The following is a 185,790-nucleotide window of genomic DNA, read 5'->3' as shown; positions in this document are numbered from 1 at the left end:
ATCTTGCGATGGGGTTTGCTCGAAACGAATTTGATGAAACGCCATCGCAAGATTGACCCCGCACCTCAATCCTCTCCCCAAAGGGGAGAGGAGGCGATCGCAAAAAGCCGTGTTTGATTTGGAGCCGAACCTTGTCGATTCCCGACATCCGCATCGAAACCGAGCGCCTGATCCTGCGGCCGCCGACGGCGGCCGACTTCGACGCTTACGCTGCGAACATGGCTGATTTCGAGGCCGCCCGTTTTATCGGCGGCCAGCAGTCGCGCGAAGTAGCGTGGCGTGGATTCCTCACTCTGGCCGGGGCATGGGCCATTCAGGGCTTCGCGATGTTCTCGGTGATCGAGAAGGCGAGCGGCCGCTGGATCGGTCGTCTCGGACCGTGGTATCCCGAAGGCTGGCCCGGCACCGAAGTGGGCTGGGGCCTGGCGCGCGAAGCGTGGGGCAAAGGCTATGCCTACGAAGGCTCGGTCGCTGCTATCGACTGGGCGTTCGAGCACCTGGGCTGGCGTGAAATCATTCATTCGATCCATGCGGATAACCAGGCGTCGCTAGCACTCGCGCAACGTTTGGGCTCTCAATTGCGCGGCACGAAGAAAATGCCGCCGCCCTATCAAGACACTACCGCCGAAATCTGGGGGCAGACGCGCGAGCAGTGGAACACGCGCTCGCGTTAAGGCAACTCCAGGTACGCCACTTCAACTCCATCGTTGATCACATCATGTCTAGCACGCAACCCATCGCCGCCCGCCACAAGGGCTTCAACCGCGCCGAGATCGTCGATCAGAACTTCACGGAATTCGTGCAGCACTGGCAGGGCGACGTGCGATCCAAGCCGCATGACGATGCGCCGGTGCTACCCGGCAGTGCGCTCGATGCGCGCGGCTTTCGCGAGCTGCTGGAATCGCAACTGATCTCGCGCCACCTCGACCTGATGGCGCGCGTGCTGCGCGTGCAGAACAAAGTCTTCTACACCATCGGCAGCTCGGGTCACGAAGGCAATGCCATGGTGGCGCGTGCCACGCGGCATACCGATCCCGCCTTTCTGCATTACCGCTCCGGCGGTTTCATGGCCGAGCGCTTCCGCAAGCTGCCGGGCATGGATCCAGTGATGGACTCGGCGCTGTCGTTTGCAGCGAGCAAGGACGATCCTGCGTCCGGCGGCCGTCATAAAGTGTGGGGAAGCAAACCGCTTTGGGTCTTGCCGCAAACGTCGACCATCGCGTCGCACTTGCCCAAGGCGTTGGGTACGGCGGTGGCTATCGAGCAAGGTCGTCGTATCGGCCATCAATTGCCGATCCCGGACGATTCCATCGCCATCTGTTCATTCGGCGACGCTTCCAGCAATCACGCCACGGCACAGACGGCGTTCAATGCCGCATCGTGGACGGCGTATCAAAAGCTGCCGGCGCCAGTGCTGTTTGTGTGCGAGGACAATGGCATCGGCATCTCGGTGAAGACACCGAGTGGTTGGGTCGCCAACAACTTCCAACGGCGCCCGGATCTCGACTACTTCTTTGCCGATGGTTTGGATCTGGCTGAAGGCTATGCCCAAGTACAACGCGCGGTGGAACATTGCCGTCACACGCGTCGCCCGACCTTCCTGCATCTGAAGACCACCCGCATCATGGGTCACGCCGGTACCGATTTCGAAATCGAGTGGCGCAGCATCGAAGAACTCGTGGCGGTCGAAGCATCCGATCCGCTGCTGCGTTCCGCTGCCATCGCATTGGAGTCGGGTCTCTATACCAAGGAAGCATTGCTGGCGCTCAACGAAGCGACGCGCAAACGCTGCTTCGCCGCGGCAGAGGAGGCCGATCGTCGTCCCAAACTCGAACGTCTCGACGATGTGATGACACCGCTTGCGCCTTACACGCCGGATAAAGTGAAGGCCGAAGCTCAACGCGCCGATTACAATGACAAGCGCGTCGCCGTATTCGGCGGCGAGGACAAGCTGCCGGAGAAACAGCCACCGCGCCACCTCGCGATTCAGATCAACCAGGCGCTGCACGACGTGATGGCGAAGTACCCCGAAACACTGTTGTTCGGCGAAGACGTCGCCCAGAAGGGCGGTGTGTACACCGTCACGAAGGGTCTGCTCAAAGCGTTCAAGGGCAGCCGCGTGTTCAACACGCTGCTCGACGAAACGGTGATCCTGGGCCTGGCCCAGGGTTACGCCAACATGGGCATGCTGCCGATCCCGGAGATCCAGTACCTGGCGTATTTCCATAACGCGTGCGACCAGATTCGCGGCGAAGCGGCATCGCTGCAGTTCTTCTCCAATAACCAGTACCGCAACCCGCTGGTGATGCGCGTGGCGGCATTGGGATATCAGCGCGGTTTCGGCGGTCACTTCCATAACGACAACTCGATTACCGCCTTGCGCGACATTCCCGGTCTGGTGGTCGGTTGCCCCAGCCGTGGCGACGATGCAGCCACCATGCTGCGCACCATGATGGCGCTGGCGAAGGTGGACGGCCGCGTGTGCGCATACCTGGAGCCGATCGCGCTCTATATGGCCAAGGATCTCTACGAAGCGGGCGATGGGCAGTGGCAGTTCGCTTATCCCGCACCGGGCGAGGCGATGACGTTGGGCGAAGGTCGTGTTTATCACGCCGACGCCAATGACCTGGTCATCTTCACCTTCGGCAACGGCGTGCCGATGGCCTTGCGTTCGGCGCGCACCATCGAGAAGGACTTGGGATGGAAAGTCCGCGTGGTCGATCTGCGCTGGCTGGCGCCGCTCAACGACGCGTTCATTGCAGCTCAGGCCAAGACGGCCAAACACATTCTCGTGCTGGATGAAGGGCGCAAGAGTGCAGGCGTGGGTGAGGGCATCATCACCGCGGTGGTTGAGGCCGGCTTTGGCAGCACACCATTGGAGCGCGTCGTAGGTGCAGATACCTATACGCCGCTTGCCGGCGCTGCATTCCTAGTATTGCCGGGTGATGCGGAAGTGGTGACTGCGGCGAAGAAGTTGGCTGGTCGGAAATAACGACCTCTGCACCTATGAACTTCGTGCTTAACCCTTCTCCCTTCGGGAGAAGGTGCCGACAGGCGGATGAGGGTACGAGCGGAGCGCGATAAACAAATTTGGGGCGAGAATTCAACATAGCGCGCTGCCCGAACCCTCACCCCCAACCCCTCTCCCGATGGGAGAGGGGCTTTAATTCGCGCTAACGCTCCGACTCGCGCGCCGGACGCGATCGGTGATGTCCGCTCACCATGTCCGCGCGCCGCTCGAATGTATGCACCTGATTGCGCCCATTGAGTTTCACGTAGTACATCGCCTGATCCGCGCGCTCGACCAGAGTTTCCAGCGTATCGCCCATGCTGCGCATGGCCAGACCAATGCTGACGCTCAGCATCATGTTGCTCTGGTCGACCGGAATTTCCAGCCGGTTCACGCGCCGGCATAACCGGGTGGCGACTTGTACCGCCTGTTCCTGATTCACGCCATAAAGCATGGCGACAAATTCCTCGCCTCCGTAGCGTCCCAGCAGATCGTTAGGGCGCACTTCGGTGCTCAGCACTTCAGCAACAGCAACCAGCGCACGATCGCCGGCTGCATGACCGTGCCGGTCGTTGAGCACCTTGAAGTGATCCAAATCGAGAAACAACAGCGCAACCGGCTGTGTCGTATTCGCCACATCAGCCAGCATTTGGTTGGCGGCTTCGGTCCAGGCACGGCGGTTGAGCAGGTTGGTGAGCGCATCGCGGTCGGCCAGCACGCGCGCCGTGTCGCGATCGCGACGCATGGTTAGCGCACGATCGGCCAAGCCCAGCGATAGCACAATGGCTTCAAAAGCCCCCATCGCGATGCTTGCGTCGTTGAGCCAATCCAGGCTGGGCAGCGCACCGGTCGCTTGCGCGCTGGTCATGGCGGTCAAGATCAGCAGAGGTATCCAACCGATCACGAAGAACCAGGCTTGCCGCGAACCGCGCAGCCCGGCTACCAGGGCCGTGAACAACAGCAACAACGCCCCGAGAATCAGCACCGGATCGATGAGCGTCTGCGCCATGTTCACCAGCTCGGGAACCTGACTGCAGCGCAACAGCACGATCAGTGGCATCGTGATGCCCAGCGCTACCACGGGTACGCGTAGCGCTGGCGCATAACGCGAAACATCGCAGAAACGGTTGATGAAAAGCGCGGCGAACGATACCGACAACGCCACCGCCGAGGCGCTCACCAGCGTTTTCGACCCGATGAGCCAGCTCACGCCCAGCGGATGAAACAAAAAGCCGGTCCCGATGCCTTGCACAAGGACATAACAGAGCATATAGCCCGTGTACCAGGCGAAGGTCATGTCGCGCAGCATGATCGCGAAGCACAGTGCCATCAGCGCCATCGCCACCATCACGGCAAAGCAGGCGGTGGCGAAGGCAAGCCAGTTGGAATCTTCTTGCAGATAGTCGTTCAAGCTTTGCAGCTCGAAACGCTCGGGGGCGGCGCGGCCGTCGCTGTGCTCGACCTTGAGCAAGATCGGCTCCGCCTCGCTGCTGTCGGTCAGACGAAATGCCAGCCGGCCATGTCCATGCAGCGGTGCGGTGAAGTCATCGAGCGCCAATGTGCGGATTGGCCCGTTGTCGCCGTAGAGCGTGATCGAACCCAGGGGAGCAGGGTAGATCGACAGCACACGCTCCTCACCGGCGCGCGGCGGTATCGGCTGCAGCACCACCCAGCTGCCCATGGCATCGCTTGGAAACCGTTGCAGTATGGATGGATTGAAGGTTTGGAGCAGGCCGTGTTTGAAGGCGTTGAGTATTTGCGCAGGGGTATCACCGCGGGCGACTTCGCGCCATGCACCGCGAAGTGGGGCGCCCGTGCCGGCGTGCACTAGCGAGAGCGACAATAGCCACACCAAGGGCAAGGCAGCTAGCAGCCACCTGCGCACGCGCCATCCCTTTGGTAAAACGCCCTTAGTCACTTCAGCCCCTCGTTCCTGAAGCGGCCGCGCACCCGCACACGCAGAAGCACGACCCAACCCGGTCGTTCCCGCATCCGTCTGCATGATCGTCGGTTCCCGATCACCGACGGCGCCTCCATTGTGATCCTCCCGTGAAGGAATGGAACGCTCGGCCTCGATTTCACAGAGGCTAAAGCAGGGGCCGTGCCAGCTCGTCAGGTCGGCGCAAGGCGCGGTTTCACGTGGATTTACCGGCCGTTAGCGCACTTTCTTGCCGAGTTGCGGCCTGGTGTGACCGACTGGGTCAGATTCATGACAAGAGCGGGTGCACGAGCGGCTAAAAGCTGCGAGTCAACGCCCTGCGGGGTTGCCGGCGCCGCAATACTTCTCCAGCAACTGCTGCTGCACGTCGTGCGGCGTTTGAGAATCGGTAGGATGCAGCCGCGTATAGCTGCCATCCGCATGCAGTTGCCAGGCCGTGGTGTTGTCGGCCAGATACATATCCAGCTCCTTGCGGATGCGCTGGCGAAGCTTGCGATCCTCGATCGGAAAACCGGTTTCGACACGGCGATCCAGATTGCGCTCCATGAGATCGGCGCTGGCCAGATACATGCGCTCGTCGCCGTCGTTGGCAAACCAGTAGACGCGGCTGTGCTCGAGGAAGCGGCCGACAATAGAGCGCACGCGGATGTTCTGCGATACACCGGGAATGCCCGGACGCAGGCAGCACGTGCCACGCACCACCAGGTCGATCTTCACGCCGGCAGTGCTGGCTTTGTAGAACGCGCGGATCATTTTGGCGTCGGTCAATGCGTTGATCTTGATGATCATCTGCGCCGGCTTGCCCGCTTCGGCATGGGCAGTTTCGTGCGCGATCATGTCGAGCAGCGATTTTTTCAGCGTAAAGGGCGCGTGCAGCAGCTTCTTCATCCGCAACAGCTTGCCCATGCCGGTGAGCTGACTAAAAAGCTTGTGTACGTCCTCGCACAACGCGGGGTCAGAGGTCAGCAGGCTGTAATCGGTGTACAGCCGCGCATTGCCGCTGTGATAGTTGCCGGTGCCCATGTGTGCATAGCGCTGCAGCTTCTGGCCTTCGCGGCGCTGGATCAGAATCAGTTTGGCATGCGTCTTGACGTCGACCACGCCGTAGATCACTACGGCGCCAGCCTGCTGCAGGCGCGTAGCCAGGCTTAGATTGGATTCTTCGTCGAAGCGCGCGCGCAGCTCGACGACGGTGATCACTTCCTTACCGTTACGCGCAGCCTCGACCAGCGCATCGACGATTTCGGAATTGGCGCCTGTGCGATAAAGCGTCTGTTCGATGGTGAGCACCGCCGGGTCCTGCGCGGCCTGCCGCACCAGATCCACCACCGGTGAGAACGACTCGTACGGATGCATCAGCAGCACATCCTGCTTGCCGATCACCTGGAACAGATCCTCGGCTTTCTTCAGCGACTTGGGAATGGCCGGTACGAAGGGCGAATATTGCAGCTGCGGATTTTCACTACGACTGACAATGCCGAACAGACGCGTGAGATTGACCGGTCCGTTGACTTCGTACAGTTCGGCTTCGGTCAGGCCGAATTGCTTGAGCAGGTAATCGGTGAGCGTCTTCGGGCAGTTGTCGGCCACTTCCAGGCGCACTGCATCGCCAAAGCGGCGGGAGGACAATTCGCCGCGCAGCGCGCGCGCAAGGTCGTCCATTTCTTCCGGGTCGATGGTGAGGTCGGCGTTGCGGGTCAAGCGGAACTGATAGCAGCCGCGTATTTCCATGCCCGGGAACAACTCGTCGGCATGCGCATGGATGATCGAGGACAGCAGTACGTAATTCTCGCCGCCTTCGCAGACTTCCTCCGGCAAGCGGATGATACGCGGCAGCACGCGCGGCGCCGGAAGAATCGCCAGGCCCGAGTCGCGCCCGAACGCATCCACGCCTTCCAGCTCCACGATGAAGTTGAGGCTCTTGTTGACCAGCAGCGGGAAGGGGTGTGTGGGATCGAGGCCGATCGGCGTCATCATCGGCGCGACTTCCTGGCGGAAGTAGCGCTGCACCCAGCGTTTCTGCGCGACGGTCCAGGTTTCGCGGCGGACGATGCGAATGCCCTGTTGGTCCAGCTCGGGCAGTAAGCGTTCGTTGAGGATCGCGTATTGCCGCGCGATCTGGCGGTGCGCGATCTCACTGATCTCGGTCAGCGCCTGCTTGGGTGGAATGCCGTCAGGCCCGACGATCTCGTGCTTGAAGGCAATCTGGCTCTTCAGTCCGGCGACACGGATTTCGAAAAACTCGTCCATGTTGCTGGAGAAGATCAGCAGAAACTTCAGCCGCTCCATTAACGGCGTGCGTTCGTCCAGCGCCTGTTCCAGCACCCGGTTGTTGAACTGCAGCTGCGACAGTTCGCGATGGATGTAATGCGCCTTGTCGTTCAGGTCGACGACGTGTGCGACTACCGTTTCCGGTGTGGTGGCACTGGCCACTGGCATGGCGTCTTGATCGTTACGTTTGCTCATCGGTGCACCATCCGGGCGACTGGCAGTGGGTGGCGACGTCGCACCCGTCGGGGTGCGTCACTGCGTTGACATCCTGCGGCAGGGCGTTGACACAGGTGTGACACGGCATCATGACCTATCTACCGCATCGGAAACTAGATATTGGCTGGGTGCAGCGCCGAGCGTACGCCGAAATGCGGCAGTGAATGCGCTGGTGCTGCTGTAGCCAAGCTCAATCGCGACATGTGTCACCGATTGCCCGCGCCCCAATCGGGCTAGTGCGGCGAGCAGACAAGCCTGCTGGCGCCAGGCACTGAAACTCATGCCTGTTTGCTGTCGGAATAGACGAGTAAAACTGCGTCGGCTCATATCGGCTTTGTGCGCCATCGCATCGATATCGATTTCCAGCGAAGGTGACTGGATCAGTGCACGACACAGCCTGGCGAGGCGTGGATCCTGGGGCAACGGTGTGTTCAAGGGCAGGGTGGGCATCCCTGCGACTTCATTCACCAGCAGGCGCATCAAGTCATCGTCGCGGCTGCCCAAGGTGTATTCAGCGGGGAGATCCACGGCTTCCGACAAGAGCGCATGCAGCAACGGTGAAACACTGATGACGGTGCAATGTTCCGGCAGACCGGCTTTTGCTGCCGCGTCACTCTGGATGAATGCGCTACGTGTGCTCGTGGGGCCACCCATATACACAACGTGGGCGACGCCGGCGGGAATCCACAGTGCCCGCCTCGGCGGCACCACCCAGCTGCCCTGAGTGGTGGTCACGGTCAGCACGCCGGCGATGGCGTAAAGGCATTGCCCGCGCTTGTGCGTGTGGCTGGGCAGCACCATGCCCGCGGAATAGTCGTTGCCAGTGGCGACGACGTCGCGTGGGGTGTCTTCGTAGGCGATGACCCGAGTATTTCTCACGATTGGCCCGAATTCGACATAAGTTGACCCAATAGTGTATGCAGGCCGTTACGAGCTACTTTATGGTGGTAGTCGCGGCGACGCAATCTCGCGCGCATTCCCCATCCCAAGAAAAGACCATGCAGAACTCCGCCGAATCGGTTTCTTTGCCTTCGACCGCGCAAGCCTCGCCCGCGCACCGCACGGATTACGCCATTCTTGGTGCGATCAGCTTTTCGCACCTGCTCAACGACATGATCCAGTCGCTGATCCTGGCGATCTATCCGATCCTCAAAAGCGGTTTTCATCTCAGTTTCGAGCAGGTCGGCCTGATCACCCTGACGTATCAGGTGACCGCGTCGCTGCTCCAGCCGCTGGTGGGCATGGTCACCGACCGCAAGCCGATGCCTTATTCCTTGCCGGTGGGCATGGGTTTCACGCTTTGCGGTTTGCTGTTGCTCGCTACGGCACCGAATTTTGCCGTGCTGCTCGTTGCTGCCGCATTGGTCGGTACCGGCTCGTCGGTGTTCCATCCCGAGTCATCGCGTGTGGCGCGGCTGGCGTCGGGTGGACAGCATGGATTGGCGCAATCCTTGTTCCAGGTAGGTGGCAACACGGGCGCCTCGCTTGGGCCGCTGCTTGCTGCGTGGATCATCGTGCCGCACGGGCGCGGTAGTGTCGCCTGGTTCTCGCTTGCCGCGTTGCTGGCGATGGTCGTGCTGTTGCAGGTGGGACGCTGGTATCGGCTGCATCATGTCGCGCGCAATGCGGTAGTGCGCCATGTGGCCGGCGAGGCGTTGAGTCGCAACAAGGTCATCATGTCGCTACTGATTCTTGGCTTGCTGATCTTCTCCAAGTATTTCTATTTGGCAAGCATCAGCAGCTATTTCACCTTCTATCTGATCCACACCTTCGGTGTGTCGGTGCAGAACGCGCAGATGCACTTGTTCGTGTTCCTGTTCGCGGTGGCGGCGGGTTCGCTGATCGGCGGTCCGATCGGTGACAGGGTGGGGCGCAAGTGGGTGATCTGGGTATCGATCCTGGGTGTGGCGCCGTTCACGCTGGCATTGCCGCATGCCGATCTGTGGTGGACCGGTGTGTTGACGGTAGTGATCGGGCTGATTCTGTCTTCGGCCTTCTCGGCGATCCTGGTTTATGCGCAGGAATTGATTCCGGGGCGTGTGGGCATGATTTCCGGTTTGTTCTTTGGTTTTGCATTCGGTATGGGCGGTATTGGCGCGGCGGTATTGGGGCGCGTGGCCGATGCGCATGGCATCGATTACGTGTACTCGCTGTGTGCGTATTTGCCCTTGATTGGCGTATTGGCCGTATTTTTGCCGAATCTGGAGCGGATGAAGCTCGCCGCAAAATAGCCCGCCGGCTCTACGTTATTCCGGTTTGTACTGGAACGACGAGCAAAAAACGGCCCGCATCAGCGGGCCGTTTTGCGTTCGCTTAGTGCTTGGTTGGTGCGGGCCCTTGCACCACTTGCGTCAGGTTCCCCGGCTTCAGGTACTTCTTGAACGCCGCCTGCACCTGCGCCGGCGTCAGTGCCAGATAGTGCTTGGCGGCAACCATCGGCTGATCAAGCGGTTCATCGTGCCATGCCCAGGTCAGCAACGAACGCGCGATGTTGTTGATGCTGGCCACTCCTACCGGAATGGAGCGGATCTCGTATTGACGCGCATTGGTCAGCTCATCTTCTTTGATCGGCGTGTTCTGCATATCGATAAGGTTCTGCCGTACCAGTCCATCGACGGGCCCGACCTTGTCCGGATCGCTGCCGTACTGCACGAAGAAGATCGAGCGTGAACGATCGAAGCGTATGCCCGAACCCGCGCCGTAGGCATAGCCATGCTTCACGCGGATATCCGTCATCAAGCGCGAGGCGAAACCATTGCCGCCCAGCACGTTATTGCCCAACTGTAGGGCATAGCGATCCGGGTTGTGCATGTTGAGGTCAAGCATCTGGCCCATCAGTACCTGGTCTTGGGAGGCATAGGAATTCTCGACCACCGTGTAACCGGCGGGATTCACCGCCACGGGCTTCGAAATGACGTCGGGCTTCGGGCCCTCGGCTTTCCATGCCCCGAAATAGCGCTCCACTGTGGCCTTGGCCACGTCGGGCGCTATATCTCCGACCACTACGATGGTGGTGAGGTCGGGGCGATAGGTTTTTGCGTAGTAATCCTTGAGGTTTTGCAAAGTCAGCGCATGGATGGTGTCGGGTGTGGCAAGGCGCAGATCCGGGTCGCCTGCGGGCAATAGACCCGCCATCAAAGCCTTCCTCATCTTGTATTGCGGCGACTGCATTTCGCCCGCCAGGCTGCGTGCCAGCGTGTCCTGTTGCACAGTGAAACCTTGCTGAGGCAGAGCGGGGTGCAGTTCGTTGTCCGCCAGCAATTGCATGGCGCGATCGAACTGGTTGCTGAGCGCGGCTACGCCGAAATCGGTGCCACCGTTTTCATTGGCGGAAATATCGTCGAGTGCCTTGTGGAAAGCATCGCGGTCTAGCGTGGTCGAGCCGTAATCGAACAACGTGTCCAGCAGGCGCGCCGCACCTTCCTGTCCAGCCGGCTCATGCAGCTTCGGATTGTTGTCGATGTGGCCGAGCACCGTGACGGTCTTGCTGATGTTTTCCGGCTGCACAATCAGATGTATGCCGTTGTTCAGCGTCATTTGCACCGGCGCCAACGTCCAGCGCGGCATCTCCAGTTTGCTCAGCTTCTCGGCTGCCCATGACGGCAGCGGCGCATTGAGCTTGTCATTGCCGGCAAACGATTCCGAACCGCCGAACCCTGCGCTATCCGGCGGACGCTGGCCGTTGTTGTCGGAAGTGAGCACGACCGTCACGCGCGCGTCCGGCTTGAGGTACTCGCGTGCCACGCGATCCACATCGTCCACGGTCACGTTGCGAATTTGCTCCTCCGCTTCTTCCGGCGAACTCAGACCCATCCACGCAATGGCCTGCGACCAGGCGCTGGCGAGCGTTACCGCGCTGTTTTTGTTGAATTCGGCCTGGGCGATCTCGGAGCGCTTCGACGCCTCGACCAGATCGGCCGGCGCACCGTTCTTCAGCAAGTCGGCGATCACGCCTTCGAGGTCGGCCTGCGCCTTGGTTGCATCGCCGCCCTTGGGGAAACCCACTTCGATCATGCCGATACCGCCGCGGCTGAAGGGCTGCAATTGCGCGTCGGCACTCAGTACCTTGCCCTGCACGGCGAGGCCGGACAGCGAGCTGCGTGCGTTATTGAGCACATCCAGCAATACCTGCGCGGCAGCATTGTCCTTGTCCATCATGCCCGGCATGCGATACAAAAATTGTACGGAACCGGTGCCTTGGGGCGTCGTAGCCGCGATCGTCTGGGATTTCACGGCTTGCAGTTGAACCGGCACGGATGCCGGCAGTGTGCGCTTCGGAATAGCGCCGAACAGCTGCCGCACCTTGGTCAGTGTCTGTTGGGGATCGACATCGCCCACGATCACCAGCAATGCGTTGTTCGGGGCATACCAGTCCTTGTAAAACGACTGCAGATGCTCGGATGTGGTCTTGTCGAACGACGGACGCGTACCCAGCGGATCCTCGGCATAACCGGTGCCTGCATAAAGAACGCGCTCCGCTTTCTGGAAAGCGAGGAAGGAGGGATCGGAGATATCGCGCGAAACCTCCTGCTCGATCGCACCGCGTTCGCGGTCCCAGTCTTTTTGGGTAAGCAGCGCGCCTTCCATGCGCGTCGATTCGATATGCAGCAGGATATCGAGATAATTCGACGGCGCCACAAAGTAGTACTGCGTGGCATCGTTGGTGGTGAAAGCGTTGTTGTCGGCGCCCATCTTGCCGGTCATTTCATTGAGCTGGGAACCGGTCATGCCCTGGCTGTCGCGGAACATCATGTGTTCCAGCGCGTGCGCCGTGCCCGGAAATCCATCCGGTGTCTGATAACCGCCGGCCAGATAGGTGATCTGGGTGGTGACCATGGGCGAAAGCGTTTCGCGCACGATCACCACGCGCAAGCCGTTGTCCAGCGTGGCGCGCAACACCTTGCCGTCGGTGGCGGCGACTACGGCGCTGGGCGCATCGGCGCGGGCGGGAACGCCGGCAGCCAACAGACCCATGCCCAACATTACGCTCCATGCCAATGTTCTGAGAGGGCGGCTTGAGATCATGCTTGAATTCCTAGAGGGGACGACGATAGACCGCCCGATGGTGCCATAGTGCCCGCGGGCCGCGTATCTGCCGAAAGCTGGTGATAACGATGTGCGGAGGGTATCTTCGCCTCAGGGGCGATTTCTTAAGGAAAAGGAGGGAGAGCTATGCTGGTTGTGACGACCGAGAACGTTCCAGGCCACCAGGTGGTCCAGGTCAAGGGTCAAGTGTTTGGCGTCGTGGTGCGCAGCCGTGGCATCGGCGGCAACATGATGGCCGGGCTTCGCTCTTTGGTGGGCGGGGAGATCCACGAATACACGCAAATGCTGGAAGAGGCGCGCCGCCATGCGCTGGACCGGCTGGTCTCCAACGCCAAGGCGATGGGTGCCAATGCCGTGGTGATGATGCGCTTCGACTCGGCCGAGATCGGCCAGACCATGAGCGAGATCGTGGCCTACGGCACCGCCGTGGTGCTCGATCCGCCGACCTGAGCGGCATTGCGCATGTTGCCGATCGTTTTATATGCGCTGGGCGGCTTGTTCCTGCTCGGTGCCTGCATCGCCGCGTTGACCGGCGTGTTTGTCGTGCTGTTGCCGCAACTGTTGTTCGGGGGCCTGCTGCTGGTCGTAGGGCTGGCGATCGAACGCTGGCGCTACAAGCCGCTGTTGCGCACAGGGCCTGATCCGGGCTGGAAGGATACCGGCGAGCGTTTCGTCGATCCCGGCAGTGGCGAACTCACCGCCGTGTACTTCGACCCGCAGCGCGGGGAGCGGCATTACATCGTGGTCGATAAATAGCGCCGCGTCTGCTCCTCTCCCCAAGGGGGAGAAGGGGCAGGATGTCTGCAGATGATAGGCTTGCCGTTTTTCCAACGGTGCGGGTGGGTATGACGAAAGAGGCAGGCCGCGGACATGCGCTCCTGGTAGGGGCGGGCATCCTGTGCAGTCGTCTGTTCGGGCTGGTGCGGCAGCGCGTGTTTTCGCATTATTTCGGCCTTTCCGACGCCGCCGACATCTTCAGCGCTGCGTTGCGCGTACCGAACTTTCTGCAGAACCTGTTCGGAGAAGGCGTCCTCTCGGCATCCTTCATTCCCGTCTACGCCCGCCTGCTGGCGCAGAACAAGCAAGAGGAAGCCGATCGTCTCGCTGGTGCGATCGCCGCGGTTCTCGCCTTACTCATCTCGGTGATCGTCGCCTTGGGCGTGCTGGCCACGCCTTATCTCATCTGGCTGATCGCGCCAGGCTACACCGGCGAAAAACGCGAGCTGACCATTCTGATCGTTCGGATTCTTTTTCCGGGCACCGGCATCCTGGTGTGGTCGGCGTGGTGCTTAGGCATTCTCAACAGCCATCACAAATTCTTTCTCTCATACGCTGCGCCGGTGGTCTGGAATCTTTCGATGATTCTGACCATGCTGGTCTTTCGTCATCTCGATGCCAATCGCTTGATCGTGTATCTGGCATGGGGCACGGTGCTCGGCTGCCTGCTGCAGTTTCTCGTGCAGCTGGGGCCGGTGTTGAAGCTGGTACCCGGCATGCGTTTGCGACTCGATTTGCGCAGCATGCACGTGCAGCAAGTCGGCGGCAGTTTTCTCGGCGTGGCCATCGGGCGTGGGGTGGTGCAGATCAGCGCCTTCGTGGATCAGGCCATTTCCACCTTGCTGGGCAGCGGCGCTATTGCCGGCATGACGACGGCATCATCCATCAACCTGCTGCCGGTGAGCTTGTTCGGCATGGCGATCTCGGCCTCCGAATTGCCGACACTTTCCCGCATGGCCGGTGACGACGTCGATGCCGATGTGGCGGCGAAGCTGTCAGCGCGTTTGAATAACGGCCTGGAACGCATTGCGTTTTTCATCGTGCCTTCCGCGATGGCGTTCTTCGCGCTGGGTAACATCGTCGTCGCCGCGCTTTATCAATCCGGTGCGTTCACCCGCAAGGATTCGTACTACGTGTGGGCCATCCTTGCGGGTTCGGGCGTCGGCTTGCTGGCATCAACCTTTGGACGTCTCTACGCGTCCACGTATTACGCCATGCGCGATACGCGCACGCCCCTGCGTTATGCACTGGTGAGGCTCGCGTTTACCGCCGTGCTGGGCTTGGCGAGCGCTTTGTTGCTGCCCAGAATGTTGGGTATTCCGCTGCAATGGGGGGCTGTAGGCCTTACTGCGTCGGCTGGTGTGGCGGGTTGGATCGAGTTTCATCTGCTGCGCCGAAAAATGAATATGAAACTCGGCCCCACTGGCGTCTCGTTGTCGATGATGCTCAAGCTGTGGGCAGCGGCGAGTCTGGCGGCGCTAATTGCATGTGTTGTCGAGCGCATCATGCCCAACCAAGGGCCCATCGTCACCGCGCTGGTCGTGCTTTCTATCTATGGTCTCGACTACTTCGCTATCACTTACCTCATGCGCATCAAGATGTGCGTGGAGTTGATAGGAAAGCTGACGCGACGCATAGGCATCGGTTGATCGATGGAATGCTCGTACTCCTCCCCCTGCAAGCAAGGGGAGGAGTCGGCTCAATTCAGCGGCGGAGATTGCTACGCGCCAGCTCGATCAATTCGTCGCCGCGACCATTCATTACAGTGCGCAGCGCCCACAGACTGAAGCCCTTCATCTGCTCCAACTGAATCTTCGGCGGCATCGATAGCTCCTGCCGATTGGTTACCACATCGATAAGAGCCGGCCCGTTGTGCGCAAAGGCATCGCGCAAAGCCTTTTCCAATTCGCCCGGATCTTCTACGCGCACGCCGTAGATGCCGGCAGCACGCGCCAGTGCAGAGAAGTCCGGGTTGTCCAGCGTCACGCCGGTCGGCAAAAAGCCGGATGCCTTCATTTCCAGTTCCACAAAGCCGAGCGTGCCGTTATTGAAAACCACGATCTTCACCGGCAGCTGATGCTGTACCAGTGTCAGTAGATCGCCCATCAACATCGAAAAACCGCCGTCGCCGGAAAGACTGACGATCTGCCGCTTTGGAAAAGCCGTCTGCGCACCGATCGCCTGCGGCATCGCATTGGCCATCGAGCCGTGTACGAACGAACCGAGCAGACGCCGCCGACCATTCATTTGCAGATAGCGAGCGGCCCAGATCGTGGGTGTACCTACATCGCAGGTGAACACCGCATCGTCGCTGGCGACATCGCTAACCACTTTGGCGACGTATTGCGGATGAATCGGTTTGCTTCCGGCCTTGCCGACGGCGAGATCGTTGAGTCCTTCGCGCGCCTTTTTATAGTTGGCAAGGCTGTTTTTGAGATGTGCATCGTCGGTCGCCGTTTTCAGTCGCGGCAACAGCGCTTCGATGCTGGCGCCGACGTCGCCGACCAAGCCAAGATCCAGGCGGCAGCGTCGTCCAAGATTTTCCGCGCGCAAGTCGATCTGGCAAATCTTCGCGTCGTCGGGGAAAAATTGCCGATACGGAAAATCGGTGCCGAGCAGCAACAAGGTGTCGCAGTTCATCATGGCTTCGTAGCCGGAGCTGAAGCCGATCAGGCCGGTCATGCCCACGTCGTAGGGGTTATCCCATTCAACGTGTTCTTTGCCACCGAGCGCGTGCACCACCGGCGCCTTCAGCGTGTCGGCGAGACGAATCACCGCATCGTGAGCACCCGCGCAACCGCGGCCACAGAACAGGGTGACCTTGCGGCCACTGCCGAGTAATGCAGCCAGTCGATCCAGCTGCGCTTCCGGCGGCGTCACACGCGGCGATAGCGGCAACAATCCTTCGCTTGCGATAACTGGGCCGCTGGCTTCGGACAGCGCAACATCACCGGGAATGACAAGTACCGCGACACCGCGTTGGCCAATCGCTGTACGGATGGCCGTGGCCGCAGCGCGGTGAATCTGCGCAGGGCTGCTGATGAGCTCGCAGTAATGACTGCATTCCTGAAACAGATTTTGCGGATGCGTTTCCTGAAAATACCCGCTACCGATTTCAGCGGAAGGAATATGCGCGGCAATCGCCAGCACCGGCGTGCGCGAACGCTGCGCGTCGTACAGGCCGTTGATCAAGTGCAAGTTGCCTGGGCCGCATGATCCGGCGCATACCGCCAGTTCCCCTGTGAGTTGGGATTCCGCACAGGCTGCAAAGGCGGCGGATTCCTCGTGGCGGTAGTGCACCCACTGCATGTCCTTGTGCTGGCGCAGCGATTCGGTGATGCCGTTGAGGCTATCGCCGACCAAGCCGTGGATACGTTTCACGTTGGCCTGGGCCAGTGTTTCAATTAGCACATCGGCGACATTACGGATGCTCATTGCGCGGCTCCTGTCGTGACCAAGGCATGGCTACTATCCTGACAAAACCGAGCTTTGATTTCCGTAAAGTCAGTGGGCAGTGGTCCGAAGCTGCAAGATGCGAATCCATAGCGCATACTCGTCTCAATAAAGGTTCGTGCTTATCGCCCACTACGGAGACATGCCATGCGCCGCTTGCTTGCCCTGTCCGTCCTTGTTCTTGCCGTTATGCTGGGAGGTTGCCACGACATGACGCACAGTGCGCCCGTACCCGTCGCTGGTTTCGTCACCGACATGAAGAGTTTCGACGCCTTCATCGCCACTCACCCCACGCCAGACCAGTTCCATTCCACTTATCCGGATGTACTGCTGGTGTTGCCGGGCATGCCGTCCACGCGCGAGTTTCGCAATAACAACAGCCGCTACTTCGCTCAGCTGGACAAGGATGGACGCATCACCGGCGGCAAGTTTATGTAATTCGAAGTACGTGTACTTCGTCGGAATGACAAACAAATAACTCACAGCGTTGCGAATTGGGCGCATGATAAGCTCGCCCTTACGCGAAAGAACTGCGATCTAACTCGCCTCCTGCCATGCCTGAATTCGAAGTCAGTCACTTGCTGGATACCAGTACGGTAGCGGTGCGTAACGTCCGCTGCAGGGGCATCTGTCATCATAGCGATGCGGAAGAATGTGTGTCGGATACACATCTCGTCTTTCCCTATCGCGGGGTTTACTTGCGTCACGTCGGCAGTGATCAGGCGGTGGCCGATGCCAACCATGTGCTGTTTTTTAACGCGGACGAGGGCTATCGGGTCAGCCATCCGATAGAAGGCGGCGATGCAAGCCTGTCGCTGTGCTTGTCGGAATCCACGTTACGCGAACTGGCGCCGAATTCTCTTTTAAAGGATTGCGGCAAGCTGGGGTTTCGCCGCCAGTATCAGCGCATCGACCCTCGTGCACAGGCTTTGGTGGCGTTGCTTCGTCATGGTCTGGACAACGGGACCATCGAGCCGCTGGAGGCAGAGGGCCTTTTCCTGACCTTGGTATGCCGCAGCCTGGGGCCACGTACGTCGCACGCGCCTGAAGCGACTTATGCGCGCCGCCGGCTGGCGGATCGCGTCAAAGTGCTATTGGCCAGCGATCTTTCCCGGCGCTGGGCGTTGGCCGAAATTGCCGCGGAGATCGGCGGCTCTCCGGTCTACCTGACGCAAGTGTTCCAGCAGGTCGAAGGTATTCCTCTGTATCGCTATCACTTGCGGCTGCGTCTTGCACGTGCCTTGGACCTGATTGCCCGCTATGACGATTTGTCCGCTTTGGCCGCGGAGCTGGGCTTTTCCAGCCATAGCCATTTTGCCGCCGCGTTCCGCCAGGCCTATGGCCGGTCGCCGACGGCCTTCAAGCAATCCACGCAACGCTCCTAGCGGTCACTAAAGATTTCGACAGCGGCCGCGGCCGCGGGGTGGTCTCCTTTACGTGCCCAATCGACGGGTTACTGAAGGAGATATGGTCATGAGCGAGAAAACCTGTGCGGCCTGCGATTACCCACTCGATGCAACCGCTATTAAGGTGAAAATCGGAACACGTGTGGTGGAGGTCTGCTGCGAGGAATGCGCGCAGAAGTTGCGTGAAGCGAGTCAAGAGAAGACGCCGTCATGAACGGCAAGGACTTCTTCGCTGGCCAACGCAAGGTCGAGACACCGTCCGGAAGCATCAGCTACTTTGAGCATGGCAACGGTCCGGTCGCGCTGTTTGTACATGGTGTGCTGCTCAACGGTTATCTGTGGAGACACCAGCTAGCGCAGCTTGGCGATGTCCGGCGCTGTATTGCGGTAGATTTGCTCGCGCACGGCAATACGGAAGTCGCTCCCAACCAGGATGTTTCCGTAACGGCCAACGCCCATATGCTGGCCCAGTTTCTGGACGCCCTGAAGATCGACAAGGTCGACCTGGTGGGTAACGACAGCGGCGGCGGGATCTGTCAGATATTCGCGGCGTTGTATCCGGAACGCATTCGCAGCCTCGTGCTCACCAATTGCGATACGCACGACAACTGGCCGCCGGAACCCTTCAAGCCATTCGTTGCCATGGTGGCTGACGGCGGTTTGCCGGGGACGCTAAATACCATGCTTGCCGACAAAGCCGTTTACCGATCGCCGCAAGCACTGGGTCCGGCCTACGAACGGCCGGAGGCTGTGGCGGACGATACGATCGAAACGTACCTGCGGCCGTTCGTACGCTCGGAGCAGCGTACGCGTGATATCGAACGTTTCGTCAATGCGTTCGATTGTCGTCACACCGTCCAAATCGAAGGAAAGCTAAGGCATTTGCAAGCACCTACGCTCATTGCCTGGGCGACGGACGATATCTACTTCGATGTGAAGTGGTCCAAGTGGCTGGAAAAGACGATACCTGGAACGAAGAGACGTGTGGAATTCGAATCCGCTCGCATCTTCTTTCCAGAAGAGCGTGCGAGCGAGTTCAACAAGGAGCTCAAGGCACACTGGGCTGACAGTGCTGACGCGACGGTTTAAACATACGGGTTTGACGCCTCCCCCTGTGCGAAGGGGGAGGCGGGATGAGGGTGCACGCGCAGGAAAAGGGCGATAAATGCTTAGTACTGTCCGATCACCATCGGCTCCGGCTCAAGCCGCACACCGAAACGATGGTGCACGCCTTCGATCACGCGCTGTGCAAAGGCCCAGAGTTCCGATCCGCTGGCCTTGCCGTGGTTGACCAGCACCAATGCATGGCGATTTGAAATGCCGGCATCGCCTTCGCGCATCCCTTTGAATCCGGCCGCTTCGATCAACCAGGCAGCGGAGAGTTTCCAGCGAGTATCGTTGCCCGGCCATGCAACAAGCTCAGCGTGTTCGCGCTTAAGTGCTTCGCCTTGCGTAGCATCGACGATGGGATTCTTGAAGAAACTACCGGCGTTGCCGATCACGGCGGGATCGGGCAATTTGCGCGTGCGCAGATGCACCACCGCTTCGGCGACGTGGAACGGTGCGGGTTTGTCCACACCCATGCGTGTGAGTTCTTCGCGGATGCCGGCGTAGTCGAGCCGCAAGGCATGACTGCGGGGCAGGGCGAAGCGCACAGCGGTGACGATGAAACGGTTGGGCTCGTGTTTGAACAGCGAGTCGCGGTAGGCGAAGGCGCAGGCACTGCGATCCAGGGTGATGATGCGACGCTCGGTCAGATCCCAGGCTTCGACGCTTTCGATAAATTCCGCTACTTCGGTGCCGTAGGCGCCGATGTTTTGGATGGGTGCCGCTCCCACGGTACCTGGGATCAGGATCAGGTTTTCCAGCCCTGCGAAACCCTGGCCAAGCGTCCAGCGCACGAAGTCGTCCCAACGTTCGCCGGCGGCGACGGCAATGCGTGCAACGTCGCCATCCTGCTCGACATGCACGCCGCGCGTTTCCATCGCCAGTACAGTGCCATCGATATCACCAGTCAGCAGCACGTTGCTGCCTTCACCGAGCACCAGCAGGCGGCTGGAACGAATGGCGGGGAAATCGAGCAGTTCAGGCAATTTTGCGGCGTCACGCAATTCGATCAGCAACTTCGCGCGTGCGGCGACGCGTAAGGTGTTGCGCGTGACGAGCGGCGCGTTTTCGATCAGGGTGTAACCGCCCATGTCGGTGCGTTCAGCCGGCATCGCGTTGTTCCTGTAGGCGGCGGATTTCGTTGACGCATTCGGCGACCAGCGCTGGGCCGCGATAGATCAAGCCGGAATACAGCTGGACCAGCGTAGCGCCGGCTTCCATCTTTTCCACGGCGTCGCTGCCGTCGAGAATGCCGCCCACGCCGACGATGCCGATCTGCTCGCCCAGGCGCTGTCGCATGCCGCGCACTACTTGGTTGGAACGTACAAACAGCGGTTTGCCGGAGAGACCGCCTGCTTCGTTGCCATGCGGCTCGCTGGCGACAGCGGCACGGTCGATAGTGGTATTGGTGCAGATGACGCCATCCACTTTCGCGGCCAGCAGCACCGCGGCGATGCTGTCGAGTTCGGTGTCGGTGAGGTCGGGCGCGATCTTCAGCAGCATGGGTTTGCGCGCGCCTTGCTGTGAACCGAGTCGCTCCTGTGCTTCACGCAGGGTCTCGATAAAACGGCGCAGGGTGGCTTCTTCCTGCAGGTCGCGCAGGCCCTTGGTATTGGGCGAGGAGATGTTGACCGTGATGTAGCTGGCGTGAGCGTAGACGCGCTCCAGACAGAACAGATAATCGTCGACGGCCTTGTCGTTGGACGTATCTTTGTTTTTGCCGATATTGATACCGAGTACGCCACGGTAGCCGGACTTCTGTACGTTGCGCACGAGGGCATCGACGCCCTCATTGTTGAAGCCCATGCGATTGATGATGGCTTCGTGCTGCGGCAGACGGAACAGGCGAGGGCGGTCGTTGCCGATCTGCGGGCGCGGCGTGACGGTGCCGACTTCGATAAAGCCGAAGCCCAGCGCGCCAAGTGCATCGAGGTGCGCAGCGTTCTTGTCCAGACCCGCGGCAAGACCGACAGGATTGGGAACATGCAGACCGAAGGCTTTCGTGGGCGCGTCTTGTGGCGGGGTGGCGACGAAACGCCCTAGATCGCTGCGATGAGCGACGTCCAATCCATAGAGCGTAAGCCCATGCGCGGTTTCAGCGTCGAGCTTGAACAGTAGGGGACGAATCCAGTCGTACATGCTTTAGAGAACCTCGCCAACATAGACACATGTGTCGTAGTCGAAGCTTATCCGACCATCCACTTCGCAGGTGTCGAACAGTTTGCGCAGTGCCTCGATCATAGGCGCATGGTTGGAATGATCCGCTTTCGGCGCGTAGGAGGAGGACATCAAGCGCCCGCGCAATGCTTCGAAATCAAGCAGCTGACGGTGGTCGAATTGAGCGGTGCCTCGCCAACCTTCGCCGAACCATTCGCGCATACGCGGCTCGTCGCCATACCGCTCGGCCACGCTGGTGTAGTCGGTGCCATGGGTTTGCAACAACGCTTCATAGCCTCGCAGGAACGGCGTGCTAGTCAGGCGGCGCGAGTTCCAGTAGATGGCAGCCAGCCCGCCTTTGCGAAGAATGCGATGAAACTCCCGGCGTGTGGCGGCTGGATCGAACCAATGGAACGCTTGCGCTACCGACACTAGATCGACGCTGTCATCGGCAAGCGTGGTGGCGTCGGCGCGACCGTCCACCGCGTGGAAACGCGAGTTGTCACCCAGCCAGGTTTCTGCGGCCTGGCGCATGGCGGCATTCGGCTCGACCGCGATGACCGTGTGCCCGGCATCGAGAAACATCTTGCTGGAGATGCCGGTGCCCGCACCGACGTCGGCCACGCGCCAGCTTGCGTCGACACCATAGGTGTCGCGTAACCAGTCGAGCATCGCTGACGGATAGTCAGGACGGTAGCGAACGTAGTCGGCGACGCGGTCGCTGAAGCGTTCGGTGCTGCGCAGATTTTCCATCGTGTTACCCATTCAATTGCTGGCCGCCGTCGACGCAGAGCGTTTGACCGGTGATCCATCCGGCCCATGGCGAAGCGAGGAATAGCGCAGCGTGGGCCACGTCATCCGGTGTGCCGTAGCGGCCAAAGGGAATTTTTGCCAGCACGGTGGCGTAGCGCGCTGGGTCTTCTTTCTTGCACCGATCCCACAATCCATCGGCAAACTCGACCGAACCGGGTGCGATGGCATTGACGCGAATACGCTGTTCGGCAAGGGCTAATGCCTGCGATGTGGTGTAGTGACACAACGCCGCTTTCATCGCGCCATAGGGCGGCGTGCTGGGACGTGGGTGCATGGCCGCGATCGAGCTGGTGTGCAAAATACTGGCATGCGCCGATGTCGACAGATACGGCAGCGCCGCTCGCGAGGCGCGTACGGCCGCCATCAGATCGACGTTGAAATCGGTGATCCATGCTTCGTCGCTTTCGCCAAAACCGTAGCCGGTAGCATTGTTGACCAGCACGTCGATGCCGCCCAATGCAGTGGCTGATGCTTCGATAAATGCATTGATTGCCGCCGGGTCGGCAAGATCGCAGCGTTGCGAATGCACGGTGACACCCAGCGTGGCGAGTTCATAAGCCACGGCACCCAGTGCGGCTTGTCCGCGAGCGCAGATCGCAACGGAGGCGCCTGCTGCACCGAACGCTAGCGCGATGCTACGGCCGATGCCTCTGCTGGCGCCTGCGACCACCACGCGGTAGCCGCGGAAGTCGAAGGGTGGCCGTTGTTCCGGTGGTGTAGCGGGCATCTCGCTCATGCATTAGTTCCAATGCAGGGAATGGAAACCGAGACTGACGCCGAACAGCAACAAGCCGAGGACGATCGCTACCGTGAGCAGGACCAGTGCCAGATGGATGTAACCGAGTACCTTGCCGGCTGTCGCCATGCTTTGGCCGTCCATGCTGCCGGGCGGTGCGCGACGGATTTCGCTCGATGCTAGATGCCCGCAGACGATGGCAACGACTGCACCGATCAGCGGCAGCATGAACCAGGTGGCAATACCGAAGATCAGGCTGACGACAGCGAGGGTCGATGTCGACCGGTAGGCGGGAGGTGGGTAGCTCATGGCATCGTCCTTCCTGCGGCGGGTTGATCGATAGTTTATGCGACAACTGCGATAGTGCTTTAGCTACTCATCCAACTTACTTAGGACCACTCTCTGACTCCTTCCCTTGCTCGCAGGGGAAGGAGTCATTCGCCGTAACTATCGCCTGGCTAGAGCTAGAGAGTTCGGAACAGCTCTTACAGATCGAACTTGATACCCTGTGCCAGCGGCAGCGAGTTCGAATAGTTGATGGTGTTGGTCTGACGGCGCATATAAACCTTCCATGCATCCGAACCGGACTCGCGACCGCCGCCGGTTTCCTTCTCGCCGCCGAATGCGCCACCGATCTCGGCACCGGAGGTTCCGATGTTGACGTTGGCGATACCGCAATCCGAACCGGCCGCCGACAAGTATTGCTCGGCGGATTTCAGGTTCTGCGTGAAGATCGACGACGACAGACCTTGCGGCACGCTGTTCTGCAGTTCGATGGCTTCGTCCAGCGTCTTGAACGACATCACATAGAGAATCGGCGCAAAGGTTTCCGTCTGCACGACCTCATCGCTGTTCTTCAGACCGGTGACGATGGTGGGCAGCACGAAATTGCCCTTGCGGTCGGTTAGCGCGGCACCGCCGGTGCGTACCGTACCGCCGCTGGCCTTGGCTTTTTCCACCGCAGCGAGGTAAGCGGTCACGGCATCCTTGCTGTTGAGCGGACCCATCAGCGTGGTGGCCAGTGTCGGGTCGCCGATCTTGCCTTCTACCTGTTTGTACGCGGCGATCAGCGTGTCGGTGACATCGCCGAGGATCGACTCATGCACGAACAGGCGACGCGTCGTGGTGCAGCGCTGACCAGCCGTGCCGACCGCGCCGAATACGATGGCAGGGATCGCCAGTTTCAGATCCGCGCTTTCGTCCACGATGATCGCGTTGTTGCCACCCAGTTCCAGCAGCGAACGGCCCATGCGATGCGCTACGCGCTCGCCGACCTGACGACCGACTTTGGTGGAACCGGTGAAGCTGATCAGCGGAATGCGCTTGTCGTCGACAAAAGCCTGCGAGAGATCCGTGCCGGCGTCGTTGAACAGGAAGAACAGGTTCGGGAAGCCGCCGGCCTTCAACGCTTCGTTACAGATCTTGATCGTCGCGATGGCCGACAGCGGGGTCTTCGGCGACGGCTTCCAGATGCAGATGTCGCCGCAGATCGCAGCGAGCATCGCATTCCACGCCCACACGGCGACGGGAAAGTTGAAGGCGCTGATGATGCCGACCAGGCCTAGCGACTGGTACTGCTCATACATGCGGTGGCCCGGACGCTCCGAGTGCATGGTGTAGCCGTAGAGCATGCGGCTCTGACCGACCGCGAAATCGGCGATGTCGATCATCTCCTGTACTTCGCCGTCGCCTTCGGGCTTGATCTTGCCCATCTCCAATGCGACCAGCGAACCCAGCGCATCTTTGTGCTTGCGCAGCGCTTCGCCGCACAGGCGCACGGCTTCGCCGCGCTGCGGGGCAGGCGTCGTGCGCCATACCTTGAAGGCTTCCTGCGCGCGCTTGACGATGGTTTCGTAATCGCTGGCGCTGGATGCATGCACGGTGCCGATCACCTCGCCCGTGGCCGGGTTCACCGGTTGCAGCGTGCCGGCGTTGGTGGTTTTCGACCACTCGCCGTTGCCGAGATAGGTGCCCGATTGCTCGCCGATAAGACCGAGCGCCTTGAGAATTTCGTGGGACATGCGTGCTCCAGAGCCGTGGCGCCTAGCGGCGCCCTGAAAAGGGGAACGCCTATTCTATCAGGCGGGCCACCCTGGCCTGGGTTTGGTGGATCGCGCTGCCCCCCGATCCATGCCAAAATCGCGGCCCATCAGGCACTTCAGATCGCGCCCCCGTAGCTCAGTTGGATAGAGCGTCCCCCTCCTAAGGGGAAGGTCGTACGTTCGAATCGTATCGGGGGCACCATTTCTGCGTCGCACAAAACCGCAGGGAGTTAGGTGCCGCTGGCGTCAGTCCAATGAAAGGCAGGAAGTGTTTCGGTAGATAGATCAGGCCGAAACCATGCGCCAGCTGAATCCAACGCACCTTAGTGACGAGGCCTGTCAACGCGCATTGAGGCCGCTCGTTCATGGCGATTGCGCGACGTGAGGGGCACGCGATGGAAGCAGGATGCTGGAGGAGACACCATCGGTAGCGTTCACAACAACTGATGACCCCACTCGACGCATGCATGCCGCTTTCTCCGACAACGGCGAGGCGGCAGATTCCAACACATAACGTCCGCTAACAGACCAAGGAACCGCCATGAATGCAAAGTCGACATTAACCGTTATCGGCCTCGTGATCGGTGCCGCGCTCGCCTCCGGCTCGGCGATGGCGCAAACCGATGTTCCCGGCCATCCCCGCGTCAACGAAGTGAACAACCGCCTGGAAAACCAGCAGGACCGCATCAATAACGGCCTGAAGAACGGCACCATGACCCAGGGACAGGCCGCACGTGACGAAACGCGCGACGCCAATATCGCTCGCCGTGAAAGCGTGGACGAAGCCAAGCATGGTGGTCATCTGACCAAGCAGGAACAGCGCAACCTCAACCGCTCCGAAAACCGCAACAGCCGCAAGATCTACAAACAGAAGCACTGATCCCGAGCAAGTTCGATCATGTAAGCCTCAGGCCTCCCATGCGTGCATGGGAGGCCTTTTGCATTTGGGTCTCGCAGCGAAGGATCCGACAGTGATCGGACGCAAAAAATGAAAAGGGCCCGCGAGGCCGAGGCCGCTGCACGCCCTTGATTTTCATGATGCGAAAATAGGCGCCGTAAGTGCATCTCAAGTGATTGATATCGATTGATATATAGTGGCTTTGGTATGTACTCCAAAACACCCCGATCCTGCGCAGTGACCCACGGGATCATGGGACAGCACAAAGGAAAATAGCGATGACTTCTGATGTTGTTCGAGGCGACTATCGTGGCATCAGCTATGCCCATCGGTACAACATAGGGAATGACGATCATGTCGGGGAGATATTTTTCCCGGATCGCACCGAAGGTCTGCACATCGATGGAGCCGGCGCATCAACCTGGGAGGCGCGCGCGAAAGAGTTGATCGATGCCTATTATCGTGAGCTCGACATGGAGCCCGATGACGACTCTGAGGCTTGATTCCCTATCTGCATGTAAGCGGGCAATCACGAGGCATAAATTTCGCGTTTGCCGAAACCGCTGACTCCTTTAACCGAACGCGAACAAGTCGCCCTATAGGCTGAACTTCCCGCGACGAACAACTGAGGAGTGCATATGGATCCGACGACCCTTGATGCGCCATTTGCGAGTGCGGAACAACGCCATGACATGCGGCGTGTGTCTCAGGAACCTCTTGACGGGTATGTCCTGGATCCCTGGTCGGGGTTGTATCAGGAAGCCGAAGCGACTTATCGGGATCGCCTTGACGCTGAAGAAGCCGAACCGGCTTAGATTCTAAGAAGACCCCGCCAAGCGCGGGGTTTTTGTTGCGCAACATTTCGCCAGAGCGAAACGTCGTCTGCCAAAGTCACTCGCGCGCGATGTGGTACGGATGGCGCGCGGATTGAGTTCTTGCGAACCGCTCAGATCGTGGTGACCACGCGGCTACTGCATGCTGCGCTATCTCGCCATGCCCACGTTCTCTGAGCTTTCGAGATATACCCCGCTTTTCACGCCACATTGACCGTGCATGAGGATATTCCTCACGCCGGAGCCGCCGGACCCGAACGCTGCCATGGAGGCACCGATATCCGCTGCCTATCCGCCCGGCGCGAACAGGGGAGTCGTGCCTTCACCCTACATGTCTGCGTCGGCCGGCGGCTCCGCAATTGCGCTAGGTCTGGCCTAAGCCTCGATATGGCACAAAAAAACCCGCCATATGGCGGGTTTCAGTGGTTTCATGGGACGTCGTTGGACGGTATGAAACGGGTAAGTGGTGCCGGAAATAGGAATCGAACCTACGACCTACGCATTACGAATGCGCCGCTCTACCAACTGAGCTATTCCGGCGAAGCCGCATAGTTTAAGGGGCTACCCAACGGGCCGCAAGGTGCTGGCGGTGGGTCGGATTTGAGCGAGGGCACGCATCGGCATTATCTGATGCGGCGGCGGCTGGTCGCGGCGTTTGCGATCTGACAACCGGGTCGTAACGTGGGTCGTGGGGTATCTGGCGCTGCCCAGTTCAGAGGCCAGCGTTTCCGGGATAACAAGGAATGTCGTCCATGCAGTGTCTTTCGCATCAGCGGGGCGTCACGCTGATTGAAGTGTTGATTGCCGTATTGATCTTCAGCATCGGTCTGGTCGGTGTGGCCGGTTTGCTGATGATGTCGGCGCGTTCCAACCATGCGGCGTATTTGCGCACACAGGTCACATTTCTCGCGCAGAGCATGGCCGATCGCATGCAGGCCAACTCTATCGGCGTGTGGCGCGGCGACTATGACGGCACCTACCCGAACGGGAAGACGCAGGATTGCGCCGCTGGCTGCACACCGCAGCAACTGGCGTTGCACGATCAAGGTGCCTGGAGCAGCCAGTTGGTCACCTTCCTGCCGGCGGGCGTCGCGGCGTCTATTGCATGCAATAAAGCGGGCGTGGCGGTTGCCCCGACGGCTGACCAGCTGGCTTTGCGTCCCCCGTATGGCGGCACATGCAAGATGACGGTCGCGTGGACGGAACTTGGAAACGGGGCTACGGATTTCACCGGGAACGATCAACCACCGCAGACCTTTGCGTGGGAGTTTCAGCCATGAATGGTCACTTCGGCGGGATTCGTCAGCGCGGCCTTTCATTGATTGAGTTAATGATCGCCATGGTATTGGGCCTACTGGTAAGTGCGGGTGTCATCAGCGTGTTCACCTCCGTATCGAAAAGCGACCAGGCACAGACCCAGCTGGCACGCCTACAGGAGGAAGGGCGCTTTGCCATCACGCAGATCAAGAACGACCTGGCTATGAGCGGCGGTCAGTACTGCACCAATACCGGCGGCAATGCACAGCCCAGCACGGCCACCCCTTATCTAGATGGCTTGCGCGCACCCACTGTGTACGCGAGCGATGCCAGTGCTCTTATTAAGGCATTGAGCGATGTGACGACGCCATGGGGTAGCCCATATCCGCCGGCACCGACCGAACCTTATTCATTGCCATCGTTCTTCGCGATGCGCGGCTACGACTGCACGACAAACGATTGCACACCTATGGATCCCAGTAATAAGCGAAACCCTCGTGGATTCAGCATTCCCGCCATGGGGACGACAGTGGGAAACCGCGTACTAGGGGCATCCGTGATTACGGTGCGCTATCTGAACCCATCGGGCGGCTGGACGATTGCGCCGGACGGCAGCGCGGCAGGCAGTACGCTCGTCAACAATATAGACGGCACGTTGACTGTCAGGCTGGATTCCAAATCGAGCAAACCCGCAGTCGCAGACTTTCAGCCCGGTGATCCGTTGGCGATGCTGGCCGATTGTTCCAATGCTCAGATCTTTGAGGTATCGGGGCAGGGCTCTCCGCAATTGACCTCTACCGGCAACAACTTTGTTCAGCCTGCCGTTTTGCAGAACTTAGTCGCACCGAAATTATTCGATGTGAGCCGTGATTTTCAGACGGTTACTTATTACCTCCAAGTGGTCGATAACGGGGACGGGATGGGACATACCACCGGTGCGCTCAAACGCAGAGTCAACGGAGGCAACACGGCTGTACGTGGCGGATCGGCGGAGGAAATTGCCCGTGGCGTGGAGCGACTCGATTTCAAATACGGTGTGCAACTCGCCAGTGGCAGGGTGCGTTATTACACGGCGTCGCAGGTCGATAACAGTACACGCGCGGATTGCCCGCCGGTGCCGATGCCGATACAGGGTAGCGACGACCACGGTTGTCTTTGGCGCTCGGTCAGCTTGATCGAAATCGATCTGTTGCTGGATGGACAGCAGCCGCTGTATTCGTTGACACCGGATGAGCTGGCATACACCTATACCGCAGATAGTCCACCGAATCGCAGTCCCGTGCCCGAATCACCGACGGCGGGAGATCGTAAAGTGACGCCGGTGCAGCAAGGGTTTCCGCTGCCTATGCTCCGGCGCGAATTCACGGCGGTCGTTGCTGTGCGCAACTTCAATCCTTAGTACGCCACACCTTTCCATTCATCAGTCGCAGGGATGTCGACATGCAAAAAAATCGCCGGATGCCGTCTTCGTGGGGAAAGACGTCACGCCAACACGGCTTTGCGTTGGTAATCGCGCTGATCTTCCTGTTGCTGGTCACCATGATCGCACTGAGTGCCTGCGAACATTCCTTGTTGCAGGAACGCATGGCCGGCAGCTTGCGCAATGCGCAGCAGGCACGGATGAGTGCGGAGACGGCGTTGCGCGGGGCCGAATATAAGTTGTGGTCCATTGCCAGCCATCCGGGTACTTATCTCCATTGCCTTGATGGCGGTATTTCCAAGGATGATGGTTGCGTGATCTATCGTCCGCTCGGTGCGTTGTACAGGGCGAACGGTGCCGTCACGACATTCCAGACTGCCCAAGGCTGGATACCAGGTGTGGGCGTGACTTATACCGGCCCGACGCATAGCGGTTACATCCATAGTGCGGTGCAATCAACGGCAGCGTTGGCCAGGAATCCGGTCTACATCATCGAGGATCTAGGCAGCGAACGACCGCCAGGTACCAGCGGGCCGCATGAGTCGGGAAATACCGGCCCCAACAACAGTGGGCCGAATCAGCTTGATATTCATGTCTATCGCATCACTGCGCGCGCTACAGGTGGAAATCCTAATGTAGTAGCCATCGTACAAAGCACGTTCGATGCGCCTGCCAGCCGCTGAAATGGGGTTCTTGTTTATGTCGACGTCATCCATCGGCGTAATACGCTTATCTGGAGGTGCGCTCGCCTGGCTATCGATAGCATTGGTGTATTTCGGTGCATCGCTTAGCCTCAACGTCGAAGCCGCAGAGACACGGCTTCCCGGCACGGTAGAGCTCAGCCCAATGCCACTCGATCACGCGCAAAGCGCGCCGACGCTAACCGTTCTTGGTTTGAACGCCAATGTGCTGACTACAGGTTCGCTAACCTTTGAAGGAGGTTACGATCCGAGAAATTGGTCGGGCATATTGCGTGCGGTGCCGCTGAATGCCGATGGAACCCTTTCGGATGTCGTATGGGATGCGAGCATCATTCTCACAGACGCTTCTGCAACGCCTCCAGGGCGCCGAACGATTCTTACGGCGGGCACAGACAGCACCGGCGCCGTGACCGGCATGGCGTTCGAGTCGAACTCCCGTTTTGATGCCAGCGAAACAGAGGGCCTAATGACGCCGGTGCCCCAAGATACCGTCAACGACACAATGGCTGCGCGCGTGGATTATCTGCGAGGTGTTCGCAGTGAGGAGGCCGCAGGCGTCATGCGCACACGCCAAAGTCTGCTTGGCGCCATTGTCGATGCGCAGACGGTTTATGTGGCTTATCCCACTGGAAACTACACCGATGCGTGGCCGACGACGATCCGCGGCGTTTCCGTGCCAGCGCCAGAGATGGCGCCGGATGCACAGGGCTATGACACGTTCGTCGCGGCAAACGCCAATCGTCCGCCAACGGTTTATGTGGGCGCGAACGACGGCATGCTGCACGCATTCAATGCCCCAGTTCCCAACTGTACAATGTTTGATTCGAACGGTAATTGCTCTCATTACGTGGCAGACGCCGATGCAGGGAAAGAATTGTGGGCCTACGTCCCGCGCGCCACCTATGGGTATTTAGGCAACCTCACCAGTCTTCATGACTTTCGGTGGGCTCCGACGGTCGATGCCACGCCGGTCACGCGCGATGTGTATTTTAGCGAACGTGGCGATCGCACATGGCACACCATCCTGGTCGGCGGTTTGCGACTGGGCGGTCGCGGTGTGTATGCGCTGGACATTACACATCCGACTGCACCGAGCGAGGTTTTTCCGGAACGAACCGTGTTGTGGGAGTTCGATGCGGACGCCGCGTCTGGAACGTCCGCCTCAGGCGGCGCTTACGATCCAGCCGATCTTGGATTCACTTATGGGCAGCCCGCGATAGCTCGTCTGGCAAACGGCCGGTGGGCCGTGTTGATCCCAAGCGGCTATTTCGCGGATTGCAGTCAGCCTGATAAGCCAACCAACTGCAAGGTGGCTAACGGAACTCCCCCAGCGGATTACAGCGCGCTGTTTGTTCTTGATGCGCAGACCGGGGAAGTGATGGCCGAGCTCAAGACGCCCACCACTATCGACGGCGCGACCAGCTATGGCTTGTCCTCACCGGTACTTGGCGCCTACAACAACGATCAGATCGATGACGTGGCTTTCGCTGGGGATCTCGCGGGCAACCTGTGGCGCTTCGATTTATCTGCGCCGAACCCGCTGCACTGGACAGTCACTCTGGCCTATCGTCCGGCGGTGCAAGGGGCTCAGCCCATTACAACGATGCCGCGTCTGTTTCCAGATCCGATCACCCACCGCTTTATCGTCGTCTTCGGCACGGGCAAGTATCTGGGCGGCGGCGACAACACGACCGTTGGTGTGCCAACGCAATCGGTATACGGTATTCGCGATAAGGTCGACCACAACGGAAAACCGATCACCGTAACGCGTAGCAACTTGCAAGCGCAGACATTGAGTCAGACGGTGGTTACCGATCCATCCGATCCCAATGCGGGCGCCACGCTGCGCAACCTTAGCTCGCATCCTGTGCCATCGAAGGCAGATGGGTGGTATTTCGACCTCAATGTGACGGCCGGAGAGCGTGTCGTGGTTACGCCCTCTGCACTGTTCAATACAAACACGGTCCTTGTCAGCACGTTGATCCCAGACGGCAACGCTGTTCACGCGAAAGCGGGAGGTGCGGTGATGGCGGTCGATGCGCTCACCGGCGGTCCCGGCAGTGCGGTGGCGTCATTCGGAGGTATTGCGTATGCCGGTGCGGTCATCAATCAGGCACCCGGCGCCCATATGCTGCCCGTGGCAACGATCATGGGCGGCGGCAAATTGCTTCTGCCTGGCGTCAGCTTGAAAGGCAAGAAGGGCAATCTTGATCTGCCGCTTTCGTTCGGAAGCCCGCTATGGCGGCGTCGTTCGTGGTCGGTGTTAACCCAGGGACCTTGAAAGGAGATAGGCGATGGACCGCTCGCGTGGTTTTACTTTGCTTGAACTGATTATTGTCACGGGCATCGTTGCTGTTTTGGCAGCGCTTGCAACCGCTTCTTATGGTCGCTATGCCCTTCGTGCGCATCGTGCTGACGCGCATCGGATGCTGATGACGATTGCGCACGCCGAGGAGCGTTGGTACGCGACGTACAATCGGTATACGGACGATCTGAGCAAATTCGGCTATGACAATCCCGGAATATCGCCGCATGCCTACTACGAAGTAGCGCTCGCGGTGAGCGGCACGACAGCACAGGCCTATGTGGTGACGGCGATGCCCATCAACAGTCAAGCGGCCGATGTATGCGGTAGTTTGTCCATCGACAATAAAGGCAATAAGACACCGGAACGGAACGATGAGGTTGCAAACGCCAACGGGCGCTGTTGGTGAGCCATTTGCGGGCTTACATCAGGGCTAGTCGCTCGGCCAAACCCGAGTAGCGCCGCGTGCGCTGCGCAAGTGCTTGTTCGATGCTCGCCTGGGTGCCGAACAGACTCAGCCATCGACGCGCACGCGTAATGCCGGTATAGAGCAGTTCTCGCGTAAGAATCAAAGATGGATCTTCGGGCAGCACCAGTGCCGTGTGCTCGAATTCGGAGCCCTGCGATTTGTGCACGGTCATGGCGAAGACGGTTTCCACATCGGGGAGTCGCGAGGGCAATACGCAACGAACCGGTGCGTCGCTGTCTTCTGTTCTCGCGAAGAGGGACTCACGCGTCATCGGAAAGACGGTATAAAGGCGCAGCTCGCCATCCGGTCCGCGCATGCGCAAGGCGATGCCGACGTCGCCGTTCATCAAGCCGAGGCTGTAGTCGTTACGCGTCATCATCACCGGTCGGCCTTCGTACCAACCGCGGTCGGTTTCGATCCATCCAGCGGCAAGCAGTTTTGCGGCGATATCCCGATTGAGCTTTTCGGTGCCGGAAGGGCCGTGCCGAACGGCGCACAGCACTTGAAAATGATTGAAGGCTTCCAACACGTTCTGCGCCCAGCTTCGATACGCTGCGTCGCTGGCATCCATAGCGGGGCGCAGTTGCCGCAACTGTTCGAGATAGAACCGGAAACCTTGCGGTGCGTCGCCTGACGAAGCCGTTTCGAAACGATCGGCATCGCCGTTCAACATGATGGAAGCAAAAGACGGATCTGATACGCCAGCGGGGATCCACGCTATATCGGTGGATCGTGTATTGAGCAATGCATTGACGTCGGCTGCATGCCCCGTATTCACAGCAGCGGCGAGACGGCCAATACCGCTGGTGGCGCCAAAACGATGGCTGCTGCGCAACATCGCGATGTGCTGATCGAGAGGCATTGCATCGGCTTGGATGAATGCACTGACATCATCGCCGCTCGCTGTCTGCAGCCAAGAGGCCGTAGTCGGGTTGTAGTGACCCTGTTCGGCACGTCGACCGAGATCGCCCAGTACGGCACCGGCTTCGACGGATGACAGCTGGTCTTTGTCGCCAAGCAAGATCAGGCGCGCATGCGGCGGCAGGGTTTCTAGGACGGCGGCCATCATTTCCAGGTCGATCATCGAGGCTTCGTCGATCACCAAGACGTCGAGATGCAGAGGATGCTGGCGGTCGTGCGCAAAGCGCCGGCTGTCCGGCCTTGCTCCAAGCAAGCGGTGCAGCGTTTCAACCTCAAGTGGAATAGTCGCACGCACGTTTTCCGTTACATCCAGCCGTTCGATCTGTTTTGCGATGGATGCACTAAGCCGTGCGGCGGCCTTGCCCGTCGGTGCGGCTAGACGCATGCGCAATGGCTGCGCAGTCTGCATGCGTAGATGCAATGTTTGCAGCAAGCCAAGCAAGCGCACCACCGTGGTGGTTTTACCAGTACCTGGCCCGCCGGTGATAACACTGAAAGCGCTGCGTGCCGCGAGCGCGCAGGCGATACGCGGCCAGTCAAGCGTGGCGTTTGTCGACGGCGGAAACAGACGCCTGAGTTCATCGCTCAGATCTTCAGCGTGAGAAGGAGCTTTATCGAGCCGCTCGATAATTCCCTGCGCCACTCCGCATTCGTATTGCCAATACCGACGCAGGTAAAGACGATGCCGATCCAGTACGAGCGGCGCTTGGGTGGGAAGCCCGTCAGCTCCCGCCAATAAACGTGAGGCAGGCGGTGGCGATGTGTCTAGAAGATCGAGCCATGCGTTCGGCCACCCCTGTTCTTCCGCCAATGCATCCAGTGCTTGCAAGTCCAGGCAGGGGTGGCCGTCCCCCAGTTGTCTGCTTGTCAACGCGGCCATCAGCAGCAGATGCGGCTCGGCCTGGGGATCGCATTCGCCGATAAAACGTGCAAAGGCCAGATCGAGCGGGCGCAGCAGGCGCTGTGCAATCGCATCGGCAAGCATTGCAAGCATGGCGTCATGCGACATGAGCATGCGCTCCCTGTGCGAACAGGCGATCCATCGCGTCGATCAAAGTGAAAGGCAAGCGTTCCTTATGTACGCCATGCCCCGCGTGATCGATACCGCGCAGATAGAGATAGAGCACACCGCCCATATGGCGCTCGTAGTTGTAGCCAGAAAGGCGAGCGCGAAGCTGGCGATGCAGGGCAAGCGTATAAATCGCGTACTGCAGGTCGTAACGAGCCTGTAGCGTGGCATCGCGCATGGCGGCGGGCGTATAAGCGCTAGTCGTGTCGCCTAGCCAATTGGATTTGTAATCGATAACGTAATAGCGGCCGTCCTTCTCCACGATCAGATCGATAAAGCCCTTGAGCATGCCATTGATGCGGTTATGCGGAAGCGGCGCGCGAGGTTCGCCATCCAGGGTGTGGCGGCTTATCAGTTCGTCCAGGCGCTGGGTATCGACCTGGTTTGCTTCGAACCAGAATTCCAGCTCTGCCTGATAGCTGCGGCGGTCGCGCAAACTCGCGAGCGCCAAGGTACCGCCGCCGGGAAGCGCGAGCGGCGTTTGCAATAGCTCAGGCAGCCAGTGCGTCAGCGGTATAATCCACGCTTGCCAGCCGCGTCGCTGGCAGCGGCGTGCGATCTGCTGTTCAAGCGCAGCGGTGTCCACGGCTACGGACGCCAAGCCGGTTTCCGCTGCCCATTCAAGCAAGTCGTGCAGAAAAGTGCCGGGTTCGGCACCGCGCGGAAAGGCGTGAATGCCCTGATCGTTGTCGGCGACCGCTCGCTCCGTGGATTCGCGCGCCGCTTCGGCAAGCACATCCTGCGTTGCCGTGTCAGGGGCAACCTGACGTATCGTTTCGCCGGTGCCATGGGTAAGTGAACTGTAACTGGCGATCCACCAGGATTCGGGTTGGGCAAGTTGATAGATACGTGCAGGGCGTAGCGCTTCAGGGCGGTGTATTCCGCGATAGAGGCGTGTACTCGCAGCGTCGGTAATGGTATTGACCTGCATATCGCGCGAATGACCGCAAACTTCCTGTACACGTGACACCAGATCGTCGGGCTCGATGGATTCACCACCGGAAAGCACATATCCGAACGCCGAGCGGTGAAGAAGTGGTGCCTTGGTACGACCATCCATGACGGCAGCAACGCCCAACCAGCAGGCGTGTTCGGCGCGCGTCAATGCCACATACAAAAGGCGAAGGTCCTCCTGCAGGCGTTCTCGCTCGATGCGCGCTTGAGCCTCTTCGTTCGGCTGAAGATCGATCCACGCTTGCCCCTGGTCGTCGTGCCAGGGCTGCGGGCTGCTCTTGGGCGACTCCTGGAAACGGCACACGAAGGGCAGCATGACGACCGGGTATTGCAGACCTTTCGCTTTATGGATCGTGATCACCTTTACCAGATCGGCTTCGCTTTCCAGTCGCACGATATGCTCTTCGGCTGCTTCCGTGTCGCGCTCATTCGCATGATCGATCTGCATGGTGAAAAAGCGAATCAAGGCATGTTCGCCATCAAGGCTGGTCGCGGCGTGTTGCAACAGTTCGGCTAGGTGTTGCACGTTGGTCAAGGCGCGTTCGCCGTGCGGTTTGGCCAGCAAGTGCGCGGGCAGGTCGAAGGTGTGAAGCAGGTTGTGCAGCATGGCCAACACACCGTGGCGCTGCCAGATGGTCTGCAGCGTGCGGAATTGCTCGCCGCACTGCTCCCAGTAGATTTCGTCGTGATTGAGCCGATCCAGTTCGGACAGGCTGCGATCCATGGTGATGCTGGCCAGTGCCGCGCGCATGGCGCGGTCGGAGGCAGGCATGGCGCAAGCGTGCAGCCATAGCAGTACATCGGGTGCTTCGGCGGTGGCGTACACCGAATCGCGTTCCGAGACGTACACGCTGGCTACGCCGCGTTGCCGCAGTGCCATGCGTACGGCGCCGGCTTCGCGACCATTGCGGACGAGTACCGCGATATCGCGGGGGCGCAGCGCTGATGACTCGCCGCGGTCGTCGACAAAAGCACAGCGCCCGGATTGCGCTGCGTCGAGCATGTCGACAATGCGAGCCGCCGCATGTGAGGCCGCTGCTTCGATGTAGGCACCGGTGGCGATGGCCTTGTCGCCGGATAACACGTCGAACTGCATGGACGGCATCGGCTGACCGTCATAGTGCAATGATTTCTTCAAACCCTTTGCTTGCACAGGTATGAATGGCAAACCATGTGCCCCGTGACCGAACGCGAAGGCGCCGAACGAATGACGGTCGGCGTATTGGAATACGCGATTCATCGACGCGACCAGCTCGGGTGTGGAGCGGTAGTTTGCGGTCAACGTCCAGGTCGGTGCTTGTGCCTGGTCGCGCGCACTCAGATAGGTGTGGATGTCGGCGCCGCGAAAGCCATAGATCGCTTGTTTGGGATCCCCGATCAGCAGCAGCCCCGTTTCAACGCGATGAGCGTAGATGCGCTGGAAGATACGCCACTGCAGCGGATCGGTATCTTGAAACTCATCGATCAGCGCCACGGGATACTGAGTGGCGATCGTTTCTGCGAGTTGTGCGCCTCGCGGGCTGTTCAGTGCCGCATCGAGTTGACGCAGCATATCGTCAAAGCCGGGTATAGCCTGGCGCTCGCGAATCTGTTCGATGCGCGCGGCGATCCACGGCATGGCGTGTGCGAGCAGCAAGGGCGCAAGCGGAGGCTCGCTGTTCCAGGCGTCAAGCAGGTTCTGGATAGCGACAAAGGCCGGATGAGTGGGGCGCGTACCTGCCTTGCTGGTCGAGGCATCCAGTTTTGCCTGCGTATAGCGTGCGAGTAGCGCCATATCCGCTTCTACGCCCTGGCACCATTCGCGGAGAACAGCCAATTCGCGATCGATATTATCGGGCTTGTAGATGTTGTTCTTCAGCGCGCGGGTTTGCACTGCGGTGCATAACATTTGCTCGATGGCTGCCGTGTCGGCTGCCCATAGCGCGCGAGCGATTTGCTCCGCCTCGCGCCGGGGAGCCTCACGATGATGTAATGCTTTCGCCAGGTTATCCACAGCGGGCAAGGGCAGCCCGTCGACGCGAAGATGATGAGCAGCCTGGCGCAACAAAGGCCTTGCGATGCGCTGCAGTGTTTGCGGATCGCGCCATTGCGTGGCAACGCACGCAGCATTCTCGTGATCGAGGCCGGCATAGAAACGACGCCAATAATCGCGCACGGCTTCACCGAGGCGCGCATTCTCGTCTGCGACCGCTTCGGTCGATTCGCTGCCCTCAAACGCGTGCTGGGCCAGCATGCGCTGGCACCAGCCGTGGATGGTGTAGACAGCAGCCTCGTCCATCCATTGTGCGGCTAAATCCAGTCGGCGCGCCGCCGCTGCACGCTTGTCGGGATCTGGGTATTCGGCGATCAGATCCCGCAGAAAATCATCGGGCTCCTGCTGGGAGCGGAATGCTGCAGCTGCCGTAGCGAGACGTTCACGGATACGCTCACGCAGTTCGGCGGTAGCGGCACGCGTGAATGTCACGACCAGAATCTGTGCCGGCAGTTGCGCTGGTTGACCGCCGTGACCCAGCACCAGCCGCAAATACAACGCGGCGAGTGTCCAGGTCTTGCCGGTACCCGCGCTTGCTTCGATCAGGCGAATGCCTTGCAGCGGCAGCCGTAGTGGATCGAGCGGTGCCATGTCGCTCATTCGTCACCTTCCAGCGCGGCGGCATCGAGCAAGGGACGATAGAGCGGCAGCCAACGCTCGAAGCCATCGGCGTAGAGCTGTGCGAAGTTTTGCCACGTGCGTGCCAGGCTGGGCTCGTAGCGCACTTCGCCGGCAGGAGCCATCGGTGCATCGCTACCGTCGTAACACGACTGTGCGGCATCGTAGGGAACTTTTTCAGCGCGTTCGGCCAGCAGCCATGCGTAGGCGGTACGGCGTGCGATGGGCAAGGGCGTTTGCATGCCGTGCTGCCAAGCGTTCAATAGTTGATCGAGATGTGCGATGGCTTCCTTGTGTGCACAGGCTTTCAATACGACGGTGGCATCGGCAGCAAATAAGCGCGTGGATACGGCGATGTTGTTTGCATTCGCCAGCAGCTGCAGTACCCATGGATAGATCAACCGGTCGTAGCGGAGTGTTTTACCTTGGCGTAAATGTCCAGCCATCGGCAATAGCCGTACCGCTCCTTCATCATGATCGGTGCGGAGATCGTCTAGCCAGCCCTCGACAGTCAGATCCTTGTATTCGTAACGTAACTCCTTGGCGTCTATTCGTTGTGACCAGTGTGCGATGGACGCATGCCAGCGATCGAGGATGCGCCGCACATCGCTGCCCATGTCATCCATCACCAACGCGCCGAATCCACCTGCCGGCAGCACACCTTGTTGTCGCAAGCGTTGTGCAGTTTCGGCAAGGGCGGGCATGGCGTCGGCCTCGCTGGCCATCAAGGCAGATTGCAACAGAGCGTCGGTTGCCGCGTGGTTTTCCAGCCGATCCAATGCGAAGGGTTCGTCATCGTCGGGGCCGGTATCGGCTTCGGCGAAGCGTACTTTCAGCCGTTCGGCATAGAAACTGGCTGCTGGTCTGACAAGGAAGCGCTGTAACTGACTGATGTCCACGACCGGCTCTGCTTGCCAGGAATCCAGCGGGATGGGTGCTGTTAGTGGCAAGGCGCGGCGAGCGTGTGCCCATTCCGAAGCGTAGGTAAACAGGGGCGATGCTGTGTCATCCGTGAAGTAGCGCGGACTGAACGCTTGTAACGGATGAACGGTGGTGATGGATGCAAGCAGTTGCTTGCGCGATGGCGCATCGTCGTCGGCGTGGCCGGGCATTCGCCAACCTGCTGCCAAGTAATCGCGCAGCTGACCGACGAGTACGGAGGGCGGCAGCTCGCTGTTATCCCGCACGCTATGGCCAACCCAACTGATGTGCAGCACATCGCGCGCCGAAAGCAGGGCTTCGAGGAACATGTAGCGATCGTCCTCGCGCCGCGATCGATCGCCGGGCCGGTGCTCGCCGGTTCGGGCCATCAGGTCGAAGTCGGACGGCGACATGCGGCGCGGGTAGTCGCCATCGTTCATGCCCAGCAGGCAGACCATGCGGAAGGGAATCGCGCGCATCGGCAGCAAGGTGCCGAAGTTCACGGCACCGCCCATGAAGCGCTGCGACAGATGGTTCTGGTCGATGGACTGCAACCAGTCCTCGCTGACGATGGATAGTGGGATGGCCTGCGCGAAGCCGGCTTCCTGGCAGGCGTCGAGCCAGGTATCCAGGGCGTCTTCCAGCCGATCGATGCGCAGCAAGTCGGCATCGTCGCCGCGTGCGTCGAAACAATCGCGCAGCAGGCGGCGCAGGCGCTCGCTCCATTGCGCGGGTGTGGCGGGCGATGCGAACAGTCGCCAGTAATGTTCCAGCGTTTCCAGCAGCTGGCTGAGCGGGCCAAGCAAGGCGGCGTCCAAGCCGCCTATTTCCGCATACGGCGCAATGTCGTCCAGGGAGGGTCCATCACCGGTCGCATATCCGAGCAACATGCGGCGCAGACCAAAGCGCCAGCTGTTCTGCTCATCGGGCGGCAGCCCCAATGTTTGTTTCTGTGCGCCATCCAGGCCCCAGCGGATGCCCGACTGTGTGATCCAACGGCGAATCGTCGGCAGATCGTCTTCGGCCATACCAAAACGGCGACGCAATGACGGAACGTCGAGCAGGTCGAGTACGTCGCTGGCGGTGAAGCGCGATTCGGTGAGGGTGAGCAGATGCTCAAGTGCCACCAACAGGGGCGAGGTACCGCGACCCGGTTGATCGGCCACGCTGTAGGGCAGGTATCGCGAATCGTCCGAAGCTAGGCGACCGAACACAGCCTGTACATGCGGGGCATACGTACGGATGTGCGGCACCATGACCATCACGTCACGCGGCGCTAGCGGCTGGCCTTCGCGTGCGGCTCGCTCAAATAGATCGAGCAGCTGGTCGTGCAGAATTTCCACTTCGCGTTGCGGACTGTGGGCGATGTGGAAGCGCAGCGATGGGTCAGTGGCGGGTAGTGGCTTGCGCAGTGATGGGTTGGCGGGAAGCGGCTCCAGATCCAGCACCGCCTGCTGCACTTGATGCAGCAATGAACCGTTGCCTATGTCCTGGAACAGATCGAGGCTGCGCTTGATGGATGCGAAATGATGGCGATAGCGCTCGGGCTGATCGAAAGCGTCGAGCTGGCGGATAAAGTCGCGCCCCTGTTTGCCCCAGGCTGCCAGCAGCGGGTTGGCATGGAGGTGCAGATCTTCGTAACGTGGTTCCGGTGAGGAGCCGGGTTTGACGGGGTGACGGCGCTGCTCGGCTTTCAGCAGCTCGCGATCCTCGATGATGTCGGCCCAATAATGCCGACACGGATTGGTCACCAGCAGTAACACTTGGCAATAGCGTGCCAACGCCGTCAGTGCTTCGAGCACCTGCTGCGGCAGCGATGTGACGCCGAACATCACGATGCGCCGCGGCAGCGCATTCGAAGAGACGTCCGACGATTGCATCCGTTGCATAAAGTGCCGATGCACGGCGGCACGGTGGTTGTCGCGCTGCGTCGGCGGAACATCGTCGAGCAAAAGCCGCCACAGCCGCGGCTGCCAACGCTGTGCTGGGGGCAATTCCGTTACACGGTTGCGCAGGCTGTCGCGTAGAACATCATTGCGGTGTTCCCAGTCATCCAGCCAATCGGCGCGAAAAACCTGGTACTGGTCGAATAGGTCGGCCACCTGCATGGCGAGCCGATACTGTCGGCGCCAGTCGCTGGGATCGCCAAGTAAACTGCGCAGCGGCGCAAAAGTTGATTCGTCGAGGTGTTGCGGCAACAAGCGCAACAAGCGCCACACCAGGCGCGTCTTGTCGAAGGGCGACGTCGCCGGCACAGCTGCTTCGCCTAGCACAGCGCGATAGGCTTGCCACAGGAACCGTCCCGGCAACTGCATATCTACCGCAGCGCTGATACCGAGGCCGCCGGCATCGACCGGCCGAGCCAGCGCCAGCTTCAGCCATTGCGCGATGCCATTGCTCTGCACCAGCATCACTTCGTTTTCCAACGGTTGCAGCGGCGTGCGCTGCAACCAGGCCACCAGCAGGTCGCGCAGGTCTTCCTGACGATTGCCGTGGATCACCATCAGGCCGGGTTCGATCGGAATGTTATTTGGCGCGATGTCCGGTGTGCTCACGGGTGGCAGCGCTGGCAAGGATTCATGGGAGCATCCACGACTCGATGGTGGAGTTCGGGCAAGTTTGCCCGATTCGCATCGCAGGATGTGCGACGCGCGGTGAGGAGAGCGGATACAAAAAAGCCCCGGGCAATGCTCCAGGGCTTTTGAGTCGAATGGGATTGGTGGAGCGGAGGAGGATCGAACTCCCGACCTTCGCATTGCGAACGCGACGCTCTCCCAGCTGAGCTACCGCCCCACGCGAGCTGCAAATGGTAGCAGTGGCCCCCCGTTGCGCCAAGCCCTTAGCCGGGTAGCAGGCTGGCCAGACGGTCGTGCAGCACGCTGCGCCGCCAGCCTTCCAGCGATTCCGGCCACTGGGCGGTTACCACGTATTCTTCCAGCGCCTTGCGTGGGCAAAGCAGACCCGGGGGCAGATCGAGTTCCTCGGCCAGCGTGTCGACGCTCTGTTTCATCGCAGCGAGGGCCTGTTTGGCGTTGCCTTGGGGGTAGGAAGGAATAGGGGCGGTTGCCGCGATTTCCTCGTCGCTGGCGGCGGTCGCCAGCAGTTCAAACAGTTCTTCGCGTTGCGCGGAGCGCAGGGCGCGCTGGCCGCTGCTGCGTTGCTCGAGCTCAGTGAGGCCTTTAGGGGGATGTTGCGCGAAGCTAAGCGTAAGCGCGTCTTCCAGCAGCCAGGGGCGAGGCCGGTCCACTCGACGTGCGGTGGTATCGCGCCATAACAGGATGCGGCGCAGCAGCGCCTGTTGTTCGCGTGGCCATTCGGCCGCACCGCGCAGCGCCAGTTGCGGCTGCGGGTCGCCTTCGCGCGGACAGCTCTTGCGTTTGAGCCGTTCGCAGTCTTCTGCGTGCCAGGCGGTGCGGTCACGCTCTGCAAGGCGTTCGGTGAGTTGTTGGTGAATGGTGTCGAGGTACACCACATCCAGTGTCGCGTAAGCACTCTGCGAGGAGGTGAGTGGGCGCTGCATCCAGTCGGAGCGTGTTTCGCCTTTGTCGAGTTCCATGCCCGCCAGCTCGGCGACCAGGGCGCGATAGCTGATGCCCAGGCCCATGCCGACGAAGGCTGCGGCAATCTGCGTGTCGAACAGAATGCGCGGGCCTTCCGGCAGCCACGGCGAAAGTGTCTCCAGATCTTCGCTCGCGCTATGCATCAGCGTCACGACATCGCCACGGTTCAAAGGCTGCAACGCATCGGCGATATCGAAGGCGAGCGGGTCGACCAGCGCATAGCGACCGTTCCAACCCAGCTGTAGCAGCGCTAACTGGGGATAGAAGGTATTGCGACGCATGAATTCGGTGTCGAGACCGAGGGCTGCGCTGGATGAAAGTCCGGCCAGCCACTGCTCAAGGTCGCTGCGTTGGTCGATCCAGTCCGCCTTGGGCGGCTGTGCGGGGAGGGACATGCATGTTCCTTGGAGCGACAGCGAAAGCGATTCGTGATTGCCCCGTCATCGGCAGTGCCATATGGTAAGCAGCGAACCATAGCAGGCCAGCCACGGAACGCCCACCATGCCGAGCAAGGAAACCGTACGTCGTCAACGCGCATTGGGTGGGGCGCTCGGTGTGGTCGTGCTGGCGTTCGGGCTCACATATCACTTCTTTCCGCAGGTTTTTCACGTGAGCCCGGAGGAAGTGGCGAGGCAGAGTTCGCCGAGTTCGGGCAGCTTTGCGCCTTCTGCGCCCGCGCGCGCCGGCAGTGTGCTGCCTACCGCTCAAGACGAACTCAACGCCGGTCCGCCGCTGACGTTGGCGCCGACGGCGGTCATCGCGGCGCGCCTGAGTCGCAAGAGCGCACCGTTGCCCGAGCAGCTGAGCGCCGACACACCTGAGGTGCGGGCACTACTCGAGCGCGCCAGCAAAGCATTCCTGGCGGGTCAGGTGGCCGGCGACAAAAACAGTGCCGCTGCGTTGTATGCGCAGGCGCTCAAGCTCAAGCCGGACAGCCGCGCCGCCGCGCAGGGTCTGGATCAGGTACGCACGCACTTGATCGCCGAGATCACCCAGGACATCGCTATCGGCGATTCCGAATCGGCCGGGACGCTGCTCGACAATCTCAAGACCATGCCCAATACGGCGAGCGATGTCGCGCCGCTTGAAGCGAACATGAAGACCCTGGTAGCCGTGCGCCCGATGTTGGCCAAGGCCGCCGATCTGCTGCAACAGGGGCATGCCGATCAGCCTGCGAACGACAACGCGTTGGCGTTGTACCGACTAGTGCAGAAGCTGGATGCGGAAAACGCCGTCGCGGCGCAAGGCGTGCTGCAGGTGCAGCGAGTGGTGCTCGATCGCGCTCTGGCCGCCGTCGCGCAAAACGATTTTGCCGGTGCAGAAACAGCTATCGGCGAAGCACAATCGATCCAGCCCGATTCCCCCCAGTTGCAGAGCGTACGCAATCAGGTCGATGGTATTCGTCAACAACGTGCCACAGGCGTGCTGGCACAGGCGCGTTCGGCGCTGGATGCCGGCAACATACCCCTGGCTAAACAGCTGGCTGGGCAGGCGCAGGCGATCAGTCCCCAGCTGGCCGGCATCGCGGAATTCGAGGAGCGGCTAACCAACGCGAGCTTGTATGCGAACTACAAGCCAGGACAGGTGTTCACTGATCGCTTCGTTGATATGACTGGGCAATCGCCCACCATGCTGGTGATTCCTACCGGCAACTTCATGATGGGTGCGCCGGATGGCGAGCCCGGGCGCAGTGACGCGCAGCTGCCGCAGCACCAGGTGTCCCTCGACAAGGGGTTCGCGCTGTCGCAGGCTGATATCACCGTCGGCCAATTTCGCGAATTTGTACGCGCCAGCGGTTACAAGCCCGACTCGGTGACCATCGGCGGTGCCAGTGTCTACGACGAGCGCACGGGTGTGATGCGCGACGACAGCAGCGTCACCTGGGAAGACGATTACGCAGGGCGTTCCGCGGCGGACAATTTGCCCGTGGTGAACATCTCCTGGAACGATGCCCATGCCTATGTGCAATGGCTGAGCCAACGCACTGGCAAGAAGTACCGTTTGCCCAGCGAGTCGGAGTTTGAGTACGCCCTGCGCGGCGGCACCACCACGCGTTATTGGTGGGGCAAGAGCACGCCAAGCAGCAAGGTGGAAAACCTCACGGGCTCGCTCGATCGTTCACCCAGCGGGCGGCGCTGGAGTCACGCCTTCCAGGGTTATGGCGACGGCTACTGGGGACCTGCGCCGGTAATGACTTTCGCGCCCAACCCCTTCGGTCTTTACGACATCGACGGCAACGTTTCGGAATGGATGTCCGATTGCTGGCACGACAATTACATTCGCGCACCCGTGGACGGCAGCGCATGGGTCAATCCCGGATGCTCGACGCGCGTGGTGCGAGGTGGCTCGTGGGGTAGTTCGCCGGAGCAGGTGAACTCGGCGTACCGGCAGGGCGCCGATGCCAGCGTGCGTAGCGGCCGCGTTGGCTTCCGCATTTTGCGTGAGCTGTGATCGTCACAAACGCCAAAACGACGAAAGCCGCCTTGCGGCGGCTTTCAACCTGTAATCTGGTGCCCAGGAGAGGACTCGAACCTCCACGGTTTTACCCGCTAGTACCTGAAACTAGTGCGTCTACCAATTCCGCCACCTGGGCAGGTGCCGCAGTCGCCTTTACGGCTGTGCGAGCCGCGTAGAGTAGGCATCGGCGTACGAGTTGTCAACCATTTCTTCACGGCTGCTGGCGCTATTAGGCGATCTGCCGCGAAACATTTATTGAATCATTCATCGAGGCCTTAGAGCCTGTCTAAGGTCTCCGAGTAGCCCGCGTTGAGCCCGTATACTCGCCAGGTGGTAGTGTGCGGCGCAGCGCCTGACTGGCTGTCAGGTCAAGCCGCGCGCTGCCGCTTGGCGAGTATACGGGCTCAACCCTTCGGGCCGGGTCTGTTTGCCCACACGCCTGCGTCCTCGCTCAGTCGTGTATCGACATACACTCCTTCACTCCTCCTTGTCGTGCGCGCAAACAGATCCCGGCGCGGGCCACTCGGAGACCTTAGACAGGCTCTAGGCCGTGACCCAGAAGAAAATCCCCGGCAAGGACAAGGCTCCGCGCAAGGCGGCCAAACCGCCCAAGGCTCACTCGGGTGCGGAGAGGGCCGGACGCCGCGCCGCCGCGCCCGGTAAAACGGCCGCTGCCAAGCGACCGCACGATCCGTTTGCCAAACGCGAGGCGGAACGCTACGAGCAGCCGATACCCAGCCGCGAAGCCATCCTCGCCCTGCTCGAAGAACGCGGCGAATTGCTTACCGAAGCGCGCATCGCCGACGCACTGCATTTGCATGACGAGTACGGCATTACCGCCCTCGGCAAACGGCTCGGCGCGATGGTGCGCGATGGCCAGCTATTGCTGGGTCGTCGCGGCGGCTATGCACCGGCACGGAAGCTGGACCTGCTTCCTGGTGTCGTGTTGGCCAACGCGGAAGGCTACGGCTTCCTGCGTCCCGACGAAGGCGGCGACGATCTTTATCTATCGCCTTACCAGATGCGTAGCGTGATGCACGGTGACCGTGTACTCGCCAGCGTGGTCGGTGTGGACCGGCGCGGCCGCCGTCAGGGCGCGATCGTCGAAGTGTTGCAGCGGCGTTCGCCGCGATTGGTCGGCCGCGTGGTCACCGACAACGGCGTCACCCTGGTGGTGCCCGACGATCGTCGCCTGCATCAGGACGTGATGATCGTGCCCGGCAAGGAACAGGGTGCGCGTTCCGGGCAGATCGTGGTGGTTGAAATCACCGATCCGCCGACGGCCTATCGCGGTCCGCTGGGTGCGATTCGTTCGGTGCTCGGTGACCGTCTGCAGCCCTCGTTGCTGGTGGAAATGGCCATCGCCAGCCATGACCTGCCGCACGAATGGCCGCCGGAAGTGCTGCGCGAAGCGGCGCAGATCGAACCGGAAGTAACGGCTGCCGAGCGAGAAGGGTGTATCGATCTGCGCAAGCTGCCGCTGGTGACGATCGATGGCGCCGATGCGCGCGATTTTGACGATGCCGTGTATGCCGAGCCGAAACGCGGTGGCGGTTGGCGTCTAGTCGTGGCGATTGCCGATGTGTCGCACTACGTACGCGTCGGCAGCGCGCTGGACAAAGAAGCCTACGAGCGCAGCACATCCACCTACTTCCCCGGCTTCGTCGTACCCATGCTGCCGGAGACGCTCTCCAACGGTATCTGCTCGCTCAATCCCAAAGTGGAGCGCCTATGCATGGTCTGCGACATGCAGATCGACGCGACAGGCGAGGTGGTCAAGTCGAAGTTCTACGAAGCGGTGATGCGCTCGCACGCGCGCCTCACCTACGACAAGGTGTGGCAGGTCATCGGTCTGAACGACGCCGATGCGCGACACGAAGTGGCCGATGTACTGCCGCAGTTGCAAAACCTGCACACGCTGTACAAGGCGATGGCCGAGCAACGTCGCCGCCGCGGTGCGATCGATTTCGAAACGCCCGAGGTGAAGTTCCGCCTCGACCAAACCGGTGAAGTGGAGACGGTCGGTGCCACCGAACGCAACGACGCACACAAACTGATCGAGGAATGCATGATCGCCGCCAACGTGCAGGCGGCCATGTTCCTGGAAAAGCGCAAGATCCCCGCGCTGTATCGCGCGCACGAACCGCCGCCGGCGGAGAAATACGAAGATCTGCAGCAGTTCCTGCGCGAATTCAAGCTGCGCATGCCGCCGCTGGAAGAAGTGACCCCCGGCGACTACGCTGATGTACTGCGCATGGTGCGGGACCGCCCCGAGCGCGAACTGATTCAATCGGTGCTATTGCGTTCGCAAAGCATGGCGGCCTACCAGCCCGACAATCGAGGCCATTTCGGCCTGTCACTGACGGCTTACGCGCACTTCACGTCGCCGATCCGCCGCTATCCCGATCTACTGGTTCATCGTGCGATCCGTTACGCCTTGAAAGGCGGCAAACCCGCGGATTACGACTACACCGACGCGGCGATGGCTGCGATGGCGGTGCATTGTTCGCAACGCGAACGCCGTGCCGAAGAAGCCGAGCGAGATGTGGATGAGCGTTTCCGGTGTGCGTGGATGGCCAAGCATGTTGGCGAAGAGTTTGAAGGCACCGTCACCGGCGTTACCTCGTTCGGCCTGTTCGTCGAGCTGGACGAATCGAAGGTGTCAGGTCTCGTGCACATCAGCCAGCTGTCCAACGACTACTACCATTTCGATCCGGTGCGACATCTGCTGAAAGGCGAACGCACCGGTTCGCAGTTCCGCCTGGGCGATCACGTGCGCGTGCAAGTGCTGCGTGCCAGCCTGGAGGATCGGAAAATTGATTTCCGCCTCGTGCAACAAGCGAAGGGCGCTGCCGCGCCGGTACCTTCGACACAGCAGCGTGCTTACGATTACTCCTCGGCGGGCGAGCGCTATTCGTTGCCATCCGGCCGCAAACCGCTGCCGTCGCTACCGACATTGCCAACGCGTGATAATGTCGCGGCGAAACACGGCACCGGCAAGCCAACAAAGAAGATGTCGGCGGGTAAAAGCGGTGCCGCTGCGGACAAGCACAAGGGTCAGCTAGCCAGCGGCAAGGCTAGCAGCAAGGGCAAGTCGCGAGCGGCCCAGGGCCGCTCGCCGAAACCGAAAGGCAAACGATGAGCGAGAGTTGGATCGTCGGGATCAACCCGGTCGAAGGCGCGTTGAGCAACGATGCCGAGCGCGTGCGTGAAGTGCTGGTGGAAAACGGCCAGCGCAACCCGCGCGTACATGAACTGGCCGAACGTGCCAAAGCGCTGAAGATTCCCGTCCATCACCGTCCGCGCGAACAGCTCGACCGCGTAGCCGGCGAGGCGCGGCATCAGGGGGTGGTTGCGCTCTACGAGGCACCGCCTCTGGCTGGTGAAAACGACCTGCATGATTTGCTCGAAAAAGCCGGCAACGATGCCTTGCTATTGGTGCTCGACGGTGTGACCGATCCGCACAATCTCGGCGCCTGTCTGCGCAGTGCAGCAGCAGCCAATGTAACGGCGGTGATCGTGCCGAAGGATCGCGCAGTGGGACTTACCCCCGTCGTGCGCCGCGCCTCGGCCGGCGGTGCGGATCGGGTGCCACTGATCGCCGCGACCAATCTTGCGCGCGTCATGCGGACCTTGAAAGATGCAGGCGTGTGGATCACCGGCCTGGCCGGCGATACGGAACAATCGATTTACGATATCGATCTGAAAGGGCCAGTCGCCCTAGTGTTGGGCAGCGAAGGTGAGGGCATTCGCCGGCTGACACGCGAGACCTGCGACTTCGTAGCGAAGATACCGATGCCCGGTGCGATGGAAAGTCTCAACGTGTCGGTGGCGGCCGGTGTCGTTTTATTTGAAACGTTACGTCAAAGGAGTGTGCGATGACGTTCTATTGGCACGACTGGGCGGGATACATCGGCGTGGTGCTGGTGCTGCTAGCCTTCCTGCTGCTGCAAGCCCACAAGTTGCACGGCAACGGTCTGGTCTACCAGCTGATGAATGTGCTGGGCGCTATCGGCGTGTTGCTTTCGCTGCTGTTCGGTACGTTCAATGCGGCCGCGTTCTTCATGCAGGTGGCCTGGTTGCTGATAGGTGTCTACGGTATCGCGCGGGGCATGCGCACTCGGCGCGAAGCTCGCGGAAGCGGCCGCTGAACTGCATGCGGTCCCCGGACCAAGTCCGGGGACACTTCAACCTGCATCGAAGGTGCAGCGTTTATTCGGGGCGATTGCCGAGCTTCACTGGCTCTGGGTTCGACGTGAGGTCGCGCTTGTCGCGCTGACCCGAGAGGGGTTCGCCCTTGACCTGGAACCACACGTTTTCGGCGATGTTGGTGGCGTGGTCGCCGATACGCTCGATGTTCTTGGCCATGAATAGCAGATGCGTGCATGGCGTGATCACGCGCGGATCTTCCATCATGTACGTGAGCAGTTCGCGGAAGTAACCGGTATACGCTTCGTCCAGCTGCACGTCGTCCTGCCAGACCTTGTAGGCGCGTTCGGCGTCGCGGTCGCGGTAGGCGCGCAGCACTTCGCGCACTTCTTCGGCCGCCAGTTCGGCCAGATGAGCCAGGCCACCCGTGGGTGTCAGCGGCGCGGCCATCGACAGCGGGATGGAGCGCTTGGCGACATTGGCGGCGTAATCGCCGATGCGCTCGATGTCGGCAGCGATGCGCAGCGCCGCGAACACATTGCGCAGATCGCCGGCGATCGGCGCGCGTAGGGCTAACAGTCGCACGACGTCGTGGCTGATTTCCTGCTCCAGCTGGTCGATCGCGTCGTCGTTATGCACTACGTGCTGTGCCGCGCGTTCGTCGCGGCGATCCACGACGTCGATGGCTGCTTCCAGCTGGCTCACTGCCAGCTCGCCCATACGAACCAGTTCGCCGGTGAGGCGAATCAGTTCGTCGTCGTAGCTCTTGATGATGTGTTCCTTGCTGCTGCCGCTCATGGGTCTTGCCTCGTAGTATTCAGGTTAGGGCAGGGCGTTGATGCGAATTCTCGCGAGGGTGACCCCTCACCCTGCCCTCTCCCCAGAGGGGAGAGGATAATCAGTGGGGCGTTCCGCCCGGTTATCCGAAGCGCCCGGTGATGTAATCCTCGGTCTGCTTCTTGCCCGGCTTGGTGAAGATTTTCTCGGTGTTGTCGAACTCGATCAGCTCACCCAGGTACATGAAAGCCGTGCGGTCGGAACAGCGCGCAGCTTGTTGCATGTTGTGCGTGACAATCACGATGGTGTATTCGTGCTTGAGTTCTTCCACCAGTTGCTCGATGCGGCCGGTAGCGATCGGATCGAGCGCCGATGTGGGTTCGTCGAGCAGGAGCACCTCGGGGCGCAGCGCGATACCACGCGCAATGCACAGGCGCTGCTGCTGACCGCCGGAAAGACCCAGCGCGCTTTGCTTGAGCTTGTCCTTCACTTCTTCCCACAGCGCCGCGCTGCGCAGCGCCTGTTCGACACGAATTTCCAGGTCGGCACGCGACATCTTCTCGTGATGACGGATGCCATAGGCCACGTTTTCGAAGATGGTCATCGGAAACGGCACAGGTTTCTGGAACACCATGCCGACCTTGGTACGCAGGCGGTTCATGGAGTAGTTCGGGTCGAGGATGTTCTCGCCGTCGAGCTCGATCGAACCCTTGGCTTCAAGCTTGGGATAGATCGCGTAAATGCGGTTGAAGATGCGCAACAGCGTGGACTTGCCGCAACCGGATGGCCCGATGATCGCAGTGACCTGCTTCTCCGGGATATCCATGTTGATGCCTTTCAGCGCCTGGTATCCGTTGTAGTAGAAGTGCACATCGCGCACCTTGATTTTGGCGGACGACGTGGCGCCGGCCAGCGGAGCCGCGGTTGCGGCGGCAAGGTCATTCATAACTCACCTTTTTGCGCGAAAACATGATGCGGGTCAGCAGGCTCAGTGCCAGCACGAACAGAGTGATCAACAGCGCGCCGGCCCATGCGATGGCGTGCAGCGCCGGATTCGGATCATTGGTGTATTGGTAGATCGTGCCAGGCATGCTGGCCATCTTGTCCAGCGGATGCATGGTCATGAAGTTGTTGCCGAAGGCGGTGAACAACAGCGGAGCCGTCTCGCCGGCCAAGCGCGCGAGCGCCAGCAGGATGCCGGTGAGAATGCCGGAGAAGGCGGCGCGCATCAGCACTTGCACAGTCAGCTTCCACTGCGGAATGCCTAGCGACAAAGCCGCCTCGCGCAAGGTGCCGGGTACCAATTGCAGCATCTCGTCGGTGGTGCGCACGATCACCGGCAAGCCGATCAGCGCCAGCGCCACGCTGCCGGCGAAGCCGGAGAACGAGATGGTGCCGTGAGTCATGTCCGAGATCGGCAGCACGATGATCACGTACACGAACAGACCCAGCACGATCGACGGCGCCGACAACAAAATGTCGTTGAGAAAACGGATCGACGCGCCAAGCCGGGTGGAATTGGCGTATTCGGCCAGATAAGTACCTGCCAGCACACCGATCGGCGCGCAGATCAGCAGCGCCATCAGATCCATGATCAGGCTGCCGACGATGGCGTTGGAGAGGCCGCCCTGATCGGCATAGGCGGTGATCTTGGTGAACAAGGTCAGGTTCAGCGCGCTCAAACCGTTCTGCGCGGTGATCCACAAAATCCAGACCAGGAAGATCAGGCCCAACAAGGTGGCGAATCCGCTCAGCACCATGGCGATGCCGTTGGTGATGCGGCGGCGTGCGTAGATGGCGGACATCAGCGTCCCTCCCTGCGGGCCAGCTGGCGCAGCATCAGGCGCGCGATCAGCAGCACGATGAAGGTGACTACGAACAGCAGGAAGCCCAGTGCAATCAGCGCGGAACGATGCAGTCCCACCGCCTCGTTGAATTCGTTGGCGATACTCGAAGAGATCGACGTACCCGGCATCAGCAGCGACGAGGTGATGTTGTACGAGTTGCCCAGCACAAACGTAACCGCCATGGTTTCACCGAGCGCGCGGCCCAGTCCCAGGAAGATACCCCCGATCACGGCCGAGCGGGTATACGGCAGCACGATGTCCCACACCACTTCCCACGTGGTGGAACCCAGCGCGTATGACGATTCCTTGAGACGCGCCGGCACCGTCTTGAAAACCTCGCGCATCACCGAAGAAATGAAAGGCAGGATCATGACCGCGAGCACGATGCCCGCGGTGAGCAGGCCCAAGCCCAGCGGCGGCCCCTGGAACAAGGCGCCGATCACCGGAACGTTACCGAGCGTATCGTTGAGCCACGGCTCGATGCTGGCCATGAAAGGCACGAAGACGAACAAGCCCCACATGCCGTAAATGATCGAAGGAATACCGGCCAGCAATTCGATGGCCGTGCTGACCGGACCGCGCGCCCAGTTGGGTGCGATCTCGGTGAGGAAAAGGGCGACACCGAAGGCGACGGGGACGGCAAGGACCAAGGCGATCAGCGACGTCACCAGCGTACCGACGATCGGCGCAAGCGCACCGTACTGATCCTCTACGGGGTTCCAGTCCGAACTGAACAGGAAGTGGAAGCCGTCCTTGAACAGCACCTCGCGACCACCCCACAGCGTGGACAGCGCGGCACCGAGCAGGGTGCCGAGCACCAGCAGTGCGCAGAAGCGCAGCAGGAAACGGAACAAGAGGTCGTGACGTGCATCAGCGCGCGAACGATGTTCGGTATCACGGGCGAGCGGTTCGGCGCTTATAGCTTGCATGCAGAGGCGTTTCCGCGATGGTTTTCATCAGCACGACGCGCGCAACAGAGCGTTGCGCGCGTCGCAGGTCTACTTGGCTGCAGCTGTCTTTGCGACAGCGCGCAGCTTACATCTTGTAGTCGCTGGACCAGTACGTCTTGATCTGCTGCACCAGCGTATCGGGCAGCGGCACGTAGTCGAGCGAACGGGCCGAATCCTGACCGTGTTCATAAGCCCACTTGAAGAAATCGAAGGCGACCTTGGTGTTGGCCGCGTTCTTCGGCGTCTTATACATGATGACCCATGACGTGGCGGTGATCGGCCATGCCGAAGCGCCCGGAGCGTTGGTCATCAGCAGGTTGAAGTCCTTCGCGCTCTTCCAGTCAGCGGTGTCGGCGGCAGCCTGGAAGCTGGCGGTGTTCGGTTCGATCACATTGCCCGCGGCGTTCTTCATCTTCGCGTAGCCGAGCTTGTTCTGCAGCGCGAATGCATACTCCACGTAGCCGATCGAATTCGGAATCTGCCGGATGTAAGCCGACACGCCTTCGTTACCCTTGCCGCCGATACCGGCCGGCCATTTGACGGCGGTGCCTTCACCGACTTTCGACATCCACTCAGGGCTCACCTTGGACAGGTAATCGGTGAAGTTGTAGCTGGTGCCCGAACCATCCGAACGATGCACCACGGTAATGCGCGAGCTCGGCAGATGGATGCTGGGGTTGAGCTTGACGATGGCCGGATCGTTCCACGTGGTGATCTTGCCGAGGTAGATGTCGGCCAGGGTCGGGCCGTCCAGCACGAGCGCGCCGGGAGCGACGCCAGCAACATTGAAGGCCGGCACGATACCGCCGATCACGTCCGGGAACTGGCCGAGACCGAACTTCGCCAGATCTTCCGGCTTGAGCGGCATATCGGAAGCGCCGAAATCAACGGTGCCTGCCTTGATCTGCGCGATGCCGCCGCCCGAACCGATCGACTGGTAGTTGATGTGGTTGCCGGTCTTCTCGGCATACGCGGCCGACCACTTGGAAATAACCGGATAGACGAAGCTGGAGCCCGCACCGGTGATATCGGTAGCGTGCGCCGTCATGCCGAACATGGACACGGCGACTGCGATGGCGAGCGTGCCGAGGCGAGACGGAAGTTTGAATGAGGTCAACACAGTGGCTCCTTTGAGACGGAAGTGGCGAGTAATGCCTGCGTCCCTTCTATTGCAGGGGCTGGGTGTTGCAATGAGATGAGATGAATATGTCAGTCTGATGACAGACGTAACGATTTCTCAGGGGAGCATGGCGCCGACGCGCTCCAGTTCCAGCACTTCAAGCGCACGCAAGCGGTTGACGATGCGGCAAAAAAGCAGGGCCGTGCGCTCCGCGTCGTAGATCGCCGAATGCGCTTCGCTCGCATCGAAGGCGTATCCCGCTGCCATGACCGCTTTACTCAGCACGGTCTGTCCGTAGGCGAGGCCGCTCAAGGTGGCGGTGTCGAAGCAGCTGAAGGGATGGAACGGATTGCGCTTGTGGCCCACGCGGCGCACGGCGGCATTGAGAAAGCCGAGATCGAAGGCGGCGTTGTGTCCAACCAGGATCGCGCGCTGGCATTCGTTTTGCCGCACACCTAGTCGTACCGCATGGAAAATATGATCGAGCGCGAGGCGTTCGTTTATGGCGCCGCGGAGCGGGTTGTCGGGATCGATCCCGGTAATCTCCAGCGCGCGCGGGTCGATGTTCGCGCCGGGGAAGGCTTCGACATGAGTCGAAACGGCGGGGTGCGGATAAAGATTGCCCTCCTGATCCATCCCGATGACCACGGCGGCGATTTCTAGCAAAGCGTCCCGTTCGGCATCGAACCCGCCGGTCTCTACGTCCACGACTACCGGCAGGAATCCGCGGAAGCGATCGGCCATGCGGGCCGTCATGCTGTTGTTGAGTTGCTCCATCTCGCAAGCATATCAGCCGACTCCCGTTTTCCGCCTGGCTACCTTACCAACCGTATGTTTATGTCTTCGTTCTGTCACATAACATCCATCTAACGGTAAAGGTCCCGCCCGATCATGCCCACAACCCGCAGGCCGCTCCAGGGGAAATCTAGAGATGCCAGGCGGATTCATCAATAAAAGCGGAGACAACAACATGCGTTCCAAGATGCTCACGGTAGCGATCGCTGCCGGATTGGGCCTGACCAGCGTTACAGCTGTGTCAGCTCAGACGTCGAACAAGAAAGTGACCGTTAGCGCAGCCGAGCTGTCCCAGATGAAGGCCGAGATCGCCGCTCTGGAGCAGAAGGTACAGGATCTGGAATCGCAATCTGCCGCACAGACGCAAGCGCAGGCTGAGACCGCGCAGAGCGTGCAGGCCACCCAGCAGCAGGTGCAGGCTACGCAAGCACAGGTGCAGAAGGCTGAGCAGACCGTGGCGACCAAGCTCGGCGACACCCTCGGCGGCTCCGGCGGCGTGAAGTGGACCTTCGGCGGCTTCCTGGCGGCTGAAACGGCATACCGCTCGCGCGACACGGCCGATGATGTGGCTACCAAGTTCACCGCCATCCCGTTCACGGGCGGCACGAGCACCGCGCCGATCAACACCAGCAGCGGCGCGACGACTACCTATCCGGTCACCAACGCCAGGAACGACCAGTTCCTGTATAGCGCGCGCCAGAGTCGTCTGTCGATCAAGGCAGAGGGCGACATCAACGACTCTACTCACGTGACGGGCTACTACGAGACGGACTTCCTCGGCGGCGCTCAGACGGCGAACATGAACGAGAGCAACTCGTTCAATATGCGCATACGCCAGTTGTGGACCAACATTGACTGGAACGACTACGGTCTGCACTTGCTGGGTGGTCAGGCTTGGTCGCTGCTGACCCTCGACAGCGTGGGTATCACCCCGACGAAGGAAGTGCTGCCGCCCACTATCGACGCACAGTACAACGTGGGCTTCACCTGGGCTCGCCAGACTCAGCTGCGCATCGTGAAAGACTGGGACAAGATGTGGTGGTTGGGCGTGTCGGTGGAAAATCCGCAGACGGCGGGCATCGGCTCCTCGGCAGGTACGGGTACCAAGGGCTATGCGACGACGACGGCCACGGTTCAGGCCGGCTCGCTCTATGACACCCTCAACACGGTGTCGATCAACCAGGTTCCGGACGTCATCGTGAAGTTCGCGGCTGATCCGGGTTGGGGTCACTACGAGTTGTTTGGCATTTCGCGCCAATTCACCACGCGCGTGACGCCGACCACCGCCAACGGCGGCCCTGCTGCCACCACCAACCAGACTGCACATGGCGGCGGCTTTGGTTTCGGCATGGTGTTGCCGCTGCTTCCGAAGGTCCTGGACTTCCAGCTTTCGGGCATGGACGGCAAGGGCATTGGCCGTTACGGCACGGCTGGCCTCAACGACATTACCTACACCACGAGCGGCGCTCCGCATCCGTTGAAGGAAAACATGGTGCTCGGCACGCTGACCTGGCATGCCACGGACGCCCTCGACGTGTACGCCATGGGTGGCCGCGAGCAGGAGGACAGCTACTTGACCTCCGGCGTGAACGGTTTGCCGCTCGGTTATGGCGCCGCGGCGCTCGGCTACAACAACAGCAACTGCTTGGTTTACGGCGCGGCTACTGATTGCACGGGCCAGACCCGCAGCGTCAAGGAACAGACGATCGGCTTCTGGTGGAAGTTCTACCAGGGCAAGTTCGGCCGCTTGCAGTTCGGTTCGCAGTTCTCGCATGCCTCGCGCCAGCTGTTCACCGACGCTCACAGCAACACGCCGACCGCGTCCGACAACATGTTCTTCACCAGCTTCCGTTACTACCCGTTCTAATCGGTGGGAAGCGGATAACTGGAAAAGTTATCGTAAGGGAGTTCGACCTAGGGATGGAAAAACGGCGGGCCTATGCCCGCCGTTTGCTTTTTTGAATCCCGATCCGTTATTCGGCGCGTGTCTTGTCGCGATAGCGACAAAGATCGCGGATAACGCAGTTCGGGCAATCCGGCTTGCGCGCTTTGCACACGTAACGACCGTGCAGGATCAGCCAATGGTGCGCATCCTGCTTGAATTCAGGCGGCACGACTTTTTCCAGTTTGTCCTCGACGGCACGCACGTCTTTGCCTGGTGCCAAGCCGGTGCGGTTGGCAACTCGAAAGATGTGCGTATCGACGGCGATGGTGGCATGGCCGAATGCCGTATTCAGCACCACATTGGCCGTCTTGCGACCTACACCAGGCAACGCTTCAAGCGCTTCGCGGCTATCGGGTACTTCGCTATCGTATTGCTCGACGAGAATGCGACTTAGGGCGATGACGTTCTTTGCCTTGGCGTTGAAAAGGCCGATCGTGCTGATGAAACGCTTCAGCTTTTCCTCGCCTAATTCCAAGATCGCCTGCGGCGTATTGGCAACGGGGTAAAGCTTGCGGGTGGCCTTGTTGACGCCAACATCGGTGGCTTGTGCGGAAAGCACCACGGCAACCAGCAATTCGAATGGCGTGGTGTAGACGAGTTCGGTCGTGGGGCGAGGATTGAGTTCGCGCAGCCGCGTGAACAATTCGACGACATCCGCTCGCTTCACGTTTTCGGCTCCTGCTTTTTCGCTTTCGCGCGTGCCAGCGCATCCTGCACACTTTGGCTTGCGCTGGAGGTATGGACTTGCGCCTTGCGCGATGTCAGTTCCGCTTCGCGCTGCATGTGTTGCTCGTTCAAACGAACCTCTCGACGCTCGAAGTGTATGCGCGCGGCATCGGCATGGGCGGGATCATCCGCCTGTTCGACAGGCATCGGCTCCAGCACGATGCAGTCGACGGGGCAGGCCGGCACGCAACGTTCGCAGCCGGTGCAATCGTCGGCGATCACCGTATGCATCAGCTTGTTGGCGCCGACGATCGCATCGACCGGGCATACTTGAATGCATTTCGTACAACCGATGCAATCGGCTTCGATAATGCGTGCAAGCGTGCGCGGCTTTTCCACGCCATTGGCCGGATTAAGCGGTATCGGTGCGCGGCCGAGCAAAGCAGCTAGCTTTGCGACGCCTGCACTGCCCCCGGGTGGACACTGATTGATCTCCGCTTCGCCAGCGGCGATCGCCTCCGCGTAGGGACGGCACCCGTGATAGCCGCATTGCTCGCATTGTGTCTGCGGCAGCAGGGCGTCGATGCGGTCGGCGAGCACGCTCATGTCGGAGGCGGCGATACCGATCAGCGCACCGTCGCGCCTGGCTTCGCACCCTGATCCGCGTCGAGCAGAAACAGATCGCCGCCGCCGTCGCCAGCGGAAAGAATCATGCCTTCGGACAAGCCGAAACGCATCTTGCGCGGTGCGAGGTTGGCAATGAAGATCACATTGCGACCGATCAGCTTTTCCGGTTCGCCGTAAGCAGCGCGGATACCGGAGAAAATCTGTCGCTTCCCGAGAACGCCCGCATCCAGCTCGAAGCGCAGCAGCTTGTCCGAACCGTCGACGAATTCGCAGGCCAGCACTTTGCCCACACGCAAGTCGAGCTTGGCAAAATCATCGATGCCGATGACGGCTGCATCTTGCGATGGGGGTGTTGCAGTATTTTCGTTCATGGCCTTGCTGTCGTTCCTGGCAGGTTTCTTGATGGCAACGGTGGGCTCTGGTGTGGTGCCCAGCGATTCCTTCGAGGCTTCGACCATCGCTTCGATACGTTTGGAGTCGATGCGCGAGAGCAGAGGCTCGAAGGCGTGGATGGTGTGATTGTGGAGCGTGGCGCAGGCTGCGTCGAAATCGGCAATGGGTGCGTCCAGGAACTGCTCGGCCGCCGCGACCGTGGCAGGCAATACCGGTTTCAACAAACCACCGAGCAGACGGAAGGCCGCTAGCGAGAACGAACAAACCTGATGCAGTTCCGCACGCTGCGCTTCGTCCTTCGCCATCACCCACGGCGCCTTGGCGGCGATGTGTCCGTTGACCAAATCCGCGATCAGCACAAAACGGCGCATGGCCTCGGCGAATTCGCCGCTTTCATACAGCGCCGGCACGCCTTCGTAGTGCGAAAGCAGTACGCGCCATAGTTCGTTCTGTTCTTCCGAAAACTGCGCGGCAAGGCGGCCATCGAAAAACTTGTGCACGAAACCGGCCGTGCGGCTAGCGATATTCACCCACTTGCCGATCAGGTGCGAATTGACGCGTTCTTCAAACGCCTTCAGGTCGAGGTCCACGTCGACCGGCGCGTCGTTGAGCATCGTCGCGAAGTAGTAGCGCAGAAATTCCGGATGCAACCCGGCGTCGAGATACGTGCGTGCCTGGATGAAGGTGCCGCGCGACTTGGACATCTTCGCGCCGTTGACGGTGAGATAACCGTTGACGTGCAGCGCGGTGGGCGTGCGGAACTTCGCGCCGTGCAACATCGCCGGCCAGAACAGGCCGTGGAAATTGATGATGTCCTTGCCGATGAAATGGTGCATTTCCGCGCTGCTGTCCGGGGTGAGGAAATCGTCGAACTTCAGCCCGGTTCTGTCGCACAGTGCCTTGAAGCTGGCGAGATAACCGACCGGCGCATCCAACCATACATAGAAGAATTTGCCGGGCGCATCCGGTATCGGGAAACCGAAATAAGGAGCATCCCGGGAGATATCCCAATCCTTCAGGCCGCCATCCAGCCATTCCTTCAACTTCGCCACAACGCCTGGGTTGGCCACTTGCGCGCCGCCCGTCAACTTTCCAGCAAACCAGTCGTGCAGCAGCGTTTCGAACTTGCCGAGCTCGAAGAAGTAATGCTCCGAATCGCGCAATATGGGCGTAGCACCCGACATCACCGAATAAGGGTTGATCAAATCGGTTGGCGCGTAAGTGGCGCCGCAGTTTTCGCAATTGTCGCCGTACTGATCCGGCGTACCGCAGTTGGGGCAGGTGCCCTTGATGTAGCGATCGGGCAGGAACATCTGCTTTTCAGGATCGAACAACTGCTGGATGCTGCGTCGTGCGATATAGCCGCCGTCGCGCAACCGTGTGTATATCAGCGACGCCAGTTCGCGATTCTCTTCCGAATGCGTCGTGTAGTAATTGTCGTAGCTGAAGTTGAACGCTGCAAAATCGGCTTCGTGACTGGCGCGCATCGCATCGATGAAGGCTTCCGGCGAAACGCCGGCCTTCTCGGCCGCCAGCATAATCGGTGTGCCATGCGCATCGTCCGCTGCGACGAAATACACCTCGCTGCCCATCATCCGCTGTGCGCGGACCCAGATATCGGACTGGATGTAGCCCAGCATATGCCCCAGATGAAGCGGACCGTTTGCATAGGGCAGGGCGTGGGTGACGAGTAGGCGTCGGGACATGGTTTCGGCGCTAGCTGGAGAGCTGCGCATTATGGCACGTCGTATGTGTTGCTCCAGATCAAGGCTTTTGGAACGAGCCTTCTCCCATGTGCGTTGACGCCCGTGTGCGCAAACCCACCTCGACCCTCCCCTGCAAGCAGGGGAGGGAATGTGCGATGGCTGGGCGAATTACGGGCTGGTCACGTTGAGTGTGATCGGGCCGGCAAGCACGGTGTAGCCGTTGTTGTAGCAGTACCAGACGCTGTAGGTGCCGGGCGCGAGGCCGGACGTATCGAAGGTTGCCGTCCCGCCTGCGCCGGCTACATATTGCCAGCTGGTCGAAGAGCCTTTTCCGGGACTATTGCCGGCGGCATAGATACTGATCCAGTTTTCGCTATTGAGTTTGCTGGCGGGCGTCGCGTAGTCGAAGTGCACGTAAGTGCCCTGGCTCACGCTTGGCATGCTGCTGGACAGCGTGGGCGCGGTGAGTGTCGGTACCGCGACGAAGGCATCGTTGATCGGCCGCGCGTATTGGTCGTTGTTGGTGAGTGGAGAGATGCCCAACGCCGACTCGATGGTGCGCCCCGAGCTGTAGTGGTTGTAGCTCGTGTTGCTGATGGCGCCGGCCTGCACCGTTCCCGGCGAGCCGACCAGGATCGTAGCGACATGGTTACCGGTGCTGGAAGCCGATTCGTCCCAGGTGAGGATCAGCAGTGAACGTTGCTGGGTCCACGCCGGCGAGTTGAAGATCGGTTGCAGGGTCTGCTGCAGCCAACCGTTCTGTACTTGCAGGCTATTGGCTGTGCCGTTTCCGGAGGCTTCACCGTCGTAGTAGTCGTCCGCGGCGATCCATGCGAAATTCGGGGTGGTGGCGGCCGACGTCAAGTCGGTAGTCAGTTGCGTGGTATCGAACAAGTGCGCAGCGCAGCGTGTGGGATTGGATATCACGTCAGTGAAATTGACGAACGGCGCATCGTCCGGTTCGTAATAGCTATCATTGTTGTTGCTGATATTGCAGGGTGTGCCCATACCTTGTTCGTAGGCTTTCCACGTCTTGCCACTGGCCTCGAGCTCATCGGCGATATTGCTTGCGGCGACTTTGATATTGGGAAAGTAGATGGCGCCCTGCACGAACGTGTTGCCACCGGCGATGGCTAGATAGTTTTCATCGCTGGGATGGTAGACGCCGCTGTAGTTGTCCAGCAGCGTGCCCTGGCTGGTCAGGCTGTTGATGAAGGGGGCATCGGTGGTGTCGCCGATGACTTCGCTGTAATTGGTGTTCTCCATCATCACCACGAAGACGTGATCGAAGACAGGCACGCTAGACGCGGGCGCCTGCAACGTCGATGCGGTGACGGGTGTGGAGAGCGTCAACGATAGATTGTCGGCATAGCCGATGTTGTAAGAGGCGGAAGTATCGGTGAATTGCAGCAGTACCGAAATCGTGCGCGTTCCCGCAGGCACATTGCCCGTGGCGGATTTTGCGACGAATCCGCTTTGACTGCCGCGGGCCGAGGCGTTGACGCCGGCAAGTTGTGCGGGCGTGCCCAGCGGTTTGCCGTTTACGTCGAGAAAGGTCGCCGTCACCACCGCTTGCCCGTTGTAGACGGTGTAGCCGCCTAGCCAACCGGAAAGATTGTAGGTGACACCGCCGCCGTCGATCGCCGTGGCGGCGCTCGATACATTCACGTTTTGGCGCAGCGCTGAATCGCCATACGGGCCATCGGCAATGAAGGCGTTGCCAGCGGAGCCCGAATTCGGTGTGCTGAAGCTGCCAATCGAATAGCACACGATCGACGGACTACCTTGCGTCACCGTCCAGCCCGGAACGGTGTTCACTGCCGACCAATCGGTCGTGCAGGTGCCCGATTCACCGTCGCCGTCGACCAGCAAGTTGCCGCTATTGGCTGCAAACGCCGATGTCGCAAACAATCCGCTCAAGCAAGCTGCCGTCAACATTCCAAGCAGCATCGACCCACGCTCACCGCGCATACGCAAACTCCCTCTGCCTTCGGCAGTATGTGATTGGAGTGCGGACGATGGATGGCGGTGATTGCTATCGCGCGACGGCTGGATGACAGCGTGATCGCTGTGAGCTGTAGTGCGACATCACGCAAATCGCAAATGGCTAGCGGCGCGTGATGAGTTCGTGAAGCGCGTTATATGAGTAGACGCGATGTTGTAACGATATCGAGAGGACATCCGCGGGAAGTGGCCCGCGGATGTCTTCATCGGATTATTGCACGCGTTCCCAGATCTGGCTGCGGCCCAGCAGGGAGAAACCGACATAGCCGTGTACGTCCAGCTTCTGTCCGCCATCGGCCATGGTCAGCTTGACCTTGTAGATGGTGCCGCTCTTCGGGTCGAGGATCTTGCCGCCATCCCAGATGTCGCCATCCTTGCTCACACCCCACATGATGGTCATGCCTTCGATCGGCTGATCCTTGCGGTCGCCCTCGCATTTTTTGCACACGGGATGCGGGCCGTCGTCGGAAAGCAGAACCTGCATCACCTTGCCTTGCAGCACGCCGTTGTTTTCGGTGATCTGGATGATGGACTTGGGTTTGCCGGTCACGTCATCGATCTGCCGCCAGGTTCCGACCGGCGTGTCGTTGGCGGCCCAGGCGATGGCCGAACTCAGCAGCAGGCAAGCGGCGATGGCGAATAGCGATAGGCCCGATTTCGACGGGTACTTCATGGCAGAACTCTCCCTACGTTGGCGTATGGCGAGCCTGCCGACCCATCCGGAATGGGTCAAGCTGCATTGCGCAAACACGTAGCATCTCTATGCCTGCTGGCATAATTGACGATCCCGACAGCGACTCTCTCCCCATGACGCAGGCGAACGAAGCCTTGGTACGCCACATTCTCGGCGACCTTATCGACCCTCATACCGGCACGCCGCTGGCCGACGCCGTGCGTGCGATCGGTGTGGACGGCAGCAGGGTATCGGTGGATATCCAGCTCGGCTACCCGGCGGCAGGGGCGAGTGAAACCCTCGGTGCGCTGGCAAGGCAGGCACTCGAAGCCGACCCTGCGATCGATGCAGCGACGATCTCTATCTCCAGCCGCGTCCACGCACACAAGGTGCAAGGCACGCTGGCGCCGCTAGGCAATGTGAAAAACATCATTGCCGTGGCGTCGGGCAAGGGCGGCGTGGGCAAGTCCACGGTGGCGGCGAATCTGGCGCTGGCGCTGGTTGCAGAAGGCGCCAAGGTGGGCATTCTCGACGCGGATATCTACGGGCCGAGCCAGCCGCGCATGCTCGGCATCCACGGCAAACCCGAATCGCCGGACGGCAAGAGCATCACGCCGATGACCGCTCACGGCCTGCAGGCCATGTCGATCGGCTTTCTGGTCGACGAAGAGACACCGATGATCTGGCGCGGGCCGATGGTGACCCAGGCCATGATGCAGCTGCTCGGCGACACGCGCTGGGACATGCTCGACTACCTGATCATCGATTTGCCGCCAGGCACGGGCGATATCCAGCTCACGCTGTCGCAGAAAGTGCCGGTGGCCGGCGCGGTGATCGTCACTACGCCGCAGGACATCGCGCTGCTGGACGCGCGCAAGGCGCTGAAGATGTTCGAGAAGGTCGAGGTGCCGGTGCTCGGCATTGTCGAAAACATGGCCACCCACATCTGCACGAACTGCGGCCACGAGGAACACATCTTCGGGGCAGGCGGCGGCGAGCGCATGGCCGCGCAGTACGACGTGCCGTATCTCGGTTCGCTGCCGCTGGACATCCGCATCCGCGAGCAGGCGGATGGCGGTACACCCACGGTCGCGGCGATACCCGATTCGGATCTGGCCGCGCGTTATCGCGAGATTGCCCGTAATACCGCTGGGCGACTCTCGCGCCAGCCGCGCAATAAGTCGCTGGGACTGGGCAAGATCGTTGTGCAGGGCACGCCTACGACGTAATGGCTAGTCCACATCGTGAAACCCTCTCCCTCCGGGAGAGGGTGCCGACAGGCGGGTGAGGGTGCGGGCGGAGCGTCATATTGAAGTCTGGCGTAAGAATCCACGGCCGCGCCTCGCTCGTACCCTCACCCCAACCCCTCTCCCAAAGGGAGAGGGGCTCAATCTGGCACAAGGACCACTAGACCATGTATTTTTGCCGTTTTGCGCCCGGCTTCGCCCGGTGCGCGTGGCCTGACGCACCGGAGTCCGAGTGAGCATCAAATCTGACAAGTGGATCCGCCGCATGGCGGAACAGCAGGGCATGATCGAGCCGTTCGAGGCCGGCCAGGTCAAGCTGCGCGACGGCAACAAACTGATTTCGTACGGCACGTCCAGCTACGGCTACGACGTACGCTGTGCTCGCGAGTTCAAGATCTTCACCAACATCAATTCCACCATCGTCGATCCGAAGGCGTTCGACCCGAGCAGCTTCGTGGATGTGCAGGCGGATGTGTGCATCATTCCGCCCAATTCCTTCGCACTGGCGCGCACCGTGGAGTACTTCCGCATCCCGCGCCAGGTGCTCACCGTATGCCTGGGCAAGAGCACCTACGCGCGCTGCGGCATCATCGTCAACGTGACGCCGCTGGAGCCGGAATGGGAAGGCCACGTGACGCTGGAGTTCTCCAACACCACGCCGCTTCCGGCCAAGATTTATGCCAACGAAGGGGTCGCGCAAATGCTGTTTTTCGAATCCGACGAGGAATGCGAAACCAGCTACAAGGACCGCGGCGGCAAGTATCAGGGCCAGCAAGGCGTCACCTTGCCGCGCACCTGAACGGCGCTGAGCTGAACGGCGTGTTTCGCATCTCATCCACCCATCCGGGGCAGCGCTACACTTCGCTTGGCCTCACCGAATATTTGCAGGAGATCCGCATGATCCGTTTTTCCAAGTTGCCGACCCGCGGCGCCGCCGTGCTTCTGATCGGCAGCCTGCTACTGCTTGGCGGTTGCCATCGCAATGCCACCAAGAGCGCGGCGGAGATCACACAGGTACAAAGCCAGTTCGACATGACGATCAAGGCGTACAAGAGCGGACAGTTCCTGATCGATGGCGCTGTACTTTCCGCGCTTGATGCAGGCAGCCATTTCGCTTATCTGAAGGACTCGGGCAAGTTGCCCAAGACCGTGCTGCTGGTGCCGAGCGACGATTCCAAGATCAAAAAACAGCACCTGCAATACATGGCGCGTCTGCAGCTCGATTATGGCTTCGTCGCCTACTATGACGACGGCGGCAAGCTGGCACGCATCAACCCGATCGAGACCAAGGCGCGCGCGCTCGAAGACTATCGCGCGCCTTCCACGGCTCCCACCAGCGATACCAACAAGGACGCCGCCGGTACTCCGTACGGCAACGCGTCCGACAGTTCGTCCGGTCACTGATCCGGCGACCGCAATACGAATAAAAAAGCGCCCGCGGATATGCGGGCGCTTTTCTTTTGTGCAGATTGAAAATGGCGGTGTTACCGCGTCAGTCGGGCGAGATGTCGAGGTGATGCCGCAACAGCTCGACCCGTGATCGCAGCTCGCTTTCCGTATAAGGCTCGGCGCGACCGTGGCCCCACACCGGACCCGGCCATGCCGCATCATCGTGCCGGCGCGCGACAACGTGGATATGCAACTGCCGCACTATGTTGCCGAGTGCGCCGATGTTGAGTTTGTCGCAGGGAGCCACTTCGCGCAGCGCCAGCGCCGCACGATTGACTTCACGCCACAGGCGCTGTTGCGACTGATCGCCAAGGTCGGAAATTTCGACCAGGCCCGCTTCGCGCGGTACCACGATCAGCCAAGGAAAACGTGCATCGTTCATTAGCAGCACGTTGCACATGTCGAGCGATGCTACCGGTACGGTATCCGCCTGCAAGCGCGAATCGAGAATGAACTCCGGACGCCTCATGCGTTAGCCAGGTATGTGTCGAAGAACGCCATCGTTCGCTGCAATGCGAGCTTGGCGCTGGTCTCGTGGTAGTGGCTCGGATCGATATCGCGATTGAACGCGTGTCCGGCGCCGGCGTAGCTAAAGACGTCCATCTGCGGTAGCGATTCACGATGCTTGGCTACCATCTCGGGCGGGATGGACTTGTCCTCCCCGCCGAAATGGAACATGACTGGTGCTTTCGGTGTTTCAGCAAGGAACGGCACATTACGCGCACCGTAGTAACTCACCGAGGGCAGCCCCAGCCGAATCGCAGACAAGAAAGCGACCGTACCGCCCCAGCAATAGCCAACAGTACCGATCTTGCCTGCCGAAGCGATGGCCTCGGCAGCACTGGCGACGTCCTCCAAGGCACGGTCCAATCCCACCTCGGTAATCAGCTGTCTACCTTTGTTCATACCTGCATCGGTGTAGTCGAGCTCGACATCGGTTTCCAGGTGATCGAAAAAGGCCGGCGCAATCGCGGTATAGCCGGAGGCAGCGAAACGGTCCGCAACACTGCGGATATGCGCATTGACGCCGAAAATCTCCTGGATCACCACGATGCCGCCCTTGGGTTTTCCAGGTGCTTCGGCGAGATACGCGCCGATGCATTGCGTGCCGCTGGTCGGGACGTTGATGTGCTTACCCATGAGCCGCCTTCCTTAAACTGAACTTCCAGTCAGTTTAACCGCAGGGGCGACAGGGTCGATCTGGCGTACAATTGACCGTTTCCCGCTGGTTTACGGTAGTTATAGCCATGTCAAAGGCGTCTCAGAAAATCGGTTTCGTCAGCCTGGGCTGTCCCAAGGCGCTGGTCGATTCCGAACGCATCCTCACCCAGCTCAAGGTCGAGGGCTATGAGATCGTGCCCAGCTACGACGCAGCCGACGCAGTGGTAGTGAACACTTGCGGCTTTATCGATGCAGCGGTGCAGGAGTCGCTGGATGCGATCGGTGAGGCCTTGCACGAGAACGGCAAGGTGATCGTCACCGGTTGTTTGGGCAAGCGTTCCGAGCTGATTCGCGAAGCGTATCCCGACGTGCTCGCCATCACCGGCCCGCAGGACTACGCCAGTGTAATGAGCGCAGTGCACAGCGCGTTGCCGCCCAAGCGCAATCCGCTGTTGGACATCATTCCCGACACCGGGATCAAGCTGACGCCGAAGCATTACGCGTACTTAAAGATTTCCGAAGGCTGCAATCACCGCTGCAGTTTCTGCATTATTCCGTCGATGCGCGGCGATCTGGTGTCGCGTCCGGTCGATGAAGTGCTGATCGAGGCGGAGCGCCTCGTCAAGGGTGGCGTGAAAGAGTTGCTGGTGATTTCGCAGGACACCAGTGCCTATGGCGTTGACGTGAAATACGCCGAACGCACATGGCGAGAGAAGACCTATCGCACGCGTATGACTGAACTCTGCGAAGGTCTTTCCGAGCTGGGCGCGTGGACGCGCCTGCATTACGTCTACCCGTATCCGCACGTGGACGAGATCATGCCCTTGATGGCGGAGGGCAAGATCCTCCCGTATCTGGACATCCCGTTCCAGCATGCAAGTCCGCGCATTCTCAAGCTGATGAAGCGCCCGGGCAATATCGACAAGACGCTGGAGCGCATCCGCAACTGGCGCAAGCTGGTGCCCGATCTCACGTTGCGCAGCACGTTTATCGTCGGCTTTCCGGGCGAGACCGATGCGGAGTTCGAGGAGCTGCTCGATTTCCTGCGCGAAGCAGAGCTGGATCGCGTCGGTGCTTTCGCTTACTCGCCGGTGGACGGCGCCAAAGCCAACGAACTTCCCAATCCGGTTTCCGAAGAACTGAAGGAAGATCGTCTCGAACAGTTCATGGCGGTGCAGGCGGAGATTTCCGCCGCAAAGCTGCAACGGAAGATTGGCCGGACGATCAAGGTGCTGGTCGACGAAGCCGGCGCCGACGGCGCTGTCGCACGCTCGGCCGCCGATGCGCCGGAGATCGACGGCGTCGTACACATTGCCGACGGGCAGTCGCTGAAATCGGGCCAGTTTGTCGATGTCGTGGTGGAAGCGGCAGACGAGCACGATCTGCACGCGCGTCTGGTCCACTGATTCGCCGCACGGCATGCGCTACATCGCACCAGCGCGGCAAGCCGTTGATCCGGCTGTCTTTGCGCTGGCGCCATTGGCCTATTGGCGCGAGCACGATGCGTGGCTGCGTGGCGCATCCTGGCCGTCCATCGATGATCTCAACGCGTGCTGGTCGCATGATGCCAGCGAGCGCTTTGTCACCCAGACGCGAGCGCTGCTGGAAGACGGTCTGCACTATGAGGAACGCATCGCGCGTCTTGGCCTGATCGCCACGCGAGAGGCGAACTGGCACGACTTGTTCAACGCGTTAATCTGGTTGCGTTATCCGCAGCTAAAACGTGCGCTCAATCAACAACAGGCGATCGACGTTGCCCGCTTTGGTCCGCGCGAGCGTTCTCGTGCGCAATACGCGCAGACGCATTTCGACGAGGCGGGTGTGGTGGTGATCGTGCGCGATCCGGCCTTGCTTGCGTTGTGGGATGTGCACGATTGGCATGAACTGTTCTGGCGTCGCCGCGAAGCGTGGCGCGATGGTTCGATCGGATTGGAAGTGTTTGGCCATGCGTTGCTTGAGCATGCATTGACGCCAGGCAAGCTGCTCGTGGGCAAAGCGCTGGTCGTTCTTGTGAATGGCGACGCGGACCATTCCCGTGCGCTTGCATGCTGTGCCAACGCGATTGCAAAAGGGCAGGTATTGCGCGATCCGCTGGAGCTGCGACCGTTACCGCTGTCGGGCATTCCCGGTTGGCACGCCGCGAATGAAGATGAGACGTTCCACCTCGGCGCCGCGTGCTACCAGCCCCTGCGCAGCGGCAGGCATTACCCTTTGCCCTTACATCTTACGTAGGGCCGGGTCGACCCTTCATCAAATGTGGTGGAACCCCAGTTACGGGTATTCCACGCCAATCACCGCAAAGCGTGTGCGGCCAGACGGCAACTCGGCTTCGAATTCGTCGTCCAGCTTTTTTTTCATCACGGCAAGCGCCAGCGGTGAGTCGATGCTGATCCAGCCGCGCTTGGCATCCGTTTCGTCAGGTCCGACGATGCGATAACGCAAGGTTTCGCCACTGTCGATGTTTTCCAATTCAATCAGCGCGCCGAAGAACACGGATTCACGATCAGCCGGTGCGCCCTCGGCCACCTTTAGCGAAGGAATGCGTTTGCTGAGATAACGCACGCGGCGATCGATTTCGCCGAGCTGTTTCTTGCGATACGTGTATTCCGCATTCTCCGATCGATCGCCTTCGGCCGCGGCAGCGGCCAGCGCCTTCACCACTTCGGGTCGAAGCGTATGCCACAGATGATCCAGTTCGCTTTTGAGCTTTTCGAAACCTTCGCGCGTGATGATCGCGGTGGAGCGGGGGGCAGGGGGGCGCCAACGACTCATGATGATGCTCAGTGCCTCTTGCCTAGGTTGCATCCAGTCAGGATGTCTGTCGTGGGTGGCGTTCCAGAATGACGCCCGATTGTAGCGATGTGAAGGCGATGGCATCGAAATAAGTTGTTTGAGTCTGCACGCCGCGCGGGCTATGGTTGCGCCTTTATAGCTGGTGTAGTCCGTCATGCCTTACCGTCCCGCCGTCCGTTCCCTCCGATTGGTTTCATTGATCGTGGCGTTTATGCAGTTGACGGCCTGTGCTTCGGGCGGAGGGACGGTCAAACAGCCTTCCGCTTCCGTGAACGGGCTCTACAGCCAGCTCGATCAAGCTAGTCAGGGTTATGAGGCGGCCTTGCAGCAGACGCGCGCAGGCGATACGCAAGGCGCACAGAAGACCTTGGACCAGTCGCTCGATCAGTTGAAGAATGCCGCGGCACACTGCGGCACGACGCCCGGCTGCGATCCGCAGCGTTTCTTCTCGGTGTTCGATCGCCTGCTGCGCCTGAAGGACGGCAGCTTTATCGGCGACGAAACCCCCAACGAAGACGCCGGGGCGTCGGCGACCGTGCCGCAAGCCGGGCAGCCCGACGGTGCCAGCCTGCCGGAGGCACAGCGCAGCGTGACCTTGCTGCGCGGGCATCAGCTTTCCGAACTGATCGCCGTGAACGGCCCGGTAAAAGCGGCGCTGGAGATGTGGCTGACCCAATGGCGTTCGAACCTGATGGACGCCTATGTCAATTACCAATACCTGCGCCAGGAGATGTGGCCCCAATACCAGGATCAGGGTCTACCTGAGGCGTTGCTGTTCGGCATCATGGCGAAGGAGTCGGGCGGCAAGGTGCACGCCGTATCGCGTTCCGGCGCGGCGGGGCCGTTGCAGTTCATGTACGCCACCGGTCTGCGTTTCGGACTGAGTGAGCAGGATGGATTCGATACGCGTTTCGATCCGGCTGAATCGGCCCGCGCAAATGCCGAGTACATGAACGAGCAGCTAAAGGCGTTCAACGACAATCTGGAACTGACGCTGGCGGCCTACAACGGCGGCGAAGGCCGTATGCGACGGCTGGTCGGGGACGACACCTCAGTGAGCTTCTACGATCCGCGCATCTACGGCCAGATGTCGCAGGAGACACGCGACTACGTACCGGAAGTGCTCGCCGCGGCGTGGCTGTTCCTGCATCCGGACAGCTATAACCTGCACTTTCCGCAGATCGAGGGTCAGCTGGGCAGCGTCACGCTCAAGCGCGCGGCGTCGATTTCGGAACTTACCGTGTGCCTTGGCTCGGCCAACAATATGTCTGAAGGCTGGTTCCGAACGCTGCGCAACCTCAACCCGCGACTCGATCCGCAACAGGAGCAGCCGATGGGCGCCGTGTTGCAGGTGCCCAAGCCGCTGGAAAAGATCTACGACGTGCGTTGCGTGAATGGCCCTTGGCCGATTCTTGCCAGCGATCTGCATAACGCGGTGGTACCGGTGATGCCGGCGCCGCAGCCCGCTGCCGCAGCGCCGGATCCCGTAGTCCATTACACCGTCCGTCGCGGCGATACCCTTGCCAGTATTTTGCGCAAGCACGGCAGCTGCTCGAGCGAGAACGAAGTAGCCCGCATGAACAATCTCAAGTTCGACCATGTTCGCGCGGGGCAGGTATTGAAGCTGCCGAGTTGTCGGTAGCTTGGCGAAGCCACCTTACGCCCGACTAAGCAGGGGCGAGAGACGAGTAGCGAGGGTGGCTCCGAGAACAGATTGCCGCCTGGAGCAATCTGCCAGGGTCTCCTCCGTCGCCGTTCCTTAGTTAGGGACGAGTGCGGGTCTTGACGCCCTCGCTACTCGTCCCTCGTCCCTTCGTCATGTCGTGACGCGAGGTGTTGCCACGTGAAGATGTCTAGGCGGCTGCGCCCGATCGCATCCACTCTGCCGTCGCGTCTGCCTGTTCGCTGCCGGCATCGCGCAGTTCGCGCAACACGCGCAGCAGTTGGCGATGCTGCGGCTGCAGACTGGCGTACTGCGAATCCTTGGTCTCGTGGTAGGCCACGGCCAGCCACAGGGCGATGCCGCGCAAGGCGACTTCGGGGTTATCGGACTTCGAGCGGGCGAAGCCAATCTCAGTGCCCTGTCCCCACGGCATATAGCGGTGTTCCGGCGCCGTGCTGTACAGGTGGGGGAACTCGCACTTGGACGCCTGGCCAATTTCCCGGAGCGTCATGAGTCCCAGACGCGAGCGGACGCGTGCGGGAAGCGGGGAGATGCTGCGCTCGATCTGCTGGAACTGACGCTGCAGCTGCCGAGCGCGAGTTATCGCGATAAGGCGGGTGACGATCTGCATGTGACCCCTCGTTGGACAGATGCCGCACGGGCGCGCGGATTGGTCACGGAGGATAGTGACTCGTCGTTAAGGAATGCGCCGAAAACGTCACAAAATGACAACAAGTGTCAGGGTTCGCCACGTTGGGTTGGCAGCCGACGGCTATTTGGCTCATTAAGTGTGACGCAGTTCACCTATTCGCTCACCCACCTTGATGGCTTGCTGCGGCAGCAAGGTGTCCAGCTCGGTCGCTCCCTCGGGGAATAGCACGATCACCGTGGAGCCCATATTGAAGCGCGCCATCTCGTTGAAGCGATCCAGGGAGATGTTTTGTCCCCCAAACGATTTGCGCCGAATCGAGGGCGCGTAGGGAGGAATCACCAGCCCATCCCACACCGTGGCGACCGAAGACACCAGGATCGCGCCCACCATCACCACAGCGAACGGGCCGTGTTCGCCCTCGAAGTGACAGACCAGCCGCTCGTTGCGCGCGAACAAGCGCGGGATGGCTTCGACGGCAAACGGGGCCACGCTGAAGATTCGGCCCGGGATATGCACTGTCTCTTTCAGCTCGCCGCGAACGGGCATGTGCACGCGGTGGTAGTCACGCGGCGACAGGTAGATGGTGGCGAAACGGCCGTTGCGATAAGGCGCGGCTGCGGCTTCGTCACCCAGTAGTTCGGCGGCCGTGTAGTCCTGTCCTTTGGCCTGGAAAATGCGTCCGTCGACGATGGGGCCCGCCTGGCTGATGCGTCCGTCAGCCGGTGAGAGCAGGGCGGCTGGAGCCGCATCCGCCTGGCGGGCATGGGTACGCAACTTACGGGTGAAGAACGCGTTGAAGTGGGGGTAGGCAAGCGGGTCCGGTTGTGCAGCTTCGGTCATGTCGACCTGATAGCGCCGCACGATCTGGCCGATCAGGAAATTCTTCCAGGGTGCGAACGTCCAGCGTGTGGCCCAGTAAACCACGCGCGACAAGGCCCGATGGGGAAGGATGTATTGCAGGAATATCTTGAAAGTCATCCAGCAAGTATAGGCAATACGAAGCGATTTCAGGCGGGGGCTGCATCGTTTCGGGGGAGGCGATATGCAACAACGAATGACTCCGGCCACCGCGTTGGCCGCACTCGATCAGGCCAGGAAGACAACGATCGGCATGTTCAAGCACGGCTCGCTGGAAGTGGAAATCTTCCAGCCGGCCGGCATCGATATGCAGACACCGCATCGACGCGATGAGCTTTGCGTGGTGATTTCGGGTCGCGGCTATTTCGTGTGCGGCGATACGCGACAGCCATTCGGGCCGGGCGAGGTGCTGTTTGTACCAGCCGGCACACCGCACCACTTTGAGGATTTCAGCAAGGACTTCAGCGCCTGGGTGATGTTCTACGGACCCAACGGCGGAGAGGCAGCCTAGGCTGGGGTGAGCACAGCGAGCCCCAGCGCGTCTGGGGCATAGCTGGTGGGGCTGCATGGGGCGAAAGACAAGCAGTCGCTATACTTCACAGCCCCCCAGCCGGACCGTGCTCACGTGACTGCCGAACTCGCCTCGATCATCGACTTCATCCGCTACGGCGCCAGCCGCTTCTCCGCGGCGGGGCTTACTTTCGGGCATAGCCACGACAATCCGATCGACGAAGCCACGCATCTGGTGCTGGCCAGCTTGCATCTGCCGCCGGATATTCCGCCGGCTTACGGCGCCGGGAAGCTCACTGCCGAGGAGCGCGCACGCGTGCTGAACCTGATCGAGCGCCGCGTCAACGAGCGTCTGCCGGTGGCCTATCTGGTGGGCGAAACCTGGTTCGCCGGATTGAAATTCAAGAGTGATCGCCGCGCCCTGGTGCCGCGCTCGCCGATCGCCGAGCTGATCGAATCTGGTTTTACGCCGTGGCTGGACGGTCGACACGTGGAGCGCGCGCTGGATCTGTGCACTGGTTCCGGCTGCATCGGCATCGCGATGGCCGAGTACAACCCGCACTGGCAGGTCGACATCGTGGATATCAGCGACGATGCCTTATCGCTGGCGCGCGAAAACGTGGCGTTCCAGCACGTGGACGATCGCGTGGATGTTGTGCGCTCCGATCTTTTTGTTGGGCTCAAGGGCCGTCAGTACGATCTGATCGTCTCCAATCCGCCGTACGTCACCGAGGACGAATACGCCGCGCTGCCGGGCGAGTACAGCCATGAGCCCAAACTCGGCCTCACCTCGGGCGACGATGGCCTCGATATCTGCCTACGCATCCTCGACGAAGCAGCCGACTATCTCAGCGAAGACGGTTTGCTGATCGTCGAAGTCGGTGAAAGCGAGCACGCGCTCAACGCGCTGCTGCCGGACGTGCCCTTCGTATGGATCGAGTTCAAAGTGGGGCCGATGGGTGTGTTCGCGCTGGAGCGGCGAGAGCTGGTGGAGTATGCCGCTGTAATTCGCGCGGCGGCTTCAGCACGCCGTCCGCGCTGAATGACGTGATCTATGCCTTGCCGGCGCGCGAGTGGCTGCTCGCCGAAACGGACGGTTAAACAGCAGAAGGGCGCCAGGCTCACGAGCATGGCAAGATGCGGGGTATTCACTCCCCGCTACTGGTTTTCCCTGTGTCCAGCAATTCCACCGGCAAGCTCTTCACGGTCACCACGTTTGGCGAAAGCCACGGTCCAGCTATTGGCTGCGTGGTCGATGGATGTCCGCCTGGATTAGCCATCGCCCCGGAAGAATTCCGCACCGATCTCGATCGGCGCGCTACGGGCCGCAGCCGCCATACCTCCCAACGCCGCGAAGCGGACGACGTGGAAATTCTCTCGGGCGTTTACCAGGGACGCACCACCGGTACACCGATCGCGCTGCTGATTCGCAATACCGACCAACGCAGCAAGGATTACGGCGATATCGCCGAGACATTCCGCCCCGGGCACGCCGACTACACCTATTGGCAGAAGTACGGCATTCGCGATCCGCGCGGCGGTGGGCGGTCGTCGGCGCGCGAAACCACCATGCGCGTCGCGGCGGCGGTGATCGCCAAGAAGTGGTTGGCCGAGCGCAACGGCGTACGCGTTCGCGGCTATCTGGCCCAGTTGGGTGATCTTGTTCCCGCAGGATTCGACTGGGAGGCCGTCGAGCAGAATACGTTTTTCTGGCCGCACGAGGCACAGGTGCCTGCGCTGGAAAAATACATGGACGCGCTACGCAAGTCCGGCGATTCGGTCGGCGCCAGGGTGAACGTGGAGGCCGAAGGCGTGCCGCCCGGCTGGGGCGAGCCGATCTATGGCAAGTTGGATGGCGATCTGGCCTCGGCGCTGATGTCCATCAATGCGGTCAAAGGTGTGGAAATTGGCGATGGTTTCGATGCGGTCGCCCAGCACGGCAGCCAGCACCGCGATGAAATGTATATGGACGGCTTTACGTCCAATCATGCCGGTGGCATCCTGGGCGGGATCAGTACGGGGCAGGTTGTGCGTGCCTCGATCGCGCTCAAGCCCACTTCCAGCATTCTTATTCCCGGCCACAGCGTGAATCTGGCTGGCGAGGCGGTGGAGGTGGTGACCAAAGGGCGTCACGATCCCTGCGTCGGGATCCGTGCCACACCTATCGCCGAGGCGATGATGGCGCTGGTGCTGATGGACCACGCCTTGCGCCACCGTGCGCAGTGTGGCGACGTGGGTGAGATAAAACCGCTCATTCCCTGATGGAATGGGGTGGCTGGCGTCAATATCACGCCGGCATGCAAGCAGTAGGTCTCTCACGGTAGTCGATTTACGATGAGCAAGTCGCAAAGCGTTTGGGTTTCGCGCCCGCTATTTCCAGAAGTGCTGGCCAGCCTGGCGCAGTACGTGGATGTGCGTACCGAAGCGAAAGAGACCAAGCGCACGCCGGAGCAACTGCATAAAAAGCTCGCTGAGGTCGACGGCGCGATCGTCGGTCTGAGCGACCGCATCGACGCCGGCGTGCTGGCAGGCAACCGGCGTCTTCGCGCGATCGCGAACCTGGGCGTGGGTTACAACAATCTCGATCTGCCGGCATTGACCGCCGCGGGTGTCCTCGCCACCAATACGCCCGACGTGCTTACCCAGACCACGGCCGATTACGCGTGGGCGTTGCTGTTGGCGGCGGCGCGACGTGTCAGTAGCGCCGAGCGCTGGTTGCGTGCGGGTCGGTGGCGTGGCGGCATGCGTTTCGACGACTGGCTCGGCGTGGATGTTCACGGCAAGACGCTGGGCATCTTCGGCATGGGGCGCATTGGGCAAGCGGTGGCACGTCGCGCTATCGGGTTCGATATGCACGTGATCTATCACAACCGTTCGCGCCTGCCTGAGGCCGTCGAGCACGAGTGTCGTGCTATATGGGTGGATAAAGCCGAACTGCTGCAGCGGTCCGATCATCTCGTACTGGTACTACCGTACAACGCGCAAAACCATCACGCGATCGGCGCGGACGAGCTAGCGCACATGAAGCCAACCGCGGTGCTGGTGAATATCGCCCGCGGTGGCATCGTCGACGACGCTGCGCTGGCGGCAGCGTTGCGCGAGGGCAGGCTGGCTGCGGCGGGCCTGGACGTATTCGAAGGCGAGCCCTCGGTGCATTCCGCCTTGCGCGAACTCGAGAACGCCGTGCTAAGCCCGCATATCGCCAGCGCCAGCGCCGATACGCGCCGCGCGATGGCTCAGCTGGCCGCCGACAATATGCTGGCTGCGCTGGGCTACGGCCCCAGCGCGGGACATCCGCCTTCGCTGCTCAACCCCCAAGTACTGGGCGGGCGTGGCGGTGAAACGTGATATGTCTCACGCTGGCGAGGCTGTGCCGTATTGTTTGCCTGCGACGCAGGCTAGATTCCCATTCCCTGACATGTGACCAACGATGAGCAAGAAGAGCAGTTACAAGGTAGCCATGGTAGGCGCGACTGGCGCCGTGGGCGAAACGCTGCTGAGCATCCTGGCTCAGCGCGAATTTCCGGTCAGCGAGCTGGTGCCGCTGGCGAGCGAGCGTTCTGCGGGCGGTAAAGTGGAGTTCGACGGCAAACAGATCACCGTGCAAAACCTGGCCGACTACGATTTCACGGGCGTGGACATCGCCTTCTTTTCGGCCGGCGGTTCGGTCAGCCGCGTGCATGCGCCGCGCGCCGCTGCAGCCGGTGCCGTGGTGATCGACAACACCTCGGAATTCCGCTACCAGGACGACATCCCGTTGGTGGTGAGCGAAGTGAACCCGCATGCCATTGCGCAGTACACGCAGCGTGGCATCATCGCCAACCCCAACTGCTCCACCATGCAGATGCTGGTGGCGCTGGCGCCGATCCATCGCGCTGTGGGCATCGAACGCATCAACGTGGCGACCTATCAGTCGGTGTCCGGCGCGGGCCGTTCGGGCATGGAAGAACTGGGCAAGCAGACTGCCGCGCTGCTCAATTTCCAGGAAGTCGAAAAGACCAAGTTTCCCAAACAGATTGCCTTCAATGTGATTCCCCACATCGACGACTTCCAGGCCAACGGTTACACCAAGGAAGAAATGAAGATGGTGTGGGAGACGCGCAAGATCCTGGAGGACGAATCGATCCAGGTGAATCCCACCGCCGTGCGCGTACCGGTGTTCTATGGCCACGCCGAAGCCGTGCATATCGAAACGCGCGACAAGATCAGCGCCGAGCAGGCTCGCGCACTGCTCGAACAAGCTGAAGGCATCGTGGTGCAAGACGAGCGCAAGGCCGGCGGTTACCCGACCCCGGTGGGCGACGCGGCCGGTCAGGATCCGGTATTCGTCGGCCGTATCCGCGAAGACATTTCCCACGACCGCGGGCTGGACCTGTGGATCGTGGCCGACAACATCCGCAAGGGCGCAGCGCTCAATGCCGTGCAGATCGCGGAATTGCTGATCGAGGATTATCTGTAATGCAACGCATCGCACCGACTCTTTTCGTGCTCGCTGGCGCCCTGTTGGTTTCAGCTACCGCTTGGGCGGACCCGCCGTCGGCCGGCCCACAAGCGGTGAGTAACGTGAACCAGCGGGTGGTCAAGAGCCAGGCCGAGGTCGAGCATCTGCAAAAGGACGTAGGGCAGCAGGAATCCGCCAGCCGACAGGCGGCCGAGCGCCTGCAACAACAAGACCGTACTATTGCGGAGTTGCGCGAGCAGCTGAAGGCCGCTCAAGAGGCCTCCAAGAGGCCGGCGGCCGGTCATTGACCGCCGTCACGCCGGTAGAAAAATTCGCCCCCGGACGGGCTTGCTGGGCGCCTTAGCTATTGTTGATTGACGTTTATCTAACTAAAGTGACGCCTTCTAAGAGGAAGTCACCGCAACCTGCGGTGATTTAAGTAAAGCGTCCGGTCGTTCGGGGGAGTGCGCGATGAATCGTTCGTTGAAACTGTCGATACTGATGGCGCTTGCGCTGGGCAGTACTCAGGCAGCAGCCGTAGAGCTGGGCCAGGCGCATGTTAAGTCAGCGCTAGGGCAGCCACTGCTGGTAGAGATACCGGTCACCCAGGCCACCCCGGCCGAACTGCAAAGCCTGAGCGCCCAGCTGGCATCGAACGACGCCTTTTCCAAGGCGGGTGCGCAGCGCCCCACGATCCCCCTGCAATTCAGCGTGGCGGATGTGAACGGTCACAAGGTGATCCGCATTACCAGTAGCGGCACGGTGGACGACCCCTACCTTGATCTCTTCGTGGAAGTCAGCAGCAGCACGGGTAGCAGCGTGCGCGAATTCGCCGTTTTGCTCGATCCTCCGAAAAAGGTACAGCAAGCGGCGGCAAGCAGCGCACCCACCCGTCGTCGCGCGCCGGCAGTAAGCAGCAGCGCACCCACATCAGAGAGCACAACCACAGCCAGCCCACGCCAGACTGCCGCTGCGCCCGCCGCTACACCGGCACCTGTGCACCATGCGGCAGCCGTGGTCAAGAACGGCGAGTTCGGCCCGATCGGCAAGGGCCAGACGCTTTCCCACGTGGCGGTGGAAACGGCACCCTCCGGCGTCGATAAAAACCAGATGATGCTTGCGCTGAAGGCCGCCAATCCGGATGCCTTCTACCACGACAATATCAACGCCCTGAAAGCTGGCGCCGTGCTGCGTGTACCTTCCCGCGACGACGCGCTGGCCGTTGCAGCCGCCGCCGCCGCCGCTACGGTGCACCAGCAGGACAGCGATTGGCGCAACGGCACGGTGACCGCGCCGGTAGCCGTGGCGGCAGGCGGCACGCGCTCGAATGCATCGGTCGCGCCGACCGCTACCAGCAAAGCCGACAAACTTGCTCTGGTTCCTCCGGGCAGCGAAGGGCAGTCCGCCGGTGGCACCAATGGCAAGGGTGGCGCCAATGCCAACATTCGCCAGGAACTGCAGCGCAGCCAGGAAACGCTGTCTTCCCTGCAGCAGCAAAGCGACGAGCTGAAATCCAGGCTGAAAGATCTGGAAGACATCAATGGCAAGAACCAGCGCTTGCTGTCGCTCAAGGACAACGAAATCGCGGATCTGCAGAAGAAGCTCGCCGATGCGCGCAAAACAGCTGGCCTGCCGCCGGCACCCGTTGCCGCTGTCGTGCCTGTCCCTGCGGCACCGGCCAAAGTGACGCAACCCGCGCCTGCGGCTTCCACAACGCACACGGCCACCGCCACTGCTCCCGCGCTGACTAGCGCCGCAACCGCGCCGGTCAGCAGTTCAACGGCTGCCCACCCGGCAGTCGTTACTACGCCGCTGAATACGCCGGCCGCGAAGCCGGCAAGCCATCCCGTGCACCGAGTCCCGACACCTGCGCCGGCTGTTGCCGAGCAGCCGTGGTACATGCAGACCTGGGCGTGGGCAGCGGGCGGCGGTGTAGTCGTCCTACTGCTGCTGGGGCTGCTGACACGCCGCGGCAAGTCGACCGACAAGCCAGCCAAGCCATCATCGTCGCCATCGAAGGGTTCGCTCGCGGATCGTTTCGGTACGGCGGATGCCGATGACCTGGCTCACGCAGCAGCCGGCTCCGATCCGGATCAGGACGAATTGCTCGATCAGCTGGCCGAACAGCCCGATGACATCGGACTGCATCTGGAACTGGTCAGCCTGTACTACACCCGCCGCGACGTGGAGCACTTCGAGGCAGCTGCCGAAGCCATGCACGCGCACATCACCGATCCCGATCAGCCGGAATGGCAGGATGTGGTGCATATGGGCGAAGACCTGGCTCCGGGCCATCCGCTGTTTGCGCAAGCGGCCATCCCTGCGTCGACGCACGACGAGCGATCGCCGCTGCATCATTTCGACCTGGATAGCTATGCCGGCAGTCAGGCTTCGGCATCAGCCGCGACCAAGGGCGCACCGCCGCCGCTGCCGTCCAAGGTCAGCGAGTACCACTTCGACTTTGATCTGACGCCGCATCATGGGGACACAGCCACTAAGGTCGACTCCAAGGCCGCGGTAAAACCGGCAGCAGAGCAAGAGCCCGCGTCCACCTGGCAGTTCCATGATGAACCCGCCGAGGTGGCCCAGGTTTCCCCTGCCGGGCACGAAGAGGATTTTGGCGAGCTGCACGATAACCCGATCGACACCAAGCTCGACCTCGCCCGCGCCTATCTCGACATGGGCGATCCCGACGGCGCCCGCGCGATGCTCGAAGAAGTGTTGCAGGAAGGCAGCCAGATCCAGAAAGATGTGGCGAAGACGTTGATGGCTAAAATCCACTGATTGCCGCAGCGTTCAAATGACATAGATCGGGCCGGCCATGCCGGCCCGATGCTTTTACGGCCTTCAAACGCAAGAAGGCAGCTAAAGGAAAGCAGCATCTTCAAACTGCTACGCTTATCGTCTCGCAGTTTCTCGAACACTCATGCGCATCGCTCTGGGCATCGAATACGACGGCACCGACTTCCTCGGCTGGCAACGGCTGAGCCACGGTGCCACCGTGCAGGCAAGTGTGGAGCGCGCACTCTCATTCGTCGCCGCCGAACCGGTGGAGGTGGCGTGCGCCGGCCGTACCGATGCCGGCGTACATGGCCGTTGTCAGGTCGTGCATTTCGATACCGAGGTACAACGCGACATGCGCGGCTGGGTACTCGGCACATGTTCGAACCTGCCATCCGGCGTGGCGGTGCTTTGGGCGCAGCCGGTAGCCGAGGACTTCCATGCGCGCTTCTCCGCACGCAGTCGGCGCTATCGCTACACCATTCTCAATCGCACCATCCGCCCTGCGTTGGACGCACGCTATGTTGCCTGGGAGCGTCATTCGCTCGATGCGGAACGCATGCACGCCGCCGCTCAGGCTTTGCTCGGCGAGCACGATTTCAGCGCCTTTCGCGCCGTTTCCTGCCAAGCATCGCACGCACGGCGCGAGGTCAAGGCGCTGCGTGTGCACAGAGAGGATGCGCATGTCATCGTCGACATTGAAGCGAATGCATTTCTTCATCACATGGTGCGCAATATCGTCGGATCGTTGTTGCCGGTCGGTCGTGGGGAACAGCCGGTTGATTGGGTTGCCGCGTTGTTGGCGGGTCGCAATCGCGAAATAGCAGGTCCCACTGCGGCAGCGTCGGGTCTGACTTTTATCGGCCCCCGCTATGAACGGCGATGGGGTTTGCCAGCTGAGGTAAGCGAATGACCCGTATCAAATGTTGCGGCATGACCCGCGTTGAAGATGCCTTACTCGCGGCGCGGCTGGGTGCCGATGCGATCGGCGTCGTGCTCACCGCGCGCAGCAAGCGACAGGTGTCGCTGGCGCAGGCCCAGGCCATTGTGGATGCCATGCCGCCGTTCGTCACGACCGTCGCGCTGTGCATGGACGATGAAGCGTCGTTCGTGCAAGAGATCATCGATATGGTTCGACCGTCGCTGTTGCAATTCCATGGCGACGAAAGCGATGAATGGTGCGCGCAATTCGGTCATCCCTACCTGAAAGCGATCGCGATGGGCGATGGCGCCGCAGCGCTGTGGCGGTTGCGTGATCATCCGCACGCCGCTGGCCTGCTGCTCGACGGTCATGGCTTGGGTGAAGCGGGCGGCAGCGGCAAGGCATTCGACTGGTCCGTGATGCCGCATGATCTTCGTCAACCACTGATCCTGGCCGGCGGCCTGACGCCCGCTAATGTGCAAGCGGCGATACGCGTAGCCAAACCATGGGCGGTAGATGTGTCCAGCGGCATTGAATCCGCGCCTGGCATCAAGGATCCCGACAAGCTACGCAACTTCATAGCGGCGGTGCGTGCGGCTTCCTAAGCTGGCGTCAATTCACGACGCAGCCAGGCGACAAGCGCTTCGATGCGACCGTCGTTTCGGCGTCGCGGCGTAGCCAGAATCCAGCTTGCATCGGTTTGCTGAAATCCCCACGGCGCAAGCAGTCGGCCTGCGTCGAGATCGTCCTGCACTAAGTGGGACGGTGCGATCGCAACGCCGAGTCCGGCGACCGCCGCTTCCAACAGATAGAACAATCGCGTGAATCCCTGGCCATAGCGAAGGGATGTTGCAGGTAAGCCGCTTGCGTGCGCCCATGCTGGCCATGCCTGCGGGCGAGAGCTGGTGTGCAGTAGCGCTTCATCGAGCAGCGCGGCTTCGCCCTGCCTCTGCAAGCGTGCAAGACCGGCGTAACGAGGACTCACGACTGGTCCGATGCGTTCGGGCGCCAACGGATGAACCTGCCACCCCGCAGGCCATGGCGGTGCAGCGAGGGCCAGCGCAGCATCGGGCTCGGCGCGTTGCGGTGCCAGCGGATCTTCTTCTGGCGACAGATGCAAGGTGAGCATGGGCAGATCGCGTTCGAGCCGGTCCAGTCGCGGGATCACCCAGCGGGCGAGCAAGCTGCTGGCGCAGCCGAGTACGAAGGGTGCTTCGCTGCGATCGCGTCGCAGCTCGGCCCAACCGTCCCGCAATTGATCGAAAGCGCCGGCGACGCGGTCACGCAACTGTTCGCCGATCGCGGTGAGGGCAACACCGCGTCCCTGGCGAGCGAACAGCGGTTGGTTTAGCGCCTCCTCCAGCACCCGCAGCTGCCGGCTGATCGCACCGTGGGTGACATGCAGCTCAGCAGCCGCGCGGCTTACGCTACCCAGTCGGGCAGTGGCCTCAAAGGCGCGCAGGGCGTTCAGGGATGGCAGTTCGCGGCTCACGTTTATTGTGAGTTTTTCTGACGAGTGGCGGCCATCATATCGCTTTTTCGACCAGGCTATTCGCGCTATTTTGGGCGTCTGGCGACCGTACGTCGCCCGCCGTTCCCGTTATTTACCTAGGAATTCTGACAGATGCCCACGATCAGGGACTTCCAGAGCTGGCCGGATGCCCAAGGGCGATTTGGCGATTTCGGCGGCCAGTACGTGGCCGAGACGCTGATGGCGCCCCTGGCCGAACTTACCGAGGCCTATCTGCGCCTGCGCGACGATCCCGAATTCCTTGCCGAACTCGATCGCGACCTGACCCATTACGTGGGTCGCCCCAGCCCCATCTACCACGCCGAGCGACTGTCAAAGCATGTTGGCGGCGCGCGCATCTTGCTCAAACGCGAAGATCTCAATCACACCGGCGCGCACAAGATCAACAATACCATCGGCCAGGCACTGGTGGCGAAGCGGATGGGCAAGCCGCGCATCATCGCCGAGACCGGTGCGGGCCAGCATGGCGTGGCTAGCGCTACCGTTGCCGCGCGTTTCGGACTGAAGTGCGTGGTCTACATGGGCGCGGTCGATATCGAGCGCCAGAAGATCAACGTGTACCGCATGAAACTGCTTGGCGCCGACGTAGTGCCCGTCACCTCCGGCTCGAAGACGCTGAAGGACGCCTTGAATGAGGCGATGCGCGACTGGGTCACCAACGTGGCCGACACGTTCTACATCATCGGCACCGTGGCGGGACCGCATCCGTATCCGATGATGGTGCGCGATTTCAACGCGGTGGTCGGACGCGAAGCACGCGCGCAAATGTTGCAGCAATACGGGCGCCTGCCGGACGTGCTTACCGCCTGCGTGGGCGGCGGCTCCAACGCGATTGGCCTGTTCCACGCATTCCTCAACGACAGCGATGTACGCATGGTTGGCGCTGAAGCGGCCGGTGAAGGTATCTCAACCGGGCATCACGCCGCGTCGCTCGCCGCAGGACGTCCGGGCGTATTGCATGGCAACCGCACCTATGTGCTGTGCGACGACAACGGTCAGATCACCGAAACGCATTCTGTTTCCGCCGGTCTGGATTACCCCGGCGTCGGTCCGGAGCACGCTTTTTTGAAAGACGCCGGACGCGCCGAATATGTCGGTGTTACCGATGATGAAGCGCTGGAGGCTTTCCATCTGCTGGCGCGCACCGAAGGCATTCTCGCGGCGCTCGAATCGAGCCACGCGGTAGCCCAGGCGATGAAGTTGGCGCGCGAGCTGCCGAAGGACGGCATCGTGCTGTGCAATCTTTCCGGTCGCGGTGACAAGGACGTGCACACGATTGCCGCACGCGAAGGAGTGCAAGTATGAGCCGCATCGATCGTCGTTTCGCCGCATTGAAAGCGGCAGGCCGTACCGGGCTGATTCCGTTTGTCACCGCGGGCGATCCGTCACCCGCGCACAACCTGGCCTTGATGCACGCGTTGGTCGATGCAGGTGCCGACCTGATCGAACTGGGCGTGCCGTTTTCCGATCCGATGGCGGACGGTCCCGTCATCCAGCACGCTAGCGAGCGGGCGATTGCGAAAGGCGTCGGCCTAGGTGATGTGCTGGCCTGGGTCGCTACATTCCGCGAACGCGACAAAGACACGCCGGTGATCCTGATGGGCTATCTCAATCCCATCGAAATTCACGGTTTCCAACGCTTCGCAAATGAAGCTGTCGCGGCCGGCGTCGATGGTGTGCTGGTGGTCGATTGTCCCTTGGAAGAATCAGCGACGTTGGCACCCTTGCGTGCCGTAGGGCTGCAACAAATCCTGCTTGCGGCACCCACCACCGCACCCGCGCGTATGGCGAAGTTGTGCGAGGCCGCCGCAGGTTTCCTGTACTATGTATCGTTCGCCGGCATTACCGGGGCGGGGCGCTTGAGTACGCAGGACATCGCTGCACGTGTGGCGGATATCCGGGCTCATGCGAAGTCACCAGTGGCCGTGGGCTTTGGCGTTAAGGATGCGCAAAGCGCCAAGGCCATCGCCGGATTCGCCGATGCCGTAGTGATCGGCAGCGCGCTGGTCGAACGGCTCGATGGTGCGATCACCGCGCAGGATATCGCGGTGCGGGTTGGGGAATTCCTCGGCCCGATTCGCACGGCATTGGACGCACGGTAACGTTCCTCGTGAGGAGGGGAATGGGGTGTGGGGCGAATGCTCGTGGCGCGCGGCAATGGAACGCGCTGTCGCTCGGGCTGTCGTAAGTACGACTGGGCTGGGGCCTGGGTGTCGTACCGAGTCGCCCCCATGAAGTCCTGACGGTCCCAGACCGTTGGATTCCAGATTGAGGTTTCTATGAACTGGCTGCAAAAAATCATGACACCCCGCGCGCGGACGCAAAACGCCGCGGCCGGCAAGGGCAAGGTGCCCGAGGGTGTGTGGGAGAAGTGTGGCGGCTGTGGTGCGGTGCTGTACCGACCGGAACTGGAGCGCAACCTGATGGTGTGCCCCAAGTGCAGCCACCATCATGCCATCGGCGCTCGCGAGCGGCTGCTGGCCTTGCTCGACGAAGGCAGCACGCAAGAACACTGGGCCAGCATGGAGCCCAGCGATCCGCTGAAATTCCGCGATTCCAAGAAGTACCGTGATCGCATCGTCGCCGCGCAGAAATCCACCGGCGAAAAAGACGCGTTGATCGCCATGAGCGGCAAGCTCAAGGACAAGCCGCTGATGGCGGTAGCGTTCGAGTTCTCCTACATGGGCGGCTCGATGGGCTCGGTGGTCGGCGAGAAATTCACCCGCGCTGCCGAGCGTGCGCTGGCCGAGCGCAGCGCGTTGGTGTGTTTCTCCGCCACGGGCGGTGCGCGTATGCAAGAGGCGCTGTTCTCGCTGATGCAGATGGCCAAGACATCCGCAGCGCTCGCGCGCCTGCGCGAGGCGGGGGTGCCCTACATCAGCGTGCTTACGCATCCCACAACAGGTGGTGTGTCCGCCAGCCTTGGCATGCTGGGCGACATCAATGTCGCTGAGCCGAAGGCGTTGATCGGTTTCGCCGGCCCGCGCGTGATCGAGCAGACCGTACGCGAAACCTTGCCCGAAGGCTTCCAGCGTTCGGAGTTTCTGCTTGAACACGGCGCCATCGACATGATCGTCGACCGACGCCAGATGCGTGACAAGTTGGCCGACGTGCTGAATATTCTGCGCAAAGTGCCACGCGCCGCTTGAAATGCTTTGCGTAACGTGATCGAACCATGCCGCCTTCGGGCGGCATGGTCGTTTCTGCGTTGCAGTTTTCCACAACAAGTGTGGACGCATTCGGGAAAAGCCTGTGGAAAACCTTGATCGCCGACTTTGCGATCAATCACTTGGCACGCAGTGATGAATGTTTGCGCACATCAGACTCTTAGTTTTCCACAGTCGCTGTGGAAAGCATCCGGTAGAGCTTGTGGATAGATACGCTATCTCGTTGAACGCAAAGCAAGTGATGACAGTGTGCTTAGCGATTGATCAGCCCAGCAGTTGCGGTGCGCTGTGCACCAGCCATAGCGACAACGCACCGAGGCCACTGCCAACGAGAATCGCGGCAAGCACATCGCTCGGATAATGCAGGCCAAGAATCACACGCGAAGCGGCAACTAACGCCGTGAACGTCAGTAGCAGCGGCGCCAGTACCGGATACCACGCCAGCGCGACGATGGTGAAGCCGACTGCTTGCAGCGTGTGACCGGACGGGAAACTGAATTCGTCCAGCGGCGGCACGTGTGCAATCACGTCGGGACACGTGCGGAACGGCCGTGGCCGGCGCGTCCAGCGTTTCAGGATGCGATAGAGCAACAAGGCCACCAGGCCGGTAGCGGCCATATGTGCCGCGGCTTCCAGACCCCGTCGGCCGTCGATCAGCGCCAGCGCGAGCATCAGTGCGTACCAGAAGATACCGTCGCCAAGGCGGCTGATGATGCCGAAGAACACGCCGACGGCGTGTCGTGCACCCCAACGATTGGCGGCGATGCACACGCGCCGGTCGATCGCGTGGCGCGGAAGGGGAACCGGGATCGGGTCAGGCAGGTGCGATGGTGATATGGCGCTCATGCTCATTCTCCTCGGCCAGTTCACGCAGCAAGGCTTCGAATTCGCGGATCACCGCATCAGGTGAGAGACGTTCCACGCTCACGTGCGCGGCACGTCCCATGTGCCGGATCAATCCGATGTCGCTACCCAATGTCGTCGCCGCGGCAACGAATGCGCGGCCGTCGCCGGATGTGATCCGGAAACCGTTGATGCCGTCGATCAGATGCTCTCGCGCAGCGCCTTCGGCGTAAGCCACGACAGGCAGGCCAGCGGCGAGCGCTTCCAGAATCACATTGCCGAAGGTCTCGCTGAGACTGGGAAACAGAAACAGATCCGCGCTGGCGTAATGCGCCGCCAGCGTTTCGTCGCGCTTCATGCCGACGAAGATGAAATCCGGATGAGCCGCTTCGAGCGAGGCGCGCGCGGGGCCATCGCCCACCCATACATAGCGCGCCTTGGGCGCGTGCTGTTGGATGGCACGGAAGCTTTCCACGGCCAGATCGAGATTTTTTTCCGGCGCGATGCGGCCGACATAAAGCACCACCGGCGTATCCGCATCCACGCCCCAGCTTTCGCGCAGCGAGAGATCGCGCCGCGATGGATCGAACAGCTTGGTGTCCACCGCGCGGCGCAACAGACGCGCATGATCGACGCCCAGAGCGGTCAGTTCTTGCGCCAAAGCATCCGTGGGTACCAGTGTGGTGTTGGCGCGGCAATGAAAGCGACGCAGATAGCCGCGCACCACCGGCGTCAGAAAGCCCACGCCGTAGTGATCCATGTAGGTATCGAAACGCGTGTGGAAACCGGTGGCGACCGGAATGCCCAGCTGCACGGCCGTCTTCACCGCGGAACGGCCCAAGGGGCCTTCGGTGGCGACATAGATGGCGTCGGGGCGTTGCTTCACCCAGCGATGGCGCAACGTGCGTCCGGCAGGCAGTCCGAAGCGCAGTCCCGGATAGCGAGGCAAGGCCGCGCCGCGAGTTTCCAGTGCTTCAATGCCAGGTTCGTCGACGTGGCTGGTGGTCTGTCGCGGACGGATCATATCGATCTCGTGGCCGCGTGCGGCCAGACCGGTCGCCAGACCATGCACGGTGAGTGCGACACCGTTGATCTCGGGCGGATACGTCTCGCTGATGATGCCGATACGCATGGCGCATCCTCTCGTTGTACGGCAGTAGCCTGCGCTCGAGTCGTTTCGTACGCGTGGCGGGCAGGTGACACTGCGGTTACGGGTGTTACCGAACGTGGAAACCGGTTGCTCCGTGGTGGCGTAATTGGGCTAGATTGCTCTTACCACTGGATCACTCACCACTGGATCAGGAGACACATCAATGAAACGTCTGCTGCTTGCTCTCGCGCTGGTTGCTGCTACATCCATCGGTTCGGTACTGGCCGCCGATGCCCCGGCCTTGCCGGTGACCAAGGCCACCGCCGGGACGGAGGTCTACATCATTTCGCCTCAGGACGGTGCCACCGTTCCACAAAGCTTTACCGTGCGTTTCGGGCTGAAGGGCATGGGCGTGGCACCGGCGGGCGTCACCCACGAAAACACCGGGCACCACCATTTATTGGTAGACGTGAAAGTGCTGCCCGTTGCCGGCCAGCCGATCCCCAAGGACGAACAACATCTGCACTTCGGCGGCGGCCAAACCGAGACAACACTGAAACTGGCGCCCGGCACGCACACCCTGCAGCTGGAATTGGGCGATACCAACCACATTCCTTTCGATCCGCCGTTGGTGTCGAAGATGATCACCGTTCATGTGAAGTGACGCGGCGCTTGAACCCCTCTCCCTTCGGGTACGCGGGGAGAGCACATGGATGTGCTCGGCTTTGAGGAGCGAGGAGAGGGGTAGGGGTGAGGGTGCGATCGGAGCACGATGATGAAGATTTGCGGGGCGCTTGAGCCGCGCGCTCCGCACGAACCCTCACCCCCAGCCCCTCTCCCGGAGGGAGAGGGGAGTTCCATCGCGGTATCGGTTAAAATTTTGCGTTCCGTCCAGACGCAATGCAGAAATCATGACTGTCCGCACCCGCTTCGCCCCCAGCCCCACCGGTTTCCTGCATATCGGCGGTGCACGCACTGCGCTGTATTGCTGGCTCGAAGCCCGTCGCCGCGGCGGCGAATTCCTGTTGCGCATCGAAGACACCGACCGCGAACGCTCCACGGATGCGGCCGTGCAAGCCATTCTCGACGCCATGCAGTGGCTGGACCTGAGCGCCGATGACGCGCCGATTTTCCAAACACACCGCCTGACCCGCTACAAGCAAGTCGCCGATGAGCTACTGGCGGCGGGCAAGGCGTATTACGCCTACGAAAGCAAAGACGACATCGAAGCCATGCGCGAAGCCGCGATGGCACGCGGCGAAAAGCCTCGCTACAACGGTTACTACCGCGATCGCAACGAACCGTATCGCGACGATCCGAACCGCGTGATTCGTTTCAAGAACCCGCTGGAAGGCACCGTGGTGTTCGATGACAAGGTAAAGGGTAGGGTGGAGTGGGCCAATGCCGAGCTCGACGATCTGGTGATCTTCCGCTCCGACGGCTGGCCCACCTACAACTTCGCCGTGGTGGTCGACGATATCGACATGGGCATCACCGAAGTGATCCGCGGCGACGACCACGTCAACAACACGCCGCGCCAGATCAACATCTATCACGCGCTAGGCGCGAAGGTGCCGGAGTTTGCGCATCTGCCGATGATCCTGGACAAGGAAGGTAAAAAGCTTTCCAAGCGCACCAACTCGGTCAGCGTGATGGAGTATCGCGAAAGCGGTTTTCTGCCGCACGCGATCCTCAACTATCTCGTACGACTGGGCTGGTCGCACGGCGATCAGGAGATTTTCTCGCGCGAGGAAATGGTGAAGCTGTTCGACGTGGCCGATGTGAATAAAGCCGCATCGCGCTTTGATACCGAAAAGCTGGAGTGGCTCAACCAGCATTACTTGAAGACCGACGATCCGCAGTCGCTGGCACCGGAATTCACCTGGCACCTGGCGCGTGCCGGCATCGATATCGGCAACGGTCCCGCGCCGGCCGACGTGATCGTCGCGTTGCGCGATCGCGTGCACACGCTCAAGGAAATGGCCGAGCGCGCGAAGATCTGGTACGGCCCGATCACCGAATGGGACGAGAAAGCCGTCGCCAAGCACCTGAAAAACGACAGCGCCGCGCAGGTGCTGCAAGCCGCACGCGATTTGCTCACCGGTTGCGAATGGAAGCCGGAGCCGATCCACCAAGTGATTGAACACGTCGCCGCCAAACTCGAACTCGGCATGGGCAAGATCGCCCAGCCGCTGCGCGTAGCGATGACCGGTACGCAGGTGTCGCCGTCGATTGACCACACGATTTACCTCACCGGTCGCGACGCGGCGCTCAAGCGCATCGATCACGCCATCGCCCTTGCGCAACAAGCCTGATCGCTTCGCACATGAAAAGAGGGGCAGGGTGAGGCCGTGGACGTGCATCACCCTTCGTTCCTAGTCCAAGACGTACTCTAGGTGAGCTCTGTACCCAGCATCACCACATTGACGAGGCACGAATGGACGAACTGCTAGCCAAGGCAACTCAGGGCGTCGATCCCGATTCCCCCGGTGCGTTCTTTCATATTTTCGTCAACTTGATGAACATGATTCCCTGGGCCCAGTTGTTCTGGTGGAATGTGGTGTTCGTTGCGGTGGGAGCCTTGCTCGGCTGGTGGCGCGGACGCTTGATGGTGGGTATCGTCTGGGCACTGGTGCTGGGTCCGATCGGCTGGATTATCGTGCTGCTCGCCCCCAAATCGGTGAAACCCCCACCGCTGCCGCGCTGACGGTCTGCATGGGGGGTGTATGATCAAACTCGAGGTGAGTCCGTTGAGCAGTAGCCCTTCCGTCAAAGCGCATACCCATCATCACCACGAAGGTCCCAAGGAATTCGTGGCGGCAGTGGAACATGCCAGCGAAGAGCGCGGTTTGCGTCTGACGCCGCTGCGCAAGGAAGTGCTGGAACTGATCGCCGCCGCGGGCAAACCCGTCAAGGCCTACGATCTGCTCGACCATCTGCGCGAACGCCATGGCAACGCCGCGCCGCCCACGGTTTATCGCGCCCTCGATTTTCTGCTCGAGCACGGCTTCATCCACAAGCTGGAATCGATCAACGCCTTCGTTTCATGTCATCACCCGGCCGAAGCTCATCAGGTGCCGTTCCTGATCTGCGATGTCTGTTCCAGTGCGCAGGAAGTGTGCGACGAGCGCGTCGCCGAATTGATCGAAGCGCAGGCGAAGGCCTTCGGTTTCCGTCCTCAAGCACAGACGCTGGAAGTTCACGGCGTCTGCAAGCAGTGCCGGAAGGGCTGAGCCCACCCTGTTGCGGCCCGGCATGGCTCGGTCGGCGGCCGGGTTGCGCGTATCCTGCCGATGTTATATTGTATCATAACAGGCCGGCCCCACCGGCTAACCCACGCATGGTGTAGTCCCACCCATGGATCCCACGCCAACGTCTCAATCATTCCGCTGGTGGAACCTGGCCGATCGCGTCGGCGCGACCGCGTCGTTCCTTTGCGCAATCCACTGCGCCTTGCTGCCGTTTGTGCTCGCCATCCTGCCACTGCTCGGGCTGAGTTTTCTTGCCGACCACGCTTTCGAGCGCGGTTTCGTGCTTTGCGCCAGCGCGCTCGCCTTGTTCGCGCTGGTCAACGGCTATCGCGGGCACCATCGATCGCTTCCGCTGCGGCTGGCTCTTCCAGGCCTGACCCTGCTGGTGGTCGGCGTTACGTTTGCCGAAAACTACTCGATCATCCTGCACAGCGTGCTGGTGACTTGCGGCGGTTTGCTGTTAGCCAGCGCGCATTTCGTGAATCTCCGACTCCATCGACTGCACAGTCACGTGCACAGCGCGCAATGCGCACACTGAACGCTTTAAATGCGCAGTGATTGTGTAACGGCTGCACCGCTTTCTAGCATTGTCGAATGAATCACGCGCACAGCCACGCCTGCGACCATCACGACGATCATTCCCACGCGACGGGGACGGTCGGTCGCGAGCGCAAGCTGCTGTTCGCGTTCGTGCTGACCGCGGGCATGATGCTGGCCGAAGTGGTGGGCGGATGGTGGTCCGGCTCGCTGGCCCTGCTGGCCGATGCCGGTCACATGCTGGTCGATGCGCTGGCGCTCATGCTTGCCCTGTTCGCCGTGCGCATGGCGCGGCGTCCCGCCGATGCGCGGCGCACGTATGGTTACGGCCGCATGGAAGTGCTGGCCGGTTTCGTGAACGCGCTGACGCAATTCGTGCTGGTCGGATTTATCGCCTACGAGGCCGTCGAGCGACTCTTCAAGCCGGTGCAGATTCTTTCTGGCGTCATGCTCGGTGTGGCTCTGGTGGGACTGCTGGTGAACCTCGTCGTGCTTCGCAGCCTGCACGGTCATGCGCATGACGACGTGAACCTCGGCGCGGCCAGCCTGCATGTGCTGGGCGATCTGATGGGTTCCGTCGGCGCAGTGCTTGCCGCGCTCGCCGTACGCTGGATGGGTTGGAATTGGGCGGACCCGGCGCTGTCGCTGCTGGTATCGCTGCTGATTCTGAGCAGCGCATGGCAGCTGCTGCGTCGCTCTACTCACATCCTGCTCGAAGGCGTGCCTGAGGGGATGGACCCGCATGAAGTCGAAGCTGCGTTGCGTGGTGCCGATGCATCGATCCGCGATGTACACCATCTACACGTCTGGCAGCTCGCGTCCGGGTCGCGCATGGCCACGCTGCATGTCGAGCTGCATGATCAAGGCGACGGCGCGCGCGTACTCGCCGCGGTGAACCGGACGCTGCTGGATCGCTTCGGCATCCGGCACGCCACCATCCAGATCGACCCGGGTGACTGCCCAGACGAAGGCCCTGGCTGTAACGCCCACCATCACCACTGACCCAGCGTCGGCCTTGCGCTTTGGGCCGCCGCTGCTAGGATGTTAGGTCGTCAACAGCATTACGAGTCAAGGAGTTTCCTATGGGTAAGGGCGATCGCAAGACCCGTCGCGGCAAAACCTACCGTGGCAGCTACGGCAATACCCGCGCGCACTCCGTGCAGCCCGCCGTGGCCGGCACCAAGCCGACCGTAACCAAGCCGGCCGCTGTCAAGAAAGCCGCACCGAAAAAGAAATCGGCCTGAGCCATTCGCTCGCCGACACAAAAGCCCCCGCATGCGGGGGCTTTTTATTGGGCGCGAGTCCAGGCGCGCAGAAAAGCCTGGTTGCACGTTCACAAAGCATTCCCCCTATCGCCTCCGGACCCGTCGCCCGCGTTACCACGCAGCATTTGCGTTAGCGGGCGTTATCTATCAGCTTTCCTGGATCGCGCGCGAATTTGAAACGCTTTGAGCGCCGATCCACACCTGACGCACCAGCCCGCCGCCGATCCAGTAGCACAGCTCGGCGGGTTGTTTCGCATTCCATACGACGAGATCGGCTCGCTTGCCGATGGCGAGCGTGCCGCGATCCGTCAAACCCAGCGCACGCGCAGCGTTCACCGTGATACCGCGCAGCGCTTCCTCCGGCGTGAGCCGAAATAGCGTGCATGCCATGTTCGCTGCCAAACGCAACGAGAGCAGTGGCGAGGTGCCCGGATTGCAATCGGTGGCGATGGCGATGGAAACACCGTGCGTGCGCAATGCATCCACCGGCGGCAGCTTTGTTTCGCGCAGTGCATAGAAAGCGCCGGGCAACAACACCGCCACTGTGCCCGCCCGTGCCATCGCCTGGATGCCCGAGTCGCTAAGGTATTCGAGGTGATCGGCTGACAATCCCTTAAATTCAGCCACCAGGGCAGCACCGTCCAAGTCGGACAGTTGCTCCGCATGCAGCTTTACCGGCAAGCCTAATAGGCGCGCATGCTCGAACACACGCTGCGTTTCCGCGCGACTGAAACCGATCCCTTCGCAGAACGCATCCACCGCATCGACCAGCCCTTCGTCGGCCAGTGCGGGAAGCAATTCATTGCAGACCAGCGCAACGTACTCGTCGCGTCGGTCCTTGTATTCGGGCGGCAATGCATGCAGTCCAAGGAAGGTGGTTTGCACGCGAATGCCAAGCGCAGTGCCCAGGCGGCGTGCCACGCGCAGCATCCGTCGCTCCGCGTCCAGTTCCAATCCGTAGCCGGATTTGATTTCCAGCGTGGTCACGCCATCGGCAAGCAGCGCGCGGGCGCGGGGCAGCGATTGAGTAAACAGTTCGTCTTCGCTCGCGTGGCGCGTGGCGCGCACGGTGGAGACGATGCCGCCGCCGGCGTGCGCAATGGCTTCGTAACTGGCGCCATTGAGGCGCAATTCGAACTCCTGCGCGCGATCGCCGCCGAAAACGAGATGAGTGTGGCAATCGATCAAGCCGGGCGTCACCAGGGCGCCGTCGAGGTCATGTACCTCTCGTGCTGTCGAAGCGGATGCCGACGGCAGATCCCGCATCGCGCCAATCCAGACGATGCGTCCATCCTGACAAGCCATCGCCGCGTCGGTAAGCAGTCCGTGACTGGCTTCACCGACGAAGGTGGCGAGTGACGCGTTAGTCAGCAACAGGTCCCAGTTCATCGTTCGGAATCTTCTTCGGATGGGTCGATGGGTAAGGGGATCTGATCCTGTTTCTCCACTTCGGCGCGTAACGCTTGTTGCCGTTCGAAATCCTGGATCATGCGCTCGGCAAAATCCCTGTACACCGGCGTGGGGCAGAAGAGGGATGCTGCCGCGCGTGCCAACAGGCAGGCCGCCATGATGGGAATCACCATATTCTGGTTGTTGGTCAGCTCCATCGCAATCACCGCCGACGTCAACGGTGCACCCGTCACGCCAGACAGATACGCACTCATGCCCAGCAACACCACCGCCGCTTCCGGTGCGTGCGGCAGGAAATAGGCGATGTTGTGGCCGATACCCGCACCCACCGCCAGCGCCGGCGAGAAGATGCCACCCGGAATACCGGCCCAGTACGACACCACGTTGGCCAGCAGTTTGACGATGCCGAACCAATGGCCCGGCGTCACCGGTGCTTCCTGCACGAACGCACGCGCCTGCACGTAGCCGGTGCCATACACCGCGTTGTGCGACAACACGCCAAGTACCGCCAGCGCAAAACCGCATCCGATGGCGAATACCACCGGATTCCGATCGCGTAAACGTCCGACGACAGCCAGTGGCCCGCGTCGACTCAACAAAATCAGCCGCGCGAACAACCCGCCGAGCAGGCCGCCGACGATGCCGCATTGCAGGACCGCAAGCCACGCATGTCCCAATGGCAGGCTCGTTTGCACCGTGCCGAAATAGGCGTAGTTGCCGGTAATGCCGAGCGACACCACGCCACCCACGATCACTGCGGTAAGCAGCAAACCGCTGAAACGGTGTTCGAACGTGCCAGCGAGTTCCTCGATGGCAAACACCACGCCTGCCAGCGGTGTATTGAACGCGGCCGCAATGCCTGCAGCACCACCCGCGAGGATGAAACGCGAGAGTGCTTTGGGATCCGTAAAGCCGAATCGTCGACCTAACCAGTGGAGCAGTCCCGCGCCCACATGCACGGTGGGTCCTTCGCGACCGATCGAGGCGCCAACCGTCAGCGCCAGCAAGGTCAATACCATCTTGCTAACGGCAATCGGCAAAGCCAGCATGCGTGAGCGAAAACTCTCGTCCTCGATGTGGATGGTGGCAATCACCTGCGGAATACCACTTCCACGTGCCGCGCGCAGACGACCCTCGGTGGCCCAGGACAGCAGGCCGAATACGGCCGGCGTCAGGATCAGCGGAATCCAGATGCCATGCGCCACGATTTTCTGAAACAACACGTAAGCCCAGTCGCTGGCCTTGGCAAACAGAATGGCCGCCAGCGCGACCAGCACCGCGCCGCTCCACAAGGCGATGCGCCGCTTCCATTGATAAGGCGCGAAGAATTCGTGACCCAGTACCGCGCGAAGCCGCGGATTGGAGGCTTTAGGAGGCGGCGTGGAGGACTCGGACATCTCTGCATTATGGCAGACGCTCTGCTTCCTCTCCCCTCCGGGAAGAGGATTGAGGTGAGGGGCTGCCCTTGCAATGATGCATGATCGAAGCGTGCTTTGAATCACCGCAGCCGCAAGATCGGCCCCTCACCCCAGCCCTCTCCCCGGAGGGGAGAAGGAGACGGAATGTCATGGCGGACGCGTCAGCCAGCGCGTTTCGTATAGGTCATAGCGCCGATCCTTCAAGTTCTGCACCGCGCCGGCATTGCGCGCCCGCGCCAGGCTTTCCATGCGTAAATCGGCGAACAGCACGGTTTCGATATTCGGCGTGGAATCCGCCGCAACGCCATCGCGGGCGAACGGGAAATCGCTGGGCGTCAGAATGCAGCTTTGCCCATACTGGATATCGAAATTGTTCACGCCTGGCAGGTTGCCGACATTGCCGGAAAGAATCACATAGCACTGGTTCTCGATCGCTCGCGCCTGCGAGCAATAGCGCACACGCAAATACCCTTCGCGCACATCGGTGCAAAATGGTACGAACAACATCAGTGCACCCTGATCGACCAGATGCTTCGCGACTTCGGGAAATTCCGCGTCGTAGCAGATCATCACGCCGATGGGGCCGCAGTCGGTCTGGATCGTTGCCGCGCTGTCGCCTCCGGTGACATTCCACACCACGCGCTCGCTTGGTGTCGGGTGCAGCTTTTCGCGCTCATGGATCGAACCATCGCGCAGGCATACGTAACATACGTTATGGATATCGCCGTTCGGCTGTTCCGTCGGGTGCGAGCCGCCGACGATATTGATGTTGTAGTGCACTGCCAGGCGGCTGAAAAGCTCCTTCACCTGCGGCGTGTAATGGCTGAGCTTGCGGATGGTGTCGACCGGTGAGAGTTCCTCATTCTCGATCGACAGTAGCTGCAGGGTGATCAGCTCCGGAAACGTCACGAAATCCGCGTTGTAATCCGCGGCGATGTCTGTGAAGTATTCGACGTGTGTCGCGAACTCCCCGAACGAACCGATGCGCCGCTGCAAATACTGCACAGTCGCCACGCGCACCGAATCAGGTAGATGCTGCGTGGATTTCACCGACGGAATATCCGGCTGGTCGAGCAGGGCGGGGTTCCGCCAGACCAGATGCGCGGCATAGCCGAGCGATTCGTAATCCGTGGGAACATACGCGCGCAGCAGCCCGATGATTTCAAAATCGTTGGACAGCTGAAAACTCAGCGTGGGATCGCGCCGCCGTCCTTCGAGGACAGCCTGCATATAAGCCTCCGCGCTACCGTAACGCTGGACGTTGCGGGCCAGCCCCGGAATGCGTCCCCCGAAGGTGATGCCGCGCAGCTTCAGCTCGGTACACAACCGCTTGCGCGCCTGGTAAAGCCGCTGACCGATCCGCATGCCGCGGTAATCCGGATGCACGACCACTTCCATGCCGTACAGCCAATTGCCGTCCGGATTGTGGCGCGATGCCATACCGCCGCCGGTGATCTGCATCCAGGTGTGCGGCTTCAGCGCCAGGGATTCGTCGATACGAAAGGTGGCGCAATAGCCCACAATGTTGCCTTCATACTCGACAACGAACTGACCTTCCGGAAAGTGCGTCTGCTGAGAGCGCAACATTTCCGCCGAGTGACCCCATTCGGCTGTGTAGACGCGTGCGGTGAGGTTCACCAGGGCCGGCACATCGGCCGGGACAGCCTGGCGCAACGTGAGCTTAGGGGTATTTTCATTTTTCCGAGCCATTTCTTCATCCTTTCGTATGGAAGGTGAAGCGGATGCGAGTGAGCCGGTTACACTTCGCGGACCACACGGAGAGCATTCATGAGCGCAACCACCGCGACCCGCTACTTCCAAGCCGGACAGCTCTGGCGCGATTCGGCCTGGCGCAGCGGCGGCGCGTTTGCCGTGGACGGCCAAGGCCGTGTGATAGAGGGTCAGGGTGAATCATCGCACTACCTTGGCGCCTGGGTGCTGCCGGGCATGCCGAACCTTCATTCGCATGCGTTCCAGCGCGCCATGGCGGGTTTGGCCGAGCGCCGCGGCCCCAGCGATGACTCATTCTGGAGTTGGCGCGAAACCATGTATGCATTCGCCGCCCGCATCGATCCGGAATCATTGCAGGCCATTGCCGCGCAGCTCTACGTGGAAATGCTCAAAGCCGGCTACACGCAGGTTTGCGAGTTTCACTATCTCCACCACCAGCCCGACGGCACGCCCTACGCTCAGCCAGAAGCCATGTCGTTGGCCTTGATCGAAGCGGCGCGCGAAGCGGGCATCGCACTCACCTTGCTACCCGTGCTGTACATGAGCGGCGGTTTTGACGGTCGCGCGCTGTCGCCGCGGCAACGTCGTTTCGGACACGATCTGGACGGTTATCTGCGCTTGCTTGATACCCTGCGTAAACACGAGCGCGACGACCTGCGCGTGGGTATCGCCTTGCACTCGCTGCGTGCGGTGCCCGAGCAAGCGATCAACGGTGTGCTGGCGGCGGAAGCGGCCAAGCAGGGACCGATCCATATCCATATCGCCGAACAGATCGGCGAAGTGCAAGATTGCCTGGCCACTCGTGGCGCGCGCCCAGTGGAGTGGTTGTTCAATCATGCGCAGGTCGATGCACGCTGGTGCCTGGTGCACGCCACCCACCTCACCGAATCCGAAACTGCGCAGATTGCGCGCAGCGGCGCCGTGGCAGGCCTTTGCCCGACTACCGAAGCCAATTTAGGCGACGGTCTTTTCCCGCTCACCCGTTATCTCGACGCCCAAGGTGTACTGGGTATCGGTTCGGATTCGCACATCTCGATATCGCCGGTGGAAGAGCTGCGCTGGCTCGAATACGGCCAACGCCTGACGACGCGTCATCGCAATATCGCGTCGCGCCACAAAGACGACAGCGTCGGCGAGACACTTTGGCAAGCGGCGTTGCGTGGTGGCGCATTAGCCGCCGGCCTGCCCATCGGCGAACTGAAAGAAGGCTCGCGCGCCGATCTGCTCGTGCTCGATAGCAACGCACCGCTACTCGCGGCACGCGACAACCGTTCGGTGATGGATAGTTTCCTGTTCGCCGGCAATACACCGCTCGTGCGCGACGTGATGGTCGGCGGTCAATGGGTCGTGCGCGATTTTCATCATCGCGATGAAGAGCGCATCGCAGATCGCTACCGTGCCGTGGTGGAGCGGTTGGCGAAAACCTGATGTTGGGCGAAAGCCCGCACCATGTTCAGAAGGTTTGCAGCCGGAGCCGGATCATCGGAAGGCTGCTGCCCGCTACCTCGCGTGGCGGCCTCCGGCTGCAAGCCTTCTGAACATCAGTAGTCGATTGACTCGTGCATTGATTGCGCCTGTAGCTTCGCCGTGCTGTCGCCAAGCGCGGTGCGAATAATGGCTGCCTTGGTATACAAATCGGATAAAAGATCCGGACTGCCGCGTAGAAAATGCGTAATTTTGCACAGCATGGCGGGCAGGCTGATGCGCTCGATGTGCATCGCTACGAACTCAGTGCAACGCACCTGTCTCCGTGCCGTTGACGCTTGGCAAACCGCACTGCAGCCGCATCGCGCTTGCTTTCACTGACCTGACGCTGGGGCTGAACCTACGGCATCGGTTCAGCTTGGCGCCGTCATCGCAACGATCCGAGACCGCGTTCTCCGACCTGAGTTTCTACTCACCAGGAGAGCACCATGCGTCGTTATTTTTCTGTCTTGCTGATCGCTCTTGCCGTGCTGGGCGGCACGCTGGCGCAAACAGGTTGCATTGTCGTTGCACCACGTCCGGCGCGCGTGTGGGTGCCCGGTTATTGGGGTCCCAGCCACGTATGGGTTGGCGGTTACTACCGCTATCGCTGATTCGCGTTTCGACTCGCGTTGGAGCGGTGCTTGGGAGCCGCTCCGCTGCGTGCGCTCCATTCACGCATGAAGTCGATGAATACGCGTAGCTTGGGCGCTACCTGGAACCGGCTCGGGTAGTACAGGTAGAAGCCCTCGTACGGCGGTAACCAGGGTTCGAGCACGCGTTCCAGTCGCCCGGCGTCGAGGGCAGCGCGTGCGGAAACCTCCAGCACACAAGTGATGCCGATGCCGTCTTCGGCAGCACGCATCGCAAGCGGGATGTCGTTGACGGTCAGGCTCCCGTCAACGGCAATCTCGTACCAGCGGCCTTTCTGCGCACCGCTGCGATGCGCGAATTCCCAGCGGTAGATCGCACCGCTGCTGATCTGCCGGAATTTGATGCAGTTGTGGCTCTGCAGATCCTTGGGTTCCTTGGGGCGGCCGCAACGTTCGAAGTAGGCCGGCGATCCCACGACCACCGAACGCACGGAGCCGCCGATGGGGATGGCGACCATGTCGCGTTGCAGCCGTTCGCCCAGCCGGATCCCTGCGTCGAAGCCTTCGGCGATCAGGTCGGTAAGACCGTTGTCCACATGGATGTCCAATTGCACATCCGGCCAGCGCGCCATGAATTCACCGAGCACGGGTTCGATGATCGATTGCGCCACGACATTCGGTACCGTCAAGCGCAAGGTGCCACGCGGGCGATCGCCGTGTTGGCGGATGGCATCCATCGCCAGGTCCAGTTCGTTGAGCGCCGGTGCGATACGTTGAAGCATGTCGCTGCCCGCTTCGGTAAGGCCGACCTGGCGCGTCGTGCGCTGGAGGAGCCGTGTGCCGAGCTGGTTTTCCAGCTGCTGCAAGGTCTGGCTTAGTGCCGAGGCGGTGACGTCGAGGGCGGCTGCGGCGCGCGTGAAGCTGCCGTATTCGGCAATGGCGCGGAAAGCGCGCAGGGCGTAGTCGTCGCGCATGGGCGTCTCTTCGATTAATTAGCCGGGCTTTATAATGCATCAAGTGGATGGTGGTTTTTCAACGTTATCCCCTGGCGCAGACTGAGCCCGTCTTCCACCGAACGGAGTTCAGCCATGTCGCTCGATCAATACTTCACCCTTGGCCGTTCCGGCCTGCGCGTCAGCCGCCTGTCCCTGGGCACAATGACTTTCGGCGAAGACTGGGGCTGGGGCGCTGCCGCGGAGACCGCGCGCGCCATGTTCGATCGTTATCTCGATGCGGGCGGCAACTTTATCGATACCGCGGATATGTATACCGAAGGCACCAGCGAAAGCATGCTGGGCCAGTTCATCGAGGAAAGCGGCACGCGCGATCGCGTGGTGCTGGCCACCAAATTCAGCTACAACGCGCAACAGGGCAATCCCAATGCTGGCGGCAACGGCCGCAAGAACATCATGCGTGCGGTCGAAGGGTCGCTACGCCGGTTGCGCACCGATTACATCGACCTCTACTTGCTGCACACCTGGGACCGCATCACGCCGGCCGAAGAAGTCGTGCGTACGTTCGACGACCTGGTGCGCGCGGGCAAGATCCGCTATGCCGGTTTGTCCGACGTGCCTGCATGGTATGCCGCCCGCGCACAGACCTATGCCGAAGCCCACACGCTGACGCCACTGATCAACATGCAGCTGGAATATTCGCTTGCCGAGCGCAACATCGAACACGAATACGTATCGCTGGCGCAAAACCTCGGCTTGGGTATTACCGCGTGGAGCCCGCTGGCGATGGGACTGCTATCCGGCAAATACAAGCCCAGCGAGCAAGGCGGCGAGGGCGACGGGCGGCTCGCCAAGGTGACAGCTGCGCCAGGCTTCGAGCGCTTCACCGAACGCAATTGGAAGATTGTCGCCGCGCTGGAGCAAGTGGCGAAGGAATCGGGCCACAGCATGGCAGCCGTCGCCTTGAACTGGGTGGCGACGCAGCCGGGCATCGCCTCAGTGATCATCGGCGCCACCAAGCTGGAACAGCTGGATGCGAATCTCGCAGCGTTGTCGTTCGAGCTACCTACAGAACTGCGCGCACGACTGGATGCCGCCAGCGCACCGGACAAGCCGTTTCCTTACTACATGTTTGCCGATATCCAGCAGACGCGTCTGCACGGTGGCGTGGCAGTGGGCGACAAGCCCGAAGGTTATGCGCCGCGAGTGTTCGTACCTTCGGTACCGGCCCGCAACATTCGCGCAACGCGCTGATCTTTCGATTCGGACTCAAGCTCACATCGTGAACCCTTCTCCCCTTGGGAGAAGGTGCCGACAGGCGGATGAGGGTGCGATTAGAACGTGACATTGAAGATTTGCGCAACGATTCAATAGCACGCGCTGATCGCACCCTCACCCCAACCCCTCTCCTCGCTCCTCAAAGCCGAGCACATCCATGTGCTCTCCCCGCGTACCCGACGGGAGAGGGGCTAGATCCACGCCGAGGAATAAAATCATGACCAATAAAACATCACGCTGGGTCGATGTCGACCACGCCCGCCTCTATGTGGAAGAGGCGGGCGAGGGCGAAGCCATCACCATGCTGCACGGCTTTCTGGTCGACAGCGGCCAATGGAATGCCGAGTTCGCCGCACTCGCCGACACGCACCATGTAGTGCGCTACGACGCCCGCGGTTTCGGCCACTCCAGCATCGTGCCTGGCGGCTATGCGCACCACGAAGACCTCGCTGCCGTGCTGGATGCCTGCGGTATCCAGCGCACCGCTTTGCTGGCCTGTTCCGGTGGTGCGGCGACGGCGCTCGATTTCACTGTCGCGCAACCGGAGCGAGTGAGCGCGCTCATTCTTATCGGCGCAGGTTATTGGGGCAAATTCGCCGACAGCACGCCAGCCGCGCGCGCTTTTTTACAAGCGCTAAGCACATTCGATGTCAACGGCCTGATCGACAGCTCATTGCGCGCCTTTACCGATGGCCCGCGCCGCCGGCCGGGTGAAGTGGATCCCGCCGTGCGCCGGCATACGGAAGCCATGACCACCCGCTTGTTCAAGCGCGAAACGAGTTATTGGACGCGTGCCGCACAAGACCAGCGCACGCCGAAGCCGACTGCACTGGAACACCTTCGAGCGATCGACGTGCCGACCTTGCTGATTGTCGGCGCCGAAGACCAGGCCGAAGTGATCGCCCTGTCGAACGAAATGGCAGCAGTCATGCCTAACGCACGTCTACGGGTCATACAGGATGCAGGACATCACGCCAATCTGGAATGGCCCGCTCAGGTACTGACTGAGGTGCGCGGCGTGTTGTCGGCAACCGTGGAGATGTAGATCTTTTTGGGCTCACCATCCCGACGCAGCCCGGGATGGCGAGCCAAAGCGGATTATGCTTGCGCCATCCTTCACGATGCCGCAGCGATGAACACAAGCATCTCCGACGAATCGCCCGCTAAGCCGATGGCCTGGACCGATGAAGACCTGATCCGTCACGGCACCCCGGCATTCCGACGTACCAACCTGGCGCTGTTTGCCGCCGGTTTCGCCACGTTCGGTTTGTTGTATTGCGTGCAGCCGCTGATGCCGCAGTTCAGTCAGCACTACGGCATCAGCGCCGCGGCGAGCGCCATGTCGTTGTCATTGACGACCGGCGTGCTGGCCTTCGCCATGCTGTTCGCCGGCGGCGTATCGGATGCCTGGGGGCGCAAGTCGGTGATGGTGGCCTCGCTGCTTTCCTCGGCAGTGTTGGTCTTGCTGACCGCACTGATGCCGAATTGGTACGCGTTGCTGACCATTCGTACCTTGCTTGGCCTCACGCTCAGCGGTTTGCCGGCCGTGGCGATGACCTATCTCAGCGAAGAAATGCACGCCGAGTCGATCGGTCTCGGCATGGGTCTGTATATCAGCGGCAGTGCGGTGGGTGGCATGAGCGGCCGGCTGATTTCAGGCGTCGTGGCGGATTACTTCGGCTGGCGCGTCGGCGTCGGTGTTGTCGGCGCGGTCGGTCTCGTTTCCGGGCTGGTGTTCTGGCGCGCGTTGCCTGCATCGCGTCACTTCCATCCGCAAGCCTTGCAATGGCGCGCACTATTCGGTCGCTTCGCCGGGATGTTCCGCGATGCGGGTTTGCCGTGGCTTTTCGCGGAAGGGTTTCTGTTGCTCGGTGCGTTCGTCACCGTCTACAACTACCTAGGTTATCGCCTGTTGGCGCCGCCTTACAGTCTTAGTCAAACGGTGGTCGGCCTGATCTTCGGTATCTATCTGGTCGGTACGTTCAGTTCGGCGTGGATGGGACATCTTGCAGGCAAGTTGGGGCGTCGCAAAGTGTTGTGGACCGCACTCACACTGATGTTGTTCGGTGTGGGCTGCACGATGATGACGTCGTTGTGGCTGATCATCTTCGGCATCACCGCGATCACGTTTGGCTTCTTCGGCGGCCATTCGATCGTCAGCAGCTGGGTGGGGCGGCGCGGTGGTGCGGCCAAGGCGCAGGCGTCGTCGATGTATCTGTTTAGCTATTACATGGGTTCGAGCGTGGCCGGCGCGAGCGGTGGGCTGTTTTACGCCGAGCACGGCTGGAACGGTGTAGCGTTGTTTGTCGGTGCGCTGGTTTTGGTCGGCTTATTCATCGCGCTGTGGTTGTATCGCGTGCAGCCGCTGCCGCAGCTCACCACTCCGCCTACACCGATGAGCAAGGGCGCGATGCCGTGAAGATCGAAAGCGTCGATCGCTCGCTCTCCCCAAAGAGGGGAGAGCGGCGTGAAGCGGGTTACTGCGTCGTAGCGGTTGCTTCGGGTTTCAGCATTCCCTGCACGTCTTCAACATGGCCATCGTTGAAATTCGCCGGAACGCCGAGCAGGTGCGCCATCAAGGGATAGACGTCGACGATCGGGAAGTTGTGGAAGCGGATGCCGCTCTGGAATGCCGGACCGTGGGCGACAAACAGTGCCTGCATAAGCGGATCGGCGTTGTCGTAGCCGTGCTCGCCGATGCTGAGCTTGCCTTTGTGCTTGGCCAGGTAGTCTTCGGTAGTAATGCGCCAGCCGACATCGGCTAGGCAGATCAGTTGCGGCACACGTGCGTTGGCGCCGTAATTGAAACGCTTGGGCACGCGAGTCTTGTCCCAGCAGTGCATGTGTTGCTGCGGCTGCTCCAGCTGTTCTTCAATGGCGTTGAAATCGTGTTTGCGCTTGGGATTGAAGCCAGCCAGCACGCCCAGGCTTACCGTATCCACATCTTTCAGCGGAATCAGCTTGTCGATAAGCACGTTGTTCTCCGGCGGCACGGTGGCCATGCCGTGATCGGCAATCACGATGATATTGATGTGATCGAGCAGGTTGCGTTGACGTAAACCGTCGACCAAACGGCTCATGGCGGCATCGGTATCGCGCAGCGCCTGGTTGACCTGCGGCGAATCCGGGCCGTGCTCGTGGCCGGCATGGTCGACAGCATCGAAATACAGCGTGATGAAGCTGGGCCGTTGACCGGGTGGCAGATCCAGCCAGGCCAGTACCTGATCCACGCGCTGATCCGCGGTGACTTTGCCGTCGTAAGGCTTCCAGAAATCCGGATGATAACCCTGGATATCCGCCTCGGAACCGGGCCAGAACATCGTGGCGCTGCGCAGACCATGCGCATCCGCGGTCTCCCACAGCGGTGTGCCCTCATCCCACCACAATCCATTGCTCACGGCTTTGCGATCGCTCAGCGAGAACTTGCCCAGTTCCGGATCGACCATCGTGTTGTTGACGATGCCGCTATGGTCCGGCACCAAGCCTGTGACGGCAGCGTAGTGGTTAGGAAACGTCAGCGACGGAAACGCAGGCTGCATCGAATCGGCGTGCACTCCCGTTGCGGCGAGAGCCTGCAGGGTAGGGCTGAGGCCGCGGTTGATGTAGTCCGCACGATAGGCATCGATGGAGATCAGCAGCAGCGGCGTAGTGGATGCCGCTTTTGCTTGCTGCGCCGCTGTCGCAGGCGATGTGGACGTGGTGTGTAGAAAAACGCAGCCGGCACTGAGGGCGATGAACGAACAGAGCAGAAAGCGGGACAACCATTTCATGGGGACGATCCGTGGGTATGGATGGAAAGCCTCTTCATGATCTCGCAGTTGTATGACTAATTCAGCTGTCGCGAAATCAGTGGGCATGTTGGACGGAGCGTAAGTTTTTGTGCGTGGGCGAATTTTGTGGCGCCACGTAAAGCGTCGAGTGAGCCCTCTCCCGTCGGGAGAGGGTGCCGACAGGCGGGTGAGGGTTCGTGCGGAGCGTGATAGCCGAGCCTTGCGCAAGGTTTCAGTAACTCGCTCCGATCGCACCCTCACCCCAACCCCTCTCCCAAAGGGAGAGGGGCTGCAGCAGCGACGTTAAGCAGCAGGCCGCATCAAGACCTTACCGGTAGCCAGCTCGTACACCCCGCCGACCACGCGCATGCCACCTTGTTGAACCGCTTCCGACAGCACGGGCTGCGCCGACTTCACGCGCGACACGTTGTAATCCACATTCGCGCCGATCGCATTGCTGAGCACATTGTCGCCACCATCTTCTACTGCCTTGGCGATACCTGGGCGTACTGCATCGACGATGTCCCAGATATGCCCAGGCAACGGAGCAGGTTGCTTAATGTCGCTGATGGTTGCTTTGATCGCACCGCATTCGGTATGCCCCAGCACCATGATCAACGGTACTTTGAGCACGCCCACAGCGTATTCGAGGCTCGCCAGGCTGTCGCTGCTCAAGTAGTTGCCGGCCACGCGCACTACGAACAAATCGCCCGGCCCCTGGTCGAACACAAGCTCCGGCGCTACGCGCGAATCCGCACAGCTCAATATCGCCGCGATCGGATATTGAGCCTTGACGCGCGCTGCACGGCCCGCCGAGAAATCCTTCGCATCGATCTTATTGGAAGCGTAGCGCGCATTACCGTCCAGCAGGCGGCGCAGTGCCACGCTGGGCGAGATAGCATTTTGTGGCGGTGATGCGTCGGCGAATGCACTCAACGGTGTCAATGCACTCAATGCGAGCAGACTCAGACCGGCTCCAAGAAACTGACGACGCGATTGCAACGAATGCGAAGGGTGATCGCACATGGCACGTCTCCACTTAGGTTGATGGATCGGACTCCAGCAAGACCATAGTTCAGCTTGGACAGGGTATTCCTATTTTCTGGAAGGTGGCGTGCGTTAGCCCTTCAGCCACGCGGCGGCGCCTCGCCCGGCGCGGTAACCGCTGGCAAAGCAGGCGGTCAGCAGATAGCCGCCGGTGGGCGCCTCCCAATCCAGCATTTCCCCGGCACAGAAAATGCCCGGTAGTGCGCGGAGCATCATGTTGCCGTCCAGCGCTTCAAGACGCACGCCGCCTGCGCTGCTGATGGCCTCGGCCATCGGGCGTGGCTGGGTAAGGCGCAGCCGTAGCCGTTTGATGGTTTGCGCCACGATATCCGCATCCGTGAGCAGCTTCTTGTCGAGCACCTCGTGGATCAGAGCCGCCTTCACGCCGGTAAGGCCGGCCTGTCGGCGCAGATGCTCGCTGAAGGAGCGGCTGCCTCGCGGCTTGGCGAGGTCATGCTGCAAGCGCGCCAATGCACGGTCGGGTGCCAGATCCAGCTCCAATATGGCATGACCCTGCTCGGCAATGGTGTCGCGTAATCCGGCGGAAAGCGCATAGACGAGACTGCCCTCGATACCCGTCGCGGTGATCACACATTCACCCTGGCGCGTGTGTTCGTGGCCAGCGCCATCTCGCCAATAAGCCGCGACCGGTTTCAACGGTGCACCAGCGTGACGAGCCGCGAGGTGATCGCTCCAGCCGATGTCGAAACCGCAATTGGATGGCTGCAAAGGCGCGATGTCCACACCGCGCGCAGCCAGCCACGGCAGCCATGCGCCGTTGGAACCCAGTTGCGGCCAACTGCCGCCGCCCAGCGCCAACACGACGGCGGCAGCTTGAATCGAACGTTCGCCGTTCTGCGTCGCGAAACGCAACGCACCGTCTTCGTTCCAGCCGAGCCAGCGATGATGTGCATGAAAGCGCACACCGCTTTCGCGCAGGCGATGGACCCAGCCGCGCAGCAGCGGCGCGGCTTTTAGATCGCTGGGAAAAACGCGGCCAGAACTACCGACAAACGTCTCCACACCCAGGCTGCGCGCCCATTCACGCAAAGCGTCGGCGTCGAAATCGTCCAGCCAAACGCCCACCTCGTGCGCACGCGCGCCGTAGCGCTGAACGAACTCATGCTTGGGTTCGCCATGCGTCAGGTTCATGCCACCTTTGCCGGCGATCAGGAATTTGCGTCCGACCGAACCTTTGCCTTCGTACAAGTCGACCTCGATGCCACGCGCGCGTGCGACCTCGGCAGCCATCAGCCCGGCGGGGCCGCCGCCGATGATGACTAGCTTCGAATGGGGATGTTCCGCTGTAGACATGGCGTGTCGCGATGACGATAGTTGTCCATTGTACGTCGGCAGAAACATGCCTCATCGATTTCAGTGCGAGAGGTTCTTCTGCCATCCTGCATGAATCCGGCCAAGCCACCGAGAGCGCGCCATGTCTACCACGATCGAACAACGCCCACCGTTGCCACCCTTCACCCGCGAAACGGCGATCCAAAAGGTCCGACTCGCCGAGGACGGCTGGAACACCCGCGAGCCATCGCGTGTCGCCCTCGCGTACACCACCGACAGCCGCTGGCGAAACCGCGCCGAATTCGTCAACGGCCGCGAAGCCATCGTCGGATTCCTTACCCGCAAGTGGGCACGCGAGCTGGAATATCGGTTGATCAAGGAACTATGGGCGTTCGACGGTAACCGCATCGCCGTGCGCTTCGCCTACGAATGGCGCGACGATTCCGGCAACTGGTTCCGTTCCTACGGTAACGAGAACTGGCTATTCGATGAAAACGGTTTGATGGCCGAGCGCCATGCAAGCATCAACGATCTGCCTATCGCGGCTGCGGAGCGAAAATTCCACTGGCCTCAAGGGCGAAGGCCCGATGACCACCCAGGCTTGAGCGATCTAGGTCTTTAGTAAACCCTTTTGAGCTTGCGCGCTCAACGCTCGGAAATCGTCGTACCCGCATCCCTGCCTGGCGCAAGCCGCAGGATCACTGACTCATGGGCAGGGTAACGACGCAGAAGGTCGCCAACATTCGCCAGCTCGAACGTCTCGAATTCGAAGCCGGGAGCTACCGTGCATCCCACCAGCGAAAACCCTTCCGTTCCATGGCGTTCCGCAGCGAACCAGCATCCTGCTGGTACTACCGCCTGAAACACCGCGTCAGGCTGTTCCAGCATGTTGCCGAGTCGATGTGTGATCCATTCACCCTGCTGATCCAGCATGTGGATCGACAGCGGATCGCCCGCGTAGAAGTGCCACATCTCATCCGAGTCGATGCGGTGCCACGCGGAATAGGCATCGCCGCTCAGCATGTAATAGATGCCCGTCGAAGCGCTTCGCTCGGTAACAACCCCAGTGGGTAATGATCGCGTAATGCGTTCATCGCAGCGGTAAGTCTGGCGATAAAAGCCGCCTTCCGGATGAGGCTGCAGGTCCAATTGATCGATGATGCGATGGATAACGGATTGATCGGCGCTCATCGGAAGATCGTCGCTGCGTTTATGTCGGGTGAACCTACGTTACAAGGTACATGCAAAGGCATCTACCCAGCTGTGCCGCTTCAATCGCAGCGACAGGTTTCAACCCCGAATGCTTTCACCGAATAGATCGCCATGAAGCACGCGGTCTTCCAGTGCCAGCAGGAAACGCTTGGTCGGCAAGCCACCGCCAAAGCCGGTAAGGCTGCCGTCACTGCCGATCACGCGATGACAAGGCAGTACGATCGGCAGCGGGTTGCGTCCGTTCGCCGCGCCTACCGCGCGCACGGCCAACGGCTGGCCGATACGCCGCGCCATCTCGCCATAACTGACCGTGGCGCCGTAAGGAATCTTGGCTAGTGCATGCCATACATCCAGCTGAAACGGTGTGCCGAGTGGATGCAATGGCAGATCGAACATCTGGCGCTCGCCCGCAAAATATTCATCCAGCTGGCGACGCGCGAACACGAGCTTGGACGGATCGTGATGCCAAGTGGGATCGGGCGATTTTCGATGCCGCCCTGTTTCGAACCACACCTCACGCAACCCTTGAGCATCGGCAACCAACAGCAAATCGCCGATGGGTGTGGGCAGGGGGTCATACCAGATGGTGTCGTGTGCGATGTTCATGCGGTCGCTCCCTGACGGGGTGGGCGCGGTGACTTTGCCTGGTCGCTCATGCTGCGCCACAGGTGCATCACCGCGTAAGCGCGCCACGGGCGCCAGGCTTCGGCCAGTGTGGTCAATGCTTTGGTGCTCAGCATGTCGTCGCCGCGTGATGCCGCGCGGCGCAGGATCAGGTCGGCAGCGGGGAAGGCGTCCGGATGACTGAGTGCGCGCATCGCCATGTAATGCGCGGTCCATTCGCCGATGCCGGGTAGCGCCACCCAGCGCACGACAAATTCATCCAGCGATTGCTCGACGCGAAAATCCACCCGCCCATCCAACACGGCGCGCGCCACGCCGCGGATACTTTCCGCTCGCGCCGTCGTGATGCCGAGCGCGCGCAGGTCTGCATCGGCCAACACATCGGGCGTCGGAAACAAGCGTTCCAAACCCGGCGCTACGGCCACGGGCAGTGCTTCACCGTAACGCTGCACGATGCGCGATGCCAACGTGCGCGCCGCCGCAACGCTGACTTGTTGGCCGAGAATCGCACGTACCGCCACTTCAAAGCCGTCCCAACTGCCTGGCAGGCGCAGGCCAGGACGTTTACGCAGCAGGGGCCGAACATGCGGCGTGGTCTGCAAGGCAGCGGCGATGGCTTGCGGATCGGCATCCAGATCGAACATGCGACGGATGCGGGTGACCACCGTCAGCATCTGTGCCGGTTGCGGACAATGCAGTTGCAGACGCAGCGCATACTCGTTGCCGGGCCATGCGCTCAACCGCAGCCAGCCCGGTGCATCCGGTGGCCCGAATACGCGCGAATAACTTTCGTCGTCGACCACTTCGATGCCGGGCAGGGCGCGGCCGCGCAGAAACGTCAGCAACGATGCAAAGTCGTAAGGTGGCCGATAACTCAAGCGCAGGCTAAGGCTGTCGTTGCTGCCGGCATGCGGGTGACGGCGCAATTCGCGCGGCGCGATGCGATTGGCTTGCGCAAAGGCAGCATTGAAACGACGTAAACTGCCGAATCCGGAAGCGAGCGCGACATCCGTGACCGGCATGCGCGTTTCGGTCAGCAACTGCTTGGCGAACAGCAGGCGTCGCGTGGTGTGCACATCGATCGGCGGCGCACCCAACCGTTCCACGAACAGCCGTCGTAACTGCCGCGCACCCACACCGACCCGTTCCGCGAGCACGTCTACAGGATGATCCTGCAGCAGACCACCTTCGATCAGCTTCAACGCTCGCGTCACCACGTGGTCGCTGCGTTGCCAGGCATCGTTGCCCGGAGCCAGTTCCGGCCGGCAGCGCAGGCAAGGCCGGAACCCTGCTGCTTCCGCTGCCGCAGCTGTGTTGAAAAAGCGGACGTTTTTAGGCTTGGCCGCAGGTGCAGGGCACACCGGACGACAATAAATGCCGGTGCTGGCGACCGCGATGAAGAATAGGCCGTCGAAGCGTGCATCGCGGCTCAGCCGTGCGCGTTCGCAGGTCTGCAGATCGAGCGTGGGGATGGGGGAGGGCTCGGACATGCCTAAAGGCTAGCACCGTCTCCCCCACTAAACTCGCCGTTTTCGGACATCAATACCCATCGACTGGCATTGCCGCGCGTAGCTTCTTCCACTCCCGGGCTACTATTTTGATCGGCCACCGACCATGCTCGGCAACACACCATCCCTGCGAATGAGCCCGTGATAGAGCGCCGCGCCCAAATGCGCCAGAAAAGTCAGGAATAGCAGCATCGCGAGCCACGCGTGCGCGTGCCGCAACACCGCGAATGCCACCGGACTCACCGGGAAGATCGGCGGCAACCGCAGTGAACTGCTAAGCATCACGGGATAACCGCCCGCCGACAGCATCGCCCAACCCACCAGCGGTATCACCAGCATCAGCGCATACAGCAGCCAGTGCGATGCAAGCGCCGCCAGCTTCTGCACGGGAGGCAGATCGACCGGCAGCGGCGGTGGTGGGTTGCGTAAGCGCACGATGAGTCGCACCACAGCGAGCACAAGTATCGCGATACCTAGCGGTTTGTGGATACCGATCAGCCATTCGTGACGCTCCGAAACGGAGGCCACCATGCCGACGCCGATAAACAGCATCGACAAGATCATGGCGGCCATCAGCCAGTGCAATACGCGTGCAGCCAGCACAAAGCGTGTGGACGATGCGTTCATCACTTGATCTCCGGCTGTGTGTGCGCAACGGCTGTGCCGGGCAGATGGGCTTCTTCGCTGGTGCGACGCAGGTAAGACGTGGCATACGCGGCCGAGCGTGCAGGCAACAACGGATCGTCCGATGCTGCGATGCCGTTCGGCAATACCAAGGGGTCGTAATTGATGTCGCGACACGCACCGCTTTCTTGTGGCTCGGTGCTGGTAAGCACCAATGTGCCGGCATCGATGTCGCGCCGGTCGGATGGCCATGCCTTGGTTGCATCGTCAGTTGGGTCGCCTGGGTTGGCGAGTGTCACCATCAGGTGCCAGCGCTGCGGGCTTTGTGCAAGCCGCTGCGTGAGATCGGCGTCCAGATAATCCGCACCTTGGGCCGTCGAGGTATCCGCATTCGCTTCCGGCACCATGCGCCAACGCACCGCATGTCGTGCGCCGCTTGCGTCGACAAAGACAAACGCGTTCAAGCTCCAATAGCCTTCGGTCGCAAAGCTGGACGACGGTTTTGCCGCCTTTATCCATGCAAGAAATGAGGCGGTTTCCGGATGCGCTGCAAAGAACGCCGCCACTTTCGCTGGGTTCGGTTTACCCGTGGCAGGATCGGGTTGCTGCGCCTGCAACTGTTCGAAAAACGCTTGCGGCGTGCTCACCGGAAACACCGGCATGCTGTTCATGCCGGTACGCCACTGCAGGCCGTTCGCCTGTGTAAAGCGCAACGCCATGCTGCGGATCGGCACGCTGCTATCGGGCGCATACGGGTTGCCGCCCGGAATCGCAAAACGTCCCACCACCGGCGTGCGTCCCGGTGCGAACACCTGCGCTGCGGAATACGGCTGCGCTTGTCCGTTGCTATCGAAATAACCCGCTACGCACACGCCCTTGGCGTGATTGCGTCGAAAGCCGGGAAACACGCCGGCGTTGGCCTGCAGCTGATTGACCATGCGCTGCGCGGTCAGCCGCTGCGGCGCCAGCCAGCCGCCGACATAGCCGAGGGCGAGCACCGTGATCAAAAGGATGGCCGCGATGAGTGCGAATCGCAGAACTATGCTGCTGCCTGAGAGGGGAGGTGAAGCCTGCATGGATCATGTCCTGGAAATGGAAAAGGCCGTTTAGTTCTTCGAGCTCCGCGGGTCTACGGTTACATATTGGCGCACGCTATCCCTGCGCAGGCACATCGGTGCTTGTTCGGCAAATCGCATCGGTCATGCGCCGGACGCGTCGATTTTGAAACTGTTGGGCTGCAGTTTTCGGAGTGCCGGTTATTTCACCGGGGCCATCAAATGTTCATAGGGCGTGCCTGCCCACATCACATAGGGCGCGGATGTGTCTGGATCGGGACTCTTCGGGTACGTGTCATAGAAGGTAGGGTCGGCCCCTACCACCATGAAATGGGGTCCTGTCTTTATCCAGTGGTTGTTCGGCAGCGGTTGCTTTGCGTAAGGATCGGTGTTGCTGGCATCCGTGCCGCCTGCAAGCATGTACATCACGCCGATTTTGCCGGCGGGTGGTGGCTTGTGGGCCATCCACGCCTGAGCCCATTCCAACGCATTCTTGTCCATGCACATGGGGGACGGACCAGGCGCGGCTGGGTTGTCCGGCATGCAGGTGTAACCATTGCTGCCCTTGCGCACTGTGCGCATCGTGCCATCGGCGTCCATGGCGATGATGGTTGCCTCCTTGGCGACACCTGGTGGTGCTGCCCGCATGGCGCTGGCAATAAGCTGAGCATCGCTGGGTGTGTGCTTGTCGGCGGCCACCGCGGCGCTCGCGGCAACGAGCATGGCAGCAGCAACGGCAGCAGTCCGGTACGTCGAGCCTATCGCACTCATAAGGCCTCCTACGTCGGTTAAGCAGGCCATTCCGGATTCCTTCGCGAGTCTGGGCGCCTGTCAAATGCCTGTCAATTGGCTCCCGAAGCTACCCGCGGGCACGCTTTTTTGCCGCACCGCAGTTGGCGGCCATGAAACGGGGCGACCATAATTGGGACTTTCCCATGGCAGTTGCAGGAATTCCGATGAACGCCCCCACCCGCATCGACACCACCCGTATCATCCACGCCCCGCGCGGGACCGAGCTCACCTGCAAAAGCTGGCTCACCGAAGCCCCGTACCGGATGCTCCAGAACAACCTGGACCCAGCCGTGGCCGAGAACCCGGCCGAACTGGTGGTGTACGGCGGCATCGGCCGCGCCGCGCGTAACTGGGAGTGCTTCGACGCCATCCTGCGCGCCCTGCGCGACCTCAACGACGACGAAACCCTGCTGGTGCAATCCGGCAAACCGGTCGGTGTATTTCCGAGCCATCCCGATGCGCCGCGCGTGCTGATCGCCAACTCCAACCTGGTGCCGGCCTGGGCCAACTGGGAACACTTCAACGAGCTCGATAGGAAAGGCCTGATGATGTACGGCCAGATGACGGCGGGCTCGTGGATCTACATCGGCTCGCAAGGCATCGTGCAAGGCACCTACGAAACCTTCGTGGAAATGGGCCGCCAGCACTACAACGGCAGCTTGAAGGGCAAGTGGATTCTCACCGCGGGTCTCGGCGGCATGGGCGGCGCGCAGCCGTTGGCTGCCACGTTGGCCGGCGCGTGCTCGCTCAACATCGAATGCCAGCAGAAGAGCATCGACTTCCGCCTCAAGACGCGTTACGTCGACGAACAAGCCACCGATCTCGACGACGCACTCGCACGCATCGCCAAATACACCAAGGCCGGCGAAGCGAAATCCATTGCGCTGCTCGGCAACGCTGCAGATGTACTGCCCGAACTCGTGCGCCGTGGCGTGAAGCCCGATGCCGTCACCGATCAGACCAGCGCACACGATCCCGTCAACGGCTACCTGCCGCAGGGCTGGACCGTGGAGCAGTGGTTCGAGCGTCGCAAGAGCGATCCGCAAGGCACGCGCGACGCCGCCAAGAAATCCATGAAGAAACACGTGGAAGCCATGCTCGCCTTCCACGCGCAAGGCATTCCCACCTTCGACTACGGCAACAACATCCGCCAGATGGCGAAAGACGAAGGCTGCGCCAACGCCTTCGATTTCCCCGGTTTCGTGCCGGCGTTCGTGCGTCCGCTGTTCTGCCGCGGCGTGGGTCCGTTCCGCTGGGTCGCGCTATCCGGCGATCCGGAAGACATCATCAAGACCGACGCCAAAGTGAAGGAACTGATCCCCGACGACAAGCACCTGCACAACTGGCTGGACATGGCCGAACAGCGCATCAGCTTCCAGGGTTTGCCCGCGCGTATTTGCTGGGTCGGCCTGGGCCAGCGTCACAAGCTTGGCTTGGCCTTCAACGAAATGGTGCGCAAGGGCGAACTTAAAGCGCCCGTCGTCATCGGTCGCGATCATCTCGACTCCGGCTCCGTGGCCAGCCCCAACCGTGAAACCGAAGCCATGAAAGACGGCAGCGACGCAGTGAGCGATTGGCCGCTGCTGAACGCCATGCTCAACGTCGCCGGTGGCGCTACGTGGGTAAGTCTGCATCACGGCGGCGGCGTCGGCATGGGTTACAGCCAGCACAGCGGCGTGGTGATCGTATGCGATGGCACCGAGGCGGCGGACAAGCGTATTGCGCGCGTACTGTGGAATGATCCGGGTACGGGCGTGATGCGTCATGCTGATGCGGGATACGACATCGCCGTGCAGTGCGCGAAGGAGCAGGGGCTCAAGTTGCCGATGATTTGAATCGTCGGCCACACGCCATTTAGTAAGCCATTACACCCTCATTTTTGAGGGTGTAATTTTTTACGGGGTGGATTTGTCGTATAAACAGGGGAGGGAAGACGCGCGTGGCGTTATTGCACCACGCGATGTCTCATTTTTGGGGGTCGAATTAGAGTTACGCGCTTCAGGGAGAAGGGCAATGAATACGGATGCGATCCATATCGCAAGTTACTTGATGCTAGCTGCCACCCTGTGTAACGCCGGCGCGCTGCTTTGGCTACAACTTCACGCCTACTCTAAGCACCATCACAAGAGTTTTCTTATCCTGACGTTATCAACCATAACTGCATTGTTGTCGTTTTTTGCCGTTACTATTCCTGCCTTTCTACCAGCTGTGCGACCTTGGTATACGTTTATCTATTTGTCTTCTGCGGTGCTCTACATCTTGTATGCAGCGCTCGGCATTTGGGGAGTCTCATTGCTTTTTCGTTCATATGGCGCGCTCAAGCAAGGTGCCTAACTAACCATTCAAGCGGACGCCTCGGGCACCCTTCAACTTGTCTGAATCACCACCACTGAGCCCTCAACGCGATGGCCGCGTGAGCGCTATCAGCCGCATCACCAACCACACCCCGAACAAGCCCACCAGAGGCGATGTCAGCAGGCCTGGGAAATATCCACCGACGGCGAGCGACAGGATGGGATGGGCGATTAGGTTGACGAGGCATGAGATGGTGAAAAACCAGATAGGAAACATCGCTACGCGATAGCCGGCACGCAGTCCGATGGACGATAGAATCCATACAGCGAGCCATAGCAAGTTGAATACAACGAAGAAGTCATCCGGCCAAGGCGGAAGGCCCAGAAGCTCAGGTAACCGTACAGGAAAATGCGTCAGTGACTCTTCCATGAAGTGCAGACACTGGGCAGCTAGGCCGAACAAAAAGACTCGCGAAACGCGTTCGATGCTGACGGTGTCTGTCCAGCGAGGGTGACGCAACATGGTTAGGACGATGGAGATTAGGGCAGCAATGCTGAGGGCCGATGTTCCAATCAGTTCACTTGGCATGAGGTCTTCCCACACTATGGATAGGACCGCAACTCAATTTATCACCGTACGCGCTTTAACTCAGACTTTAGATGGAAGGAGATGAAATGCGACTCTTAGTTTCCGTCGGTAAGGCGTTTGCGGGTGCTCTCGTAGGTGTCCTTGCGGCCATGTATATGTTCGGCTTTTTTGTGCCTCATGGCGTCCAACTCTGGCCTGCTTTCGGCATCGCAAGCGGTATCGCACTAGCTACGGGTATCCGTTCCCAATGGTCGCTATCGACAACGGTTGGCGCAGTACTCGTCGGCGTTTTAGCTGCAACGGGGGATGTCGTCGGCATTTGGTTATCGGCACGCCCCTAACTATTCGCCCAAGCGGACGCGCATACACACGCCGTTTAACTCAGGCGTTAGACCGCAGGAAAAATCTTGGCTCGTAACATACTTTTTATCTGCAGCCAGAACCGGCTACGCAGCCCCACGGCTGAGCAGGTCTTTGCCGATTGGCCCGGGATCGAAACTCGTTCGGCTGGCTTAAACAATGGCGCCGAAACGCCCGTCACTCCCGAGTTACTGAACTGGGCTGACATGATCTTCGTCATGGAGCGTGCTCATCGCTCCAAGCTCTCAGCCAAATTCAAGGCCTACTTGGATGGCAAGCGCGTGATCTGTCTGGAGATCCCGGACAATTACGCGTACATGGACCCCGATCTCATTGCGCTGCTCAAAATCAAAGTGCCCAGGTACTTGCCGGCCCTCTGACGTCTGCCGTAGCCTGCGATATAACCACTCGTCCAAGCGGACGCTTATTACGCCGCTTAACTTAGACGTTAGGTATCAGATGAGCGACACATTGATCTTGGCGATAGTAGCCAGTACTTCCGCGATCTTGGGCAGCTTCGTGACGGGCTGGTTCACGTACCGCGCCGCCGTCAAACAACGTGAAGCTGAAAGATTCAAGCGGAAACTGATCCAGGCATATAAAGACATTGCTGCATTTCACCGCTTGGAGGAGCGCTACACTGTCGCGCTAGCTAAGACATCAGACGAAAGAAGCGCCGAGTCTTGGAAGCGTGATGTACGCAAGGCGCTGCGAGATGATGGTTTCGCATCACCGAGCGATGATGCCACTGCACATAGAGCGGAGCAGCGTGCCAGCGAGTTGGGTTGATGCCGAACTATGTGCTCAAGCGGACCGTGGAAGAGGAGTTTCCGGTGCACTTATTGGTTACGGGACGCACGGCGCTTAGGTTTGGCGTTAGACATTCCCCGTCAAATCGATATTGAGGTGCGCCATGTCCGAGATATCAGCATTCCGTTTGTACGTCCTGAGGGCCGCGTACGCACTGATTGCGGTCGGGCTCGCCCTTATGGTCTGGCCAAAGTTGATTCAACACACCAGCGAGTGGGCTCTGAAGGATGGCGATACGTTCGGCCTGCTTGCCGGTATACAGGTCTTGGCCATGTTGGGCGTTAGATACCCCGTCAAGATGCTGCCGTTGCTCTTCTTCGAGCTGACGTGGAAGTCGATATGGCTGCTTACCATCGCACTCCCTTTATGGCGCGCCAACCAAATCGATCCGGGAACCGCCGACTCCATCCAGGCTTGCGTCTTTGGGGTGGTGATCTCTGTAATCGCCATTCCCTGGCGGTACGTTTGGGCGAAATTCGTGCGCGAATCTGGAGACAGTTGGCGATGGAGCACACGGAGTGCCTAACAGCGCGCTCCAGTCGCTGTCCAGCTCGCTGCACTCGTCGCTGCGGTTAAGCGCTGGCGTCAGCCACAACGGATGTTCAACCGCATGAAACTTTTTGGATACCTAGCGCCGGCATCGGGGTCGCAAGGTCCCTTAAAACTCTCCGAGGTGACGCTTCAGCAATTAGGCTGCCGGCGTGATGCGTCACGCCGATGCGGGGTATGACATCGCCGTGCAGTGCACGAAGGAGTAAAACTAAAGCTTCCCATGCTCTCTTGATTGAATGCTCATGTAGCCTTAATTTAATTTATATAATAAAAACATCATCTTATATAAATATCTTAGACTATTTAAACCTCAAATTTTAGGCCTTTCTTAGTTTTAGTTGACTTCTGGTTTTAAACTGCATACAGTGCGGTTACTGGAGGTTTCACTATGCCTAAGAACGTCGATTACCCGAGAGCCTCGCTCGTAAACAGCATTGAGCTCGCTGATGCGGTAAGCAGTCTCGGTGGCTCATGCACGACCGAGATGGCCGCGGAACGCCTTAACCGGAAGCAAGGTGGCGCTTTTACCGCATTGGTCTCCGCTGCCACTAAGTACGGCCTGCTCAGCTCGAAAAGTGGAAAGCTTATTCTTCAGCAGTCGTATCGAGACTACGCACTCGCATACAACGAATCGGAGAAGCGAAGCGCACTTCGAACTGCGCTTCTTTCGCCTCCGATGTTTCGAGCTATCTACGATCGTTTCCAGAGCAAGTCATTGCCAATGGAGCACTTTGAGAAGTTATTGATACGGGAATTCGACGTTCCAGGTGATCAAGCATCGAAAGTGAGTGCATATTTTTTGGAGGGTGCTGCGCATGCGGGAATGATCGGACCCGGTAATGTTTTAGTTCCTATAGGCGAATCAAACGGGAATGAAGCGCTTGATGCAACTTTGGACGATATCGATAGCAAGGAAAACCCTGGGTTCGGCATCGTTGGAAAAAATGCTCAAAAGACAGATCAGTTGGGGCCTGGTGATTACTCAATAACGTTCAAGGGGCCGGGATTGAACTCAACAATCGTCGTTGCTGAGGATGAGGACCTACTAATTGTTGATGCAATGTTGAAGAAGGTCAAAAAGGCTTTAGCAGCGCGCAACGACGAATCGTAAAAAGCCATCTAACTGGGAGAAATAAGTATGGCTGACAAGCATCCATATGTATCCGGAGCGAGCGGTTTGGTTGCAGCAGTCGCACAGCTTCGTAAATCGTTTCCAGCAAAAGTGACGGCAGAGACATTTAAGAAATTGGGTATAGCGCCCAATAACGAAACATATATCGTCAACACACTTAGGTTCCTTCACATTATTGATGGTGAGGGGAACAAGATTGCTGAAGCCGCGTCAGTTCTCGTACAGCATGACGAAATCGAATTTCAGAAAGGCTTTGCCGGCATAGTCCAAGATGCTTACGCATCGCTTTTCGATCTGCATGGCGTGGATGCCTGGACTGCGACTTCAGATCGGCTGATTTCGTTCTTCCGTAGTTCCGACCACACCAGCGACATTGTCGGTCGAAGACAGGCTGGGACTTTCCAGACTCTTGCAACGATCAGTGGAAAGCTTGATGGGAATTTGCCAAAAACATCTACCCAGAAGACAAAGAAAGCGGATAGTCCTGTAGTGAAGAGCAGGGCTACGAAATCGGCTTCATCTAGCAAGTCCCAGGTGGGCTCGAGAGCTTCGGTTTTTGCGAGCGAAAATGGAGATGGCGGTGATGGGGGAGGCGAGGTTGACGGAGCTGTTCGAGGTATGGCCTTAACGGTTCGCGTTGAAATCAACCTACCAGCAAGCGCTGACAAAGAGACTTATGACAACATTTTCAAGAGCATTCGAGAGAACCTAATGAATGGCAAACGCCCTTGACTATTTTGAATCAATCGTCCGTGTAGCCAGTGGTTTTTCCAACGCGGATCAAAGTGCTTCGCTAGAGGCTGTTCTAGAGCAGCAGTTGCACCCTTTTGACAAAAGGAACGTGCATCCTGAGCTGCCAGCTAAAGTCCGGACTTTCTTTGACGACGGACACTATGCGGAGTCAACTTTCGAGGCATTCAAGTATCTGGATAAGGTCGTTCAGCAGCTCTCGAAGAACAATAAGGCAGGCGAAAAGTTAATGATGGAAGTCTTTAATGAGACTAATCCAACATTGAAGCTGAACAGTCTAAGCGGACAGAGTGAGCTCGACGAGCAGCGAGGGTTCAAATTTCTGTTCTCTGGTGGAGTGGTGGCAATTCGCAATCCACGCGGACATGAAGTGGACCAGATGGATGACGTTGACACATGTCTCGATCATCTAGCATTCGTATCGTTGTTGATTCGTCGTTTGGAGCGTGCCGGATACTTGTATGGAAAGAGAGAAACGCTGGGTTGATTTCTTTGCTACGAAAACTGGAAACGGCTCCGGGTTGACCTCTCAGTTGTCTGGTTCTAGGTACAGTTAAGTTATACGAACAACGCGTTGGGGGAAGTCATGACTAAGCGAACGGCTTCTTGTTCCTGCGGACAGTTGTCCATTGAGGTTCAAGGTGAATCACTTGGAGTCGGTGTTTGCCACTGCCTCGCGTGCCAACGTAGAACCGGAAGCGTCTTTGCTGCTCTGGCGTGTTTCGCGGCGCCTTTCAGGGTTATTGGTAATGCAACCGAATACGTTCGCGTTGGTGACCAAGGAACCAAGTACACGTTTCGGTTTTGCCCTGTCTGTGGCACAAACTTGTTTCATACCGAAGAAGGGTGTGAGTTGTCGTACGTCAACGTCGCTGTGGGCGCGTTCGCTGATCCAAGTTTTCCTGCGCCGCAAGATTCAGTCTATGAATGTCGCAAACATTCTTGGGTCCAGCTGCCACCGGGTACGCAAGGTTATGAAAAGGATCCGACTTAGTCGGAAACTGCGGCAATTGGTAGCGAGGGTTTGCAAGCTCATTTCGTCGCGCGGATCTTATGCAAGCGCTCGTTCGCTTCTCTCGCACAGCTTTGCCCCAACTCGATAAGCGTTGCCAAGCCCCAGAACGCGCCGGCGAGATGTTCGCTATTGATGTTGTCGGCTTGATCGATCGCTTCGCTCAGGCTTCGAGCCAGATCCTGCGCACTGCCTAACAGCAGGTTGGCGTCATCCAGCAGGTCGAGCGGACTGCCGACGGGGGCGATGAAGTATTGGGTGTTGAGGGTAATCCACGGACGACAGATGGGGTCTTTCATCGAACACTCCTTTGCGCGATTGGCAACGCCGCCCGTGACACACGGGCGGCGGACGTGCCGGAGTGAGAAACCGGGACTCAAGGAACCGGCCAGGCCGAAGCCTGCCCGACACGCCCGCCATAAACGCGCGGGAGTGTTGGCGCAATGAAAAAGCGCCTGGAGGCGCTTTGCGCCTTGAGTCGTCGGGTTCTCACACCCGGCCGCTGATTTGGCAGCGACGCGTGCAAGCTAGAACTGAATATGTCTGACGTCAAGTCGGCGCCGAAGGAAAGACGCTGGTTTCCGCCGCCGGCGGTCTTGTATAAAGTGACGCGGGATAGGGGGAGCGACAATGACTTTTGAAGTTGAACAGGTTCTGCGACCAGAGCTTGGCCGCAGCGAGCGGCTGCTGTGGAGCGGGATGCCGCGTCAGGGCGTGCGTCTGCGCCCCACCGATGCGCTGATGATTCCATTTAGCCTGTTATGGGGCGGCTTTGCTTTCTTCTGGGAGTACTCGGTTACTTCACAGGGCAGTCCGTTCTTTTTCTCGCTGTGGGGCGTCCCGTTTGTTCTGATGGGTTTGTACATCATCGTGGGACGTTTTTTCGTCGACAGTTACCAGCGCGCGCGTACCTACTACGGTGTCACGGATCAGCGCGTCATTATCTCCAGCGGGTTGATGAGCCGCGAGGTAAAGAGTCTTAATCTTCAAGGGCTAAACGATATTTCGTTGACAGAGAGAGCCGATCGCAGCGGCAGTATCACGTTCGGCCCTAGCAACCCGATGTATGCGATGTGGGCGGGCACGTCATGGCCCGGCATGAGCAAGCGGCAGGCGCCGGCGTTTGATCTGATCGACGACGCACGCAAGGTTTACGATGTGATTCGTGAGACCCAACAGCAGGCTCGAGGGTAGCGGCAGAAACGGTACTCATTGAAGGCGGGAAAATCATGACCGCGGAAAAGACGACGATGGCCTTCGGCTGGCGCGTTTACGGCCTGGGCGTGATGGCGTTGGGCATCGTCTGCCTGGCGTTGGGAGACTTCGACCCGGGGCAGACCGTGCCGAATAACTTTCCTGCTCGCACCGCGCTGGTTTATGTCGCCGGTGTATTCATGCTCGTGGCGGGTGCCGCCACCGCGTGGCGTCGGACCGTGAGCTGGGGCGCTGCAGCGCTCACTGCCTACTACACGCTCATCGTCGTCATCCTGATGAACGGCGCCGTGGTGCTCGCTAATTACGCTGAATACGGCAGCTACAGCGACACCGCAGAGCAGCTGGCGATTGCAGCGGCTGGGCTGATCGTCTACGCCGCTAACGCCAATATCGACGCGGCGCGGGCCGCTCGCCTCACGCGCATTGGCCAAATAGCGTTCGGGGTTTGTGCGGTGTTATTCGGCGGTGCGCATTTTTTCTATATGAACCTCACCGTCCCGCTGGTTCCCAAATGGCTACCGCCTTCGCAAGTGTTCTGGGCTTATGCGACTGGGGTTGCCCATATCGCGGCGGGTGTTGCGATCCTGACGGGCGTGAAGGCCCGTCTTGCCGCGATCCTGCTGGCGATCATGTACGCGTCGTTTACTCCGCTGGTGCACCTTCCGATGCTCCTGGCCAACCCGACAAGTCGTTGGATCTGGACCGAGAACGTTTTGAATGTTGCCCTGGTCGGTTGCGCCTGGGTCGTGGCGGATTCGTTGGCGCGGCCGCTCTCAACGCCTCGTTAGAGTCGCTGACAAAACCCATCTTGGCGACGCCAGGGCTTTGTTCATTCCGGCTGCTTGTAGATCACTCCGCCTTTCATCACAAACGGCACGTGTTCGATGGCGCTGATGTCGGTCGTGGGATCGCCTTGTACGGCGATGATGTCGGCATCGAGCCCCGCCTTTAGCTGACCGAATACATCTTGCTGGCGAAGAATTTTCGCGTCTACGGCGGTAGCTGCTAACAGCGCGCGGGCTGGCGACATGCCATCGCGCACCATCCACTCCAGTTCCTTGTAGTTCGTGCCGTGCGTAAACACACCTACGTCGCTGCCGCAGCCGATGGTGACGCCGGCTTGCATGGCGAGTTTGAAGGCGTTGGCGGCTTGCTGCATGTCCGCGGTGGGCGGTTGGCCGGGCTTCCAGCCTTTGAAGTATTCGGCATAGGCGGCTTCCGCTTCGAGCGTGGGCATGTAGGCGACGTTGTGTTGCTTCATCAGCGCGAACACGTCGCGCGTGCCGCCGTAGGCGTGTTCGACGGTGTCGACGCCGGCCAGGATGGCGCGACGCATGCCTTCCGGCGTGGTGGAATGCACGGCGACTGGCAGGCCGAGCGAGTGAGCGGCTTCCACGCCTGCGTTGAGTTCTTCCTGCGTGAAGGTGGGCACGGCGCCACTGCTCTTGCCGCAGTGATAGTCGGCGTAGAGCTTGATCCAGTCCGCGCCGTGGCCGGCCTGGTCGCGCACGGCGTCGATCATCTGCGCCGTGCCGCTGACCGGGATGCCGCCTTGGGGAAGGTCGATATCGGTGCGAAAGCCCATCGGGCCCGGGCCGTAGCAGTGCGCAGCGATGGTGGCGCGGGTGGCGACGAACAGATGCGGGCCGGGTATCAGGCCCTGGTTGATGGCGTGTTGCACGTCGACATCGGCATAGCCGGCGCCCTCCGTGCCGAGATCGCGCAGCGCGGTGAAGCCGGCCATCAGCGTGTCGTGGACGTGCTGCACTGCTTCGATGGTGCGATAGGCCAGCGATTCCTTCAGAACCTGATCGTTCCACAAGGTCTCGTTGTATGGGTGGAGGAAAATATGCGAGTGCGCGTCGATCAGGCCTGGTAGCAAGGTTGCGCCGGGCAGCTCAATGGTTTGCGTTCCGGGTGGCGACTTGACCTCCGTCGCGGGCCCGACCGCGGCAATCTTGTCGGCTTCTACCAGTACGACCCAGCCTGCATGCGTTTGCTCACTGCGTGCGTCGAAGACACGGTCGGCTTTAAGCAGCCAGGCATGATCTGCCGGTTTGCCAACGATCACGTTGTCTGCGGCCGCGGCCGTGCTTGCGGCGCAAGTGAGCAATATGCAGCCAAGCAATGCGGTCGGGATCTGCCGAAGTCTATGCATTCGCATGTCTTCCCCCTTTCTGGATGTTCCTCTTTTTATCACGCTGTAGTATCAGCAGGCCCGTGAATATTCACATCGCTGTGAGGTCACGATGAAAACTGAAATCCAATCCACGGTCCTTGCCCCTGTACCAGCCCGCCGCCAGGTCATCGCTGGTATTGCCGCCACCTTGGGCGGTTTGGTTGCCGGCTTCCCATTCAGGGCACTGGCCCAGGAGCCGGCGATGCAACAAAAGCCGGCCACGGCGGCGAATCAGGCGCGTACTTCTCTGCACTACGACATCGATTTCAAATCGAGCCCTCAGCGCATTTATGAAGCGCTGCTTGATGCCAAGCAGTTCGCGGCCTTCTCGGGCCTGCCGGCTGAGATCGAGCCTAAGCCGGGTGGCGCATTTTCATTGTTCGGTGGTCAGATCGTTGGACGCCATATCGAGCTGATCGCTAATCAGCGCATTGTGCAGGCATGGCGACCGACCCACTGGGATGCCGGGGTTTATTCCATCGTTCGATTTGAACTGAAACCGCGTGGCTCCGAATCTTCACTCGCTTTCGATCACACGGGTTTTCCCGCGGGCGAGTTCGATCACTTGGATTGGGGGTGGCACCATCACTATTGGGAACCGCTCAAGAAGTTTCTTGCCTGACGTGCAGACGCGGTTGTTTCCTATGGAGCTTGGTGGTGCGCTGGTTAGCGCCGGATCATTGGAAAACCGCTAGCATCATTGTGCCTGTCTGAGATTTGGGAGCGTCGACATGTATCGCTACTTGATCGTGTTTGTTGCGTTGCTGCTCATGCCAAAGGCATTGCTTGCGGTTGCGCCAGCCGGTAACGCCGGGCCAGCGACGACGGTGGATGGTTTCTATCGCACTAACGCGCAGCTCAGAGTTCGAGGTTTGCCCGACGAACAGCAGCTGCGCGTGTTGACGCCGTATCTAAGCGCTCGACTGCTGTCGGCATTGCAGGCGGCCAAGGCGCAGCAGCAGATCTGCATCCAGAAGTATCCGAGCGACAAGCCGCCGTTGATCGAAGGGGATTTGTTTTCCAGCCTGTTTGAAGGCCCTACGGGTTTTCAGGTGGGGGTCGCGCGTGTTTCCGGTATGCGTGCGCAGGTTCCAGTGCATTTTCGTTACGACCAGGCGGGGATGAAAGATCATCCACGCTGGACGGATACCGTTTTGCTAGTGCGCGAGGGTGGGGCGAAACGGCTTTGGCGTATCGACGATCTGCGCTATGGCGGCAAGTGGGGATTTAGCTACGGAAAGGGCAGGCTGCTGTCATCCATGCTGACTGATCCGGAGCTTTGCAAATAAGTTCTGGCATGGACATGTGTGGTGCGACGTCACGGCGCCCGAGATTTTTCAGGAGTTCTTCGTGCCAGGAACGCAGAGAGTCGCTCCGGTTTACCTAGATAAAATCCTTGTGCGCCGTCGCATCCGTGCTGATAGAGCCAGCGATATTGCGAAGATCGTTCAATACCTTCGGCAATAACGCGAATCTTGAGACTCTTGCCAAGCGCAATGATGGCATCGCAAATCGTCGCCGAGCGTACGTCCCAGTCGACGTTGCGTATAAATGCCTGATCGATCTTCAACATGTCGATCGGCAAATCGCGCAGGTAGGAAAGGCTGGAGAACCCCGTCCCGAAATCGTCGAGCGCGACGGCGAACCCGTCGGATCTCAATTGTTTCATCACAGCGACCGCCTTGTCCCGGTGTTCTATCAGGCTACTTTCCGTCAATTCGATGTGGATCGCGTTGTTTCCAAGTGAGTACGCTTCGCGAACAGCGCGAAGGTTCGCGACGAGATCGTTGCTGCGTAGCTCGGTGGGTGAAATGTTGATGCTGATCGGCAAGTTATCGAAACCCGCATCCTTCAGCTCGCGGCTCGCCTTGGCGACCTGATTTAGAACCCACTTTCCCAACGGTAGGATCAGGCCGGACTCCTCGCATATCGGAATGAAGTCCGTGGGCGATATGAGTGTGCCGTCTTCTTGTGGCCATCGGATCAATGCTTCCAGGCCGATCACGCGCATGTCGGGATAGTTCGTCATCGGCTGGAAGTGCATTTCGAATTCGTGGCGTTTCACCGCTCGCTTCAAGGACGCCGCGAAATGCAACTTTTCCCTCGAATTTTTCGCGATAGAGGGATCGAAGTAGTGTATGGACCGATCGCTTCGAAGATGCGCATGCGAAGCTAATGCAGCGCGCCCAAAAAGTACGTCGCTTTCGACACCATCTTGCGGATGACTGGCCACGCCGATCACAACGTCTATCTGATGCTGGGTGTCCTTGTAGTACAAGGGCTCAGTCACGCAATGGGCTGCTGCTTGCAGTTTCGCGTAGGTCAGGTGACCCGAAGTGGCCGCCAGCACGAAGGCCTCGTGGGTCACCGTCGCCAGGAATTCACCGTCACCGATCAGCCGCATCAAGCGTTCCGCCACAGCCTGCAAAATGCCCGCGGAAACATTAATGCCGAAGGTGTCTGCGATGGCGTCCATTCCCAGCAGCTGAAGGTAAGCGACGTCGAACGCGGAATTCTGGGCGATAAGCCCATCCATCCAGCCAATCAGAGCGTGCTGATTGGGTAGCCTCGTAATCAGATCGTGCGAAGCGAGATACGCCAACTCGCGCTCGCCGGCCAGGTGCGAGGTGACATCCTCGGCCAGTATCAGACGTGCGGGGCAGCCGTTAAAGGCAATGTCGGCGGTGTGAATGCGCACATCGATGGATTTGCCTTCCTTGGTTTTGTGCGTCCAGACCTTTGCGGGGTGTCTTGCTTCGCGCGGCGACGCCAGATCTTCCGCGACTTTGGCGTGATCCTCCGGATCCCGGATATCCATAATGGTCATCGCCAGGAATTCTTCGCGCGTATAGCCGTATGCGCGCACCGCGGCGTCGTTGACTTCCAAAAACCTCAAGGAGGACGCGTCAAACACCCAAAATGGAAGCGGGTTATGTTCAAACAGGGAACGAAAGCGATGCTCGCTTTCCGCTTGCTGCTGGCGGGCCTCCCACTGTTCTGTCACGTCCACGACCGTACCGGTCATGCGCTTCGTGCCTGCCGCGTCGGTCACGACTTGACCGCCGGCCGATAGACGGCGCACTGAACCGTCGGCTCTTTTGATGTGGAATTCTGCGCGCAGCGGCTCGCTGCTTTTCCAAGCGGTCTTTAGGTGATTGATCAGCAGCGGTCGATCCGAAGGAAGCACCAGCGCCAGGAATTCCTTCGTGCTTGCCGTGGTCTGACCGTGAGGCAAGCCAAATATTTCCTCTCCTTCATCGGTGCATTCGAAGCCTTTCGCATGGTCGCTGAGTTTCCAAATGGCGGTTCGCCCAACGCGCTGCGCGGTGTGCAGATCCACCGACTTGGCTTGCAAACTCTGGATGTAGTAACGCTGCATCCGCGCGGATCGGGTCATGACCCTCAGCAGATACACGAAGGCCAGCAAGTAGAAAAAGTAGAGGAGGGCTGCCGCGGCGACTTGCTTACGCCAAGGCGCTAGAGCCGTTGGATACGTCATTCCGGCAACCGCCGTAAACGGGTATAACCCTACCGCCGCCGTCGCGCGGAGTGGGGTCGATGTGTGCAACCTAAACACCTTTTGAACCCACCACGGCTCGCCGAGGTCGTGCGCGGCGGCACCAGCGGCATCGAGATTGCCGCCCTGCGCGATCACGCCCCCATGCCCGTCGACAACTTCAAAGAATACGTCGTCCGTGTTGGGTACATTCGCTACGGAACGCTTCAGCGCCGCAATCTGGATATCTTCGGTGATCCAGCGATGCTCTCCTACCGATGCCGCAATCGGCAGCGTCCAACCACGCGGGGTTTTTGCTATGGCGCCGAAACACAGCGTTTTTTCCGCTGAAGGTATGTATATGTCGCACGATGTCCAGGCACCGCTTTCTGGTCCGGGTGGTGACGATGCTTGGCCAGGTGTACTCGTATCTATGAAATTAATGCTCAGGATTTGAGGTTGTCGCCGGAGTATCTCCGCAACGATATCCTTCAAAAGTACGTCGCTCTGCTCGGGCGCCGTGCGTTGAAAACGCCCCGATTCTTCTGCGACGAACGTCACCGCGTTGGCGCTGGCGCGCAGGGGCGTGCGCATCATTTGCGCGACGTTGAGGGCCACTTCGTTAACGCGATGACTGCTCTCGCTCAGCTGTGAGGCGAGATTGGATCTAAGACCGTTTATCAGCACCACGAGCAGCATCACGGCAGTCAGGCTGCCGAATACGACAATGGTTCGCTGAGATGGAACTTTGGGAGGGGCGTTTGTCATTGGTATGACCCATCTGGCTCCCGGCGCTTGTGTTGCATGGTTTGAGTACCTTTGAAATCAGTCCCCTTTAGTGCCCGTGGCCCAGTCGCGTTGTTTGCGTGGTCTCGCATGGGCACGCAAGCGGGTGTCCTCAGTGACAACGCTGGGGGCGGGTTCAACCATAGCGCGACGAAACGCCGTCCGCCTGCTTGCTGCTTTGGCAGGTAACGGAATAAACACCATGGTGCATAGGCACCAGATAATTGCGGCGAACAAAGAAGTGCCCATGTCACCGTTCCCCCTGTGGAATGTCGACTCGATGATTTGAATCGTGACAAAGCCAAGATCCCACTGAACCGCACACCTACACTGACGACTAGATCACATTTACGATGTGAATCATTCGTAAAGAACAAGATAACCGCTCTGGTTTGCCGCTTTTCGATGGAGGTGCTTGATCTAGAGTAGGCGTCGCTGTCATCAGCGCAGGCATGCGCATCATTGAGGGGTGAAGCGTGACTTCTGCAAGTACTCATGCGGACGACGCAGCGGGAATCGTGAGTTTCAAGAGTCCGTATCTTTTCGATGACACCGTACAGCGGCTACTCGCTGCCTTTGCGGATCGCAGCATCAAGGTATTCGCCACGATCGATCAGCGTGCCGAAGCGTTGGCAGTCGGGCTGACGATGCCGCCGACCACGTTGATACTCTTCGGCAATCCGAGGGCCGGTACGCCGCTCATGCTTGCCAATCCGCAATCCGGTGTGGATCTTCCGCTGAAGGCCCTTGTTGTCGAGCCATCGCCAGGTCGGGTGGAGGTCATCCTCAACTCGGCGGCATACATCATCAGGCGACACGCGCTGCCTGCCGAGTTGCTTGCAAACCTTGCTCCGGTAGAACGCCTCGTCGCGGGCATTCTTCGCACCTGAATGAAGTAAGGCATGACCTTTGAAGAGGCAATGGCTTTTGTTCAAGAGCACGGCATCGTGCTTACGGCAGCGCGCGGACCTGTGCCGCGCATGGCGGAGGTGATTGCCGGTGAGTCGATCAAGGGCAGCTGGTGGGCGCATCCGAAAAGTCATCAGATCTTTGCGATGTTCCAGCAGCTCACCGAATCGCCCGATATTCTTGTTTGCCGCTTCATTAATGGAAAGGTGACGTTGATTCATCGGCGCCTGTGGCCTGCGCTGGTGCGGCTGGCGGAACGCTTCGAGCCAGGTCAGCTTTCGCAAGTGCACGAGGAGCATACGGCGGCAGGTCGTCACGAAACGCATGATGTGCCTTATCCGACGTGGGTACCCGCGGACATTTTCGACGACGCGAAGCTTCTTAGCGTTGACGATGCCATGAGGATGCTAGGGCCTGCAGCGATACCAGGCAGGAAAGGCTCAACGGCTGTATAGCCCGGTGATTTGGCCTTCGGCGAGAATGTGTCCTTTCACCACGGCAGCTACTACTTGCCTGGTCTCGCCAGATTGCATGGCGGGATTTATGTCGAGCGCATAGACACGAAACACGTAGTGATGCGGTGTGCCTTCCGGGGGACAGGGTCCGCCGTAGCCAATATTACCGAAGCTGTTGACGCCTTCCGCCCCATGATCAAGATGTTTCTTCGGCCCCGATGCGCCTTCGGCCAAGTCGCGGGTATCGGCCGAAATGTTATAGGCCAGCCAGTGGGTGAAACCCATCGGAGCGTCCGGGTCGTCCATCACGATCGCAAAGCTCTTGGTCCCCGCCGGCGGCGAGGGCAGCTGGATATTCGGGGATAGGTTGAGACCATCGCAGGTCAAGCGTGGAGGCATGCTGTCGCCGTCGGCGAAGCTGGAACTGGCGATATGCAGCGTGGGCAACGACGCACTGCCCGCCATATCGGCCGTCCCTTGCTGTTGCAGCGCCCAGACGACGCCCAGCGACAGCGGAAGAAGCATAACGACGCCTAGGGCGACTCGAACCGACCATTTCTTCAGTGTCATGGCTGTTCACCGGTTGACGCTCTGCTCAAGCTTAGCGCGAAGCCTGTTGTTCATCTGTTACTTGAAAGCTATGCCCGATCAGCCTAGGTTGGCGACGTGTCCCTGGCCGGTTGTGGCGCTATGACTTATGCACCTCGCATCGTTCGCCGTGACTTGCATTTCGATATGCAGGCGGACATTCCGCGCTACTGGCTGAACGGTGACGCGCACCAAACGCGTTACTTCGATGCCTTGTCGCTGATGTTTCCGGATGGCGAACGCTTTTTTATCGATAGCGTGCGCGCTTTTCGACCCGAGGTGACGGACGACGCCTCCCTCGACACGGCGGTGGGCGGCTTCATCGGTCAGGAAGCCATGCACAGCCGTGAACATCAGGCCTACAACGATCGGCTGGAAGGGCAGGGTGTTGGTGCGTACGCGCTGATGGATATCGTGCGCGAGGTGCAGGATCGCCGGGCCCGTACCTTGCCGCCGATCGGGCAGCTGGCGGTGACGATTTGTCTGGAACATTTCACCGCGATGTTGGCGGATCAACTTTTGCGTCACCCAGCGATCATGCAGAAGGCGGATCCCCGGATGGTGGCGATCTGGCGCTGGCATGCGCTGGAGGAAACCGAACACAAGTCGGTGGCGTTCGATGTCTATCAGCGCGTAGGCGGCACCGCCTTCGTGCGCTGGCGTCGTCGTTGCCGTGCGATGTTCTGGATCACCGGGCTTTTCACGTTCCGCACCTGGCAATTCATGTGGCGATTGTCCAAGGACGATGGAACGCGAAAGGATTGGCGCGGCTGGCTGCGGTTGCTGGGTTTTCTGTTTATCGCCCCTGCGCCGATCGCGCGCATAGCCGGCCAATGGGTGACGTGGTTTCTGCCCGGCTTTCATCCGTGGAAACACGACAATCGCGACTTGATTGAAACAACCCGCCAGGATGTCGACAAATTAGTGGGTGCGTGATCGTCAGGCCGTTCCGAACATCAGCGCAGCGTCTACCGCGCGCTTCCATCCTGCATAGAGCGCTTTCCGGCGCACTGCATCCATCCTGGGTTCGAACTCACGTTCTACATGCCATTGTTGTGCGATCTGTTCGCGGCTTTCCCAAAAACCTACCGCCAGGCCGGCGAGATACGCAGCGCCGAGCGCCGTGGTCTCGCTGACCATCGGCCGCGCCACAGCCACGTCGAGGATGTCGGCCTGGAACTGCGCAAGGAAGTTGTTGGTGATGGCGCCACCGTCGGCGCGCAGTGCCTTGAGCGTCAGGCCGGCATCGGCCTGCATGGCGTCGAGCACATCGCGGGTCTGATAGGCCAGCGATTCAAGCACGGCACGTACGAAGTGCTCTTTGCGCGTGCCGCGCGTAAGACCGAATAGCGCGCCGCGCACATCGCTGCGCCAGTACGGCGCACCCAGTCCTACGAAAGCGGGAACGCAGTAGACACCATCAGTGGAATCCACGCGTTCTGCATAACTTTGCGAATCGGGTGTGGTCTCGAGCATGCGCAGGCCATCGCGCAGCCACTGCACGGCGGAGCCGGCGACGAAGATGCTGCCTTCCAGTGCGTATTCCACCTGGCCACCGACATCCCAGGCGAGCGTCGTAAGCAGGCCGTGCTCGGAGCGCACCGCTTGCGCGCCGGTGTTCATCAGCAGAAAGCAGCCGGTGCCGTATGTATTCTTGGCCATGCCCGGTTCGAAGCAGGCCTGACCGAACAACGCGGCTTGCTGGTCGCCCGCCACGCCGGCAATAGGTATGCGTTGACCAAAGAACTGCACCGGATCGGTGTATGCATAGATCTCGCTGCTGGAACGCACCTCGGGCAGCATCGCCGCCGGCACGTCGAGCATATCCAACAGCTCCGGACACCAGCGTCGCTGGTGGATGTCGTAGAGCAAGGTGCGCGATGCATTGCTCACGTCCGTGACATGGGCTTTGTTTTCCGACAGATTCCAGATCAGCCAACTGTCGATGGTGCCGAACAGAAGTTCGCCCCGTGCGGCACGTTCATGCGCGCCCTCGACATGGTCGAGTATCCACTTCACCTTGGTGCCGGAGAAATACGCATCGATCAGCAAGCCCGTGCGATCGCGCACCAGCGGCTCGTAGCCGTCAGCTTTGAGCTGTTCGCAAATGCCCACGGTCTGCCGCGACTGCCAGACGATGGCGTTATGGATGGCTTGTCCGGTGGCGCGGTCCCACACCACCGTGGTTTCGCGCTGATTGGTGATGCCGATGCCGGCAATTTGCGCGGCGCTCACTTGCGCCTTGGTCAACACCTCGACAATGGTGCTGCGCACGCTGGCAAGAATTTCCCGTGGATCGTGTTCTACCCAGCCCGGTTGCGGAAACAGCTGGCCGAATTCGCGCTGTGCCACGCCGGTCACCGCGCCGTTGCGGTCGAACAACATCGCGCGCGAGCTGGTGGTGCCCTGGTCGATGGCAAGGATGTAGGAGCGATCCATCTCGGATTCCGTGTTATCGGTTGAGCTATCGCAAAGGATAGTTCGGCCGACACGGAAATATCAGGGGCGTGCTACCGCCTTTCAGATCGGTGCGTCGGCGAGACTCACTGCCACAAAGGTATGGTGAAAGTAGCGGACGCGCAGCGTATTGTCGTCGAGACTGACTGCATTGGCCGACATGGGCTGTGATTCTTTGAATAGCTCGGGCGTGGCAAAGCTCATGAAGCGATTCACGAAGTTCAGGCTCCACGTACCGGTCTGCGCGCGAATGGGCACACTGGCTGCTCCGCCGCGCTGCTCTACCCAAAAGGAAACATAACCGTCTTCAGGGACCACGAAGTCCTGGTTCGCGTTCGCCGTGCCTGCGTAATAAGGAAGCAGCGATATCGTTTTGACCAGGTGCATACGCGGGCAGTCGCTATTGCACATGGCAACCTGCATGATCATGACCGGTCGCGCGTTGAAGGCGTGGACCTTGATCACGTCGCCTCGTTTAAGCGCAGAAACGCTTTGGAATACGACGGGATTGCCGCCGCTGTCGTTCATCAGGACTTGGAAGGCGGAGGCGTCGGCAGCTTGGGCGACTTGGGTTGTCGCTAACCCGGTAACGGCTATGACTGCGAGAACAAGAATGCGTGAGAGAGACATGACGGTGACTCCCATCAAGAGTCCAACATAAGTCAGTCGATCTGGCAGATGAATGACCGGCTGCTTCTGCGTTTCGCCAGCAATGATGCTCCTATTTGTGCGTGCTGTCATTCGGCATCCAGCCTTGCGTCAACTCAACGTACGCACACGAAAGTTGCGGCCCTTGATCTTGCCTGCGCGCAACCGTTCGAGGGCCTTGTTCGCCAATGCACGGTTGATCGCCACATAGGCGCGCGTCGCGAAAACATCGATCTTGCCGACGTCGTTGGCGTCGAGGCCAGCGTCGCCGGTAAGCGCGCCGAGGATATCGCCGGGGCGCAGTTTGTCCTGGCGACCGGCGTCGATCACCAGGGTTTTCATGGGTGCAAGATTCAGCGTTTTGCCGCGCGGCGGCGCAAGCTTCAGCGGACGCCACGACAGCGGGGTGCCAAGCATCTGTTCGATGTTCTCCACCTTCGGCTTTTCACGCGGCGTGCATAGCGATATCGCCAGGCCGGTTTGCCCGGCGCGGCCGGTGCGACCAATGCGGTGGGTGTGCGTATCGGGATCGTGGGCGATGTCGTAGCTGATCACCAGCGGTAGCGCGGTGATGTCCAGTCCGCGTGCGGCGACATCGGTGGCGACCAGCACGGCGCAGCTGCGGTTGGCGAAGCGCACCAGAACTTCGTCGCGGTCGCGCTGTTCCATGTCGCCGTGCAGGGCTAGTGCGGAAAAGCCGCGGCGGTCCAGTTCTTCCGCCACCGCATCCACGTCGCGCCGCATATTGCAGAACACCAGTGCATGCTGGCCGCGTTCGCCGGTAAGCAGCTGAGCAAGCGCGTCGAGCTTGTTGGCGGGATCGACGTCGACGAATTGCTGTTCGATCGCGGGCTTTGTTTCAGCCGGCGCTTCCACCGTGATCTCGATGGGATTGCGTTGCACGCGACGGCTCACTGCGCGAATTTCATCCGGATACGTGGCCGAGAACAACAAGGTCTGATGATGCTTGGCGATGCGGCCGACGATGTCGTCGATGGCTTCGCTGAAGCCCATGTCGAGCATGCGGTCCGCCTCGTCCAGCACTAGCACCTTGATGCCGCCGCCGTGCAGGCTGCTGCGCTTGAGGTGTTCCTGCACGCGGCCGGGCGTGCCGACCACGATATGCGGATCGTGCGTCAGCGAGGCCAGTTGCGGGCCCAGCGGCATGCCACCGCACAAAGTCAGCAGCTTGACGTTAGGGATGTTCGCAGCGAGCTTGCGAATCGCCTTGCTGACCTGATCGGCCAGTTCGCGGGTAGGGCACAACACCAGGGCCTGCAAGCGGATCGTTTCCACATCGAGCGATTGCAACAGGCTCAGGCCGAACGCCGCCGTTTTGCCGCTGCCCGTTTGTGCTTGAGCGATAACGTCGCGGCCTTCCAGCATGGCCGGAAGACTTTGCGCCTGAATCGGGGTCATTTCGCTGTAGCCAAGCGTTTCAACGCTGGCGAGCAGGGCGGGTTTGAGGGGGAGGGTAGTGAAGGCAGTCATGCGTCATGATCGCATGACTGCCCTGTACCTTTCTGATTCGGTGAGTTGGATCCGTTTGCTTCGACCCCATTACGGACTGCAATCCCGGGCAGCGATGCCGAAGTCGGTTTTTGGAAGAGGTGAATAAACCATGCGAATACTCGTAGTTGGCGCGGGCGCCACAGGCGGTTACTTCGGCGGTCGTCTGCTTGAAAGCGGACAGGACGTCACTTTTCTGGTTCGCAAGACGCGAGCGGAGATGCTCGCGCGAACCGGCCTGAATATTCGCAGCCCGATGGGCGATGCGACATTGCCGTCGCCTTCGACGGTTCAGGCGGACACGCTGAATCGCGCCTTCGATCTGATCATCGTGAGCTGCAAGGCGTATCACTTGCCGCAAGTGATCGAGGATATGGCGCCTGCGGTGGGCTCCAATACGGTCATCCTGCCGTTGCTTAACGGCATGCGGCATCTGGATCTGCTCGACGCACGCTTCGGCGCCGAACATGTGCTGGGTGGCCAGTGCGTGATCGCCGCCACCCTGGATGCCGATGGCGTGGTGCGGCATCTCAATCAATCGCACAGCCTTACGTTCGGCGAGCGCGACGGCACCCGTTCGGAGCGTGTCGAACGTATCGCGCAGGCGATGGCGAACGCCCGTTTTGAACCACGCCTCAGCACGACCATCCTGCAGGACATGTGGGACAAGTGGGTCTTCCTCGCCTCGCTTGCGGGGATCACCTGTTTGATGCGCGCGCCGGTGGGCGACATCGTGGCGGCGCCGGGTGGTACGCAGGCCGCACTCGGCCTGCTCGACGATTGCCGCCGGGTGGCGGATGCGTGCGGTCATGCGCCCAGCGATACGGTGCTTGGACGTGCGCGTTCCGTGCTGACCGAGCCAGGCTCCGCGCTGAGCGCCTCGATGATGCGGGATCTGGAGCAGGGCGGTCCCATCGAAGCCGATCATGTGGTGGGCGATCTGCTGGCGCGCGGCGAATCGTCCGGTGCCGATCTGCCGATGCTGCGGTTGGCCTATGCGCATCTGAAGGCTTACGAGGTAAGGCGGTCTCGCTCGAATGCGAGCGGCAGGTCGGGCTGAGCACCGCGAGCGCCGTCCTTTCGTCCCCATTCCCCACCGTTCGTCACAACACCTGCACCATCCATCCCTTCACGATGGCCGTCGGACCGGGTGGGGCGGAAAGTTGCGCCATCCAAGACGCAATGGCAGGGAGGTAGGTTCCATGAACAGGCGTGAGGTTCTGAAAGCCGCACTGGCGATTCCGTTTCTGTCGGGCATGATGATGGGCGGAATGACGTCGGCGTTGGCGGCGGTGGGAGGAACGACGGTTGGTGGTCTTCGCTCACGGGTGCGGCCGGGCGACCCGGGTTGGCCATCGACGGCCGAGTGGAGCCGGCTGAAGCAGGACGTCGGCGGGCGCTTGCTGAAACTGGAGTCACCGTTTGCGAACTGCACGGCGACCTCGACGACGGCAGCGTGCCAAGAGGCGCTCAAACATCTCAAGAATCCGTTTTACATCGGCGACACTCCGGCATTGACCCAGACCAGCGGTTGGGCGCAGGCCTGGACGTCGCAGCCCAGCGTTTACGCCGTCGCCGCCGAAAGCACGGCGGATGTGATCGCTGCGGTGAATTTTGCACGCGAACATCACCTGCGACTGGTGGTGAAGGGCGGCGGCCACAGTTATCAGGGCACCTCCGATGCGCCCGATTCCTTGCTGGTCTGGACACGGCATATGAATAAGGTGACCTTGCACGATGCATTCGTGGCGCAGGGTTGTGCAGGCGTACATGCGCCTCAGCCGGCGGTGACGGTGCAGGCGGGTGCGATGTGGATCGATGCCTACGACGCCGTGACCACGCACGGTGGACGCTATGTACAGGGCGGCGGATGCACCACCGTAGGTGTGGCGGGCCTGATCCAAAGCGGTGGCTTCGGCAGTTTCTCGAAGAATTTCGGCACGGCGTCGTCGAGTTTGATTGAGGCGGAGATCGTTACCGCGGACGGTGTGGCGCGCATCGCCAACGCATGCACCAACCCGGAATTGTTCTGGGGCATCAAAGGCGGTGGCGGCGGCTGCCTCGGCGTCGTCACGCGACTGACCTTGCGTACGCATGAATTGCCTGAGTTTTTCGGTGCGGTGTTCGGCGAGATCAAGGCGGCGAGCGATGATGCGTACCGCGCACTGATCGCCAAGGTCGTCGGTTTCTACCAAAGCGACCTGTTCAATCCGCATTGGGGCGAACAGCTAAAGTTTCATGGCGACAATAGATTGGGCCTGTCGATGGTGTTCCAGGGCCTCACCGCGAAACAGGCCGAGGCAACGTGGGCGCCGTTCCTCGATTGGGTGCGCGCACGTAAGGAGTACAGCTTTCTGAAAGAGCCGGGAGCGCTCGCACTGCCTGCACAACATTTCTGGGACGCCGATTTCTTCCGTCAGCACGCGCCGGGAATCATGGTGGACGACGATCGCGCCGGTGCGCCTCGCAATCATGTGTTGTGGGCCGGCGACCAGGGGGAGGCGGGCTGGTTTATTCATAGCTTCAAGTCGGCGTGGCTGCCGGCATCGTTGCTGCGCAAGGATCGGCAATCTCAGTTGGTCGATGCGCTGTTTGCGTGCACGAGGCATTGGGATGTCGAACTGCACGTCAACAAGGGGCTGGCCAGTGCACCGGCCGATGCAATCGCTGCGTCGCGCGATACGGCGACCAACCCGCAGGTGCTCGATGCGTTTGCGTTGGCCATCATCGCCGGCAGTGGCGATCCCGCTTATCCCGGCATGCCCGGTGCCGGGCCGGATCTGGCGGATGCGCGCCACGATGCCGCGCATATCGGCAAGGCGATGGATGAGCTGTTGAAGGTTGCTCCTGGCGCGGGTGCGTATGTCTCGGAGAGCGATTATTTCCAGCCCGATTGGTCGACAGCGTTCTGGGGCGCGAACTATCCGAGGCTCGCTGCAGTGAAACGGACATACGATCCGGAGGGATTGTTCTTCGTGCATCACGGCGTGGGTAGCGAGGCATGGAGTGCTGACGGGTTTACGCGCTTGCGATAGATGCCGGGCGACTTCGACTTTCTTTCGTCATTCCGCGCTGCCGTGGAGTGACGATGCAAGTCGCGGTGATGTGCCGAGGGCATGGATTGTGCGTGTGTCGATGACGTAACGGTGACCGTCGTCACGCGATCTTCACACGCCGATCCATTACGCGAAGCTGTCAAGAAACCTTCACCGTACGTGACTACCGTGGCTGTGTTGTGCCCCCTGTCGGTTCGTTCACACATCCCTGGAGATCACGATGACCACGATTCTGCCCTTCCGTTTCGGGCGTAGGCACGCTGTTGCCACGCTTGCGCTTACGGCCCTTGCAGCCGGTGTCGCCGCCTATGCCGATGATTTTTCGCATGACCGTGACTTCCATTTCTGGCCGGGTAACCTAGTGGTCAGCCGTAGCGTGTACGACAACAACGCCAGCAATGTGCAGGTAGGCGAAGTGCTGCCGCCCCATTGCCCCGCATCCAGCGGCGCATGCGGAGCGGCAAGCGGCGCACCGTACGATGGCACCTATCCCTATGTGTGGAACAACGATACCTACGACGGCAGCTTCGGCATCACGTCGCGCATCTATCTTGACCAGATCACGCCCAATGGCTGGCTGATCAATACCCTGGAAGTGCCGAACAGCTCGCGGCCGACCGCGCGCGAGGGAGAGATGGTGACCAGCTTCAGTTCCAAGTCGGAACTGGGACTGCATCTTTCGCTGGATGGAAAATACCTTTCGTTCATGGGTTACGTCGCGCCGATCAACGCGCTCGACGTGTCCAATTCCAATACGCCGCTTGCCGTCGATTCCACCAATCCCGATGGCGGCAGCTTCTATCGTGCGGTGGCGATCGTGGATCGCAAAGGCCGGTTCCAGTTCACTGAGACCAATGCCTATAGCGGTAATAACGGTCGCGCTGCCATCTTCAACAACGTCGACGGTGCGAATGTGTTTTACACCTCCGGCAATGCGGGCAATGGCAGCAATCCACAACCCGATGGTGTGATTCTTGGCGCGGGCGCGCAATTCATCACGCCAGCGTCGTTGCCCGAATCGCTGCAGAGCCCGGTTGCACCGACGCCGCTGGCAAGTTTCTCCGTAACAGCACTGGGCGATAAAGCGGACAAGATCGGCAAGGACGACAACTTCCGCGGCATAACGGAATTCAACAACGTGCTGTATTTCACCAAGGGCAGTGGCGGCAACGGTGTGAACACCGTGTATTTCGTGGACACCACGGGCACGGCCTGCCAGAACGGTGTGGGTGTTCCGGCCGCAGGCGCAGCGCTGCCGACGTCACCGCTTTCCTATAACGCATCCACGCTGCAGACCAGCGGCTTGCCGACCAATATGTGCATCCTTGCAGGCTTTCCGACCACCCCGGCGAAAACGGCGAAGACGTTGTCTTATCCGTTCGCGCTGTGGTTCGCCGATGCGAACACGCTGTACGTGGCCGATGAAGGCGATGGTTATGTGGGCGGTGCTGACTTGTATACGCACGCCGCGGCGCAGACGACAGCGGGTCTGCAGAAGTGGGTGTTCAATGCCACGACGAAGTCCTGGACGCTGGCCTATACGCTGCAAGCCGGATTGAATCTTGGTCAGCCGTATACCGTGCGCAACTATCCGGCTGGTACCAATCCGGCCACCAACCTGCCGTGGTCGCCGGCGACCGACGGCCTGCGTCAGATAACCGGCCGCGTTGACGAGGACGGCAAGGTGACGATCTGGGCCGTTACGTCCACCATCAGCGGCAACGGCGATACCGGTGCCGATCCGGACCGCCTGGTTGCTGTTCGCGACGTGCTGTCGAACACGACGGCCGCCGGCGCTGCGAACGAGCAGTTCGTGACCTTGCGCTCGGCGAAGTTTGGCGAAGTGCTGCGTGGCGTGTCGTTTACGCCGGGTACGGATGCGCATGAACATGAGCATGGCCGGCACTGATTGATGCACATGGGCATGCCGATACGCGAACGCGTATCGGCATGCTGCAAACGCTAGAGGCTCAAGAAGGGTTTGAAGCCGCCCCAGAACATCCGCTTCCCATCGAACGGCAATGCGCTTGGATCGAGAAATTCCGCCATGCGCGGATCGCTCATCACTTTCTTGTTGATGCGATCACGTTGTGCACGTGATGCGTACACGATCCACGAGAACGCCACCGTTTCGCCCGGCTTGAGTTTCACGGCCTGCGGAAACGATGTGACTTTGCCGGGCTTCACATCGTCAGCCAGGCACTCGGTGTACGCCAAGGCGCCGTGCTCCATCCAGATCTTTCCGCATTTGCGCGTCATGCGCCGGTACTCAGGCAGTTTGTCCAGCGGTATCGGCAATACGAAACCATCCACGTAGCTCATAGACCCTCCACGACGAATAAGGCCGCTAACGGTACGGTCCGCCAATCATGCGCTCAGCCCCGGCCTGGGGCGATCCCCGAGGCAGTGATCGGAAAGGGTCGCAACGCTCTCTTTAGACGTCCACTATTGGGGTACCGGGACCGCCCAGAGGGCCCTGGTGTCGGCCGACATCTCGGCCGAGACGACCCTATAGCAAACACTAAGTGGAGACTGACTTATGCACGCACATTTCGAACGTACCGGGGCATTGACCGAGCTGTCCAGCTACCCGGGTTGGGCACAAGACCTGGTGACAGCCTGTGAAGACGTAAAACTAGGGGTAACCAGCCACGACATCTGGTCAGTGATGCGCGAAGGCCGGTTGGATGCCGTTGCAGCACGCGATTTTATGGTGGGCGTATGGCCGGTCATCGAGCGTTTTCCAGGCTATATGGCGCACAATCTGCTGAAGACGCGCTATGGCCGCAGCCAGGGTGAAAACATGGCCAGGCGCTGGCTGGTACGCAACATCCGGGTGGAGCAGAATCACGCCGACTATTGGCTCGACTGGGCCGAAGGCTCCGGCGTATCCCGGGACGACGTATTGAACGGTACCACTCCCTTTGGCACGGAAGCCTTGGCCAGCTGGTGCGAGGAGGTCAGCCGCAACGCGCCGTTGGCGGCGGGCATGATCGCTACCAACTACGCCGTCGAAGGGGCTACAGGGGAATGGGCTCAGTGGGTTTACGAAAGCACGGCCTACGCCGAGTCCTTCCCCAAGGACATCCGTGCACATAGCCTGCGTTGGCTTCATCTTCACGCGGCTTATGATGATACTCATCCCTGGGAGGCGCTGGAGATCGTTTGTGCTCTTACGGGTACGTCTCCTCGGGCCGAGGATGTGGCTTATCTCCAAGAATGTGTTAAACGGAGCTACATAAGCATGAGGATTACCCTGGATCGGTGCCTCGATGTGCGTCGCAACCCATGGGTGGCCAGTGAGGCTGCTGCGTAAGCTTAAGAATGGAGTGGTGGGGGCGATACATATCAGCGAGTTCTTCATGTGAGCGTTGGCTGATAAGAACCTGATCTTCTATACAGCACGACCGATATGCACGGATGCGAATGACGGGTTCTAAGAAATAGGGGTGTCATGCGTATCGCTCGGAATGTTCAGCAACGACCGCTGTCACGGCGTCTTATGCCTTTGGCATATGGCCTGGCGGCGGTCGTTGGCTTGGTTTTGTGCCTGACCTGGGGCGCGCTCCAGGTTCAGGTCACGCTGGCCGGTTTCTTGAACGGCGAAAGTCTTTGGTCGAAGGCTCAGAAGCAAACCGTTATCGACCTGTATACCTATGCCCGCAGCGGCGACCCCAGCCAGCTGGAAAGCTTCCGGCGCAACTATGAAGTAGTGCGCCTGGACCGTTGGGCGCGCGACGCGATCGCCAACGGCCATTACAACCAACACGAAGTGGGGCAGGCATTCCAACGCGCGGGCGTTATTCCTGCAGCAATTCCGGGGATGATTTTCATTCTCGATCACTTCTCCCAAGCACCGTACATGGCGCAGGCGATCGAAAACTGGCGCTCCGTCGACGGCTCGATCGAAGAGCTCAACAACATCGCCGGGCAATTGCAGCATGCCTATGCCCAAGGCGTGCCATCGGCCGAAGAGATCGCACGGCAAAACGCGCGCATCGGTGTACTCAACGACTATATCCAGCCGCGCAGCGACGCGTTCTCGCTGGATATCGCCCTTGGCGCCGCATGGCTAGGACGCGTTCTCTTTGCCAGCGTACTGATTAGCGCGCTACTGGCTGTCACGCTGTGGTTCCGCATGGCAAAGCGCATCCTGGCGAGCATTCGCGGTACCGAAGAGCGATTCCAGCTGCTGTTCGACGGCGCGGCCGACGCGATCGTGATGGTGGACGAATCACACGGCAAGATACTTGGCGTCAATCGCACGGCGAGCGTGTGGACAGGGCGCGATCCGCAGGAACTGATTGGCCGCAATTTTCAGGATCTGTTCGTCGAAGGCAGTATGCGTTCCGCGGGCACATCGACCATCGGTCTGTTGCGCGCCGAGAGCGGGTTGAACCGCTCGGTGGAGACGCACAGCAGCCTCATTACGTGGGGCACGCAGCCGGTACGCCAAGCGATCATGCGCGATATCTCCGATCGCCTGTCCATGGAGCAGGAGCGTCGCATTGCTTCGGAAGCCATGGCCAGCGTGGCTGAAGGCCTGATCATTGCCGACGCAGAACGGCGCGTGACGGCCGTTAACGCAGCGCAGACTCGCATCACCGGTTACACACTTCAGTACCTGCAACATCATCCTTTCGACGAGCTGCGTCGGTTGCCCGATGGCTCGCCGTTGCCCTCGTCGATCTGGGACAGAGTGGCTGATGGCGGCAACTGGGTTGGGGAAGTGCAAAGTTGGCGTTCGGACGGTTCGTGCTATCCGGAGCTGCTCAGCATTAGCGCGATCCGCAATAGCGAAGGCCGCGTGCAGCATTACGTCGCGGTGATCACCGATATCACGCGCAGCAAAGCAGATCGCCAGCGCCTGGAATACATGGTGGCGCACGATCCCTTGACCGGCCTCGCGAACCGCAGCGAATTCCAGCGCCATTGCGCACATGCTATCGAAGCGGCAGGGCGCATGAGCGGTGCGGCGGCGGTGCTGTTCGTGGATCTCGATGCATTCAAGGCGGTCAACGACAGCTACAGCCATGCGATCGGCGACCGTTTGCTGGTAAAGGTGGCGCAGCGCATTCGCCGCGAACTTGGCGAGAACGATGTGGCCAGCCGTATCGGCGGCGATGAATTCACCGTACTGCTAGGCGGCCTACGCACACGCGAACAGGCGGCGCAGTTCGCCAGCCGTCTGCTGCTTAGCTTGTCCGAGCCGATGCTGATCGGCGATTACGAAATCGTGATGAGTGCAAGCATCGGTATCGCCGGCTATCCGCTGGATGGCAACGATCCGGTCGTGTTGATTGCTAACGCCGACGCGGCCATGTACGCGGCCAAAACGCAGGAACGCAACACCTACCGTTTCTACACGCCGCTGATGCATGCCGATGCTCGCATGCGTCTGATGTTGGGTGCCGATCTGCGCCAGGCGCTGATGCGCGATGAGTTCCATCTGGTATTCCAGCCCAGCGTGGAGCTGCGCAGCGGCCGCATCATCGCGGTCGAAGCCTTGCTGCGTTGGCGCCATCCCGAACGCGGCGAATTGATGCCGGACGATTTCATTCCGCTGGCTGAAAGTCTGGGTTTGATTCGGCGTATCGACGCCTGGACGATGCGCGCCGTTTGCGCACAAATACGTCAATGGGATCAGGCCAAGTTGCCACCTATTCGCGTGGCGTTGAATGCATCGGCGGCGACGTTCGGCCATCCGGGTTTTATCGATAGCGTGAAACAGGCGCTGCAGGCCAGCCAGATTTCTCCCAAGCGCTTGCTGTTCGAGATCACCGAAAGCGCGATCCTGCGTTTGGGCGAGGCCACCGAGCAAACCATGCATGCTTTGCACGCACTGGGTATCGGTGTCGCCATCGACGATTTCGGCACGGGCTATTCATCGCTGGCGTATTTGAAGCTGTCGGGTATCGATTTCCTGAAGATCGATCGTTCGTTCGTCAAGGATCTGCCCGACAGCGCGAACGATGTGGCGATCGTCGAAGCGATGCTGGCCATCGCCAAGAGCCTTGGCATGTGCACCATCGCCGAAGGTATCGAAACGTCGGCGCAGCACGATTTCCTGCTGCGCGCCGGTTGCATCGAAGGGCAGGGGTATTACTACGCGCGTGGCCTGGCGGCGATCGAAATCGAGCGAATGCTTTCACCCAATCCGCGACATGAATCGTCCCGATTGCGTCTGGTGCCGCCGAAATAACTAAGATGTACATCGGTGGATCCTTCTCCCTTTGGGAGAAGGTGCCGATAGGCGGATGAGGGTACGGGCGAAGCGTGTTGTTGAAGTCTCGCTCGGAATTTAAGTAGCGCGCGCTGATCGTACCCTCACCCCAACCCCTCTCCTCGCTCCTCAAAACCGGGGCCATCCATGGCCCCTCTCCGCGTGCCCAAAGGGAGAGGGGCTAAAGGCTACAGCTGCACCTCGACAATGGTCTCTTCCGGCTGATAAAGCGCCGGAAACAGTTGCTTGAGCCGCGTTACCTTCGGCGCATCGTTGATCACGATATACATGTTGTCCGGATGGATGCGCGCGTAATCCTGATGATAGGACTCGGCCGGATAGAACATCGTCAACGGCTGCACCAGCGTCACGATCGACGAATCGAATACTTTCGCCGTATCGAGTTGGGCGATGTAGGACTGGGCAATCTTTTGCTGCTGCGGACTTGCGTAGAAGATCTCCGAGCGATATTGCGTACCGGCGTCGGGACCTTGCCGGTTGAGTTCGGTGGGATCGTGGGCGACCGCGAAATACACCTTGAGCAACTGCCCGTAGCTGATCACTGCAGGGTCGAATTGCACCTTTATCGACTCGGCGTGGCCGGTGTTGCCTTCGCTGACGTCGTCATAGTGGGCCGTGTCGGCATTGCCGCCACTGTAACCTGCCCACACGTGCTTGACGCCCCGAACGTGTTCGAACACCGCTTGCATGCCCCAGAAGCAGCCGCCCGCCAGGACCGCGGTTTCGGTGGTGTGAGCGCTAGTCTTGGGAGCGTCGTAAGCAGGGTCGGGCAGGTTGGCGTTACTGGCGACGGCAGTGCAGGCGGTCAAGCCGCTTAGCGCAATCAGGGTGGCGAGATGACGGCGGACGTACATGATGCAGGCCTCCACGAGAATCCGGATGTCTGGTATTCGTTGGCGGCGCCTCGACGGTTACGTCTAGCCGGCGACGACACGAATCTCCACGTCGTCCAGCTGCACGACCTGTCCCGCGTGGATCTTGCAGGTCTTGCGTAGCTCCTGCTGTCCATCCACAAAGACCGCGCCGCTGGCTACGATCATTTTTCCCGCGCCGCCGCTGTCGCACAGTCCGACTAGTTTCAAGAGCTGATTGAGTTCGACGTGGTCCCGGTCGAGTTCGAAATCTATATATTCCATGTTAACGATGTGTCGGAAGTGCGATGGGATGTTCGGGAAGGCTCAGAAACGCAAAGAACGGGCGGTTCTGGCCGATGGCGAAGCTGGCCGATTCGTGCAGGATGGCGAGCAGCGTGTCGAAATCCTTGGCTGCCGCCTCGCGCAGATCGCTGGCGTGGTCGAGCAACAAGGCGTGGCCGATGCCTTGCAACCATCCCAGGTCGCGCAGACTGTCGACCAGTGCGTCCCAGTTATGGCCGAAACCTGCGGGTAGCTTCAGCGCAGTGGCCAGCCGGCGCAACAATTCGCTTTTGTCCTGGCAGCCGGCGAGGTCGGCGCGGCATACATACAGCTTGCCTTGCAAGGCAGCGGCGGCAAGTGCGTCGAAATCGGCGGCGTCGACGAAGTACACGCCGCCGTCGTTGGCCTGGGTAAGGTCGAGGGCGCCTTCTGCGCTCATCGGTTCACCTGGAAGGGCTGGAAGCTGCGGTAGTGGTCGCCGGTGTAGTAGAACACTTGCGGCGGTGTACCACCGGTGATGATGCGTCGGGTGGCGCGGTTGCTCGCGCCGGGAGTTTCCACCGTGTATTCGTGATAGTAGCCGCGCGGCTGCTGCGGTAGCAGGCCTTCGTAATTGCCGAACACCACACCGTCCTGGCTATACGGGAACGGGCCGCCCTGCAGGATGCGAGCCAGCGTATCGCACGCTTCCGGCGGCATGAACGCAGGCAGGTTCGTCGCGGCAGCGGGGCAGTTGTTACCGCTCGCCGGCAACGTCATGTCGCCGTGCGAAATTACACCGGGCGGTTGCGACGCGTGGCGGTTCCAGAACAGCAGGGCGCCGACCAGCAACACCAATAGCAGCAGCGAGACAAGGCGTGATGAGGACATCGCAGGTTCCTTATTGGCGACGGTCGTCAGTGTAGTGCGTTCGATGTCCCATGTAGGTATGTACCGGGTGACTTTAAGGACATGCGGTGCGCGATGGTGCCCGATATACAGCAGTCTCCCCCATTTTCCTGCAGGAAGAACGACATGATCCGCAAGCCTTTCTGGTTCGTGGTGGTGGCCGGCCTGTACGGCGCAACCGGTTCGCTGTTTGCCGCGGACGCGGTGGTTGACGCACCCCAAGTATTCGCGCCGGGTGTGATTTCCGGACCGGCGGGCGAAGCCTGTCCCGCATTCACGCCGGATGGCAAGACGGTGTACTTCGATGTGGGCTCGATGATCCTGGTGTCGCATCGCACGCACGGTGTCTGGTCCAAACCGGAGATCGCGCCGTTCTCAGGGCAGTGGCTGGATCATGATCCGACGATGTCGCCGGACGGTTCCTATCTGGTGTTCGTTTCCAATCGGCCGCTTACGCCCGGTGGCGATGCGTTAGGCATGACGGTGCACGGCAAGTTCTACCCGGCGCGCGGCGGTCATTTGTGGCGGGTGGATCGCAAAGGCGATGGCTGGGGTCAGCCGGTACATCTGCCTGTCGCCGTCAACGCCAGCGATCGCACCTATGCACCCAGCATTGCAGCCGATGGCAGCCTGTATTTCATCCATCCGGATGCCGGTGGTGTCTTCCACATTTACAGTTCGTCGTTCGCGAATGGTGCTTACCAGCCTGCCGTGCAAGTGGCGGTAGGCGATCCTGCGGCGTCGACACACGATCCGGCCATCGCGCCGGACCAGTCTTTCATGGTGTTCAATTCGACCGACGCGAAAGATGGCGGCATGGGCGATTTCTACATCGCGTTTCGTGAGGGCGATCATTGGGGAAAGCCAGTCGACCTTGGCGAGACCATCAACGGCAAACCAGGCAAGTGGAGCCAGTGGGGCGCGCATGTTGGCCCCGATCTGCGCACTCTTTACTACACCAGCGATCGCAGGAGCGAAGTGACTTATCCGCTCACACCTGAGCAAGCGAAAGCACAGCTTGCCCGGATGGAAAGCTGGGACAACGGTAACGACAACATCTGGTCGGTATCGCTGGCACCTTGGCTGGACGCGCATCGGGCTGCTGCAAAGAGCCCTTAATTGCCGCCAGACCATCACGCTGCGTGACTTCCGGGGCTGGAAACAGGGAGTGGCAAGCAGGCTAGACTGCCGCTTTGCCACACCCGGAGCCGCTATGCCCTTGTCGCCTTTGTCCTTGCGCCTGATCGGGTGCTGCGCCTTGTTGACGTTCGTCTCGGTTGTGCCGGCATCGCCGGCTCCGGTCGATCCGGAAGCGGCATCGGTGGTGGCACCGCTCAACCTGCCGCCGATGCTGCAGGACTTTGATGCCTATGCGGACAGCACGCGCAAGACCTTCAACGTGCCTGGCATCGCGGTGGCGATCGTCAAGGACGGCAAGGTCGTCTTCGAGCAGGGCTATGGTTTGCGCGAAGCCGGCAAGCCGGAGAAAGTGGACGCGCATACGCTGTTCGCGATCGCTTCCAATACCAAGGCCTTCACCGCCACCGCGCTGCAGATGCTGGCCGAGCAGGGCAAGGTGGATATGGATAGTCGAGTGACCGACTATCTGCCGTGGTTCCGCATGTCCGATCCGTACGTGACGCACGAGATGCGCGTGCGCGACCTGCTGGCTCACCGCAGCGGCCTCAGCCTGGGTGCGGGCGATCTGCTGTATTGGCCGCCGACCAGCTACACCACCAAGGAAGTCGTCGAGCGCCTTGGCAACGTACCGCTGACCAACGGCTTCCGCAGCCACTACGCGTACGACAACATTCTGTTCGCAGTGGCTACGCTGATTATCGAGAAAGCGTCCGGTCAGTCCTACGCGAATTACATCCGCGAGCACATCTTCAAACCGGTCGGCATGAACGAGTCGCTGATCGACATGACCTATCTCAAGCCCGGCATGGACTACGCCACGGGTCATGCGCTATCCGATTTCAAGAATCTGCAGCCCGTACCGCCGATGGCGTGGCTCAACGACCCCGGTGCCGGCGGCATCTATGCCAGTGTGCATGACCTTGCCAAGTGGATGAACGTGCAGCTGGCCGGCGGCGCACTGCCCACGGCAAGCGCAGATGGCAAGTCACGCCAGTTGTTCTCGCAAGACAGCCAGAACCAGATGTGGACGATGCTGACGCCGATTCCGGTCAGCAAGCCGCCGATTCCGGAGCTGCAACCGTTGATGCCGAACTTCTCCGGTTACGGCGAAGGCTGGTTCCTTAGCGATTACCACGGCGAGAAACTCGTGTGGCACACCGGCGGCTGGCCGGGCATGGTGTCGCGCGTCACCCTGGTGCCGGGTCTGAAGCTTGGCGTGGTAGTGCTCACCAACCAGGAATCGGGGGCGGCGTTCAATGCCATTACTTATCGCGTGCTCGATGCCTATCTCAACTCCGGCACGAAGACGGATTGGGTAAGCGTGTACGACAAGGCGGTGAAGCATGCGCATAGCGATGCCGACGAAAGCTGGAGCAAGCATGAGGCTGCGCGCAATGCCGACAGCAAACCGTCATTGCCACTCGCGAGTTATGCCGGTATGTATCGCGATCCGTGGTACGGCGACATTGCCATCAGCGACGAAGGCGGCACGTTGCGCCTGCGCTTCAGCAAGACCAAGCAGTTGATCGGCACCATGACACCGTGGCAGCACGACACCTTTATCGTGCGTTGGGACGACCGTGCGTTGAATGCAGATGCGTTCGTAAACTTCGCCTTGGATGTGGATGGTCATGTGCGTGAAGTGCGGATGCAACCCATATCGCCGCTGACCGATTTCAGTTTCGATTTTCAGGATTTGCGGCTGGTGCCGTTGAGCGATGCAACGGCTGCGAAATAGCAGCTAGGTGGGGACTCGCAAGAGCATCCTTTGATCCATCAGGAGAAAATCATGCGTCATCGTCAGTTAGCCCTGACTGCGTTACTTGGCCTCGGCCTGCTGGCAGGCACCTACGCCTGGGCACGGCAGGATGTGCAGAGCGTTCCCACGCACCGATTCTTTCATGTGCAACTGGGTGCAGGTGAAACGCAGCCCCTATCCGGTCGACTGCTGCTGTTCGCGATGGATGCCGCAGCCGCGCAGGCGCAATCCAAAGACGGCACGGTGACGGAGATCGACGCGAACCCTTTCCGCGCCACGCAGACGTCCATTGCAGCAGAAGATGTCGCCAGGCTGACGCCTGGGCAAATGATCGATATCGATGCGGACAGCTTGGCTTTCCCAAGCGAATGGTCGAAGTTGCCGCCTGGCGACTACATGGTGCAGGCCGTGCTCGATGTGCACAACAACTACAACTACGTAGGCCGCGATGCCGGCGATCTGGTCAGCGAAGTGGTGAAAGTGCATTTGCCGAGCAGCGATATACCGACACTGACGCTCGACAAGACGCTGCCCAGCGAGGATCCCTGGACGCTGCCGGATTCAGCGCCGGCGGCATCGCGCAAAGCCATGGCCGATGCACGCCAGCATTCGCAGCTGATCGACTTCACCAGCCCGGTACTGTCGGCATTCTGGGGGCGTCCGATCGCGATGCGCGGACGCGTGCTGTTGCCGCCCGGTTACGACACATCGGCGAAACAGCATTACCCCACGGTGTATTACACACAGGGTTTCGGCGGCAACAACGATCGTGTCGTGCGCGCGGTGGCACGCGTCGATGCCGCGATGGCGAGCGGCGAGATGCCGCCGATGATCTGGGTGTTCCTCGACGAATCCAGTCCCACCGGCACGCACGAGTTTGCCGATTCGGTGAATAACGGGCCGTGGGGGCAGGCGCTGATCACGGAGCTGATTCCCTATCTGGAATCGCATTACCGGATGGACGCCGATGTGAACGGCCGTTTCCTCAACGGTCATTCCTCCGGCGGCTGGGCCACGCTCTGGTTGCAGACGCGTTACCCGAAGATCTTCGGCGGCACTTGGTCGACCTCGCCCGATCCCAGCGACTTCCACGATTTCACGGGTCCGGACCTGTATGCGCCGCACGCGAATGTGTATCGCAAACCGGATGGCACACCGTGGCCGCTGGTGCGCGACAAGGGCAAGGTGCTGGGAACATTCGAACAGTTTGCAAAGATGGAGCGCGTGCTGGGGCCGTACGGCGGGCAGCTGGCGTCGTTCGACTGGGTGTTCTCGCCGCGTGGCAAGGATGGACGGCCTGAGCAGATGTTCAATCGCGATACGGGCGACGTCGATCCGGCTGTGGTGACTTACTGGCGCGATCATTACGACATCGCTTACAGGCTGCAGCACAATTGGCCGGCGCTGAAGCCGGATCTGGACGGCAAGATCCATCTCTACGTCGGAACAGCCGATACCTTCTATCTCGATGGTGCGGCGCATCGCTTGAAGGCGGTGCTGGATGGTTTGAACGCCCACGCCGATGTCCGCTTCCTCCCGGGTCGGACCCATATGGACTTGTACGTACAGGGCAACGATCCATACGGTCTGCTGAAACAGATCAGCTGGGCCATGTATGCCGTAGCCCGACCGGATTCCAAGCCGAAACCAAATGTGAACCAGCTGCCGTAACTCCGTAAGATTTTGTAGGCCGGCACGCCTGCCGGTGACTTTTTCAGGCATAGTTGCCAGCGCAAGCGCTGTAGGCACATGGCGCTTGGGCGTGTCGTTTCATGCTGAAACGACACTGCGGGAACACCGTTCATCTAGGGCGGCGCGCTTCCTGTATCGAGGCTTTTCATGTCGGAGGGAATCACGATGAAATCGTTCGGGTTGATCGCAGTACTGGCGGCCGCAGTGATGGCTGCCCCGGGTGTGTATGCACAGGCCGCCGCACCGGCTGCAGGTGGTATGACGGTGCAGTGCAAAGACGGTACGTCAGTCACTGTCACGTCGATGAGAGGTGCTTGCCACGGGCACAAGGGCGTGGACAAGTCGGCAAGCGGCAGCTCCAGTGCCGGCACCAGCACGAAGGCCTCCACGGCCGCCGCCGCTGCCGCACCGGCCGCAGCAACTGCACCCGCTGCTGCCCCCACAGCAACGAAGTCGAGCATGTCGTCGAAGTCGATGCCAGCGACCGAGCCGGCCGCGGGTGGTGGCGCCGGGCAGGTGTGGGTCAATACCGGTTCCAAGAGCAAGGCCTACCACTGCGAAGGTGGCAAGTGGTACGGCAAGACCAAAGCAGGCAAGTACATGAGTGCGGCGGACGCGCAGGCAGCGGGTTATCACGCCGCCAAAGACGGCAACTGCAAGTAATCCAACGTAGCTTGTAGAGTTCCGACAACGGGCCGGTTTATACCGGCCCGTTTTTTTACATCACGGAATGTGCCACGGGTCGTAGCTGCCAAAGCTCCAAAGATGGCCTTGCGGATCGCGGCAAGCGTAACCGGCGCCGCCGTAATCTTTTTCGGCGTATTCCTCGACGATCACGGCGCCGGCTGCCTTGGCTCTTTCATAATGCGCCTTGCAGTCGGCGACGATCACATAGGCACATTGTGTCTCGCGACCCTGGATTTCGTCGGGTTGCGCCATGTGCCTGCCGAAACCGTCATGACGGGCATCGCCGAGCATCACCATGCCGCCACCATAGACAAGCTGGGCATGCATGACGTGGCCCTGATCATTCTCGTAGACCGCCTGCTTCTCGAAACCGAATGCTTTGCACAGCCAGTCGATGGCGGCGTGCGCGTCGCGATAGCGCAAGCCGGGAATAATCGTGCTGCCGATGGCTGCCTTGTTCATGGCGCTAGTGTCTGGTTGGGAAGGTTTTCAGAGCCTAATGCGCTACCACGATGACGTCTTGTAGATTTTTCCGAGCCGCTTAGTCGAGCGGTATGTGATTGGGGTAGGGTCCGCGCATGGCCGCGAATTGGGACGGCGTAATGCCTGCGAAGCGCCGGAATTCATGGCTGAGATGCGCCTGATCGCAATAGCCGCCGTCGACAGCGATGCGGCTCCAGTCCGGTTGTGCATTCGGATGGGCCATGCTCACCACGGCGCGGAAGCGCATCAGGCGTGCGTATTGCTTGGCAGTCATGCCCACGTGGCGGCGAAACAGCAGGCCAAAACGATGCGCCGAATAGCCGCTGTCGCGCTGCAATCTGCCGATGCTGGGCACTTCCGGTACGCAACCCAGGTGAGCGATGGCGTGCAGGACCACCGCGTCCGGCGACGGATCATCCGACCACGTGCGCAACCATTGCTCCAGCAATTCCAGACGCTGCCGCGGACTTGTCGTCTCGAGCAGGCGTTGCCGCAGTCGACGGGCGTTGGCACCGAATAGATCGTCGAGATTGATATCGCGTTTGCCGAGCTCTTCCGCATCGAGGCCGATCAAGGCATGCACGCCACCGGGTCGAAAAACCACACCCATCACACGCACTTGTTCGGCGGTATCGATGATCCAGCTTTGCCGGTATGGGCCGCCGATCACGCTGCCCGATGCGCGAAGACATAGCCGCGTTTCATCATCCTGGTAAACGCGCGTTTCGTCTTCGAGCAGATTGATGACGAGCCCCGCAGCGGGGCTCGGCAGAATGCGTTCGTAGCGGAATTCGCCGGCTGGCATGTCCCAGTCCCAGATCGCCTCGATCACGGAGGCGAGCGGTGGGGAAGGGACGATGCACAGGAAGCTCACGACTATTGTCCAGGTGCGGCCGGACTGTCTTCGCCCAGCGGGCCGAGGTTGCGCACGATCATGCTCTGCGGCGTCGACAACGGCAACTGCGCCTTGGCCAGGCGCGCGAGAATGTCGAATAACAGGTCGCTCTTTACCGCAGACGCTTCACGCGGACTGTGGACGTACGCTACGCCGGTGAAAGTCATCGCCGTATTGTTGATGTCGTCCAGCGTGACCGCCGGTGATGGCGTGGCCAAAGTTGCGGTGTTGGCGTTCAGCGCCTCCATCATGATCTCGCGCATCTTCGCCGCATCCGTATCGAGCGGCATCGGCAGGCTTAGCTTCACGCGACCCAGCGCATTGCCGTGCGTGACGTTGCGCAGGTTCTGAGTGATGAACTGCGAGTTGGGCACGATCATGGTGGAGCGATCGCTCAACTGGATCTCGGTGGCGCGCACATTGATGCGGCGGATATCGCCTTCAACGCCGGGCATGCTTACCCAGTCGCCCACCTTGACCGGTTGCTCGGCCAGCAGGATCAGGCCGGAAATGAAATTCGACACAATCGCCTGCAGACCGAAGCCGATGCCGACCGACAGTGCGCTGGCGATCCAAGTCAGGCTTTGCAGACTCACATCGGCGGTTTTTAGCGCCAATGCAAATACGATCACCACGGCTACGTAATTCAGCAGCGTGACGATGGAGTTCTGCATGCCCTTATCGAGCGTGGTCTTGGGCAGCAGCTGTTCGGCCAGCCAGCGTTTGATGATGCGCACCAAAAACATGCCAGCCACGAACACTGCCAGCGCGTTGAGTACCGCGCCGGGCTTGATCGTCAGCTGGCCGACGGTCAAGCCAGTGAAGACGGTGCCGATGTGCGAAAACAGATCCTGCGGACCGCCGCCGAACGGCATCAGCAGTGTGCCTACGGCGACCAGCAACAAGAGTACGCGGACGGCGGCCGATAGGATCGTCGCCGCCTGTTCCAACGTGGTCGGCGCAACGCCGAAGGAAGACTGCAGCCGATGGCCGCTGCGCCCGTGCGGCGAAAGCAAGGTGTTGAAAAGATCGTGCTGCAGATGCGACAGCATATAAAGCGACGCCACGATCATGCCGATCCACAGCATCTGCCATGAAATGAAGAAGGCGAGCGCAACGTAACCGATGAAGACCGAAAGCCACGCGATGACCACACCTAGCGTCGCCAAACCAACGAGGGCGCCGACCCACAGCGGATGCTTGATGGGTTTATCGCTTTCATGTTGCAGCGTCTTTCGTATGCGCCTAACCCGTATCAGCGCAGCGCCTACCAGACCGGTGATCAACAGCGCGAGTACAGCACGCGTGCAGACAGTGGCCGGCAGGCTGGCGCCGGCCAGGTTGTTGAGGTGTTCGATCACCCCTAACAACAAGAAAGCGCCGCCCAACAGCCAGGGGAACCAGCGCATTTTGCTTGCGGTGATGTTCGCCAGCGCCGGCAGCCGCCACGAAGGATGATTGACCGCCAGCAACGCGCGTCCGAGTCCGGCGATGAACGCGGACAAAAACAGCGTGTGCACGATCGATTGCGCGAGCGTGTCCAGATCGTCGTCCAGCGTTCCGTTCCAGTTGAAGGCGAGATAGATCAGTCGCGCGGCCAGGCCGATCGACAAGGTCACCGTCAGGGTGAAGATCACCGCCAGCGCGCTGCGCCGGAAATGTCCATCGGGCATGTAGCGGCGAGCGAGGAATAGCATCAGGCGCTCAACCAGCCAGCGGCCGGGCACGATCAGCAGCAGCGCGCCGATCAGGCACAAGATCAGCGGCAGGCGATTTTCGGGTTGCCACGCAGCGCTGCCGCCTTCAAGTGCTAGACCTTTGATGCGCTTCAAACGCGCGGAGTCTTCGGGAAACGACTGCGCCAGGTTCGACCAGAAGCCGATGCTGAGCGGCGAGCCGGTACGCGTGGCGAGCTTGGTCTGAAACTGCTGGTTACGCGTTTCAACGACCTGCGTCGTCAGTTTGGCGGCATCCTGGCTGAGCAGTTGTGCCTGCTTGATCTCGCTATCCAGTTTGCCCTTGTCGCGTTCGAGTTGGTGCCGTTGCTGGCTGACGGCTGCCGTTTCCGGCGGAGCACCGGCAGACGGAACGGGGCCGAGTACCGTCAAGCGTGCCTGCACACCATCCATTTGCGGCGTCAGCGTTTCGACCCACTGATCGGCTTGCTGCTGCACCGTGCCGGCCTCGCTGCGCAAATCGTTCAGCGGTGCGTTGGTCGCATTGCTGCTCAGCGTCGTTTTGATGCTATCGAGCTGTTTGCTGAGGCTTATCAGCGCCTGGGCTGGATCTTGCGTGGAGCTTGCGCTGGCTGGTGCCGGCGCCGACGTGGGGTTCTGCGCATGGAGGGCCTGGGTGCCGAAGACGAATAGGCCCAGCGCGAGCGGCAGGATGAAAACCTTACGAAGGAAGATATGCATACCTTGCATGATCCAAGTGACGTGCCGGACGGTCAATTGTTCCTGCAAGGACTGGCTTTTCGAGGGTAGTTGGCATTCAGGTCGCGTACCTGCGCGAAGGAAACGTGACGAGCCGCCCCCTGTATATTGCCGGTTCGATCCCCATCTCTATGGCCCGACAACTGGACGACGCGCCATGATCTTCCGCTGGTTCGAATCCCTGATCGATGCCTTCAAGGAACCCGTCGACAGCATGCCGCCGCAGTCGGTGGGGGGCTTTTATGTGTTCTACCTGCGCCAGGTGTGGCCGGTGTTTGCCGCCGCGATCGTGGTGGGCTTTGGTGTGGCCCTGGTAGAAGTGTCGATGTTCGGCTTTATCGGCAACATCGTCGATATGGCCAAAGGGGTACCGGGCCAGGCTTTCTTCCAGATCCACGGCCGCGAATTGCTGTGGATGGGTTTTGTGGCGCTGGTGCTGCGCCCAGTCTTTATCGGGCTGCACGATCTGCTGGTGAATCAGGCGATCGTGCCGAATCTCACCAACCGCATCCGCTGGCAGAACCATCGATACGTGATCCGCCAGAGTCTGGGCTTTTTCCAGAACGATTACGCCGGACGTATCGCCAATCGCATCATGCAGACCGGCGCCTCGCTGCGTGAGTCGGCGGTGCAAATTGTCGATGCGATCTGGTACGTGGCTATCTACACCGGCAGCGCCATTGTGATGTTCGCCAAGGCCGATGTTTGGCTGGCTGCGCCGCTGGTGGTGTGGCTGTTCGCCTATGTCGGCACCTTATATTTCTTTATTCCACGCACACGGCAACGTTCGTGGTTGGCTTCGGAAGCGCGTTCCAAGTTGATGGGGCGCATCGTGGACGGGTACAGCAATGTGCTGACGCTCAAACTTTTCGCGCACACCCAGCGCGAAGAAGCTTATGTAGCCGAAGCCATGGCGGAGCAGACGGAAAAGCTGCGCGGTATGACCCGTCTCACCACGGCGATGGACGCCACCATCACCACGCTCAACGGTTTCCTGATCGTCGGCACGTCGGCGCTGGCGGTGTGGCTGTGGAGCGAAGGCAAGGTCACGGTCGGCGCGATCGCGCTTTCCACCGGCCTGGTGATTCGCATCAACAACATGTCCGGTTGGATCATGTGGGTGGTCAACGGCATTTTCGAGAACGTCGGCACCGTGCAGGACGGCCTCACCACCATCGCCCAACCGCGCGCCGTGCAGGATCGCGAAGGCGCGATGCCGTTGGAAGTCGTCCGCGGCGAAGTGCGCTTCGACGACATTCATTTCCATTACGGCAAGCAGGGTGGTGTGATCGCCGGCTTGAACATGGCCGTGCGGCCCGGCGAGAAGATCGGCTTGGTAGGTCCTTCCGGCGCCGGCAAATCCACGCTGGTGAACGTGCTGCTACGCCTGTATGACCTGGAAGGTGGCCATATTCGTATCGACGGCACCGACATTTCGCAGGTGACGCAGGAAAGCCTGCGCTCGCAGATCGGCGTGGTGACGCAGGATACGTCGCTGCTGCATCGCTCGGTGCGCGATAACTTGCTTTATGGTCGGCCTGATGCCAGCGAAGCGCAGTTGCTGGAAGCGATACGCAAGGCGCGTGCCGATGAATTCATTCCCAACCTGATCGATGGCGAAGAACGCCGTGGCCTCGACGCGCATGTAGGCGAGCGCGGCGTGAAGTTATCGGGTGGGCAACGTCAGCGCATCGCGATTGCGCGTGTGTTGCTGAAGGATGCGCCAATTCTTGTGCTGGACGAAGCTACTTCCGCACTGGATTCCGAAGTGGAAGCAGCTATTCAGGAGAGCCTGGAGTTGCTTATGGAAGGAAAGACGGTGATTGCGATTGCCCATCGGCTTTCCACCATTGCGCGAATGGATCGACTGGTGGTGATGGATAAGGGACTAGTCGTGGAAACAGGTACGCACGCAGAGTTGATCGCGCATGGCGGGTTGTATGCGCGCTTGTGGCAGCGGCAGACGGGTGGGTTTGTTGCTGCGGATGATGCGCTGGTGTGATTTTCTTTCCCCTCCCTCCAGCGGAGGGAAGGGAAAGACAGCAAACGGACGTGCGAGTATCCGATCAGGGAGCCGCAGGCTTTTTCCCCAAATGCCGAGATGCGTCGCGCGCCTCCCTCAATCTCCGGGCATGCGCCGCCAACAAATCGCCGCGCGTAATAATTCCAACCATCCGATGCGGTGCGTGCTGGCCAACCACGATCAGTCGACCGACATCTGTCTCGACCATATGATCGGCCGCTTCGCGCAGCGTGTGGTCCTCCCGCACAACCAACGGCGCGCGCTGCACCAGTGAACCCACCGTAACGTCATCGGCAAGCGAAGCGTCATACAGATGTCTACGCGTCACGACACCCCGTAGCGCTCCGTTGTCATCGACAACAGGAAAGCCTTGGTGCTTGGTTGATGTCCCCGGAGATGCCATCCACGCACGCGTTTCGGCAAGCGTCTGGCTAGCGCGCAAACTCACCACATTCCGGCTGCACGCATCCCGCACGTAAATCTGATCCAGATAGTCGGCAGCGTAGTCGGAAGGAACGCGCACACCGCGCCGCACGATCTTCTCCGTCATGATCGTATTGCGCATCATCAAACCGGAGATCAGATAGGCCGCAGCGCAAGCACCTAGCAACGGTAGCAATCCATGCGGCTGCTGGGTGGTCTCGAACGCGAACACCACCGAGGTGAGAAATGCTCGCGACGCGCCCGCGAAGATGGCGGCCATGCATACCAGTGCCGCCATATGCGGGTCGACTTGCAGCCACGGTGCCGATGTCGTCAGACCGAGGCCCAGCACACCACCCAAAGCACCGCCGATCGTGAAAAGCGGCGCAAGCGTACCGCCCGATGTACCGCTGCCCAGCGCCACCGACCACGACAGCAATTTCAGCAAGCAAAGCGCAAGCATGGTGCCAAGGCCGATCTGTCCGGCGAGTACCGCCGCAATGTTGGTGTACCCGACGCCAAGCGTCAGCGGCATGAAGTAACCGACGATGCCGACCACGATGCCACCCAGCGCAGGCCACCACATCCAGTGAATGGGCAGTTTCTCGAAAGCGTCTTCGATGGCATAGGTAAGGCGCGTGACGCCAACGCTGACTACACCGACAAGCAGGCCGAGCACGACGTAAGTCGCCAGCGCGGGCAGGGTAGGCGTAGCGATGTCCGGCATCGGAAACATCGCCTGGTTGCCTTCCAGCACGTAGCGGACACCAGTGCCGACGGTGGCCGCCAGCGCCACGGGAATCAAGGAACGTGCACGGCGCTCGAATAGCAGCAATTCGATAGCAAGCAGCACGGCGGAGATGGGTGCCGAGAACACCGCCGCCATGCCCGCCGCGGCGCCTGCCGCCAGCAATGTCTTGCGTTCGTCCGCGGTGACATGCATCAGCTGGGCGATCAGCGAACCGAGCGCGCCGCCGGTAGCGATGATCGGACCTTCGGCACCGAACGGTCCGCCGGTGCCGATGGCGATCGCCGACGACACCGGCTTCAGCCAGGTGATGCGCGGAGGAATACGGCTTTCGTTGAGCAGCACTTGCTCCATCGCTTCCGGAATGCCGTGACCACGAATGGCCCGCGAACCCCAGCGCGCCATCGCGCCGACGACCAAACCGCCGATCACCGGTACCGCGATGACCCACAAACCGAGATGGTTGCCGGCAGGACTGCTGAAGTCATAGCTCCAGCGCCCGTAAAAGGCCAAGTTCGTGAACAAACCGATGAGCCCCGTCAGCAGCTTGGCGACCAAGGCGACGGCTCCACCCAGCAACATGGCGACAAAACTGATCCAAAGAACGCGGCTGTCGAGCGGCCGGAACTGCCGCGGCATGTGTGCGGCGGCTAGGGTTGGATCCAAAGAAGGGGCAACGGGCAGCGATGCACGTGTGTGGGGCTCGGAGTTTTCCGTGTGCACTCTGTAGGTCCGCGCTGAAGGTCGCGCAAGGTTACTGGGATGGCGGCCGAGTAGCTGGCTGGAAAATGAATAGCGAAATCGGTCCGCTTTTTGGCGGAGTGAGGAGATGCTTGACTCTGGACCTTGATCCAGGGTCTAGACTTTGGCCATGAACACTCAAACGCCCTCCTTGACCATCGGCACCGTCGCCAAGCGCGCCGGCGTCCCCATCGACACCATTCGCTATTACGAGCGCGAAGGCTTGTTACCCGAACCGCTGCGACGTGCGTCGGGTTACCGCAGCTACAACGAAACGACGATCAGCAGGTTGCGCTTTATCCGCCGTGCCAAGGGTCTGGGTTTCACGCTGGAAGAAATCGGCGAGCTGTTGGCGCTATCGGCAGATCGGCATCGTGGCGTCAAAGCGGTGCGGCAACGTGCGCAGCAACGGCTTGCCAATATCGATGCGCGCATCGCCGAACTCACCCGCATTCGCCAGGGCTTGGAGCAATTGATCGAAGCTTGTCCCGGGCGCGGTGATCCGGAGCAATGTCCGATTCTGCGTGCCCTTGTCGACGATGAGCGGCAGGCATGAACGCGCACGGTACGTGCTGTCACGCCGCAGACAGCCAAGCGGGGACACCAACATTGCATGCGTTGCCGCCCCATGACGCAACACCGTTGGCGAAAGACCCGGTGTGCGGCATGACGGTCGATCCCGCCACCACGCCGCATCGCGCCGAATACGAAGGGCACACGTATTACTTCTGTGCCGCCGGTTGCGTGCAGAAATTCATCGCCAATGCTTCGGCGTATCTGCACGAGCATCGCGTTGTTGAAGCGATGGTGCCCGGTGCGACGTATACCTGTCCCATGCATCCGGAAGTCCAACAGGACGGCCCCGGCGACTGCCCCAAGTGCGGCATGGCGCTGGAGCCGATGATGCCGAGCCTGGAGGAAGACGATTCCGCCGAAACGAAGGCGATGCAGCGCCGCTTGTGGCTGCTGGCCGGACTTACGCTTCCGGTATTTCTGCTTGCGATGCTGCCTCATATGGGCATGCATCTACCAGCGGCGTGGACGGGTGCGGCGGGCTGGATCGAAGCGTTGCTGGCCACCGTGGTGGTGCTATGGGGCGGCGCGCCATTTTTTGCGCGTGGTTGGCGTTCGCTACGGCCATGGCAGCCTAATATGTATACGCTGATTGCCGTCGGCACCGGCGTGGCGTGGATCTACAGCACGCTGGCCTTCGTGTTGCCATCGATCTTTCCTCCGGGCTTTCGCGATATGCACGGACGTGTGGCGGTGTATTTCGAATCCGCCGCTGTCATTGTCACGTTGGTGACGTTGGGTGACTTTCTCGAATGGCGTGCCCGGCGGCGTACTGGTGAAGCCTTGAAGGCGTTGCTCGGTCTTGCTCCGAAGACGGCGCGACGATTGTCGGGTCACAACGAAGAACACGACGTGCCGCTGGACGCAGTGCAAGTAGGCGATGTGTTGCGTATTCGCCCAGGCGAAAAAGTGCCGGTAGACGGCGTGGTTCTGAGCGGCACGAGTCAGGTGGACGAATCGATGCTGACCGGTGAGCCGATGCCGGTGGCGAAAGAGCAGGGCGATGCGTTGACGGGCGGCACCGTCAATCGCGATGGCGCGTTGACCATGCGCGTGGAAAAGGTCGGCGCGTCAACCATGCTGGCGCAGATTGTCGCGCAGGTGGCGCACGCCCAGCGCAGCAAGGCGCCATTGCAGCGTGTGGCGGATCGCGTGGCCGCGTGGTTTGTGCCGGCCGTTATTGCCGTGGCCGCGCTGGCCTTCGCAGGCTGGGCATGGGTCGGACCAGACCCGCGCTTTGCGCATGCTCTGATCGCGGCGGTGTCGGTGCTTATCGTTGCCTGCCCGTGCGCGCTGGGCTTGGCTACACCGATTTCAATCATGGTTGCGAGCGGGCGTGGTGCGCAACAGGGCTTGCTGTTCAAGGATGCGGCGGCCATCGAGGCCATGCGGGACATCGACACGCTGGTGATGGACAAGACAGGCACGCTGACGGAAGGCAGGCCATCGCTGACATCCGTTGTGCCTCTAGGTAGTTACACCCGGAGCCAGTTGCTCGCGTTTGCGGCGAGTCTCGAGCGCTCGAGCGAACATCCGCTGGCAAAGGCCATCATGACGGCCGCGCAAGAGGAGCATGTTCACCTGCTCGATGCAGCTGATATTCACATCCTTGCCGGTGGCGGCGTAAGCGGGCACGTCTCGCAAAACAACATCGCCTTCGGCAATGAACGACTGATGGCAACGCTTGGTGTCGCTCTAGACCCGGATACGCTTGCGAAAGCCGATGTTCTTCGCGGCGAAGGCGCTACGGTCATGACGCTTGCGGTCGACGGCAAGCCGGTAGGTTTGTTCGCTGTCAGCGACCGCATTAAATCGGATACGCTCAGCGCGATCGTCGATCTCAAGGCCTCGGGTTTGCATATTGTGATGTTGACGGGCGACAACGCCATCACCGCGAGCAGCGTGGCGCGCGCGTTGGCGATCGACGAGGTACACGCCGATGTTTCTCCTGCCGGTAAGGCTGAAGTGATCGGCGCCTTGCGCAAGCAGGGACGGCGCGTAGCGATGGCGGGCGACGGCATCAACGACGCGCCGGCCTTGGCGGTTGCCGATATCGGTATCGCCATGGGGCAAGGTACGGACGTGGCGATGGAAAGCGCACAGCTGACCCTGGTGAAGGGACGCCTGAGCGGTATCTTGCACGCGCGGTCGCTGTCACAGGCAACCGTGCGCAATATCCGCCAGAACCTGTTTTTTGCCTTTATCTATAACGCATTGGGTGTACCGCTGGCGGCCGGCGCGCTGTATCCGCTGTTCGGTATGGTGTTGTCGCCGATGATCGCGGCGCTGGCGATGAGCCTGTCGTCGGTATCGGTGGTGGGCAACGCGTTACGCTTGCGTCGTGCCGCGTAGGCGTTGAACAAGATATTGAGCACCATGACACGAGCAGAGGCGTAATATTCCGTTTGCAGCCGTCGCACGAAGCGGCTGCGTGGTGATCATGTCGGCCGGGAGGCCAGTGCCATGTCACGAAGAGGACGGATCGTGTTGAGCGCTGCCCTATGTGCGGCATTGGCGCTGGTGTGGGCGCGTTCGACTGCCGAAGCGCCTGTCACGCCGTCGGACCCTGCATTTGTGGCGCGCATCGAGCTGACCGGTCCGATCGGTCCCGCGGCGGCGGAGTATGTCGACGGTGCGATCCAGCGAGCTACCGACGATGGTGCCAAGGCGATCGTGCTGCAACTGGATACGCCGGGTGGTCTGATCGAATCGATGCGCGACATCATCGCCCACATTCTTGCTGCAAAAGTGCCGGTGCTGGGCTATGTCGCACCGGCCGGGGCGCGCGCTGCGTCGGCGGGCACGTATATTCTTTACGCCTGTCCGATTGCTGCGATGGCACCGGCCACGCATCTGGGTGCGGCGACGCCGGTCGACCTTGGCGGGGGCACGCCGATGCCATCGCCGTTAGGCAACGGACTGCCGACCTCGAGTCGTTCGACGAACAAGACTGCGCCCGGCGCAGGCTCGCCTGAAGATGCCGAGTCAAACAAAGTGCTCAACGATGCGATTGCCACCATTCGCTCGCTGGCGCAGATGCATGGGCGCAATGCGGCATGGGCGGAACAAGCCGTACGCGGTGCGGCAACGTTGACCGCCAGCGAGGCCGCAACCCAGCATGTGATCGATTTCGTCGCACCGGATACCGCATCGCTGCTGGACCAGGCCGATGGCCGTGCAGTGCGAATGGGCGAGCAAACCGTCACGCTGACCTTGCGCAATCTGTCGGTGCGCGACTATCCGCCGAACTGGCGCGCGCGTTTTCTCGGCATCATTACCAATCCGACGATTGCTTATGTGCTGTTGCTGGCAGGTATCTACGGGCTGATTCTCGAGGCGTTTCATCCCGGCACGTTCTTCCCTGGCGTAGTCGGCGGAATCTGCCTGTTGATCGGTCTTTACGCGCTGCAGTTGCTGCCGGTGAGCTATGCCGGGTTGATTCTGATGGCGTTGGGCGTTGCGCTGCTGCTGGCAGAGACGTTCGTGCCTATGGCCGGTGTGCTTGGCGTGGGCGGTGTGATTGCCTTCGTGCTGGGTTCGATCATGTTGTTTCGTACCGACGTGCCCGGTTACACGGTGAACCTGGGCGTGATTGCCGGCATTGCATTCAGCGGGCTGGTGTTGCTCGGGTTGTTGCTACGGTTGGTGATGCGGGCAAGACGCGCGCGCGCCTTCAACGGCGACGAGCACATGCTGACTACCAAGGGTGAATTGCTGCAGGCGGTGACGGCCGGCGGCGAAAGTTGGGCGCGCATCGGCGGCGAACGCTGGCGCGTGCGAAGCGAGGCGGCGCTTCCCGCCGGTACGCCTGTGCGCGTGGTGAGTCGACAGGGGCTGTTGCTGCGGGTGACCGCTGCGCAGGCAGGCGAAGGAGAATCCTCATGATCGGTTTTACGGGCGTTATCGTGCTTGTCGTGATTGCGCTGTTGTTCTTGTCGATCAAAGTACTGCCGGAATACCAGCGCGGCGTCGTGCTGACGCTGGGTCGCTATACCGGCACCAAGGGACCGGGCCTGGTGATCCTGGTGCCGGTCGTGCAGCGGATGACGCGGGTGGATCTGCGCGTAACGGTGATGGATGTTCCGCCGCAGGATGTGATTTCCCGCGACAACGTGTCCGTACGCGTGAACGCGGTGGTGTATTTCCGCGTGATGGAGCCGGACAAGTCGGTGCTGCAAGTGGCGGACTTCTTCCAGGCCACCAGTCAGTTGTCGCAAACCCGCTTGCGCTCGGTGCTCGGTCAGCACGAGCTGGATGAGATCCTGTCGCAGCGAGAGTCGATCAATCACAGTCTGCAGCAGGTTTTGGACGAAGCGACCGATCCCTGGGGCATCAAGATCACCAACGTCGAGATCAAGGATGTCGACCTCAACGAAACGATGGTGCGCGCCATTGCGCGTCAGGCCGAGGCGGAGCGCGAGCGTCGCGCAAAAGTCATTCATGCGGACGGCGAGCTACAGGCGTCGGAGAAACTGCGCGATGCCGCCGCGATGCTGGCGCAGCAACCGCAGGCCTTGCAGCTGCGTTATCTGCAGACCTTGGCCAGCATGTCCAGCAGCGGTCAGTCCAGCACCATCGTGTTTCCACTGCCGTTGGATCTGATTAAGCCGCTGCTGGACAGAAACTCGTAGGTGACGCCTGTCAGATGCGACAGGTGACGCTCGCGTCTGCCGCGGCGATCGCCATGGATGGATGATTCCTCCCGCACCACAGGGGTGCGGGAGGACCAGCCATGAACGTCGTCAACGACACACGTAGTTCACTCGAAAAATACATGCCTTTACTCATCGGCCTGCTGGCTGCTTTCCTGGCGGGCAAGGTAATCAAGCGCACGTTCTGGACGGTGTTCGCGATGTACTGGGCGGTGCACGCGAGCGGGATGCATCTTTTCTAAAAGGGTTGTGCAAGGGCGTTGCTGCCCTTATGTTGCGCGGGCCTGTAGCCGGAGTCCCGCGTGAAGCCAATAACCCTCGCCGAGTGGCTGGATTATCAGCAGCACATCCACGCGCTGGGTGTCGATCTTGGGCTGGATCGGGTGCGTGCCGTCTGGCAACGCATGGGCTCGCCGACGCTGGCGCGTCGTGTGGTGACCGTGGGAGGTACCAACGGCAAGGGTTCCACGGTCGCTTTCCTTGAGGCCATGCTGACAGCAGCGGGGCAGCGGGTGGGTTGCTACACCTCGCCGCATCTGATGCATTACAACGAGCGTATCCGCATCGCCGGCGTCGATGCCGGTGATGAAGCCTTGATTGACAGCTTCAAGCGGATCGAGCTCGCCCGCGGCGAGACGTCGTTGACCTATTTCGAATTCGGCACGCTGGCGGCGTTCGATCTGTTTGCGCGCGCCGATCTCGATGTAGCTGTGCTGGAGGTTGGGCTTGGCGGCCGCCTCGATGCGGTCAACCTGATCGATGCCGACGCGGTGGTGATTACCACCGTGGATCTGGATCATGTCGAATGGCTGGGGCCGGATCGCGACAGCATCGGCCGCGAAAAGGCCGGCATTGCGCGCAGCAATCGGCCAGCGATTGTGGGCGAACTCGATCCGCCCCACGGATTGCTGGACGCGTTGGCTTTGTGCGGTGCTCATATCGAGCGAGCCGGAAACGATTTCCATGTCGAACGTGCGGCGCATGGCTGGCGCTGGCGGCATCGCGACGGCACCGCGCTGGCCTTGCCCGATCCCGAACTTGCGGCGCCGGTGCAATATGCCAACGCATCGGCGGCGATCGCTGCAGTTCATGCGCTGCAGGTGATCGACGCGTTCGAATTGGGACGCGTCGCCGCCGCAAGCATGCACCTGGCAAGTGTGCCTGCGCGTTTGCAGTCGCTGGGCGGCGACCCGGCTTTGATTGTCGATGTGGGACACAACCCGCAAGCGGCAAGGGCGCTGGCCGATTGGCTGGATGCCGAACCAGGCGGACGTGTCCATGCGGTGTACGGCGCGCTTTCCGATAAAGATGTCGGTGGCGTGATGACGGCGTTGGGGCCGCGCATCGCTCATTGGCATCTGGCCAGTCTGGATCAGGACACGCCGCGCGGCTTGCCGGCGGCGGTATTGGCGGGCGTGCTGCATCAAGTTCTACCGCGTGCGGGCTTTGACACCCATGTCGATGTGAAGCACGCGTTGGCCGCGGCGCGCGCGTCGGCCCGGCATGGTGAACGTATCCTGGCGTTCGGGTCGTTTTTCGTCGCTTCTGCGGTACTTGCGGAAGCGGCTGGCTGAATCGTCTGCACCGTTCTGTCATGTAGGGTGGCAGGGACAGGTATAATCGCCGCGTCATGCACAAGTTGGTTGTCTGGAGTCCATCTTGAACACACGCCTGTTGGGAGCTGCCGTCCTCGTTGCTCTGGCAATCCTATTCGTGCCGATGTTCTTCTCGGGCAAGCCGCCTTCGACGGGCACCGATCAATCGGTCAGCCTGGCCATTCCCCCGGCGCCCGACCGCGATCTGCAAACCAAGACCATGAGCTTGTCCGCCCAGGGCCCGGCAACGGGCGCCAGCGTGGCGCCGGCCACGTCGGTGGCCCCGAACGCGAACGGCATGGCTACGGTAAATATCGGCGATAGTCGTCCGCAGCCTTCGACGACTGCGGCGACGCCGGCGATTCCGACCCCGGTGCAGCAGCAACCTCAGCAACCCGCCATTCCCACCACGCCGCCGAAAACCGTGGCTGCCACTAGCCGCCCGGTCATCGCGCCGCCGCCTCCGGCAGCAGTGCCCACGCCGGCGCTGCCGCCAGCGACCGCAGCGCGCGGCATCTATGCCATCAACCTCAGTGCGTATGCCCCGGAAGGCGCCAATCGCCTGATGCAGCGTGTGCGTGCATTGGGCTATCCGGTACGTAGCGAGCCCATCCAGCGCGCCGGCAAGACGCTGACCCTGGTCAGCGCGGGACCGTTCGAAACGCGTGCAGCAGCTGAAGCGGCACGGCTGAGGATCAGCCAGTCGATACCCGGTGCCCCGGCCCGGCTTGAGAGTGGCGCCACCACGCTGCAAGGCGACCTGCCTGCACCCGTGGCAGCCGGTCCCGTACGGGCAGGTGCCTGGGCCGTGCAAGTGGCCGCCATGGGCAGCCAAGCCGATGCCGTAGCGTTGCGCGACAAGCTGCGCGCCAACGGTTTCGACGGTTTCGTGGATTCGGTGAACGCCGGAGGCAAGCAGCTGTGGCGCGTACGTGCCGGTCCGCAGACCCAGCGCAGCGATGCGGTGAGCCTGCGCGACCAGATCAAGGCCAAGCTCGGGCTCGACGGCAACGTTGTTAGCGCCAATTAACCGAATACACGGACCGGAAGCCAAACGATGAACGCGGTCGACCTCATCATCATCGCGGTGTTGGCGCTGTCGGTCCTTGTAGGACTCTGGCGCGGCCTCATATCCGAGGTACTGGCGCTGGCCACTTGGGTGGCGGCGTTCTGGGTGGCATGGACTTACGGCCCGGCGGTTTCGGCGCATTTCGATCGGACGATCGAAACGCCGCTACTGCGATTGCTGGTCGGCTATGGCCTCTGTTTTATCGCCGTCCTCATAGGCGGTGCGCTGATACGGTTCATGGTTCAGAAATTGGTGGATGGAACCGGACTGGGTGGCACGGATCGCTTGCTAGGCATGATTTTCGGTTTCGCGCGCGGCGTGTTGCTGGTGACCCTGGTGGTGTTTCTGGTCGGCCTGACATCCTTCGCGCGTGAGTCGATGTGGCAGCAGTCGACCTTGCTGCCGCAGTTCAAAAGTATGGCGGCGTGGCTGGAAAACGAAATGCCGCCGAACGTGCGCGAGCACCTGCATCCGGAGAACCTGCCGGTGCATCTGCCGAACCTACAGCACCTGCAAAATCAGCACTTGCAGAACATGTGGCCGGGCAGCTTGCCGGCGCACGGCACCACTTCCCCGGCTGCTGCTTCGAGCGCGGCCGACGCAACGCATCACAGTTAACAGGTAAAGCACCATGTGCGGAATCATCGGCATCGTCGGTACCACTGAAGTGGCATCGGCGCTTTATGACGGCCTCACCGTCCTGCAGCATCGCGGGCAGGACGCGGCCGGTATCGCGACCGTGGACGGCGCGCGACTGCGACTGCACAAGGACAACGGATTGGTGCGCGACGTGTTCACCCAGGCGGCAATGAGCCGCTTGCGCGGACGCATCGGTCTGGGCCATTGCCGTTACCCCACGGCAGGCTCGGAAGGGTCGTCAGAATCGCAACCGTTCTATGTGAACTCGCCCTACGGCATCGCCTTCGCACACAATGGCAACCTGGTGAACACCGAAACGCTGCGGCGCGAGATGTTCGAGGACGACCGCCGGCACATCAACACCGATTCGGATTCCGAAGTGCTGCTCAACGTGCTCGCGCACGAGTTGCAGATCCAGGACCGCATGGCGTTGACGCCGGACCATATCTTCAAGGCTGTGGCCGGCGTGCATGCGCGCGCGCGCGGCGGCTACGCCTGTGTGGCGCTGCTACTGGGCTACGGCTTGCTGGCCTTCCGCGATCCGAACGGCATCCGCCCGTTGGTGCTGGGTGAGCGCGTCACGGCGGAAGGTCGCGAATACGCCGTTACATCCGAATCCGTGGCGCTGGATATCCTTGGTTTCAAGCGCCTGCGTGACGTGGCGCCGGGCGAAGCCGTGTTCATCACCGACGACGGCCAGCTGCATACCCGCATGTGCGCCGATAGCGCGGTACACGCGCCGTGCATCTTCGAATACGTGTACCTGGCACGCCCCGATTCGATGATCGAGAACGTGTCGGTGTACAAGGCGCGTCTGCGCATGGGCCAGAAACTGGCCGAGAAAATTCTGCGCGAGCGGCCCGACCACGGCATCGATGCGGTCATCCCGATTCCCGACACCGCACGCACCGCCGCCAGCGCGCTGGCCGAAGTGCTGGGCGTGCCGTTCCGTGAAGGCTTCGTCAAGAACCGCTACATCGGCCGTACCTTCATCATGCCGGGGCAGGGCGAGCGCGTGAAATCGGTGCGTCGCAAGCTCAATCCGGTCGAGCTGGAGTTCCGCAAGAAGAACGTGCTGTTGGTAGACGACTCCATCGTGCGTGGCACCACCTCGCGCCAGATCATCCAGATGGCACGCGATGCCGGCGCTAAAAACGTGTATTTCGCGTCGGCCGCACCGCCGGTGCGTTATCCGAACGTGTACGGCATCGACATGCCCGCCGCCTCCGAGCTGGTGGCCGCCGGCCATACCGTCAAGGAAGTGGAGAAGATGCTCGGCGCCGACTGGTTGATCTACCAGGATCTGCAGGATCTGATCTGGGCCGTGCAGGATGGCAACGAGGAATTGAAGCACTTCGATACCTCGTGCTTCTCCGGCGAGTACATCACCGGTCTCGATCAGCAGTATCTGCAGCAGATCGAAATGCTGCGCTCGGATGACGCGAAGGCCGCACGCCGCAGCGCATGACACGCTTTTCCCTCTCCCCGCCGGGGAGAGGGTAGGGTGAGGGGCGGCACTGGCGACAAAAACCCATATGACCGACCTCCACGCCGCCGCGAAACGCTGCCTCGACGCACACGATCCTGTCGAGAAACTACGCCTCACGCATGCAGCATGGGCCGCGCTGCAATCCGCTGAGCTTCACCCAGATTCGGCGTCACCGGCACCGGAGCCTATCTGCTCACCAGGTCGCCCCGAACGCCCGCAACTTGTTCCGCAACGCCAGGTTCCGCATCGCGGTCTAGGTACGCCCGAGGGCCGCGCCGCGTTAGTGCATGCCGTTGCACATATCGAATTCAACGCCATCAATCTTGCATGGGATGCCGTCTACCGCTTTCGCGGCATGCCTGATACGTATTACAGCGATTGGGCTAGCTGCGCCAACGACGAAGCGCGTCACTTCGCCATGCTTTCCGAGCGACTGGGCGAATTCGGTCATCGCTATGGCGACTTCGATGCACACAACGGCTTATGGGAAATGGCTGAGAGAACCGCCCATCACGATACGGCGCGCATGGCGCTTGTTCCGCGAGTGCTGGAAGCGCGCGGGCTGGATGTGACTCCCGGCATGATCGAACGTCTGCGCGCCGTCGGCGACGAGCGCACCATCGCGATATTGGAAGTGATCTTGCGCGAAGAAGTTGCCCATGTAGCCGCCGGCACGCGTTGGTTTCGATGGTGTTGTGAGCGTGATGGATTAGCACCACGCGAAACGTTTCTTGATCTGCTTCGCGATTACATGGGGCGCAACTTGCGCGGGCCGTTTAACCGGCAAGCGCGGCTGCTGGCAGGATTCGACGAAGACGAGCTGGATCAGCTGACCGCGTTGGCGCTTGCAAGTTGATAAAGCCGGCGCCGTCTATGGCGCCTACCCACGTGCCCGCAGGGAGATAGGCTTTATTGCACAGGCTTACGGAACGTGTAGATGAATTTATCCGTCTTGCCTTTGATCGCTGGATTGAAAATAGCGAGCGTGTGATCGTCCGCGGGATTGCGCAAAACATCGCTCTCGCTGACAAACTGAAACCCGGCCGCGGTCACTTCCGCTTTCACAGCAGCAGGATCGATCCGGTGCAGATCGTTGGTTTTGGAAACACCGGTGCCCGCTGCTGCAGCGTGATCCAGCACGATATAGAGGCCGCCCGGTTTCAAGGCGTCGTAAATCGCCTTGTTGATGCGCGCCACGTCGGGCGATCCCATGAACGGGTCGTGCAGATCGTGGTAGTTCTGCGATGTCCACACCATATCCAAGCCCTGCGGTAACGAAAGCGCCGCTATCGGTTGCAGCGGCAGCACGGTCACGTTCGGAAAGGCGGCCGCGCTTGTAAGGCTGCGCAGGCTCTTCAGGCGTTGCGGCGCGACCTTATCCATTTCCGTCGGCTGAAGTGCATACACCGTGCCGTGCGGACCGACCAACTTGCTGAAGAGACGCGTGTAATAACCGTTGCCCGGCATCAGGTCCACGACCTTGTCGCCAGCCCCGATGTTTATATAGCCCAGTACTTGAATGGGCTTGCGGTTTACATCTTGCGCCCGGTCTTCCGCCGGCCGTGCCGGGTTCGCCACCGCCAGCGCCACAAATGAAGGAACGGCTTGCACCGGCTTTGCCGGTAAAGCTGCAAATATGACAAGCGTGGCGGCAGCCGCGAACAAACCGTGGAGTTTCATGATGGGTCTCCGTGTAGCAGGTGGCTTCAGAGTGTCTTGTCGACGTCATCGGGGATGCGCGTATCGACGGCAATCCAGTTCACTTCCCAGGTTTTGCCGCCATCATCAGAAAACGACCACTCAGAACGGCAAGAGTTCGGCGTGATGTCCGACCAGACGTTTTTTACCAGAATCGTGCGGCCGTTGTATGTCTCCTGGTCGATAAATTCGCCGCGCCCGTTCTTGAACTCGCCATACATCGGCACGCCAAGGGTTCCGCCGGTGCTACGCGCAAAGTTGAGACTCCACTGGTGCGTTGTCGGGTTGTAGAGTCGCAACGACAGCGCCTCGATATGACCGCTGGGGCCATCGATTTCCAATACCCCGATGTTGGCGCGGCCATCCCATGCTTTGCGCACGACATGGGTGCCATCGTATTGCACCCAGGTTTTCGAACCCGATAGCGGGTTCATCAAGCGCGAGATGTGCGTTTTCCAGGCGCCGATATTGAAATCGAAATCATGCTGCCCGTCGTGCGCTGCCGGCGCGGGCGAGGCCAGTTGGGTGTAACCCTTGAGCGGTGCCATGCACGCGACCAAAACAAAGGTAAAGACCGCGGCCCGCAACTGTTGCGACGCTTTCATGAATGACTCCGTTTTGCACGCTCAGTAAACGACGTTGAGTGCGATAGCGGGCGTCACCGTTCCAACGGTGTTGTGACCGCCGAAGATGATACGCGTGCCCAGCAGCACGCCGATGTTGGACGTCCAGTTGTATTCGATGGCGGGAGCGACGCCGTACGCTTCGCTGGGCCCTGAGTTGAGCGTCACGTTTTGTGCGTAGGGGAGACCATTTATTTCCTGCACATTCACGCCGTTGACGCGCGTATTGCTGTTGTAGCTATAGGTCATATCCAACGCCAGCACCCAGCGTTGCGTCATGCTGTATTCGAATGCCAAATCTGCATAGAAAGAGGTGCCCGGCTTGACCGTGCCGCGAAATCCCGCGTTGGTGCCGTAAACACTCACGCCTTCGACATTGGCCGCGCGTGAGAACGATCCGGATAGGTCGAAACGTGTACGCAGAATGCGACCATTCGCCAGCCAGAAATACGTCTGCGTATTCAACGCGATTGTGGTGGAGTACGCACCGGCACCCAGGCCATCGCTGGGACGATCACCTAACTGATCGTAACGGCCGGTCGGAAGCGTCTCCTGCAACTGGATGGCCGTGGTTGGAATCCAGCTGCCTGGATGAAATTCCGTCAACCGATACTGCGCCTGTAGCGTGAAGTCGCCAAAACCAATACTTGAGCTGCTGCGGCCATTGTTGACGTGGTTGTATCCGAATACCGGAATCACGCCGATCGAAAGTCGATTGACCAATCCGTAAAGAATGTACGTGCGCGATCCGAAACTGTCCGCGCCCGGCGAGCGAATGTCGTAGAGATACGGCTCGAACAGGAAGTGGCCGGGCGGCAGCGTTGCGGCGGAATTGGCCAGCATCGGGCCGGTCCACCATGCATCGCTCATCGATTGATTGGTGACGGAAGGCGGCGTGGATGGATCTGTCGATGATGTCGCTGTTTGTGCGATAGCGTGCGGAGACCATGCGCCGCAACACCATGCACCGAGCACAAGACTTATCCATGCATGCCGCCCCTTGTTCATTGGCTGATCCGTGTCAGATTGGCCACGAAGTTCGGCTGCCACGTTTTGCCGTGGTCTTCGGAGAACGATTGCTCGAAGCGATGCGAGTTTGGCTGGATGTCCGACCACACGCTACGCACAAGCACGGTTCGACCGTTATACGGCTCCTGCGAGATCAGTTCGCCGCGTCCATCCTTGAATTCACCGACTGAGGATTCCTCGATGGTGCCGCTGTCGCTGCCGGCGTAGGACTGAGTCCACTGATGCGACTGCGGGTTGTAGAGAAACAGCGTCATGCCTTCGAAGTGGCCGCTCTTGCCGTCGGCTTCGATTTCTTCCATTGAAGCCTTGCCGCCCCAGATCTTTCGGACCGTGACTGTGCCGGTCATCTCTTCCCAGGTGGCGGAGCCGGTAGGCGGGTGCTGGAGGGTTCTGATGTGCGTCCTCCAGGTGCCGATGTTGAAGTCGAAGTCGTGCGCACCATCCCGGTATGTCGAGGGCGCGCTCGTGGCCGTCTGGGCGAGGGTCAGGGCGGGGCAGCCCATCAGCCCCGTGGCAAAGAAAGCACAGTAAAACAAGGCGTTTTTGAACGTTGTCATGGCTCAATCTCCCGCGACCGACGGGTCGCTTGGGGCAGAAATTAAGTCAGTTAGTGGTTCACTGAAATAACCACTTATGTATGATTGGATATAACCACTTCAGGCCACCCGGTATGAAACGTATCCCTGCTGGTTTTCTGCCGCCGGTCGCACTCGATGCCGCAAGCGACACACCGATGTACGACCAGTTATCCGAATGGTTTCGGCACGCGATCATCGACGGGCAACTGCGTCCCGGACAGCGTGTGCCATCGACCCGAAGTCTTGCGATAGAACTGAAGATCTCCCGTGTGCCGGTGCTCAGTGCATACGAGCAGCTGTTTGCCGAAGGCTATCTGGAAACCTTTGTGGGTGCCGGCACCTGTGTCGCGCGATCGATCCCGGGCGACGTATTGAAGTCGACCGGCATCACCGAGCGGCATGCGTCACCATCACAGGAGAGCGCGCCACGCCGCATCGCCCAGCGTGTGGAGGGATTGCGCACACCAGCGCAGACCTGGGCTAACAATCAAGGTGCATTTCGCGTGGGTCTGCCGGCCATCGATCACTTCCCGATCACCACCTGGTCAAAGCTCGTCAACCGTCATTCGCGCAAGCCGCCGATCGATCACATGGTGTACGGCAGTGCCATGGGCTATCTGCCGCTGCGGGAAGCCATCGCCGAATACTTAGGCACCGTTCGTGCTGTGCGCTGCGACGCGTCGCAGATTCTTATCACCACGGGATCGCAACAAGGCCTGCAAATCTGCGCGCACGCTTTGTTGGATGCGGGGGATCGCGTGTGGATGGAAGACCCCGGCTATCCCGGTGCGCGGCAGGTATTGAAGACGATCGGCGCAGAAGTCGTCGCGGTTCCGGTGGACGAAGAAGGCCTTGACGTGGAGCAGGGCATCCTCCGGGCGAGCGGTGCGCGGGCAGCATATATCAGCCCATCACACCAATTCCCGCTCGGCACCACCATGAGCGCAACGCGACGCATGCAACTGCTGAATTGGGCCGTACACACCGGCGCCTGGATCATCGAAGACGACTACGACAGCGAGTACCGATTCGGCGGTCGCCCGCTGGCTTCGCTACAAGGTATGGATACCGACGATAGGGTCATCTACGTAGGAACCTTCAGCAAGGTGATGTTTCCCGCATTGCGAGTGGGCTATGTGGTAGTTCCCAAAGATCTGGTGCCCGCGTTCGCTACAGTTCGCGATGCTTTCGACACGTTTTCGTCCATGCTGTATCAAGTCGTGCTGACCGACTTCATTCGCGAGGGGCACTTCGCGCGTCACATCCGTCGAATGCGAGCGTTGTACCTGGAGCGGCGGACAGCATTGCTTGAAGCCATCCAAAAGTACCTGGGAGACCGGCTTGAAGTGATCGGCACCGAAGCTGGCATGCAGTTGGTGGCGTTGCTCCCAGCGGGCGTTGACGACGTGGCCGTGTCAATCAAGGCCGCTCAGAAAGGTGTATCAGCGCGACCTTTGTCCATTTGCTATGCAACTCCGCCCCATCGGGGTGGGGTAATCCTTGGCTACGCGGGTGCGAATGTGCACGAGCTTCGTGAGGGCGTACGCAGACTCGCGGCGTGCATTTAAGAGCTGCCTCTAGCCTTACCCGGTACCTGTGGTGTTAAGTTGCGGGATTATCCACTTGCTTGCCGGAGTCCCCATGTCTCTTATCCCCACCGCTGGTTCGCCGCTTGCCATGCATCGTACGTTTTCGCGTCTCGCTTTAGCCGTAGCGATGGCACTCGCGGCTGGTACTGTCGGTGCACAGCAAGCGTACACCGACGATGTGCCGCCGCCACAGGACACGCCGTACGTTGGTACGGTGGCGCTTCATGTCGATGCGAACGACACGGCGCAGGGCATTTTCCGCGTCCATGAAACGATTCCGGTGAAGTCGGGCGCGCTGACGCTGCTGTACCCGCAGTGGATTCCCGGCGATCACTCGCCGACGGGCCCGATCGCCATGCTCGCCGGCCTCAAGCTCAGCGCCAACGGCAAGCCGCTCATGTGGAAACGCGACAAGTACAACGTGTACGCGTTCCATGTCGACGTGCCTGCAGACGTATCCACGGTCGATGCGACATTCCAGTACATGTCGGGCCGCACCGACGGCGAGGGATTCGAGATCACCGACCGCATGATGGACATGGAATGGAGCAAGGTGGCGTTGTATCCGGCCGGCTATTTTTCGCGCGGTATCACCTTCGCGCCCAGCGTGACGCTGCCACATGGCTGGCAGCTCGGCACCGCGCTGGAGACCGCCTCGCAATCGGGCGATACCATCACGTTCAAGCCGGTGACGCTCAACAACTTGGTCGACTCGCCCATCTATGCGGGTCAATACTTCAAACGTGTCGATCTCAACCCAGGCGGCGAGACGTCGGTGCACCTGGACATCGTCGCCGACGCGCCGAAGTACCTGGAAATGACGCCCGAGCAGATCAAGGTGCATCGCGCGCTGGTGACGCAGGCCGTGACATTGTTCGGCTCGCACCACTACGACCATTACGACTTCCTGTTCTCGCTGTCGGACGTGCTGGGTGGCAACGGCACGGAGCACCACCAGTCCAGCGAGAACGGTTTGGGCGCCGACTACTTCACCGCCTGGAACGACGCTGCGCCTGACCGCGACTTGCTGGCTCACGAGTACACGCATTCGTGGAACGGCAAGTTCCGCCGTCCGGCCGATCTGTGGACACCCAACTTCAACGTGCCGATGGGCGACTCGCTGCTGTGGGTATACGAGGGGCAGACTCAATACTGGGGTTTCGTGCTGACGGCGCGCGCCGGCATGTGGACGCCGCAGCAGTTCCGCGACGCATTGGCCATGGTGGCGGCCAACTACGAACGCAATCGTGAAGGCTTCCAGTGGCGCACGCTCGAAGACACCACCAACGACGCGACTGCTGCCCGCCGCTCCAGCCTGCCGTACCGCAGCTGGCAGATGAGCGAGGATTACTACAGCGGCGGCCAGATGATGTGGCTGGAGATGGACGCCAAGCTGCGTACCCTGACGCATGACCAAAAATCGCTGGACGATTTTGCACGCGCTTTCTTCGGTGTCGACAACGGCAGCTACGTCACCAAGACCTACACCTTTGACGACGTAGTGGCAGCCCTGAACGGCGTCGCCAAGTACGACTGGGCGAGCTTCCTGCGCGCACATGTCGATACGCTCGATCCGCCGCTGGAGAACGGTATCGCAGCGACCGGCTGGAAGCTGGTCTACACCGATCAGGAAAGCGCGTACGAGAAGCAGTACAACAGCCGGCCGCAATCGTCTCGCCATCTGTACAACTTCGCCTGGTCGATCGGTCTGACAATGAACGATGCGGGGCAGGTCAACGACGTACGCTGGGACGGGCCGGCATTCAAGGCTGGCGTCAGTACCGGGGCCAGCCTGGTTGCGGTGAACGGGCAGACCTATTCGAACGATGTATTGAAGAGTGCGATCGCGGCGGCCAAGAACAGTAACGCGCCGATCCAGCTGCTATTGAAATACCAGGGCGGCTACCGCACGGTACCGGTGGACTACCACGGCGGCCTGCAATACCCGCACCTGGTGCGTGTTGAAGGCACGCCCGATTACCTGAGCGAAATCATCGCTCCGCGCAAATAAACGTCGGGGCGGGTGCACGGTAGAAGAACAATCGCTTATTGAATCCTTGGCCTCGGTGAAGTAGGAAGGCAACACTGATTCCGAGCGTTGACTCCAAAGAAGTACATTGAATTGAAATCCAGGAACGCTATGAGCGAACAGGCCACTTCGACGCCGCACGCGATTTCCGTGCGCGGCGTCAGCAAGACCTACAAAGGCGGCTTCCAGGCACTGAAGTCGGTCGATCTCGATATCCGGCGTGGCGAGATCTTTGCACTACTTGGCCCGAATGGTGCGGGCAAGACGACTTTGATCAGTATCATCTGCGGCATCGTCAAACCAAGCCATGGCACGGTAACGGCGGATGGCCACGATGTGTTGCGCGATTATCGCGCTACGCGCATGAGGATCGGTCTGGTGCCCCAGGAGCTGTCGACCGATGCTTTTGAGACGGTCTGGGCGGCGGTCCGGTTCAGCCGGGGATTGTTCGGACGCTCGCGGAACGATAAGCATATCGAAAAGGTTCTTCGCGATTTGTCGCTCTGGGACAAAAAAGACGCGAAGATCATGACATTGTCCGGAGGCATGAAACGCCGCGTGCTGATCGCCAAGGCGCTCGCACACGAGCCTAGCATCCTGTTCCTGGACGAGCCCACTGCGGGTGTGGATGTAGAACTGCGGCACGATATGTGGAACATGGTGCGTGCCTTGCGGGACACCGGCGTGACGGTGATTCTCACCACGCATTACATCGACGAAGCCGAGGAAATGGCCGATCGCGTTGGAGTGATCACGCGTGGCGAGCTTATCCTCGTCGAAGAAAAAGACGTGTTGATGCGCAAACTGGGTAAAAAGCAGCTGGCGATCAGCTTGCAAGCGCCTATGCAGACGCTACCTGAGGGGCTCGGCGAATACGCACTGGAGCTCGCCGACGACGGAGCAACGCTTCTTTATACGTTTGACGTCAAGAGCGAGGACACCGGTATAGCCGTGTTGTTGCGCAAGCTGGGAGACCGCGGCGTGGATTTCAAGGATCTCCACACGCTGGAAAGCTCGCTTGAGGACATCTTTGTAAACCTGGTGCGGGGTACGCCATGAACATTCCTGCCATTCACGCCATTTATCGTTTCGAAATGGCGCGTACGTTTCGTACGCTAACGCAGAGCATCGTGTCGCCTGTGCTATCGACATCGCTGTACTTCGTCGTATTTGGCGCCGCCATCGGTTCGCGTATGGGTGACATTGGAGGAACGAGCTATGGCGCCTTCATCATTCCTGGGCTGATTATGCTGTCGCTTCTCAACGAGAGTATTTCCAACGCATCGTTCGGGATCTACCTTCCCAAATGGTCGGGCACCATTTACGAATTACTTTCCGCACCTGTTTCACCGTTCGAGGCGGTGCTCGGTTATGTCGGCGCGGCATCCACCAAGTCGGTGCTGCTCGGCGCGTTGATCTTGCTTACCGCGCGCTTTTTCGTGCCTTACCACATTATTCACCCGATATGGATGATCGCCTTTCTGTTGCTGACTGCGGTGACATTCAGTTTGTTCGGTTTCATCATCGGGCTGTGGGCCGATGACTTTCAGAAATTGCAGGTGATTCCACTCATGGTCGTCACGCCGCTCACCTTCCTCGGTGGCGCTTTCTACTCCATTGGCATGCTTCCGCCGTTTTGGCAAAAGGCCGCGCTGTTCAACCCCGTGGTTTACCTCATCAGTGGATTTCGCTGGAGCTTCTATGGCCAGTCCGACGTCAACGTTGTCGTAAGTGTGGGCATGACGATGGTATTTTTGCTGTTGTGTGCGATGGCTGTCGCCTGGATTTTCCGCAGCGGTTACAAGTTACGCGCGTAGCGATCGCGGGTTACTGCATTTACTTCAGCGACAACGCGCTTTCCCAATGGGAATCTGACGCTACTTCGATTTTGCGCCACCAACGGTCACCCGTATGTGGTGCCGCTAGGTCCACGCGCTCGCCCATACGCGGCGTGGCCAGCGGAATATCTCGTTCGATGGCCAGCGACGCGACGCGTTCGAACGGCTCCTGCCAGCGATGCATCGCCAAGTCAAAGGTGCCGTTGTGCACCGGCATCAGCCAGCGACCGCGCAGATCGCTATGCGCCTGCACTGTCTGTTCCGGCTGCATATGCACGTAAGGCCATTGTGCATCGTACGCGCCGGTTTCCATCAGCGTGATATCGAAAGGCCCAAGGCGTTCGCCGATGGTCTTGAAGCCGTCGAAGTAGCCGGTGTCTCCGCTGAAGAACACGCGAAGCTCGTCGTCGAAGATCGCCCACGACGCCCATAGCGTGGTGTTGCCGTCAAACGGAGTACGCCCGGAGAAATGTTGCGCCGGCGCGGCAGTCATGCGCAGGCCGTCGATCTCGACGCTTTCCCACCAGTCGAGCTGATGCACTTTCGCCGCATCCACGCCCCATTCGATCAGGCGGTCACCGACGCCAAGCGGGGTCAGAAAGACGTCAGTGGTGGCGGCCAACTGCTCGATGCTGCTGCGGTCGAGATGATCGTAATGATCGTGCGACAGGATGACGCCGCGGATGGGCGGCAGTTCGTGCAAGGCCATGGGAGGCTGATGAAAGCGTTTGGGTCCCATCCACTGGAACGGCGAAGCGCGCTCGGCAAAGACCGGATCGGTGAGCCAATAGGCGCCGCGCAATTTCATCAGCATGGTGGAGTGGCCAAGCCGATAAAGGCTGCGATCGGGGGCCGCCTCGAGCTGCGCACGTGTAAGGGGACGGACCGGTAGCGGACTCTTCGGTTGAGTACCGGCCGGCTTGTTGAAGAGCGCGTTCCAGATGATGCGCAGCGTTTTACCCATCCCTCCTGACGGGCGCGGTACAGGGTTATGGAAACGACTGTCGCGTCGCTGCGGCGAAGCCTCGTACTTGTCAGTCTTGGAGCGAAACGATTTGACGATGCGCAAAAGCATGGAAGCTTCCTGGAATCAGGTCGGAGGGCACCAAATATCTACACTGCGTAGTGTAGTTTATGGTCTAAGAAAAGTAAACCTGGCAGTGTAAAATGGGCTTATGCCTAGTCTTCCCACCACATCCCAGCGCCTTACCGACCGCAAACGCAGTGCGATCATCGAGGCCGCCATCGACGAATTCCGCGTTGCTGGTTACGAAACCACCAGCATGGACCGCATTGCCGCGCGTGCCGAGGTGTCCAAGCGCACGGTCTACAATCATTTCCCCAGCAAGGAAGTGTTGTTCGCAGAGATCCTGCACCATTTATGGGAGGCGATTGCCGGAGGCGAAGAACTTGCCTATCGCGCCGATCGTCCGCTACGCGATCAATTGCTGGAGCTGATCGCGCAAAAGTTTCGCCTGCTCAACGACGACGCGTTCGTATCGCTGGCTCGCGTCGCGATCGCCGCCGGCATCCACTCGCCCGAACGAGCGCTCGACATGGTTGCGCGGATGAGCGAGCGCGAAGAAGGTCTGACCGTGTGGATACGCGCCGCTGCCGCGGATGGCCGCTTGAAGACGAGCGACCCGGTCTTTGCCTCACATCAGTTGCAGGGATTGATCAAGAGTTTTGCGTTCTGGCCGCAGATCACGTTAGCCCAGCCGCCACTGGACACCGCCGCACAAAAGCAAGTGGCCGAGTCGGCGGTAGATATGTTCTTGGCTTACTACGCCGTCTAAGCTCTTTGCCCGACCAAGGGCTATTGCGAAACACAGCGCCTTGACGGATATCCCCATTGCCCGAACGCTGGCTTTCGTCTTCGGTGTGGCAGCGACCCTGGTGATTGCTGTTGCTGTGCTCACCTAATCGAGGGAGCAACGTAGAGTTTTTTACTCGGCGCACCAAAAAAACCAGCGAAGAGGGGAGTCTTCGCTGGCTCACCAATCAGGTGAATTACCGGGAACTTTCATTACGATCAAAATGGCCATGCACGGGAAGTTGCTGCCTGGATCGGCGTGGACGTTACCCCCGCGCACGGACGTGGGATTACTGAATTAGCGTCATGGCCATGATCTGCACATTTGTGTTGCTCGGCAGCTTGATGCTTTTCACCGTCTTCGCGTTGTTCAAGTTGAATTTGTAGTTGTAGAGATAGAAGCTGCGGCTATCGCGTCCACCGCTGTAGGTATCGCGGTAGGGCTCTACGGCGGCCTGCAATTCGCCGGCATAGCTCTGCGGACTGAACCAGTCGCTGATGCTTTGGGTAAAGGTCGACTGCGTGCCGTCGGTGTAGGTGACGGTGAAGGTTTGCGAGGTCTGGCTTCCGTTCATGGCGGCTGCCAGCAATTGCAGCCCGGAGAACTGACCCGATGGTAAGGTGATCGTCTGTCCCGACGCGCTGACGTCGTTGGCGGCATTGGCGCTGCCGAAGTGATACAGCACGTCGTTGTATTCCAGCGACGATCCCAGCAACTGTGCCGAATACGCATCGCCCACGCCATCCACGCCGCCGGTGGACGAGAAGGTGGCTCCGTCGTTGTAGATGGCGGTGCGGTTGAAGGCCGATGCGAGACTTACCGGCGACGCATTGATGGTCGGGTTGCTCAACACATAAGAAAGCACCACCACGTTGCGGTTGTTCGGCAGCGCGATGCTCTTGACCGTCTTGGTGCTGTCGATCGGAAACGCGTAGCCGTACAAGTTGAACGTCCGGCTATCCTTGCCGCCGCTGCTGGTGTCGCGATACGCCATCGTGACGGCGTTCGATTCGCCTGGATAGCTTTGCGGACTGAACCAATCGCTCATGCTTTGGCTAATGACAGTGCTGCTGCCATCGGTGTAGTCGACCATGAAAGTCTGCGCTGCCTGGCCACCATTGAGGCCGGTCGCAAGCAGGCTCAATTCGCTGTACTGCCCTTGGGTAGGCGTGATGGTGCCGCCGCTCAAGGCATTAGCGGTGTTGGCCGCACCGAAGCTGAAGGTATCGCCATTCCATGTCTGCGAGCTGCCGAGCAGGTTGGCAGAGTAGGCGTAACCGTTGCCATCCAGGCCGCCGGTGGTGAACGACGTTCCATCGGTGTAGACGCCATACACCCCGGTTGTCGTCGTGCTTCCTCCCACGCCGTTATTGATGGCGCTGGCGTAGGCTGCCGTTTCGTTTCCGCCGTTGTACGTCTTGCCGACGATGTCGTCGTACAACCACAGGAAACCGCCGGTGATGCTGCACTGAGAGTGCCAGCTGCTCATCTGGCTTTGCGCTTGCGGAGGCGTGTCGCTGCTATCCCAAACGCCGGGATAAACAGGCACCGATCCGAAACTCCAGCCCGAGCACGGACTGTTGCCTGCGCCACCCGAGTAGGTCTGCAGATGGACGCCGTCGACCGTACCGGGAAGCGTGCTATTGATCTGCGAAACGACCGACGTCCAATACGAGGCGTTGGTGTACGGGGATATCGTCACGTGATAGCCGAGGTTGCCCAGCATCACCGCAAACGCCTCGGTCGACGCCGCGTCGTAGCTGTTCTCGTCATCGAAATCGATCGCATCGATGGATGGCAACGCAGCCTTCAGCGCCTGGAAATCCTTGTAGAGGATGCTGGTCGATCCCGTACCTTGCGAATTGACCAAAGCCTTGATGTCCTGGAAATCACCCACGTTCGACGAACCGATGCTGAGGGTGATGCGCTTGGGCGTTCCCTGCTTCATGGTCACCAGATCGGCCGCGAACGACGGCCATGTGTTGTTGCCCACATACGTGCCGCCGGACGTCAACGGGAATTCACCGTTGAGGTTGAGGTCGCCAGCGGAATTCACCTCGACGCTCCACACGATCACTTCAGTGAAACCGGAGTTCTCGATCTCAGAGATATTGCTCGTTACGTGCTTGTACAACGGGCCGCCACCATAGATGCCGGTGTAGCCCGTGGTTTGAGCACTCACGCTTCCACACCCGAATGCGAGCGCCGAAACAAAAAGTAGTAGTGTCGACTTGCGATGAAACCGTGAACACCGAACCTTCGTATGCTTCATGGACACGCTCTCCAAGAGTCAATGGGACGAAAACGCGCGGAGTGCCATATGCGTGATGCTTTTTAAGGGCACAAACTTACCCAGAGCCATGGCTGCTGCCATGCCCCTTCGATGCTGCTTTCAGAGATACGCAAACTGACCCAACTACCGGCGCATGCTGCAGGCGGATAACCGCCTCGCCACGCCGTCCCCAGAGTCCTTCGGGAACCGATTTTTCAATCGGTCCCAATTTTCATGAATACCTTGGACCGAAGGTCGCCAGTGGCTAATGAATAGGGCACTAAAAAGGCTATGTCAAATGAAATTTGTATCGATTCAAATTTAGATTTTCTAAATGTATCTTATTGATGTGAATGAAATTCTTGTGATGACGCTGTTGCGTAACAGCAAAACAATTGGATCGATCTAATTAATCACGGACTTACGGGTTTTGCACCCGCAAAAAATCGACAAATAAACCCAGTTCTACAAGCACAAACACTCGCACCAGGGGCAGGGTATAGAGACGTCCGCGGAGGCCCACTAACGCGTGCTGAAATCGCCGGGGCGTTTCATGCGCGCAGTAACCCAAGAGCTGCGTCACCGCGAGCTATTTCGGTTTATGCAGATCTCAATGATCCATCGCAGGAAGACCAAGTGCCTGACGCAACGGATTCAACAAATTGCCGTAGCGTGGCCCGCGTGCCGTGTCGGCGCGCAGCGGTTCCCGCACTTGCATGGCACTCGGTGTGCCGATGGCGCGCTGCGTTTCGTTGAATCGCAAACATGTTTCCTCGAATGGCAAGCCGCAGAACGCAAGCAATTCGCGAATTTTCGTTTCGGGATCTTTGAGCAAATCCTCGTACACGTGCTGATAAACGCGCACATGGTCTTTCTGTGCCCAATAACTCGCCGCAGCATCGAAGCTCCGCCAGTACGAGGCCAGATCGGAAAACGTGCGCGTGTAGTCGTTGCCGGGAAAGTACTGCCGGTAACACGAGAAACAGGTTTCGAGTGCATCGCGACGACTGATGACGATGCGCGCTCCCGGCAGCATCGCTCGAATCATGCCGATGTGCATCCAATTATTGGGCAACTTGTCGGTAAACATCGGACGGCTCTTGCGCCAGCGCGCGGTTCGTTCCAGATAACGCTGCCCCAGTTGCCGCCAATCCATCGCGCTCATGTCCGCAAGCCATGCTGGATACGATTTTTTGCGCCTGTTCGACTCTTCGGCAATGAGCAAGGGCAGGTCGGTCAACTCGGCGGCACCCTCGACGCTGGAATGCGATGCAAGAATTTGTTCGATCAACGTCGATCCCGAACGCGGCATGCCCACGATGAAAATCACTTCCGAGCCGAGGTCTTGCCCGGCGTCGGCGGTGCAGGTCGCGGATCGGATCGCGTCGATCGTTGTGGCCACTGCCGCAGCATTCCAGGTCCTGTGCCTCCGGGCGATTTCGTTCGCAGCAGCCAACGCCTGCAGGGATTCGGCGTAACGGCCTTGATCGTCCAGCGCCTTGGCCAAGGCGAAACCCATCGCAATGCGGTCGCCGTCGTTGGCGCGTGGATGCGCGAGTGCGCGTTGGATGGCGTCGCTATCGCTCGTGTCCAGGCGCAGCGTTTTGATTTCCGCCAGACCCCACCACGCCATGCCGGCCCACGGTTGCTCCGCGAGCAGCTTTCGATATTCGGCGATGGCTTCGTCGCGGAAATTGTCCATGCGCAGCAAGTCGGCGAGTTGCGCGCGCGCGGCCGCATAGTCCGGTGCCAAGGTGACGGCACGGCGTAGCGCGTTTCTCGCTTCGTCAAAGCGCGCGCTACGCGTCAAGAATAGGCCGAGGTTGTACCAGGCCATGACAAAGCCCGGCTGAAGTTCGCAGGCTCGACGCAAACACTCGATCGCCTGATCGAGTTCGCCCGCCTCCGCCAGGAAGATCGCAAACGCGTTGTGGTACATCGCCTCCTGCGGGCGTTGCTCCAGCGCACGATGCATGTCGCGCAAAGCCGCGCGGTGTTCCCCGCGCATGCTCAGCAAGCTCGCATGCAAACGCAAAACTTCGGGATGATCCGGATAGCTACTCAACACGGGCGCCAATTGGCCAGCCGCCTGATCGGGGCGATGCATCTCCAATGCCTGTGCCGCTGCCATGACGCGATTCGCCGCAACGGGCTCCAGGCCTTGCAATAACGGATTCAAATTCGCCTCCGAACGCGTTGCGCTTGCATACAATCTGCCCATCTAAACAAAGATGCCCCC

166 protein-coding genes and 4 tRNA genes are annotated in these 185,790 nt (G+C 60.5%); 95 read left to right on the top strand and 75 right to left on the bottom strand.

The window, feature by feature from the left end:
• Positions 1–131: 131 nt before the first annotated feature.
• Positions 132–674: a GNAT family N-acetyltransferase gene (locus tag QQL64_RS07505; protein ID WP_284397707.1), complete on the top strand. Its 543-nt coding sequence runs from the start codon at positions 132–134 to the stop codon at positions 672–674.
• 44 nt (positions 675–718) lie between these two features.
• Entirely contained in the window at positions 719–2,992 is a 2,274-nt protein-coding gene (locus tag QQL64_RS07500) for a thiamine pyrophosphate-dependent enzyme (protein WP_284397704.1), read from the top strand.
• Between the two features lie 181 nt (positions 2,993–3,173).
• On the opposite strand, the gene QQL64_RS07495 is transcribed toward QQL64_RS07500, so the two are convergent.
• The 3 genes from QQL64_RS07495 to QQL64_RS07485 all read right to left on the bottom strand — a co-directional run bounded on the left by QQL64_RS07495 (position 3,174) and on the right by QQL64_RS07485 (position 8,315).
• A complete protein-coding gene (locus tag QQL64_RS07495; protein ID WP_284397702.1) occupies positions 3,174–4,895 on the bottom strand; it encodes a sensor domain-containing diguanylate cyclase in 1,722 nt (573 codons plus the stop codon).
• A gap of 363 nt (positions 4,896–5,258) precedes the next feature.
• Positions 5,259–7,388, bottom strand: a complete 2,130-nt coding sequence (gene ppk1, locus QQL64_RS07490) for a polyphosphate kinase 1 (RefSeq protein WP_284399695.1) — start codon at positions 7,386–7,388, stop codon at positions 5,259–5,261.
• 135 nt (positions 7,389–7,523) lie between these two features.
• Positions 7,524–8,315, bottom strand: a complete 792-nt coding sequence (locus QQL64_RS07485; RefSeq protein WP_284397700.1) for an AraC family transcriptional regulator — start codon at positions 8,313–8,315, stop codon at positions 7,524–7,526.
• 119 nt (positions 8,316–8,434) lie between these two features.
• Between QQL64_RS07485 and QQL64_RS07480 the strand changes: the two genes are divergently transcribed.
• Entirely contained in the window at positions 8,435–9,667 is a 1,233-nt protein-coding gene (locus QQL64_RS07480) for an MFS transporter (RefSeq protein WP_284397698.1), read from the top strand.
• Positions 9,668–9,749: 82 nt separating this feature from the next.
• On the opposite strand, the gene QQL64_RS07475 is transcribed toward QQL64_RS07480, so the two are convergent.
• Complete coding sequence (locus tag QQL64_RS07475) at positions 9,750–12,461, bottom strand: M16 family metallopeptidase (RefSeq protein WP_284397696.1); 2,712 nt, start codon at positions 12,459–12,461, stop codon at positions 9,750–9,752.
• Between the two features lie 147 nt (positions 12,462–12,608).
• Here QQL64_RS07475 and QQL64_RS07470 point away from each other — a divergent pair, with 147 nt between their 5' ends.
• From QQL64_RS07470 to murJ, 3 genes are all read left to right on the top strand, one after another.
• The gene (locus QQL64_RS07470; RefSeq protein ID WP_284397694.1) at positions 12,609–12,932 is read left to right on the top strand and encodes a YbjQ family protein; all 324 of its coding nucleotides are present in this window, start codon (positions 12,609–12,611) and stop codon (positions 12,930–12,932) included.
• 12 nt (positions 12,933–12,944) lie between these two features.
• Entirely contained in the window at positions 12,945–13,238 is a 294-nt protein-coding gene (locus QQL64_RS07465; RefSeq protein WP_284397692.1) for a hypothetical protein, read from the top strand.
• Between the two features lie 89 nt (positions 13,239–13,327).
• Positions 13,328–14,908 (top strand): murein biosynthesis integral membrane protein MurJ, encoded by a 1,581-nt coding sequence (gene murJ, locus QQL64_RS07460; RefSeq protein ID WP_284397691.1) that lies wholly within the window; start codon positions 13,328–13,330, stop codon positions 14,906–14,908.
• Positions 14,909–14,963: 55 nt separating this feature from the next.
• Here the strand turns inward: murJ and poxB are convergent, their stop codons facing one another.
• Positions 14,964–16,694 (bottom strand): ubiquinone-dependent pyruvate dehydrogenase, encoded by a 1,731-nt coding sequence (poxB, locus tag QQL64_RS07455; RefSeq protein WP_284397687.1) that lies wholly within the window; start codon positions 16,692–16,694, stop codon positions 14,964–14,966.
• A 165-nt stretch (positions 16,695–16,859) separates the two neighbouring features.
• Here poxB and QQL64_RS07450 point away from each other — a divergent pair, with 165 nt between their 5' ends.
• The 4 genes from QQL64_RS07450 to QQL64_RS07435 all read left to right on the top strand — a co-directional run bounded on the left by QQL64_RS07450 (position 16,860) and on the right by QQL64_RS07435 (position 19,207).
• Positions 16,860–17,150, top strand: coding sequence for a hypothetical protein (locus tag QQL64_RS07450; RefSeq protein WP_284397685.1), 291 nt, complete (start codon positions 16,860–16,862; stop codon positions 17,148–17,150).
• 218 nt (positions 17,151–17,368) lie between these two features.
• Positions 17,369–18,097 (top strand): helix-turn-helix transcriptional regulator, encoded by a 729-nt coding sequence (locus QQL64_RS07445; RefSeq protein ID WP_284397683.1) that lies wholly within the window; start codon positions 17,369–17,371, stop codon positions 18,095–18,097.
• A gap of 88 nt (positions 18,098–18,185) precedes the next feature.
• Positions 18,186–18,332: a hypothetical protein gene (locus QQL64_RS07440; RefSeq protein WP_284397681.1), complete on the top strand. Its 147-nt coding sequence runs from the start codon at positions 18,186–18,188 to the stop codon at positions 18,330–18,332.
• Positions 18,329–19,207 (top strand): alpha/beta fold hydrolase, encoded by an 879-nt coding sequence (locus QQL64_RS07435; RefSeq protein ID WP_284397679.1) that lies wholly within the window; start codon positions 18,329–18,331, stop codon positions 19,205–19,207. The genes QQL64_RS07440 and QQL64_RS07435 overlap by 4 nt, the downstream gene beginning before the upstream one ends.
• Positions 19,208–19,287: 80 nt before the next feature.
• On the opposite strand, the gene murB is transcribed toward QQL64_RS07435, so the two are convergent.
• The 6 genes from murB to amaB form a co-directional block, all read right to left on the bottom strand.
• Positions 19,288–20,316, bottom strand: a complete 1,029-nt coding sequence (gene murB / locus QQL64_RS07430; RefSeq protein WP_284399693.1) for a UDP-N-acetylmuramate dehydrogenase — start codon at positions 20,314–20,316, stop codon at positions 19,288–19,290.
• 10 nt (positions 20,317–20,326) lie between these two features.
• Positions 20,327–21,364, bottom strand: coding sequence for a quinone-dependent dihydroorotate dehydrogenase (locus QQL64_RS07425; protein WP_284397677.1), 1,038 nt, complete (start codon positions 21,362–21,364; stop codon positions 20,327–20,329).
• Between the two features lie 3 nt (positions 21,365–21,367).
• Positions 21,368–22,135 carry a class I SAM-dependent methyltransferase gene (locus QQL64_RS07420; protein ID WP_284397675.1) on the bottom strand — a complete coding sequence of 256 codons (768 nt, stop codon included), beginning with the start codon at positions 22,133–22,135 and terminating at the stop codon, positions 21,368–21,370.
• A gap of 4 nt (positions 22,136–22,139) precedes the next feature.
• Positions 22,140–22,931: an SDR family NAD(P)-dependent oxidoreductase gene (locus QQL64_RS07415; RefSeq protein ID WP_284397674.1), complete on the bottom strand. Its 792-nt coding sequence runs from the start codon at positions 22,929–22,931 to the stop codon at positions 22,140–22,142.
• Positions 22,932–22,934: 3 nt separating this feature from the next.
• The gene (locus tag QQL64_RS07410; protein ID WP_284397672.1) at positions 22,935–23,240 is read right to left on the bottom strand and encodes a DUF4190 domain-containing protein; all 306 of its coding nucleotides are present in this window, start codon (positions 23,238–23,240) and stop codon (positions 22,935–22,937) included.
• Positions 23,241–23,416: 176 nt separating this feature from the next.
• Positions 23,417–24,952 (bottom strand): L-piperidine-6-carboxylate dehydrogenase, encoded by a 1,536-nt coding sequence (gene amaB, locus QQL64_RS07405; RefSeq protein ID WP_284397669.1) that lies wholly within the window; start codon positions 24,950–24,952, stop codon positions 23,417–23,419.
• Between the two features lie 146 nt (positions 24,953–25,098).
• Here amaB and QQL64_RS07400 point away from each other — a divergent pair.
• From QQL64_RS07400 to QQL64_RS07390, 3 genes are all read left to right on the top strand, one after another.
• Positions 25,099–25,175: transfer RNA gene (locus QQL64_RS07400), tRNA-Arg, on the top strand.
• A gap of 339 nt (positions 25,176–25,514) precedes the next feature.
• On the top strand, positions 25,515–25,853 hold the full coding sequence (locus QQL64_RS07395) for a hypothetical protein (protein WP_284397666.1): 339 nt from the start codon (positions 25,515–25,517) through the stop codon (positions 25,851–25,853).
• A 296-nt stretch (positions 25,854–26,149) separates the two neighbouring features.
• Entirely contained in the window at positions 26,150–26,374 is a 225-nt protein-coding gene (locus QQL64_RS07390; protein ID WP_284397664.1) for a hypothetical protein, read from the top strand.
• A gap of 794 nt (positions 26,375–27,168) precedes the next feature.
• Here the strand turns inward: QQL64_RS07390 and QQL64_RS07385 are convergent.
• Positions 27,169–27,244, bottom strand: a tRNA-Thr gene (locus QQL64_RS07385).
• Positions 27,245–27,456: 212 nt separating this feature from the next.
• Between QQL64_RS07385 and pilV the strand changes: the two genes are divergently transcribed.
• Genes pilV through QQL64_RS07360 form a run of 5 tightly spaced genes read left to right on the top strand, consistent with a single transcriptional unit; the run spans position 27,457 to position 32,796 of the window.
• Positions 27,457–27,984, top strand: coding sequence for a type IV pilus modification protein PilV (gene pilV, locus QQL64_RS07380; RefSeq protein ID WP_284397661.1), 528 nt, complete (start codon positions 27,457–27,459; stop codon positions 27,982–27,984).
• The gene (locus QQL64_RS07375) at positions 27,981–29,360 is read left to right on the top strand and encodes a PilW family protein (RefSeq protein WP_284397658.1); all 1,380 of its coding nucleotides are present in this window, start codon (positions 27,981–27,983) and stop codon (positions 29,358–29,360) included. Before pilV ends, QQL64_RS07375 begins: the two co-directional genes overlap by 4 nt.
• 41 nt (positions 29,361–29,401) lie before the next feature.
• Positions 29,402–30,064 carry a pilus assembly PilX family protein gene (locus tag QQL64_RS07370; RefSeq protein ID WP_284397656.1) on the top strand — a complete coding sequence of 221 codons (663 nt, stop codon included), beginning with the start codon at positions 29,402–29,404 and terminating at the stop codon, positions 30,062–30,064.
• Between the two features lie 16 nt (positions 30,065–30,080).
• Positions 30,081–32,363 carry a pilus assembly protein gene (locus tag QQL64_RS07365; protein WP_284397653.1) on the top strand — a complete coding sequence of 761 codons (2,283 nt, stop codon included), beginning with the start codon at positions 30,081–30,083 and terminating at the stop codon, positions 32,361–32,363.
• Positions 32,364–32,376: 13 nt separating this feature from the next.
• Positions 32,377–32,796 (top strand): type IV pilin protein, encoded by a 420-nt coding sequence (locus QQL64_RS07360; RefSeq protein WP_284397650.1) that lies wholly within the window; start codon positions 32,377–32,379, stop codon positions 32,794–32,796.
• A gap of 13 nt (positions 32,797–32,809) precedes the next feature.
• Here QQL64_RS07360 and recD read toward each other — a convergent pair whose 3' ends face one another.
• The 5 genes from recD to QQL64_RS07335 form a co-directional block, all read right to left on the bottom strand.
• Positions 32,810–34,786, bottom strand: coding sequence for an exodeoxyribonuclease V subunit alpha (gene recD / locus QQL64_RS07355; protein WP_284397647.1), 1,977 nt, complete (start codon positions 34,784–34,786; stop codon positions 32,810–32,812).
• Positions 34,776–38,432 (bottom strand): exodeoxyribonuclease V subunit beta, encoded by a 3,657-nt coding sequence (gene recB / locus QQL64_RS07350; protein WP_284397644.1) that lies wholly within the window; start codon positions 38,430–38,432, stop codon positions 34,776–34,778. Before recB ends, recD begins: the two co-directional genes overlap by 11 nt.
• Complete coding sequence (recC, locus tag QQL64_RS07345) at positions 38,429–41,926, bottom strand: exodeoxyribonuclease V subunit gamma (RefSeq protein WP_284397641.1); 3,498 nt, start codon at positions 41,924–41,926, stop codon at positions 38,429–38,431. Before recC ends, recB begins: the two co-directional genes overlap by 4 nt.
• Before the next feature lie 162 nt (positions 41,927–42,088).
• Positions 42,089–42,164: transfer RNA gene (locus QQL64_RS07340), tRNA-Ala, on the bottom strand.
• Positions 42,165–42,210: 46 nt separating this feature from the next.
• Positions 42,211–43,326, bottom strand: coding sequence for a ribonuclease D (locus QQL64_RS07335; protein ID WP_284397638.1), 1,116 nt, complete (start codon positions 43,324–43,326; stop codon positions 42,211–42,213).
• A 106-nt stretch (positions 43,327–43,432) separates the two neighbouring features.
• On the opposite strand from QQL64_RS07335, the gene QQL64_RS07330 reads away from it, so the two are divergent.
• Positions 43,433–45,382, top strand: coding sequence for an SUMF1/EgtB/PvdO family nonheme iron enzyme (locus tag QQL64_RS07330; RefSeq protein ID WP_284397637.1), 1,950 nt, complete (start codon positions 43,433–43,435; stop codon positions 45,380–45,382).
• Positions 45,383–45,439: 57 nt separating this feature from the next.
• Here QQL64_RS07330 and QQL64_RS07325 read toward each other — a convergent pair.
• Positions 45,440–45,524 (bottom strand) — tRNA-Leu (locus tag QQL64_RS07325).
• Positions 45,525–45,938: 414 nt separating this feature from the next.
• Here QQL64_RS07325 and rnr point away from each other — a divergent pair.
• From rnr to QQL64_RS07310, 3 genes are read left to right on the top strand one after another with little or no spacing between them, the layout of a single operon-like run.
• Positions 45,939–48,530: a ribonuclease R gene (gene rnr, locus QQL64_RS07320; protein ID WP_284397635.1), complete on the top strand. Its 2,592-nt coding sequence runs from the start codon at positions 45,939–45,941 to the stop codon at positions 48,528–48,530.
• Positions 48,527–49,270, top strand: coding sequence for a 23S rRNA (guanosine(2251)-2'-O)-methyltransferase RlmB (gene rlmB / locus QQL64_RS07315; RefSeq protein WP_284397633.1), 744 nt, complete (start codon positions 48,527–48,529; stop codon positions 49,268–49,270). The genes rnr and rlmB overlap by 4 nt, the downstream gene beginning before the upstream one ends.
• Positions 49,267–49,539, top strand: a complete 273-nt coding sequence (locus tag QQL64_RS07310) for a CBU_0592 family membrane protein (protein WP_284397631.1) — start codon at positions 49,267–49,269, stop codon at positions 49,537–49,539. Before rlmB ends, QQL64_RS07310 begins: the two co-directional genes overlap by 4 nt.
• Before the next feature lie 61 nt (positions 49,540–49,600).
• Here the strand turns inward: QQL64_RS07310 and phoU are convergent, their stop codons facing one another.
• From phoU to rnt, 6 genes are all read right to left on the bottom strand, one after another.
• Positions 49,601–50,335 carry a phosphate signaling complex protein PhoU gene (gene phoU, locus QQL64_RS07305; RefSeq protein ID WP_284397630.1) on the bottom strand — a complete coding sequence of 245 codons (735 nt, stop codon included), beginning with the start codon at positions 50,333–50,335 and terminating at the stop codon, positions 49,601–49,603.
• A 121-nt stretch (positions 50,336–50,456) separates the two neighbouring features.
• The gene (pstB, locus tag QQL64_RS07300) at positions 50,457–51,260 is read right to left on the bottom strand and encodes a phosphate ABC transporter ATP-binding protein PstB (protein WP_284397629.1); all 804 of its coding nucleotides are present in this window, start codon (positions 51,258–51,260) and stop codon (positions 50,457–50,459) included.
• Positions 51,253–52,119, bottom strand: coding sequence for a phosphate ABC transporter permease PstA (pstA, locus tag QQL64_RS07295; protein ID WP_284397627.1), 867 nt, complete (start codon positions 52,117–52,119; stop codon positions 51,253–51,255). Before pstA ends, pstB begins: the two co-directional genes overlap by 8 nt.
• The gene (gene pstC, locus QQL64_RS07290; protein WP_284397624.1) at positions 52,119–53,090 is read right to left on the bottom strand and encodes a phosphate ABC transporter permease subunit PstC; all 972 of its coding nucleotides are present in this window, start codon (positions 53,088–53,090) and stop codon (positions 52,119–52,121) included. Before pstC ends, pstA begins: the two co-directional genes overlap by 1 nt.
• Before the next feature lie 106 nt (positions 53,091–53,196).
• The gene (gene pstS / locus QQL64_RS07285) at positions 53,197–54,186 is read right to left on the bottom strand and encodes a phosphate ABC transporter substrate-binding protein PstS (protein WP_284399690.1); all 990 of its coding nucleotides are present in this window, start codon (positions 54,184–54,186) and stop codon (positions 53,197–53,199) included.
• Between the two features lie 162 nt (positions 54,187–54,348).
• Positions 54,349–55,008 carry a ribonuclease T gene (rnt, locus tag QQL64_RS07280; protein ID WP_284397621.1) on the bottom strand — a complete coding sequence of 220 codons (660 nt, stop codon included), beginning with the start codon at positions 55,006–55,008 and terminating at the stop codon, positions 54,349–54,351.
• Between the two features lie 193 nt (positions 55,009–55,201).
• On the opposite strand from rnt, the gene QQL64_RS07275 reads away from it, so the two are divergent.
• Positions 55,202–56,893: a hypothetical protein gene (locus QQL64_RS07275; RefSeq protein WP_284397618.1), complete on the top strand. Its 1,692-nt coding sequence runs from the start codon at positions 55,202–55,204 to the stop codon at positions 56,891–56,893.
• Between the two features lie 106 nt (positions 56,894–56,999).
• Here the strand turns inward: QQL64_RS07275 and nth are convergent, their stop codons facing one another.
• From nth to QQL64_RS07250, 5 genes are all read right to left on the bottom strand, one after another.
• Positions 57,000–57,638, bottom strand: coding sequence for an endonuclease III (nth, locus tag QQL64_RS07270; RefSeq protein WP_284397615.1), 639 nt, complete (start codon positions 57,636–57,638; stop codon positions 57,000–57,002).
• Positions 57,635–58,243, bottom strand: coding sequence for an RnfABCDGE type electron transport complex subunit B (locus QQL64_RS07265; protein WP_284397613.1), 609 nt, complete (start codon positions 58,241–58,243; stop codon positions 57,635–57,637). The genes nth and QQL64_RS07265 overlap by 4 nt, the downstream gene beginning before the upstream one ends.
• A gap of 20 nt (positions 58,244–58,263) precedes the next feature.
• The gene (gene metG, locus QQL64_RS07260; RefSeq protein ID WP_284397611.1) at positions 58,264–60,363 is read right to left on the bottom strand and encodes a methionine--tRNA ligase; all 2,100 of its coding nucleotides are present in this window, start codon (positions 60,361–60,363) and stop codon (positions 58,264–58,266) included.
• A gap of 168 nt (positions 60,364–60,531) precedes the next feature.
• Positions 60,532–62,334 (bottom strand): alkaline phosphatase family protein, encoded by a 1,803-nt coding sequence (locus QQL64_RS07255; RefSeq protein ID WP_284397608.1) that lies wholly within the window; start codon positions 62,332–62,334, stop codon positions 60,532–60,534.
• Positions 62,335–62,578: 244 nt separating this feature from the next.
• A complete protein-coding gene (locus QQL64_RS07250) occupies positions 62,579–63,040 on the bottom strand; it encodes a DUF2147 domain-containing protein (RefSeq protein WP_284397606.1) in 462 nt (153 codons plus the stop codon).
• A gap of 134 nt (positions 63,041–63,174) precedes the next feature.
• On the opposite strand from QQL64_RS07250, the gene apbC reads away from it, so the two are divergent.
• The 3 genes from apbC (at position 63,175) to QQL64_RS07235 (ending at position 65,691) form a co-directional block, all read left to right on the top strand.
• On the top strand, positions 63,175–64,269 hold the full coding sequence (gene apbC / locus QQL64_RS07245) for an iron-sulfur cluster carrier protein ApbC (protein ID WP_284397603.1): 1,095 nt from the start codon (positions 63,175–63,177) through the stop codon (positions 64,267–64,269).
• Positions 64,270–64,519: 250 nt separating this feature from the next.
• Positions 64,520–65,086 carry a dCTP deaminase gene (gene dcd, locus QQL64_RS07240; RefSeq protein ID WP_284397601.1) on the top strand — a complete coding sequence of 189 codons (567 nt, stop codon included), beginning with the start codon at positions 64,520–64,522 and terminating at the stop codon, positions 65,084–65,086.
• A 98-nt stretch (positions 65,087–65,184) separates the two neighbouring features.
• The gene (locus tag QQL64_RS07235) at positions 65,185–65,691 is read left to right on the top strand and encodes a hypothetical protein (protein WP_284397598.1); all 507 of its coding nucleotides are present in this window, start codon (positions 65,185–65,187) and stop codon (positions 65,689–65,691) included.
• A gap of 88 nt (positions 65,692–65,779) precedes the next feature.
• Here QQL64_RS07235 and QQL64_RS07230 read toward each other — a convergent pair whose 3' ends face one another.
• Entirely contained in the window at positions 65,780–66,205 is a 426-nt protein-coding gene (locus QQL64_RS07230) for an HIT domain-containing protein (protein WP_284397596.1), read from the bottom strand.
• Positions 66,202–66,876 (bottom strand): dienelactone hydrolase family protein, encoded by a 675-nt coding sequence (locus tag QQL64_RS07225; protein WP_284397594.1) that lies wholly within the window; start codon positions 66,874–66,876, stop codon positions 66,202–66,204. Before QQL64_RS07225 ends, QQL64_RS07230 begins: the two co-directional genes overlap by 4 nt.
• A gap of 107 nt (positions 66,877–66,983) precedes the next feature.
• Between QQL64_RS07225 and rimO the strand changes: the two genes are divergently transcribed.
• Entirely contained in the window at positions 66,984–68,303 is a 1,320-nt protein-coding gene (gene rimO / locus QQL64_RS07220; RefSeq protein ID WP_284397592.1) for a 30S ribosomal protein S12 methylthiotransferase RimO, read from the top strand.
• Between the two features lie 13 nt (positions 68,304–68,316).
• Entirely contained in the window at positions 68,317–69,129 is an 813-nt protein-coding gene (locus QQL64_RS07215; RefSeq protein WP_284397589.1) for a DUF3025 domain-containing protein, read from the top strand.
• 39 nt (positions 69,130–69,168) lie between these two features.
• On the opposite strand, the gene greB is transcribed toward QQL64_RS07215, so the two are convergent.
• Positions 69,169–69,669: a transcription elongation factor GreB gene (gene greB, locus QQL64_RS07210; RefSeq protein WP_284397586.1), complete on the bottom strand. Its 501-nt coding sequence runs from the start codon at positions 69,667–69,669 to the stop codon at positions 69,169–69,171.
• Positions 69,670–69,844: 175 nt separating this feature from the next.
• Between greB and QQL64_RS07205 the strand changes: the two genes are divergently transcribed.
• Positions 69,845–71,332: a transglycosylase SLT domain-containing protein gene (locus QQL64_RS07205; RefSeq protein WP_284397583.1), complete on the top strand. Its 1,488-nt coding sequence runs from the start codon at positions 69,845–69,847 to the stop codon at positions 71,330–71,332.
• A gap of 211 nt (positions 71,333–71,543) precedes the next feature.
• Here QQL64_RS07205 and QQL64_RS07200 read toward each other — a convergent pair whose 3' ends face one another.
• On the bottom strand, positions 71,544–71,984 hold the full coding sequence (locus QQL64_RS07200; protein ID WP_284397581.1) for a hypothetical protein: 441 nt from the start codon (positions 71,982–71,984) through the stop codon (positions 71,544–71,546).
• Positions 71,985–72,137: 153 nt separating this feature from the next.
• The gene (asd, locus tag QQL64_RS07195) at positions 72,138–72,983 is read right to left on the bottom strand and encodes an archaetidylserine decarboxylase (protein ID WP_284397578.1); all 846 of its coding nucleotides are present in this window, start codon (positions 72,981–72,983) and stop codon (positions 72,138–72,140) included.
• Positions 72,984–73,059: 76 nt separating this feature from the next.
• Between asd and QQL64_RS07190 the strand changes: the two genes are divergently transcribed.
• The 9 genes from QQL64_RS07190 to QQL64_RS07150 all read left to right on the top strand — a co-directional run bounded on the left by QQL64_RS07190 (position 73,060) and on the right by QQL64_RS07150 (position 82,122).
• Positions 73,060–73,374, top strand: coding sequence for a cupin domain-containing protein (locus QQL64_RS07190; protein ID WP_284397575.1), 315 nt, complete (start codon positions 73,060–73,062; stop codon positions 73,372–73,374).
• Between the two features lie 114 nt (positions 73,375–73,488).
• Positions 73,489–74,415 carry a 50S ribosomal protein L3 N(5)-glutamine methyltransferase gene (gene prmB / locus QQL64_RS07185; protein WP_284397572.1) on the top strand — a complete coding sequence of 309 codons (927 nt, stop codon included), beginning with the start codon at positions 73,489–73,491 and terminating at the stop codon, positions 74,413–74,415.
• A gap of 131 nt (positions 74,416–74,546) precedes the next feature.
• Positions 74,547–75,635, top strand: coding sequence for a chorismate synthase (aroC, locus tag QQL64_RS07180; RefSeq protein WP_284397569.1), 1,089 nt, complete (start codon positions 74,547–74,549; stop codon positions 75,633–75,635).
• 72 nt (positions 75,636–75,707) lie between these two features.
• Complete coding sequence (locus QQL64_RS07175; protein ID WP_284397568.1) at positions 75,708–76,721, top strand: 2-hydroxyacid dehydrogenase; 1,014 nt, start codon at positions 75,708–75,710, stop codon at positions 76,719–76,721.
• 82 nt (positions 76,722–76,803) lie between these two features.
• Positions 76,804–77,832 (top strand): aspartate-semialdehyde dehydrogenase, encoded by a 1,029-nt coding sequence (locus QQL64_RS07170; RefSeq protein WP_284397566.1) that lies wholly within the window; start codon positions 76,804–76,806, stop codon positions 77,830–77,832.
• The gene (locus QQL64_RS07165) at positions 77,832–78,122 is read left to right on the top strand and encodes a hypothetical protein (RefSeq protein ID WP_284397565.1); all 291 of its coding nucleotides are present in this window, start codon (positions 77,832–77,834) and stop codon (positions 78,120–78,122) included. Before QQL64_RS07170 ends, QQL64_RS07165 begins: the two co-directional genes overlap by 1 nt.
• A 163-nt stretch (positions 78,123–78,285) precedes the next feature.
• Positions 78,286–80,598, top strand: coding sequence for a motility hub landmark protein FimV (locus QQL64_RS07160; RefSeq protein WP_284397563.1), 2,313 nt, complete (start codon positions 78,286–78,288; stop codon positions 80,596–80,598).
• A gap of 142 nt (positions 80,599–80,740) precedes the next feature.
• Positions 80,741–81,508 carry a tRNA pseudouridine(38-40) synthase TruA gene (gene truA / locus QQL64_RS07155; protein WP_284397561.1) on the top strand — a complete coding sequence of 256 codons (768 nt, stop codon included), beginning with the start codon at positions 80,741–80,743 and terminating at the stop codon, positions 81,506–81,508.
• Positions 81,505–82,122, top strand: a complete 618-nt coding sequence (locus QQL64_RS07150) for a phosphoribosylanthranilate isomerase (RefSeq protein ID WP_284397559.1) — start codon at positions 81,505–81,507, stop codon at positions 82,120–82,122. The genes truA and QQL64_RS07150 overlap by 4 nt, the downstream gene beginning before the upstream one ends.
• On the opposite strand, the gene QQL64_RS07145 is transcribed toward QQL64_RS07150, so the two are convergent.
• The gene (locus QQL64_RS07145) at positions 82,119–83,009 is read right to left on the bottom strand and encodes a LysR family transcriptional regulator (RefSeq protein ID WP_284397557.1); all 891 of its coding nucleotides are present in this window, start codon (positions 83,007–83,009) and stop codon (positions 82,119–82,121) included. The two genes, QQL64_RS07150 and QQL64_RS07145, sit on opposite strands and share 4 nt — an antisense overlap.
• Positions 83,010–83,141: 132 nt before the next feature.
• Between QQL64_RS07145 and trpB the strand changes: the two genes are divergently transcribed.
• From trpB to accD, 3 genes are all read left to right on the top strand, one after another.
• Positions 83,142–84,353 carry a tryptophan synthase subunit beta gene (trpB, locus tag QQL64_RS07140; RefSeq protein WP_284397555.1) on the top strand — a complete coding sequence of 404 codons (1,212 nt, stop codon included), beginning with the start codon at positions 83,142–83,144 and terminating at the stop codon, positions 84,351–84,353.
• Positions 84,350–85,150 (top strand): tryptophan synthase subunit alpha, encoded by an 801-nt coding sequence (gene trpA / locus QQL64_RS07135; protein WP_284397553.1) that lies wholly within the window; start codon positions 84,350–84,352, stop codon positions 85,148–85,150. The genes trpB and trpA overlap by 4 nt, the downstream gene beginning before the upstream one ends.
• A 177-nt stretch (positions 85,151–85,327) precedes the next feature.
• Complete coding sequence (accD, locus tag QQL64_RS07130) at positions 85,328–86,197, top strand: acetyl-CoA carboxylase, carboxyltransferase subunit beta (RefSeq protein ID WP_284397551.1); 870 nt, start codon at positions 85,328–85,330, stop codon at positions 86,195–86,197.
• 282 nt (positions 86,198–86,479) lie between these two features.
• Here the strand turns inward: accD and QQL64_RS07125 are convergent, their stop codons facing one another.
• Positions 86,480–87,061 carry a phosphatase PAP2 family protein gene (locus tag QQL64_RS07125; protein ID WP_284397549.1) on the bottom strand — a complete coding sequence of 194 codons (582 nt, stop codon included), beginning with the start codon at positions 87,059–87,061 and terminating at the stop codon, positions 86,480–86,482.
• Entirely contained in the window at positions 87,030–88,190 is a 1,161-nt protein-coding gene (locus tag QQL64_RS07120) for a glycosyltransferase family 4 protein (protein WP_284397548.1), read from the bottom strand. The genes QQL64_RS07125 and QQL64_RS07120 overlap by 32 nt, the downstream gene beginning before the upstream one ends.
• Positions 88,191–88,371: 181 nt before the next feature.
• On the opposite strand from QQL64_RS07120, the gene QQL64_RS07115 reads away from it, so the two are divergent.
• The 7 genes from QQL64_RS07115 to QQL64_RS07085 all read left to right on the top strand — a co-directional run bounded on the left by QQL64_RS07115 (position 88,372) and on the right by QQL64_RS07085 (position 93,180).
• Positions 88,372–88,812 (top strand): DUF4399 domain-containing protein, encoded by a 441-nt coding sequence (locus QQL64_RS07115; protein WP_284397543.1) that lies wholly within the window; start codon positions 88,372–88,374, stop codon positions 88,810–88,812.
• Between the two features lie 247 nt (positions 88,813–89,059).
• Entirely contained in the window at positions 89,060–90,463 is a 1,404-nt protein-coding gene (gene gltX, locus QQL64_RS07110) for a glutamate--tRNA ligase (protein WP_284397542.1), read from the top strand.
• A 122-nt stretch (positions 90,464–90,585) separates the two neighbouring features.
• The gene (locus QQL64_RS07105) at positions 90,586–90,855 is read left to right on the top strand and encodes a hypothetical protein (protein ID WP_284397541.1); all 270 of its coding nucleotides are present in this window, start codon (positions 90,586–90,588) and stop codon (positions 90,853–90,855) included.
• Positions 90,856–90,874: 19 nt separating this feature from the next.
• Positions 90,875–91,381, top strand: a complete 507-nt coding sequence (locus tag QQL64_RS07100; RefSeq protein WP_284397540.1) for a transcriptional repressor — start codon at positions 90,875–90,877, stop codon at positions 91,379–91,381.
• Between the two features lie 124 nt (positions 91,382–91,505).
• Positions 91,506–91,937: a MerC domain-containing protein gene (locus tag QQL64_RS07095; RefSeq protein WP_284397539.1), complete on the top strand. Its 432-nt coding sequence runs from the start codon at positions 91,506–91,508 to the stop codon at positions 91,935–91,937.
• A 56-nt stretch (positions 91,938–91,993) separates the two neighbouring features.
• The gene (locus tag QQL64_RS07090; protein ID WP_284397536.1) at positions 91,994–92,938 is read left to right on the top strand and encodes a cation diffusion facilitator family transporter; all 945 of its coding nucleotides are present in this window, start codon (positions 91,994–91,996) and stop codon (positions 92,936–92,938) included.
• Positions 92,939–93,018: 80 nt separating this feature from the next.
• Positions 93,019–93,180 carry a 30S ribosomal protein THX gene (locus QQL64_RS07085; protein WP_284397535.1) on the top strand — a complete coding sequence of 54 codons (162 nt, stop codon included), beginning with the start codon at positions 93,019–93,021 and terminating at the stop codon, positions 93,178–93,180.
• 168 nt (positions 93,181–93,348) lie between these two features.
• On the opposite strand, the gene hutI is transcribed toward QQL64_RS07085, so the two are convergent.
• The 3 genes from hutI to QQL64_RS07070 form a co-directional block, all read right to left on the bottom strand.
• Positions 93,349–94,590 carry an imidazolonepropionase gene (hutI, locus tag QQL64_RS07080; RefSeq protein ID WP_284397533.1) on the bottom strand — a complete coding sequence of 414 codons (1,242 nt, stop codon included), beginning with the start codon at positions 94,588–94,590 and terminating at the stop codon, positions 93,349–93,351.
• Complete coding sequence (locus QQL64_RS07075; RefSeq protein ID WP_284397531.1) at positions 94,587–96,008, bottom strand: chloride channel protein; 1,422 nt, start codon at positions 96,006–96,008, stop codon at positions 94,587–94,589. The genes hutI and QQL64_RS07075 overlap by 4 nt, the downstream gene beginning before the upstream one ends.
• A gap of 168 nt (positions 96,009–96,176) precedes the next feature.
• On the bottom strand, positions 96,177–97,739 hold the full coding sequence (locus tag QQL64_RS07070) for a bifunctional GNAT family N-acetyltransferase/carbon-nitrogen hydrolase family protein (protein WP_284397529.1): 1,563 nt from the start codon (positions 97,737–97,739) through the stop codon (positions 96,177–96,179).
• A gap of 78 nt (positions 97,740–97,817) precedes the next feature.
• Between QQL64_RS07070 and QQL64_RS07065 the strand changes: the two genes are divergently transcribed.
• Complete coding sequence (locus tag QQL64_RS07065; RefSeq protein ID WP_284397528.1) at positions 97,818–99,188, top strand: formimidoylglutamate deiminase; 1,371 nt, start codon at positions 97,818–97,820, stop codon at positions 99,186–99,188.
• 113 nt (positions 99,189–99,301) lie between these two features.
• Here the strand turns inward: QQL64_RS07065 and QQL64_RS07060 are convergent, their stop codons facing one another.
• The gene (locus tag QQL64_RS07060; protein WP_284397527.1) at positions 99,302–99,478 is read right to left on the bottom strand and encodes a hypothetical protein; all 177 of its coding nucleotides are present in this window, start codon (positions 99,476–99,478) and stop codon (positions 99,302–99,304) included.
• A 195-nt stretch (positions 99,479–99,673) separates the two neighbouring features.
• Here QQL64_RS07060 and QQL64_RS07055 point away from each other — a divergent pair, with 195 nt between their 5' ends.
• Positions 99,674–99,838: a hypothetical protein gene (locus QQL64_RS07055; protein WP_284397526.1), complete on the top strand. Its 165-nt coding sequence runs from the start codon at positions 99,674–99,676 to the stop codon at positions 99,836–99,838.
• Here the strand turns inward: QQL64_RS07055 and QQL64_RS07050 are convergent.
• Complete coding sequence (locus QQL64_RS07050; RefSeq protein WP_284397525.1) at positions 99,829–100,791, bottom strand: LysR family transcriptional regulator; 963 nt, start codon at positions 100,789–100,791, stop codon at positions 99,829–99,831. The two genes, QQL64_RS07055 and QQL64_RS07050, sit on opposite strands and share 10 nt — an antisense overlap.
• Before the next feature lie 114 nt (positions 100,792–100,905).
• Here QQL64_RS07050 and QQL64_RS07045 point away from each other — a divergent pair, with 114 nt between their 5' ends.
• The 3 genes from QQL64_RS07045 to QQL64_RS07035 all read left to right on the top strand — a co-directional run bounded on the left by QQL64_RS07045 (position 100,906) and on the right by QQL64_RS07035 (position 104,467).
• Positions 100,906–102,024 (top strand): aldo/keto reductase, encoded by a 1,119-nt coding sequence (locus tag QQL64_RS07045; RefSeq protein ID WP_284397524.1) that lies wholly within the window; start codon positions 100,906–100,908, stop codon positions 102,022–102,024.
• Positions 102,025–102,265: 241 nt separating this feature from the next.
• On the top strand, positions 102,266–103,093 hold the full coding sequence (locus QQL64_RS07040; RefSeq protein WP_284397522.1) for an alpha/beta fold hydrolase: 828 nt from the start codon (positions 102,266–102,268) through the stop codon (positions 103,091–103,093).
• Positions 103,094–103,219: 126 nt separating this feature from the next.
• Positions 103,220–104,467, top strand: coding sequence for an MFS transporter (locus QQL64_RS07035; RefSeq protein WP_284399688.1), 1,248 nt, complete (start codon positions 103,220–103,222; stop codon positions 104,465–104,467).
• A 58-nt stretch (positions 104,468–104,525) separates the two neighbouring features.
• Here the strand turns inward: QQL64_RS07035 and QQL64_RS07030 are convergent, their stop codons facing one another.
• The 3 genes from QQL64_RS07030 to QQL64_RS07020 all read right to left on the bottom strand — a co-directional run bounded on the left by QQL64_RS07030 (position 104,526) and on the right by QQL64_RS07020 (position 108,179).
• Positions 104,526–105,818, bottom strand: coding sequence for an alkaline phosphatase family protein (locus QQL64_RS07030; protein WP_284397521.1), 1,293 nt, complete (start codon positions 105,816–105,818; stop codon positions 104,526–104,528).
• A gap of 303 nt (positions 105,819–106,121) precedes the next feature.
• Positions 106,122–106,844, bottom strand: coding sequence for a carbonic anhydrase (locus tag QQL64_RS07025; protein WP_284397520.1), 723 nt, complete (start codon positions 106,842–106,844; stop codon positions 106,122–106,124).
• A gap of 93 nt (positions 106,845–106,937) precedes the next feature.
• Positions 106,938–108,179, bottom strand: coding sequence for a TIGR03862 family flavoprotein (locus QQL64_RS07020; RefSeq protein WP_284397519.1), 1,242 nt, complete (start codon positions 108,177–108,179; stop codon positions 106,938–106,940).
• Positions 108,180–108,300: 121 nt separating this feature from the next.
• On the opposite strand from QQL64_RS07020, the gene QQL64_RS07015 reads away from it, so the two are divergent.
• On the top strand, positions 108,301–108,780 hold the full coding sequence (locus QQL64_RS07015; RefSeq protein ID WP_284397518.1) for a nuclear transport factor 2 family protein: 480 nt from the start codon (positions 108,301–108,303) through the stop codon (positions 108,778–108,780).
• A 23-nt stretch (positions 108,781–108,803) separates the two neighbouring features.
• On the opposite strand, the gene QQL64_RS07010 is transcribed toward QQL64_RS07015, so the two are convergent.
• The 6 genes from QQL64_RS07010 to QQL64_RS06985 all read right to left on the bottom strand — a co-directional run bounded on the left by QQL64_RS07010 (position 108,804) and on the right by QQL64_RS06985 (position 113,952).
• Positions 108,804–109,349: a cupin domain-containing protein gene (locus QQL64_RS07010; RefSeq protein ID WP_284397517.1), complete on the bottom strand. Its 546-nt coding sequence runs from the start codon at positions 109,347–109,349 to the stop codon at positions 108,804–108,806.
• A 99-nt stretch (positions 109,350–109,448) separates the two neighbouring features.
• Positions 109,449–109,976, bottom strand: a complete 528-nt coding sequence (locus QQL64_RS07005) for a methylated-DNA--[protein]-cysteine S-methyltransferase (RefSeq protein WP_284397516.1) — start codon at positions 109,974–109,976, stop codon at positions 109,449–109,451.
• Positions 109,973–111,484, bottom strand: coding sequence for a DNA-3-methyladenine glycosylase 2 family protein (locus QQL64_RS07000; RefSeq protein ID WP_284397515.1), 1,512 nt, complete (start codon positions 111,482–111,484; stop codon positions 109,973–109,975). The genes QQL64_RS07005 and QQL64_RS07000 overlap by 4 nt, the downstream gene beginning before the upstream one ends.
• A 102-nt stretch (positions 111,485–111,586) precedes the next feature.
• Entirely contained in the window at positions 111,587–112,129 is a 543-nt protein-coding gene (locus QQL64_RS06995) for a cytochrome b (RefSeq protein WP_284397514.1), read from the bottom strand.
• Positions 112,129–113,202 carry a catalase family peroxidase gene (locus QQL64_RS06990; protein ID WP_284397512.1) on the bottom strand — a complete coding sequence of 358 codons (1,074 nt, stop codon included), beginning with the start codon at positions 113,200–113,202 and terminating at the stop codon, positions 112,129–112,131. Before QQL64_RS06990 ends, QQL64_RS06995 begins: the two co-directional genes overlap by 1 nt.
• A gap of 180 nt (positions 113,203–113,382) precedes the next feature.
• The gene (locus tag QQL64_RS06985) at positions 113,383–113,952 is read right to left on the bottom strand and encodes a hypothetical protein (protein ID WP_284397509.1); all 570 of its coding nucleotides are present in this window, start codon (positions 113,950–113,952) and stop codon (positions 113,383–113,385) included.
• A gap of 185 nt (positions 113,953–114,137) precedes the next feature.
• On the opposite strand from QQL64_RS06985, the gene hutU reads away from it, so the two are divergent.
• Positions 114,138–115,808, top strand: coding sequence for a urocanate hydratase (gene hutU, locus QQL64_RS06980; protein WP_284397507.1), 1,671 nt, complete (start codon positions 114,138–114,140; stop codon positions 115,806–115,808).
• 178 nt (positions 115,809–115,986) lie between these two features.
• On the top strand, positions 115,987–116,307 hold the full coding sequence (locus tag QQL64_RS06975; RefSeq protein WP_284397506.1) for a hypothetical protein: 321 nt from the start codon (positions 115,987–115,989) through the stop codon (positions 116,305–116,307).
• A 63-nt stretch (positions 116,308–116,370) separates the two neighbouring features.
• On the opposite strand, the gene QQL64_RS06970 is transcribed toward QQL64_RS06975, so the two are convergent.
• Positions 116,371–116,856, bottom strand: coding sequence for an HXXEE domain-containing protein (locus QQL64_RS06970; protein ID WP_284397505.1), 486 nt, complete (start codon positions 116,854–116,856; stop codon positions 116,371–116,373).
• 407 nt (positions 116,857–117,263) lie between these two features.
• On the opposite strand from QQL64_RS06970, the gene QQL64_RS06965 reads away from it, so the two are divergent.
• The 7 genes from QQL64_RS06965 to QQL64_RS06935 all read left to right on the top strand — a co-directional run bounded on the left by QQL64_RS06965 (position 117,264) and on the right by QQL64_RS06935 (position 121,454).
• Complete coding sequence (locus QQL64_RS06965) at positions 117,264–117,596, top strand: low molecular weight protein tyrosine phosphatase family protein (protein ID WP_284397502.1); 333 nt, start codon at positions 117,264–117,266, stop codon at positions 117,594–117,596.
• Between the two features lie 79 nt (positions 117,597–117,675).
• Positions 117,676–118,005, top strand: coding sequence for a hypothetical protein (locus QQL64_RS06960; protein WP_284397500.1), 330 nt, complete (start codon positions 117,676–117,678; stop codon positions 118,003–118,005).
• Positions 118,006–118,129: 124 nt separating this feature from the next.
• On the top strand, positions 118,130–118,552 hold the full coding sequence (locus QQL64_RS06955; protein WP_284397498.1) for a hypothetical protein: 423 nt from the start codon (positions 118,130–118,132) through the stop codon (positions 118,550–118,552).
• A gap of 414 nt (positions 118,553–118,966) precedes the next feature.
• Positions 118,967–119,689 (top strand): hypothetical protein, encoded by a 723-nt coding sequence (locus tag QQL64_RS06950; RefSeq protein WP_284397496.1) that lies wholly within the window; start codon positions 118,967–118,969, stop codon positions 119,687–119,689.
• Positions 119,690–119,716: 27 nt separating this feature from the next.
• Positions 119,717–120,442 (top strand): DUF5343 domain-containing protein, encoded by a 726-nt coding sequence (locus tag QQL64_RS06945; RefSeq protein ID WP_284397493.1) that lies wholly within the window; start codon positions 119,717–119,719, stop codon positions 120,440–120,442.
• Entirely contained in the window at positions 120,426–120,947 is a 522-nt protein-coding gene (locus tag QQL64_RS06940; RefSeq protein WP_284397490.1) for a TIGR02391 family protein, read from the top strand. The genes QQL64_RS06945 and QQL64_RS06940 overlap by 17 nt, the downstream gene beginning before the upstream one ends.
• A gap of 99 nt (positions 120,948–121,046) precedes the next feature.
• Positions 121,047–121,454: a GFA family protein gene (locus tag QQL64_RS06935; protein ID WP_284397487.1), complete on the top strand. Its 408-nt coding sequence runs from the start codon at positions 121,047–121,049 to the stop codon at positions 121,452–121,454.
• A 38-nt stretch (positions 121,455–121,492) separates the two neighbouring features.
• Here the strand turns inward: QQL64_RS06935 and QQL64_RS06930 are convergent, their stop codons facing one another.
• Positions 121,493–121,771 (bottom strand): hypothetical protein, encoded by a 279-nt coding sequence (locus QQL64_RS06930; protein WP_284397484.1) that lies wholly within the window; start codon positions 121,769–121,771, stop codon positions 121,493–121,495.
• Between the two features lie 331 nt (positions 121,772–122,102).
• Between QQL64_RS06930 and QQL64_RS06925 the strand changes: the two genes are divergently transcribed.
• Together QQL64_RS06925 and QQL64_RS06920 are read left to right on the top strand one after the other, a co-directional pair.
• A complete protein-coding gene (locus QQL64_RS06925) occupies positions 122,103–122,666 on the top strand; it encodes a YdbT family protein (protein ID WP_284397482.1) in 564 nt (187 codons plus the stop codon).
• A gap of 35 nt (positions 122,667–122,701) precedes the next feature.
• Positions 122,702–123,475 carry a DoxX family membrane protein gene (locus QQL64_RS06920; protein WP_284397479.1) on the top strand — a complete coding sequence of 258 codons (774 nt, stop codon included), beginning with the start codon at positions 122,702–122,704 and terminating at the stop codon, positions 123,473–123,475.
• A 41-nt stretch (positions 123,476–123,516) separates the two neighbouring features.
• Here the strand turns inward: QQL64_RS06920 and QQL64_RS06915 are convergent, their stop codons facing one another.
• Positions 123,517–124,851: an amidohydrolase family protein gene (locus QQL64_RS06915; RefSeq protein WP_284397476.1), complete on the bottom strand. Its 1,335-nt coding sequence runs from the start codon at positions 124,849–124,851 to the stop codon at positions 123,517–123,519.
• Between the two features lie 85 nt (positions 124,852–124,936).
• Between QQL64_RS06915 and QQL64_RS06910 the strand changes: the two genes are divergently transcribed.
• Positions 124,937–125,488, top strand: coding sequence for an SRPBCC family protein (locus QQL64_RS06910; RefSeq protein ID WP_284397473.1), 552 nt, complete (start codon positions 124,937–124,939; stop codon positions 125,486–125,488).
• A gap of 109 nt (positions 125,489–125,597) precedes the next feature.
• On the top strand, positions 125,598–126,155 hold the full coding sequence (locus tag QQL64_RS06905; RefSeq protein ID WP_284397472.1) for a YqhG/Tai3 family protein: 558 nt from the start codon (positions 125,598–125,600) through the stop codon (positions 126,153–126,155).
• Between the two features lie 29 nt (positions 126,156–126,184).
• Here the strand turns inward: QQL64_RS06905 and QQL64_RS06900 are convergent, their stop codons facing one another.
• Complete coding sequence (locus tag QQL64_RS06900; RefSeq protein ID WP_284397468.1) at positions 126,185–129,130, bottom strand: putative bifunctional diguanylate cyclase/phosphodiesterase; 2,946 nt, start codon at positions 129,128–129,130, stop codon at positions 126,185–126,187.
• Between the two features lie 536 nt (positions 129,131–129,666).
• Here QQL64_RS06900 and QQL64_RS06895 point away from each other — a divergent pair.
• Together QQL64_RS06895 and QQL64_RS06890 are read left to right on the top strand one after the other, a co-directional pair.
• On the top strand, positions 129,667–130,038 hold the full coding sequence (locus QQL64_RS06895; protein WP_284397467.1) for a DUF302 domain-containing protein: 372 nt from the start codon (positions 129,667–129,669) through the stop codon (positions 130,036–130,038).
• A gap of 12 nt (positions 130,039–130,050) precedes the next feature.
• On the top strand, positions 130,051–130,512 hold the full coding sequence (locus QQL64_RS06890) for a hypothetical protein (protein WP_284397464.1): 462 nt from the start codon (positions 130,051–130,053) through the stop codon (positions 130,510–130,512).
• On the opposite strand, the gene QQL64_RS06885 is transcribed toward QQL64_RS06890, so the two are convergent.
• Complete coding sequence (locus tag QQL64_RS06885) at positions 130,498–131,082, bottom strand: YbhB/YbcL family Raf kinase inhibitor-like protein (RefSeq protein ID WP_284397461.1); 585 nt, start codon at positions 131,080–131,082, stop codon at positions 130,498–130,500. The two genes, QQL64_RS06890 and QQL64_RS06885, sit on opposite strands and share 15 nt — an antisense overlap.
• A 120-nt stretch (positions 131,083–131,202) precedes the next feature.
• Here QQL64_RS06885 and QQL64_RS06880 point away from each other — a divergent pair, with 120 nt between their 5' ends.
• Positions 131,203–132,036, top strand: a complete 834-nt coding sequence (locus QQL64_RS06880; protein WP_284397458.1) for a metal-dependent hydrolase — start codon at positions 131,203–131,205, stop codon at positions 132,034–132,036.
• Positions 132,037–132,039: 3 nt separating this feature from the next.
• On the opposite strand, the gene glpK is transcribed toward QQL64_RS06880, so the two are convergent.
• The 3 genes from glpK to dbpA all read right to left on the bottom strand — a co-directional run bounded on the left by glpK (position 132,040) and on the right by dbpA (position 135,696).
• Complete coding sequence (gene glpK, locus QQL64_RS06875) at positions 132,040–133,539, bottom strand: glycerol kinase GlpK (RefSeq protein WP_284397456.1); 1,500 nt, start codon at positions 133,537–133,539, stop codon at positions 132,040–132,042.
• A gap of 81 nt (positions 133,540–133,620) precedes the next feature.
• Positions 133,621–134,187, bottom strand: coding sequence for a hypothetical protein (locus QQL64_RS06870; protein ID WP_284397454.1), 567 nt, complete (start codon positions 134,185–134,187; stop codon positions 133,621–133,623).
• Positions 134,188–134,316: 129 nt separating this feature from the next.
• On the bottom strand, positions 134,317–135,696 hold the full coding sequence (gene dbpA, locus QQL64_RS06865) for an ATP-dependent RNA helicase DbpA (protein ID WP_284397453.1): 1,380 nt from the start codon (positions 135,694–135,696) through the stop codon (positions 134,317–134,319).
• Between the two features lie 130 nt (positions 135,697–135,826).
• Between dbpA and panE the strand changes: the two genes are divergently transcribed.
• The 3 genes from panE to QQL64_RS06850 all read left to right on the top strand — a co-directional run bounded on the left by panE (position 135,827) and on the right by QQL64_RS06850 (position 140,679).
• Positions 135,827–136,774, top strand: coding sequence for a 2-dehydropantoate 2-reductase (panE, locus tag QQL64_RS06860; RefSeq protein WP_284397452.1), 948 nt, complete (start codon positions 135,827–135,829; stop codon positions 136,772–136,774).
• A 142-nt stretch (positions 136,775–136,916) separates the two neighbouring features.
• The gene (locus QQL64_RS06855; protein ID WP_284397448.1) at positions 136,917–138,749 is read left to right on the top strand and encodes an FAD-binding oxidoreductase; all 1,833 of its coding nucleotides are present in this window, start codon (positions 136,917–136,919) and stop codon (positions 138,747–138,749) included.
• Positions 138,750–138,990: 241 nt separating this feature from the next.
• On the top strand, positions 138,991–140,679 hold the full coding sequence (locus QQL64_RS06850; RefSeq protein ID WP_284397445.1) for a hypothetical protein: 1,689 nt from the start codon (positions 138,991–138,993) through the stop codon (positions 140,677–140,679).
• Between the two features lie 53 nt (positions 140,680–140,732).
• Here QQL64_RS06850 and QQL64_RS06845 read toward each other — a convergent pair whose 3' ends face one another.
• The gene (locus QQL64_RS06845) at positions 140,733–141,092 is read right to left on the bottom strand and encodes a DUF1428 domain-containing protein (protein WP_284397442.1); all 360 of its coding nucleotides are present in this window, start codon (positions 141,090–141,092) and stop codon (positions 140,733–140,735) included.
• Positions 141,093–141,309: 217 nt separating this feature from the next.
• Between QQL64_RS06845 and QQL64_RS06840 the strand changes: the two genes are divergently transcribed.
• Both QQL64_RS06840 and QQL64_RS06835 read left to right on the top strand, forming a co-directional pair.
• Positions 141,310–142,086 (top strand): iron-containing redox enzyme family protein, encoded by a 777-nt coding sequence (locus QQL64_RS06840; RefSeq protein WP_284397439.1) that lies wholly within the window; start codon positions 141,310–141,312, stop codon positions 142,084–142,086.
• 186 nt (positions 142,087–142,272) lie between these two features.
• Positions 142,273–144,972 carry a putative bifunctional diguanylate cyclase/phosphodiesterase gene (locus QQL64_RS06835; protein WP_284397436.1) on the top strand — a complete coding sequence of 900 codons (2,700 nt, stop codon included), beginning with the start codon at positions 142,273–142,275 and terminating at the stop codon, positions 144,970–144,972.
• 209 nt (positions 144,973–145,181) lie between these two features.
• Here QQL64_RS06835 and msrA read toward each other — a convergent pair whose 3' ends face one another.
• The 4 genes from msrA to QQL64_RS06815 form a co-directional block, all read right to left on the bottom strand.
• Entirely contained in the window at positions 145,182–145,868 is a 687-nt protein-coding gene (gene msrA, locus QQL64_RS06830; RefSeq protein ID WP_284397433.1) for a peptide-methionine (S)-S-oxide reductase MsrA, read from the bottom strand.
• 63 nt (positions 145,869–145,931) lie between these two features.
• The gene (locus tag QQL64_RS06825) at positions 145,932–146,150 is read right to left on the bottom strand and encodes an RNA-binding S4 domain-containing protein (RefSeq protein ID WP_284397430.1); all 219 of its coding nucleotides are present in this window, start codon (positions 146,148–146,150) and stop codon (positions 145,932–145,934) included.
• Between the two features lies 1 nt (position 146,151).
• A complete protein-coding gene (locus QQL64_RS06820; protein ID WP_284397427.1) occupies positions 146,152–146,589 on the bottom strand; it encodes a barstar family protein in 438 nt (145 codons plus the stop codon).
• Complete coding sequence (locus tag QQL64_RS06815) at positions 146,586–147,020, bottom strand: guanyl-specific ribonuclease (protein WP_284397425.1); 435 nt, start codon at positions 147,018–147,020, stop codon at positions 146,586–146,588. Before QQL64_RS06815 ends, QQL64_RS06820 begins: the two co-directional genes overlap by 4 nt.
• A 144-nt stretch (positions 147,021–147,164) precedes the next feature.
• Between QQL64_RS06815 and QQL64_RS06810 the strand changes: the two genes are divergently transcribed.
• The 4 genes from QQL64_RS06810 (at position 147,165) to QQL64_RS06795 (ending at position 152,292) form a co-directional block, all read left to right on the top strand.
• Entirely contained in the window at positions 147,165–148,157 is a 993-nt protein-coding gene (locus QQL64_RS06810; RefSeq protein ID WP_284397421.1) for a TolB-like translocation protein, read from the top strand.
• A gap of 94 nt (positions 148,158–148,251) precedes the next feature.
• On the top strand, positions 148,252–149,916 hold the full coding sequence (locus tag QQL64_RS06805; protein WP_284397419.1) for a serine hydrolase: 1,665 nt from the start codon (positions 148,252–148,254) through the stop codon (positions 149,914–149,916).
• Positions 149,917–149,967: 51 nt separating this feature from the next.
• The gene (locus QQL64_RS06800; RefSeq protein WP_284397416.1) at positions 149,968–151,608 is read left to right on the top strand and encodes an alpha/beta hydrolase; all 1,641 of its coding nucleotides are present in this window, start codon (positions 149,968–149,970) and stop codon (positions 151,606–151,608) included.
• A 186-nt stretch (positions 151,609–151,794) separates the two neighbouring features.
• A complete protein-coding gene (locus tag QQL64_RS06795; RefSeq protein WP_284397413.1) occupies positions 151,795–152,292 on the top strand; it encodes a hypothetical protein in 498 nt (165 codons plus the stop codon).
• Positions 152,293–152,352: 60 nt separating this feature from the next.
• Here QQL64_RS06795 and QQL64_RS06790 read toward each other — a convergent pair whose 3' ends face one another.
• From QQL64_RS06790 to QQL64_RS06780, 3 genes are all read right to left on the bottom strand, one after another.
• Positions 152,353–152,778: a VOC family protein gene (locus QQL64_RS06790; protein WP_284397410.1), complete on the bottom strand. Its 426-nt coding sequence runs from the start codon at positions 152,776–152,778 to the stop codon at positions 152,353–152,355.
• A gap of 79 nt (positions 152,779–152,857) precedes the next feature.
• Positions 152,858–153,673 carry a helix-turn-helix domain-containing protein gene (locus tag QQL64_RS06785; RefSeq protein WP_284397407.1) on the bottom strand — a complete coding sequence of 272 codons (816 nt, stop codon included), beginning with the start codon at positions 153,671–153,673 and terminating at the stop codon, positions 152,858–152,860.
• A gap of 2 nt (positions 153,674–153,675) precedes the next feature.
• Positions 153,676–156,111 (bottom strand): DUF3772 domain-containing protein, encoded by a 2,436-nt coding sequence (locus QQL64_RS06780; protein WP_284397402.1) that lies wholly within the window; start codon positions 156,109–156,111, stop codon positions 153,676–153,678.
• A gap of 178 nt (positions 156,112–156,289) precedes the next feature.
• On the opposite strand from QQL64_RS06780, the gene QQL64_RS06775 reads away from it, so the two are divergent.
• A complete protein-coding gene (locus QQL64_RS06775; RefSeq protein ID WP_284399685.1) occupies positions 156,290–158,131 on the top strand; it encodes an ABC transporter ATP-binding protein in 1,842 nt (613 codons plus the stop codon).
• Between the two features lie 64 nt (positions 158,132–158,195).
• On the opposite strand, the gene QQL64_RS06770 is transcribed toward QQL64_RS06775, so the two are convergent.
• Positions 158,196–159,962 (bottom strand): chloride channel protein, encoded by a 1,767-nt coding sequence (locus tag QQL64_RS06770; RefSeq protein ID WP_284397399.1) that lies wholly within the window; start codon positions 159,960–159,962, stop codon positions 158,196–158,198.
• A gap of 232 nt (positions 159,963–160,194) precedes the next feature.
• On the opposite strand from QQL64_RS06770, the gene QQL64_RS06765 reads away from it, so the two are divergent.
• The 10 genes from QQL64_RS06765 (at position 160,195) to QQL64_RS06720 (ending at position 170,937) form a co-directional block, all read left to right on the top strand.
• A complete protein-coding gene (locus tag QQL64_RS06765; RefSeq protein ID WP_284397397.1) occupies positions 160,195–160,620 on the top strand; it encodes a MerR family DNA-binding protein in 426 nt (141 codons plus the stop codon).
• Positions 160,617–162,989, top strand: a complete 2,373-nt coding sequence (locus QQL64_RS06760) for a heavy metal translocating P-type ATPase (RefSeq protein WP_284397396.1) — start codon at positions 160,617–160,619, stop codon at positions 162,987–162,989. The genes QQL64_RS06765 and QQL64_RS06760 overlap by 4 nt, the downstream gene beginning before the upstream one ends.
• A gap of 111 nt (positions 162,990–163,100) precedes the next feature.
• Positions 163,101–164,522, top strand: a complete 1,422-nt coding sequence (locus QQL64_RS06755; RefSeq protein WP_284397392.1) for an NfeD family protein — start codon at positions 163,101–163,103, stop codon at positions 164,520–164,522.
• A complete protein-coding gene (locus tag QQL64_RS06750) occupies positions 164,519–165,268 on the top strand; it encodes a slipin family protein (protein ID WP_284397389.1) in 750 nt (249 codons plus the stop codon). The genes QQL64_RS06755 and QQL64_RS06750 overlap by 4 nt, the downstream gene beginning before the upstream one ends.
• A 101-nt stretch (positions 165,269–165,369) precedes the next feature.
• Positions 165,370–165,531 (top strand): hypothetical protein, encoded by a 162-nt coding sequence (locus QQL64_RS06745; RefSeq protein ID WP_284397386.1) that lies wholly within the window; start codon positions 165,370–165,372, stop codon positions 165,529–165,531.
• A 60-nt stretch (positions 165,532–165,591) separates the two neighbouring features.
• Positions 165,592–166,863 (top strand): bifunctional tetrahydrofolate synthase/dihydrofolate synthase, encoded by a 1,272-nt coding sequence (gene folC / locus QQL64_RS06740; RefSeq protein ID WP_284397384.1) that lies wholly within the window; start codon positions 165,592–165,594, stop codon positions 166,861–166,863.
• 85 nt (positions 166,864–166,948) lie between these two features.
• A complete protein-coding gene (locus tag QQL64_RS06735) occupies positions 166,949–167,914 on the top strand; it encodes an SPOR domain-containing protein (protein ID WP_284397381.1) in 966 nt (321 codons plus the stop codon).
• 27 nt (positions 167,915–167,941) lie between these two features.
• Positions 167,942–168,571, top strand: a complete 630-nt coding sequence (locus QQL64_RS06730) for a CvpA family protein (protein WP_284397379.1) — start codon at positions 167,942–167,944, stop codon at positions 168,569–168,571.
• A 13-nt stretch (positions 168,572–168,584) separates the two neighbouring features.
• A complete protein-coding gene (gene purF, locus QQL64_RS06725; protein WP_284397377.1) occupies positions 168,585–170,060 on the top strand; it encodes an amidophosphoribosyltransferase in 1,476 nt (491 codons plus the stop codon).
• A 67-nt stretch (positions 170,061–170,127) separates the two neighbouring features.
• The gene (locus tag QQL64_RS06720) at positions 170,128–170,937 is read left to right on the top strand and encodes a ferritin-like domain-containing protein (RefSeq protein ID WP_284397374.1); all 810 of its coding nucleotides are present in this window, start codon (positions 170,128–170,130) and stop codon (positions 170,935–170,937) included.
• A 53-nt stretch (positions 170,938–170,990) separates the two neighbouring features.
• Here the strand turns inward: QQL64_RS06720 and QQL64_RS06715 are convergent, their stop codons facing one another.
• Genes QQL64_RS06715 through QQL64_RS06700 form a run of 4 tightly spaced genes read right to left on the bottom strand, consistent with a single transcriptional unit; the run spans position 170,991 to position 173,988 of the window.
• Positions 170,991–171,761, bottom strand: coding sequence for a class I SAM-dependent methyltransferase (locus tag QQL64_RS06715; RefSeq protein ID WP_284397370.1), 771 nt, complete (start codon positions 171,759–171,761; stop codon positions 170,991–170,993).
• Between the two features lie 26 nt (positions 171,762–171,787).
• Positions 171,788–172,384, bottom strand: a complete 597-nt coding sequence (locus QQL64_RS06710; RefSeq protein ID WP_284397367.1) for a hypothetical protein — start codon at positions 172,382–172,384, stop codon at positions 171,788–171,790.
• Between the two features lie 21 nt (positions 172,385–172,405).
• Positions 172,406–173,410, bottom strand: coding sequence for a transporter family protein (locus QQL64_RS06705; protein ID WP_284397364.1), 1,005 nt, complete (start codon positions 173,408–173,410; stop codon positions 172,406–172,408).
• Positions 173,407–173,988: a DUF1579 family protein gene (locus QQL64_RS06700; protein ID WP_284397361.1), complete on the bottom strand. Its 582-nt coding sequence runs from the start codon at positions 173,986–173,988 to the stop codon at positions 173,407–173,409. The genes QQL64_RS06705 and QQL64_RS06700 overlap by 4 nt, the downstream gene beginning before the upstream one ends.
• Before the next feature lie 113 nt (positions 173,989–174,101).
• On the opposite strand from QQL64_RS06700, the gene pdxR reads away from it, so the two are divergent.
• From pdxR to QQL64_RS06680, 4 genes are all read left to right on the top strand, one after another.
• Positions 174,102–175,577 carry a MocR-like pyridoxine biosynthesis transcription factor PdxR gene (pdxR, locus tag QQL64_RS06695; protein WP_284397358.1) on the top strand — a complete coding sequence of 492 codons (1,476 nt, stop codon included), beginning with the start codon at positions 174,102–174,104 and terminating at the stop codon, positions 175,575–175,577.
• Between the two features lie 109 nt (positions 175,578–175,686).
• Positions 175,687–177,609 (top strand): M61 family metallopeptidase, encoded by a 1,923-nt coding sequence (locus tag QQL64_RS06690; protein WP_404601030.1) that lies wholly within the window; start codon positions 175,687–175,689, stop codon positions 177,607–177,609.
• A gap of 129 nt (positions 177,610–177,738) precedes the next feature.
• Complete coding sequence (locus QQL64_RS06685) at positions 177,739–178,686, top strand: ABC transporter ATP-binding protein (RefSeq protein ID WP_284397351.1); 948 nt, start codon at positions 177,739–177,741, stop codon at positions 178,684–178,686.
• A complete protein-coding gene (locus tag QQL64_RS06680) occupies positions 178,683–179,444 on the top strand; it encodes an ABC transporter permease (protein WP_284397348.1) in 762 nt (253 codons plus the stop codon). Before QQL64_RS06685 ends, QQL64_RS06680 begins: the two co-directional genes overlap by 4 nt.
• Before the next feature lie 19 nt (positions 179,445–179,463).
• Here the strand turns inward: QQL64_RS06680 and QQL64_RS06675 are convergent, their stop codons facing one another.
• Entirely contained in the window at positions 179,464–180,540 is a 1,077-nt protein-coding gene (locus QQL64_RS06675) for an MBL fold metallo-hydrolase (RefSeq protein WP_284397345.1), read from the bottom strand.
• 100 nt (positions 180,541–180,640) lie between these two features.
• Here QQL64_RS06675 and QQL64_RS06670 point away from each other — a divergent pair, with 100 nt between their 5' ends.
• Positions 180,641–181,261, top strand: a complete 621-nt coding sequence (locus QQL64_RS06670; protein ID WP_284397342.1) for a TetR/AcrR family transcriptional regulator — start codon at positions 180,641–180,643, stop codon at positions 181,259–181,261.
• 307 nt (positions 181,262–181,568) lie between these two features.
• Here QQL64_RS06670 and QQL64_RS06665 read toward each other — a convergent pair whose 3' ends face one another.
• Positions 181,569–183,461 carry a hypothetical protein gene (locus QQL64_RS06665; RefSeq protein ID WP_284397340.1) on the bottom strand — a complete coding sequence of 631 codons (1,893 nt, stop codon included), beginning with the start codon at positions 183,459–183,461 and terminating at the stop codon, positions 181,569–181,571.
• 700 nt (positions 183,462–184,161) lie between these two features.
• Positions 184,162–185,730, bottom strand: a complete 1,569-nt coding sequence (locus QQL64_RS06660; protein ID WP_345782633.1) for a tetratricopeptide repeat-containing sulfotransferase family protein — start codon at positions 185,728–185,730, stop codon at positions 184,162–184,164.
• Positions 185,731–185,790 lie beyond the last annotated feature (60 nt).

It is taken from the genome of Dyella lipolytica, assembly GCF_030160075.1.
Taxonomy (GTDB): Bacteria; Pseudomonadota; Gammaproteobacteria; order Xanthomonadales; family Rhodanobacteraceae; genus Dyella_B; species Dyella_B lipolytica.
The sequence above is the reverse complement of the archived record's forward strand: the minus strand, read 5'-3'. Positions and strand labels throughout refer to the sequence as shown.

Coding starts and splice junctions, on each gene's coding strand:
- QQL64_RS06995 (WP_284397514.1), bottom strand. CDS start 112,129: ATGAACGCATCGTCCACACGCTTTGTGCTGGCTGCACGCGTATTGCAC.
- dbpA (WP_284397453.1), bottom strand. CDS start 135,696: ATGACTGCCTTCACTACCCTCCCCCTCAAACCCGCCCTGCTCGCCAGC.
- QQL64_RS06780 (WP_284397402.1), bottom strand. CDS start 156,111: ATGCATATCTTCCTTCGTAAGGTTTTCATCCTGCCGCTCGCGCTGGGC.
- pdxR (WP_284397358.1), top strand. CDS start 174,102: ATGAAACGTATCCCTGCTGGTTTTCTGCCGCCGGTCGCACTCGATGCC.
- QQL64_RS07200 (WP_284397581.1), bottom strand. CDS start 71,984: ATGCAGATCGTCACCCGCCTTATCGCGATAACTCGCGCTCGGCAGCTG.
- hutU (WP_284397507.1), top strand. CDS start 114,138: ATGAACGCCCCCACCCGCATCGACACCACCCGTATCATCCACGCCCCG.
- QQL64_RS06915 (WP_284397476.1), bottom strand. CDS start 124,851: ATGCGAATGCATAGACTTCGGCAGATCCCGACCGCATTGCTTGGCTGC.
- QQL64_RS07030 (WP_284397521.1), bottom strand. CDS start 105,818: ATGAAATGGTTGTCCCGCTTTCTGCTCTGTTCGTTCATCGCCCTCAGT.
- QQL64_RS07250 (WP_284397606.1), bottom strand. CDS start 63,040: ATGAAGTACCCGTCGAAATCGGGCCTATCGCTATTCGCCATCGCCGCT.
- apbC (WP_284397603.1), top strand. CDS start 63,175: ATGACGCAGGCGAACGAAGCCTTGGTACGCCACATTCTCGGCGACCTT.
- QQL64_RS07420 (WP_284397675.1), bottom strand. CDS start 22,135: ATGGAAAATCTGCGCAGCACCGAACGCTTCAGCGACCGCGTCGCCGAC.
- QQL64_RS06945 (WP_284397493.1), top strand. CDS start 119,717: ATGGCTGACAAGCATCCATATGTATCCGGAGCGAGCGGTTTGGTTGCA.
- QQL64_RS06890 (WP_284397464.1), top strand. CDS start 130,051: ATGACCTTTGAAGAGGCAATGGCTTTTGTTCAAGAGCACGGCATCGTG.
- QQL64_RS07085 (WP_284397535.1), top strand. CDS start 93,019: ATGGGTAAGGGCGATCGCAAGACCCGTCGCGGCAAAACCTACCGTGGC.
- QQL64_RS07060 (WP_284397527.1), bottom strand. CDS start 99,478: ATGCACATCGAGCGCATCAGCCTGCCCGCCATGCTGTGCAAAATTACG.
- QQL64_RS07045 (WP_284397524.1), top strand. CDS start 100,906: ATGTCGCTCGATCAATACTTCACCCTTGGCCGTTCCGGCCTGCGCGTC.
- QQL64_RS07450 (WP_284397685.1), top strand. CDS start 16,860: ATGCGCCGCTTGCTTGCCCTGTCCGTCCTTGTTCTTGCCGTTATGCTG.
- QQL64_RS06720 (WP_284397374.1), top strand. CDS start 170,128: ATGACCGACCTCCACGCCGCCGCGAAACGCTGCCTCGACGCACACGAT.
- QQL64_RS06675 (WP_284397345.1), bottom strand. CDS start 180,540: ATGCTTTTGCGCATCGTCAAATCGTTTCGCTCCAAGACTGACAAGTAC.
- QQL64_RS07165 (WP_284397565.1), top strand. CDS start 77,832: ATGCAACGCATCGCACCGACTCTTTTCGTGCTCGCTGGCGCCCTGTTG.
- QQL64_RS06820 (WP_284397427.1), bottom strand. CDS start 146,589: ATGAGCGCAGAAGGCGCCCTCGACCTTACCCAGGCCAACGACGGCGGC.
- greB (WP_284397586.1), bottom strand. CDS start 69,669: ATGAGTCGTTGGCGCCCCCCTGCCCCCCGCTCCACCGCGATCATCACG.
- QQL64_RS07375 (WP_284397658.1), top strand. CDS start 27,981: ATGAATGGTCACTTCGGCGGGATTCGTCAGCGCGGCCTTTCATTGATT.
- QQL64_RS06810 (WP_284397421.1), top strand. CDS start 147,165: ATGATCCGCAAGCCTTTCTGGTTCGTGGTGGTGGCCGGCCTGTACGGC.
- QQL64_RS07330 (WP_284397637.1), top strand. CDS start 43,433: ATGCCGAGCAAGGAAACCGTACGTCGTCAACGCGCATTGGGTGGGGCG.
- QQL64_RS06745 (WP_284397386.1), top strand. CDS start 165,370: ATGAACGTCGTCAACGACACACGTAGTTCACTCGAAAAATACATGCCT.
- QQL64_RS07255 (WP_284397608.1), bottom strand. CDS start 62,334: ATGCGCGGTGAGCGTGGGTCGATGCTGCTTGGAATGTTGACGGCAGCT.
- QQL64_RS07410 (WP_284397672.1), bottom strand. CDS start 23,240: ATGAGCTACCCACCTCCCGCCTACCGGTCGACATCGACCCTCGCTGTC.
- metG (WP_284397611.1), bottom strand. CDS start 60,363: ATGTCCCGACGCCTACTCGTCACCCACGCCCTGCCCTATGCAAACGGT.
- QQL64_RS07090 (WP_284397536.1), top strand. CDS start 91,994: ATGAATCACGCGCACAGCCACGCCTGCGACCATCACGACGATCATTCC.
- QQL64_RS07415 (WP_284397674.1), bottom strand. CDS start 22,931: ATGAGCGAGATGCCCGCTACACCACCGGAACAACGGCCACCCTTCGAC.
- QQL64_RS06825 (WP_284397430.1), bottom strand. CDS start 146,150: ATGGAATATATAGATTTCGAACTCGACCGGGACCACGTCGAACTCAAT.
- QQL64_RS07190 (WP_284397575.1), top strand. CDS start 73,060: ATGACTCCGGCCACCGCGTTGGCCGCACTCGATCAGGCCAGGAAGACA.
- QQL64_RS07025 (WP_284397520.1), bottom strand. CDS start 106,844: ATGTGCGATCACCCTTCGCATTCGTTGCAATCGCGTCGTCAGTTTCTT.
- recD (WP_284397647.1), bottom strand. CDS start 34,786: ATGTCGCATGACGCCATGCTTGCAATGCTTGCCGATGCGATTGCACAG.
- msrA (WP_284397433.1), bottom strand. CDS start 145,868: ATGTACGTCCGCCGTCATCTCGCCACCCTGATTGCGCTAAGCGGCTTG.
- QQL64_RS07235 (WP_284397598.1), top strand. CDS start 65,185: ATGATCCGTTTTTCCAAGTTGCCGACCCGCGGCGCCGCCGTGCTTCTG.
- QQL64_RS07160 (WP_284397563.1), top strand. CDS start 78,286: ATGAATCGTTCGTTGAAACTGTCGATACTGATGGCGCTTGCGCTGGGC.
- amaB (WP_284397669.1), bottom strand. CDS start 24,952: ATGTCCCACGAAATTCTCAAGGCGCTCGGTCTTATCGGCGAGCAATCG.
- QQL64_RS06700 (WP_284397361.1), bottom strand. CDS start 173,988: ATGACAACGTTCAAAAACGCCTTGTTTTACTGTGCTTTCTTTGCCACG.
- pstB (WP_284397629.1), bottom strand. CDS start 51,260: ATGAATGACCTTGCCGCCGCAACCGCGGCTCCGCTGGCCGGCGCCACG.
- murB (WP_284399693.1), bottom strand. CDS start 20,316: ATGGGCGGTTACACCCTGATCGAAAACGCGCCGCTCGTCACGCGCAAC.
- recB (WP_284397644.1), bottom strand. CDS start 38,432: ATGAGCGACATGGCACCGCTCGATCCACTACGGCTGCCGCTGCAAGGC.
- QQL64_RS07480 (WP_284397698.1), top strand. CDS start 8,435: ATGCAGAACTCCGCCGAATCGGTTTCTTTGCCTTCGACCGCGCAAGCC.
- QQL64_RS07170 (WP_284397566.1), top strand. CDS start 76,804: ATGAGCAAGAAGAGCAGTTACAAGGTAGCCATGGTAGGCGCGACTGGC.
- QQL64_RS07310 (WP_284397631.1), top strand. CDS start 49,267: ATGACGTTCTATTGGCACGACTGGGCGGGATACATCGGCGTGGTGCTG.
- QQL64_RS06770 (WP_284397399.1), bottom strand. CDS start 159,962: ATGCCGCGGCAGTTCCGGCCGCTCGACAGCCGCGTTCTTTGGATCAGT.
- gltX (WP_284397542.1), top strand. CDS start 89,060: ATGACTGTCCGCACCCGCTTCGCCCCCAGCCCCACCGGTTTCCTGCAT.
- glpK (WP_284397456.1), bottom strand. CDS start 133,539: ATGGATCGCTCCTACATCCTTGCCATCGACCAGGGCACCACCAGCTCG.
- QQL64_RS07120 (WP_284397548.1), bottom strand. CDS start 88,190: ATGCGTATCGGCATCATCAGCGAGACGTATCCGCCCGAGATCAACGGT.
- QQL64_RS06670 (WP_284397342.1), top strand. CDS start 180,641: ATGCCTAGTCTTCCCACCACATCCCAGCGCCTTACCGACCGCAAACGC.
- QQL64_RS07055 (WP_284397526.1), top strand. CDS start 99,674: ATGCGTCGTTATTTTTCTGTCTTGCTGATCGCTCTTGCCGTGCTGGGC.
- QQL64_RS06685 (WP_284397351.1), top strand. CDS start 177,739: ATGAGCGAACAGGCCACTTCGACGCCGCACGCGATTTCCGTGCGCGGC.
- truA (WP_284397561.1), top strand. CDS start 80,741: ATGCGCATCGCTCTGGGCATCGAATACGACGGCACCGACTTCCTCGGC.
- QQL64_RS06910 (WP_284397473.1), top strand. CDS start 124,937: ATGAAAACTGAAATCCAATCCACGGTCCTTGCCCCTGTACCAGCCCGC.
- QQL64_RS06850 (WP_284397445.1), top strand. CDS start 138,991: ATGACCACGATTCTGCCCTTCCGTTTCGGGCGTAGGCACGCTGTTGCC.
- QQL64_RS07360 (WP_284397650.1), top strand. CDS start 32,377: ATGGACCGCTCGCGTGGTTTTACTTTGCTTGAACTGATTATTGTCACG.
- QQL64_RS07500 (WP_284397704.1), top strand. CDS start 719: ATGTCTAGCACGCAACCCATCGCCGCCCGCCACAAGGGCTTCAACCGC.
- QQL64_RS06680 (WP_284397348.1), top strand. CDS start 178,683: ATGAACATTCCTGCCATTCACGCCATTTATCGTTTCGAAATGGCGCGT.
- QQL64_RS06815 (WP_284397425.1), bottom strand. CDS start 147,020: ATGTCCTCATCACGCCTTGTCTCGCTGCTGCTATTGGTGTTGCTGGTC.
- QQL64_RS06975 (WP_284397506.1), top strand. CDS start 115,987: ATGAATACGGATGCGATCCATATCGCAAGTTACTTGATGCTAGCTGCC.
- QQL64_RS07175 (WP_284397568.1), top strand. CDS start 75,708: ATGAGCAAGTCGCAAAGCGTTTGGGTTTCGCGCCCGCTATTTCCAGAA.
- QQL64_RS07115 (WP_284397543.1), top strand. CDS start 88,372: ATGAAACGTCTGCTGCTTGCTCTCGCGCTGGTTGCTGCTACATCCATC.
- QQL64_RS07050 (WP_284397525.1), bottom strand. CDS start 100,791: ATGCGCGACGACTACGCCCTGCGCGCTTTCCGCGCCATTGCCGAATAC.
- QQL64_RS07205 (WP_284397583.1), top strand. CDS start 69,845: ATGCCTTACCGTCCCGCCGTCCGTTCCCTCCGATTGGTTTCATTGATC.
- asd (WP_284397578.1), bottom strand. CDS start 72,983: ATGACTTTCAAGATATTCCTGCAATACATCCTTCCCCATCGGGCCTTG.
- QQL64_RS06920 (WP_284397479.1), top strand. CDS start 122,702: ATGACCGCGGAAAAGACGACGATGGCCTTCGGCTGGCGCGTTTACGGC.
- QQL64_RS06930 (WP_284397484.1), bottom strand. CDS start 121,771: ATGAAAGACCCCATCTGTCGTCCGTGGATTACCCTCAACACCCAATAC.
- QQL64_RS06990 (WP_284397512.1), bottom strand. CDS start 113,202: ATGCAGGCTTCACCTCCCCTCTCAGGCAGCAGCATAGTTCTGCGATTC.
- QQL64_RS06805 (WP_284397419.1), top strand. CDS start 148,252: ATGCCCTTGTCGCCTTTGTCCTTGCGCCTGATCGGGTGCTGCGCCTTG.
- hutI (WP_284397533.1), bottom strand. CDS start 94,590: ATGAACTGGGACCTGTTGCTGACTAACGCGTCACTCGCCACCTTCGTC.
- pilV (WP_284397661.1), top strand. CDS start 27,457: ATGCAGTGTCTTTCGCATCAGCGGGGCGTCACGCTGATTGAAGTGTTG.
- poxB (WP_284397687.1), bottom strand. CDS start 16,694: ATGAGCATCCGTAATGTCGCCGATGTGCTAATTGAAACACTGGCCCAG.
- QQL64_RS06970 (WP_284397505.1), bottom strand. CDS start 116,856: ATGCCAAGTGAACTGATTGGAACATCGGCCCTCAGCATTGCTGCCCTA.
- QQL64_RS06755 (WP_284397392.1), top strand. CDS start 163,101: ATGTCACGAAGAGGACGGATCGTGTTGAGCGCTGCCCTATGTGCGGCA.
- QQL64_RS06855 (WP_284397448.1), top strand. CDS start 136,917: ATGAACAGGCGTGAGGTTCTGAAAGCCGCACTGGCGATTCCGTTTCTG.
- QQL64_RS06905 (WP_284397472.1), top strand. CDS start 125,598: ATGTATCGCTACTTGATCGTGTTTGTTGCGTTGCTGCTCATGCCAAAG.
- QQL64_RS07010 (WP_284397517.1), bottom strand. CDS start 109,349: ATGAGCGCCGATCAATCCGTTATCCATCGCATCATCGATCAATTGGAC.
- QQL64_RS07230 (WP_284397596.1), bottom strand. CDS start 66,205: ATGAGGCGTCCGGAGTTCATTCTCGATTCGCGCTTGCAGGCGGATACC.
- QQL64_RS07395 (WP_284397666.1), top strand. CDS start 25,515: ATGAATGCAAAGTCGACATTAACCGTTATCGGCCTCGTGATCGGTGCC.
- QQL64_RS07000 (WP_284397515.1), bottom strand. CDS start 111,484: ATGTCCGAGCCCTCCCCCATCCCCACGCTCGATCTGCAGACCTGCGAA.
- QQL64_RS06885 (WP_284397461.1), bottom strand. CDS start 131,082: ATGACACTGAAGAAATGGTCGGTTCGAGTCGCCCTAGGCGTCGTTATG.
- QQL64_RS06690 (WP_404601030.1), top strand. CDS start 175,687: ATGCATCGTACGTTTTCGCGTCTCGCTTTAGCCGTAGCGATGGCACTC.
- QQL64_RS06960 (WP_284397500.1), top strand. CDS start 117,676: ATGAGCGACACATTGATCTTGGCGATAGTAGCCAGTACTTCCGCGATC.
- QQL64_RS06925 (WP_284397482.1), top strand. CDS start 122,103: ATGACTTTTGAAGTTGAACAGGTTCTGCGACCAGAGCTTGGCCGCAGC.
- QQL64_RS06845 (WP_284397442.1), bottom strand. CDS start 141,092: ATGAGCTACGTGGATGGTTTCGTATTGCCGATACCGCTGGACAAACTG.
- QQL64_RS07370 (WP_284397656.1), top strand. CDS start 29,402: ATGCAAAAAAATCGCCGGATGCCGTCTTCGTGGGGAAAGACGTCACGC.
- QQL64_RS06790 (WP_284397410.1), bottom strand. CDS start 152,778: ATGAACAAGGCAGCCATCGGCAGCACGATTATTCCCGGCTTGCGCTAT.
- QQL64_RS06705 (WP_284397364.1), bottom strand. CDS start 173,410: ATGAACAAGGGGCGGCATGCATGGATAAGTCTTGTGCTCGGTGCATGG.
- panE (WP_284397452.1), top strand. CDS start 135,827: ATGCGAATACTCGTAGTTGGCGCGGGCGCCACAGGCGGTTACTTCGGC.
- QQL64_RS07035 (WP_284399688.1), top strand. CDS start 103,220: ATGGCCTGGACCGATGAAGACCTGATCCGTCACGGCACCCCGGCATTC.
- QQL64_RS07435 (WP_284397679.1), top strand. CDS start 18,329: ATGAACGGCAAGGACTTCTTCGCTGGCCAACGCAAGGTCGAGACACCG.
- QQL64_RS06715 (WP_284397370.1), bottom strand. CDS start 171,761: ATGAAACTCCACGGTTTGTTCGCGGCTGCCGCCACGCTTGTCATATTT.
- QQL64_RS06795 (WP_284397413.1), top strand. CDS start 151,795: ATGAAATCGTTCGGGTTGATCGCAGTACTGGCGGCCGCAGTGATGGCT.
- QQL64_RS07425 (WP_284397677.1), bottom strand. CDS start 21,364: ATGTACGACTGGATTCGTCCCCTACTGTTCAAGCTCGACGCTGAAACC.
- QQL64_RS07075 (WP_284397531.1), bottom strand. CDS start 96,008: ATGTCCGAGTCCTCCACGCCGCCTCCTAAAGCCTCCAATCCGCGGCTT.
- ppk1 (WP_284399695.1), bottom strand. CDS start 7,388: ATGCCAGTGGCCAGTGCCACCACACCGGAAACGGTAGTCGCACACGTC.
- QQL64_RS07275 (WP_284397618.1), top strand. CDS start 55,202: ATGCGTTCCAAGATGCTCACGGTAGCGATCGCTGCCGGATTGGGCCTG.
- QQL64_RS06985 (WP_284397509.1), bottom strand. CDS start 113,952: ATGAGTGCGATAGGCTCGACGTACCGGACTGCTGCCGTTGCTGCTGCC.
- QQL64_RS07365 (WP_284397653.1), top strand. CDS start 30,081: ATGTCGACGTCATCCATCGGCGTAATACGCTTATCTGGAGGTGCGCTC.
- QQL64_RS06950 (WP_284397496.1), top strand. CDS start 118,967: ATGCCTAAGAACGTCGATTACCCGAGAGCCTCGCTCGTAAACAGCATT.
- QQL64_RS06840 (WP_284397439.1), top strand. CDS start 141,310: ATGCACGCACATTTCGAACGTACCGGGGCATTGACCGAGCTGTCCAGC.
- trpB (WP_284397555.1), top strand. CDS start 83,142: ATGCCCACGATCAGGGACTTCCAGAGCTGGCCGGATGCCCAAGGGCGA.
- QQL64_RS06955 (WP_284397498.1), top strand. CDS start 118,130: ATGTCCGAGATATCAGCATTCCGTTTGTACGTCCTGAGGGCCGCGTAC.
- QQL64_RS07015 (WP_284397518.1), top strand. CDS start 108,301: ATGTCTACCACGATCGAACAACGCCCACCGTTGCCACCCTTCACCCGC.
- QQL64_RS06835 (WP_284397436.1), top strand. CDS start 142,273: ATGCCTTTGGCATATGGCCTGGCGGCGGTCGTTGGCTTGGTTTTGTGC.
- QQL64_RS07265 (WP_284397613.1), bottom strand. CDS start 58,243: ATGAGCGTGCTCGCCGACCGCATCGACGCCCTGCTGCCGCAGACACAA.
- QQL64_RS06730 (WP_284397379.1), top strand. CDS start 167,942: ATGAACGCGGTCGACCTCATCATCATCGCGGTGTTGGCGCTGTCGGTC.
- QQL64_RS06710 (WP_284397367.1), bottom strand. CDS start 172,384: ATGAAAGCGTCGCAACAGTTGCGGGCCGCGGTCTTTACCTTTGTTTTG.
- QQL64_RS07095 (WP_284397539.1), top strand. CDS start 91,506: ATGGATCCCACGCCAACGTCTCAATCATTCCGCTGGTGGAACCTGGCC.
- QQL64_RS06935 (WP_284397487.1), top strand. CDS start 121,047: ATGACTAAGCGAACGGCTTCTTGTTCCTGCGGACAGTTGTCCATTGAG.
- QQL64_RS07105 (WP_284397541.1), top strand. CDS start 90,586: ATGGACGAACTGCTAGCCAAGGCAACTCAGGGCGTCGATCCCGATTCC.
- QQL64_RS07100 (WP_284397540.1), top strand. CDS start 90,875: ATGATCAAACTCGAGGTGAGTCCGTTGAGCAGTAGCCCTTCCGTCAAA.
- QQL64_RS07215 (WP_284397589.1), top strand. CDS start 68,317: ATGCGCTACATCGCACCAGCGCGGCAAGCCGTTGATCCGGCTGTCTTT.
- QQL64_RS06940 (WP_284397490.1), top strand. CDS start 120,426: ATGGCAAACGCCCTTGACTATTTTGAATCAATCGTCCGTGTAGCCAGT.
- pstC (WP_284397624.1), bottom strand. CDS start 53,090: ATGCAAGCTATAAGCGCCGAACCGCTCGCCCGTGATACCGAACATCGT.
- QQL64_RS07125 (WP_284397549.1), bottom strand. CDS start 87,061: ATGAGCGCCATATCACCATCGCACCTGCCTGACCCGATCCCGGTTCCC.
- pstA (WP_284397627.1), bottom strand. CDS start 52,119: ATGTCCGCCATCTACGCACGCCGCCGCATCACCAACGGCATCGCCATG.
- QQL64_RS06870 (WP_284397454.1), bottom strand. CDS start 134,187: ATGTCTCTCTCACGCATTCTTGTTCTCGCAGTCATAGCCGTTACCGGG.
- QQL64_RS06760 (WP_284397396.1), top strand. CDS start 160,617: ATGAACGCGCACGGTACGTGCTGTCACGCCGCAGACAGCCAAGCGGGG.
- QQL64_RS07225 (WP_284397594.1), bottom strand. CDS start 66,876: ATGGGTAAGCACATCAACGTCCCGACCAGCGGCACGCAATGCATCGGC.
- murJ (WP_284397691.1), top strand. CDS start 13,328: ATGACGAAAGAGGCAGGCCGCGGACATGCGCTCCTGGTAGGGGCGGGC.
- phoU (WP_284397630.1), bottom strand. CDS start 50,335: ATGAGCGGCAGCAGCAAGGAACACATCATCAAGAGCTACGACGACGAA.
- accD (WP_284397551.1), top strand. CDS start 85,328: ATGAACTGGCTGCAAAAAATCATGACACCCCGCGCGCGGACGCAAAAC.
- QQL64_RS07065 (WP_284397528.1), top strand. CDS start 97,818: ATGAGCGCAACCACCGCGACCCGCTACTTCCAAGCCGGACAGCTCTGG.
- QQL64_RS07440 (WP_284397681.1), top strand. CDS start 18,186: ATGAGCGAGAAAACCTGTGCGGCCTGCGATTACCCACTCGATGCAACC.
- QQL64_RS07465 (WP_284397692.1), top strand. CDS start 12,945: ATGTTGCCGATCGTTTTATATGCGCTGGGCGGCTTGTTCCTGCTCGGT.
- QQL64_RS06765 (WP_284397397.1), top strand. CDS start 160,195: ATGAACACTCAAACGCCCTCCTTGACCATCGGCACCGTCGCCAAGCGC.
- QQL64_RS06750 (WP_284397389.1), top strand. CDS start 164,519: ATGATCGGTTTTACGGGCGTTATCGTGCTTGTCGTGATTGCGCTGTTG.
- rnt (WP_284397621.1), bottom strand. CDS start 55,008: ATGGAGCAACTCAACAACAGCATGACGGCCCGCATGGCCGATCGCTTC.
- QQL64_RS07475 (WP_284397696.1), bottom strand. CDS start 12,461: ATGATCTCAAGCCGCCCTCTCAGAACATTGGCATGGAGCGTAATGTTG.
- rlmB (WP_284397633.1), top strand. CDS start 48,527: ATGAGCGAGAGTTGGATCGTCGGGATCAACCCGGTCGAAGGCGCGTTG.
- QQL64_RS07070 (WP_284397529.1), bottom strand. CDS start 97,739: ATGGCTCGGAAAAATGAAAATACCCCTAAGCTCACGTTGCGCCAGGCT.
- QQL64_RS07005 (WP_284397516.1), bottom strand. CDS start 109,976: ATGAACATCGCACACGACACCATCTGGTATGACCCCCTGCCCACACCC.
- QQL64_RS07020 (WP_284397519.1), bottom strand. CDS start 108,179: ATGTCTACAGCGGAACATCCCCATTCGAAGCTAGTCATCATCGGCGGC.
- trpA (WP_284397553.1), top strand. CDS start 84,350: ATGAGCCGCATCGATCGTCGTTTCGCCGCATTGAAAGCGGCAGGCCGT.
- QQL64_RS07335 (WP_284397638.1), bottom strand. CDS start 43,326: ATGTCCCTCCCCGCACAGCCGCCCAAGGCGGACTGGATCGACCAACGC.
- QQL64_RS06900 (WP_284397468.1), bottom strand. CDS start 129,130: ATGACAAACGCCCCTCCCAAAGTTCCATCTCAGCGAACCATTGTCGTA.
- purF (WP_284397377.1), top strand. CDS start 168,585: ATGTGCGGAATCATCGGCATCGTCGGTACCACTGAAGTGGCATCGGCG.
- QQL64_RS07150 (WP_284397559.1), top strand. CDS start 81,505: ATGACCCGTATCAAATGTTGCGGCATGACCCGCGTTGAAGATGCCTTA.
- QQL64_RS07390 (WP_284397664.1), top strand. CDS start 26,150: ATGACTTCTGATGTTGTTCGAGGCGACTATCGTGGCATCAGCTATGCC.
- QQL64_RS06880 (WP_284397458.1), top strand. CDS start 131,203: ATGACTTATGCACCTCGCATCGTTCGCCGTGACTTGCATTTCGATATG.
- QQL64_RS07470 (WP_284397694.1), top strand. CDS start 12,609: ATGCTGGTTGTGACGACCGAGAACGTTCCAGGCCACCAGGTGGTCCAG.
- rimO (WP_284397592.1), top strand. CDS start 66,984: ATGTCAAAGGCGTCTCAGAAAATCGGTTTCGTCAGCCTGGGCTGTCCC.
- QQL64_RS07040 (WP_284397522.1), top strand. CDS start 102,266: ATGACCAATAAAACATCACGCTGGGTCGATGTCGACCACGCCCGCCTC.
- QQL64_RS06800 (WP_284397416.1), top strand. CDS start 149,968: ATGCGTCATCGTCAGTTAGCCCTGACTGCGTTACTTGGCCTCGGCCTG.